The following is a 223,001-nucleotide window of genomic DNA, read 5'->3' as shown; positions in this document are numbered from 1 at the left end:
CGGTGCCAGCCGGCACCGCGCCTCCAGTCCCCGAGCGGGTCGCGCTCGCGCGCTCAGCTGCGGAAGAAGTCCTGGTACGACGGGTCGCCCACCGGGGCCGAGTGGCCCGGCTCGGCGAGGCGTTCCTCGATCATCGACTGGATGACGTCGGGCGGGGTGAGCCCACGGCGACGCCACTCCATCGGGTTGGCCCGGAGCTGCTTCAGGGTGGTCTGCGTCTGCATGCTGCAACCCTCCCACCGGATAACTAGTTTGTCTAACTACATGTCCTCTTGACGCACTGCGGGCCCCGTCGCTGGGGTGCGACGGGGCCCGAGTGGTGGTGTCGGTGCCTAGCGGCGAGCGACCTTGGCGGTCGACTTCGAGGTCGACGTGCCGTCCTGGTAGCCCTTCGCCGTCGCGACGACCTTCACCGAGAAGGTGTGGCCGGCGTCGGACGTGCCGAGCTTGTAGGACGAGCTCGTCGCGCTCTTCACCGCCTTGCCGTCACGGAGCCACTGGTACGAGTACGTGACGCCCGAGCCGTTCCACGTGCCGTGGTTCGCCTTGAGCTTCGTGCCGACCGTCGGCTTGCCGCTGATGGAGACCGCACTGCCCTTGACGAGCGTCAGTGCCGGGGCCACCCAGGTCGCCGCGGCGCTCTGGGCCTGGCTGCCGACCGCGTTGCCGAGGTGCAGCAGCAGGATCCGGGCGCTGGCCACACCGGCGCCGCGGGTGACCTGGAGCGTGCCCTTGTCGGCGAACAGCGTGCCGCCCTGACCGCCCTGGGCGAACGTGAGCGTCGGCTTGGCGAGGTTGAACTTCGCCGTCGAGGTCACGTCGACCACCGAGGACCCGCTGGTGGCCGCACCCGGCGCGTACGCCGACTCGGTCTCCACCCGGTACGAGATGGTCTTGCCCGCGGCACCGATCGCCGAGGCCGTCACCGGCAGCACCTTGACGGCGCTGTCGAACGTGTTGACGTCCTGGCCGGGGGCACCGCCGTTGAGCGGGAAGGCGTCGACCACCGGGTCGATGTCGGGGTCGTCGACGGCCTGCGCAGCCTTGGCGAGGTCGATCGTCGTGACGAGCGTCGCGTCGACCACGGACGACTTCGCGTCGTAGACGAGGTAGTCGTCCTTGCCGTCGCCGTTCGTGTCGATGAACACCTCGACGTTGGTCACGGCGCCCGGGTTGGCGTCGGGACCGGCCGTCTGCACACCGAACGCGAGGGTGTCCGACGCCTTGTCGTAGCTGACGCCGTAGGCACGGACGTCGGCGGCCTTGAGCGACTGCGACGCCGAACCCGTCGGGAACGACTCCACACCGTCCGTCCCGCCGAGCACGAACGGTGCGACCGCGGCGTGGTAGCCCGAGGTCAGGCCGCCCTGGTCGACCGTACGGCCGCTCAGCGCGAGGTTCGCGGTCTTCTGGGACCCGGTGAAGGACACACCCGAGCCGCGCACGGCGCTGGCCGGCTTCGGCGCGACGTACGTGCCGAGGCGCAGCGGGTCGAGCGTCTTGTCGGTCGGGGTGAAGGTCACGAGACCGGTCGCGGCGGTGACGAACTCCCGCTGGTAGCCCTGCTGCACCGACTCCTGGGTGGGGTCGATGACGCGGCGGAGCTGCGTCGGGTCGGCGACCGTGAACGTCAGGTCCACGACGGCACCTCGACCGGGGCCGACGGTGACGCGCTTCGTGCTGAGCGAGAACGCGACACCCGGCTGGGACACCTGCGGCTGGTAGGCCACGTCGTAGGTGTGGGCCGTGGAGTCGGTGTTCTCGATGAGGAGCGACCGGGTCTCGCTGGTCTTGCCCGAGACCTCGACGACACCGAACGAGGCGGTCACGAGCTGACCGTTCTCCACGCTCTTCACGGTGGTGTCGGCGGTGACGGCCTGCAGGGCGTCGACGCGGCCGGTGCCCTGGCGCAGCAGGGTCGCCGTGCCGGAGCCGTCCTTGACGTCGTGCGTGGCCGTGTTCATGAGCGCGGCCTTGACGTCCGGAGCCGACCAGGTCGGGTGCGACTCGAACGTCAGCGCGGCGATGCCCGCCACGTCCGGCGTCGCCATCGACGTGCCGCTCATCGACATGCGGTCGTCACCGGTGCCGTTGGCCGCGGAGATCACGTTGACCCCGGGGCCGGCGATGTCCGGCTTGACGATGTCACCGAACGAACCGTGGACACCGCGGCTGGTGAACGACGCGAGCGTGTTCACGGCCTCGGGGTCGGTGGCGAGTTCGAAGCCCTTGAGCTCGTCGGCGAACTTCACGTGCAGGGTCCCGGCCTTGGCAGAGGCCAGGAGGCTCGTCACGCTGTCCTTGGTCAGCTCGGCACCCGGGATGGTCGCGTTCCCCGCGATGCCCGAGCTGAAGGTGTTGATCGTGCCCGCGAGGAGCACGCCGACGCCGCCGGCGGCCTGGACGTTGTTGAACCGGACCCCGGACCCGCACTCGAGCGCGGCGTCGGTCCACTTGAGCCAGACGACCTTGCCCGCGACGGCCGCGGCGTCCGCACCCGTGAAGGGCGTGCAGCCGTCGACGTTCGTGGTCGGGACGACGACGTCGCCCTCGACTGGCAGCGTGCCCTGGAAGTTCTGGGAGTACTGCGCGCGGTAGGTCTTCGCGACGGCGGACGGGGCGGTCACCTGGACACCGTCGTAGAGCGACTGGCCGGTGGCGCTGGCGGCGACCGTCAGGGCACCCTCCGCGTTCCCGGGCGAGCCACCGATGTCGGTGAAGTCGTCGGCGTTGCCCGAGGCGATCACGGGCAGGACACCGCGGGCGGTGAGCGCGTCGATCTTCGCGTTGTCGGGGTCGTCCGGTGCGCCGTAGTCGGAACCGAGCGACAGGTTGAGGACGTTGATGTCCTTGCCCTCGGTCAGCGACTGGCCGACCCAGTCGAGCGCGGCACCGGTGAGGTCGGTCGAGCCGCCGCCGTCGCCGAACACCTTGAGGGCGTAGAGGCCGGCCTCGGGCGCGGTGCCCGGACCGATCCACATGTCCTGCACCTGCTGCGTGGTGAGCTTGGTGTAGTCGCCGTCGAAGGTCTGCTTGTCGGCGTCGAGGCCGTAGCCGGCGATCGTGCCGGACACGTGCGTGCCGTGGTCGCCGCCCTTGCCGTCGATCGGGTTGTCGTCCGGCGCGGGCACCGGCTGGTAGGTGTCGGGGTCGGTGGGGTCCGCGTTGTAGGTCGGCCCGGCGAAGTCGTACCCGCCGAGGAACTTCTGCGGGTCGTACGAGCCCTGGGCAGGCGCACTCGTCGAGGCGAGGGCAGCGTCGTAGGCGGCCGTGGTGCCGGGGCCGCCGAAGTCCGCCTGGGTGTAGTCGAGGCCGGTGTCCAGCACGGCGACGTTGACGCCCTTGCCGGTGTGGCCGGTCTGCTGCCACGCGTTGAGTGCCCGCGTGTACACGTCGCTCGCCGCGTTCTTCGGGCTGACGCCGTCCGCGCCCGGCTTCGCGAGGCTCGGGTCGACGCCGGACGGGGCCGCCGAGGCATCCTCGTTGACCGTCGGCTCGACGACCTTCTTCGGCGTGAGCGGGATGATGCTCGCGACGTCGGAGCGCGCCGCGACCTTCCGGAGCGCCTCGACGTCGGCGACGACGGCGATGCCCGGGACGGTGTACTCGGTCGAGTAGAGCTCGGTGGCGTCCGCGTCGGACTGCTTGACGGCAGCGCGGACCGCGTCGACGGTCGAGCCGATCGCCTTGACGCGCTGCTTCGCGGCCGAGGACTGCGTCTTCGACTTCGTCAGGTCGCCGCCCTTGGCCTTCGCGTCGACCTCGAGGGCGCCCTGGCCGGTCGTGCGCACGAACGCCGCGATCGTCTTCTGTGGCTTCGCGTCACGCAGCGGCTGCGCGATCTTCAGGTCGGCGGGCGAGAGGCCGGACGGGGCCGCGGAGGCCGCCCCACCGACGGCGAGCCCACCGCACGCGAGGGCCGCGGCGGCGATGCCGGCGGTCAGGACGCGTGCGATGCGATGGGGGTTCGGGTTCGGGTTGTCGTTCGGTGTTGCACGGTTCAAAAGGCGCACTCCTGGCTCCGTCCGTGTTCTTCATGGAATTGCTGTGAAGTTATGCGCTTGCTCTCAGGGAGCGCAGTCGGCACTTTGGGGGACCACCCTCGGTCGGGGGTGCCGGAACTGATAACTTGCACACGTGTGTGCACGTTATTACGATGGGGTGCGTGACCACTCCTGACCAGCCCGCACGCGCTCCCCGCCGGGACGCGACGGAGAACCGGGCTGCCCTGATCGAGGCGGCGAAGACCGCGCTCCAGGCGGACCCGGACGTCTCGCTCGAGACGATCGCGTCCGCCGCGGGACTCTCCCGGCGTGCGGTCTACGGACACTTCCCCTCCCGTGACGACCTCGTGCGCGAGGTCGTCACCGCCGGGGCCGCCCGTGTCGCCGGTGCGATGCCGACCGCGGCGGACCTCGGCGCACTCCCACCGGCCGCTCGGCTCGCCGCCATCGCGGTGACGCTGTGGTCCGAGGTGTCCCACGTCCGATCGATGGCCCGGGTCGCGATCCGCAGCCCGTTCAGCGAGTCCGTGGCCGCGGTGTTCGCACCCCTGCGCGCCCAGGTCCGCGACGCGTGCGCCCTCGGGATCGCCGACGGCACCATGCGCGACGACGTCGACCCCGCGACGCTCGGCCGACTCGTCGAGGGCGCCTGCATCGCCGTGCTCGACGAAGCCACGCGCTCCGGCACCTCCGACGACGACGGACGCCGCATGGTCGTCCTCTCGGCGCTCGGGATGGCCGGCATCGACTGGCGCACCGCTTCGCTCTCCGAGCCGGCCGCCACCCCCTCCACTACCAGCACCACGAAGGTCTCCACAGAGAAGGACCGCGCATGACGCTCGAACTCGACCACGTCGGCATCGGCGACGAGCCCGGTGCCGCGCTGCCCGTCGTCTCCGCCGTCGCCGCCCCCGGCCGCCCGGGTGTCGTCGCCGTCGAGACGGAGCAGGCACCCGTGCTCGCCTCGCTCGTCGCCGGCGGGCGCATGCGGCCCGAGACCGGTCGCGTGCTGCTCGACGGGCACGACGACGCCGCGGCGGTCCGGAGGACGTTCGCCCTCGTGGACACGCCGGGCATCGCCGAGCCCTTCCCCGTGATGAGCCTCAAGCGCATCGTGCGCGAGGAGCTCGCCTTCGCCGGACAGCGGCCCTCCCGCGAGCACGTCGACACCGTGCTCGACGAGCTCGGCCTGCGGGACTACGCCGACACGCACGTGCAGCGGGTCCCGACCGACGTGCGGGTCCGGCTCCTCGTCGAACTCGCCCTGCTGCGGGACGGGGTGACCGGGCTCGTCATCACCTCGCCCGAACGGCACGGCGGCGCCGTGGAGGGGTGGTTCGCGGTCGTCCGCGACGTCGCCCGCCGCGGCGTGACCGTCGTGCTCGTGACCTCCAAGGCCGCAGCCGCGACCGTCGAACACCTGCTCGACACCATCCAGACCGAGGACCCCGAGGACGTGGCCCGACCTGACGGAGACGACCCGCGCCTCCAGTCCGACACCGACCACCTGCCCACGGAGGCGACCGCGTGACCACCACCTCGCTCGTCCGCGCCGAACTGGCGCGACTCACCGCGACCCCGCTCGCACGACTCGCGTTCATCGCGCTCATGGTCGTGCCGCTGCTGTACGGCGGCGCCTACCTCTGGGCGAACCGCGACCCGTACGCGAAGCTCGACCAGGTCCCCGCCGCCATCGTCGACCAGGACGCCGGGGCGACGCTCGACGGCGACCACGTCGACTACGGCAAGGACGTCACGAAGGAGGCCATCGACGGCGCCGACTTCAAGTGGACGAAGACGACCGCGGCCGACGCGCGCTCCGGCGTCCGGAACGGCACGTACGACTTCGTCGTGACGATCCCGCACGACTTCTCGGAGTCCCTCGTCTCCGCGCAGTCGGACGACCCGAAGCGTGCCGAGCTCGTGATGACGACGGCGGACACGAACTCGTACCTCGCCTCGACCATCGCGGAGCAGGCGGGCAAGACGATGCGCACAGCCGTCGCCGAGCGGGTCGGCAAGCAGGCGGCGAAGACCCTGCTCGTGGGCCTCGCCGACGTGCGCGACAGCCTGGGCGACGCGGTCGACGGCGCGGGGCAGCTCGCCTCCGGTGCGAAGTCCGCTGCGTCGGGCGCGGCCACGCTCGCGGACGGCACCGGCAAGCTCGCTTCCGGGGCGGCGACGCTCGCGGACGGGACCGCCGCGTTGCCGTCGCAGACCGCTGCGCTCGACCAGGGCGCCCAGCAGGTCGCCTCCGGGGCGGCGACACTGTCCTCGGGACTGCAGACGGCGAAGCAGCAGACCGCGTCGCTGCCGGCGCAGACCGCGCAGCTGAACGAGGGTGCCCAGAAGGTCGCGGCCGGCAACAAGGCACTGGCCGACCAGACCGATCCGGCGCTCGACGCGCTGAACGGCCTCTCCCCCGACACCGTGACCGCGGCGATCACGAAGGCCGCCGCGGACCGTGGCGTGGAACTGACGCCGGAGGTGCAGGCGGTCATCACCTCCACCGTCGACGCGCAGCTCGGTGACGACAAGACGAAGGCTGATCTCGCGAAGGCCAAGGCCGCGCTCGAAGGCGTCGACCAGCTGCGCGACGGGTCCGCCCAGGTCGCGGCCGGCACCTCCGCCCTGGCGACGGCGGCCCCCACCCTGGCCGGCGGGGTCTCCTCCGCTGCGGACGGTGCCGCGCAGTTGGCGTCCGGCTCGTCGCAGGTGGCCTCTGGCACCTCGCAGCTCGCGTCGGCCGCGCCCACGCTGTCGTCCGGCGCGGCTTCCTTGGCGTCCGGAGCGGCCTCGGCCGACGACGGCGCGAAGTCGTTGGCGTCCGGGCTGACGAAGCTGCAGAGCGGCTCGTCCGAGCTCGCCTCGAAGCTCGACGAGGGCCGCACGAAGATCCCGGCGTCGAACGCCTCGCAGCGTGAGGACCAGGCGTCGGTGATCTCGGACCCGGTCAAGGTCGGGGACGACAACGTCGCGGCGGCGGACAACTACGGGGCCGGTCTCGCGCCGTTCTTCATCTCCCTCGCGGCCTGGATCGGCATGTACGCGCTGTTCCTCATCCTCAAGCCGATCTCGAAGCGGGCGATCACCGCGGTGCGGAAGCCCCTCGCGGTGGTGTTCGGCGGATGGCTGACGCCGGCGCTGCTCGGACTCGTGCAGATGGTGGCGCTGTTCTTCATCGTCCGGTTCGCCCTCGACCTGAACGTCGTGCACGCCGGGGCGACGATCGGGGTCATGGTGCTGGCATCGGCCACGTTCGCGGCGATCATCATGGCGCTGAACGTGCTGCTCGGCTCGGTGGGGCAGTTCCTCGGCCTGGTGCTCATGCTCGTGCAGCTCGTCACCGCCGGCGGGACGTTCCCGTGGCAGACGCTGCCGGGGCCGTTGGCGGCGCTGCACTTCGCGCTGCCGATGACGTACTCGGTCGACGCGATCCGGCAGACGATGTACGGCGGGGACCTCGGTGCGGCGTGGTCCGATGCGGGCGTGCTCGCGTGCTGGCTGCTCGGGGCGCTCCTGGTGTCGTTCGTCGTGACGGCGCGGCAGACCCGGTCGCGGACGCTGCGCGACCTGCGCCCGAGCCTGATCGGGTAGCGGGGGCGGGGCGGGCGCGCGCCGGGCGCGCCCCGCGCCGCTTCGTGAGCAGAAATGGTCGGGTGGCCTCAGGGAACCCGACCATTTCTGCTCACGAAGTGCTTCGCCCGAGCGGCAGCTCGACCATGTCGCCGCCGAGGTAGCGGAGGTCCTCGGCGGGCAGGGCCGCACGGGCGTCGGGGTCCAGCACGCCCGAGGCGTCGTCGACCGGCACGAAGCCGATCCGCTCCCCTGCGGTGAGGTCGGCCGGGGACCCGGTGTTCCGGGACAGCGCCCACACGACGTGGTGCCCCGGGCCCCGGAGCGCGATGGTCGCCAGCACCAACCGCACCAGGTCGTCCGGCGAGCTCCACATCAGGAGCGCACGACCGGACGACGGCTGCTCGCCGAACGCCCCGATGCGTGCCGAGACGATCGACATCCCGAATCGGTCAGCGAAGAGACTGCCGAGGAGTTCCATCCCGGCCTTCGTCACGCCGTAGTACGTGTCCGGACGGGGCAGCCGGTCCCCGGGCACGCTCCCCGGTTCGTCGAGCGGCTCGGGCACTCGGCCGACGGCGTGGATCGAGCTCGCCTGGACGACCCGGAGGACCCCGGCCGCGGCCGCTCGCTCGAGCACGTTCTTCGTCCCGGTGAGGTTCGCCGCGACGAGGTCGTCCCACGCGGCCTCGGTCGGGATGCCCGCCAGGTGGACGACGGTGTCGACGCCGATCAGCGCGTCGTCGAGGGCATCGGCGTCGTGCACCGACCCGGGCACGAAGCGCTCACCGCCGGTCGGTGGGTCGTCCGGCGTGCGCTCGTCGAACAGCACGAGGTCGTGACCGGCCGCGAGGAGTCGGGGCCGGATTGCAGCGCCGATGCGTCCTGCGGCCCCGGTGATGAGCAGCGTCGCCATTGCCCGGACGCTACCCCCGGCGTGTGAGCACCGACCGCAGGTGTCCGATGGCCTCGGCGAGGTACCGGGTGAGGTCCGAGCGCGACCACCGGACGACGACCCAGCCGAGGCGCTCGGCCTCGCGGTAGCGCCGGAGGTCGCTGGCCCACTGCGCGGCATCCGTGCGGTGGTGGTCGCCCTCGTACTCGATGAGGACGCGGTGCCGCGGGTAGGCCATGTCGACCCGACCGACGAAGGACCCTGCCTCGTCTCGGATCTCTACCTGTAGTTCCGGTTCGGGAAGGCCCGCGCGGATGATCGCGAGCCGCGCCCGCGTCTCCTGGGGCGAGCCGGCACCGACCCGGACCAGCTCGATCGCCGTCCGCAGCTTCCGGACGCCTGCTCGGGCTCCGGCCCGGACGAGTGCGGTCCGGAGGTCGTCGATCGTCGTGCGACACCGTGGCTCGGTCACGATCGCGTCGCCGAGCACGACGAGCTCGTCGGTCGTCAGCATCGCGCCGCAGTCGACCCACAGCGCTGCGGGAGTGCTCGCGGGCATGCCCCACCGCTCGGCGACGTCCGCTCGGTCGGGCGTGATCCGGTGTCCGACCACGCCCGTGCGACGCGGTTGGGCGGTCGGGATCGGACTCGTGACGTGCACCGGCGCCTCGTCGTCGACCGGGACGGGCAGCCCCCAGAGCACGGCGGCGGAGACGTGGCTGACGAACTGTCCGGGCAGCAGGACCGGCCGGAGGGCTCGGATCCGGTGCACGGCGTCGGGTGGGCGGTCGCGGGCCCACCGGATCGAACGGGTGGGCCGGACGAGGTCGCTCCGTCGGAGTCGCTGTCGGGAGACTCCTGCACGGTCCGCGGCGTGGACGTCGAACGCGCGGTTGCGGAGCGCGGGCGGAAGCGGGCGTGGTCGCATGCGGTCACCCTCGCGCCCCGCGCTCCCGCACCGCCCGCGTACCGAAGCACTCGTGCACAACTCGCACCGCGCCTCCCGTGTGGAGGAGTGACCACGCGCAGATCGTGAGCAGAAGATGTCGGGCCGGGACCAGGCACCCGACCATTTCTGCTCACGAAGCGGCCGCGCCCCCGGCGCGCCGCACGCGCGCGGCCCCCGCTACCATCGACGGGAGAGCCACGGAGGTCGATGCAGATCATGGGAGCCGGCAAACCCGCGACCATCTACGACGTCGCCGCGCGCGCCGGGGTCTCGAAGTCCCTCGTGTCGCTCGTCCTGCAGCGCTCCCCGCGGGTGAGCCAGCAGCGGCGTGACGCGGTGCTCAAGGCGATCCAGGAGCTCGACTACCGCCCCTCCACGGCCGCGGTGTCGCTCGCCGGTACGCGCTCCCGGACGATCGGCGTCGTCCTCGACGACTTCCGGAACCAGTGGTTCGTCGACCTGCTGACCGGCCTGCGCGAGGCGCTGCAGGACCAGGGCCACCGGCTCGTCGTCGCGGACCGCTTCCTCAACACCGGGCTCGACGCCTCGCCGGTCGAGGGCTTCCTGTCCATGCGCGTCGAGGGGATCGTCATCGCCGGCGAGCCCGACACCGACCTCGCGATCCCCGCCTCGACCCCGCTCGTCATCGCCGGCGGCCGCGTCGCGATCCCCCGGGCGGACACCGTGGCGAACGACGACCGCGCGGGCGGGGCGATGGCCGCGGAGCACCTGCTCGCCCTCGGCCACACGCGCCTCGGGTTCGTCGGCGCCTCGTCGGCCGCGTCCGACGAACGACGCACGGGGTTCACCGCCGGTGTCGACGGCCGCGCCGAGGTCGCGACGGTCGTGCTCCCGGGCGAGCCCACCGAGGAGGCCGGGTCGCGCGCCCTGGCGCAACTCCTCGACGCGCACCCCGAGGTGACGGCGGTCTTCGCCGCGAACGACGTGATGGCGCTCGGCGCACTGTCCGAGCTCGCCGAGCGTGGGCTGCGCGTCCCCGAGGACGTGTCGGTCATGGGCTACGACGACACCCCGCTCGCGGCGACGCGGTACGTGGGGCTCACGAGCATCGACGACCGCAGTGTCGAGATCGGGCGCGGCGCCGGCGAGCGGCTCCTCGCGCGGATCGCCGACCCGACGTCGGCGGCCACCGAGGTCCTGGTCGAGCCCCGGTTGGTCGCGCGGCGCACCACCGCGGCGCGCTGACGCCGACGCAGTAGCGGACTGGAGGCGCGGCTCACCCCCGCCCCGCCGGCTGCGGCCGACAGGTGCAGGGTTCAGAGCGCGGTGCCGTCGGCCCCGCTGGTGCGGTCGATCTCCGCGTGCTGGACGACCCAGCTGTGCATGACGATCGCCGCGGCCGCCGAGGCGTTGATGCTCCGCGTCGACCCGAACTGCGTGATCTCGAGGTGTCCGTCCGCCCCGGCGACGGCCTCGTCGGTCAGCCCGGGGCCCTCCTGCCCGAACAGGAACACGCACCGTTCCGGGATCGGCGCCGTCTCGATGCGGGAGGCCCCGGGGGTGTTGTCGATCGCGATCACCGGGCGGCCCTCGTCGCGCATGGCCTCGAGGAAGGCGGCGACGTCGGGGTGGTACCGGACGTGCTGGTACCGGTCGGTGACCATCGCGCCGCGCTTGTTCCACCGACGGCGCCCGACGATGTGCACGGTGCCGGCGAGGAACGCGTTGGCGCTCCGCACGATCGACCCGATGTTGAGGTCGTGCTGCCAGTTCTCGATCGCCACGTCGAACGCGTGGCGGTGGGTGTCGAGCTCGGCGACGATGGCGTCCATCGACCAGTAGCGGAACCGGTCGACGACGTTGCGGGTGTCCCCGGTCGCCAGGAGCTCCGGGTCGAGCCGCGGGTCGTCCGGCCAGGGCTCGGGGTGCGGCCCGACCCCGTTCGTCGTCCGCTCGTGGGACGGTTCGGGGACTGCGGTCACGCCCCCAAGCGTACGGCGGGGTCGCCGGTCACCGGATCCGGGACTCGATCCCCGCGATGAGGACGTCGAGCCCCAGCGCGAACCGGTCCTCGTACGAGTGCGAACCGAGGATCTCCGCCACGAGCTCGTGCCGCTCCGGACGACCTGCCGCGGCCGAGCCCCGGCCGACCTGCACGCCGGTGTGCCCGACCACGAAGTCGTACACGACGAAGAACGCGTACATCGCCTCGGCGTCGGGCAGGCCGGCCGACCGGAGCGCACCGACGACCTTCGCCACGACCGCGTCGGACTCCGTCGAGACCAGGGCCCCGCGGCGGCTGTGCGACTCGAGCACGAGGGGGTGGGTCAGCATGAGGTCGCGGAAGGTCGTGGCGAACGTCCGGACGACCGCGTGCCACTCGTCCGGCCAGACGAACGTCGCCGTGAACTCGTCGACCGTGCGGCGGACGAGCTCGGCGTGCAGGTCGTCGAGGCCGCCGATCGTCCGGTGCACGGTCATCGGTGCGACGCCGAGCCGGACGCCGAGCGCGCGGAAGGACAGCCGGTCGAGGCCGTCCTCGTTCGCGATGGCCGTCGCGGCGTCGATCACCTGCTCGCGGCTGAGGACGTTGGGGCGGCCACGGCGCCGTCGCGGAGTCGCCTCGGCCTGCTCCGGCGCCGTGACGGGCCGGGGTGCGACGGGCGGGGTTCCGGGTTCGACGAGCACGGGGCGTCCTCCTTCTTCCAGTACGTGTCCCGAAAAGCCTAGGGCAAAGCCGAGCGGCGTTCGGTGTCTCGACCATCTCGGGTCCGCGACCGGCGCGCAAGAGCCGATCCGTGCCTCCCGGCCTTCTCCGAGCCGACGCCGAGCCGGGCCGTCACGGGCGCGCACTAGGGTGAGGGGCATGGCAACCCGCGACGAGGTCGAGTGCTGGCTGACCGACATGGACGGCGTGCTCGTGCACGAGAACCAGGCGCTCCCCGGGGCGCCGGAGCTGATCCAGCAGTGGCTCGACGAGGGCACGGAGTTCCTCGTCCTGACCAACAACTCGATCTTCACCCCGCGTGACCTCAGCGCCCGGCTCCGCTGGTCCGGCATCCACGTCCCCGAGGAGCGCATCTGGACGAGCGCCCTCGCCACCGCCGACTTCTGCAAGTCCCAGATGCCCGGCGGCTCCGCGTTCGTCATCGGCGAGGCCGGCATGACCACGGCCCTGCACGAGGCCGGCTTCATCATGACCGAGACCGCCCCCGACTACGTCGTCGTCGGCGAGACCCGCAACTACTCGTTCGAGGCGATCACCAAGGCCGTGCGCCTCATCCGCGACGGTGCCCGCTTCATCGTCACGAACCCCGACGCGACGGGCCCGTCGGCCGAGGGGGTCCTCCCGGCGACCGGCGCCATCGCCGCGATGATCGAGAAGGCCACCGGCAAGCAGCCGTACGTGGTCGGCAAGCCGAACCCGATGATGTTCCGCTCGGCGATGAACCGGATCGGCGCCCACTCCGAGAACACCGGCATGATCGGCGACCGGATGGACACCGACGTGCAGGCCGGCATCGAGGCAGGACTCCACACCGTCCTCGTCATGACCGGCATCAGCGACCAGGCCGAGATCGACCGCTACCCCTTCCGCCCGAGCGAGGTCATCTCCGGCGTCCACGAGCTCGTCCGCACGGAACCCTTCGAGGTGGAGCTGTAGCGATGCGCTGGGATCCGTCGCGCTACGCCGCCTTCGCGGACGACCGCGCGCGGCCCTTCCACGACCTCGTCGCGCAGATCGCGTGGCCGGCGGGTGCGGGCCAGGAGGCGCCACGTCGCGTCGTCGACCTCGGCTGCGGCCCCGGGACCCTCACCGCCACGTTGGCAGCGCGGTGGCCTTCCGCGTCGGTGGTCGGGATCGACAGCTCGGCGCAGATGCTGGCGTCGGCGCCGAGCGGCCCCGGGTTGTCGTTCGAGCTGGGCTCGATCGAGGACTGGACGCCAGGCCCCACGGACGACGTCGTCGTGACGAACGCGGCGCTCCAGTGGGTGCCGTCGCACGTGTCGCTGTTGCCGCGGTGGCTCGACGCGATGCCGTCCGGGTCGTGGTTCGCGATGCAGGTGCCGGGCAACTTCGGGTCGCCGTCGCACGCGCTCATGCGGTCCGTCGCCGCCTCCGGGCCGTGGGCGCCGGCGCTGGCCGGTGTCCTCCGCGAGGATCCGGTGCTCGACCCGGCGGGCTACCTCGGCATCATGCTCGACGCCGGGTTCGAGGCCCGCGCGTGGGAGACCACCTACGCCCAGCTCCTGCCGGGCGTCGACCCGGTGCTCGACTGGGTGCGCGGGACCGGGCTCCGTCCGGCGCTGCAGGCGCTCGACGCGGCGGACCCGTCCGGCGCGTCGACCGCGGCGTACGAGGCGGAGTACGCGGCGGCGCTGCGGTCGGCGTACCCGGCGGGGGCGCACGGCACGGTGTACCCGTTCCGGCGGGTCTTCGCCGTCGGCCGCAAGCCCTGACCGGCGCCGCGCGGCGCCCTACTCGACCGTGACGAGGGTGCCGAGCGGCAGGGCGTCCACCGCCGCCACCGCCTCGGCGTCGAGCCGCACGCAGCCGTGCGACACCGCACCCGAGGTCGTCGCGTTCCAGTGCAGCCCGATCAGCCCGCCGTCGTGCCCGCCGTACGGCTCGTCGGCCGCGCTCGAGTGCAGCGAGGTCAGCTGGATCGGGTGGTCGCCGGTCCCCTGGGCGGGGTCGACGTACCGCTGCTCGAGGTAGCCGGTGACCCCGGTCGGCGTCGGGGTGTCCGCCGTGCCGACCCCGGCGCGGAACCGCTGCACGGCCCCGCCGTCCGACGAGACGATCGACACGGACTGGTCCGTCGTCGAGATGACGACGCGGGAGGTCGGGGTCGACACCTCCCGGAGCGACGCCACCGGTACCCACGCCGAGGTCTGCGCCGCCGCCGATCCCCCGGCGGCCGAGGGTAGCTGCTGGCGCGCCGGGGTGAGGACACGCTCCCAGTCCCCGTCGCGCTCGACCCCGACGACCGTGGTGGGCTGGCGGAGGAAGTCGGAGGCGGCGAACCGCGCGACCGGTGTGGTCCGCGCCGCGCCGAACAGGGGTGCGTCGGCCCGGAGCTGGAACACGGTGTCCGAGGTGATGGTCCGGTCGAACGGCATGAGCCCGCCGATGACCGCCGAGTACTGCGCCTCCGGCAGTGCGGCGAGCGCGGCGGCCCCGACGTGCGGCACGGCCGGGGCGACGTGGGACCGCGTCGCCGATGCCGACGGAACGGGCGCCGAGGCGACCGGGGTGGACCCGAGCAAGGGGACGGCGACCGCCCCGGCGAGGACGACCGCGGCAGCGACGCCGGCGGTCCAGAGGGTGCGTGTGCGCATGGGGGGTGCTCCAGGGGTGGCGGGGATGGGAAGGCGGCCGGCGCCGCCGCACGGGACGGACGCCGGCCGGCCCGCGATCAGCCGGAGACGACCGGCATGTGGATGCCCGTCCCCTGGTCGACGACGGTGCCGGTGCCGCCGGTCCCGGCTCCCGTGCCACCGGTGCCCGTGCCCGACCCGGCAGCGGCCGGGGTCACCGTGATCGCGAGCGGTGCGACGAGCGCCGAGGCGCCGGAGGCGTCGACCACGTCGATGGTGTGCGATCCCGTGGCCGTGCCGGCCGGGATGGTGACACTGCCGGACACCGTGCCGTCCGCCGCGACGGTGAGCGTGCCCACCGTGACCGGGGTGGAGTGCAGGACGACCCGGACCGAGGCCCCCGGGGTGAACCCGGTGCCGGCCAGCGCGAGCGACCCTCCGGCAGCGACCGAGGTGCCCTTCGGCGCCGTGAGGACGCCGGTCACGACGCGAGCGGTGCCGCCGGTCGAGAGGACCTTGGCGGTGCCGTCGGCCGACACCGCGACCGTGGCGCTCGTGGCGGCAGCGAGGTCGAGACGCTCCCACGAGCCCGCGGCCGAACCGGACTGGTCGAGCGGGTAGCCCGACGCGATCTCGGTCTGGGCGAGCACGGCGGTGCGCTGCGCGTCGGTCAGGGTCGGGAACGCGGTGAGGAGCAGGTTCGACGCACCGGTCGGCACCGAGGGGGCGAGCCCGGTGGTGCCGGTCGCCGCGAAGCCGTAGGTCATCCGCTCGCGGTAGACCGCCGCGGCCGAGGCGCGGTCGGTGACCACCTGGGCGGTGCCACCGGGGATCGCGGCCCCGCCGTACGGGTCGTCCGAGTACGCCGTCGAGTGGGCGATGCAGTTCGCGAGCGTGTCGCCGCACTGCTGCTCGAGGTACGAGACGAGTTCCTTCCGCGCCGGCTCGAGGACCTCGGTGCGGTACTGGGTGTCCGACCAGCGGGCCGCGAGTGCAGCTTCGCCGTCGATGCGCCCGCCCATGATGTCGAGCGGGTAGTGGACGCCGAGCACGATGCGGTCGTTGCCGGCCTCGGAAGCGCGGGCGAGCAGCTCCGGCGCCAGCTCCGGCACGAGCGTGGCGAGGGTGATGCCCGCCTGGTACGCCGTGGTGGTGTGGCCGCTCGGGTACGAGCCGCCCGTGCAGATGCCGGCGGTGCCGTACCCGGGGTCGAGCACGACGTCGTTCGGCGAGAACTCGTGCGACGTGTCCGTGGCGACCGGCACCCGCGTGATGTCGAGCGTCCCGTCCGCCGATGCCCAGGCCTTGCCGGCGCGGTTCGCGGCGAGCGACGACGCGTTCACCTTCGCCGGGGCGCAGCCGGTCTGGTCGTCGGTCGCGGGCAGCGTCGCGGTGCTGCTCGCCGGCAGGTACGGCCGCGGGTAGCTGTAGTGCGCCTTCGCGTCACCCGTGCTGACGTACGCGCCGCTCGTGCCGTTCGAGGAGTTCACCACCGCCGAGGTCAGCGGCAGCTTCCCGGCGTTCCGACCCTCGACGTAGATCTTCTCGAGTGCCGGACCGAGCCCCTGCGACACCGTCATCGACTGGTCGTAGGCGGTGTTCGTGGCGTTCTGGTACTCGGAGTCCTGCAGCGCCTTCAGCTGCTGCGCCTTCGTGGCGTGCTGGTTGATCCACGAGGTCAGCCGGTCGTTCTCCGCCAGCGTCCCGGCATCGAGCACGGTGCCGTGCAGGTCGTTCGTCCCGCTCGACTTCCAGTACTGGTCGTACCCGCTCAGCAGGGAGACGAGGTCGGGCTTGGCGGTGTCGCTCGGGTACCCCGCCGCGGTGGCGACGAGGGGCGAGCCGACGACGAGGGCGGTCGCGACGGCGGCGACGGTCACCCCGCGGAGTGCTGATCTGTGCATGCGCCGAACGCTAAGGACGGGTGGTTGCCGAGCGGGGAACGGTGCACCAAGCCGAGGTGAACCGGACCGCAGCCTGTGCGCACTCGCAGCCCCGCGCCTCCCGTCCGTCCGTCGTCACCACACGGCGGACGGGAGGCGCGGCTCGTCGCCCAGCACCGCGTACGCCCCCATGGGCGGCACGGTCCGCCACCGGCGCCGCAGGCGGCGCGGCCGGTCGTCCCGCCACGCGATCACCCCGCCGGCGACGACCCCGAACGCGAGGACCGCGAAGGACAGCAGCCCGATCACGCCGACGACGACGAGCTTCGACGGGTCCTGCACGTCCGTCGTCGCCGAGAGGCCGATCGACCCGAAGTCCCAGAACGCGTGCAGCAGCACCGGCAGGAGCAGGTTCCCGGTCAGCCGACGCGCGACGTAGAGCGTCGAACCGAACGACGCCGCGAACACGACCTGCACGAGCGTCACCCCGAGACCGGCCCCGGCGAGGGCGTTGAGCAGGTGGAGCACCCCGAACAGCGCGCACGACGCGATCCACACGCCGAACTCGGGCAGGCGCCGCCGGAGCCCGACGAGCAGGACGCCGCGGGTCATCAGCTCCTCGAAGACCCCGACGAGCAGCACCCCCACGGCGAGCAGCAGGAAGTAGCGGACCGGCAGCGCCGACCAGTCCACGAGCGGCAGCCGCACGATGCACACGACCGCGACGAGGATCGGCGCCACCATCGTCCACCGCAGGCGCGTGCGCGTCGGGTCGACGGTCGCGATGCGCCACCAGCCGAGTCCGGTCACGACGAGGCAGAGTGCGACGGCGGCGATGCCCTCCGGGACGACGAGCGACCGGACGACGCTGTCCACCGTCTGTCCGAGGGTCGGGTAGTCGTCGCTCGGCCGGGCCCGCCATGCGCTGACGGCCGCGAACGCCACGAGCGGTGCGAGGCCGACGAGCAGCGACGGCGGAACGGGCCAGCGGCGGCGGCGGGAGGGGTCGGCGGCGGTCACCTGCCGTTTGTACCATTGGGGCATGCGCTTGCCCTCCCTGTCCACGATGGCGGAGGACTACGTGAAGCTCGTCTGGAAGGCGAGTGAGCGCGGCGGGACGGGCCTGGCCACCCGCGACATCGCCGCGGCGCTCAAGGTGTCCGCGTCGACGGTCTCGGGCAACCTCCGGAAGCTCGATCGCGACGGCCTCATCGAGCACACCCCGTACTACGGCGTCGTGCTCACCCCGCTCGGCCAGCAGGTCGCCGTGGCGATGGTCCGGCGGCACCGGCTGATCGAGACGTTCCTCGTGCAGCGGCTGGGGTACTCGTGGGACGAGGTCCACACCGAGGCCGAAGCCCTCGAGCACGCGGTGTCGGAGACCTTCCTCGACCGGGTCGACGCCGACCTCGGGCACCCGACGCACGACCCGCACGGCGACCCGATCCCGCGCGCGGACGGCACCGTGCCCGACTCCCCCGGGACCCTGCTCGGGGCCATCGAGCCCGGGGCGTGCGGCACCGTCGACCGGGTGTCCGACGACGACCCCTCGCTGCTGCGGTACTTCGACGAGCTCGGGGTCGGGCTCGGCACGCACCTGCGCGTGGAGCAGGTGCGGGACTACGCGGGCGTCATCGCGGTGTCCCGGCGGTCGTCGGACGGGTCGGAGTCCCTCGTGGACCTGCCCGCGGCGGCGGCGTCCGCGATCTGGCTCGCCCCCGACGCCGACTGACGCCCCGCCCGCCCGTCGCGCCGCTCGCGGCTGCGCCGCTCGCGGCTGCGCCGCACCGCGGTCGCACGACATGCCGCTCACGTCCGCCGAGATCGCACGAAGCGCCGCCCGCACGCCCGCCATCCGGCAGAAAACGCGACCTCACGAGGTCCAGAACGCACCCACCGGACCGACGGGAGGCGCGGTGCCAGCCCGCACCGCGCCTCCCGTCGGCGCCACGCCGCGGTCGCACGACATGCCGCTCACGTCCGCCGAGATCGCACGAAGCGCCGCCCGCACGCCCGCCATCCGGCAGAACACGCGACCTCGGCGCCGCGCGCCCCCGCCGCACGCGCCCACGCGCGCCGCGCGTCAGCCGCGCAACACGGGGGACGACGCCCGGCGGAACGGCGCCGTCACCGTCGGCAGGATCTCCCGCCGGTTGATCCAGAACACCACGACCGCCGCCACGAGGTGCACGATGCTGAGCACCCACCGCCCGTTCGTGTCCGTCACGAAGAACTGCACCGCGAACAGCGCCGCGAGCCCGATCGCCGACCACCGGTGGAACCGCAGCGCGATGATGATCGCCACGCCGAGCACGGTCTGCGACGCGGTCAGCATGAACTCCTCGACCTGCCGACCGTCGAGCGGCAGCCCGCCCGAGGTGCCACCGCCGAGCACGTGCGCGATCGGCAGCGACCCGACGAGCAGCGACCACTGGTTGACCTTCGACGCGATGAGCGTGCCGATCGCCGCCCCGCCCATCCCCCGCAGCGCGAAGAGCGCGGCGACGATGAACTCCGGCGCCTCGGTGGCGAGCGGCGCGAGCCACTGCACGAGGAAGTAGCTGTCGATCCCGAGCGCGCTGCCGGACTGCACGAGCGCGTCCGCGAACGGCTCCGCCGAGGACAGGATCACGGCCGCGGCGACGACGAACAGCGCCACGATCGTCCAGCGACGCCCACGCTGCGGCATCGAGGCGATGTTGCCCGCCATGCCGACCATCTCCTCCTCGTCGTCGTCGCCGTCCTCGACCTTCGACGCCCGCCAGAGGTACCAGACGAACGCGGCGAGCAGCACGAACCCGAACCACATCGGGATCGAGCCCATCAGCGGGATGAGGAACGCGACGAGGGCCAGGAGCGCCAGGAACCCGATGTCGAGTCGCGAGGACCGCTCGAGCTCGAGCACCCGGGTGGCCGAGGCGGGGAGCGACCCGGTCCGGACGAACCGGCGCGCCACGAGCAGCGAGATGATCACCACGAGGGGCCACCCGAACCCGAGCAGCAGCCGGTTCGAGCCGGTCATGTTGGCCGCGGCGAACTGCTCGTACGAGGGGTCGTACCCGGAGCGGAACGCGTAGTACAGGTCGACCGCGTACTCGGGGAGCACGGCGATCAGGGCGAGGATCGCGATCGCGAGGGCGCCGGCGATGTCCTTCTGCGCGGCCTCGGCGGCCCAGGCGAGCAGGAACGAGGCGGCGACGACGGCACCGCCGAAGACGAGCAGGTCGACGACGGGGTTCGGCGCGAACCCGCCGATCCGGAAGACGACGGCGGGCAGGGCGATGGCGATGCAGATCGCGATGCGGCCCCAGGCGCTGGCGCCCATCCGGGACGCCACGACGCCGGGCGTCGGAGCAGGAGACAGGGTGTCGGTCATGGTGGTCCTCGTGGTCGAGCCATGACGCTGCACACACGGGAGCGGCTTCGGCCATGGCGGAACGGCCGAAGGTCTCGCTCGCCTCGAGGGCCACGTGCACCGGGCCGATCGTCGTGATGGCCAGTGTGTCGATGCACGCGCTGGGAGCTACTCCCCTTCGCCACCACCTTGGCGCGCTCAGATCCGCTCACGCAAGCCGATCGGGCCTGTTCGGCATCCCGAATCCCGGTGTTCCCCGACCCGCCCCGGAACGGCCTGGAGGCGCGTGGCGGCGGCGAATCGCGCCTCCCGTCCGTCGTCGGGTCGCGCCCACCGCGTTTCGTGCGCAGGAATGGTCGGGTCGCCTCCGCCGACTCGACCGTTTCTGCTCACGAAACGACGCGGCGCGGGACGCGCGGGGCGCCGCGCGCCGCGCGCGCTACCCCTTCGCGGAGCGGGTGCGGCCGAGGGCGACCTCGCGGCGAGCGCGCTCGACGGCGAGGGCACTCGCGGCGTCCGGGTCCCGGAGCAGGCGGTCGACCTCGGCCACGTGCGCTCGGACGTCCTCCGCACCGCGCGCCGAGGCGTCGTCGAGGACCGGTCGCACGGCGTCCTCGCCGAGTGCGACCAGGGCACGGGACAGACTGAGCCGGGTCTCCTGGTCGCCACGGCCGAGGTGCTCCGCGAGCGTCCGGGCGAGGGCGTCCCGCTCGGCGTCCGGGACGAGTGCGGCCGCGGTGCGCCACGCCGCCCGGAGGACCCCGACGTCGGAGTCCCGCAGCAGGGGCCGCACCGACGGCCAGACCGCGGGGTCGCCGATCTTCGAGAGGGTGTGCAGTGCCTGGCTCCGGGCCTGCGGCAGCGGTCGGTCGAGCTCGGGCAGCACCCGATGGACGACCGCGTCGGCGGGGAGCCGGATGAGCGCCCACGTGAGCATGTCGCGGACGAAGAAGTCCGGCTCGACGGCGCACTGCTCCACCAGCACGTCGAGGTCCGCCGGGTCCGGGTGCGTCCCCGCGGCCATGACGGCGCGGAGGCGGACGGACGAGCGCGGGTCGGCGAGTGCGGTGGTGAGCGCGGACATGGCCCCATGCAAGCGCACCGTCCTGCGTGACGTCCGGAGACCGCCCGCCAAGGGTCGAGGCATAGCGTGGGCGGGTTCGTTCGACACGACCACGAAAGGATCCCCATGCCCCGCATCGGTACCAGTGACCTCACGGTGTTCCCCCTCGCCCTCGGCGGCAACGTCTTCGGTTGGACGGCCGACGAGCAGACCTCCCACCAGGTGCTCGACGCCTACACCGCGGCCGGCGGCGACTTCGTCGACACCGCGGACGTCTACTCCGCCTGGGCACCCGAGAACTCCGGCGGCGAGTCCGAGCAGGTCATCGGCTCGTGGCTCGCAACGTCCGGCAAGCGCGACGACGTCGTCATCGCCACGAAGGTCTCCCAGCACCCGCAGTTCCAGGGCCTCTCCGCCACGAACGTCGCCGCGGCCGCACGCGCGAGCCTCGGGCGGCTCGGCACCGACCGGATCGACCTGTACTACGCGCACTTCGACGACGAGTCGACCCCGCTCGAGGAGACCGTGCGCGCGTTCGACCAGCTCGTGCGCGACGGCCTCGTCCGGTACACGGCCATCTCGAACTACTCGAAGGAGCGGGCGGCGGAGTGGATCCGCATCGCGCGGGAGAACGACCTCGCCCTGCCCGTCGCGATCCAGCCGCACTACAACCTGGTCACCCGCGAACCGTACGAGTCGGACATCGCTCCCCTGGCCGCCACCGAGCACCTCGGGGTCGTGCCGTACTTCTCCCTGGCGGCGGGCTTCCTCACCGGCAAGTACCGCACGAAGGAGGACTTCGCCGGCAAGGACCGCGAGGGCCAGGTCTCCGGCTACTTCAACGAGGCGGGGCTCGCGGTGGTCGACGCGCTCGCCACGATCGCCCAGGACCGCGGCACCGAGGTCGCGACGGTCGCTCTCGCGTGGCTGCAGGCGCAGCCGGACGTCGTCGCGCCGATCGCCAGCGCACGCAACACCGAGCAGCTGCCGGCACTGCTGGCGTCGGCGGAACTGGAGCTCAGCGCCGACGAGCTGCGGACCCTCTCCGACGTGTCGGGGAAGGTGTCGGCCGCGGCCTGACACCGGCGCGGTCGACCCGGGACGACATCATCGACGTCGTACGACCTCGGTGATGTCGTTCCGGGTCCGCCCGGCCCGACCCCTCACGCGCTCGGCGCGACCGACCCCGTCATGGTTTCGCCCGACGACCGGGTGACGAAGCACGAGATGAACGTGTCCCCCTGGTCCCACGTCGCCTGGTCGGGCGCGTAGGACCCCTGCACCTGCACGTCGCCGTACGCCGCCGCGGCCGAGGCGTTCAACGCCGCCGAGGTCTGGCACTGCTCGGCCGCCTGGGCCGCGAGCGCGTCCGGCCCGGGCCACTGGTTCGCCGAGACGGGCAGCCGCGCGGTGAGCTGGGCGACGTGCGGGGTCTGGCAGTCGACGACCGTGTAGGTCTGGGCCCACGCGTTCGTGAACGGCGACAGGCACTCCCCGCCGGCGAGGTCGGTCCACGCGTGCTCGCCCGGGGCCGCCGGCGTCGTCGCGAACTGCAGCGTCTCGAGCGAGGTCGATGCCGACGAGGGCTGCGACGCCGCGGCGGACGGCGTCTCCTTCGGGGTCGCCGCCGCCGAGGCCGCTGACGTCGAGGTCGGCGCCGGCGTGCGCTCCTCGATCGAGTTGCCGAGGATCCACCGCGTCAGCGCGAACACGGCGACGAGCAGCACGACGATGAGCGCGACCGAGCCCCAGATGAGCAGCCGCTTGCCGCGCTGTCCCTCGTTCCGGAGCTTCGCGAAGCCCTCGTTGATGAAGTTGTCGCGGTCGCCACCGCCCGCGGAGGCCGACGGCACCGGCGCCACGGGTGGCACGGGCGTGCGCTCGGGCGCGGGTGCGTGCGCCGGCGTGGCACCGACGGCCGGCATCATGCGCGTTCCGGTGTCGTGCGGGTCGTACCCGGTCCCACCGAGCTGCCCGACCGCCTCGGTCCCGAAGAGGTCCTTGATCGCACTCGTGTCGCTGGTCTCGCGACCGTCCCACTCGGACTGGTCGAGGTCGTCCGGCGCGGCGGCCGGGAGCGGTGCCGGCTCGTCGCGCTGCGGCTCCGGCTCGTGACCGCGGATGCCCATCACGGCGTCGAGGTCCTGCCCGACCGCCGGAGGCAGGTGCGCGGGGTACGCGCTCGGCTCCGCCTCGGACGCGGCCGGTTCGACCAGCGGTGGGGCAGCCGTGGGCGGCACGGTGCCGTCCGGCTCGGCCCACCACGGGCCGCCGGCGACGGGCAGCGCCGTGGTCGGTTCGTCGGACTGGAGGCGCGGCTCGTCCTCCGGCGCCTCCGTCGCGTCGTCGAGGTGCCCGGGCTCCACCGCCGCGGTCGGCTCGACGACGGGCGTCCCGCCGACCGGGGTCGGCAGCGCACCCGCGACGACGTCGTCGTCCGGGTCGTCCGAGTCGTCCGAGTCGTCCGCCAGGCTCCACGAGCCACCGGCCAGCGCCGTCGTGTCGAACGCGTTCGTGGTCAGGGTCGCCGGCACCTCGCCGGCCTCGTCGTCGCGGATCGCCCAGTCGAACGGGCGCTCCTGCCCGCCGGTGCCCTCGCCCTCGCCGTCGGCGATGCGGAGCAGCTCCGTGAAGCTCGGCGGTTCGTCGGTGGCCGGCAGGACGTTCTCCACACCGACCGGCTGCGGCACGACGGGGAACGCGGGCGCAGCGGGGGCAGCGGGCGCGTCGGCCGGCTGCGTGCCCGTGGCCCGACCGAGCCAGTCGACGTCCTCGCGTCCGGCGCCGAACGGGTCGGTGCGGCGCCGCTCCTCGTCGATCGCACGGTTCTCGGCCGCACGCTGGTCGCGGTGGGACTGGGCGGTCGGCAGGCTGATCGACGACGGGTGCGGTGCGGTCGACGACGGCGGGACCGGGGCCGCTGCGGGGATCCGGTCGGAGAGGGTGGCCCGCTCGGCCTCGGCGTCGGCCTGGGGGTTCTCGGACGGTGCCTCGAGCTGCTCGGGCATCGAGATCGCCTGCGTGGAGTCGTCCTCGGCGGACGACGCGGACGACGCGGACGACGCGGACGATGCGGGCGACGCGGGCGACGCGGGCGACGCGGGGGTCACGGGCTCGTCGGACACCACCGGCTCGAACGGGTCCGGCAGGGGTGCGCCGGTCTCGCGCGCGGTCTTCTCCGCCTCGCGCCGCTCACGGCGCGAGGGCCAGTCGTCCGCGCCCCGCGGCGCACCGAAGATGTCGGCGGCACTGCGGAGACCGTGGAACGGAGCGTCCGGGGCGGAGTCGCGCCGTGCCTCCAGTCCGTCGTCCCCGTCTGCGGGACCGGCGGTCTGGTCGGGCTCGTGCGCGTCGTCCGGACGCTCCTCGGTCACGCGCTCAGCCCCAGATCAGCCAGCCCGATCGCCGCGAAGTACGGGTACCCGGCAGCCTCGATCTTCTCCTTCGCGCCGGTGTCGCGGTCGACGACGACGGCCACGGCGGCGATGATCGCGCCCTCGCGCTCGAGTGCCTCGGCGGCCTTGAGCGGCGAGCCGCCCGTCGTCGAGGTGTCCTCGAGCACGATCACGCGCTTGCCGGCGAGGTCCGGCCCCTCGACCTGCTTGCCGCGGCCGTGGTCCTTCGGCTCCTTGCGCACGACGAACGCGTCGTAGGCGAGTCCGCGGGCGGCGGCCTGGTGCAGCACGGCGCTCGCGATGGGGTCGGCGCCCATGGTCAGTCCGCCCACGGCGGCGACGTCCGGCACCTGGCCGATGAGGTCGGTCATCACCTGACCGATGAGCGGGGCGACACGGTGGTCCAGGCTCACCTTGCGGAGGTCGATGTAGTACGTCGCCTTCTTCCCGCTGGTGAGGGTGAAGTCTCCGTGGAACACCGCTTCGTCCGTGATGAACTGGATGAGCTGGTCGCGCGCGTCGGTCACAGCCCACAAGGGTAGCCGGTCGTCCCCGCAGCGCGCTGCCCCGTGTGGGTGGGGTGCGCTGCGAGCCACGCTCGGTACGCTCCGGTCATGTCCTCCGACGCGCGCCCGGTCAGCGAGGTCGTGCGTCCGACAGGCGGCTCGCGGTGGCGCGCGCGACGGCTCGCGGTCGGCCAGGAGGCGCTGGGCGCCCTGGTCGCGCTGGCCCTGGCCGTCATCGCCCTGCGCCACGTCGTCGCGACCTCCAGGGTCGCCCTGCTCTGGTACGACGGGGACTCGGTGCTGCTGCCGCTCGTCGAACGGTCGATGCAGCTCGGGCAGCCGTTCGAGTGGGCGATGTCCCCGGCGCTGTTCTTCTTCCCGGAGCTGCCGGTCTACCTCCTCTGCTCCGTCGTGACTGCCACGCCGCAGCAGGCGCTCGCGCTGAACGGCGTCCTCGTGCTGCTCGCCGTGTACGCGCTCGTCCGGGCCGCGGCGAACGAGCTCATGCCGGCGGCCCGGCGGTCGGCCCGGATCGCGGTGTCCGCGGTCGCCCTCGGGTTCGTGACGCTCCTGGTGCTCACCGAGTCGTCGGCCACCGCGACCTCGTTGGAGCTCGCGTCCCTGCTCCTCACGACGACGTACTACTACGGCGCGGTGCTGGCGATGCTCGGCACCGCGGTGCTCGTGCTCCGTGCGGTGCGGCTCGGGCGGGCGTCCGTCACGGTCCTCGTCGTGCTCGGCCTCGTCGCCGCGTGCACGACGGCGTCGAACCCGCTGTACGTCCCGTGGTCGGCCGCCCCGGTCGTCGTGACCCTCGTGCTCCTGGCACTCGCCCGCCGGCTCCCGTGGCGTCCGGTCGGGCTGCTCGCCGCGACGCTCACCCTCGGGTCCGTCGTCGGGTACCTGCTGCGGATCCCGCTGCGGCCGTTCGTGTCCCTCGACCCGTCGACCTACGTCCAGCCGTCGCGGGCCGGCGAGACGCTCGGGTTCTTCGCCGCGCTCACCGACGACCGCGCGGGGTCGGCGGCGGGCGACGCGGGGCTGCTCCTGCTGCTCGTGGGGGTGCTCCTGTCGGTCGGCGGCACCGTCTGGGCGTGGCGGGTCCGGACCTCGCGGACCGTCCTCGTCGCCGCAGCGCTCCCACTCGTCACCGTCGTGGCGGTGTCGGTCGGGGTCGTCGTCGCGGGTTCGGAGACCCCGCGGTACCTCGAGCCGATCGTGACGGCACCGCTGCTCGCCCTGGTCGCGGTCGCCGAGCTCGCCCGCACCGCCGTCCGCCGGACCCAGGTGCACCGGCCGCGACGCGGCATCCGGGCCGTGCTCGCCCTGGCGGCCGCCGGGGTGCTGCTCGCCGGGATCGCCACCGCACCGAGCACCGCCCGCGCGGTCGCACAGGCCCGCTACGACCCGGCGGCCTGCCTCGACCGCTGGGCCGACGGGCGGGACGTCGTCGGGGTCGGGCAGTTCTGGACGGTCCGCCCGCTCGCCACGTACGCGTCCACGAACGTGCAGCTGTTGCAGGTGCGGGACACGTTCGCGACCTACCCCTGGCTCGTCGACCTGGGGGCCTACCGCGACGCCGCGCCGACCTTCGTGGTGATCGGGTCCGGCGACGTCTGGACGACCGCCGTCGAGGACTCCCTCGGCCCGCCCGCGACGATCACGCACTGCACCGGGTTCGACGTGTACGACTACGCCGGGACGTCGGGCGCCGCCGTCCTGCAGCGGGACGTCGTCGACAGTGCCGATGCCGTCCGGCGGGAACGCGGCTTCTGAACGACCGCCCTGCGAAGTTGTCCACAGCCGCGCGGCGACGGCCGATCGTGCCTGAACGGATGTATAGGCTCGTGCCCGTGACTCGTCCCACCAGCCACTCCCGTCCCCGTGCCGCCGTCCGACTCCGTCTCGCCGCCACCGGCCTCGCGCTCGCGGGCCTCGTCGGCACGGTGGTGTTCGACGCGCCGGTGGCGAGCGCGGCGACCTACCCCTCGTGGGACGAGGTCATGGCCGCGCGCGGGCAGGAGTCCGACAAGCAGGACCAGATCACCGAGATCCGCGGCATCATCTCCGGGCTGTCGAGCAAGGTGAAGGCGGCCGAGGCCGAGGCCGAGCGCCTCGGCACCGAGTTCTTCGATGCGCAGAGCAAGGCGCAGGACGCCGCCGAGAAGGAACAGCGGCTCCGCGCCGACGCTGACGACCACGCCGAGGTCGCCGAGCAGAGCGCCGCCCAGGCGGGCCAGTTCGCCGCCCAGATGGCCCGGTCCGGGGGCGCCGACGTAACCGCGTCCGTGATCTCCGGCGGCCAGGACGCCAGCGACCTCCTCTACAACCTCGGTGCGCTCAGCAAGCTCTCCGAGCAGGCCGAACGCGTCGAGGCCGCAGCCACCGCCGACGCCGCCGTCGCCCGGTCCCTCACCGCCCAGGCCGACCGTGCGTCCGAGGCGCTCGACGACCTCGCTGCCGAGGCCGAGCGCCGCATGCAGGCCTCCCAGGCCGCGGCGGACAAGGTGCAGGCCGCCTACGACGAACAGCAGACCAACAAGGCACGGCTCGACGCCCAGCTCGCGACGCTGACCTCCGGCCGGGTCCGGACCGAGGCCGAGTTCGCCAAGGGCGAGGCCGTGCGCAAGGCGGCGGAGGAGAAGGCCGCGCGCGAGGCGTACCTCCGGGCCATCGCCGCCCAGAACGCCGCGAACGCGGCCAACGCCGGCAGCGGCGGCGGGGGTGGCGGTACCGGCAGCAGCGGCTCGGGTTCCAGCGGTTCGCCGGGGTCCGGCTCGGGGACCGGGTGGGTCCGTCCGGCCAGCGGGTACGTGATCAGCCCCTACGGGTACCGCGTGCACCCGATCTACGGCACCGTCATCAAGCACGACGGCGCCGACCTCGCGAGCGGGTGCTCGACGCCCATCGTCGCGGCGGCCGCCGGCACGGTCGACTACGCCGGCTGGTACGGCGGGTACGGCAACTACGTGCGGATCAGCCACGGCGGCGGGGTCCAGACGGCCTACGGGCACATCGTGAACGGCGGGTTCCGGGTGAGCCCCGGCCAGCAGGTGTCGGCCGGGCAGCTGATCGCGCTCGTCGGCTCCACCGGCAACTCGACCGGCTGCCACACGCACTTCGAGGTCCACGTGAACGGCGCCACCGTCGACCCGGTGCCGTTCATGCAGGCGCGGGGCGTGGCCTTCTAGCCGTCCCGTCGGGCATCCGGTCCGGCGCTCGTCCCGTGGGCGGTCTCCGTGCCGGACGCGGTCTCGATGCCGTCGTCGTCCAGGTTCCACAGCGCCCGGTACCAGGCCGTCCGCTCCTCGTCGACGGGCAGCCCGTACGCCTCGTGGAAGAGTCCGTCCCACCCGGGGCCGTAGTTCCACCCGAGCGCCATCGTCGCCACGCCCAGGTCCGCCCAGCGGTCGGCGATGCCGAGGGCGTCGAGGTCGACGTGCCCGGCGAACCGGCCGTCCGCGCCGATCAGGGTGTTCGGCGTGCACGGGTCGCCGTGGCACACCACCACGCGGTCCACGGGCGGCTCCGGACCGAGCGCCTCGGGGTCGGCGCCGGCAGCGCGAGCCCGTCCGGCCCGCTGCACGGTGGACCACTCGAACGGGCAGTCGAGCACGGGCAGGGTGTCGTGCAGCGCCCGCAGTCCCTCGCCGGCCGCGATCACGGCCGTGCGCGGTTCGTCGTGCCACCGAGGGTCGACCGCGCTCCACCCCGGCAGCGCGCGGGTGCGGAGCCAGGCCCCCTCGTCGTCGACCCCGTGGTCGAGGAGTTCCGGGACGCGCGCGTACCGGGAGGCCCAGGTCAGGCGTGCGGCCTCGCCGACGATCCACGGCGCGTAGGCGTGCGGGAGCACCTTGACGTACTCCTCGGCCAGGCCGTCCGCACCGATGCGGAACGTCCGGCCACCGATCTCGTTGACCCACACGGCCTGCACCGGACGACCCCGTGCGATGCCACGGACGACCGCGGGCACCGCGACGGTACCCCGCGCACGGGACAGTCCGTCGATCGAGCGCGGCATGCAGACCTCAGTGCACCCGGTCCGTGCGGCCGGAGCCCGCGCCACCCCGGGCGATCTCGAGCAGGACCGGCAGACGGTCCCCGAGCAGGGCGTCCAGGTCGGCGACGATGTCCTCCACGCCGGTCGTGATGTCGCGCGGCGAGGCTCCGCGACGGGGTCGGACGCGGATCCGGATCGCCCGGCTGCCCCGGACCCGGAACACGTCGACCGCGAGCGAGCCCACCTGCGGCATGGCACCGATCGCCGACGACAGCGCGTGCTGCACCGCAGCGGCGTCGATCCGGACCGAACCGGCCACCCCGCCGGCGGACCCGTCGTCCTCGACCACGGTGCCGACCCGACCGCCACCGAGCGTCGACAGCACCACGATCGCCAGGACCCCGAGCACCACCGCGCCGCCGAGGACCCAGGTCCACGCCGTCACCGAGGTCTCGCGCGGGGCATCCGCGCCCAGGGGGTCGAGCACGCCGGCACGCTCGTGCCACGCCGTGGCCGCCCACGGCAGCGTCTGGACGAGGATCGCCCCGACGCCGAGCACGAGCAGCGCGAGTCCGACCAGCACGAGCGCCGTCCGTCCGACGACGCGGTTCGTCGCGTTCATCCGTCCACCCGTCCGGTCGGCTGCACGCGGACCCGCGCGGTGATGCCGGGCGGCGCGTCGATCGCGGCGAACTCCCTGGTCACGGCGTCGGTCGCGGCGACCGCGGGCACGTCGGCCCCCGCGGGCGGGCGGAGCACGACGTCGACCGTCCGACGGCCGACGGTGCCGACGGCCGCGTCCGGACCGAGCCGGGTGGCCGACCGTGCGGCCCGCGCGGCGGCCGACGCGAGCACCTCGTCGTCGACGACCACGGCGAGCCGCGACGACGACATCGCGTGCCGGGGGCGACGCTGCGGCAGGAGGCCCTGCGCGAGGAACACGAGACCGACCAGCGCGACGATCGCCGCGATGCCGACCACGACGGTCGCGTCGAGCCCGCGGGGCGCCCGGGCGGCGGCGTCCACGACCGCGCGGGGGTCGACACCGAGCGCGCGCTGGTCGAGGAACACGAGTACGGCGGCGAACACGGCGGCCGCGGCGAGCACGAGGGTGACGAGCATCGCGACGACGACCGCTCCCGACCGCGAGGCGTTCGTCTCGCGGCGGACGATCCGGCGGTACACCCGGTCGTGGGTCGGGCCGGGCGGCAGGGAACGCTCGGTCACCGGACCCTCCTCGGGGTGTCGACGACGGACGACGAGAACGTCACGGTCACCCGTTCGACCTGTCGGCCGGTGATGGTGCGGAGCCGCTCGGCGATCGTGCCGCGGGCGCGGTGCGCCGAGGTGGTGACGGGTTCGTCGGGGACCGCGTGGCTCCCCAGCGCGGGGACGGCGAGCGGTGCGGTGATCTCGACCGCCAGCCCACCGCGGCCGTCGTCGGCGACCCGGGCACGCGCCTCCTGGAACGACACCCGGAGCGCTTCCGCAGCGACCGCCTGCGCGGTGTGCACGAGGGCTGCCGAACCGATCCGGTCGGAGCCGGGGACCCGTCCGCCGCTGCCGGGACCGGCGACGGCGGGCGTGCTCACGACGAGCTCCGGCGTCCGCGCAGCACGTCGAGGAGTCGGCGCACGTCGACGTCGCCGGTGACGATGCGGGCGACGATCCCGCCCACGAGCATGCAGACGGCCACCACGACGAACGCCCAGGCCCCGAGCGTCACGGCGACGATCGCGAGCAGTGCGCCGACGCCCATGCCGACGACGGTGGCGTTCACCGGACGCGGCCCTCGGCGTCGTCGGCGACACCGTTGAGGGCGGGGATGTTCACGTCGTTGATGGCGATGTTGACCTCGGTGACCTCGAGCCCGACGAGCTCGGTGACCGCGGTCGTGACGGCCGCGCGCACCGCGGTGGCGACGTCCATCATCGGCGTCGGGTAGTCCACGACGATCGTCAGGTCGACCGCGACCTGCGTCTCGCCGACCTCGACGCGGACGCCCTGGCCGAGCGCGCTCGAGCCGATCGCGTCACGGATCGCGCCGAACGCCCGGGCCGCGTTGCCGCCGAGCGCGAAGACGCCGGGGACGTCCCGGGCGGCGATGCCGGCGACCTTCGCGACGACCGTGTCGTCGATGATCGTCCGGCCCTTGGTGGTGACCTGCGTCGTCGTGGTGCCGGTCGTCGCGGTCCCGTCGACGCGGTTCGTCGTCGATGCCATGAGTGCCTCCGATGCAGTCTCGTCCTGGTGTCCAGCGAACACCATCGTGCCGTGCTCCGCCCGGGAGCACGGCCCGGCGCGCGGAGCCCCGCCGGGCCGGCGCACGGAGCCCCGCCGCGCCGGCGCACGGTAGGTTCGGACCCATGCGCGTGGCGACCTGGAACGTGAACTCCGTCCGCACCCGAGTGGGTCGGATCGTCGACTGGCTGGTGCGCGAGGACGTCGACGTCCTCGGCATGCAGGAGATCAAGTGCAAGCCGGAGCAGTTCCCGGTCGAGGCGTTCGAGGCCGCCGGGTACCAGGTCGAGGCGCACGGCCTCAACCAGTGGAACGGGGTGGCCTTCGCCAGCCGACTCCCGCTCGAGGACGTCACCCGCGACTTCCCCGGCCAGCCCGGGTTCCTCAAGGGGCACGAGGGCCCCGACCTCCCGGTGGAGGCCCGCGCCCTCGGCGTCACGGTCGACGGCGTCCGCCTGTGGAGCCTCTACGTGCCGAACGGGCGCGAGGTCGGCGACCCGCACTACACGTACAAGCTCGACTGGCTCGGGCAGTTGGCCGACCGCACCTCGGAGTGGCTCACCGCGCACCCCGAGCAGCCGCTCGCGCTGATGGGCGACTGGAACGTGGCGCCGCTCGACTCCGACGTGTGGGACGTCTCGGTCTTCGAGGGGCACACGCACGTCACCGAGCCCGAGCGCGCGGCCTTCCGGGACTTCGAGGCGCGGGGCCTGCAGGACGTCGTCCGCCCGATCGTGCCGGACGGCTACACCTACTGGGACTACAAGTCCCTGCGCTTCCCCCGCAACGAGGGCATGCGCATCGACTTCATCATGGGGTCGCAGGCGTTCTCGGACGTCGTGACGGACGCCCGCATCCACCGCGACGAGCGGAAGGGTGACGCGCCGAGCGACCACGTCCCGGTGTCAGTCGACCTCGACCTCGAGACCTCGCTCGACGACGACCGGCCGATGATCTTCTGACGCCTTCTGTTACTCCCCGCGTCCGCCCTCGTTGAGCGGGGCGGACCCAGCGACGTACGTTGCCTGCACCGAACCCCTTCGAGAGCAGGTGAAGCCGTGTCCCGCACGACCCCGTCGACGATCCTTCCGATCCAGCGCGTCATGGCCGACGCCACGCCCCGCGCCTGGAGGGACGGCATCGTCGTCGAGACACGCCCCGCCGACGTGGTGGTCGCGTTCCTCGACGGCGGCGTGACGCAGCTGCGGGTGGCGGACGCCGACACGCTCGTGTCGGTCGGCGACCCGGTCGCCCACCACCCGGCCGCGGAGATCCTCATCGCCGGCGGTCGGAAGACCACCGCGCGCACCGCGTGACGCGTCAGGCGGTCATCGAGGCCATCATCGCCTCGCACTTCGCGACCATCTCGTCGCACGCCATCGCGCAGTAGCGGCACGACTCGTCCATGTCCGCGTGGCTGCGGCACTCGGCGGCACACGCCGTGCCCATCGCGACGCAGGCCGTGAGCATCGCGCGCATGCTGTCGGCGTCCATGCCCATCGGACGCATCATCATCCGCATGCCGGTGTCGGCCATCATCGCCGTGTTCGAGCACATCGCGGCACACGTGGCCATGTCGGCACCCATCTGCATGTCGCTCGCGGAGCACATCGTCGCGGCCATCGACGCGGCGTTCATCGCCATCATCGTGTCCTGCATGAGCTCAGCGTCCATCGCCACGGGCATCTCGCTCGTGGACATGGTCTTCATCATCGCCATGGTGTCCATCGGGGACCTCCTCTTCCGTTCGGTGGCGCCCACGGTACGCGCCGCCCCGATGCGTCACGCGGCTACGGGTGCAGGAGCGCGGCGACCGCGACCAGCACCGGCACGGAACCGATCGTCGAGATGAGCACCACGTCCCGCGCGACCGGCACCGCCGCCCCGTACCGCTGCGCGTAGTTGAACACGTTCTGCGCTGCCGGCAGCGCCCCGAGGGTCGTGAGCACGAAGACGTCCTGGTCCCCCAGCCCGAACACGAACCGGGCGAACACGAACGCCACGGCCGGCATCACGACGAGCTTGATCGCCGACGCCACGATGACGTCCGTCCGGATCGCCGGGTCGCGGAGCGGGGTCGCACCGTGCAGGCTCATCCCGAACGACAGCAGGACCACGGGCACGGCGGCCGCCCCGACGAGCGAGAACGGCTCGAGCACGGGCGTCGGCAGGTCGATGCCCGTCGCCGAGAAGACCAGGCCCACGAGCGAGGCGATGATGATCGGGTTCCGGAACGGCCCCGAGACCCGGCGCCACCAGCTCCCGCCCGCCGAGGTCGCGGTGTCCAGGATCGTCAGCGCGATCGGCGCGAGCACGATGAGCTGCAGCAGGATGACCGGCACGACCGCCGTGGCCTGCCCGAGGACGTACACGGCGACCGGCAGCCCGATGTTGTTCGCGTTGACGTAGCTCGCGGCGAGCGCCCCGACCGTCGTGGTCGCGAGCGGCCGGCGCAGGACGACCCGGAAGACCACGCCGGCACCGATGGCCACCACGACCGCGCTGAGCAGGGACACCCACAGCATCGGCGACAGCAGGACGTGGATGTCCGCCGTGGCGATCGTGTGGAAGAGCAGGCAGGGCATGAGCACGAAGAACGCGAGCCGGCTCATCACGAACTGGGCGTGCTGGCCGAGCAGTCCGATGCGTCCGACGACGTACCCGGCGGCGATGATCGCGCCGATGATCGCGAACCCGGTCAACACGCCACCCATCGGCTCCATCCTTGCACCATGTGACGTTGCTCAGGCCGGAAATGCGAACGCATCGAATACCGTTGTGCCCACCATGACCTCGACGAACTCCAGCACGCTCACGCGTTCGACCGACTCCAGCCAGCCCCTCGTCCCCCTGCTCGAGGAGCGGTGGAGCCCCCGTTCCTACGACGAGACCGCGACGATCGACGACGCGGCGTACGACGCGGTCCTCGAAGCCGCTCGCTGGGCCCCGTCGGCCATGAACTTCCAGCCGCGCCGCTTCATCGCCGGCCGCCGTGGCACCGAGACGTTCCGGAAGATCAACGAGAACCTGCTCGGCTTCAACGCCGCCTGGGCCTTCCGCGCCAGCGCCCTGGTCGTCGGCGTGCTCGAGACCGTGACCGAGGACGGCGACGAGCGTCCCTTCGCCCAGTACGACCTCGGCCAGTCCCTCGCGGCCCTGACCGTCCAGGCGCACGCCGAGGGCCTGCACGTGCACCAGATGGCGGGCATCGACGCCGAGGGTCTCCGTGCCGCGTTCGACCTGCCGGAGCGGTTCCTGCCCTACACGGTCACCGCGATCGGCACCGTGGCGGACCCGTCGCAGCTCGACGACAAGGCCGCCGAGCGCGAGGTCGCCCCGCGGACCCGTCTCCCCCTCGACGAGGTCGTCCTCGTCAAGGAGTAGTCCTGCACCACCGCACGCGGCCGCATCCCCACCGGGGTGCGGCCGCTGCCGTGTGCGGCGGGGCGTAGCATGTACTGACATGCAGCACGACGCGAACACCCCCGGCCCCGAGATGAACTTCTACACCCGCAAGTGGGTCCGTCCGGAGGACCTCAACGCCAACGGCACCCTGTTCGGCGGCAGCCTCCTCCGCTGGATCGACGAGGAAGCCGCCGTCTACGCGATCATCCAGCTCGGCAACGGCAAGGTCGTCACGAAGTACATGTCCGAGATCGTGTTCGTGTCGTCGGCGCGCGAGGGCGACATCGTCGAGATCGGTCTCGTCGCCACCCGCTTCGGCCGCACCTCGCTGACGATGCGGGCCGAGGCGCGGAACCTCTTCACGCACCGCAGCATCCTCACCATCGACGAGGTCGTGTTCGTCAACCTCGACGAGGACGGCACCCCGGCGCCGCACGGCTACACCGACATCACGTACGACCGCGACCGGGTGCCCGCCACGCACCGCGCGTGACACCGCAGACATCGCGCAGCGCCGTCCGGGCAGGGCATCGCACCCGGCATGTGATCGGGGGCCTCTGGCAGGATCGGGGCATGACCACGCCCCGCCTCGTCGCCTTCGACCTGGACGACACCCTCGCCCCCTCGAAGTCCGCGCTCGACCCCCGGATGCTCGAGACCTTCGCGTCCCTGCTCGAGGTCGTGCCGGTCGCGGTGATCTCCGGCGGCAACTTCCAGCAGTTCGAGCAGCAGCTCGTCGCACCCCTGCGGCGTCGTGACGGGCTCGTGCTCGACGACCTGCACCTCCTGCCGACCTGCGGCACCGCCTACTACCGGTGGACCGGCAACGACTGGGCGCTCCAGTACGCCGAGGACCTCACCGACGAGCAGAAGGCGCGCGCCCTGGCCGCGGTCGAGGCCGAGGCCAAGGCCGCCGGCTTCTGGGAGTCCGAGACGTGGGGCCCCATCCTCGAGGACCGCGGGTCCCAGATCACGTTCTCCGCGCTCGGCCAGTCCGCTCCGGTGGACGTGAAGAAGCAGTGGGACCCGACGGGCGCGAAGAAGGACGAGCTCCGTCGGCGCGTCCAGGCCGAGCTGCCCGACCTCGAGGTCCGTTCCGGTGGCTCGACGAGCGTCGACATCACCCGCAAGGGCATCGACAAGGCGTACGGCATGCAGCGCCTGGCCGAGATCACGAGCGTCGCGCTCGACGACATGCTGTTCGTCGGCGACCGCCTCGACCCCGAGGGCAACGACTACCCGGTGAAGGCCCTCGGCGTCCCCTGCCACGCGGTCGAGGGTTGGGAGGACACCGACGCGTTCCTCACGGAGCTGATCCCCACCCTGCGCTGACGCGCCGACGGACGGGAGGCGCGGCGAACCACTCAGGGGATGCTGCGGACCGCCTCGACGAACGCCCGGATCTTCGCCTCGTCCTTCACGCCGCGCTCGGACTCGACACCGCTCGACACGTCCACGCCGTCCGGGTCGAGCGACTCGATCGCCGCGACCACGTTGGCCGGCGTCAGCCCGCCCGCGAGGATCCACGCCTCGTCGACCTTCCCCGTGATCGAGGCGGGGTCGATGAGCCGCCCGCTGCCCGGCACCGCGGCGTCGAGCAGGAGCAGGTCGTGGTCGTACGACGCGCGCTGTTCCGGCGTCTCGGCCAGGTAGTCCTCGGCCGCGACCGCCCGGATCGTGAAGAACCCGGCGTCGCGGGCGCGCGCGAAGTCCGTGGCCGACTCGCCGCCGTGCAGCTGCAACGTGGTGAGCCCCACGGCCGAGGCGATGCCGACGACCTCGTCGATCTCCTGGTCTCGGAAGACCCCGACCGCGTCGATGCCGTCCGGCACCCGCTCGACGAGCTCCTTCGCGAGGTCCGCCGTCACGGTCCGGGGGCTGCCGGCGGCGAAGACGAACCCGACCGCGTCCGCACCCGCGTCGATGGCGGCGTCCACGGTCGCAGGGGTCGACAGTCCGCAGATCTTGATCCATCGCTGGTCGGTCATGCCGTCCATCCTGCCAGGGACCCCGGAGGTGCGGAGCGGCCGCCGGTGCGGGGTGCACGGCGGCCGTGCGACCGGCCTAGTGCAGGGTGCCGGCGACGTAGGACGCCCCGCAGGCGACCAGGACGCCGAAGGCCGCGAACGACCCGACGAGCACGTTCCGCCGCCGCCAGCGCCGCACGGTGACGAACGTCCCGCGCTTGGCGTGCCGGTGCGCGGCACGGTGCAGGCGGTGGTCGCGCTTGTGCTTCACGCGCTGCGGTCCCAGCGGCACCGGACCGGTGATCTGGGCCGAACCACCGCGGAGGGCGTTCGCGATCGCCACCGCGGTCGGGCGGCGGTCGGGGTTGCGCGCGGTCATCTTCGCGAGGAGGTCCCGCCACTCCGGCGCGATGCCGTCCGGGATCTCGGGGTCGTGGCGGAGCCGTGCGAGTGCCGCCTCGATGAGGGTGCCGGAGTACTCCTGCTTGCCGGTCAGGGCCTCGAGCAGCACCAGTCCGAGCGAGTAGACGTCGGTGGCGAAGCCGATCGGTTCCCCGGCGACCTGCTCGGGGCTGAGGTACGCGGCCGTGCCGATGATGGTGCCGTCGTTCGTCAGGCGCGAGCCGTCGACGAAGTGGGCGACGCCGAAGTCGGTGAGCTTCACGGTGCGCGCGAAGCCCGACGAGCCCTCGTCGCTGATGAGGATGTTCGCCGGCTTGACGTCGCGGTGGACGATGCCGCGCGAGTGCACGTACGCCAGCGCGTCGGCCAGCTGGGCGCCGAGGTCGGCCACCTCGTAGTTGTGCAGGGCGCCCCCGGCGAGCCGGCGCAGGAGCGTCGTGTCCGCGATGAGCTCCATCACGATGTACCGGTGCGGACCGTCCTCGAATTCGTGGGTGCCGGCGTCGTACAGCGGGATGAGCCCCGGGTGCGACAGCATGCTGAGCAGTCGGATCTCGCGCTCTTGGCGGACCCGGTCGGCCGTGGTCATCGACTCGGGCGTGGCGAAGAGCTTCACGGCGACGGCACGGTAGGTGTGCTCGTCACGTGCTTCGTAGACGGATCCCATGCCGCCCGTGCCGATGAGCTTCACGAGGCGGTAGCGGCCCGAGAGGACCGTTTCCGACCGTGTGTCGTTCAGCAGGGTCATGGCTGATGTCGTTCCGTCCGGAGCCGGTGTTCCGTGGCAGTTGCCAACGTGGTGACTCACCCACTACGGTACGCGGCCGCCCCGTGATCCGCGCGGACGTTATGACATCGTGATCGGCCCACTTCCCTGTGTTCATGCGGATGCATCGGGGTACAGTCCGACGTCCGAACAGGTGAGCGATCACGCAAGGAGGACACCATGGCGCTGTCGAAGGGCGACACCGTGCACTGGAACACGTCGCAGGGGAAGACGACCGGCACGCTCGTGCAGAAGCGGGTCTCGGACTTCGAGTTCGACGGCCAGTCGTTCAAGCCGAGCGACGACGACCCGTACTGGATCGTCGAGTCGGAGAAGTCCGGCAAGCGCGCCGCCCACAAGGAGTCGGCGCTGACGAAGGAGTGAGCGCTCAGTCGCCGGCGGGCTCGGCGCGACGACGGCCTCGGGCAGCCACTGCGCCGTGCTCGGTGCGCTGGTTCCGCTCGGCCCGGACGCGTCGGACCCGTCGGACGACGAACGTCACCACGACGACGGCGATCGCCACGTAGAGGACCCGGTCGATCCACTCGGTGTACTGCTCGACCTTGTCGTACTGGGTCCCGAAGGCCGCTCCGAGCAGCACCAGGGCGCTGTTCCAGATCCCGCTCGCGATGATCGTGAACACCGAGAACGTCCCGAGGTGCATCCGGTCGGCTCCGGCCGGCAGCGAGATGAGGCTGCGGACGATCGGCACGAACCGGCCGAAGAAGACCGCGCTCTTGCCGTGCCGGTGGAACCAGTCCGCCGCCTTGCGGAAGTCGTCCTCGTCGACGAGGGGCAGCTTGCCGAGCCAGCGCGTCGTCCGCTCGAAGCCGATGACGGCGCCGAGCCAGTACAGCACCAGTGCGCCGAGGTAGGAGCCGAGGGTCGCGAGCAGCAGGACGAGCACGAGGTTCATCCGGCCGGCACCCGCCAGGAACCCGGCCAACGGCAGGATCACCTCGGACGGGATCGGCGGGAAGACCGTCTCGACGAAGAGCATCAGTGCAACGCCCCACTCCCCCAGGGCGTCGATGAGCTGCAGCACGAGACCGGAGAGCCCGCCCATCTCGGGGTCCGCGGCGGAGTCGCCGGCGGCGACGGTCATGGTGTGGGCAGGCGCAGCCACGGCAGTCGTCATCCCCCGATGGTGCCTGAGTGCCCTGTCAGGACCCGGCACGCAGCCTGGACGTCAGCCGAGTCCCATGTGCGTCGTCCGGACGTGGGTCAGGGAACGGGCGAGGGCGCCGCGGGCCACGGCGTCGCGGCCGACCGTCGACGGGACGATCTCGACGGGGTGCCGGAGCTGCGGCGTGACGATCTCGGTCAGGGCCTCGCAGAACACCGGGGCCGCGGGCAGGACCTCGCCCCCGACGACGACCACCTCGGGGTCGATCGTCGCGATGAGCTGCACGACCCCGGGCGCGACGTCCGCGGCGAGCGCCCGCACGGCCGCTGCGGCGTCCGGGTCGCCCTGCCCGGCCGACGCCATGACGGACTCGACGTCCGTACCGGGGGCGATCCGCGCCTCCAGTCGGGCGGGTGCGCCGGGCCAGCCGGTCGATGCCAGGCCGCCCATCTCGCCGGCCGCCCCGCGCGCACCGCGTGCGAGGGACCCGTCGACCAGGTAGGCCGCGCCGATCTGGCGACCCATCACCAGGTACAGGCCGTCCTGCACGCCGCGGAAGCGTCCCCACATCGCCTCGGCGGTGGCGGCGAGCTTGGCGTCGTTGTCGAAGAACGTGGTGGCCGTGGGGAACAGGTCGCCGATCCGGCCGGGGACCCGTCGCTCGACCCACTGCGGGACCGCGACGGTGTAGTCGATCTCGCCGGAACGGTCCACGACGGCCGGGACCCCGAAGGTGGCGGCGAGGAGCCGCGACGGGTCGGTGCCCTCGACCAGACGACGGACGACGTCCTGCACGCTCTCCCACGCCTGCTCGGCGGAGGCGAGGTCGGTGTAGACCTCCTCGACCCGGGCGAGCTGCCGACCGCGGAGGTCCGAGCGGAGCCCCACGATGCCGTGCAGCCCGAGGTCGACCCCGAGCACCGACCCGGCCCCGGCGTCCGCACGGAACCGCTTCGCGCGGCGACCCGCCTTGTTCGGCGTGGCGATCGCCTCGGCCTCGGTGACCCACCCCTCGTCGACGAGGTCGGCCAGCGCCGCCTCGACCGTGGGGCGCGACAGGCCCACGGTCTGCCCGAGCTCGGTGACGGTGTGCGAGCCGTCGTCACGGAAGAGCTCCGCGAGGAGCGCACGCGAGTTGATGAGTCGGAGCATCCCCGGCGTGCTGCCGACGACACCGTTCGGAAGCGTTGACACGGTCTCGTCCACGGCCATAGCCTCCATATTACGAAAGATCATTGAGGAATGGTGGACTCCGACATGCTCATCCCACGGCCGCGCCGCACCGAACCGGGTGCCGGCGCCTTCGCGATCACCCCGTCGACCCGCATCGCCGCAGACGCAGCGAGCGAGTCGGTCCGACTGTACCTGCAGCAGACCCTGCGGGGGTCGACCGGGCTGCCGGTGCGCGACGCCGACGACGCGGCCGGGGTCGACACCGCGCGCACGGACGTGATCGCACTCCGTGTCGCCGACGACGACACGCTCCCCACCGGACCGGCCGGTGACCGCTCCGAGTCGTTCCGGCTGCGGGTCACGGCCGACCGGGTCGAGATCACCGGCGGGGGTCCGGCGGGCGTCTTCTACGGCGTCCAGGCGCTCCTGCAGTCGCTGCCGGCCGACGTCTACCGCAAGGGCCGGGTCGGCACCGGCCCGTGGACGGTCCCGGCGGTCACCGTCGAGGATGCCCCCGCGTTCGCCTGGCGCGGCGTCATGCTCGACGTCGCCCGGCACTTCCGCACCAAGCACGAGGTCATGCGGGTGATCGACCAGCTCGCCGCGCACCGGCTCAACCGCCTGCACTTCCACCTCACCGAGGACCAGGGGTGGCGCATCGAGATCCGGAAGTACCCGCGCCTGACCGAGGTCGGCTCGTGGCGGAAGGAGTCGCAGGTCGGGGCGCACGTGCCGGACGCCGACGGGGTGCTGCACCCGGCGGCGTTCGACGGCCGTCCGCACGGCGGCTACTACACCCAGGACGACATCCGCGAGATCGTCGCCTACGCGGCCGACCGGTTCGTCACCGTCGTCCCCGAGATCGAGACGCCCGGGCACGTCCGCGCCGCCCTCGCCGCCTACCCGTCGCTCGGCGTCTCGGGCGAGCCGATCGACGTCTGGACGGAGTGGGGCATCGCCGAGGACGTCCTCAACGCCGAGGAGTCCACGATCGCCTTCTTCCAGGACGTCCTCGACGAGGTCATCGCCCTGTTCCCCTCGGAGTACATCGGCGTCGGCGGCGACGAGTGCCCCAAGGTCCAGTGGGAGGACGACCCCCGCACGCAGGAACGCATCCGCGAGCTCGGCCTCGACGACGAGGAGCAGCTCCAGGCGTGGATCATCGGTCGGCTCGCCTCCCACGTCGAGTCGCACGGGCGGCGGGCGTTCGGGTGGGACGAGATCCTCGAGGGCGGCACGCTCTCGAAGTCCGCGACCGTGCTCTCGTGGCGTGGGCTCACCGGCGCCCGGACCGCGGCGAAGCGGGGCCACGACGTGATCTCCGCCCCGGACGACCAGGTGTACCTCGACTACCGGCAGAGCGACCTCGAGACCGAGCCCATCCCGGTGTCGATCGTCCTGTCCGTCGACGACGTGTTCGCCTTCGACCCGGTGCCGGCGGACCTCACCGACGCCGAGCGCGCCCACGTGATCGGCGGCCAGGGCAACATGTGGACCGAGCACGTGGACACCGCCCGCAAGCTCGACTACCAGCTCTTCCCGCGGGTCGCCGCCCTCGCCGAGGCCCTCTGGTCGGCCGACGTCACCGGGCCCCGAGACGTCGCCGAGTTCCGGGGGCGGCTCGCCGAGCACCTCGCTCGGCTCGAGGCGATGGGGATCGAGTACCGGCACGACGCCGGGCCGTTCCCGTGGGAGCAGCGGCCGGGGGTGCCGGGGCGGCCGCACTCGCGCGAGGAGCGTGCGGCCTACATCGACGCCGTCACCGCGAACATCGCGGACTGAGGCCCTGCGCGGGCTGCGTTTCGTGAGCAGAAACGGTCGGGTCGTGCCTGCCCACCCGACCATTCCTGCTCACGAAGTGCGGTGGTCGCGACCACGGACGGACGGACGCACGGGAGGCGCGGTGCCAGCCGGCACCGCGCCTCCCGTGCGTCAGGTGGTGACGACCACTACACGGCGACCGCCACGCGGTCGTCCGCCGTCTCGGACACGGCGGCGTCGGCCGCCGGGGCCCGCCGCACGAACTTCTTCAGCCCGACGAGCACGAGCGCCGACACCACGGTGCCCGCGAGGATCGCGACGATGAACATCGCCACGTCCCCGATCGCGAAGAACACGAAGATCCCACCGTGCGGCGCCCGCGAGGTCACGCCGGCAGCCATCGAGATCGCACCCGTGACCGCGGCACCGACCATCGACGCCGGGATGACGCGCAGCGGGTCGGCGGCCGCGAACGGGATCGCGCCCTCGGAGATGAACGAGGCACCGAGCAGCCACGCAGCCTTGCCGTTCTCGCGCTCGGGCTTCGTGAAGCCCTTGCGGTAGAGCACGGTCGAGGCGAGCGCCAGGGCCAGCGGCGGGACCATGCCCGCGGCCATCACGGCCGCCATGATCTCGAACGGGACGACGTTCGTCGCGGATCCGGCGCCGAGGCCGGCGACCGCGAACGCGTACGCCACCTTGTTGACCGGGCCACCGAGGTCGAACGCCATCATCAGGCCGAGGATGATGCCGAGCAGGATCGCCGAGGCACCGGACAGCGAGTTGAGGAACTCGGTCAGCTGGGTCATCAGCCAGGCGATGGGCCCGCCGAGCACGAGCAGCATGAGCCCCGAGGCGATGATCGACGCGAACAGCGGGATGATCACGACGGGCATCAGGCCACGCAGCCAACGCCAGGTCGGGATGCGGCCGATCCAGTAGGCGGCGGCACCGGCGATGAGACCACCGATCAGGCCACCGAGGAACCCGGCGTTCATGAAGACGGCGATCGAACCCGCGACGAAGCCGGGCGCGATGCCGGGTCGGTCGGCCATGGCGTAGGCGATGTACCCGGCGAGCGCTGCCACCAGGAACCCGAGCGACACGCCGCCGATCTGGAACGCGGCGGCACCGAGGTAGTACGCCAGACCCTCCGGCGGCAGGTTCAGGAGCGTGTAGTTCGTCAGCGTGTAGACCGCGTTGTTCTGCCCCGAGTCACCGTGGGTCAGCGCGATGCCGTAGCCGGCGAGCAGGAAGCCGAGCGCGATGAGGAGCCCGCCGCCCGCGACGAACGGGATCATGTAGCTCACACCGGTGAGCAGCCAGCGCTTGAGCGCCTGCCCGAAGTGCTCGTCCTTGGCGGTGCTCGAGCCGGCCTCGGCGGCGTTGCCGTGCACGCGTGCGGCGTTCGGGTCGTCAGCGGCACGGAGGGCCTCGGCGATCATCTTGTCCGGCTCGTCGACACCGCGCTTGACCGGGCCGGCCACGAGGGGCTTCCCGGCGAAGCGGCCGCGGTCGCGGACGTCCACGTCGACCGCGAAGACGACGGCGTCGGCGCGGGCGATGAGGGCCGGGTCGAGCGGCTCGACCTGCGAGGACCCCTGCGTCTCGATGTGCATCTCGGCACCCGCGCGCTGGGCCGCGGCGACGAGCGCGTCGGCTGCCATGTAGGTGTGCGCGATGCCGGTCGGGCACGCGGTGACGCCGACGAGCACCTTGCGTGCTCCGGCGGTGGACCCGGCCGCGTCGCCGTCCGCGGCGTGCGTGGCGGCGGCGGGTCGCGCCTCCTGGCCGGTGGCGGTCGCACTGGAGGCGCTGCTCGCGGTGCCGACGCCGGCCTGCGCGACCTCGCCGCTCACCTCGCGGTCGACGAGGTCCACGATCTCCTGCGGGGTGGCGGCGGCGCGGAGGGCGGCGGTGAAGTCCTCGCGGATGAGCGCACGGGCCAGGGTCGAGAGGACCGTGAGGTGGTCCTTGTCGGCCCCTTCGGGCACGGCGATCATGAAGACGATGTCGGCGTCGCCGTCCGGGGCGCCGAACGACACCGTCCGGGCGAGGCGGCTCATCGCCAGGGTCGGCTCGGAGACCGACGCGGACCGGGCGTGCGGGATCGCGATGCCACCGGGGACGCCGGTGCCGACGCTGGCCTCGCGCTTGATCGCGTCAGCGGCGAGGGACGCCCCGTCCGCCGCGCGGCCGGTCGCGGCGACGCGGTCGGCGAGGACGCGGATGACGTCGCTCGAGGTGGCGCCGAGGTCCTCGTCGAGACCGACGAGCTGGACGCTGATGAGGCGTGGACTCGTGTTGACGGACATGGGTTGCTCCTTTGCAATGGCGCTGGGGGCGCGGGTGCTGCGGGGTTGAGTGTGTGTGCGGGGGTGGGTCAGGCGGGTTCGGGCGCTCGCTCGAGCGCTCGGACCTCGATGCCCGACGGGTCGGTGTGGTCGAGGGCGGGGACGTCGCTGCCGGGGAGGGCGGCGGCTGCCGCTCCGGTGGCGACGGCCTGGGCGAGGCGCTGCTCGGGCGACTGCCCGGCGACCTCGGCGAGCAGGTAGCCGGCGAGGGAGGAGTCCCCCGCGCCGACGGTCGAGCGCGCCACGATCCGGGGTGCCGCGGCCGCGTAGCTCCCGTCCTCCGTCACGAGGACGGCTCCGGCGCTGCCGAGCGTCAGGAGCACGGTGCCGACGTTCTTGTCACGGAGGCGCTGCGCCGCGATCGCTGCCGCGTCGACGTCCCGCTCGAACTCGTCCGGGTCGCCGCCGACGACCTCGGCGAGCTCCTCGGCGTTCGGCTTCACGAGGTCGATCCGCTCGCCGGACTGCAGCAGCGCGGTGAAGGGGACGCCCGAGGAGTCGACCGCGATCCGGACGTCGTCGCCGTGGCGCTGCCGGACGGCTCGGACGAGGACCGCGAGGGCATCGTCCGGCAGCCCCGGGGGCAGGGAGCCGGCGAGGACCACCCAGCGTGCGACGGGTCCGGTCGCGGTGGCACCGGCGGTGTCGGCGACGAGGGCCGCGAGGTCCTCGAGGCGACCTGCGAGCGACGGACCGGGCTCGTTGAGCTTCGTCGTCGTGCCGGTCGGCTCGGTCACGGTGACGTTCGAGCGGAGCGGTGCACCGATCGGGAGTGCCGCGGTCGGGATCCCGCGCGTCGCGAGGCCGAGCAGCACCGGGTCGAGCTCGTCGCCGGGCAGCACCGCCACGGTGTCGCCGCCGCTCGCGACGACGACCCGTGAGACGTTGACGCCCTTGCCGCCGGGCTCGGCCGTGGAGCGGGTGGCGCGCTGGACGGCGCCGCGCTGGAGTTCGCCGGCGAGCTCGATCGTGCGGTCGAGGCTCGGGTTCGGGGTGACCGTGACGATGCGGGTGCTCATGGCGCTGCGTGTCGTGTTCGTGTTCGTGTTCGTGGTCATGCGACGACCACCTCGACGTCGGCCTCGGCGAGCGCTCCGGCGAGGTCGGCCGGCGGCTCCTCGTCGGTGACGATCGTGTCGATCTCGTCGAGCCGGGCGAACCGCATGAGCGCCTCGACCCCGTGCTTCGCCGCGTCCGCGAGCACCACGCTGCGCCGGGCCGCGAGGACGTACGCCCACTTCACCGCCGCCTCGTACTCGTCCGGTGTGCTCAGGCCGAAGCCCGCGGACAGGCCGTTCGTCCCGACGAAGGCGATGTCCGGACGCAGCGCGCCGATCTGCTCGACCGTGGCCGTCCCGACGGCGGCGCTCGTCACCCCGCGGACACGGCCGCCGAGCAGGTGCAGCTCGACGTGCTCGCTGTGCTGCAGGGTCGCGGCGATCGGGACCGAGTTCGTGATGACCGTGAGGGTCGCCCCGGCCGTCGCGGGCTCCCAGCGGGCGAGCTCGGCGGCGACCGCGGCGCAGGTGGTGCCGGCGTCGAGGGCGATCGAGCCGGTGAAGGTGGGCGGGACGAGGCGCATCGCGGCCCGGGCGATGGCGGACTTGGCGGAGTTGTGCTGCCCCTCGCGCTCGGCGACGGAGAGCTCGACGACGCTCGATCGTCCGACCGGGACCGCTCCCCCGTGCACGCGGCGCAGGAGGCCGGCGGACTCGAGGGCGTCGAGGTCACGGCGGACGGTCTCGGTCGTGACGTCGAAGTGCTCGGCGAGGTCGGCCACGGACACGCGGCCGGCGTCCTGCAACGCTGCTGCGATCGCGTCGTGCCGCTCGGTTGCGTACATGCCCGAACTCCTTCGTTCCCGTGGGTTTTGAGAAGCGTACGTCCGGATGCCACACAAACGCAACCATGCTTGTCAGTATTTCAACATTTGATATGCTGTTATTATGCACGCACCTGCAGGCACCCATTGGCGGACGGACATCCAGGGCCTCCGCGCCGTCGCCGTGCTCGGCGTCGTGCTCTTCCACGCAGGTGTGCCGTGGCTGGACGGCGGCTACACCGGAGTCGACGTGTTCTTCGTCATCTCCGGGTTCCTCATCACCCAGAACCTCCTCCGGGAGCGCGCGGGCTCGGGCACCATCCGTCTCGGTCGGTTCTTCGTCGGGCGCCTGGTGCGCCTCGGCCCGGCGGCTGCGGCCACGGTGCTGTGCACGGTCCTCGCCGTCCACTTCCTCCTTCCGCCGCTCGACCGGACCGGCGCGCGGACGAGCGCCTGGGCCGCGCTGTTCGGGGCCGAGAACCTCAAGCTCGCCGCGACCGGCACGGACTACCTCGCCGCGCACGCACCGAGTCCGTTCCAGCAGTTCTGGTCGCTCGGCGTCGAGGAGCAGTTCTACGTCGGGTGGGCGCTCGTGCTCGCCCTCCTCTGCTCGGTCCCGGTGCTCCGCCGCGTCCTGCTGCCGATCGCCGTCCTCCTCTTCGTCCTGAGCTTCGTCACGATGATCGTGGTGAGCGACATCAGCGGCCCCTGGGCGTTCTTCGGCGTGCACACGCGGACGTGGGAACTCGGTGCGGGAGCGCTCACCGCGATCGTCGCTCGTTCCGGCCGCCGTCGGGCCAGCGGGGACGCACGACTCCCCCGCTGGGCGGGTCGTCTCGCCCGGCCCGTCGGGCTCCTCGCGATCGTGGTCTCGTACGTCGGGTTCGACGAAGCGACCCCCTTCCCCAGCGCTTGGACCCTACTCCCGGTCCTCGGAGCAGTCCTCGTGGTGGCACCGCTCCCGGCGGACCGCACGGCGGCGCTCCTCTCGACCGCCCCGCTGCGATGGCTCGGAGACCGCTCGTACTCCCTGTACCTGTGGCACTGGCCGGTCCTCCTGCTCCCGACCCTCGCCTGGGGGCGGCCGCTCCGTCCGTTCGAGGTGGTCGCGGCGTGCGCCGTCACCGTCGCGCTCGGCTGGAGCAGCCACCTGCTGCTCGAACGCTGGACCAGTCACTGGGCTCGGCGCACCCGACTCCGTCCGGTCGCGCTCGTTGCGGGAACCGTCGTCGTCGCTGCTGCAGTGGCGCCGCTCACCGCACTCCCGACGCTCCGCGGCGAAGTGGTGGCGAGTACGCCGTCACCCACCGACGTGCTCGGCGGGCCGCGATCACCCGCGGGCGTCCCAGCCAACCTGACGCCCGCCGTGGCATCCGCGGAGGACGACCTCCCGGCGCTCTACGCGGACGGCTGTCATGCAGAATCGACCGCCACCGCACCCACGTCCTGCACGTACGGCGACGACGACAGCAGCCGGACGATCATGCTCTTGGGAGACTCCCACGCCGCACAGTGGTTCACGCCGGTCGTCGAAGCGGCCGATGCCTCGGGCGCACGTGTCGTACCGATGACGAAGTCCGCCTGCCCCGCGGCGAGCATCCCCGTGACCTCCGAAGCACTGGGCCGCGAGTACCGCGAGTGCGATCAGTGGCGAGCAGCCGCACTCGAGCGGATCGCCGAGCTGGAGCCGGACCTCGTCGTGCTGTCCAGTGCGGCCGCCGGCTACGAACCGACACGGATCGGCACCGGTTCGTTCGAGCGAGCATGGGAAGACGGACTCCGCCGGACGATGTCGACGATCACCGAGCGCACCGGCGCTCGGATCCTCCTCGTCCACGACACCCCTCGGTGGACGGAGAGCCCGAACCGATGTCTGTCCGGAGCGATCGACGACGTCGGCTCGTGCGCCCGCTCGCAGGTCGACCTGCACCGCCCGGAGATCGCCGAAGCCGAGCGTCGTGCCGTGAGCGCGGTGGGCGGCACCGCGGTCGACCCGTTCCCCTGGCTGTGCACAACGACGTGCTCCCCGGTGGTGTGGAACGTGCTCGCTTACCGTGACGCCGACCACATCACGGACACCGTCGCGACCGTGCTCACGCCGAGGGTCGCCGAGGCGATCGGCTCGGCGGGCTGAGCCTGCGTCAGCCCTTGACGGCCCCCGCGGTCATCCCGCTCACGAGCCGCCGCTGCACGATGAGGAAGAACACCACCACCGGGATCGAGAACAGCACACTCGCCGCCATGAGCCCGCCGAAGTCCGTCCCCTTGTTCGTCGAGAACCCCGCGAGCCAGACCGGCAGCGTGTACATCCCCTGGTCCTTGAGCATCACGTAGGCCGTCAGGTAGTCGTTCCACGCAGCGATGAACGCGAACACACTCGTGGCGATGACCCCCGGCATCACCAGCGGGAACAGCACGCTCCACAGGATCCGGAACGTCCCCGCACCGTCGACCTTCGCGGCTTCCTCGATCTCGACCGGCACCGCGACGAAGAACCCGCGCATGACCCAGATCGAGAACGGCAGCACGCTCGCGACGTAGGCGAGGATCAGCCCGATGTAGCTGTTGAGCAGCCCGAGCGACTGGAACGACAGGAACAGCGGGATGAGCAGAGCACCCGACGGGATCATCTGCACGAAGAGGATCGCCACGAGGATCGCCCGCCGGCCACGGAACCGGAAGCGCGACAGCGCCGCCGACGCCAGGAACCCGACGACGATCGACAGCAGCACGGCCGCCACGACCACGATCGCGGAGTTCCGCAGGTACACGAGGAACCCGTCCTGCGTCAGCGCCCGCGTGAAGTTCTCGAGCGTCGGCCGCAGCGGCAGCCAGATCGGCGTGAGGGTCGTCACCTCGTCCGACGGCTTGAACGCCGTGTTCACCATCCAGTAGATGGGGAACACCCAGACCAGGCAGAAGACCACCGCGATCGTGTTCGCCACGACCCGCGGCTTGCGTCGGCGCGCGCGCACCGGCGCGATCGGACCGGGCCTGGAGGCGCGACCCGCCCCCGTCACGTCGGGTTGCGCCTCGGAAGCGGTCGCCCCGGTAACACCGGGCGTGGTCGTCGTCGTCACAGGTCTTCCTCCCCGCTCCGGACGAGCCGGCGGATGTAGTAGCTGGTGAGCGCCCCGAGGATCAGCGTCGAGATGACGGCGATCGCCGCGCCCTGCCCGTACGCGTTCGACACGAAGGACTTCACGAACGTCCAGATGCCGAGGGTGAGCGTGGTGTCCTCGGGCCCGCCCTTGGTGAGCAGCCAGATCTGGTTGAAGACGTTGAAGTCCCAGATCACCGAGAGGATCGTCACGAGCAGCAGCGTCGGCACGAGCGCCGGCAGGGTGATCGAGCGGTACATCGCCCACGCGGACGCCCCGTCGAGCGCCCCGGCCTCGTAGTACTCGGGCGCGATCTGGGACTGCGCGGCGTAGAGCGTCAGGGCGACGAACGGCACCGCCTGCCAGATCACGAGCGAGAGCACGATCGTCAGTGCCTGCCCGGGACTCGACGCCCAGTTGTCCTGCGTGTGGTCGCCGAACACCCCGAGCTGGGTGATGAGCCAGTTGAGCACGCCGTAGAAGGGCTGGAAGAGCCACTGCCAGACCAGGCTCGACGCGACGTTCGGCATCGCCCACGCCAGCACGAGCACGACGCTCACGACCGTGCGCATGACGACACCGAGCCGGGTCAGCAGCTGGGACACCGCCATGCCGATGCCGATGGTCCCGATCACCATCGCGCCCGTGACGAGCACGGTGCGCAGCATGACCGGCCAGAAGCTGGCGTCGGTGAGGACGTTCGTGTAGTTCGAGAAGCCGGCGAACCCGGCCTGCCCGGTGAAGATCGCCCGCAGCCCGTAGTCCTGGAAGGAGATGACCACCAGGCGGACGAGCGGGTAGACGACGAGCGCGAGGAGCAGCAGCGCAGCCGGTGCGAGCAGGACCAGCGGCGCTCGGGACGAGGTGACCGATCGACGTCCTGCGCGACCGCCCGGCCCGGTGGGACCGCGACGCCCCGTCGACCCACGCCGGGTCCCCGGCTCGGCCTGCGCCGAACCGGGGACCCGCTCCGCAGTGGAGGTCATCGACTACTGCTGCGCGTTGAGCGCGGTCGTGAGGTGCTCCGAGAAGCCCTCGGCTGCCTGCTTCGGCGTCTTCCGACCCGTGGCGACGTCCGCGAACATCGTCTGGAACGTCGAGTCACCCTCGATCGTCGCCCAGCCCGGGGTCGCCGGCGTCGGACGGCTCGTGGAAGCGGCCGCGAAGTACGGCTTGTGGAGCTCGTCCACGTCACCGGCGACCGCGTCGAGCAGCTGCGTGGAGTTCGGCTCCCAGCCGTCGACCCCGAACACCTGGTCCTGCTGGAACTTCTTCGAGGTGAGGATCTTCGTGTAGTACAGCGCGAGGTCCTGGTTGGCGGACTTCGACGGGATGCCGAGGTCCGAGCCACCGAGGAAGACCGGCTGCGTCTTGCCCGCGGTGCTCGACGGCATCGCGAAGGTGCCGATCTGGTCCTTGAGCTCGGGCTTCGCCGTGGTGATCGAACCGATCTCCCACGCGGACCCGAGGATCGCCGAGGTGTTGCCCTGCGCGAAGACGTCGGACTCGGCCGGCTTGTCGGTGTTGATGTCCTGCGTGGACTTCGCCGAGTACGAGTTCTGGAAGTCCTTCCACGCGGTGAGGCCCTTCACGGCATCGGCGGAGTCGATCGCGCCCTTCCACTTGCCGTCCTTCTCGGTGGCGATCTGCCCACCGGCGTCCCACACCCACTGCAGCCCGCCGTACCAGTACTGCCCCGGCATGTAGAATGCCGAGAAGTCCGCCTGCGGGTTCTTCGCCTTGACCTTGTCGAGGTCGGCCGTGAGCTCGTCGTAGGACTTCGGGACGTCGGTCACCCCGGCGTCGGCCCACATCTTCTTGTTGTAGATCACCGCGCGGTTGCCGGCGAAGAGCGGGGCGCCGTACAGCTTGCCGTCCACGGTCGCCGGGCCCTCGAGCCCGGAGAGCCACGTCTGCCCGTCGGCCAGCTCGTCCTTGTACGGCGAGAGGTCCATCAGGCCACCCGTCGCCGCGTACACCGGCACCTGCGTGTTGCCGAGGTCGACCACGTCCGGCGCGTCCTTCTGCGCGAGGGCCGTGGTGAGCTTCGTGGTGATGCCGTCCCACTGCTGGAGCTGCAGCTTCACCTTGGCGCCGGTGGCCTTGGTGAACTGCTTCTCGGCGACGTCGAGGATCTTCGGGCTGAGGTCGCCGTTCATGATCCAGACGGTGAGGGTCTTGCCCTTGCCATCGGGTGTGCCGATGGACTTCGTGCCGCCGTCGGAAGCTCCGTTGCTTCCGGCGGAGCACCCGGTGAGGGCGAGCGCGCCTGCGAGGGCGAGCGCACCGAGTGCGGCGAAACGCGTGCGTGTCACGTTGACTCCCTTGGTCCGACCTTTATGAAAGGACGTTGCGTAATCGTGAGTAAAGACCCATCACGCGGGGATGTCAACCACGAATCGGCAGGCTGTGGACAATGGCGATCCGCATGTTTCCGGGGGATCACGGATGTGGAACGGATGATCGACGGCGCTTGACGAACTGGTCATGACCAGGCATGATCAGCACCTACGCTCAGGCGCCGAACGGCACCTCACCGTGCTGGCTCACACCCGCACGCTGCCGGTAGGCAAGGTGCCCACCGAGGTACCCGCCGACGCCGACGACCGCGAGCCCCGCGAACCCGAGGAGCTTGCCTGCCCCGTGGTTCCCGGACTTCCGTTGCATCCACGACAGCCCGTACAGCGAGATGCCCACCCAGTTCACGGCCTGGTGCACCCAACCGGTGCGGAGTTGCTCACGATCGAGCTCCGACCAGTCGACGTAGCCGGCCACCGAGGCGCTGCCCGACGACACCAGCCCCACACCGACGAGGGTCTTCGCCGCCCGCGCGTTCCCCTTCCCGCCGATCAGGTCGAGCACCGCCGCCGAGATCCACGCACCCAGCGGCACCTGCACCATGAGCGGGTGCAGCGGGTGTCCGAACGGCACACCGTGGAGCAGCTGGCGCAGTGCCTTCGGCTTCGCGAGGGCGTTCACCACGGAACGATCGATGTCGACGGCCTTGTCGAGCACGCTCGCGTGCTCGACGGCGTCGGTGAGGCGACGGAACGCTCGGATCTCAGGCATGCCCTGGACCGTAGGCCGGGCGAGACCGGAGCGTTCACAGCGCGCCAGCGCTGTGCTCCGGTCTCGCCGAGCGAGCCCGCGAGCGAGGCGGTACCGGTCCCAGGAACCGGCACCGCCTCCAGGTCGTCACGTCCAGTGCGCCGCCTACTCCTCGACGATCTCCGCGAGTTCGAACGGCTCCACCGTCAGCTCGTCGCCGCCTGTGGCGACGTCGACGCGGACGGTGTCCCCGTCGCGCACGTCACCGGCGAGGATCGCCCGCGCCAACCGGTCGTCGATCTGCCGCTGCATGAGCCGACGGAGCGGACGCGCTCCGTACACCGGGTCGTACCCGCGCTCGGCGAGCCAGGCGCGGGCGTCCGGGGTGACGGCCAGCTCCAGTCGGCGGTCGGTCAGCCGGCGTGCGAGCCGGTCGACGTAGAGGGACACGATCTGGCCGAGGTCCTCTTGCGTGAGCGCCTGGAACACCACGATGTCGTCGAGTCGGTTGATGAACTCGGGGCGGAAGGCCTGCTGGACGAGCTCGCGGACAGCCTCCTCGCGCTGCACGTCGGTGATCGACTGGTCGGTCATGAACTGCGACCCGAGGTTCGACGTCAGGATGAGGATCGTGTTCCGGAAGTCCACCGTCCGGCCCTGGCCGTCGGTCAGGCGCCCGTCGTCGAGGACCTGCAGGAGCACGTCGAAGACCTCGGGGTGGGCCTTCTCGATCTCGTCGAGCAGGACCACGGAGTACGGGCGACGCCGGACGGTCTCGGTGAGCTGCCCGCCCGCCTCGTAGCCGACGTACCCGGGCGGGGCGCCGATGAGCCGCGCGACCGAGTGCTTCTCGCCGTACTCGCTCATGTCGATCCGGACGAGTGCCTTCTCGTCGTCGAACAGGAACTCGGCGAGCGCCTTGGCCAGCTCGGTCTTGCCGACGCCGGTGGGGCCGAGGAACAGGAACGAGCCCGTCGGACGGTCCGGGTCGGAGATGCCCGCGCGGGTGCGACGGACCGCTTCCGACACGGTCGAGACCGCGGAGCGCTGCCCGATGATCCGACGGCCGAGTTCGTTCTCGAGGTGCAGGAGCTTCTCGGTCTCGCCCTGCAGCAGGCGCCCGAGGGGGATGCCCGTCCACTGCGCGATCACCGCGGCGATGTCCTCGTCGGTGACGCTGTCGTTCACCATCCGGTCGGCCTGCTCAGCTTGTTCGGCGGCAGCGAGCTCGGCCTCGATCCGGGGCTTCTCGCTGTACTCGATGCGCGACACGAGTTCGTAGTCGGCCTCGCGCTGCGCCCGCTGGGAGCGCATGTTGAGGTCGTCGAGCTGCTGCTTCAGTTCACCGATGCGGTTGAGGCTGGCGCGTTCGGCCTGCCACCGCTGCTCCAGCTCGCCGAGCAGGGTCTCGCGGCTCGCGAGCTCGGCCCGCAGCGTCTCCAGCCGGGCCTTCGACGCGTCGTCCTTCTCCTGCTTCAGCGCGAACTCCTCGACGCGCAACCGGTCCACGGTGCGCTTGAGCTCGTCGATCTCGACCGGGCTCGAGTCGATCTCCATCCGGAGCCGGCTCGCGGCTTCGTCGATGAGGTCGATCGCCTTGTCGGGCAGCTGCCGCCCGGAGATGTACCGGTTCGACAGGCTCGACGCGGCCACGAGCGCGGAGTCGTTGATCGTGACCTTGTGGTGCGCCTCGTAGCGCTCCTTGAGGCCGCGGAGGATCGCCACGGTGTCCTCGACGCTGGGCTCCCCCACGAAGACCTGCTGGAAGCGCCGTTCGAGGGCGGCGTCCTTCTCGATGTACTCGCGGTACTCGTCGAGCGTCGTCGCGCCGATGAGCCGGAGTTCACCGCGCGCGAGCATCGGCTTGAGCATGTTCGACGCGGCCACGGAGCCTTCGCCCCCACCGGCGCCCATGAGCGTGTGCAGCTCGTCGATGAACGTGATGACCTGCCCGTCGGAGTCGTTGATCTCCTTGAGCACGGCCTTGAGCCGCTCCTCGAACTCGCCGCGGTACTTCGCGCCGGCGATGAGGGCGGACATGTCGAGCGACACGAGCCGCTTGTCCTTGAGGGAGTCGGCGACGTCACCCGCGACGATCCGCTGGGCGAGTCCTTCGACGACGGCCGTCTTGCCGACGCCGGGTTCCCCGATGAGCACGGGGTTGTTCTTGGTGCGACGCGTCAGCACCTGGGAGACGCGCCGGATCTCGGCATCCCGCCCGATCACCGGGTCGAGCTTGCCGTTGCGGGCGATCGCCGTGAGGTCGACGCCGTACTGCTCGAGGGCGGTCTTCTGTCGCTCTTGCGAGTCAGGAGCGCCCTGGAGGTTCGCCATGCGTTCCGTCCTTTCGTTGCGGTGGTCCTGTAGTTGAGTCTACTCCACTCAACTTGCGTTCGCAGCGGGAGATTCCCGCCGCGGGTTCCGGATGCCGACGGCACTCACGAGCGCGCCGGCGAGGAGGAGCAGCGCCATCACGACCATCGCGCGGTGCAGTCCCTCGACGCTCACAGCGCCGCCGAGGACGATCCCGGCGAGCGCGACCATGACGAGCCCGGCGATCCGCGCGATCGCGTTGTTGACGGCCGAGCCCGCACCCGCCTCCGACTGCGGGACCGACCCGAGGACCGCACTCGTCAGCGGGGTCACCATCAACGCGATCCCCGCTCCGACGAGCACCAGACCGGGGAGCACCGACCACCAGTACCCGATCGGCTCGTCACCGGCGAAGAGCAGCAGGAGCGCCCCGACCGCGGCGATCGCGGGACCGGCGGCCATGAACCACCGCGGACCCCAGCGGCCGGCCAGCGACCCGACCGTGGTGGACAGGAGCAGGAGCATCACGGTCGGGGGCAGCGTCGCGAGGCCGGCGAGCCAGGCCGGGAAACGCCAGACCTCTTGCAGGAACAGCGTCACGACGAAGAACACCATCCCGAGGGCCCCGTAGATCGACAGCGTCGCGAGGTTGCCGACGGTGAAGTTCCGCGCACGGAAGAGCTCGAGCGGGACGAGCGGTGCACCGTGCCTGCGGGTGACGCGGAGCTCCCACGGCACGAACGCCACGAGCGCTGCCCCGCCGAGCACCAGCGCGGCGAGGACGACCGGCGCGCCCCACCCGAGACGCTCCTGCTCGATCAACCCGAGGACGACACCACCGACGCCCACGACCGCCAGCACGGCGCCGACCACGTCCACGTGCGCCCGCGGCCCCACCCGGACGTCCGCCGAGATCCGCGACACGAGCGGGATCGTCACCGCGATCGGCACGGCCGTCAGCACGAAGATCCACCGCCAGCCGATGCCGTCCACGACGAGGCCGCCGACGACCGGCCCGAGGATCGTCGCCGCGCTCGACCACGCCGTCCACGTGCCGATCGCCTTCGCCTGCGCCGCACCGCGGAACGCCGCCACGATGAGCGCGAGGGCACTCGGGGTCACGAGCGCACCACCGACGCCCTGCAGCGCCCGGGCGACGATGAGGACCTCGCCCGTGGGGGCGATCGCGCACACGATCGAGGCGATCCCGAAGACCACGAGGCCCCACGTGATGATGCGGACGCGGCCGAACAGGTCGGACAGACTGCCGGCCACGAGGATGAGCGAACCGAGCGTCACGAGGTACGCGTCCACCGTCCACTGCTGCACGACCAGTCCCCCGCCGAGTTCGTCGCGGATGGCGGGGAGCGCCACGTTCACGACGCTCGAGTCGAGTCCCACGACGAAGGACGACAGGATCGCGACGACGAGCACGACACGGCGGTCGTCGCGGAGCGGGGCCGTGGCCGCCGGGGCTGGGGTCGTCATGTGCCCATCCTCCGCCACCGCGCGCGGTCCCGCCTGCCCCCGGGAGGACCTGTGGACAACTCGCCGGACACGACGAAGCCCCCGCGACCGATGGGGTCGCGGGGGCTGCCGACAGGACGGGGCTGGGGTCCTAGTTCCTGGAGTCCGAGTTCGGCTGGACCGACGGGCCGGGGTTGACGACCGGCTGCGGAGCCGGCTCGGCCGCGGTGTTCGTCACGGTCGTGGTCTGCACGCCGGGGTCGGTGCCCTTGGCCTTCTTCTCGTCGTCGCCCATCTCCTTCTTGAAGATGTTGATCGACTGCCCGAGGCCCTTGGCGAGTGCCGGGAGCTTGGTCGCACCGAACAGCAGGATGACGATCCCGAGGATGATCAGCAGGTGTACGCCACCGAGGTTTCCGAGCATCATGACTCCTTGAATCTGGATCTGGTCGCCGTCTCCGAGTCACCGTCGACGCGTGCGGCGGAAGTCCGTCGTGCACCCATCGTAACTCGCACCGGTCGGGAAACCCAGGCCGGGCACCCGAACGGACACCGTTCGCACAGGCAGCACCCCCGGACTGCCGTTGCAGCCCGGGGGTGCGCGTGCCGGTCGCGGGTCAGGCGCGACCGGGTCAGTAGGCGCCTCGGGAGCGCAGCACGGACGGGATGGTCCGGGCGAGGATGACGACGTCGTGGACGAAGGACCAGTTCTCGACGTAGTGCAGGTCGAGTCGGACACCGTCGGCCCAGTCGAGGTCCGAGCGGCCGCTCACCTGCCAGAGCCCGGTGATGCCCGGGGTCACGAGCAGCCGACGGTCGGCGAAGTCCTCGTACAGGGCGACCTCGCGCGGGAGGGCGGGTCGGGGGCCCACCAGGCTCATCGAACCGGTCAGGACGTTCCACAGCTGCGGCAGCTCGTCGAGGGACGTCCGACGCAGGAACGCACCGGCCCGGGTGATGCGCGGGTCGTGCTTCATCTTGAAGAGCGGCCCCGCGCCCTCGTTCTCCTGCTCGAGCGCGGCCATCCGGGCTTCGGCGTCGACGCACATCGTACGGAACTTGAGGATCGGGAACTCCCGCCCGTCGCGCCCCACGCGGGTCTGGCGGAAGAACACGGGGCCACGGTCGTCCGCGCGGATGACCAGGGCGATGACGGCGAACACCGGCGCGAGGAGCAGCAGACCGATGCCGGCGCCGACGACGTCGAGCGTCCGCTTGCCGATCCGCCGCCGGTAGTCGGGCGTCTCGACGTGCATGAGCGGCAGGCCGTCGACGGGTCGTTCGTGCACCCGGCCGGCGGCGATGTCCGCCAGCGGCGAGGAGACCACGAGTTCGACGCCGTGCGCTTCCAGTTGCCATCCGAGCCGCCGGAGTCGCTCGTGCCCGCCCCGGATCGCGCCGGCGACCACCACGGCGGCCACCGGTTCGCTCTGGGCCCGGTCGAGGACGGCGTCGACCCCGTCGATCACCGGGACGCTCGTGTCCCCGAGCGGTACCCGGGACCCGGCCCGGACGCAGTCGGAGATGATCGCCCGGACGCGGTACCCCGCGGCGGGGGTGGCCGCGATGCGCCGTCCGACGTAGGTCACGTCGTCGAGGTCGCCGACGAGCAGGACGTCCTGCAGCCCCTCGCCCCGGCAGCGACGTCGAGCGAGCACGGTCCGGACGGCCTTCCGACCGATCGCGAGGAGGAGCAGCCCGAGCGGGAACGCGATGGCGACGTAGCCACGGGCGAGGTCGACCTGGACGGCGTACGCGACCCCGGCCACCGTCGCGACGGTGACGAGGCTCGCGGTGATGAGTCGCCGGAACTCGTCGCCGCCGACGCCGACGATGCGCGGGTCTCGGCTGCGGGACACCGTGAGCAGGACCATCCAGGCCACGATCATCACGGGGGCGACCACGAACTCGGTCCACCCGGCAGCGCTCGAACCCGCGGGGAGCTCACCGGGGAACCGGACCACGTGGGCGACGGCGAACGCGACGAGCAACAACCCCAGGTCGAGCCCCGCCAGGCCGAAGCCCGTCGCACGGCTGCGGCGGGTCCGGCTGCGGGTCGGACGCCCGACGACCTCGACGGAACGGGACACCGCGCTCAGCGGTCGCATCGCGAGTGACATCGGGAGCCCTCCAGTCGGCCACCGGCCGGGGGGACCGACCGGGTGCCGCCGTCATGCGAGAGGACGGAACGGCACTCCGATCAGAATATCACGCTGGAGTTCTGCATATCAATGGTCGAGCACGTCCGCGAGCGTCCACGCCACGGGAGCCGCAGTGAGCGCCGGGATGTCCGCCTCGGTCACGCCGCGCAGTCGGTAGGCGACCCGCTCCCCCGGCAGCAGGGTCATGAACCCGCGGTCGACCGTGCCCCCGGGTGCGACCCGGTCGGGCTGGAAGAGGAGGTCCCGCACGAGGCCCTCCGCCTCGACGACGAGGTCGAGGCCGTCGCCGTCGGGAGCCGCGGTGAAGGCGGTCCGGTAGCGTGCCGGCTCCCAGCGCATGTCCTTGTCGGGTCCCGGGGTCCACACCGCCCGTCGCCAGTCCATGTCCGCGACGACGAGCTCGTTCGTCGGGTCGTCCACCACGCCGACCGACTCCGGCAGTGCCACCACGGCGACACCGGCGGCGGACAGGCGGACGGGGAGCGACGCCTCCGCGAGGACCGTCCCCGCGAGGGTGACCCGCCGCACGCGGACGACGCTGTCGTGCCCCGTGCGGGTCGAGCGGACGGCGACCTCGATGGGCGCGTTGCCGAACGACCCGGGCGACACCCCGAGCGAGAGCGTGTCCGCCAGGTCGCCCAGATCGGCCGTCTCACCGACGGAGGCCGACGTGGTCGGGCGATCCGCGCCTCCTGGCTGCCCCGACGGCTCGCCCGCAGAACCGGACGCGCCCGCCGGACCGGACGCGCCCGCCGGACCCGACCCGACCACCGGACCGGACCCGCCCGCCGGACCGGACCCGACCGCAGTCGCGACCGAGGACACCGGACGGATCGTCAGCAGCACGTCGTCGTAGAGCCGCCGCAGCTCGTGCGCCAGCGGCTTCAGCCGCCCGGCCGAGTCGATCGCCGACCACGACGAGACCGGCCAGAGGTCGTTCAGCTGCCACACGACGACGCCGGTGTTCCGGGGCCAGTGCGTCCGCCAGTGCTCGACGCCCGTCGCGATGGCGCGCGCCTGCTGCAGCTGCGTCAGGTAGTGCCACCGGTCGAACTCGGCCGGCGCCACGGAGCCGAACCGCGGCTCGAGGCCCCGCGCGAGCTTCCCCATGCCGTCCGCGGCCTTCTGGTGGTGGACGACACCGGGCGAGTCCACCGCGAGCGGCGAGTCCCGCACCGCGTCGCGCAGCGTGCGCCACGCGGGCGGTGCCTGCCAGCCGAACTCCGAGACGAAGCGCGGCACCGAGTCGCGGTAGGCCGTGTCCGGGAGACGGTTCCAGACGTCCCACGAGTGGTGCGTCTCGTGGTCGACGTCGTTCGCGGGGAGCGACTCGGAGCCCGACCACGGCGAGGCGACCGTGTAGAAGCGGGAGGGGTCGACCGCGTCGACGATCGTCGGCAGCAGGTCGAGGTAGTAGTCCAGGCCCCAGCCGCGGCCCTCGAGCGAGGCCTCCCAGCCGTCGACCTCGTGCAGCCAGATGTTCTCGTTGTTGCCGTTCCAGAGCACGAGCGAGGGGTGCCGTGCGAGCCGGGCGACGTTGTCCCGGGCCTCGGCGATGACCTCGCTGCGGATCGGCTCGCCCTCGGGGTAGGCCGAGCAGGCGAACGGGAAGTCCTGCCAGACGAGCAGTCCGAGCTCGTCGCAGACCTCGTAGAAGTCGTTCGACTCGTAGACCCCGCCGCCCCAGACCCGCACGAGGTTGACGTTGAGGTCGGCTGCCGCGCGTAGACGGTCCTCGACCCGGTCGCGCGACACCCGCGAGACGATGACGTCGTCCGGGATCCAGTTCACGCCGCGGACGTCGATGAGCGTGCCGTTGACGTGGACGTTGAACGGCTTGCCGATGCTGTCGGACGTCGTCTCGATGCGCGTCGAGCGGAAACCGGTGCGGAACGTCGAGCGGTCGAGGACCTCGCCGTCGACCGTCTGCAGCTCGACCACGACGTCGTACAGGTCCTGCGCGCCGTAGCCACGCGGCCACCACCGCTGGACCTCCGGCACCCGCACGGTGACCACGGTCTCGTCGTCGCGCGGGGTCAGCTGTGCGCGGGAGCGCTGGCGGGTGGTGCCGCCCTCGGCCGTCGCTCCGCTGACCGTCACGACGAGCACGAGGTCGTCGTCCTCGCCATCCTGGTCGAGGTCGTTCAGCCCGGAGCGCTCGACGGTGATGTGCGCGTCCAGCACGCCCTCGCCCGCCTCGACGTCGACCAGGGGCCGGACGTCGCGCAGCCTGGCGGTCGACCAGCGCTCGATCGCGACCGGTCGCCACGGACCGCTCGTGACCGCCGTCAGCCCCCAGTCCCACCCGAAGTTCGACGCCATCTTGCGGATGTAGGGGAACGGTTCGTCGTAGGGCCCGGGCATGCTGCCGGCCTTCGCCGCGACGCGTCCCGCCTCGCGGTAGGGCGACTCGAACAGGAGCTCGAGCGTCTTCTCCCCGCGGCCGACGCCGCCGGTGCTGTCTCGAGCGTCGAACCGGTAGCGGCGGTGCATGTTCCGCGTCGTCCCCACCACGACGCCGTCCAGGCTGAGCTCGGCGACGGTGTCGAGCCCGTCGCACACGAGGTCCACGCGCTCGAAGCCCCGCGGGTCGACGTCGACGGAGCGCTGGTAGGACCAGTCGGCCCGGCCGACCCACTTGGCGCCGTCCTCGTTCCGGTCGAACGTGGGGTCCGCCAGCAGCCCCTCGCGCTCGAGGTCGGTGTGGACCTGCCCCGGCACGGTGGCGCCGATGGTCCGGCCCACGACGTCGGCCGGCGCGCCTGCTGGCGGCGCCTCACCCGCCATGGTCACGGTCCAGCCGTCGCGGAGTTCCTCGCGTTCGAGGGTCATGCGGGTCCTTCTCTTCGGCGGACGGGTTGGTGTCCGCTGCGGTCGGGACGCCGGCCGGGGGCCCGCCTCGTGGCCGGGTTCTCGGCCGGGAGGCGCGGCACCGGTTGCCCGGGCGTCGTCGCGTCGCGCGCGCGGAACGCTGGTGCGGTCGCGCGTCGGGGTGCTCGGCGATGCTAGTACGGCGACCTTGCAGGACTGCGAGTGGCAGGCTGGAAGACGTGATCAGTGTTGCACTCGCCACCGCCCTGCGCGACGCCGGCCTGCGGTGGCACCCGACGACCGGTGACCGGTTCGTGATCGACAAGCCGGGTGTCGACGACGACGTCTACACGGTGTCCGAGATGACCGTGGAGCGGCACGACTACCCCTCGGGGACGGTGCTCGGGTTCAACGGGACGACCGAGTGGGCGCTCGACTCGGTCGACGCCGCGGAGTCCCTCTGGCTCCCGCGCGAGGACCAGCTGCGTGGGCTGCTCGGGCCGGCGTTCGTGTCCCTGTCAGCGGGGTTCACGGTGGTCGCGACCGTCGACGGCGCTGATCGTTCCTTCACCTCCGACGACGCTGCGGAGGCGTACGGGCTGGCCCTGCAGGCGTACATCACGGCGGCGCTGGCGTAGCGGGGTACGCCGGGCGGCGACGGCTCGCCCGGGCTGAACGTTGCCGGAATGCCTGCTGGGTGGCCTTTGGTTGACTCGGACCATGACCGTTCCGAACATCACCCTGAACGACGGCAAGACCATCCCGCAGCTCGGCTTCGGCGTCTTCCAGATCGACCCCTCCGAGACGAAGGAAGCGACGCTCGCGGCGCTCGAGGTCGGCTACCGCCACATCGACACCGCCGAGATGTACGGCAACGAGAAGGAGGTCGGCGAGGCCATCGCTTCGTCGGGCATCCCGCGCGAGGAGATCTTCGTCACGTCGAAGCTCAACAACGGCTTCCACGACCCCGAGGCAGCGCTGGAGAACGGCAAGAAGTCGGCCGACCTGCTCGGCGGCTACACCGACCTCTTCCTCATCCACTGGCCGCTGCCCACCGTGTCGGACTTCGTGCCGACGTGGAAGGCGATGGAGGAGCTCTACCGCGGCGGCACCGCCCGCTCGATCGGCGTGAGCAACTTCCAGGCCCACCACCTCAACCGCCTCGCCGCCGAGACCACGATCACCCCGGCCGTGAACCAGATCGAGGTGCACCCGTACCTCACGCAGGACGAGCTCCGCGCCTACGACCGCGAGCACGGCATCGCGACCGAGGCCTGGTCGCCCATCGCGCAGGGCCTCGTGCTCGACGACGAGACGATCACCCGCATCGCCGGCAACGTCGGCAAGTCCGCGGCGCAGGTCGTCCTCCGCTGGCACATCCAGCGCGGCGACATCGTCTTCCCGAAGTCGGTCACCCGTGCCCGCGTCGACGAGAACTTCGCGATCTTCGACTTCGAGCTCTCCGACGAGGACATGACGGCGATCTCGTCGCTCGACAAGGGGCACCGGACGGGTCCGGACCCGGACACGTTCGACTACGTCCCGGCCTGATTCGGTCACCGCGTGAGGAAGGCCCCCGTCACCTGTTGGTGGCGGGGGCCTTCCTCGTCTTCAGTTGTGCTTGCTGGTGATCAGCGAAGGGTGAGTCGAACCGTCTCCGACTCGGCCGCGATGGCGCCCTGCTTGTGGTACACGACGAAGTCGTGCGTACCCGCGCCGATCGCAGTGGTCTGCAGCGTCCAGGTGCCGTTCTCGACCGTGGCGGTGCCACGGGACTTCCCGTTCACGAACACGGAAACCGTGGTGCCCTCCTTGCCGACGCCGGTGAACGTCACCGGCCCCGCGGCGACGGTGTCACCGTTCGCCGGGGACTCGATCGCGAAGTCGGCCGCCGGCGCCTGCACGATCAGGTTCAGGCGCACCTGCTGCGCCTGGGACCCACCGACCGGCTTGTGGAACACGGTGACCTCCTGCTCGCCGTAGTTCAGCGTGCCCGTCAGCGACCACTTGCCCTTGCTGTCGACCAGGCCCTCGGCGAGGGTCGCGTTGCCCTTCTTGATGACGACCTTGCCGCCACCGGCACCCTGGCCGGTGAACGTGACCGACTTGTCCGCGGTCTCGACCACCGAGTCGTTCGCCGGCGAGGTCACCTCGAACGGCAGCACGACCGAGCCGTCCGTGACCGTGACGGTCAGCGGGCTCGACACTGCCGACGAACCGGGCATCTTCTTGTAGTACGCGGTCAGGTTGTGCTTGTTGAAGCTCAGCTCACCGGTGAAGGCCCACTTGCCGTCAGCGCCGACCTCGGCCGTCCCGACGGTATTCGTGCCCTTCTTAATCGTCACGACACCGCCCGTAGTGCCCGTGCCCTCGAACGAGACCTGGTTGTCCGGTGCGGTCACGGTCGAGTTGTGCTTCGGGGCAGTGATCTCGAACGGAGCGTTCTGCTCGTTGTTGGTCACCGTGATGTGCAGCGGCACCTTGTTGGTCACCGCACCCGTTGGGATCTTCTTGTAGTAGACCTCGAGGTCGTACTCGGTGTACGCCATGAGCGACGTGAAGGACCACTTGCCGTCCGCGTCCACGATCGCAGAACCGATGGGCTTGTTGCCGTTCAGGACGGACACCTTGCCGCCCGGGTTCCCCAGACCGGTAAAGGTCACCGACTTGTCGGCGGTGCGGATCACGTCGTTGTTCTGCGGGCTCGTCAGCTCGAACCCGGTCGCAACGACGCGGATGTCCTTCGACACCGCGTCCACACGCTCACCGCCCACGTACTGCACGAACTCGACCGTGTTCGCGCCAGCCTTCAGGCCCGACACGCGCCCGCTCCACGAACCATCCGCGGCAGCGGTCGCGACGACCGTGCTCCCGACACGGATCTGCGCACCAGCAGTCGCCGTGCCCGACACCAGCGCCGTCCGCGCATCGTTGTCGACCGAGTCAACGTTCACCGAGAGGGCGTCGTTCGCCGACTCGCCCGGGTTGACCACGACCGTCGAAGTCGTCGTGTTCGCACCCTTCGACTTCTGCGTGGCCCCGATCGTGTTTTCACCCTTGCGGATGTTCACGGCCTTGGTCCACGTGCCGTTGTCCTTCACCGTCACGGGCGCGACGTCCGTACCGTTCACCACGACGGTGACCTCGGAACCAGCCTCACCCTTGCCCTCGACCGTGATCGGCGAGTCTGACACCTCGGACTGGTCCGCGGGCGAAGTGATCGAGACCTGCGAATACTGCAGTGCGGCGGATCCGACAGCTGAAACATTTCCGGCGACGTTCTGCGTAGCGGTGAAAGTCAGTCGCTCGCCGCTGTTGGGTGCCGCGACTTTGTACGTGAAGAGCCCCTTTGTATCGGCGTTACCGGAGGCGACAACTGCACCCTTATGCAAAACTTCGATTTTCGCATTCGCGCGGCCTCGCACCTCAATGCGAGCCAACTCCTCGCGATCGTCCAGAAAGACCCCAGTAACGGTGGGTGCAGACGGCACATCGAGCGCCGAAATGTAGATGCTACTCCCTGCAGTCGCGTGATAACCCGGGCCAGCTGCGCTTCCATTAGGGGCCAACCCGAGCGTACGACCACCCGAAATCAGGTATCCACCCGAAGTGCGCCACTCGTTCTTGACATCACACGTGCCCCAAACCCAGTGTCCGTGAGACCAAGTCGACAGGCACGAGTTGCCTGCTCGAACAGTTCCAACCTCACCTTCCGCAGGTACCGTCGCAAGGACTCCCGCATTCGGCGAGAGAGATGCCGTTGCATTAATCCACTGCGTGTTGTTGGACCACCAGGTGAAGTTTGTGCCGGTGATTGAGCCGTTTGGCCCCTGCAGCCGCACGGTCTTTGTTCGGGGCGTGACCTGACTCGTACCCTCTTGGGAATGTAGCTGGACGCCTTCTCCAGTAGATGCCGACGCCGCCGTTGCACCGAGGGGAGCGAAAGCGAGGCCGGAGGCGAGGGTCGCGACGGCGAGGGCACTGGCACCCAGGCCCTTCGCGATGCGCTTCTTCTTGCTTGACATGGTGTGGTCCCTTTCGAGGGATCGGGCCGCGCGCTCTCGTTCGGGACGATCGGGTCGCCCGCGGCTCGCGGTCATCGTGGTCGCGGGACACCCCGCTGCCGTACCAAAATATCAAACACTGACGTGAAATACAACACTGTGCGATGAGATCACCTTGAGCCATTCGGACGCAACTTTCAGCTCCCAGAGTTGACGCGCCTCCAGTCCTGAGTAGAGTTGAGTCCATCGGACGCAAGTCCAACGACTTCAGCAGTACCCGCACCAACAGAAGGAGCACCCACACATGGGACGTGCAGTAGGCATCGACCTCGGAACCACCAACTCGGTCGTCAGCGTGCTCGAGGGCGGTGAGCCCACGGTCATCGCCAACGCCGAGGGCATGCGCACCACGCCGTCGATTGTCGCCTTCACCAAGGACGGCGAGGTGCTGGTCGGCGAGACCGCCAAGCGCCAGGCCGTCACGAACGTCGACCGCACCATCGCATCGGTCAAGCGCCACATCGGCACCGACTGGACGACGGACATCGACGGCAAGAAGTACACGCCGCAGGAGATCTCGGCCCGCATCCTGGGCAAGCTCAAGCGCGACGCCGAGCAGTACCTCGGTGAAGACGTGACCGACGCGGTCATCACCGTGCCGGCGTACTTCAACGACGCCGAGCGCCAGGCCACCAAGGACGCCGGTGAGATCGCCGGCCTGAACGTCCTCCGCATCATCAACGAGCCGACCGCCGCAGCACTGGCGTACGGCCTCGACAAGGGCAAGGAAGACGAGCTCATCCTGGTCTTCGACCTCGGTGGTGGCACGTTCGACGTCTCGCTGCTCGAGGTGGGCAAGGACGACGACTTCTCCACGATCCAGGTCCGTGCGACCTCCGGTGACAACCGCCTCGGTGGTGACGACTGGGACCAGCGCATCGTCGACTACCTCGTGAAGAAGTTCAAGGACGAGCACGGCGTCGACCTCTCGACGGACAAGATCGCCAAGCAGCGCCTCAAGGAAGCCGCCGAGCAGGCGAAGAAGGAACTGTCGTCGCAGATGTCGGCGAGCATCCAGCTCCCGTACCTGACGCTGACGGCCGACGGTCCGCTCAACCTCGACGAGACCATCTCGCGCGCCCAGTTCGAGCAGATGACCTCCGACCTGCTCGACCGCACGAAGAAGCCGTTCAACGACGTCATCAAGGAAGCCGGTGTCTCCGTCAACGACATCGCGCACGTGGTGCTCGTCGGTGGCTCGACCCGCATGCCCGCCGTGGCCGAGGTCGTCAAGTCGCTGACCGGCGGCAAGTCCCCGAACCAGGGCGTCAACCCGGACGAGGTCGTGGCCGTCGGCGCCGCGCTGCAGGCCGGTGTCCTGAAGGGCGAGCGCAAGGACGTCCTCCTCATCGACGTCACGCCGCTGTCGCTCGGCATCGAGACCAAGGGCGGCCTGATGACGAAGCTCATCGACCGCAACACCGCGATCCCGACCAAGCGCAGCGAGACCTTCACGACCGCTGACGACAACCAGCCGTCGGTCGCGATCCAGGTCTTCCAGGGCGAGCGCGAGTTCACCCGCGACAACAAGCCACTCGGCACCTTCGAGCTCACCGGCATCGCGCCGGCTCCCCGTGGCGTCCCGCAGGTCGAGGTCACCTTCGACATCGACGCCAACGGCATCGTGCACGTGTCCGCGAAGGACAAGGGCACCGGCAAGGAGCAGTCGATGGTCATCTCCGGGGGCTCGTCGCTGCCGAAGGAGGACATCGAGCGCATGGTCCGCGAAGCCGAGGAGCACGCGGCCGAGGACAAGGCCCGCCGCGAGGCCAACGAGCGTCGCAACCAGGCCGAGCAGCTCGTCTACTCGATCGAGAAGCTCATCAAGGAGAACGACGAGAAGCTCCCCGCGGACGTCAAGTCCGAGGTGCAGGCCGACGTCGACGCCCTCAAGTCCGCGCTCGCCGGCGAGGACGACGAGGCCGTGAAGACCGCCTTCGACAAGCTCAACGAGTCGCAGGGCAAGCTCGGCCAGGCCATCTACGCCCAGCAGGACGCAGGCGCCCCGGCCGGTGAGCAGCCCACCGCCGACCAGGCAGCGCAGGACGACGAGGACATCGTCGACGCCGAGGTCGTGGACGACGAGGACGACAAGGACAAGAAGTAACGATGACGGATCCCAAGGACAACGTGCCGAACGAGGACGAGCCCCAAGTCGAGGGCGATGCCACGAACGCGGCCGAGCCCGAGGACCTCATCGAGGCGGAGGGGCCCGACGTCGAAGTACCGACCGACGGCCCCGCCGCCGGGGGCCCGGCGGCGGACGCCGCGAACGACCTCTCCCCGGAGGACGAGGCACTCCTCGCCGACGCCGCCCGTGGCATCGCGGAGGACAAGCTCAGCACGGAGGACCGCGACCTGGTCGCCGAGATGCGTGCGGACATGCTCCGTGCGCAGGCCGAGCTGGTGAACTTCCGGAAGCGCGTCGAGCGCGACCGCGAGGCCAACCGCGAGGTCGCCATCGCCGAGGTCGTCCGGGCACTCCTGCCGGCGCTCGACGACCTCACCCGCGCCGAGGCGCACGGTGACCTCGCCGAGGGCCCCATGCAGGTCATCGGGCAGAAGATCCGCGGCGGCTTCGAGAAGTTCAAGCTCGTGCAGATCGGCGAGAAGGGTGAGTCCTTCGACCCGAACATCCACGAGGCGATCGTGCAGCTGCCGACACCGGGCGCCACCGGCCAGACCGTGGCGGACGTCGTCGAGCCGGGCTACAAGCTCGGTGAGCGCGTCCTCCGTGCGGCCAAGGTCGCGGTGGCGGTCCCGGCCTGAGCGCGGGGAGGAGGTAGGGATTCATGGCCAGTCAGGACTGGTTCGACAAGGACTTCTACAAGGTCCTCGGCGTCGACAAGACGGCGAGTGACGCTGAGCTGAAGAAGACCTACCGGAAGCTCGCGCGGCAGTACCACCCGGACTCCAACCCGGGCGACGCCGCCGCCGAGAACCGCTTCAAGGAGATCAGCGAGGCGTACTCGGTGCTCTCCGACAAGGAGCAGCGCCAGGAGTACGACCAGGTCCGCGCCATGGGCTCCGGCGCCCGCTTCACCGCGGGTGGCCCGGGCCAGGGCGGCGGCTTCGAGGACGTCTTCGGCGGCATGTTCGGCCAGGGCGGGGGCGGACAGCGTGTCCGCTTCGGCCAGGGCGGAGCAGGTGGCGCCGGCGGCTTCGAGGACATCCTCGGCGGGATGTTCGGCGGTGGCGGCGGCTTCGGCCAGACCACCGGCGGCTACCGCGGCTTCGGTGGGCCGACGAAGGGCCGCGACGTCACCGCGACGACGACCCTCGACTTCACCACCGCGATCGCCGGCGACACCGTCAAGCTCTCGCAGGGCAACGGCCGTCCGGTGAACGTCCGCATCCCCGCGGGGGTCGCGGACGGGCAGAAGATCCGGCTGCGTGGGCGCGGCGAACCCTCGCCCGACGGCGGAGAGGCCGGTGACCTCGTGGTCACCGTCACCGTCCGCAAGCACCCGGTGTTCGAGCGCGACGGGCAGAACCTGCGGCTGGACGTCCCCGTGACGTTCGTCGAGGCGGCGCTCGGCGCGACGATCGAGGTCCCGACGCTCGGCGGCTCCACCGTCAAGCTGAAGGTCGCACCCGGCACGCCGTCGGGTCGCGTCCTCCGTGTCAAGGGCCGCGGCGTCGCCACCAAGAACGGGACGGGCGACCTGCTCGCGACCGTCCAGGTCGCGGTGCCGTCGCACCTGACGGACAAGCAGCGGGAAGCGGTCGAGGCCCTCGCCGAGGCCCTGCCCGACGAGGACCCCCGAGCGGACCTCCTCGCCAAGGCGCGCAGCTAGCGCTCCGCGACCACAGCAGTAGACCGGGTCTGGAGGCACGGCGCGGCTCCGTCAGGAATGCGCGCCGTGCCTCCAGTCTGGTTTCCGGACCATGCGAACGACGGAAAGGAACACGCCATGACCGACATGGACGAGAACTCGCCCGTCTTCGCGATCGCGATGGCGGCGGAGCTCGCCGAGATGCACCCACAGACGCTGCGGCAGTACGACCGGCTCGGCCTGGTCGTGCCCGGCCGCACGCGCGGCGGGTCGCGCCGGTACTCGATGCACGACGTCGCGCAGCTGCGCGAGATCGCACGCCTCGGGTCCGAGGGCGTCTCGCTCGAGGGGATCCGCCGCGTCCTCGAACTCGAGAACGAGAACCGCGCGCTCCGTGCGCGCGTCAGCGAGCTGGAGACGGCCCTCGCCGACCAGCTCATCAGCCGGCCGGGCGCCCGCGTGTTCGCGGCGACCACCACCGGCGGAGCAGTGCCGCTCCGTGCCGGCATGCGGCCGCAGCGGAACACGCAGATCGTGCTCTACCGCGGGCCGCGCTGACCCGTCCCCACCGGGACCATCGGTACGCTGGCGCCGTGCCACCGGACTTCGCCGACTTCTTCCGCCGCCGCGACGACGACGCGCCGGACCTCATCGCGATCGACGGCACGGACCGCTTCATCCTCGACGAGGCGCCGCACGTGCACGGCGACGCGCTCCGGCAGCCCGGCGAGGTCGCCGTCGTCGACGACCGGTACGGGGTGCTGACCCTCGGGGCGATCACGGTGCACGGTGCGTCGGACGTCCGGGTCGTGCAGGACTCCCTCGTCGGGGTGCGTGCGCTCGAGGCCAATGCCGGCACCTTCGGACGCCGGGGCTTCCACCACCCCTCATCGCTCGAGCAGGCGTTCCGCGACGTCCGGCTCGTGCTGCTCCGGCTGTCGAAGTCGAACGACCGGCTCGACGAGCTCGCCCGCGCCGTCGCCCGGTTCGCCGCGCCCGACGTCGTGCTGCTGTGCGGCGGGGTGTCGAAGCACATGAACCTCTCGCAGAACGACGTCCTGCGCCGGTACTTCGGCGAGGTGACGGCGTCCCGCGGCCGTGGGAAGTCGCGGCTGCTGATCGCGCAGGACCCGCTCCGCGCCCAGGCGACCCGGGCGGACGCGACGAACCCGTGGCCGCGGTCGGTGCACGTCGACGACCTCGGGATGACGCTCGTCGCGCACGGCGGGGTGTTCGCCGGGACCTCGCTCGACCTGGGCACCCGGGTGCTGCTCGACGCGATGGACGATGCGGTGCCCGGCGCTCGGACCGCCGTCGACCTCGGCTGCGGGAACGGGGTGATCGCCACCGCACTCGCACGGCGTCGACCGGGCATCCGGGTGATCGCCACGGACGTGTCGCAGATCGCCGTGGCGTCGACGATCGCCACGGCCGAGGCCAACGGCGTGGCGGACCGGGTGCTCGTTGTCCGGAGCGACGCCGGCGACGAACTCGACGAGGGCTCCGCGCAGCTCGTGCTCTGCAACCCGCCGTTCCACGCGGACACGACCGTGACCACGGACGCGGCCGAGGCGATGTTCCGGAACGCGGCCACGATCCTCCAGTCCGGCGGGGAACTGTGGTGCGTCTGGAACTCGCACCTGCGGTACCGGCCGGTGCTGGAGCGGTTCGTGGGGGCGACGCGGCAGGTGGTGCGGACGCCGAAGTTCACGGTGACGGCGTCGCGGCGGGCGTGACCGCGAGCAGAATGCAACATGTTTAGCAGGCGGTTCCCGGCGTCCGTAGCGTCTCGACGTCCGCCGGGGTTCCTCCCTCACAGCGACGTCGATCCGCCAGCACTCCACACCTGACCACTGCGACGTAGCCACGACCCCGCGCGGGCTGTACACACAGTCCGAACCGTTGGAGTCGCCCCTTGGCACACCTCGCCAGCCCCACCCGCGCACGCCCCCAGCTCGACTTCCTCGACGGATTCCGCGGAGCCCTCGTCCTGCTCGTCGTCACCGGTCACGCGATCGGCTACAGCGGTCTCCGTGGGGAGATCGCCGGGGCCCATCCGACCCTCGGTCAGTTCCTCGTCGCGGTCGAGCTGCGCGTCCCGATGTTCTTCGTGCTGTCCGGGTACGTCCTGATGATCGCCGTTGCGCGCGATCCCGAACTCAGACTGCGCGGCGGGATGGTCGGGCACGTCCGCCGCCGCGCCCGACGACTCCTCTTGCCCTACTTCGCAGCGCTCGCCCTCTCCCTCGGCCTGATCGCCACCGTTCCACTCCTGCAGATTCCGGCAGGTACCGCCTGGGACCCTCGGATCCCCGTGACGTGGGAGAGCGTCGTCACGCATGCGCTCCTGGTGCACAACTTCCTCCCCGAGGGGTTCTTCCGCATCAACGCACCGCTGTGGACGATGGCCGTGGAGTGGCAGCTCGGCTTGCTCATGCCACTGCTCCTCGTGTTCTGGCGTCGGAGGTCTCCCCTGGTGGTCATCCTGCTCCTGCTCCTGCTCGCGGGCGCCTCCAGCGCCACGGGCGTGATGGACTGGTCCGCGCCGATCCTGCTGCCGCTCTTCGCCCTCGGCATGTACGCGGCGCACGTCACCCACCGCGACGACGTTGCCGATCCGGTGGCCACGGCGATCCTCGGCCGTCGCTGGCTGGGGATGACGTGTTGCACGGTGCTGATCGTCGGCGCCGTGCTGGTCGGGATGCTCGAGGCGTCGATGCTGCGCGGCCTGCCGACGATCGCGTTGCGGTGGGCACTCGCCGGATCGGCCGCCGCGATCTTCCTCGCGCTCGTCACCCACCGGCAGTCGGTCTCGGCGCACTCACCGACCACGGCACTCGCCCACGACGTCCTTGCCTGGGCGCCGCTGCGGCACGTCGGGTTGATCTCCTACAGCGCGTACCTCATCCACAGCCCGATCCTCGCGATCGCGAACCTCGTGATGATCGGGACCGGTCTCCCGACTGCGTTGATCGTGGTGCTGCAGCTCCTCGTCACGACGCCCGTCGTGTTCGTCGTCGGCCTGCTGTTCGCCGTGTGCTTCGAACGGCCCGTGATGAGCGCACGGCAACGGGCAGCGCTCGACCGACTCCTGCCAGGTCGTCCCTACCGATCTGTCGACAGTATTTGATATACTGAAGGTGATGTCATGATCAACCCGAAGGGAACCACCATGAAGCGCCTCCTCCTCACCACGATGATCGCCGCCGCAGCGGTTTCGCTCGCAGGATGCACCTCCGGCGCGCCGGAGCCCCACGAGAAGGTCGCCGAGTCGACGCCGAAGGCAACGATCACATCGACCCCAGTCCCTGGGTACACACCGCCCACCGGAACCTGCGACGACGGCACCGCGACCATCATCGCCGACGTCGAGGAGATCGCACTGCCGGACGGCTGCGCGAACGTACGGATCGTCAGCAGCGCGTCGACGATCACGCTCGGACCGGTCGAGCACCTGCAGATCGAGGGCAACGACAACAGCGTCACCGTGGCGTCTGTGGACGAGATCGCAGTGTTCGGCGATCGGAACGACATCGGACACGGCGGCGAACCGACGGTGGACGACGAGGGCGCCGAGAACACGATTGCTGCGAAGTAGTCCCCAGTGACGACGAAGGGCCCCGCTCGACGAGCGAGGCCCTTCGCGTCTGCGCGCTACCCGACGGTCGTGCGGAGTGCTTCGAGGTACCCGAAGCCGTCCTGGGCGTTCGGGATCAGCCCCGGCCCGCCCTCTGCCCACTCGGAGACGTTGTACACGGTGATCATGCGTGGCAGCCCCTGCTGGTCGATCGCGCTGACTGTCTTCCGGAGGAGTCGGCGGAACGACTCCGGCGAAGCACCGGCGACGGCGTACGACGACGGATGGGGCTTGACGGTCTCGAGGGACGTGAAGACACCGGGGACGGTGTTCTGCCGGCCGAACGCAGTCGTCGTGTCCAACGAGTCGACGTAGGCGTCGTACCCGTCGTTCGTCGTCGCGCCGGCGTACTTGCCGTCGTACGACGAGAAGTACACGTTGACGTGGTCGTCTCGGAGCGAGTCGGCGTTCGCGGCGATCACACCGCCGTTGCGGGCGAGCACGGTCACACCGTCGTACCCGATCGATCGAAAACGATCGGCGAGATCTCGGAGGAACGCCGTCGACTTCGCACTTCCCTGGTAGTTGTCGAAGTTGCCGCGGAGCGCCTCGAGGTCCCAGACGTTGACCACGGCGTAGCGTCCGCCGTCCACTGCTTCGGTGTGAGCCCACGGATGGGCTGCCACGAACGCGACGAGCTCCTGCGCCCGCCGGCTGATCTCGGCGGCACCACCCTTGTTCGCGAGCGGGAGGACGTAGCCGAGAGCCTTCGCGTTCGGGGTCTCCTCGAAGTAGGCGTGCGACCAGGTGCCGTCCTTCGACCAGGACGAGGAGAAGCCGGCGGCGTTCGGGAAGCTGACCGCGTCGACGCCGCCCGATGCCAACCAGTAGGCGATCCAGCCCAGGACATCGGGGTCGTCACCACGGTAGTTGCCGATCAGCGGAGCCCGCGACGGGTCCCAGCCCGGCGCGGCCACGCCGTCGCCGGTGTTGTCGGGCTTGTTCCACCGCCAGTCGTACCAGCCGTTCCAGTCCGACGACGCCAACGAGGTCTCGTTGCCGAACCCCTGGTACCAGTGCGCGACGACGTCGATGCCGGAGTCGATCGTGGCTGCGGGCGGACTGTCGAGTCGCCCGAAGTCGAACGGCACGTCGCTGACCGCGCAGGCGGCGTTCTGGGGCGTCCCGAAGTCTGTGCGGTAGGGAACATCCGCCGCCGGAGTCGTCGGCCACGAACACCCCGGATGCTCGCTCGCCTGGGTGGGGCCGCCCGCGACGATGCGGTGGAGCACGAGAATCGAGGCGAGGACGACAGGGAGGGAACGAAGGGCGAGCCGGACCGGCTTGGTGAATCGCATGGCGAGAGGGTAGCTCCGGCCGGTATGTCGTCACGAGGAATATGTATGCATGCGATATCAGGCTCGCCGACGCGCCGCCCCCTGGACACTGACGGGCCCCGTGGCGACAGCCGGCGCGTCGCCGTAGTAGCCGCCGTAGACACCGTAGGAGAAGTCGCCACCACGGCGGGCCGGCAGCATGGTCAGGACCACGCCGAGGATGCGCGCCTCGATCTTCTCGAGACGGTCGAGGGCTGCGCGGAGATGCGCCTTGCGCCCTGACCGGGCGGACGCCGCGACGATGACACCGCTGCAGACCTTCGACAGGACCGCGGCATCGGTGACCGGCAGCAGTGGGGGCGCGTCGACGACGATGAGGTCGTACGTGCGGCCGAACTCCTCCATGAGGACTTGCATGCTCTGGGATCCGAGGAGCTCGCTCGGGTTCGGCGGGATCCGCCCCGCGGGCAGGATGTGCAGGCCACCGTCGCCCCATTGCTGGACGACGTCACTCGGCTCAGCACGCCCGACCAGGACATCGGAGAGACCGGCGGCGCCCTCGAGGTCGAACACCTGGGCGACCCGCGGCCGGCGGAGGTCCGCGTCGATGAGCAGCACGCGGGCATCCGAGTCGGCCATCGCGATCGCGAGGTTGGTCGACGTGGTGGTCTTGCCCTCCGACTGCATGGCGGACGTCACCATGACCGTCTGCATCTCTGCGTGACCGGCGAGGTAGGCGATGTTGGTGCGCAGGTCGCGGATCGCCTCACCCAGCGCGCCGCGGGGTGCGTGCCGCATGAACAACGACTGGGTCTCGTGGTCGGGGTTGAAGCCGATCGCGCCGAGGACGGGCAGGTCGGCCACCGCCGCCACGTCCGAAGCGGTCCGGATCCTCGTGTCGAGCATCGAGCGGATGAAGAGCGCGGCGATGGCGAGTGCGAGGCCGAGGAGCGTCCCGAGCGCGAGGTTGAAGGACGGCCGCGGATCGATCGGGCCGGTCGGCTGCGTCGCCGGCTGGAGGGTGGTCACCTTGACCGGGCTGCTGCCGTCGGCGAGCGGCTGCTCGAGATCCTCGACGACGGCGCCGATGCTCGTACCGATCGTGTTCGCGATCCGGGTCACCTGCGCCGCATCGTGCCCCTGCACGGACACGTCGAGCAGCTGCGAACCCTTCGGCGTCGAGACCGACACGTCGGACGCCAGCGCCTTCGGCGTCCGATCGAGACCGAGTTCGCGCACGACCGGCTCGAGGACCGGAGCGCTCGTGACGACCGGGACGTAGCCGAGCACCTTCGCCTGGGCGGCACTCGAGCCCTGGTTGAGCTCGGACGCGCTCTGCGACTGGCCGGTCTGCACTGCGACGTAGAGGCGCGTGGTCGCCTGGTACGACGGCGTGCTTACAACAGTGAGGGCGACCCCACCCGCGGCACCGAGCAGGGCACCGAGGAGCAGGAGCCACCAGCCGGAGCGGAGCAGACGCATCGCGTTCGAGAAGTCCATGGGTACTCGTCTCGTTGAAGGAGGTGGTTGGCTCAATGATATATCACATGTTATTGTCATTCAAGGGTGCGACGCTTCGCGGTGCCGAGGATCAGTCCGAGCGCCACGAAGTACGGCGCGGCCGAGTTCGGACTGAGGGCGACCTCGTTGAAGGTCGCGTTGGCGAGGAACCCGAGGATGAGCGCGAGCGCGCCGAGTCGCAGGCGCGCATCGGCGAGGTGGCGGGCATGCGCGATCACCGACCAGAAGAACACGGCGTAGAGGAGGATCCCGGGGATGCCGAGCTGTGCGATGATCACGCCGACGCCGGACTCCTGGACCTCGGATTCACTCCCGCCGTCGAAGAGCCCGGCGAGCACACCGACGTTCCCGACGCCGCGTCCGAGCGGATGCCCGGGCAGCTCGACGAAGGCCGCGGTGAACCCACCGACGTGTGCCGCCGTCGAGCCACTCGAGTTGTCCAGGGTGAAGAGGTAGAACCCGGCGCCGGCCCCCACGACGACGATGATCGACAGCACGCGCACGACCGGGTGCGCGTAGACCTGCGCCCAGAGCGCGACGAGGATCAACACCGACAGGAAGAAGCCCTTGCTCACCGTCATCACGGCACCGACGGCGGTCAACAGCATGACGAGCCGGCTCCGGACGAGCATGGCGGCGGTGAACGCGGCGAAGAGGAAGGTCCCGAAGTTCACGGGGTCGGCGAACGACGACACCATCCGACGGACGATCTCGCCGTCGAACTCCTCGGACGAGTAGAAGTTGGCGGGGAGCGGACGGACGTCGGCGATGCCGAGACCCTTCGCTTCCCACAGGTGGCGCAGACCTGCTCGCTCCCAGAACTGCGGGGCACTCAGCTCGAAGAAGCCGAACAGTACGGTGCACGCCCCCAGCACCGCCAGTGCCCCGAGGTAGCGGTTCACCCGCGTCTGGGTCGACGCCAGCAATCCGATGAGCAGGAAGAGCATCGGCGTCACCAGGTTGCGGAACGAGGCGACGGCAGCGACGGGTTCCGCGCGGAAGAGCACGAGCCCGAGCGCGGTGAAGACGAGGAGCCCGGCGATCACCAGGACAGATCGGCGGACGAGCACCGTCCGGCTGTCGGCGACCGGGTCGGGGACCGCGGCCGTGGACGCGCGAGGGCGGCACACGGCGAGGATCGCCACGAGCAGCACGGCATCGACGAAGTTGAGGATGATGATGACCTGGAGGGCGCTCGGCGCCACGTCGTCGGCGACGAGCAGGAGGTACAGGTTCTGGGTGGCAGAGATGACGGTGGGCACGAGCACGAAGCCCGACATGTCCGCTCCGCTCCGCACAGCCTGGATCGCCGGGACCACGAGCAGCGCGAGGAGGAAGGTGCCCACTGCTGCGAGCTGGAGCGCACCGTCGAGTGCGCTCGACGCGAGCACCCCGGCGACGAAGACCGCGAGCAACAGGATCGGGAAGAGCAGGCCGGGACGCGGGGCTCCGACCGACGACGCGATGCGCGCAGGCGACGACACGAGGGCACTCACGCGGCGCCTCCGGGGAGACGTCGCACCACTGCGGCCCTGACGACGACGAGATCCGAGCGTCGCAGGCCGACGAGGCGCCGCGGGTCGTAGCCGAGTACGCGGTGCAGTGCGATCGCGTTCACGAGTGCGATCGCGACGCCGCCGCAGAGCGTCGAGACCGCCGCGGCCATGACCCCGATCGCCGGGGTCAGCACGAGCAGGACGGCGACGTTCACGAGGCAGCCGAGCACGAATGCCAGACTGCGCACACCGGGCCGTCCGCGCGCGATGAGCGCCGCACCTCCGATCGTGGATGCGCTTCCGATGCACGTCGCGACCAGCAGGACGAGCACGAGCGGGACGGCACCGACGAAGTCGTCGCCGAACGCGACGGGGACGAGCAGCGGTGCGGCGAACGCGAGGACGACGGACACGACGAGCACCGCGCTCGAGGCGATGCGCGCAGTCCGTGCCAGGCGCTCGTCGGACCGATCAGCGGCGTCGGCACTGAACGAGACGTCGCGCGCCGCGTCGCTGATCACTCGTGGGAGTTCGGCGACGGTGACCGCGACGACGTAGAGCCCGAGCGCCTCGACGCCGACCAACGGTGTCAGGAGGGCCTGGTCGAGCCGGAGCAGGAGCGCACCCGAGACGGTCCCGATCCACACCCGCGCGCCGTACCCGAGCATCGATCCCATCGTCGGGCCGGTGCCCGGAGCAGCGGCTGCGCTCGGACGAATGGCCGTGCGCCGGAGGAGACCGAGGTAGGCGAAGCCGCCCAGGACGGGCGACAGCGCGAGCACCGCCACCGCCAGCTCGATCGAGAGCGAGCCCGCCATGGCCGCCCCGCCGATGCCGCAGAGCCGGACGGCGGCCGTGAGGAACCGCTCCACGGCGACGAGTCGCCAGCGACCGGAGCCACCTGCGGCCGCCTGCAGGACCAGGACGACGAGACTCGGCAGGACGGCGCACGCGGCGATCGAGACCAGACGTGCGAGCGGCGCGTCGCCGCCGGCGAACCAGTCGCTCAGCATGACGAGGGCGACCGTCACCAGCACGGCGACGACCGCGACGAGCAGCGCCCCCCGGAGGACCAGCCGCCCGAGTGGACCAGTCCGTCGGGCCGCGTGGAAGGTGACGGACGCCGGGACACCGATCGTCCCGATCGTCGTGGCCAGCAGCAGCGGCGCCGTGACGGATGCGACAGCCCCCCGACCGTCGAGTGACAGCCCGTGCGCGAGGATCGGTGCCGTCGCGAGCGCCGCGAGCGGAGCGAAGGCGCTCCCCGCGATCGTGATGAGCGTGTCCGAGCCGTGGCGGCGGGACGGTGTCGGGTCAGTGGTCACGTAACTAATATAACAAATGCTAGGTATTGAGCGCCAGACTTTCCCCGCACCCGCTAAGGTCGTCATCGTGCGATGGAGTCGAGTGGGCTGGCCCGCCGTCGGGTACGTCTCCCTCGAGGACGTCGACGGCTACCCCGAGCACCTCGCACGCCTGGTGACCGACGCCCCGCCGTCCGTGGCCGCCCTCGCGTCCGTCACGTGGAGCGAGTCCCGCATCCAGAGCTGGCGCATCGAGGAGGCCGGCCGCCACGGTGACGCCGGCGTCGACGCCACACCGACCCACACCGTCCACGCCGTGTTCGTCGTCCGCAACGACGAGGTGCTCGACACCCCGGACGGCCTCTGGCGCCGGTGGAACCACGCGCGGGTGTCCCTCCGCTTCGACCGTGCCGTCCTCGATCCGTCCGACACGGAGGCGCTCGACCTGCTCGCCGGTGACGTCCACGTCTCCCGCGGTGAGATCGCGCACGTGGACGCCGACGTCTGGGAACTGCGCCTGCTCGTCTCCCCCACCGGCGAACTCGCGATCCACTTCCGCGACGTCGTGATCGAGGTGCGGCCGGTCGACGAAGAGGACTGGGCAGCGCTCGAGGCACGCCCTGCCCACGGCTGGCACGGCCCGGTCCCGGACGGCTGGGTCGAGTGGGCGACCCCGGCGGTGCGGGCTGCGGCGCACGGAGACGTCGGCGGCCTCTCGCTGGCGCTCGACGGCATCGGTCAGGACCCCGCTGGCATCGACGAGGTCGACCCGCGGTGGGGCTTCGCGCCGCTGCACGCGGCCGTCTGGTTCGACAACCGCGGCACGACCGAGGCACTGCTCGAACGCGGTGCGGACGTCCGGGTCGAGGACGCGGAGGGGCGGACCGCGATGGACATCGCCCAGGAGCGCGGCTCACGCCGGGCGGAGGAGATCCTCCTGGCCTGGTTCGACCGGCCGCCTCACGAGCCGCCCCGAGGCGACTGACGACGGACGGGAGGCGCGGTGCCAGCTGGCACCGCGCCTCCCGTCCGCCCTCCGGCTGCCTCTCAGACCGTGAGCGCGTTGGCGGCGGCGACCCGCCCGTACCACCGCGCCGAGTCCTTCGGCGTCCGGGCGAACGTCACCGGGTCCCACGACACGAGCCCGAACGTCGGGCGGAAGCCCGACGCCCACTCGTAGTTGTCGAGCAGCGACCAGTGCTGGTAGCCGAGGACCTCGATGCCGTCCTCGATGCAGGCGTGGATGCCCTCGAGGGCGCCCTGCGTGTAGGCCACCCGGCGGGAGTCGTCGGCGGTGGCGATCCCGTTCTCGGTGATCATGAGCGGCACGTGCCCGGAGAGCTCCCACGCGCTGCGGAGCCCGTCGGCCGAGGCCTCGGGGTAGAACTCCCACCCGGTCAGGGTCGTCTCGACGTCGTCGGCCACCGGGAGCGGGCCCGACGGTCCGATGAAGGTGCGGGTGTAGGCCTGCACGCCCAGGAAGTCGTCGCCGGCGGCGTTCTCGAGGTACCAGTCGTCGCGCGGGTACCCGTACTCGCGGAGCATCTCGTCGGCACCGGGTTCGCCGTTGGACTTGAAGGCCTGCGTCGCGATGGTCCAGCCGGACTGCAGGCCGGACACCTGCGACAGGACCTCCCGCGAGCGCTTGTGCGAGGCGAGCAGGGCATCGGCGACCCCGAGGTCCGGGTTCGGCAGGCCGTAGGCGACCAGGTTCGCCGCGTCCTCACCGCCGGCGAGCATCGCCGCGATGTTCGGCTCGTTGATCGTGCAGACGTAGCGGACGCCGTCCTGCACGACGGGGAGCGCAGCCTCGGTGTAGCGGGCGAACAGGTCGGCGGCGTCGGGGGCGCGCCAGAAGCCGTCGCGTTCGAACCAGCGCGGCACGGTGAAGTGCATGAGCGTGACGATCGGTTCGATGCCGAACTCGTGGCAGGTCTCGACCACGCGGCGGTAGTGGTCGATCTCGGCGCGGCTGACGAACCCGCGCTCGGGTTCGATCCGTGCCCACTCGATGCTGAACCGGTAGGAGTTCAGGCCGAGGTCGGCCGCGATGCGGATGTCCTCGCGGTACCGGTGGTAGCTGTCGGCGGCGTCACCCGAGGGCTCGACGATGGTGGTGTCGGGCTCGTGCTCGTGCACCCACCAGTTGCTGTTGACGTTGTTGCCCTCGATCTGGTGCGCGGCGGTGGCGGCGCCCCAGAGGAAGCCCTTCGGGAACTGCAGCGTGGTGATGATCGTGCCTTTCAGTGCTGTGACAGGAAGCGGTCGAAGGTGTGGAGCGTCGCCGACGGGTTCTCGACCTGCGGGCCGTGGTAGCTCTCGGGGATCACCTCGTAGGCGGCGCCGGTGTCCTCCGCCATCTGCCGCTGCCAGGGGATCGGCCAGGCGCCGTCCCACTCGCCGTGGGTCACGAGCACCGGGAGCCCGGTGGCGCGGAGTGCGGCGGAGGAGTCGGTGTGGTCCTCGAGGATGTGCCCGCCGGCGACGACGCTCGCGGGGTCGTGCGCGTCGAAGCGCTCACGGACGAACCGGGGGTCGTCGGGGAGCTCCTCGTCGGGCCGGTACGCCCAGAGCGGGTTGGTGGAGTCGAACAGCTGGCGGAGGTTGCCGCCGGTGTCGTGCAGGATCGTCAGCTCGGCGACCTTGCGGTAGGGCCAGCCGTACGGTCCGGAGCAGAACTGCACCACGTCGCGGAAGGCGCTCGGGTCGGCGATGGCCGCCTCGCGGACGATCACGCCGCCGAGCGAGTGGCCGATGAGGTGCACGGGTGCGCCGTCGTCGAGCAGCCGTGCGACCCGGACGACGTCGGCGGCCTCTTCCGCCAGCGTGTAGCCGGACGGTCCGGATGCCCGTGCCGAGTCGGCCTGGCCACGGCGGCTGATCGCCACCGCGGTCCAGCCGGCGTCCCGGAGGAGCGGCATGAACGTGCGCCAGTCCTCCTTCGAGCCGGTGTACCCGGGCACGACGAGGACGGTGCCCTTCGACGGCCCGGGAGGCACGACGCGGTAGGCGGTGAGTCGGCCGACGGGGAGGTCGATGCCGACGACGTCGACGCCCTCGGGGGTGGGCAGGTGGCCGAACGGCGGGACCGTCGGGAAGTCGCGGAGCGTGCTCATGCCAGCAGCGCCCGTCGTGGGTTCGGCACCGCGTCGAGCAGCGCCACCGTGTAGTCGTCCTGCGGGTGCTGCAGCACCTCGGCCGTGCGGCCCCGTTCGACCACGGCGCCGTCGTGCAGCACCATGATGTCGTCCGTGATGAGCCGCGCACTGAGCAGGTCGTGCGTGATGTACAGGAGCGAGACGCCCCACTGCTCGCGGAGGTCCTCGAGCAGGGCGAGCACCCCGGCACGGAGCGTCACGTCGAGCATCGAGACCGGCTCGTCGGCGATGATCACCTGCGGGTCGGACGCGAGCGCCCGGGCGATGACCACGCGCTGGCGCTGGCCACCCGAGAGCTGGTGCGGGAGCTTCTGCGCGAACTGCTCCACCGGGGTCAGGCCCACGGTCTCGAGCAGCTCGAGCACGCGCTTCCGGGCATCGCGCCCGCGCAGGTTCGTGTAGTTCGCGACGGGGCGGGACAGCGTGTACTCGACCGTGTGCAGCGGGTTGAGCGCGGCGTACGGGTCCTGGAACACCATCTGCACCTCGGAGCGGAGGTCCTTCAGCCCCCGTCTTCCGAGCTTCGCCACGTCCGTGTCGCCGAACCGGACCGTGCCGGTCGTCGGCTTCTCGACGCCGGTCAGCATCTTCGCGATCGTCGACTTGCCCGATCCGGACTGGCCGACGAGGGCGAGCGACTGCCCGGGTTCGAGGGTGAACGACACGTCGCGCACCGCCTGCACCGGCTGCTCGCCGCGACGGGGTGCCGGGTAGGTCTTCACGAGGTGCTCGACCACGATCGGGTTGCGGGCGGCGCTGCGCTCGCGGGAACCGACCGTGCTGAACGACGAGGTCGTCTCCTGCCGCTTCTCGCCTGAAGCAGCACGGACCGCCCGGTCCGGGAACCCCGGCAGCGACACGACCGACGCCCGCGGGTCGGCGTAGTGCGACAGCAGCATCTGCGTGTACTCGTCTTGCGGGTCGCGGAGGATCTCCTTCGAGCCGCCGTCCTCGACGATGCGGCCCTCGTGCATGACGAGCACGCGCTCGGTCGCCTCGAGGACGATGCCGAGGTCGTGGCTGATCAGGATGGCCGTGAAGCCCTCGGACTGCTGCAGCTCGATGATGGTGTCCATCACGGCGTGCTGCACGAGGACGTCGAGCGCGGTGGTCGGCTCGTCGAACACCATGAGCTGCGGCTCGAGCGAGAGCGCCAGCGCGATCGACACGCGCTGCCGCATGCCGCCGGACAGCTCTCCCGGGTACCGGGCGAGCATGGCGGTGGGGAGCTTCACCTTCTCGATGAGCTCCTTCATCCGGGCGTCCCAGCGGTCACGCGACACGTGGCCGTGCGCCTTGAAGATGTCGATGAAGTGGTTGCGGATGGTCCGCACCGGGTTGAGCGCGTTCATGCCGGACTGCAGCACCATCGCGAACCCGCCCTGGCGCTGCTGCCGGAGGGCTTCCTCGTCGAGGTCGCGGATGTCGTGGCCGCCGAAGAAGATGTTGCCGCCGTTGGTCCGCGCCGGCGGCTTCTGCAGCCGGGTCAGCGCGTAGCCGAGGGTCGACTTGCCGGAACCCGACTCCCCGACCAGGCCGACGAACTCGCCCTTCCGCAGCTGGAAGGACACGTGGTCGACCGCCTGGACGGCCTCCTGGCCGGCCGATTCGTACACGACCGACAGGTCGCGGACGTCGAGCAGCACGTCCTGCGTGGCGCTCGTGGTGTCGGACGGGAGGCGCGTGGCGGCGCCGTCCCGCGCCTCCAGGCCGTCGATCGGTTCGGAACGCGAGCCGCTCATGCGGTGGCCTCCTTGCGCTTGCGACGCGCGCCTTCGCGCAGTCGCGGGTTGGACACGGCGTCGACGCCGAAGTTGATCAGGGTCAGGCTCATCGCGAGGAGTGCGATGCAGAGACCCGGGGCGAACAGCAGGATCCACTGACCGGTCAGCAGGGCGTTCGAGTTCTGCGCCCAGTAGAGGATCGTGCCCCAGCTCACGATGGACGAGTCGCCGAGTCCGAGGAACTCGAGGCCCGCCTCGGCGAGGATCGCGCTCGTGGCCGCGCCGAAGAACGAGCCGACGATGAGGCTCGTCATGTTCGGCAGGATCTCGCGGAACACGATGCGCGTCGCACCGTCGCCGGAGAACTGGGCCGCGGTCACGAAGTCACGACCGCGGAGGGACTGCGTCTGGCTGCGCAGGACGCGCGCGCCCCAGGCCCAGCCGGTGACCACGATCACCGCGATGATGACCGTGATGCCGCCGTTCTGCAGGTACGCGGCGATGACGATCATGAGCGGCAGGCCGGGGATGACGAGGAAGAGGTTCACGATGAACCCGATGACCTCGGCGATCCAGCCGCGGACGTAGCCCCAGCTCAGGCCGATCGCGACGGCGACGAGCGTGGACAGCAGCCCCGCGACGGCACCCACGAGCACGGAGATCCGGGCGCCGTAGATGATCTGCGACAGGACGTCCTCGCCGGCGGCGGTCGTGCCCATCCAGTGCGCACCGGTGGCGTCGGCGCTCCGGGCGAACCCGTTCTGGCTCGCGCCGTACGGGGCGAGGAGCGGGGCGAAGATCGCCACGATCACGAAGACGGCGAGGATGATGATGCCGATCCGGGCCTTGGTGTTGCTCCAGACGACGCCGAACTGGCGGGCGGCGGCTCGGAGTTTGCTCGGGGCGGTGGGTTCTTCTGCTTGCGTGCGAACTGCGATCGTGGTCATCGGCGCGTCCTCGGGTCCAGGACGCCGTAGAGGACGTCCACGATGAAGTTGGCGATGAGCACCGACACGGTGATCATCAGGAAGAGGGCCTGCATGAGCGGGTAGTCCTGCCCGATCACGGCGTTGAACAGCAGGTAGCCGATGCCCGGGTAGCCGAACACCTGCTCGACCAGGACCGAACCGCCGACCACACCACCGAGGGCCAGACCGAAGCCGGTCAGGTTCGGCAGGATCGCGTTGCGGGCCGCGTACCGGATCGCCACGGTGCGACCACGGAGGCCGTTCGCCTCAGCGAAGGTCACGTAGTCGTCACCGAGGGTGTTGATCATGGCGTTGCGCATGCCGATGATCCAGCCGCCGAGGCTCGTCACGAGGATCGTGATCGCCGGCAGGACCGCGTGCTGCAGGGCGTCCCCGAGGAACGCACCGTTCAGGCCCGGGGTCGTCGTCGCGGAGTAGGCGCCCGTGGTCGGGAACCAGTGCAGGACGTAGCCGAGGAAGAACAGCAGCAGGAGCGCCGTCCAGAAGTACGGGAACGTCGACATGAACGAGCCCGACAGCGTCGGGAGCGAGTCCAGCCAGGTGCCGCGCTTCCAGGCCGCGCCGACACCGATCAGGGTGCCGAGCACGAACGCCAGGATCGTCACGACGCCGACGAGGATCAGCGTGTACGGCAGGGCCTGGGCGACGAGGTCCCCGACGGGCTGCGGGTAGAACGTGTAGCTCGTGCCGAAGTCGAGGGTGATGACCTGGTGCAGGTAGCTGACGTACTGGTCCCAGAGGTTGCCGCTCGGGACGCCGAGCTGGGCCTCGATGGCCTTCTTGGTGGCGTCGGTCACCGGGCCGTTCTGGCTGAGCTTCGCGAGGGCGGCGTCGGTCGGGCTGCCGGGCATGAGTCGCGGGAGCACGAAGTTCAGCGTGACCGCGGCCCAGAGGGTCAGGACGAAGAGGACGAGTTTCTGGAGGGTGTACTTCACTTCTGGTCCTCTTCGGCCTTGATGATCGCCCGGCCGGCTGCGCTGTCGCGGAGCCGCAGCTTCGAGAAGATGAGCAGCGGTGCCGAGTCGTAGTTCTGCGGCGCCATGTAGGGGTCCTCGGCGCTGGGCCAGCCGACGAACTTGCCGGTGTTGAACAGGCCCCAGAGTCCGCCGTAGTACATGCCGATCACGGGCAGGTCGTCGTACACGATCTCCTGCAGCTGGTTGAGGATCTCCTGCTGCTTCGCGGTGTCCGTCGTCGCCTTGTACTCGTCGAGGAGCTTCTGCGTGTCGGCGTTCTGGTACCGCTCGTAGTTGTTCACCGTCGACTTGCCGACCGGCTGGTAGAAGTCGCTCGAGAGCAGGGAGTTGAACGCCTGGTAGACGTCACCGTTGCCCATGCCGCCCATCGCCATGTCGAACTGTCCGTTGTTGAGGTTCGACTGGTAGCCGGCGGGCTGCGGTGCCTGGATCGACACCTTGATGCCGATGGCCGTCAGGTTGCGCTGGACGGTCTGCGCGGCGCGGAGCCAGTCCGAGTAGCCGTTCGCGGTCATGATCGTGATGGACAGCTGCTTGCCGTCCTTCATGATCTTGCCGTCCTGCTCGGTCCAGCCGGACTTCGCGAACGCCTGCTTCGCGGCGTCGACGTCCTGCGCGACCATGCCCTGGTCGGGGATGTCCGGGTTGAGGTACTTCTCCTGGTTCGGCAGGATCAGGCCGGTCTGGCCCGCCGCCGCCAGGTTGCCCTCGGACGCGGTCTCGGCGATGTCGTCGCGGTCCAGGGCGAGGGAGATGCCCTTCCGGACGTTGACGTCGTTGTACGGCGCCTTCGTCAGGTTCGGGATGAGACCGATGACGCCGCCGGCCGGGAACCACCACGTGTTCGTCTTCGACGCCGCTCCCCAGGTGCCCTTCACGTCGGAGATGAAGGAGTACGCCCAGTCGTAGCCGCGCGTGACGGTGTCGAGCTGCGTGTTCGTCGCCGGGAGGATCAGGTGCTTGATGGCGATCTTGTCGGCCTGCCAGTACTTCGGATTCTTGTCCATCGAGTACTGCTGGTCGGTGTAGTTGCCGAGCACGAACGGACCGGTCCCCACGGGGTTCGGGTCACGCCACGTCGTCGGGTCCTTCACGCCGCCGTAGTGCTTCTCACCGAGGATGTACGTCGCGCCGATGATGTTGAGGCTCGGCACGTCGTCGCCCTTGAGGTGGAAGACGACGTGGCCGTCCGTGCTCTCGATGCTGTCGATGTGCTGCCAGGCGCCCTTGACGTCCATCGCCGGGAACTTCTTGAGCAGGTCGAACGTGAAGACGACGTCCTTCGCGCTGAACGGCGAGCCGTCCGACCACTCGACGCCCTTGCGGATCGTCATGTCGATCGTGCGCGCGTCCGGCTGGTCCCAGCTGCTCGCGAGCCACGGGGTGCCCTTGCCGTCGAGGGGGTTGATCTCGATGAGCGGCTCGTACATCCACTTGCTCGCCGTGCGGGCGTTCGCGATGTACGGGTTGAAGTTGCGGTCGAACAGCGGGTTGCCGTGGTCCGCGTTGATGAGCATCGTGTCCTTGCCGATGCTCGGGTCCGGCTGGGACCGGACCTGGATGCTGCAGCCGGTGGCCGCGAGGGCCACGACCGCGATGCCGGCGATGGCCGCGATGAGGCGGCCTCTCCGTCCCCGGCGGGTGCCCGGGGTGCGCGCTGGGACGCGCTGTGGGGGAAGCGTCATTGCTCGGTCGACCTCCGTGTCGAGTCGGTACGGAGACAATGTATGCGCTTACATCGCGTCGCGCAACCGGGCGGGTTGTTTCGCGGGGCGGCACGTGTGCGCGCAGTCCGGACCGCAGTGTGCGAGGTTCCGACCAGCGTGCGGGGGCGCGAGCGTCCCACGGTGCGCAGAACCTCGCACACTGCGGCGACGCGGCGACGCGGGACCTCGCAGCGGCGACACGGCGCCGCGGGAGCTCGCGCACCGGCGCAGCCGCCACCTACAGCGCTGGCGGGCAGCTCTCGCGCAGGAGCACCTCGACCGGCAGGCGCATCGCCCGCGGCGGCCCCTCGCGGCGCTCCAGCCGGTCCACGATCGCCCGCACCGCCGCGCGCCCGAGCTCCCCCATCGGCTGGTGCACGGTGGTCAGGCGCGGCGACGAGAACCGACCCGCGTCGATGCCGTCGAAGCCCGTCACGACGAGGTCCTCCGGCACCCGCACACCACTCGCCCCCGCGGCGTCGAGCACCCCGAGCGCCGACTGGTCGTTCGAGCAGACGATCGCCCGCGGGACGGCGTCCCCGTCGAGCAGCTGGGCCGCGAGCTCCCGGGCCCGCGCACGCCCGAAGTCGCCGTGCACGACACGCACCGACGACGCCGGCACCCCGTGGTCCTCGAGCGCCTGGCGGAACCCCGCGGAGCGTTCGATGTCGTCCGGCGAGTCGATCGGCCCCGCCAGGTACACGAGCGACGACCGGATGCCGAGCCGCCCGATCACGTGCGCGCCGAGTGTCCGCATTCCCGCGGCGTTGTCGACGCTCACCGAGTCGAACCCGTGCGAGCGCCGGTCGTCGGCGAGCACCACGACCGGGATCCGTCGAGCGACGTGTTCGAGCAGGTCGTCCGGCACCGTCTGGGCGAGCACCGCGAGACCGTCGACCCGGCCGGCGACGTCGTTCACGATGACGTCCCGCGAGGACCCCCGCCCCGCGGCCACCATCAGCGCCAGACCCCGCTGCCATGCCTCGGTCTCGGCGCCGCGCAGGACCTCGTCGAAGTACAGGTTGGACGAGAACGGCTGCGTCACGTGCCGCCGGTCGTCGACGACCCGCACGCCGCCGTCCGTGACGAGGTCGGGGCGTTCGTCCGGCACGACGTCGAACCCGGGCAGCAGCAGTCCGACCACGCCGGTGCGCTTGCCCGCAAGGGCCCGTGCGTTCCCGGAGGGGACGTACCCGAGTGTCCGGATCGCCGCCTGGACCCGGTCGCGCGTGCCCTCGCGGACGGCGTCCGGCGTGCGGAGCACGCGGGAGACGGTGGCGATGGAGACGCCCGCCGCGGAGGCCACGTCGTAGACCGTGGGAGGTGCGGTGCGCTGCTCGGCCAAGCCCGTCCCTCCTGTCCGACGTCCGCTGGTGTCGTGCCGCGAGCCGCGCGGCCGGACCATCCTAGGCATGGTGCCGGCCGGGACTTTCCCACATGTGACGGAAACCCCTTGCGCGATCCGGACAGCGCGCGCGACACTGTCACGACCTCAGCACGTCCCGTGAGGAAGCGCACCAACGACGGTGCCCACACACACAGGAGAAGACGCGATGTCCCAATCGACACGGTCCGGCAGCAAGAGCGCGATCCGGCTCACCACCGACGAGGCCGAGGTGCGAGACGCACTGCTCGACCACTCCGACGGCGGCAACGCCTGGATCTTCGACCAGATCGACGCGGCCGAGGACGCGGCGACGAAACCGTAGCGGCCTTCCCGGAGGCGCGGTGCGGGTCCGCCCCGCACCGCGCCCTCTGCAGGCGGGCGCGTCCACGGCACGGCCGTCGCGTCAGCGCTCGGTGCTGCCCACGATCGCCATGCCGGCGCCCCGCAGACGCCGGCGCTCCTGCGCGATCCACGCCAGCAGCCGGTCGTTCGTGCCGGCGACGTGCGCCGCGAGCAGCTCGGCCGCGCGGTCCGCGTCCCCGGAGCGCACGGCGTCGATGATGGCGCTGTGCTCCTCCCACGCGGCGTCGCGGGCCTCGGGCGTGCGCACCTCGATCCAGCGCGTGCGCTCCAGGCGGGTGAGTGCGTCGGCGATGGCGTCGGTGATGAACCGGTTGCCGCCGAGCGCGGCGAGGTCGAGGTGGAACGTCGAGCCCATCCGGATGCCGGCCTGCTGGTCGGGCGTCGGCCGGAGGGTGTCGAGGTGGCCGCGGACCTCGGCGAGCTGCTCCTCGGACGCGCGTGCCACCGCGAGCCGGGCGGCGGCGGGTTCGAGGACGCCGCGGAGTTCCGCGAGCGAGGCGATCTCGTCGAGGTCGATCGGGGTGACCGTCCACGAGCGACCCTCGTGCAGGATGAGCCCTTCGCGCTCGAGCCGCGACAGGGCTGCGCGCACGGGGGTCCGTGAGGCGTGGAACCGCGCCTCGAGACCACGTTCGGAGATGCGCTCCCCCGGGGCGATCTCGAGCGTGAGGATCGCGGCTCGGAGGTTGTCGTAGAGCTGGCTCGTCTGCGACACGGGCGCTGCATCGGTCGTCTCGGTCACGGCGATCCAGCCTAGCGGCGATCCGGACCGGATGGTATACCGTAATGGTATACCAATCCGTTCCACACTGAAACGATCTCGTGACGACCACCTCCCGCGCCTGGACGATGCTCGGCCTCGGCGTCGCCGCCCAGGCCGCCGGCACCCTCGTGGTGTCCGCCCCCGCGCTGCTCATCCCGTACCTGCACGCCCGCGGCACGACGCTCACCCTCGCCGGGCTCCTGGCCGCCGCACCGACGTTCGGCATGGTCCTGACGCTCATCGCCTGGGGCGCGATCACCGACCGCGTCGGCGAGCGCGTCGTCATCGCGGGCGGGCTCGTGCTCACGACCCTCGCGGTCGTCGAGGCCTGGCTGGCAGCGGGCGACCCGGTGCTGCTCGGCCTGGCGTTCCTCGCCGCCGGCATGACGAGCGCCTCGACGAACGCCGCGAGCGGCCGCGTCGTGGTCGGGTGGTTCCCGAAGGAGCGGCGCGGCCTCGCGATGGGCATCCGGCAGATGTCGCAGCCGCTCGGGGTGACGCTCGCGGCCGTCACGGTCCCGCAGCTCGCCGAGGCGGACGGCATCCGCGCGGCCCTCGTCCTGCCCGTCGTCCTGTGCGCCGTGCTCGCCGTGCTGTGCGCGATCGGCATCGCGAACCCGCCCCGCCCCGCGCGTGCGGACGCCCCGGTGGAGCACGTCGCGAACCCGTACCGGGCGAACGGGTTCCTGTGGCGGATCCACGCGGTGTCGGTCCTGCTCGTCGTGCCGCAGTTCACGCTGTCCACGTACGGCCTGGTGTGGCTCGTCGGCCTCGGCTGGTCGACCCCGGCCGCGGGACTGCTCGTCGGGGCGTCGCAGTTCGTCGGCGCCGTCGGGAGGATCCTCGTCGGCGCCTGGAGCGACCGCGCCGCCTCGCGCGTCGGGCCGCTGCGGATCGTCGCGGTGAGCGCCGCCGTGGTGATGGGGCTGCTGGCGCTGGTGGACGCCACGCACCTCGCCGCCGCCGCGGTGTTCCTCGTCGTCGCCACGAGCGTCACCGTCGCGGACAACGGGCTCGCGTACACGTCGGTTGCCGAGGCCGCGGGGCCGTTCTGGTCCGGGCGGGCGCTCGGGGCGCAGAACACCGGGCAGTTCATCGCGGCGAGCGCCGTGGGTCCCGGGGTCGGCGCGCTCGTCGGGGCGCTCGGGTTCGCGGCGTCGTTCTCGATCGTGGGGGTGTTGCCGCTGCTGGCGCTGCCGCTGGTGCCCCGGCGCGATCGTTCCCACGACTGACCGCGGGACGGACGAGAGCCGCGGCGCCAGCCGGCACCGCGCCTCCCGTCCGTCAGGTGCTCACCGCATCACGCGGGGACGGCCGGCCCCACCGGCCACCGCAGCAACGCCGCCGCCGCGACCCCACCCGGCAGCGACGCCGCGTTGACGAGCACGAGCTCCGCGTCCGTCAGCACCGCCGCACGCACGAGCGCGCACACCGCCGGCACCGCTCCGATGACGGGCGTCCCGGCAGCCTGTTCCGGCGCCGTCGCCACCCACGGGGCACCGGCGAGCGCGAGGAGCGTCCGCTCCCCGACCGCCACGGCGTCGAGCGCGACGACCGATCCCTGCGCCTGCTGCAGCGCCCCGACGACTGCTCCGAGCCCGGTCACCGCGAGGTTGTCGCCCCGACCGACGTGGGTGCGGAGCAGGTCCTCGAGGTCGTGGCGGCGGGTGGCGACGACCCGGGCGAGCGCGGTCTCGACGTGCTCGACGAACGCCTGCTTCGACGAGGCGTCGGCGCGGGGGTCCCCCGGGAAGACGGAGGTCAGCGCCCGGGTCTCCGAGGACAGCGCCTTCACGAGGAGCTCCCGCGCGGTGACGTCCCCGGCGACCACGACCAGTCCGGGTCGGAGTGTCCGGACGGCCTCGTCCACGGCGGCGGCCGTCTCCGACGAGTTCTGCTTCCAGATCTCCTCGGTGTGCTGCTGCCAGTGCGGCTGCTTCCACCCGGTCCCGGCCTTGGCGTAGTGCAGGGTGTCGTTGCGCCCCTGGACCTGCTGCTCACCGCCGGTCGCGTCGAGCGGCGCGTGGCCGAGTCGGTAGGCACGGAAGGCTCCGCCCTCCTTGCCGGCGTGCACCACCAGGAACGGCAGGTCGACGGGCCGGTGGGCGACGAGCGGCACGAGGTCGGGGACGGCACCGACGCCGACCGACTCCGCGCCGTGCAGGTGCCCGGGCAGGACCTCGCTCAGCACGAGCGCACCGTCGTGGACCAGCACGTACCGGGTGACGGGCGAGGGGACGCCGGGTTCCTGCTCGAACTCGCCGGCGACGAGGTCGACCACGTCGTCGGTCGCACCCTGCGCACGGAGGGCCTCCTCGACCACACGCAGCTTCAGTGCCGCCTGCCGTCGGGGGTCCTCCACGTTGCCGGAGACGTCGGCGTACGCCCAGGCCCAGGTCCCACCGCCCTCCAGCCGCTGTCCCAGGATCCCGTGCAGTTCGCTCGTCGCGTTGGTCGACGTCATGGCAGCTCCTCTCGGACGGATGCCGGGGCTGTCACGGACCCCGACGTTTCGTGTTGGCCCACACTCCACCCCGACGGGGCACGGTGTTCCACGTCCGGAGGGAACGTCCAGAGTCTTCGTGAAAGTACAGCTGCGCTCGGTTCTGTGGTTGGGTTGGAGGCATCCCGCTCGACGACGAACCGGAGTCCCGGCAATGACGCCTCCACCGAACCGACGGCCCATCTCCCGACGACAACTGCTGGGCTTCGGCCTCGGCGCGGCCGCGACCGGACTGCTCGCCGGCTGCGCGGTGCCGGGCTCGACCAACGTGAACAAGGCGGCGCTGATCCCCGCCGCAGCGAGCGGGCAGAAGGTCGAACTGACGTACTGGGCCTGGCTGAAGGACCTGCAGAAGGTCTGCGACGTCTGGAACAAGACGCACCCGGACATCCAGGTGACCGCGAACTGGATCCCGGGCGGCAACAGCGGCGGGTACCAGAAGATGTACTCCGCACTCGCGGCCGGTGGTGGCCCGGACATCGGGCAGGTCGAGCTCCGGCAGATCCCCGAGTTCATGCTCGCCAACGGCCTGGTCGACCTCGCCCGCTACGGCGCGAAGGACTTCGAGTCGAAGTACGACGACGCCGCCTGGGCGCAGGTCTCGTTCGTGGACGGCATCTACGGCATCCCCCAGGACACCGGCCCCATGGGCTTCTACTACCAGACGGCGCTCCTGGAGCAGGCCGGCGGCGAACCCCCGACGACGTGGGACGAGTGGCGCGACCTCGCCGAGAAGGTCCGGAAGACCGGGGCGCAGAACTACCTCGAGGTCTTCCCGGTCTCGGACGCCTCCCCCTTCGCCGCGTACGCGCAGCAGGCCGGCGCCCGGTGGTTCAAGGTCGACGGCGACGAGTGGGTCGTCGACATGACCGACGAGAAGACCCTGATGGTCGCCGAGTTCTTCGACGGCGTGATCGACGACAAGCTCGTCGACACGAGCGCCGGCGCGTACTCCCCGGGCTGGTACGCCTCGGCCGCGAGCGGCAAGATCGCGGCCGTCACGAGCGCGAGCTGGGGCGACGCCCTCATCGAGTCCGTCCAGGGCGGCGAGGGCAAGTGGAAGGTCGCACCCATGCAGAAGTGGGGCGACACCGGGTTCGGGTCGAGCGCGATCGGCGGTTCGACGGCCGCGGTGCTCGCCAACGCGAAGCACCCGAAGGAAGCGCTCGAGTTCATCACGTGGATGACCACCTCGAAGGAGGGCATCGACGCGATGATCAAGTACTGCGGCATCGGGTGGTCGCCCGCGAAGGACTACATCGGGGCGCAGCGCGAGCAGCCGAGCAAGTGGTTCTCCGGGCAGAACTACAACGAGGACGTCTTCGTCCCCGCCGCCAAGGAGCAGAACGTCGAGTGGTCCTGGTCGCCCGTGACGCAGTCGGCGTTCACGAGTCTGCAGAACCAGTTCCGCCGCAAGCTCACGAGTGGGCTGAAGCTCACCGACGCGGTGGAACTCGCCCAGAAGGAGATCGTCCAGTCCTTCAAGGACAAGGGCCTCAGCGTGAGGACGGCACGATGACCACGACGCAGCCGAAGAACGGCTTCCGCACGAGCACGAAGGCCACGGTCGCCCAGAAGCGCGCCCCGTGGATCCTGCTCGCACCCTTCCTCGCCCTGTTCGTGCTGACGTTCATCATCCCGATCATCAGCGCGCTGTTCCAGTCGTTCACGACCGTCGACCGCGAGGGGCTGTTCGGCGAGGACGGCGTCGTCGGCAGGTTCGCCGGGTTCGACAACTACGCGATCGCCCTGCAGGACGCCGGCTTCGTCGCCTCGATCGGCCGCATGCTGCTGTTCGGCATCGTGCAGGTCCCGGTGATGATCATCGCCTGCACGATCCTCGCGCTGCTGCTCGAGTCGGCGAGCGCCCGCTGGCCGGGCTTCTTCCGTGCGATCTACTTCATGCCGTACGGCGTCCCCGGCGTCATCGCGACGATCCTGTGGTCGTTCCTGTACGTGCCGGGCCTGTCGCCGATCGTGTCGCTGCTGCAGGGGATCGGGCTCCAACCGGACTTCCTCGGCGCGAACAGCGTGCTCTGGTCGATCGCGAACATCGTCACGTGGACGTACACCGGCTACAACATGCTCATCATCGTGGCGCAGCTGAAGTCCATCCCCGGCGAGGTCTACGAGGCCGCCAAGGTCGACGGCGCGAACGCGTTCCAGGTCGCGTGGCGGATCCAGATCCCCCTCATCGCGCCGGCACTCGTGCTCACGACGGTGTTCTCGATCATCGGCACGCTGCAGCTCTTCGCGGAGCCGCAGATCCTGTCCACGGTCGCCCCCGCGATCGACACCGAGTACACGCCGAACTACGCCGCCTACACGAACGCGTTCGCGTTCAACGAGTACGGCGTCGCGAGTGCGCAGGCGGTCATCATCGCGCTGGCCGCGTTCATCCTGTCGTTCGCGTTCCTCGCGTTGACGAACCGTCCGCCGAAGGACGAGCGGGATCGCCGCAAGCGGGCGAAGCGGGACGGCCAGGAGGCGCGGGTCGCGCTCCAGACGCGCGTCGCGTCGGCCGGGACGGTCACCACCCAGGCCGCACCGCACCTCCAGGGCCGCTCCGGTCCGGACCACGGCACCACCGTCACGAAGGGGGCGGACGCATGAGCAGCGAAGCCATCGAAGCGCCGGCCACCGCGAAGACCGCGGTCCCGGTGGACACCACGTCGATCTCGGCGCACCAGCGCCGCAAGCTCGACCGCTCCGGCAAGTCGCAGATCGTCGTGACGGGCATCCTCGTCATCGTCGCGATCTACTTCCTCGTCCCGCTGTACTGGGTGATCATCGCCGCGACGAAGACCACCGGCGCACTGTTCGCCACGAACGGGTTCTGGTTCGGCGGCGACTTCGCGCTGTTCAGCAACCTCCAGCAGGTGTTCACGTACGACGGCGGCATCTTCGTCCGCTGGATCGCGAACAGCATCCTGTACTCGGGCGTCGGCGCCGTCCTCGCGACGTACTTCGCCGCGGCGGGTGGCTACGCGCTCGCGAAGTACGAGTTCCGGGGTCGGCAGCTCGTGTTCGGCACGATCCTCGGCGGCGTGCTCGTGCCGGGGACGGCGACGGCGCTGCCGCTGTTCCTGCTGTTCTCGACGCTGGGCCTGACCGACACGTACTGGAGCGTGCTCATCCCGAGCCTCGTCTCGCCGTTCGGCCTGTTCCTCTGCCGGGTGTACGCCGCGGCGTCGGTGGACACGGCGCTCCTCGAGCAGGCACGCATCGACGGGGCCGGCGAGCTCCGGATCTTCCACACGATCGTGCTCCGGCAGATGACGCCGGCACTCGTCACCGTGTTCCTGTTCCAGGTCGTCGGCATCTGGAACAACTTCTTCCTGCCGCTCATCATGCTGGCCGACCAGAAGCTGTACCCGATCACACTGGGACTCAACAACTGGCGCTCGCAGGTGGACCGGCTGCCGGAGTTCTACCAGCTCACCACCGGCGGGGTGCTCGTCTCGGTCATCCCGCTCGTCATCGCCATCATCGTCCTGCAGCGCTTCTGGCGCGGGGGCCTCACGGAAGGATCGGTCAAGGGTTGACCATCGCCGCACTCTCCTCCACCGCCCCCGGTTCGGACACCCGGCTGGCCCCGCGGGCCTGGCTGCACACGGACGCTCCCGCCCTGTCGTTGGACGGGGAATGGGACTTCCGGTGGTCGCCCGTCGCGGACGTCCCGGAACCGGGGCCGGAGGACGAGTGGGGCACGATCCCGGTGCCGGCGCACTGGGTGCTGCACGGGCACGGCGCGCCGAGCTACACGAACCTGCAGTACCCGTTCCCGATCGACCCGCCGCACCCGCCGGAGGAGAACCCGACCGGCGACTACCGCCGTACCTTCGACCTCCCGACGTCCTTCGACGCCGCGGCCCGGGTGCTGCTCCGGTTCGACGGGGTGGAGTCGCACTTCCGGGTGTGGGTGAACGGCGTCCTCATCGGATGGTCGACCGGGTCGCGGCTCGCGACGGAGTTCGACGTCACGTCCGTGCTGCGACCGGGGGCGAACGAGGTCCGCGTCCGGGTGCACCAGTGGTCGGCGGCCTCGTACCTCGAGGACCAGGACCAGTGGTGGCTGCCCGGGATCTTCCGCGAGGTCACGCTGCTGGCGCGGCCGACCGCCCCGATCGACGACGTGTTCGTGCAGGCCGGGTGGACCGCCGTGCTCGGGAGTGCGGCGAGCGCCGGGACCGCGGCGTCCGGCCGACCGTCGACCGGCACGGGGACGATCTCGTTCCCGACCGTCGATGCTGCGTTCCCGGTGCGCTTCACGGTGCCCGCGCTCGGCGTCGACGTCTCGTGGGCGTCCGCCGACGAGGTCGGACCGATCACCGTCGAGGGTGTCGAGCCGTGGAGCGCCGAGCTCCCGACGCTGTACGACGCGACGCTGTCCACCGGGACCGCAGCCGGTGGGAGCGCCGGTGGTGAGACCGTGTCGCTGCGGCTCGGCTTCCGCACCGTGTCGATCGAGGGCGATCGGTTCCTGGTGAACGGCGAGCGCGTGGTGTTCCACGGCGTGAACCGGCATGAGACCCACCCCGTGCGCGGTCGGGTGTTCGACGAGGAGCACGCACGCGCCGACATGGCGCTCATGAAGCGGAACAACGTCAACGCCATCCGCACCTCGCACTACCCGCCGCACCCCCGCGTGCTCGACCTCGCCGACGAGCTGGGCTTCTGGGTGATCCTGGAGTGCGACCTCGAGACGCACGGGTTCATCTTCACCGGCTGGGTCGGCAACCCGTCGGACGACCCGGCCTGGCGCGAGGCGTACCTCGACCGCATCGCGCGGACCGTCGAGCGCGACAAGAACCACGCGTCGATCGTGATGTGGTCGCTTGGCAACGAGTCCGGGACCGGCCGCAACCTCGCCGCGATGTCGCAGTGGGTGCACGACCGCGACGACGAACGTCCGGTCCACTACGAGGGCGACTACACGGGCACCTACACCGACGTGTACTCGCGCATGTACCCGTCGCTGCAGGAGACCGAGTCGATCGGCGGCGGTCCGGCAACGCCCCTGCTCGGCTGCGGCCCGGCCGAGGCGGCTCGCCAGCGGTCGAAGCCGTTCATCCACTGCGAGTACGTGCACGCGATGGGCAACGGACCCGGCCAGATCGCCGAGTACGAGGCCCTCGTGGACAAGTACCCGCGGCTGCACGGCGGGTTCGTGTGGGAGTGGCGGGACCACGGGCTGCTCGCGCACACCCCTGAAGGACGGCCCTACCACGCGTACGGCGGCGACTTCCACGAGGTCGTCCACGACGGCAACTTCGTGATGGACGGCCTGGTGCTGCCCGACGACACCCCGACGCCGGGGCTGGCCGAGTTCGCGGCCGTCGTGGCGCCGATCCGGATGTCCGCGTCGGACACCACCGTGCTCATCGAGAACCGGTACCACTCGGCCTCGACCGCGGGACTGCGGTTCCACTGGACGCTGTCCCGGAACGGCGTGGTGGAGCACGAGGGCCGGTTCACGCCGGGCGTCGTCGCGGCGCGGTCCTCCGCCACGGTGCCGGTGCCGGACGAGGTGCTCGAAGCCGCGACCGCGGCGCTCGCCCCCGGTGACGAGCTGTGGTTCGACGTCACGGCGGAACTGGCGGGGCCGACCTCGTGGGCGGACACCGGCCACGTCCTGGCACGCACCCAGACGCTCGTCGCATCGCGCGAGGCGGACGTGCCACGGGCCTCCGGTCAGGGGTGGGACGGCGACCGACTCGGCGACGGGACGTTCTCGGCCCGCGGTGACCTGGTGTCCTGGAAGGGGCACGAGGTGGCCGGGCCGCGACTCGAGCTGTGGCGCGCACCGACCGACAACGACAGTCTGGCGTCGCAGGGCGGGTACGAGACGGCCGACCCGGTGCTGACGCACGGCGTGGGCGACCCGGACGCTCCCCCGTCGGCCACACGCTGGCGCGAACGTGGTTTGGACCGGCTCACGCACCGGCTCGTGTCGGTGTCGCGGACGGACTCCGGGCTCGAGCAGCGGGTCCGCGTCGCGGCGGCGAACAGCGGGTGGGGCGTCGACGTCACGCACCGCTGGACCCTGACCGACGCCGGGCTGCTGCTGCAGACCGACGCGGTGCCGTTCGGCGCGTGGGACGTCACGTGGCCACGGATCGGGGTGCGGTTCGACCTGCCAGCGTCCCTGGCCGACTCGGACGCGTCGTGGTTCGGCACGGGGCCGCTCGAGTCGTACGCGGACTCGTCGCACGCCGCCCGCGTCGGACGCTTCTCGGCACCGGCGCGGTCGCTCGGCGTCGAGTACTCGATGCCGCAGGAGACCGGGCACCGGCCGTCGCTGCGCGAGCTGTCGGTCGGGCCGTTCACCGTGTCGACCGTCGGCTCGAACCGTGCGGGGTTCACCCTGTCGCCGTGGACCGCGCAGCAGATCGGTCGCGCGATGCACCCCTACGAGCTGCCTGTTTCGGAGCACCTGTACCTGTACCTCGACGCCGCGCAGCACGGCCTGGGGTCGCGGGCGTGCGGCCTCGACGTGCTGCCGGAGCACCAGCTCTGGCCGCAGGCGTTCTCGTGGAGCGCCGTGCTCGGCTGAGCGCAGCCCGGAAGTCGTATATCTGATACATATTCCTTGCGCCTGCGTCGGGCGTCCGGAAGGGTCTTCTCCACCAGCAGAGAGGACCCCATGCACAGCACTCCCAGGCGCGCCGTCGCGAGCGCCGCCCTGACCGCCCTCGTGGTGGTCGGCGGCGGCCTCGCGACCGCGGTCGCCACGACGTCCCCCGCGCACGCGGTCGCGCCGTTCCCGGTCACCGACCCCTTCGTCGGACTGCCGGTCGGCACGACGATGCCCGCCGGCTGGACCCGGATCGCGACGGACGACGGACAGGCAGCGATCGTCGACCACGGCGCCGCCGGACGGTGGCTGCGGCTGACCGACGACACGAAGCGGGTGAGTTCCGCCGTCTACAACGAGTCGCCCTACGACTCCAGCCACGGCCTGACGGTCGAGTTCGACCAGCGGATGTGGAGCACGACGGACACCGGGTACGCCGACGGGATCGGGTTCTTCCTGCAGGACGCCGCCGTCCCGCTCGACGCGATCGGGCCCGTCGGTGCCGGCCTCGGCTACCACGACGGCACCCGCCCCTGCGAGGAAGGCCTCGACGGCGGGGTCGTCGGGATCGGGTTCGACCGGTTCGGCAACTTCGCGCGTCCCGACGTCGTCCCGAACGCGATCACCGTCCGGGGTCCGGAGCGCGAGTGCTACCCGGTCCTCGCGACCACCGGGGACCTCGGCGACGGGTTCCTCGAAGACCGCGAGACCACGGCCGAGGCGGCCACGCACCGCCACGTGCAGATCGATCTGCTGCCGACCGACGCCGGCGGGATCCGGGTGCTCGTCTCGATGTCCGAGCCGACCGCCCCCGGCGCCGACGCGAGCGAGCTGCGCGAGGTCGTCAGCGCCGACCTCCCCGCCACGGCACTGCCGGAACAGGTGCGGTTCGGCTTCAGCGCATCGACCGGTGGCCGGACGCAGTTCCACGAGATCCGGAACCTGCGGGCGACGCAGCCGACCGACGTCGTCACGACCGCCCACACGCTGACGAACGCGCCGGTCACCCCCGGCGAGGACGTCACGTTCGAGCTGCGGTCGGTGAACGACGGGCCGGCGACGATCGGCGGAGCGGTCGACGCCGTCGCGCGCACGGTGGCGGTGACCGAGGGACTGCCGCTGACGGACGTGCGGTGGACGTGCCGTGCGGAGGCCGGGGCGACGTGCGGCGCCGCGGCGGGACAGGGTGCGGTCGCCGCCGACTGGTCGGGCCCGCCCGGTGGTGCGGTCACGATCGCGGTGCGGGGGACGGTGCCGGTGACGACCCGCTCCGGCCTCCACACGATGCCCGTCGAGAGCGTCACGGACTTCACGACCGACCGCCTCGACGCAGCCCGCCCCGCGATCGCGCTCGACGGTTCGGTGACCGACGTCGACCTGTCGAACAACGCCGATCGGACCGCGTTCGAGGTCGTCCTGCCCGAGGCCGTCGCGGTCGACGACGAGGGCACGACGAAGCAGGGCGAGCCGGTGACGATCGACGTCCTCGGGAACGACCCGCTCGACGGGAGCTCGGCGGACCCGGACTCCCTGCGCTTGAGCGGCGACGGGATCGAGGGGGCGGAGCTCTCGGCGGACGGCAAGCGGCTCAGGGTCCCCGGCGAGGGCGTCTGGACGGTCGAGGGCGTGCAGGTGACGTTCACCCCGGAGTCGTCGTTCTCCGGACCGGCGACGGCAGTGCGGTACCAGGTGACGACGCACGCGGGGCAGACCGTGGTGGCGGTCGTCCGGGTCGTCGTGGAGCCCGTCGAGTCGGTGGTCGTACCGCCGACGCCGGGCCCGGGCGCGGGCTCGGGCTCGGGCGGCGGCGCGGGATCGGGGGCCGGCTCGGGCGCGGGGGCCGGCTCGGGCGCGGGGCCGGGCGCTGCCTCAGGCGCTGGTGACCGCGGGGCGTCCGACGCCGTGGCCGAGCGGGCGAGCGCGCGGGGAGTGCTGGCGTACACGGGCGTGTCCGGGCCGGCCGTCTTCGTCGCCGGGGCCGTGGCGGCACTGCTGCTCGCCGCGGGTGCGTGGGTACTGCTCGCGCGGCGGCGCGCCGTGGCCGCGGCCGCGCGCTAGCCGCGCAGCGCGGCTCGCACAACGGAAGTCACCTCGAACCAGGCGGAAGCGCGGTTCGAGGTGACTTTCGTCGTGCGCCAACCGGACGCGAGCCAGCCCGCTGCGCAGGCGGAGGGAGGTTCCGCGGGGTTCGTGACCGTTCTGGTTCGCGATTCCCGGGTTTCACGAACCAGAACGGTCAGCGAGCCCGAAAGATGCGCGCACCGGCGGAGACGAGCGACGAACCGCCCTCCCCTGCGCTCGCGCGCTACGCGCTCAGCGCCGGGATCGCCGCCGGGTCGGACGCATCGAGGAACTCCGTCAGCCGCTCGGGCTCGCCCGGCTCCTCGATCGCCGAAGCCGCACGCCGCAACGCGAACAGCGCCCGCAGCACGCCCCGGTTCGGCTCGTGCGACCACGGCACCGGCCCGGCACCGCGCCAGCCCGCCTTCCGCAGCGCATCGAGCCCACGGTGGTACCCCACCCGCGCGTAGGCGTAGGACTCGAGGGTCGCCCCACGCTCCCACGCCTCGTCGGCGAGCAGTGCCCACGCCAGGCTCGACGCCGGGTGCGACACCACGACGCTCGCGACGGGGGCGTCGGCAGCGAGGGCGGCGGTCACCTCCGGCTCGGCGGGCAGGAGCGTCTCGGGGTTCGCGGTCGGGTTCGGCAGCAGGTTCTCCGGCATGCCCCCAGCCTGTCACGGCTCGAGGGCCTTGCGCGGCGCGAGACTCCCGGCGTACCGTGGCCTGGTCCTCGTCGTCATCGCGAGGCCACCGGTGCGGGACGACCGACCGGCGGTGCGGGTGGCGGTCACGCAGGGCTCCCCGACGGAAGTGGACGAATTGCTGTCGATCACCGGATCTGCTCAGCCCTCGCGCTGACACCGTGATCGTCGCGCCCCGTCGGGCGCTCCGCCCTCCCGTAGCGGGTCCGGTGTCGTGCGCCCAGCATCGACCACCGGGGAGGCACCCGTATGCCCATCAGTCCGTCCGTCGTCCTGAACGACCTCAGTTTCGCCTGGCCCGACGGCACCGTCGCGCTCAGCCACCTCACCACCGCCTTCGGCCGTGGCCGGACCGGCCTGGTCGGGAGGAACGGTGCCGGCAAGTCGACCCTCGTCCGGCTGGTCACGGGTCGGCTCCACCCCACGTCGGGCACCATCACGACGTCCGGCCCCGTCGACCACCTGCCGCAACGCCTGCAACCGCAGAACGACGACGCGGTCGCCGACCTCCTGCGCATCCGTCCGACCCTGACGGCCCTCCGCGCGATCCTCGGCGGTGACGCCGCTCCGGAGCACTTCGACGCCGTGGGCGACGACTGGGACCTCGAGGAACGTGCGGCCGCGGCGCTCGACGGCATCGGCCTCGGCATCGGCGCCGACCTCGAGCGTCCGGTGAGCACCCTGTCCGGAGGCCAGGCCGTCCTCGTGGCGGTCGCCGGCATCCGGCTGCGGGGGCTCCCGATCGCGTTCCTCGACGAGCCGACGAACAACCTCGACCGTCGTGCCCGGAGCATGTTGCTCGACATGGTCGACGACTGGCCGGGCACCCTCGTCGTCGTCAGCCACGATCGCGAGCTCCTGGAACACGTCGACGAGGTCGCCGAGCTCCGCGCGGGCGCCATGACCGTGTTCGGCGGGACCTTCAGCGCGTTCGAGGAGCACCTCGCGGTGCAGCAGGCCGCCGTCGAACGCGAGGTCCGGGTCGCCGAACAGCGGCACCGCACCGAGAAGCGGCAGCGCATCGAGGCCGAGACGAAGATCGCCCGTCGGGCCCGGTCCGGGGTGAAGGCCGCCGAGGGGATGCCGAAGATCTTCGCGAACGAGATGCGGAAGCGCGGCGAACAGACCGCCGGGCGGCTCCGCACCGGGTACGCCGAGGACGAGGCCGCCGCACTCGCCACCAAGCGCGAGGCGGAGGGACGGTTGCGTGCGGACGAGTCCATCCACGTGACGCTCCCCGACCCGGACGTGCCGGCATCGCGGCAGATCGCGACGATCACGCTGCGCGGGCGGGCGACGATCGTGCAGGGTCCGGAGCGCATCGCGGTCGCCGGGGACAACGGCGTCGGCAAGACGACGCTGCTCGAGCAGCTCGTCGGGGTGCCCGGCGCGCGGGCGCACCCGTTGCCCGACACGACTGCGGTCCCGCACGTCGACCGCATCGGCTACCTGCCGCAGCGGAAGGACTCACTCGACGACGCGCTGTCGGTGCTGGAGAACGTCCGGCGGGATGCCCCGCACGTCCCGCCGGCGGAGGTGCGGAACCGGCTGGCGAAGTTCCTGGTGCGCGGGGACACCGTCGACCGCCCGGCCGGCGCGCTCTCGGGCGGGGAGCGGTTCCGCGTGGCGTTGGCGAGCCTCGTGCTCGCGGATCCCCCGCCGCAGCTGCTGGTGCTCGACGAGCCGACGAACGACCTCGACCTGACGAGTGTCGACCAGCTCGTGGACGCGCTCCGGGCGTACCGGGGAGCCCTCGTCGTGGTCAGTCACGACGAGACGTTCCTCGACCGCCTCGACCTCACCACGAGGATCGAGCTCAGGTGATCCGCCACGCTGGCCGCAGCGGGTCAGCGCCGCCGCGTCGGCCGGATCGCCAGCGACTCGATCGTGCCCCGCGCCGGCAGGTCGACCACGGTCCGGACGGCATCGGCCACGTCCGAGGGCGCAAGGTAGTAGTCGGTGTCGTAGTCCTCGCCGAGCTTCTCGGTCAGCGCCCGCTGCATGTCCGAGTCCGTCCGGCCCGGGTGCACGCTCGACACCCGGACGCCGTTCGCCCGTTCCTCTTCCCGCAGGGCATCGGCGAACGCCCGCAGCGCGAACTTCGACGCCGCGTACACGGCACCGCCGGGGCCGGAGTGGAACCCGGACCCGCTGTTGATCGGCACGACGATGCCCCGCGCGGCGCGGAGGGCCGGGAGCGCGAGTCGCGTCAGCTCGGCGACCGCGAACACGTTCGTGGCGAAGACCTGCTCCCACACCTCGCGCGGGGTGTCCGCGACGGTCGTGCCCTGCTCGACCCCGGCGGAGTGCACGAGGACGTCGAGGCGCTCCGGCAGCGGCGGGAACTCGCCCGCGCCGAGGTCGCCCACGAACGGCGACGCGCTGGGCAGCTCGGCGACGAGCGCGTCCACGGCGGCGGCGGTCCGGCCGCCGACGAGCACGTGGTGCGTGCGTCCCAGGTCGAGCGCGATGGCCCGGCCGATCCCACGGGTCGCGCCCGTGACGAGTGCGGTCGGACGGACGGGAGGCGCGGTGTCGGTCATGCGCACCACCCTACGGAAGGCGCGGGGCGGGCCGGCACCGCGCCTCCTGGGCTGTGGAAAACCGGACGACGGCCGCGGGGCGGCCCGGCACCGCGCCTCCTGGCCGTCAGACCCGGGACGTGTCCGCGGCGAGCCGGCGACGACGCCGGACCGTCCACACGGCGGCCGCGGCGGCCGCCGCCAGCACGACGAGCACGACCACGCCCCACGGCGACCCCGCGAACGCCGCGAGCACCGCCCAGAACAGCGCGATCCCCACCGTCGCGTAGACGAACGCCCACGCCACGCACCCCGGGACCATCGCGATCGTGTACCGCCACCACGGCACCCGGGCGATGCCGGCAGCCGCGTTCATGATCGTCTGCAGCCCCACGGTGAGGAAGCTGACCGTGACGACGGGCAGCCCCCAGCGGTCGAGCAGCGCCGAACCCCGACGGACCGCCGCCGAGTCGAGCCAGCGGCCCCAGCGGGACCGCGCCGCGCCGGTGACCGCGAGTCGTGCCAGCCAGTAGGTCGCCTGCGCGCGGCAGAGCACCACGACGAAGAGCGCGAGGACCAGCCACCAGAACGGGAGCCCCTCGAGGAAGGACGGCACGGGCGAACCGTAGCGACCCCGACCGGGAATGTCCCGTCAGCGGCGGTCGGCGTCCTCGCGGATCTTGATGCCGTCGAGGACGTCCTGCGCGCGCTTCTCGTCCTGCTTCTCGATCTGCCGGGTGTCGCGTTCGGGGAGCTGGATGTCCTCCTCCGCACGGATGCCGGCCTGCAGCTGCCGTCCACGCTCGAGCTCGGCGTCGAACTCCGCGCCGAAGAGCAGCGCGTTGTTCGTGATCCACACCCACAGCAGGAAGACGATCACGCCACCGAGGGATCCGTACGTGGCGTTGTAGTTCGAGAAGTTCCCGACGTAGAAGCCGAACCCGACGCTGGCGATGACGAGGATCAGGATGGCCACGATCGACCCGCCGCTGACCCACCGGAACTTCGGCTGCTTGACGTTCGGCGCCCAGTAGTAGAGCACCGCGACGACGATGATCGCGATGACGAGCAGGATCGGCCACTGCACGATGCTCAGGACGGTCGCGGCGGCGTCGCCGAGCCCGATCACGTCGCCGAAGCTGCGGGCGAGCGGGCCGGACACGAGCGCGAGCAGCCCGAGGACGAGCAGGACGACGGTGAAGAGCGTGACGCCGAGCATGGTCGGGCGGAGCTTCCAGATCGGACGCCCCTCGCGGACGTTGTAGATCCGGTTCATCGCGCGGCCGAACGCGCCGACGTACCCGGAGGCCGACCAGAGCGCACCGACCACACCGACGATGAACGTGATCGGCGCCGCGGGCGAGCGCACGAGTCCCTCGATGGGGTCCCGGAGCAGGCTGACGACCTGCTCGCCACCGATGTTGTTCACGAGGTCGAGCAGCGTGTCGATCGTCTTCTTCGGGTCGGACACGAGCCCGAGGATCGAGACCACGGCCAGCAGACCGGGGAAGAGCGCGAGCACGGTGTAGTAGGTCAGGCTCGCGGCGAGGTCCGTGCACTGGTCGCTGGAGAACTCGCGGAGCGTCTTCTTCAGCGTGTAGACCAGCGTGGGCTTGGTGAGGTCCGCCGGGCTGTCGGGCTTGCGGGGGTCGTCGGGTTCGGGCTTGTGCTGCTCGCGTGCCACGGGGCTACCCCCTCGCCTTCAGTGCCTGCTTCGAGCGCTTGGCGGCCTGCTTGCGGTTCTTCGTCGCGCGGCGCTGGACCGCGGCGATCCCGGCGCGCTGCTTGACGCGTGCGCGGTGCTGCGGGTCGCGTTCGAGCGACTCCTCGGCGGCCTTCGCACGGGCATTGCGCCCCTTGCGTCCGGGCTGGCTCTGCTCGGTGGCGCCCGGGCCGTCGCCACCACGGGCGCCGAACGGCAGCAGCGCGGTGAAGGCCGACGATGCGGGCGGCTCGGCGAGGTGCCCGGCGGGGTTGTTCCGGATCGCGATGCCGACGATGATCGCCGCGACACCGGCTGCAGCGGTCACGCCCATCGCCACGAGCGGGGTGGGGTCGCGGTGCCAGCGCTGCTTGGTCTTCGCGATCGCCAGGCGGGTGCGCGCCGGGATGTCCGCACGACGACGGATCTCGGTCACGGTGTCCGTGATGCCCTCACGTGTGCGGACGTTCGCGAGTTCGAGCTCGGGGAGACTGTCCTTGGCCATTCCCCATTTCGTACACGCTCGGGCCGGGGTCGTGTCCAGCCCCGGGCGTGTCCCGCGCACGGCGGACGCGGCCGGCGGGCACCGCCGGTGCCGATGCCGGTGCCCGTGCCGTTGCCGGTGCCGGTGCCGCGAAAGCGATAGATCCGCGGGCCGGCCCGCCGTCCGTGTCGCGAAAGCGACAGGATGCCGCGGGAACGCGACGGCAGACTGTCGCTTTCGCGGGGCGGGAGCGCGACCGGACGGCGGCCTGGAGGCGCGGGTCGGGCCCGCACCGCGCCTCCAGTCCGTGCCGCCGGAGCGACAGACCCGTGGGCCGGCCCGTCGTCTGTGCCGCGGAAGCGACAGGGTGCCGCGGGACCGCGGCGGCAGGCTGTCGCTTTCGCGGGGCGGGGCGGGGCCCGCCGGGCGTCAGGACGGGACGGCGACGTCCTCGGGCAGGCCCGACGCCGCGGAGCGGCCCGCCGCCTCCATGAGCGCGAGGCTCCGCAGGTTGTCGCGACCGCTCGTCGCCGGCACGGGACCACCGGACACCGAGCGCGCGAACGCCTGCAGCCCGCCCTGTCGGTCGGTGTGCGCCATCGTCGGCAGCTCGACCGCCTCGGCCTCGTCGTCCTGCGTCCGGCGGACCGTCACGCGGTCCCCGGCCACCGCGTTCGGCTCCCCCGAGCGGCTCGTGAACCACAGTTCGCCGTCCTCGCCCTGGATGCTCCACTCGCCGGCCCAGGCCGTCCGGGGGCCGCGCGAGAGCCAGCTGCCGCGGTAGCTGACCACGAGGCCGTCGTCGAGCTCGATGATCATCGAGGCGACGGCTTCGTCCTGGTACTTGCTGTACGACGGGTACGACGACTTCGCGAACACGCGGACGGCCTCGCGACCGGTGATCATCCGGAGGAGGTCGAAGTGGTGGATCGCCATGTCGTTGATCATCGCGTGCGGGAACCGGTAGTGCGGGTGCTCCTCGAACGCGAGGTCGTTGTCCCACTGCCGGAAGTCGACGTTGATCGCCGAGAGCTCGCCGACGGTGCTCGCGGCGAGCAGGTCCTGCACGACCCGGGGTGCCGGGTACCAGCGGTAGTTCTGGCTGACCTGCAGCACGAGCCCGAGCTCCTCGGCGCGACGGACCGCGGTGACGGCCTCGTCCGTGGTGTTGGCGAAGGGCTTCTCGACGAGGACGTGCTTGCCGGCCTCGAGCGCCTCGAGGGCGAGCGGCACGTGCGTCACGGCGGGGGCGGTGATCACGACGGCATCGGCTTCGACCCCGGCGAGCGCCTCGGTGAGGGACGCGAACGCCGCCGACCCCGGCAGGCCGAGGTCCGACCGCACGGCGTCCAGTGTCGCCGGGACCGGGTCGACGATCCCGACCACCTCCACTTCGGTGACCTCCGGGATGGCGGTGCGGGCCCAGTTGCCGCCCCACCCTCCGAGACCGACGTGGATGATCCGGACCGTCATGCGTGCACTCCTTCGTGGCTGGCGCCCCACGACTCCCGCGGCGCGTGCGTCCAGTCTGTCAGGGCACGGGTCAGTGCGTGAACGCGTACGCGATGAGTGCCATCGTCACGATGAACCCGGCGAGGTAGTTGATCCAGAGGAACCGCTTCCACCCGGCGTTCGCGGACTCGGCGCCCGCGTCGGTGACGTTCCACCACGGCAGCACGTTGAGGGCGTACGGCACGACGACGATCGCGGCGATCGGACCAGGGAACGCCGAGAACAGCAGCGCGACACCGGCCACGAGGTACGCCACGAACGCCAGCCGCACGGTGGCGCGGGCACCGATGACGGTCGCCACGGAGCCGATCCCACCGGCCCGGTCGGCGAGGACGTCCTGCACGGCACCGAACGCGTGCGACGCCACGCCCCACAGGAAGAACGCCACGCACACGGCGACGAGCTGGCCGGTCCAGTGCGGGCCGGCGAGCGCCAGGCCGTAGATCGCCGGCGAGACGAAGTGGGTGCTCGACGTGAGCGAGTCGAGGAACGGCTTCTCCTTGAAGCGCAGCCCCGGTGCCGAGTAGGCGATGACGGCGAACACGCTGATCGCGAGGACGAGCCACGACCACGGCCCGTTGCCGGACACCGCGCCGAGCACGACGAGCGCGACCAGGAACGGCACGTTCGTGACGACGACGGCCCACAGCGTGGTGCGGTGCACGCTCTTGTCGAGCAGGGCACCCTCGACCCCGCCCTTGCGCGGGTTCCGCAGGTCGGACTCGTAGTCGAAGACGTCGTTGATGCCGTACATCGCCAGGTTGTAGGGCACGAGGAAGTAGACGACGCCGACGAGGAACGCGACGAGCGAGAACCCGCCGCCGCCCTCGACGCCGACCCCGCTGCCGAGCAGGTACGCGGCACCGAACGGGTACGCGGTGTTCACCCAGCTGATCGGCCGGGACGACACGAACAGGGCGCGCAGGGTCGACGGCCTGGAGGCGGTGCTCGCGTTCATCGGGTCGGTTCCTCTTCGTGGGATGGCCGGGTGGGTCGGTCGAACAGGACCCACAGGCTGGGGAGCAGCACGATCGCGGCGATCGAGTACGCGAGGTCCTCGACCGGGATCGCCCCGATCTTCGCACCACTGATGAGCGCCGGGTCGTACGCCACGATCCGCAGCGTCACGATGACGTTGTCGAACACGATGGTCATGACGAGCAGGGCGATGCCGGCGACGAGTCCGGTCACGAGGGCGATCCGTCGGCCGGTCGGTGCGCGGCGGCCCCGGGCACGAGCACGTCGTGCGGCGACGACCCCGGCGGCGACGGCGACCACCGCGACCGCGGCGAAGAACGGCAGCGCGAGCAGGGCGTACGCGCCGGAGCCGGTCACGATCCGCTCCGCTCGGCCCGCCGCAGGCCCCGCGCGACGAGGGGCTGCACGAAGCCGACCAGGTTCATGGTCGTGTAGCAGAGCAGCAGGAGGAAGAAGAGCTCCTCGAGCGGGACGTCCGGCGCGAGGAGGACCCCGGTCAGCAGGTTCTGCGGCCCGATGAAGAAGATGCCGAGGGCGACCCCGAGCACGTCCCACAGCATGAAGAATGCCACGCCGACGACCATCACGGCCGCCGCCCGCCACGGCGCCCGCCAGAAGAACAGGTGCAGCCGGGCGTCGAGGACGGTCATGCCGACGAGCGACACCAGCAGCCCGGCGAGGTAGAGCCCGGGCATCAGTCAGTGGAGCCGGGCCGCCGGAGCGGTGCCGGGAGCGGTTCGGTGCTGGTGTCCCCGTGGATGCGCTTGAGGAGCACCTCGGCGCTGATCAGGCACATCGGCAGCCCGATGCCCGGGATCGTCGAGGCACCGGCGTAGTAGAGCCCGTCGACCTTCGCCGAGGCGTTCTTCTCGCGGAAGAACGCGCTCTGCTTCAGGGTGTGCGCCGGCCCGAGCATCGAGCCGCTCCAGGCGTTGTAGTCGTCGGCGAAGTCCCGGGGACCGATCGTCCGGCGGACCCGGATCCGGTCGCGGAGGTCCGGCACGCCGGCACGCTCGGCGACGACGTCGATGGCGCGGTCGGCGATCCGCTCGACCTCGTAGTCACCGGCACCGTCGATGCCGCCCTTGCCGATCGACAGGTCGGCGGGCAGCGGCACGAGGATGAACAGGTTGCTCGATCCCCGCGGTGCGACCGAGGCGTCGGTCTCCGAGGGAGCGCAGACGTAGATCGACGCCGGGTCGGGGACGTGCCGGTCGGCGCCGAAGATCGCGCCGAAGTTCGCCTTCCAGTCCTCGGTGAACACCAGCGTGTGGTGCAGCAGCCCCGGCACGGGCCCGTCGACGCCGAGGTAGACGAGCACCGCGCTCGGCCCCGGGTCGCGCTTCGCCCAGTGCGCGGCGGGGTACGTGCGGTGCTCCGCGTCGAGCAGCTGCAGCTCGGTGTGCCGGAGGTCGGCGGCGCTCACCACGAGGTCGGCGGGCGCCGTGTGCTGCGCTCCCGCGCGGTCGCGGTGGACGACACCGGTGACGTGGCCGTCCTCGACGACGATCCGCTCGACCTTGGCGCCGGCGATGATCTTCGCGCCCTCACGGCGGGCGACGCGTTCGACGGCGGAGATGACCTCGGTGATGCCGCCCTTCGGGTAGAGCACCCCGTCGGCGAGGTCGAGGTGGCTCATGAGGTGGTACATGCTCGGCGCCGCGTACGGGCTCGTGCCGAGGAACACCGCCGGGTAGCCGAGGACCTGCCACAGGCGGCGGTCCTTGACCGCGGACTCGGCGAAGGTGGAGAGCGGCTCGATGAGCAGGCGCGCGAGCTTCGGCAGCCGTCGGAGGACGTCGGGGGCCGCGAGCTTCGTGAGGTCCTGGAAGGTCGTGTAGAGGAAGCGGCGGATCGCCATCGCGTAGGTGTCCTCGGACGAGGCCAGGTACTTCCGCATCCGTCTGCCGGCGCCCGGCTCGACGGACTCGAACAGGGCGATGTTCGCCTCCCTGTCGGCGCGGAGGTCGATCGGGTCGTCGTAGCCCTCGCTGTACACGCGGTACCCGGGGTCGAGCTTCTCGAGGTCGAGTTCGGCGTCGGCCGAGGTGCCGAGCAGCTGGAAGAAGTGGTCGAACACCTCGGGCATGAGGTACCAGGACGGACCGGTGTCGAACCGGAAGCCGTCCTGCTCCCACGACCCGGCGCGGCCGCCGAGCTGCCCGCGCTGCTCGAGCACGGTCACCCAGAAGCCGTCCCGCGCGAGCAGGGCGGCGGACGCGAGTCCGCTGATGCCGCCGCCGATGACGACGGCACGTCGGGCGGGCACCTTGCGCTTGGTCGTGGTGCCGGCGTCCTTCGGACTGGAGGCGCGGGGCGGGGTCACGCCGTGCCTCCCGTCCGGTGGTGGGTCGCGCGCGACCGCAGCGGCGCACGTCCGGCGAGCACCTGCGCGGCCAGGCGGGCCTTCACCGGGTTCGGGACGCGCACCCGGGTGGTGACCAGGCGGTCGGCGGGCGTGGCGGCGATGCGGTCGTTGAGCTCCTGGAAGAGCGCGTGCGCCAGGCCGACGGCGTTCCGCGCGTCGGCCGGCAGCAGCCGGACGGTGCGGGCGGCCCGGTCGAGGTCGGACTGGACGTCGGCGACCAGCCGGTGCTTCGTCGCCTCGTCGAAGCTGCGGATGTCGACCCCCGGGAAGTAGGAGCGGCCGAGCACCTCGAAGTCGGCGTGCAGGTCCCGCAGGAAGTTCACCTTCTGGAACGCGGCACCGAGCGCTCGGGCGCCGTCGACGAGCACGGTGCCGTCGAACGTCGGCCGGCCGGCGCGGTGGACGAACGCACGCAGGCACATCAGGCCCACCACCTCGGCCGAGCCGTACACGTAGCGGTCGAAGGACTCCTGGTCGTGCTCGGTCCGCTCGAGGTCCATCCGCATCGAGGCGAAGAACGGCCGCGTGAGCTCCGGGCCGAACCCGGTGACCCGAGCGGTACGGGCGAAGGCGTGCACCACCGGGTTGACGGAGAAGCCGAGCGCGATCGCCCGCTCGGTGTCGGCCTCGAGCTCGTCGAGGACCGTCCGGGCGAGGTCGTGGTCGAGTCCGGCCTCGGTCGCGGGCCCGTCGACGACCTCGTCGGCGACCCGGACGAGGGCGTACACGTTGCGGATGTGCTCACGCGTGTCCTTCGTGAGCAGCCGACTGGCGAGCCCGAAGGACGTCGAGTACCGGTCGATGACGACGCCCGACGCGGCCTCGGCCGTGGCGTCGTAGAGCGGGAGCCGGGTCGTGGGACGCGGCTCCGTTCGGCTGTGGCTCACCGGGCGCGCTCCACGAGTTCGGTCACGAGGGCCTCCAGGCGGTCGGCGAGGTCGTACGGCAGTCCGGCGAGCTCGGCACGGGCGAGTGCGGTGTGCTCGGCGATCCGCGATTCGGCGGCGGCCCGGGCGCCGCAGGTGACAAGGGTCGCACGGAGTTCGGCCGCGCGCTCCTCGCTGAGGTCCGGGTCGCCGAGGTACGGCGCGATGTCCGGCCAGCACTCGGTCGTCGCGGCGTGGGCGATCAGCATGGTGCGCTTGCCCTCGCGCAGGTCGCCGAGGACGGTCTTGCCGGTCGTGCCCTCGTCGCCGAAGACCCCCAGCAGGTCGTCGACGATCTGGTAGGCGATCCCGATCTCGCGGCCGAAGGCGCCGAGCGCCTCGACGATCGGTTCGGCGGCGCCGGCCAGCACCGCACCGGACTGCAGTGGCGCCTCGAACGAGTACACGCTCGTCTTCGCACGCTCCATCTGCAGGACCTCGTCCACCGTCGGCATCACCCCGAGGGCGAGGTCGACGTCGGTCATCTCGCCCGCGGCGCTGGCGAACACGGCCTCGTCGAGGAGCTCGAGCAGTCGGGCACGTCGGTCACCCGTGACGCCGGCCGACTCGATGAACCGGGGTGCGCCCGCGAGCGCCAGGTCGCCGGCGATGACCGCGGCGCTCATGCCGCGGTGCTCGGCGGTGGGCAGCGGCAGGCCGCCCGTCGTGCCCGTGTCGCGGAAGGACCCGGCGACGTTCGGCTGGCCGCGGCGCGACCAGTCACGGTCGATGACGTCGTCGTGCACGACGAGCGCGGTGTGCAGCAGCTCGTACGCGGCACCGACGTGCGCGGCCGCGTGCAAGTCGTCGCCGCCGAGGCCGGTGTAGGCGGTGAGGACCATGCGCGGGCGGAAGCGCTTGCCGCCCATGCTCGCCTTGCGGAGCACCCGCCAGAGTTCCCCGGACGGTCGTCCGTACCGCTCGGCGCGCGCCGACGACACGGCAAAGAAGCGCTCGAGGCAGTCGTCGACGAGCGCGAGGTCGATGTGCGCCACGGTGGCCGCTTCCTCGCTCATTGGCCTAACCTATCGATGCAGATGACGACTTTCCCTGAATCCGTGGTGCTCCTGGCCGATGACCGTACCCCGATCGGTACGGCGGACAAGTTCACGGTGCACACCGACCACACGCCCCTCCACCTGGCCTTCTCGTGCCACGTGCGGAACACCGACGGCGACGTCCTGGTGACCCGTCGTGCGCTGTCGAAGAAGACGTGGCCCGGGGTGTGGACGAACACGTTCTGCGGCCACCCCGGCCCCGACGAGTCGTTCGAGGACGCGATCGCCCGACGGGCCTCGCGTGAACTCGGCATCACCGTCCGCGACGTCGAGCTCGTGCTGCCGGACTTCCGGTACCGCGCCGTCGACGCCTCCGGGATCGTCGAGAACGAGGTCTGCCCGGTCTTCCGCGCGGTCACCGACGACGTCCCGGCTCCGGCCGACGACGAGGTCGCCGAGTACGCCTGGGTCTCCGAGGCCGCGCTGCGCGAGTCGGTCGCCGGAGCACCGTTCGCGTGGAGCCCGTGGCTCGGGTGGCAGCTCACCGAGCTCGCGACGGCCGGTCTGCACATCACCCGCTGACCCGCGCGCGCCCGCCCGGACCCGCGCGCGCCCGCCCGCGATTGTCAGGGCGCGTCATCGACAATGGTCGGTATGACCACGACGGAACGCGATGTCGCACCGCGGGCCGGAGCCGACGCCGTGCTCGACGCTCTCCGCGACGACCCGGTGATCGCCAGCGTGAAGGACGCCTCCGCGCTCGACGAGGTGCTGGCCTCCGACCGGGGCGTCGTCTTCGTGCTCTACGGCAGCGTCCTCGACGTCGCGGACATCGTCGCCCGGGCGAAGGACGCCGGCAAGACCGTGCTCGTGGACGTCGACCTGCTCGACGGCTTCGCTGCCCGGGACGTCGTCGTGACGTGGATCGCCGAGCACACCCGAGCGGACGGCGTGCTCTCCACCAAGTCGAACCTCGTCCGGGCCGCCAAGCGCGCCGGGCTCGTCGCCGTGCAGCGCTTCTTCCTCGTCGACTCGTTCTCGTACCACCAGCTCCCCCGCGTGGTCGAGCAGGCCGGACCCGACGCGATCGAGATCCTGCCCGGGTGCATGCCGCGCGTGATCACCTGGCTCCGGGACGACACCGCCGTGCCGGTCATCGCCGGCGGCCTGGTGTGCGACAAGGCCGACGTGATGGCCGCCCTCGGTGCCGGAGCGGTCGCGGTCGCGTCGTCGAACCGCGACGTCTGGGGCATGTGAGCGTTCGTTCACTTGGCTCCGCCGACTCGACGGAGTAGGGTCGGGCGTCGGTCACGGGTGTGGCCACGAGGCTGCGCACTGCGGCCGACGGACCAGCAGAAGGGCAGGTGAGGCGCGATGTCGGGTGACCATCCTCGATCGGGCCGGCCGCCCCTGACGGTCGTCGCCGTGCCCGTTCGCTGAGCAACCCCCTCCCCCGGATCACTCCGGGGTCACTTCGCGCCTGCCTGCTCCCGAGAGGAGCACGCACATGGCACTGATCGACAACGCGATCTACGTCGAGGGACGTCGCGTCGGGTCACCGTCCACCCTGTCGCTCGCCACCGGGGGCGACCTCGCCTGGATCGGGCTCTTCCGCCCGGACGACACCGAGCTCGAGGCCGTCGCGACCGAGTTCGACCTGCACGAGAACGCGGTGGAGGACGCCCGCAAGGGACACCAGCGCGCGAAGCTCGAGCGGTACGGCGACACGCTCTTCCTGGTGCTCCGACCCGCGTGGTTCGACACCACGGCCGAGACCGTCGAGTTCGGTGAGGTGCACCTGTTCGTCGGCGACCGGTTCGTGGTGAGCGTCCGGCACGCCGAGCGTCCCGACCTGGCGGCGCTCCGTGCCCGGGTCGAGGCCGACCCGGAGTTCCTCGCCCGGGGCTCCGAGGCCGTCACCGCCGCCGTGCTCGACGAGGTCGTCGACGGCTACGCCCCCGTGGTCGAGATCCTGCAGGACCACGTCGACGCCATCGAGGACCAGCTGTTCGCCGGGCAGGTCGACCCCGGCGTCTCGAAGCGGATCTACCAGCTCCTCAGCGAGGTCCTGGCCTTCCAGCGCGCCACGAAGCCGGTGCCCGCGATGGTGAAGGGGCTCCTCCGCGGCGCCGACAAGTACGGCGTCGACGACGAGGTCCAGCACCGCCTGCGGAACGTGCTCGACCACGCACTGCGGGTCACCGAGCGGGTGGACTCGTTCCGGGCCCTGCTCGAGAACGCCCTGACGCTGCACGCGACCCTGGTGTCGCAGGAGCAGAACGAGGCGATGCGCCGCATGACGAGCGCCAGCCTCGCGCAGGGCGAGGAGAGCCGGCAGCTCGCACGCGCCGCGCACCGGCAGGGCGAGGAGGTCAAGAAGATCTCCTCGTGGGCGGCGATCCTCTTCGCGCCGGGACTCATCGCGGGGGTCTACGGGATGAACTTCGACCACATGCCCGAGCTCCACTGGCGGTACGGCTACCCGGTCGCGATCCTCGGGATGCTCGCCCTGATGGGCGTGCTCTGGGCGATCTTCCGCAAGCGCAACTGGCTCTAGACGGACGCAGCGACGGACGATCGCAGCGACGGACGGGAGGCGCGGTGCCAGCTGGCGCCGCGCCTCCCGTCCTCCGAGCGGTCGCGTCGCACCCGTCAGCCGACGATGGCCGCCGTCCGCCGGTAGACCTCGTCGGTGTGCGCCGTCACGTCCGCGTGCACGGCACGCAGCGCGTCGTACACCGCCGCGGCCGACAGGTCCGGCGTGAACCGGTCCCGCTCGACGACCATCGCCGCGGCCGCAGCCTCGAACGACGGGTGCACCCCGGTCGCGACCGCCGCGCAGATCGCCGCCCCGCGCCCCGCAGCACTGTCGCCCACCACACGGATGGTCGGCGCCTGGAACACGTCCGACATGATCTGCATCATCAGGTCGGACGACGAGCCACCGCCGGAGACGACCACCCGGCGGTACGCCGTCCCGAGCTCGGCGGCCATGGCATCCCCGCGGTCGCGCATCGTCATCGCGATGCCCTCGAGGATCGACCGGTACACGTGCGCCCGGCCCTGCCGTCCGTCGAACCCGAGGATCGAGCCCTTCCGGAACGTCGCGTCGGCCGGCGCGAGCCAGTCCAGGACGGTCAGCAGCCCGTCCGAGCCCGCGGGGACGTCGGCGGCCTCGCGGCCCAGTCGGTCCTCGGCGCGCTCGCCCGCCGCGTCGGCCGCTGCCGCGAAGTCCGGCCCGAGCAGGTCGCGGAACCAGCTCACGGTCCACATGCCGCGACGGATGCCGCCGGACTCGTAGAGGTAGCGGCCCGGCTCCGAGCCGAAGTTCGTCCAGAAGTCCGACGCCCCGTCGATGTTCCGCTCGCCGACCGACATGCCCGCGATGTACGTGCCGAGCGACACGAGGAGCGTCGTCGGGTCGAGGAGTCCGCAGCCGAGGGCCTCCACGGCCTTGTCGTTGGCCGTCGCGACCACGGGCAGGCCGACCGGGAGGCCCGTGGCCGCCGCGGCCTCGGCCGTGACGGTGCCGAGGACCTCGCCCGGCGCGACGAGCTCGACCAGCTGGTCGCGTCGCATGCCGGTCGCGGCATACGCCGCTTCGTCCTCGCTCCACCGCCAGGTGTCGGTATCGATCGGCCAGACGCCCTGGTAGTTCGCCGCGGTGTCCCGGAAGGCGCCGGTGAGCCGGTGCGTGACGTACCCGGAGGACGTCGTGACGTACGCCACGTCGTCCTGCTCGGCGACGAAGGGAGCGCCGACGCGGGCGTCCATCCAGCTCAGGACCGGATGGGCGAGCGACCCGTCGGCGCGGAGCACCGCCCGGCAGAACCGGATCGTGCAGAGACCCACGCCGACGATCTCGGACGGGTCGCCCGGGAACGCCTCCATCGCGATCCGGCACGCCGCCGCGATCGAGTCCCAGAGGTCGTCGTCCGGGTGCTCGACCACTCCAGGTGCCGGCGTGTGGTTCGGCCGCAGCGGCACACGCCCCTCGGCGACGACCCCGCCCCGCTCGTCGAAGACCGTGACCTTCGACGACTGCGAGCCGTTGTCGATGCCGACGAGGTACCTGGTCATGCGCCGGTGCGCCCGCTCGTCGCGCGACCGAACGTGGTGTCGGGGTCGGCCGCGGCCGGCTGGATCGCGCCCGGCTCCGGGAAGATCGTGCCCTTGTTCATGATGCCCTTCGGGTCGAACTGCGCCTTGAGTCCCTGCATGATCGCGAACGCCGAGCCGTGCTCCTCCTCGACCCAGGGGGTGCGGTACTTGCCGACACCGTGGTGGTGGACCATCGAGCCACCGTGGCGCAGCGCCTCCTCGACGATGATCGCGTTGAGGGGGATGTGGTACTTCTCGATCTCCTCCTCCGGCGAGCAGTCGATGCGGTAGTCGTACACGAAGTACATGTTCGTGCCGGTCTGGTAGCTGTGCGACGAGTGGCCGCCGAGCATCGTCAGGTCACCGGCGAACGGGTACTCCTCGCGGATGCGGCGCATGACCGCGTCGTACACGTCGCCGACGGCCGACCAGTCCGCCGAGACCTCGGTCGTGTAGCCGAGCTGCCCGTCGCGCAGCATGACGGCCTTCTCGGCGTCGATCTTGTCCTGGCCCCAGTTGAGGTTGTCGAACCACGCCTCGATGAGCGCGGGGTCGACCTGCTCGTGCGGGTGCTGGGCGAGGACGCGCTGGATCTCCTCCGAGGTCGCACGGACGATGCCGGCGGGGCCCTCGGCGACGAAGACCACCACGCACTTGTCCTTCGAGAAGTGCGAGAAGTGCTGGTTGGCGTCCTCCGGCGAGTACAGCCGCACGACCGAGGGGTGGAAGCCGTTCGTGATGACCTCGCGCAGGATCGCGATGCCCGTCCGCATGTCGTCGACGAGCGCGCCGTGGAACTCGTTGTTCTCGGGCTGGTACGTGAAGAGCTTGACGGTGACCTCGGTGATGACGCAGAGGGCACCCTCGTTGCCGATGACCACGTGGCGGATGTCCGGGCCGGCCGAGCGGCGCGGGACGGCCTTGATGCGACGGACCTTCCCGCCGGGGAACACGGCCTCGAGCCCGACGACCATGTCCTCGATCGCGCCGTACAGGGTGGAGAACTGCCCGATCGAGCGGGTCGCGACGAGGCCGCCGTACTGGGCGAGCGGCTTCGACTGCGGCGAGTGGCCGGTGGTGAGGCCCTGCAGGCGGAGCTCGTCCTCGAGGCGCTGGAGCGGCACACCGGCCTGCACCGTGACCTGCATGTTCTCCGGGTCGATCTTCAGGACGGCGTCCATCCGCGAGCAGTCGAGCACGATCGTGTCGACGACGCTCGTCTCGAGGCCGCCCTCGGTACCGGTGCGACCGGTGCGCGGGACGATGTTGACGAGGTTGTCGTCCGCGAACGCCAGGATCGCGGCGACGTCCTCGGTGGACTCGGCGTTGACGATCGCGACGGGGGTCGGGGCGTCGTGGATGCCGTGCACGGACTGGTACTTCTTGAACCGGTCGACGCTGGCGTCCTTGAGGTGCTGCTCGTCCGTGTCGATCTGTTCGGGGCGGACGATGCCGGCGAGACGCTGCAGGATCTCGGCCCGGTCGAGGGTGGCGATCGAGTCGATCATGGTGGTGAGCCCTTCGTTGGTGTGTTTCGTTGCTCTGGTCTGGTGGTCTGTGCCCAGGAGGCGCGTGGCGGCGCCGTCACGCGCCTCCTGTCCGTCGTCAGCGGACGAGGTACCCGCCGTCGACGGTGAGGGTGTGGCCGTTCACGTAGTCGGATGCGCGCGAGGCGAGGAAGACCGTCGCGCCCATGAGGTCGGCGACGTCGCCCCAGCGCCCGGCCGGGATGTGGTCGAGCACGCGCTGGTTCGTCTCCGGGTCCGACCGGGTCTGCTCGGTGATCTTCGTGGCGAAGTACCCGGGCGCGATCGCGTTCACCTGCACGTTGTGCTGCGCCAGCTCGTCGCAGTACGCCTTCGTGAAGCCGACGATCCCGTGCTTGGTCGCGGCGTACGCGGGCGACCACTGTCCGCCGAGGAACGCGAACAGCGACGCGATGTTGATGATCTTGCCCGAGCCCTGCGCGACGAAGTGCTTCGCGACGGCGTGCCCGAGGGCGAACGGCGCGGTGAGGTTCACGGCGATCATCGGGTCCCACTTCGCGCGGTCGAACGCCTCGACGTCGTCGAGCAGGCAGATGCCCGCCGAGTTGACGAGCACGTCGACCCCGCCGAGCCGCTCCGTGCACGCGTCGACGATGCGCGTCGGGGCGTCGGCGGCGGTGAGGTCGACCTCGAGGAACTCGTACCGGCGTCCCTCGCCCTCGACGAGCGCCCGGGTCGTGCCGTCGTCGTCGACCACGCTCGGCACGAACACGTCGGCGCCGGCCGTGGCGAGGGCGAGCGAGAACGCCTGGCCGAGGCCCGAGTTGCCGCCGGTGACGATCGCACGCTTGCCGGCGAGCGAGAACAGGTCCATCGAGAAGTCGCGGATGTCCATGGGGTGAGGGGTCCTTTCGAGGTGGGTCAGGCGACGACGACGTCGGGCGCCGGGCGGTTCCGCAGTTCGCGTGCACGGACGCGCATGGTGAGGGTGGTGAGCAGGAAGCCGAGGACGGCGGCAGCGAGGAGGACGGCGAACATGGTCGTGTAGCCGCCGCCCTGCGAGGGCACGCCGTTCGCCGGGTCGCCGACCCACCACGCGCCGAGGGCGGGGAGGAAGGCGTCCGGCAGGTAGGCGATGCCCGAGGCGAGCCCGATCACGCCGCCGCGCTGGGCGAGCGGGACCTCGACCTCGCCGACCTGCGCCCAGTAGATGCCGCGCGAGGTGAACACCGCGAGGCAAATCACGATCATGAGCACGACGGCGATCCACACGAGGGCGGGGTCGTGCGGCAGGAGCAGGAAGCCGACGGCGCTGATCGCCGCGACCACGAACGCCCACCGGAGGAACGCCGGCGACGACTTCGTCCACCGGTCGACGAGCACGCCGCCGACCGGGCCGCCGACGATCTGGAACACGTACGTGCGGACGACGCCGATCGCCCCGAGGAGCACGACGGGCACCGCGAAGCCGTCCTGCAGCAGCGGCGTGAGGTAGCCGAGCAGCGTGTAGAAGCAGTACATCGCCATGATCGAGAAGCCGATGAGCCAGGTGTACTTGTTGCGGGCGGCGGCCCCGAGCTCCCGGAGCGACACGGCCTGCCGTCCGACCTGCCCGAGGGCGTCCCGATCGGTGCGGACCACGACCAGGACGAGCACGGCGAACACCAGGCAGAGCACGCCGTAGATGCGCATCACCCAGAGGACCCCGCCCGTCTCGGCGATCGCGGCGGCGACGATGGCGGCGCCGACGAAGCCCACGACGGTCGACGTGACGCCGCGGACGCCCTCGAGCCAGCCGAAGAGCTTGCCCTGCTCGTCGGCGGTCCCGAGCATCGAGACGAGCTTCACGAGCGACGACCAGTACAGCCCCATGCCGAGGACGGCCATGAGCACGTGGGCGACCACGATGCCGGTCTCACCGGGCACCGTCGACAGCCAGAGGTCGACGATCCCCATCCCCGCGAGCGCGATCACGATGAGCGCCTTCGGCGAGAAACGGTCGGCGAACCAGCCGCCGCAGAAGTACATGAGCACGGCGACGGCGCCGAAGACCGACGTGATCTCGCCGTAGCGCTGGATGGTGAGGTCGAGCGCGTGCGCGGTGTCCGCGAGGAACACGAACCGGATGTAGGCGACCTGGAAGATCACGCCGCCGGTCATCGACAGGACGATGAAGCTCGTCAGTCTGCGGGCCTTGGTCAAGACCACTCCTTCGTGGTGGATGGGGTTCGGTGGACGCAAAAAAGAGAACAGCGACACCCCAGCGCTGGTGCGCTGCGGGTGTCGCTGTTCTCTGAGGTCTGGAGCGACTGCCGTCCTCGGGCGGACGGCCGATCTGCAGTTGTGCGTTCCGGTACGGGCGATATGCCGGATACGACGTGAACCGTACCCCACCGGATCGGGAAACGACAACTCAGGTGGCGTGGATGCCGGAGGCGTGCATAATGATCTGGCTCGGAATGTGAACGTGCACATGGGCGTGCCACGGCCCCGGGCAGGAAACGAGTAGCAATGGCGTCGACGCGGGCACAGCAACCGCGGTCGCCCAGCATCCGCGACGTCGCGCGGGTTGCCGGTGTGTCCCACCAGACGGTGTCTCGGGTGCTCAACAACTCGGACGCGATCCGGGCCGAGACCCGCGACCGTGTCCTCGCGGCGATGGAGCAGCTGCAGTACCGGCCGAACCGTGCCGCACGGGCGCTGGTCACCAGCCGGACGCGGACGATCGGTGTGCTCACCGCGCAGCGCTCGCACTACGGGCCTGCCGTGACGATGCAGGCGATCGAGGACGCCGCGGTCAGCCGCGGGTACTCCGTGACGACGGCGAACATCGCCGAGCCGACCGACACCGCCGTCCGCGACGGCCTCGGGCACCTGCTCGACCAGGACGTCGAGGGGATCGTGGTCATCGCGCCGCAGCAGCGGGTGTTCGACCTCATCGAGGAGCTCGGGATCCGGACGCCGTACGTCACGATGCGCTCGAGCGTCGGCGAGGACCCGACCGCGCTCTGGGTCGACCAGATGGAGGGCGCCCGGCTCGCGACGGCGCACCTGCTCGACCTCGGGCACGAGTACGTCCGGCACATCGCCGGACCGCAGGACTGGATCGAGGCGGACGCCCGGATGCAGGGCTTCCTGCGCGAGATGTCCGACCGCGACATGCCCGTCGTCCCGCCGATCCTGGGCGACTGGTCCGCCGACTTCGGGTACCACGCCGGCCGGGAGCTCCTGCGCTGGCGGGACTGCACCGCGATCTTCTGCTCGAACGACGCGATGGCGCTCGGGGTGGTGCACGCCGCACGCTCGTACGGCCTCGACGTCCCCGGGGACCTGTCGGTGGTCGGTTACGACGACATCCCCGAGGCGAAGCACTTCTGGCCGCCGCTCACGACCGTGCAGGTGGACTTCGCCGAACTCGGCCGACGGTGCGTGGACCTGCTCCTGCCCGGCGACGACGATGCCGTCCTGCGGCCGATCGACATCGTGCCCCAGCTCGTGGTGCGCGGCTCCACGGGCGCCCCGCGCAAGCGCTGAGCGCCGCGCGGGCGCGCGCCGCGGCGTGCCGCGCCGTGCCGCCCTTCGTGAGCAGAAATGGTCGGGTCGGGCAACGCGACCCGACCATTTCTGCTCACGAAGCGGGGCGGGCGCGGCCCCGCGGGGTGGGCGCGGGCGTGCGCGGACGGGAGGCGCGGGGCGGCGCCGACCCGCGCCTCCAGGCCGTCATCGACCCACCCGGGTACCCCAACGCGGGGGACGTGCGGTGCCCGGTTCCGCCAGATCACGCGGCCCGTTACACAAACGCGACCAAACCGAATTGACAGGCGCGCCGATCGCGTGCGTAGTATTACCTCCGTTCCGCCGATGTGAACGGTCACATGACCGTCACGACGCGGGACTCCGGACGCGACAACGAAGTCCACACAGGCCTCCTGTGCCCTTCGTCGCCGCTCGCAGAACCACCCGAAGGACTGCCGCATCGCAGCGGCAGAAGGAGATGCACCGTGGCGTCAACCCCGATCGACACCGGCCTCGAGACCCGGTCGATCACCGCACCCGAGACGATCCTCGAGATGCGCTCGATCACCAAGGAGTTCCCTGGTGTGAAGGCGCTGTCCGACGTCTCGCTCAGCGTCCGTGCCGGCGAGATCCACGCGATCTGCGGCGAGAACGGCGCCGGCAAGTCGACCCTCATGAAGGTCCTGTCCGGCGTCTACCCGTACGGCACCTACGACGGCGAGATCGTCTTCGAGGGCGAAGAGGTCCGGTTCAAGGACATCAAGCAGTCCGAGCAGTCCGGCATCGTGATCATCCACCAGGAGCTCGCGCTGATCCCGGAGCTCTCGATCACCGAGAACCTGTTCCTCGGCAACGAGCCGGGCAAGTTCGGCGTCATCGACTGGACGAGCGCCCAGCTCCGTGCACAGGACCTGCTCGCCCGCGTCGGCCTCGCCGACGACCCGGACACGCAGATCAAGAACATCGGCGTCGGCAAGCAGCAGCTCGTCGAGATCGCCAAGGCCCTGCACAAGGACGTCAAGCTCCTCATCCTCGACGAGCCGACCGCGGCGCTCAACGAGAACGACTCGCAGCACCTCCTCGACCTCATCGTCGGGCTGAAGGCCAAGGGCATCTCGAGCATCATCATCAGCCACAAGCTGAACGAGATCGAGCAGATCGCCGACGAGATCACGATCATCCGCGACGGCAAGACCATCGAGACGCTGAACGTCAAGGGCGACGGCGTCAACGAGGACCGCATCATCCGCGGCATGGTCGGCCGGTCGCTCGAGAGCCGCTTCCCGGACCGCACCCCGAAGATCGGTGAGACGTTCTTCGAGGTCCGCGACTGGACCGTCCAGCACCCGCTCGACTCCTCGCGGCTGGTCTGCAAGGGCTCGAACTTCCACGTCAAGCGCGGCGAGATCGTCGGCTTCGCGGGTCTGATGGGCGCCGGCCGCACCGAGCTCGCGATGAGCATCTTCGGCCGCTCCTACGGCACGTGGCTCGGCGGGCAGATCATCAAGGACGGCGAGGAGATCAAGGTCACCAACGTCCAGCAGGCGATCGAGCACGGCATCGGCTACGTCTCCGAGGACCGCAAGGCGCTCGGCCTCAACCTGCTCGACACGGTCAAGCGATCCACCGTCGCGGCCGACCTGCAGAAGATCTCGAAGGCCGGCGTCGTGGACTCCCTCGAGGAGTACAACGTCGCCGAGAAGTACCGGAAGCTGCTCCGCACGAAGGTGCCGACCGTCGAGGAGAACGTCGGCAAGCTCTCCGGCGGCAACCAGCAGAAGGTCGTCCTGTCGAAGTGGATGTTCACCGACCCGGACATCCTCATCCTCGACGAACCGACCCGCGGCATCGACGTGGGCGCCAAGTTCGAGATCTACGGCATCATCCAGCAGCTCGCAGCCGAGGGGAAGGGCATCATCCTCATCTCCTCCGAGCTCCCCGAACTCCTCGGCCTCTCCGACCGGATCTACACGATCTTCGAGGGCCAGATCACGGCCGACATCCCCTCGGAACAGGCCGATCCAGAAACGCTCATGCGCAGCATGACCTCCGCGCGGAAGGGCGCTCTCGTCTCATGAAGAACCTGAAACTGCTGTTCGGCAAGGGCAACAGCATCGGCCAGTACGGCATGATCATCGCGTTGATCGCGATCGTGATCTTCTTCTCGATCACGACCAAGGGCCTGATCCTCGAGCCGACGAACGTCATCAACCTGTTCCTGCAGTACTCCTACATCCTCATCCTCGCGTTGGGGATGGTGATGGTGATCATCGCCGGCCACATCGACCTGTCGGTCGGTTCGGTCGCGGCGTTCGTCGGCATCATCGTCGCGCAGTCGATGTCCGTGTGGCACTGGCCGGCATGGGCCGCGATCATCCTCGGCCTGGCCGTCGGCGCCCTCGTCGGTGCCTGGCAGGGCTTCTGGGTGGCGTTCGTCCGGGTCCCCGCGTTCATCGTGACGCTCGCCGGGCAGCTCATCTTCCGCGGTGCGAACCAGATCATCGGCCAGTCGACCTCGGTGCCGACCCCGGACTCGTACAACGCCATCGGCGCCGGCTACCTCGGCGACTTCGGCCCGGACTTCGGGTACTCGAACGGCACGCTGCTCATCGGTCTGGCCACGATCATCGCCCTGATCGTCATCGAGGCCCGCGGCCGCTCCCGCCGCAAGAAGATGCAGGCCGAGGTCCCGCCGCTGTGGGTGTCGATCGTCCGCACGGGCGTCCTCGTCGCCGTCACGCTCGTCGCGACCTACCTGTTCGGCGCCGGCCCCGTCGGTACCTCGATCCCGATCGTCGCGATCATCCTCGGTGTCCTCACGATCATCTACGGCTTCATCACGAAGAACACGATCTTCGGTCGCCAGGTCTACGCGGTCGGCGGCAACGCGAGCGCGGCGGTGCTCTCCGGTGTCAGCGCCCGCAAGGTCAACTTCTTCGTCATGGCGAACATGTCCGTGCTCGCCGCGGTCGCCGGCATGGTGTTCGTCGGCTACTCGAACGCCTCGGGTCCGGCTGACGGCACCGGCTGGGAGCTCGACGCGATCGCCGCCGTGTTCGTCGGTGGTGCCGCGGTCGCGGGTGGCATCGGCACGATCTCCGGGTCGATCATCGGTGGCCTCGTGATGGCGCTCCTGTCGAACGGCCTCCAGCTCATGGGCATCGAGTCGAACAAGGTGCAGATCATCCGTGGTCTCGTCCTCCTCGTCGCGGTCGCCTTCGACGTCTACTCGAAGTCCCAGGGCCGCCCGTCACTCATCGGCGGCATGATGCGGCAGTTCCAGAAGAAGGACACCGAGCAGAACACGGTGGCAGCCCAGCAGCCGCAGTCCATCCAGGACCAGCCGGACAAGGTCAACACCCAGTAAAGACGTGGCGCCCCGGGCTCCCGGGGCGCTCGAACCCCTCACCACAGCACCACCCCTCAACGAAGAGAAAGCACTCACATGCGCAAGAAGCTCATCGCCGGCATCGGCCTGGCGCTCGTCGCGGGCCTCGCCCTCAGCGGCTGCTCGGCTCGCGGCACCTCCGGCTCGGACTCGGGCTCGAGCACCGAGATCAAGAAGGGCGACCTCATCGGTGTCGCCCTGCCGGCCAAGACCTCGCAGAACTGGGTGCTCGCGGGCGCCGCGTTCGAGAAGTCGATCGAGGACGCCGGCTTCAAGGCCGACATCCAGTACGCCAACGCCGGCAACCCCGTCCCGGACCAGCAGTCGCAGATCTCGGGCATGGTCACCAAGGGCGCCAAGGTCGTCATCATCGGTGCCGCCGACGGTTCGCAGCTCGGCTCGCAGGTCAAGGCCGCCAAGGCGAAGGGCGTCACCGTCATCGCCTGGGACCGCAACATCCTGAACACCAAGAACGTCGACTACTACGTGGCGTTCAACAACTACAAGGTCGGCCAGCTGCAGGCGCAGGCACTCCTCGACGGTCTCAAGGCCGAGAAGGGTGACGGCCCCTACAACATCGAGCTCTTCGCCGGTTCGGCGGACGACGCGAACGCCACCGTGTTCTTCAACGGTGCGATGAACGTCCTCGAGCCGAAGATCAAGGACGGCACCGTCAAGGTCACGTCCGGCCAGGAGACCTTCCAGAAGGTCCAGACCAAGGGCTGGCTCGCGCAGAACGCCCAGTCCCGCATGACGGACCTCCTGTCGCAGTACTACTCGGGTGACACCAAGCTCGACGGCGTCCTGTCGCCGAACGACACCCTCGCCCGTGCGATCCTGACCGCGACGAAGGCCGCCGGCAAGCCGAACCCGGTCGTCACCGGCCAGGACTCGGAGACCGCGTCGATCCCGCTCATCATGCAGGGCACGCAGTACTCGACGATCTACAAGAACACCACCGAGGAGGCCCAGGCCGCCATCGACCTGGTGTCCGACCTCTCGAAGGGCAACAAGCCCGACACCAAGATCGACAAGACGAACAACTACAACGGCGTCAAGACGGTCCCGGCGATCGAGCTCACCCCGGTCCTCGTGACCAAGGAGAACGCGGTCGAGGCCTACAAGGGCAACGACACCCTCGAGGCACTCGCCAAGAAGGGCTGATCTCCCCGATCACACGACGACGGCCCCGTCTCGCTCCGGCGAGACGGGGCCGTCCCGCGTTCTCGGCGGGGGCACGGCCGGACGGGAGGCGCGGTCCGGGGCCGACCCGCGCCTCCCGTCCGTCACTGCGTCAGGTCCACTGCCCCTGCCGCGCCCCGACGGTCACCGCGCGCTGCGTGCGCGGCGCGCAGGCGGTGGACCGCCTCGCAGAGCGAGGGCACGTCCACCCGGGCCGTCCCGAAGACGACGGCCGGCGTCGTGTCGAAGTACCGCCGGGTGAGGCGTTCGCCGAGGAGCGACACCCGCGACCACGGGATGCTCGGCTCGGTCGACGTCACCGCGCTCGGGAGCATCCGGACCGCCTCGCCGATCTCGACCAGTCGCATCCGGACCGCGTCGTACACGAGGCCTTCCGGCAGTGCGTCGTCGTCGACGTACGCACGGATCACCCCGCACGCACGGATCACGTCGTCGAGCCGGTCCCCGACGTCGCGGCTCACAGTGGCACCGCGTCCCGGACGGCGTCGGCGCCCATGCCGGCGGCGTCCACCACGTCCACCCGCACGCCGAGGAGCTGCTCCGCCTCGTCCTGGATCCGCATGAGCGCGAAGATGCCGAGCCCGGGATCGAGGTCCACCATCAGGTCGACGTCGCTCGCCGGGCCGTCCTCGCCCCGGGCCACGCTGCCGAAGAGCCGGGGGTTGCGGCCACCGAGGCGCTGCACGATCGCGACGAGTTCCCGCCGTGCGGCCATCACCCGTTCGCGGAGGGGCGGCGGTTCCTCGACGGGGTGCAGGTCGATCGCGGCCGTGAACCCCGCTGCGAGCAGGAGCCGCTGCAGTGCGGCGAGGGACGGCTCGCGGCGTCCGTTCTCGTAGGTGCTGATGACGCTCTGCGTGACGCCGGCGCGGTCGGCGAGCTGCACCTGGGTGAGTTCGGCGCGGAGGCGAGCGTCCCGGATGAGCCCGGCTGCCGACACTGGCGGCGCGGGTCGTGGGAGTACTGCGGACATGCGGCCACGATACACAGAATGCGACATTTCTTTACGCACATCCTGCGGTTCGGAGTGCCGCGTCCAGAAGATTGCGACGGGCGATATCGCGGGCCGCGTTATGCCGAATACAAGTTTTTCCATTCGACGTCCGCTTTGCTTGTACGATCACGCCATGGACGTCGTGCGAGGCCTCGAGTTGCTCGAGACAGTTGTGCCCGACCTGGACCTCTCCGTCCGTGCGACCTCGTCACGGACCGCCACTCTGACGTCTCGGCAGGGACTCCGCCACGTGCTCATCCGGGCGCTCGACACCCCTCCGACCCCGGCGCGCGTGATGCGTGAGCTGGGCACTCTCGGCCGAGGCGCGATGGCGGCTGAAGCGCTGCTGTACGTCGTTCCACGATCGACCGCCTCCCTCCGCGCGATCGCGCTCGCTGACCCGCGGGTGATCGTCGCGGCCGTCGACCAAGGTGCCGTACTGATCGACGGCACCGAGTGGTCGCGGACGCCCGTTCCGGCCCCGGTGCGTGGCTCACGCGGCCGCACGCCCTGGGGACGGTTCGCGCTGATGCGAGCGCTCGTGCGCACCGGCGCTCCGCGAACACAGTCCGAACTCGCGAGCGAGACGGGCGTCACCCAGCAGGCGATCGCGCTCGCCCTGCCCGCGTTGCACAGCCTCGGCGTGGAGCGAACGGCCGGAGGATGGGTCGGTCGTGATGCCTCAGCACTGTGGGACGAGTTCCTGTCGACGTACCCGGGCCCGTCGGGGGTACGCCGACGCTGGACGAGCGTGGCCGCGCTCGACCTCCAGCGGCAGCGGGCAGTCGAGGCAGCGCGCTCCGAGTCACGTCCGGTGCTCGTCTCCGGCGACTCGGCCGCCGACACCCTCGCGCCGGTTCGTCGCCCGGTCGTCGCGGTCCTCTACAGCGAGGCCGACCTCGACCTCGCGGCACGCTTCACCACGGCACCACCCGGTGACGAGACGCTCGCGGTGGTCGTCCCCGCAGATCCCACCGTCTTCGCGACCGCTCGAGCCTGGGACCCGCACGGCGCACCGACGCTCACGGATCCGCTGGTCACGGCTTGGGAGGTCGCCAACTCCCGGGGTCCCGACCGCGACGACGCGGTCTTGGCACTGCGCCGCGTCACGCTCGACGGGCGGGACGAACGGTGATCCGTGTGAGCGTGGTGGTCCCGTGCACCTCGGTCGCCGACGAACTCGCTTTCGCCTCGCTCGGTGACGCAGTACGCGCGATCGCCGATCGCAGCGCCGCGCGCATCGTCGGAGGCCACATGGTCGGACTGCTCCTGACAGCGTTCCCGGTCGACGGACTCGCGGCGCGGCGGACCGTCGACGCTGACGCGGGCGTGAGCACTGAGATCGCGGCCCGCGGTGACGTGGTCGACAGGCTGCTCGCCGACGGGTACCGGGCAACCGCCGGAAACCGGTTCGAGCGGGACGGCCGAACGATCGACCTGCTCGTGGAGTCGCTCGACGGACGCTTTCGCCCACGGCACCTCGGCGGGCGGCACTTCGACGCGAGTCCCGGCCTCGACGTCGTCCTCGCACAGGACCCGATCGAGGTCGACACGACCGTGGTCGACACCCACGGTCGCGAAGAGCGCTTCGTGGTCCGGGTCCCGACCGTCGAGATGGCGACGATCCTCAAGACGTACGCCTGGGCTTCGCGCCGCTCCACGAAGGACCTCGCAGACCTCGGGCACCTGCTGGAGATCCGTCATGCACACGGTGCCGACGCCGTCGGCGGGTGGGCCCTCGACACCGAACCGGTGAGCGGGCGCCGGCTGGACACCGCACGAACCCTCCGGAGCATCAGGCCGGCCGATGCACGATTCGCGGACTCCGGGATCGCCGGGCCACGCTTCGTCGCGCTGATCAGGGAGTACATCGCGGTGGTCTGACGTCCGACGTCCACCCGGGTGCCGGTCAGGAGCGGCGGGAGACGTCCGTCCGCAGGAAGTTCTGCGCCGAGCGGGACGGCGTCGGACCGCGCTGCCCCTGGTACCGCGACTGGTACTCGGCGGAGCCGTACGGCTTGTCGGCGGGGCTCGACAGCTGGAAGAAGCAGAGCTGGCCGATCTTCATGCCCGGCCAGAGCTTGATCGGCAGGGTCGCCACGTTCGAGAGCTCGAGGGTGACGTGCCCGGAGAAGCCCGGGTCGATGAAGCCCGCCGTGGAGTGGGTCAGGAGCCCGAGGCGCCCGAGCGAGCTCTTGCCCTCGAGCCGTGCCGCGATGTCGTCGGGCAGCGTGACGACCTCGTACGTCGAGCCGAGCACGAACTCCCCCGGGTGCAGGACGAACGCCTCGTCCGGGTCGGTCTCGACCAGCCGGGTGAGATCGGGCTGGTCGACCGCCGGGTCGATGTGCGGGTACTTGTGGTTGTCGAACAACCGGAAGAACTTGTCGAGCCGGACGTCGATGCTCGACGGCTGGACGAGCGAGGCGTCGTACGGGTCGAGGCCGATCCGGCCCTCGGCCAGCTGGGCGGTGATGTCGCGGTCGGAGAGCAGCACGCGACGAGCCTAGCGGCAGCGGAACGGCACCGGTAAGCTGCGAGGCTGCCCAGCGTCGGGCGGCGTCACACGGCCAGGAGGAACCGACATGACCGCGTACACCGTGCACGAACTCGACGTGCCCGCCACCATGGACGACGACGCCGCGACGGTGCAGGCCTTCCGCGACTGGGTCCGCGTGCAGAACGCAGCCGAGGTCGCCGTCACCGGGTTGCCCGAGATCCTCTGGACGCCCGAGGAACAGCTGCCGTACCTGCTCGACCCCGAGGCACCGAGCCGCCTCTTCGTCGTGCGCGATCCCGACGGCGACGTCGTGGCGGCCGGCTCCTACGACACCAAGCAGGCACCGGGGACCCCGAACTGCTGGATCGCGGTCGCCGTTGCGCCGGACCACCAGCGGCGGGGCATCGGCACGCTGCTGGCCGAGCACCTCGAGGGCATCGCCCGCGACGACGGTCGCACCCAGTGGAAGACGTACGCGGTGTCACGGCAGGTCGGACCGACGTCCGGACCGGGGTACCTCGTCCCGCCCACCGGCCACGGCGCCGTGCCCGAGGACGAAGCCGGCGCACGGTTCCTCACCGGGCGCGGCTGGCGATTCGGACAGGTCAACCGGATCAGTCGCCTGGCGCTGCCGGCCGACCACTCCGTGGTGCGCGAGCTCCACGACCGGGCAGCGGCCGCCGCCGGACCCGACTACCGGGTGCACGCGTGGGCCGGGCCGACGCCGGAGCAGTGGCTCGACGGCATCGCGCTGCTCGAGACCCGGATGAGCACCGACGCTCCCGAGGGTGACATGGAGGAGCCGGAGGACGTCTGGACGCGCGAGCGCCTGCAGGAGCACGAGGCGCAGCTGCAACGCTCGCCGCGCACGATGGTCACGGTCGCGGTCGAACACCTCCCGACGACCACCTTGGCCGGTTTCACGCAGCTGGCGGTGCCGGACGCGGTGCACCAGCCGGTCATGCAGGGCGACACCCTCGTGCTGCGGGAGCACCGCGGGCACCGGCTCGGATGGCTGCTCAAGGTGGCCGGGATCGAACGCGTCGAGCAGGACTTCCCGGGGCGACCCTCGATCATCACGTTCAACGCCGAGGAGAACCGCCCGATGCTCGACGTCAACGAAGCGGTCGGGTTCGTGGGCGTCGGGAGCGAGGGCATCTGGGAGCGCCGCGTCTGACGTCGTGACCTGAGGCGGGCCGCAGCCGGTGCGCGCGACGCACGCCGCGCCTCCAGGCCCACACGCCTACGATTGGACGGTCATGACCGTCACGTCACCCGAAACCCAGCCAGGAGGCGCGGCGCCGGAATCGGCGCCCGTCACCGCGCGCACGTCCACCGTCGCGACGGTCCTCGTCGTCGCCGTCCCGCTCGCGGTGGCGTGCTCGATCCTCGGGATGACGCTCACCGGCGCCTTCACCGCGAACCAGCAACTGGTGTCCGCCGGCGACCTCGTCGAGTACGGGCTGCCCGTCGCGCGCGTGGTGCACGACACCATGGCGGCGCTGACGATCGGCCTGCTCGTCGTCGCGGCGTTCGCGCTCCCGGCGCAGAAGAAGGACCACCGGGCGATGTCGAGCGTGCAGCACCGCGCCGCGCGCTGGGCGGCCGCGACGGGTTCGGTGTGGTTCCTCGCGGCCGTGGTGAGCATCGTGCTGACGGGGGCGAACACCCTCGGCGTCCCGCTGACGAACCCGGTGTTCGCGCGGAACTTCACCCTCTTCGCGTTCCAGGTCGAGATCGGGCAGGCGCTCGTGGTGTCGGCCGTGGCGATCCTCGTCGCGACCGTGGTCGCCGCGTTCGCCACCCGGGTGACGACGCTCGCGGTGGCGACGGTCGCCGGGCTGTTCGCGCTGCTGCCGCTCGCCCTGTCCGGGCACGCTGCCGGGTCGCTCGAGCACGCCAACGCGGTGAACTCGCTCGCGGTCCACCTCGTCGCCGTCTGCGTCTGGGCCGGTGGCCTCGTCGCCGTGCTCGTCCTGCGCACCCGGACGAAGGGCGCCACCGGGCGGGTCGTGTCGCGGTACTCGACGCTCGCGGGGTGGGCGTTCGCCGCGGTCGCGTTCTCGGGCATCGTGAACGCGTCGCTCCGCCTGACCGGCCCGCTCGACCTGTTCACGACGACCTACGGGTGGCTCATCACCGTCAAGGCCGCCATCCTCGTGCTGCTCGGGCTCGCCGGGGTCGTCCAGCGGCGGCGGCTCGTGCCGGGGCTCCTCCGCGCGCCCCTCGACCGCCGGGTGTTCGTGCGGTTCGCCCTCGCCGAGATCGTGTTCATGGCGATCGCCATCGGGGTCTCCGTCGCCGTCTCCCGCTCGCAGCCGCCGATCCCGCAGACGCCGGAGACCGGGGACGACACCCGCTCCGGACTCATCGGGTTCCCGTACCCGCCCGCACAGACCGTGCAGACCTACCTGACCCAGTGGCACATCGACTGGGTGTGGCTGGCGCTCGCGGTCGTCGGGGCCGGCTGGTACCTGCTCGCCGTCCGGAAGCTCCGGAAGCGCGGCGACAAGTGGCCCGTCGGACGCACGATCGCATGGCTGCTCGGGTGCGCGCTGTTCATCTGGACGACCTCGGCGGGGCCGGCGGTCTACGGGATGATCCACTTCTCGTCGCACATGCTCCAGCACATGCTGCTGATGATGTTCGTGCCGCTGCCGCTCGTGCTCGGCGGGCCGGTGCTGCTCGCGCTGCGGACCCTGCCGGTGCGGAACGACGGCTCGCGTGGGGCGCGTGAGTGGCTCATGCTCTTCACGCACTCGCGGTACATGCAGTTCCTCGCGAAGCCGGCCGTCGCCGGGGTGATCTTCGCCGGGTCCCTCGTCGTGTTCTACTTCACGCCCGCGTACGAGTACGCCATGCAGTCGCACGAGTGGCACGTGGCGATGATCGTGCACTTCGTGTTCAGCGGGTACCTGTTCTTCTGGGTGTTCGTCGGCGTCGACCCGGGCCCGAAGCGACCGCAGTACCCGATCCTCATCATCGCCCTGCTCGCGACCCTGGCGTTCCACGCGTTCTTCGGGGTCGCGGTGATGACGTCGGAGTCGGTCTTCGCGATCGACTGGTTCCACGCGCTCGGGCAGACGAACGACGCCGCACTCCTGGCCGACCAGCACACCGGCGGCGGGATCGCGTGGGGTGCGTCCGAGCTGCCGATGGTGTTCGTCGCGCTGCTCGTCGTGCGCAACTGGGTCAGGTCGGACACCCGTGACGCGAAGCGCCTCGACCGCAAGGCGGAGCGGGACGGGGACGCGGACCTCAAGGCGTACAACGAGCGCCTCGCCGCGATGCACGACCGCGACTGACGGGAACAGGACCGCGCACCGTGCGAGGTCGCACGGTGCGCGGTCCGGTGGGTCTGCCCGACCTGCTTGCTACTCCGAGGCGTCCCGGGCAGCGCGGGTCCGGCGGACCATCAGCAGCACCAGGCCGCCGAGGAGCAGTGCGGCCGCGAGGCCGATGCCCGTGCCCATCGCGAGCGGCGACCCGGTGAACGCGAGCGCACCGGTGCTCGACCCGACCGGCGCGTGCGACGGGGTCGCCGCTGCGGTCGGGTCGGCGGTCGGGTCCGCTGCCGGGGTGACCGTGGCGGGTGCGGCGACGACGACGACCTCGATCGTGGTGGTCGACGCCGCGAAGGACGCGTCCCCGCTGTAGGACACCGTCACGGTGTTCGTCCCGACGGGCAGCGCGTCGGTCTCGCAGCTCGTCTCGGGGAGCGTCGCCGTGCACAGGACGGTCCCGTCCGCCGCGGTGAAGGTCACCGTGCCGGTCGCGCCGGTCGGCAGGCCGGACGCACTGAGGCGGACCGTGGTGCCGACGACCGCGCGGGTCGTGTCGGTCGAGCCGACCAGCTCGGTCGGCTGCGCGGTCACGACCAGGTCGAAGGGGTCGCCCTCGGCCGGCTCGTAGTTGTCGTCACCGCTGTACCGGGCGTGCACGCGGTAGGTGCCACCCGCGAGGTCGGCGGGGACGTCGCAGGTCGTGTCGGGCAGGGTCGCGGTGCAGAGCACGGTGCCGTCGTCGGTGACGTAGTCGATCGTCCCGGTGGCGTCCTTCGGCACGTTCGGGCTCCCGAGCGTGGTGGTCTCGCCGTGCGTCGCGGTCACCGTCGTGTCGGTGCCGGGGCCGGACGGGTCGGACGGTCCACTCGGGTCCGTCGGGTCGGACGTGCCCGGCGTGATGGTGGTCGCGGCCTTCCGGACGGTGAGGTCGACCGCCACGGCCGTGGAGCCCTCGTACCGACCGTCGCCCGAGTAGACCGCGGTCACCGAGTGCGTCCCGGCGGCGAGCCCGGAGACGTCGCAGCTCGTGGCCGGCAGGGTCGCCGTGCAGAGGACCTTCCCGCCGGCGCGGAACTCGACGGTCCCGGTCGGTGCGGGCCGGTCGCCGTCGACGGCGTCGAGGCCGTCGACCGCGAGGGTCACGGTCGTGCCGTACGTCGTGGACGCCGGCGTCGACGTCACGGTGATCGCGGTCGGGACCTTCGAGACGACGAGCGAGCCGTCACCCGTGGCCGAGGCGTGGTCGGCGTCACCCTGGTAGGTCGCGGTGATCCCGCGGGTGCCGACCGTCGAGGTCGGGACGTCGCAGGACGCGGCTCCGGAGGCGAGCGTCGCGGTGCAGAGCACGGCGCCGGACTCGGTGTCCGTGAACACGACGGACCCGGTCGGCGTGGTCGCCCCGTCGGACTCCCCGGAGGCGACGCTCGCCGTCAGGGTGGCGCGGTCGCCGACGACCGCTGCGGCCGCACCGACCGAGACGGTGCTCGACTGCGGCTGGACCTCGACGGCACGGGTGACGGTCACGGCCTCGGCGTCGGTGGAGGCGACGACGGTCGAGACGGTGGCGGTGCGGGCGGCGCCGGACACCGTGTACGGGATCGTCAGCGTCGGCAGGACGGTACCCGGCGTGCGGTCCGCCGCGGCCTGGTCGCACGTGACGACCTGACCGGCGGCGGTGCAGCTCCAGCCGTCGCCGCTCGCCGTGGCGACGTCGGGCGTGACACCCGTCGGGAAGGTGGTGGTGGTGCGCACGAGCTGCGCTTCCGAGCCACCGTCGGCCGACACGGTGGGGGTGAGGGTGTACGTGCCCGAGCCGGCGTGCGCGACCTTCGCCGCGCCTCCCGTCTGGGCGGTCAGTACCGGCACCGGACCGGCGACGGTCGTGGTCTTGAGTGCGTTGACCTCGTGCACGTCGTTCGATCCACCGGTGCCCGCGACCCATCCGTAGGTGAGCTTGTACGGGTACCCGGTGGTCTGGTCGACCCACGAGGACGGCACGCCCGCGACGTTGCTGCCGCCCTTCAGCGTGGGGAGCGCGCCGGCCAGGACCTGCCGGGTCCCACCGCTCGACGTGAAGACGACCTTGAACGTGCCCGGATCGACCGACACGTCCGTGTTCCCGGTGCCCTGCGCGCGCAGGGTCGAGGTCGTCGGGTTGATGACGATCTCGACGGGGACCTTCGCGGTGGTGCGGTCGGTCACCCCGGTTCGGCTGAGCGTGCCGTTGCCCGCGAGCGGGGTGCCCGCGGTCGTCGAGACGATGCAGTAGCCGTTCAGGCCGTTGCCGGGGCCCCGGACCGTGACGTTGTTCGCGTAGGCGGCAGCGGACGCGTCCGCGGTGCAGCCCGAGCCGCCGAACGCCTTGTTCGAGAAGTTGCCGAACCGGTCGAGGCCGACGCCGAGGTAGGCGTGGGAGAGCCCCGACGCCTTCGTGCCGATGGACGCGTTCTGGCTGTCGGTGATGCTCGCGCTGTAGCCCAGCGAGCCGCCGAGGTACCCGATCTTCTCGGGGACCTCGGGGTTGTACGGGTCGGTCGCGGCGAGGTAGAAGACGATCCCGTCCGCGCCGTTGCCGTTGTACTGGTAGCTGTCGAAGACGGCGTCGATGCCCTTGGTGATCGGGACCGACTGGCGGGAGCCGACGCCGCCGGCCTTGTCGCCCTGCGCGGTCGTCAGGCGGAGCGCCCCGTTGCCGCTCGCGTCACGGACCGAACCGGAGGCGATGCCCTTGCCGTCCGTGGTGCAGGTCGGGATGCTGCCGTCGTTGCTGGTGCCGGAGGCCGGGGCCGCGGTGAGGCACGCCTCGTTCGCCGCGCCGGACTGCGTGGACGGCAGGAGGTAGCCGTCGCCGACCGAACCGGTCGTGAACCCCTCGTTCACGAACGTGGTCTGCGCGGGAGCGGCGGCGGACGCGGTGGACGCACCCGCCCCCACGAGCGCGAGACCGGCGAGGCCGGCGACGACGACGCCGGAGAGGATGCTGCGAGCGCGCGCGACGGCACGCTTCTGTGGTTGTGTACGCACTGGAGCCCTGTTCAGTGAGAAGAGCGGTGCCGACGAGGAGCGTGCGCGCCCGGCTCGTCGGCTCGGGTCCTCACACCGTAGGGCCGGATCGGGTACCCGCGGGTCTCGAAACGACCGTTCGCACCACAACTGGGGACACGCCCGGGCCCGTGAGTCGCGTCGAGCGCTCGTACTGGCCCCACTCCGGGTGGCCGCAGAGGCGGTCGGTGCTCAGTCGCCGTGGACGATGCAGACCGCGTCGAGGTCCATCGCGGCCTCGAGCGCGGCGGAGATCCCGGACTCGCCGTCCGCCCCCTCGGGCGTCACGGTGTCCACCCACCACAGCGGCGTCGACAGCGTCGGGGCGTCCGGCAGGATCCGTTCGACCTCGTCGAGGGCGTCCACGCGCCGCACCGCGAGCACGGTGATCACCGGGTGCGTGGCGTCCCGGCAGACCTGCATCATCGGGCCGTCGTCGAGCGCCCGGACACCCCAGGACTCGTCGTGCAGGAGCAGCGCCTCGGCGACGTCGCGCGTCTCCACCGGCCCGCGGCAGAGCAGGGTGACGTCACGGGGCACGGTGACCGCCGAACACGTGCGAACCGTCCCCGACGTGGCCGTCCAGCGTGCCCTCGTCGTGCGCCGGGTCGAGCGGGGCACCACCGACGAGCTGCAGGAACCGGTCCTCGTCGATGCGGTCGAGGAACGCCTCGAGCGCTTCCCAGCCGTCGTCGAAGCGCACGACGAGACCGCCGCCGCCGAACGTCGAGGTGGTCGTGCGCGGCGGGGGCCACACGCCGTCCCGGTCGAGGAACTCGGTCGCCTCGGGTCCGACCACGACCGCCAGCGGAGCGGGTTCGCCGTGCGAGACGGCACGGACGAGGTGGTCGGCGTCACCACGACGCTGCATCACCACACCGAAGACGGGTTCGACGTCCTCGGCGACGCGGTGCACGGCGTCGAGGAGCCGCGGCGCGAGCGTCTGGTCGGCGCCGTCCTCGGGGATCGAGAGCACGGCGGACATCGTCTCGACGACCACGCCGTCGAGCAGGTGCGCGGTCATCGTCGCCGAGAAGCCCTCGCCCACGGCGTACGACGTCGACACCGCCGGGGCCTCGTGCTTGGCGTACTGCGTGACGACCCAGCGGTCCCACGGCACGGTGAGCGGTTCGGCGGTGCCCCAGCGCGTCGGGCAGGTGCCGACCGTCTCGCAGAGGGCCTCGATCGCGGACCCGATGTCGATCGCGCGTTCGGCGTGGTGGCGCAGCGTGAGGTCGATGCTGATCTGCCGGACCGAGTCGCGTGCGACGGGGTGTTCCGGCGAGGGCGTGCCGACGAGCTCGGGGCCGCGGTGCACGAAGTCCTCGATGCGGGAGGCTGCGACGCCGGTCCGTCCGTCGCGGAGCGTGCCGTCGGGATCGGTGACGGCCCACGCGGCCCCGTACGCGCCGAGGGCGTGCCGGAGCGCCGGTGTGAGCGCGGAGCCGGGCCCGGTGCGGAGGACGACGAAGCGTCCGGACTCGGATGCCCGACGGAGCAGGGAGGCGAGCGCCTCGGTCAGCCACACCACCGGCGAGGCCGAGTCGACCACGATCGCGGGGCCGACCACGTCGTCGATGAGGGGATGTCTGACCATCCGGGTCCTCCTCGGGTTCGCGGGTCGCTCGATCCACCTGGACGGTACACACGGGGGCGACACCTGTCCGTCAGACGGACCGGCTCACAGCGGAGACACGGGTCCGGCCAGGAGGCGCGGTGCGGGTCGGCAGCGCCACGCTCGGCGGGCACTCGGCTGGCGTCCAGCGCAGAATCCGCTAGGCTTGCGACGTCCCGCTGAGCGGGGTGCGCGAGTGTAGTTCAATGGTAGAACTCCAGCTTCCCAAGCTGGTAGCGCGGGTTCGATTCCCGTCACTCGCTCCAACTAGCATCGTGCTGTGGAGTCCAAGCCGGCATCTGTCCTCAAGGCGATCAGGGCCGAGATCATCGCCGGTACGCTGCCACGCGGCTCCCGCCTGAAGGAAGACGCCCTGGCCGAACGCTTCGGGGTCTCACGGGTCCCCGTGCGTGAAGCACTCCGTCAGCTGGAGACCGAGGGGTTCGTCGAGTCCGAGAAGTTCAAGGGCGTCCGCGTCGCCGACTCCTCGACCGAGGTCGTCATCGAGCTCATGCAGATCCGCCGCGGACTCGAGGTGCTGGCTGCCGAGCTCGCCGCTCGTCGCCAGGGCGGCGAGTGCGCCGACCTGCTGCGCGCCGTCGGTCACGAGGAACGGTCCGACCAGGAGATCGAGGCCGCGCAGTCGCCGCGGTTCGCGTTCCACGGGCTGGTGGCGCGCGCCGCGGGGAACAGCCGACTCGAGACGATGATCGACCACCTGATCCACCAGACTGCCTGGGCCTTCGAGCGCGTGACGCAGGACGAGGTGGCGTCGAGCAGCGATGACCACACCGCCGTCGCCGGCGCGATCCTGCGCGGCGCCTCGGTGCAAGCGGGCCTGCTGATGGACGAGCACCTGCGCCGCGACGAAGCGATCTACCGGGCGCTGAACCCCTAGGAACGTATACGAAACCCCACGAGGGGTTTGGTTGACGTCGGCCCTAATGCTTGAATGTCCGGGTGACACAGGCAGCCGTAACGAACCGTCTCGTGTTCGAAACCAGCCTGAAACAGCTTTTCGTATACAAAAGAGTGACCGCACGGTGCACCGCCCTCACTCTTCCCCCGCTGGAGTCACGAATGTCCGCTGTCACCCGCTCCACCGCACCAACCCGAACCGCGTCCGCCGCCCGACCCGAGGGCGGCATCGGATCCGCCCTCGACTCGATCGGCTTCACCCGGGCCCAGTTCTGGGTCCTCATGCTCATCCTCGCCGGGGAGTTCTTCGACACGCTCGAGCAGAACTCCGTCGGCGCGATGGCCACCAACATCAAGGCCTCGCTCGCCATCGGCGACGTGCAGCTCTCGACGATCAACACCGCCACCGTCCTGGGTGGCCTGGTCGGACGGTTCCTGGCCGGCTGGCTCGCCGACAAGTACGGCCGACGGTTCTCGCTCGGCCTCAACCTGCTCGTCTACACGCTCGGCGGCCTGCTCAGCGCGGTGTCGTTCAACTTCGACATGCTGCTCGTCAGTCGGTTCATCGTCGGCATCGGCGTCGGCGGCGAGTTCATGATCGGCATCGCGATGCTGTCCGAGATGGTGGCCACGAAGTACCGCGGTGGTCTCATCGCGACCATCAACGTCGGTGCCGGCGGCATCGGCAACTTCATCTCCTACGGCCTCTTCCTGCTGCTGCTCGGGCCGCTGGCCGTCCCGCTCGGTGGTGACGACCACGTCTGGCGCTGGACCTTCGTGATCCTCGCGATCCCCGCACTGTTCGTCGTCCTGTACCGCCGCAAGCTGCCCGAGACGCCGCGCTGGTTGCTCTCGAAGGGCCGTGTCGACGAGGCGAACCGATCGCTCGCGATCCTCGCTTCGAACACGCTCACGCCGCCCGCCGAGACCGCGCCCCCGGTGCGTCTGACGCCGGCTGACCTGCCCCCGGTCGCGCTGCACTCCTCGCCCGCCGCGGTCTTCCACAAGCTGGTGCTCCGCCGGACGATCGCGATCGGCGTCGCGTCGTGGATGGCCTTCGGCGTCCAGGTCACCCTGAACTTCCTGATGCCGACCCTGCTCGTCGAGCGCGGCTACACGGTGTCGCAGAGCCTGCTCTACACGATGATCATGAACATCGGTTCGCTCCTCGGGTGCACGGCAGCGGCACTCCTCGCCAACCGCGTCGGACGCCGGCCCCTCATCGCCGTCGCGGGCATCCTCGGCTGCCTCACCGCCCTGGCGTTCGCGGCGTTCGGCAACGACACCGCCGCGATCCTCGTGCTCGGCGCCCTCTTCCAGTTCTTCACGATGCTGACGAACACCACGCTCGCCGCCTGGACCGCCGAGGTCTACCCGACCGCGATCCGCGCATCCGGCGCCTCGATCGTCAACGGCATCGGCAACATCGCCGGAGCGGTCATGCCCTTCGCGGCCATCGCCCTGTACGGCTCGTGGGCCTTCGCCGGTGTCTTCGGACTCGCCGCCGTCATGTACGCGGTGCTCGTGGTCGCGTCGCGCTTCGCCCCCGAGAGCCGCGGGCGGTCCCTCGAGGACGTCAACGAGAACGCCCTCTCGACCTCCACCGCCTGACCGACGGCACCACCCGCACCACCCCGGTGGGCCGGACATCCCGGCCCACCACCCCACGATCGGAGAACACCATGGACACCCTGAAGATCTCGGCGACCGCGAACGGCCTGAACTACCTGCCCGAGTACGTCGCCGACGTCGGCGGACTGTTCGCCGAGCGCGGCCTGGCCGTCACCGCGAAGGCGTGCGACCCGTGGACCGGCGTGCTCGACGACATCGACTCGCACGAGGCCGACCTCGCGCTCGGCGGCCTGTGGGTCCCCGCGATGTACGCCGGCACCTCGAGGAAGCTCTCCGTCGTGGGACAGCTCAACCACGGGTTCCCGATGACCATCGTCGCCCGCGACGAGACCGCCCCGATCACCCTGGACTGGCTCGCCGGCAAGGTCGTCCTGGCGCCCGGGGCCGGCGGCAGCGCACCGTACGAGTTCACCGCCGGACTCGTCCGCGAGGCCGGGTTCGACGTCGCCGCGACCCGCTTCGTCCGTGACCTCTCCACCGCGATGCTCATCGAGCTCTACCAGGGCGGCCTCGGTGACGCGATCATCCTCGACCTCGTCTCCGCCCAGGAACTCGTCGCCGCCGGTGGGGGCACCATCGTCTTCCGGCACCTCGACGCCGGTGGCGTGATGCCGAACAGCGTCTACTACACGCGCACGGACCGCATCGACGAGCTCGGCGACCGGGTCGACCGGTTCATCGACGGCATCGCCGCCGCGATGGCCAAGATCACCGCGGGCGACGCCGACGCCGAGATCGCGGCCGTGCTCGCCGCCCGGTGGCCGGAGAAGGACGCTGCCCTGCTGCGGCGGGCCGCCGACGAGATGGCCGCCGGGGGCGTCTGGGACACCGCGGTCGTCGACCGCGACGCCTCCGACCGCTGGATGCGCATCCTGTTCGACGGCGGGCTCACGACCCACACCCCGTCGCTCGAGGAGCTGCTCGGCGCCTCGACCGCCGTCGCCGCGTCGTGACCGTCGTCCTCGGCGCCGCCGACGTCGCCGGTCTCATCGACGCCGTCGACGTCGTCGGGGCCGTGGAGGCCGTCCACGCCGACCTCGGGACCGGCGCGATGCAGCAGCCGGCTCCGGTCGCCCTGACCGGCGCCGACGACGCGCTCTTCCTGCCGATGGCCGTGCGGTCCGACCGACTGGGGCTCGTCGCCGTCAAGCTGATGGCCGACATCCCCGAGAACAGCGCACGGGGGCTGCCCTCGCAGCGGTCGACGATCCTGGTGTCCTCGTCGGTGACGGGCGAGTGCGTGGCGGTCCTCGACGGCATGGCCATCACCCGGGCCCGGACCGCGGCGACCACCGTGGTCGCGACGAAGCACCTCGCCCGCTCGGGCAGCCGGACCCTCGGGATCCTCGGCGCGGGCAACCTCGCCGTCGAGCACGTCCGCGCGTTCGAGGCCGTGCGACCGTTCGAGCGGATCGTCCTCTGGTCGCGCTCGTCGGGAACGGTCGCCCGCTTCCTCGACGCCGTCGGCCCGGACGTCGCCGGGCGGTGCGGGGTGGTGCACGAGGCCCGTCGGGTGGTCGAGGGGTCCGACGTGCTCTGCACCCTCACGCCCTCGGTCGATCCCGTCGTCCGAGGAGCCTGGTTGCACGTGGGCCAGCACGTGAACGCGGTCGGAGCACGTCCGCGCCCGACCCACCGGGAGCTCGACGGCGCCGCGATGGCGCGCGGCACCCTGTTCGTCGACAGCCGTGCGACGGCATGGACGAAGTCCGGCGACCTGCTCGAGGCCGTCGTCGAGGGGACGGTCCCGCAGGACCTCCACCCCGCTGAGCTCGGCGAGGTCGTCGCCGGGCGTGCCCCGGGCCGGACCACGGACGACGAGGTCACCGTGTTCGACTCGGTCGGGCTCGGCGCGCAGGACCTCGCCGTCGCCGCCCGCGTGATCGAGCTCGCGCGGGAACGGCGTGTCGGGACGGAGGTCGCGGTCGCGCGGGTCGGGGTACCGGTTCCCGGCAGGTGACCAGGGTCGGGCGGCAGGGTGCTGCCATGCGCCGTGCTCTCCCCCTGGTCATCGCCGGCATCGTCGCCGCACTCGCCCTGACCGGCTGCAGCGGCGGGAGCCCGGGCACCACCGCGGCCGCACCGTCACCGACGCGCACGCCCGCGTCCGCACCGACGCCCTCGCCGACCCCGACCATCGCCGCCGCCGACCGGGCTGCCGTCGCCCGCACCCTCGCCGACCTCGAGCGGGAGTACGACGCCACGGTCGGCGTCGTCGCGACCGACACCACCACCGGCGAGACCGTCGCGTACAACGGCGACCGCCGCTTCGGCTACGCGTCGACCCTCAAGGCGTTCGCGGCGGCGCAGTTCCTCCGCGCGGTGCACGGCGCCGACCGGGACGAGCGGGTGCGCTGGAGTGCGGCGGACGCCACCGCTGCCGGCCACTCCCCCGTCACGAGCGCGCACGTCGCCGACGGCCTGACGGTCGCCCAGCTCGCCGAGGCCGCGGTCCGGCAGAGCGACAACCTGGCCCTGAACCTCGTCCTCGACCGCATCGGAGGCCCCGCGGGTCTCGACCGAGCACTGGCGGAGCTCGGGGACCGCACCACCGAGGTCGTGCACGACGAACCGGCCCTCAACACGATCGAGCCCGGCAGCACCGAGGACACCACGACCCCGGCGGCGTTCGCGGCGACCCTCGCCACGGTGCTCGACGGCCAGACGCTCGGACGTTCCGACACCGCGCTGCTCGAGCACTGGATGAGCGGCAACGCCACCGGCGACACCCTCGTCCGCGCGGGCGCTCCCGAGGGCTGGACGGTGGTCGACAAGTCCGGCGGCGCGGGCGGCATCCGGAACGACGTCGCACGCGTGACCCGGCCGGACGGCGGCCCGATCGTCATCGCCGTCCTCACGACCCGCAACGCCCCCGACACCGCCTACGACGACGCCCTCGTCGCACGGTCCGCCGCGGCGGTGCTCGACGCGTTCGACGGCTGACGGCCGCCCGGCGTCACACGGCGTCATGCACGACACCTGTCGGGGACGCCGGGCAACTACGATCTGGTCATGTCCTCCCCCGACTCCCCCACGGTCGTCGTCGGCGCCGGCATCATCGGTCTGAGCACCGCGTGGCACCTCGCCGACCTCGGGCAGCGCGTCGTCCTCGTCGACAGCGGCCCCGCCGCCGGTGGCACGACGACCGCCGGCGCCGGGTTCGTGGGCCAGTGGGCAGCCGGGTACGCCTGGTACTGGAACGAGTCCGAACGCGACGTCGAGCAGTACGGCGTCGACTTCTACCGTCGGCTGGCCGAGTCCGGCCACGGTCCGACGGGCTACCGCCGCAACGGGAACGTCTGGCTGACGGTCACCGAACAGGGCCGCGCGGACCACATCCCGCCGTTCGAGGACCACCCGCTGCGCCCGGCCGGTGCGCGGACGCTCACCCCGGCCGAGGCCGCCGAGCTCGTCCCCGGACTCGACCCGTCCGCCGTGACGGCCGGCTTCCTGCACCCGGACGGCATCCAGATCAGCGCGCCCGACACGGCCGCCGCGCTGGTCGGTGCGCTGCGGGCGAAGGGCGTCGCGATCCGCGAGCACACCGCGGTCGCGGGCCTGGAGGCGCGGGACGGCTCCGTCACGGGCGTCCGGACCGCGGGTGGCGAGGTCATCGACGCCGCGCGGGTCGTCCTCGCCGCCGGCAGCTGGACGAACGCCCTGCTCGCGCCCCTCGGTCGCGAGCTCCCGACGGTGCGCGTGGTCGCGAGCCGCCTCGTGACGAAGCCGTTCGGCCTGCCGGGCACGCTGCCGACCCTGATGCTCCCCGAGCTCGAAGGGCTCTGGATCCGGGAGCACCGCGGCGGCCTGACCTACGGCGCCGGGAGCGGGTACGAGGCGCTGCACGTCGGTGGCGCGGACCGGGGCACCGATCCCGCGCGCCGCCCCGTCCGGACGGACCTGCTCGACGCCGTGCGGACCTCCGTGCACCCGATCGTCGCGCGGCTCCTCCCAGCGGCGGCGAGCGTGCTCGGAGCGGACGAGACCCCGACGCAGGGCGTGGTGTCGATGACCGCCGACCGGAACTTCATCGTCGGCCCGGTCCCCGAGCTCGCCGGGCTCGTGGTGGCCGGCGGGGACAACGAGTCCGGCGTCACCCACGGCCCCGGTCTCGGCCGGATCGCCGCCGAGCTGAGCGTCACGGGGACGACCACCCTCGGCGACCCGAGCCGGTACGACCCCGCACGCTTCCCGGCCCGTGCGCCGAGCGAGGCCGACGTCGTGGCGATGATGCCGGCCCGACGCGAGGCCGATGCCCGACGAGCCGGAGCGACGGCATGAGCGACCGGACGACGACGCACGTCGTGATCGGCGGCGGGGTCGTCGGCGCCGCCACCGCGTACGCCCTCACGCTCCGCGGCGAGCGCGTCGTGCTCGTCGAGCAGCACGAGCGGGGTCACCACCGGGGGTCGTCGCACGGCGCCACCCGGATCTTCCGGCAGGGCTACGCCGATGCCGAGTACGTCGCACTGACCACCCGGGCGCTCGCACTGTGGGAGGCGCTCGAGGCCGCGGCGGGCGAGGAGCTGATCGTCCGGACGGGCGCCGTCGACCACGGGCGGCCCGCGGTCGTCGACGCCATCGCCACGGCGCTCGCGGACGCCGGCATCCCCCACGAGACCCTCAGCCCGGACGCCGCCGCCGCGCGCTGGCCGGGCATCGCGTTCGAGGGGCACGTCCTGACGCACGCGACCGCGGGGCGGATCCGGTCCGACCGCGCGATCGAGGTGTTCCTCACGCTGGCCGACCGCACGGGGCTCGCCGACCTCCGCTTCGACACCCGGGTCACCGGGCTCGAGGACCACGGCGACGAGGTGACCGTGACGCTGTCCGACGGGTCCACCCACCGCACGTCCTCGGTGGTCGCGGCCGTGGGGTCGTGGGCACCCACGCTGGTGGGCGACCTGCTCGCGGAACGCGGGGCGCGCCTCCCGGCGCTCCGTGTCACGCAGGAGCAGCCCGCCCACTTCCCCAGCCGCCTGCCGGACGGGGCCTGGCCGAGCTTCGTGCACTGGGCCGACGGCGACGACGTGTACGGCCTGCTGACCCCGGGCGAGGGCGTCAAGGTCGGGTTCCACGGCACCGGCCCCGTGGTCGACCCCGACCACCGCGACTTCACTCCCGTGCCCGCCGAGGCCGAGCGCCTGCAGGCGTACGTCGCCCGGTACGTGCCGGGGGTCGACGCGACGAAGCCGACGTTCATCAGCTGCCTGTACGACAACTCCCCCGACGAGGACTTCGTGATCGACCGTCGAGGTCCGGTCACGGTCGCGACCGGGTTCTCCGGCCACGGCTTCAAGTTCGCGCCGTTGCTCGGCGACATGATCGCCGACCTCGCGACCGACGGGCCACCACCCCCGGCCCGCTTCTCCCTCTCGAAGCACCACCCCACTCCCTCAGGACCATGACGACCCGACTCCTCAGCGCCATCGCGCTCACCGCCACCGCCGCCGCCGTGCTCACCGGTTGCGCGTCCACCGGCTCGTCCGGCACGGACGCCGTCGACGGGCTCGTCGTCGGCACCACCGACGTCGTGACGTCCCTCGACCCGGCCGGCGCCTGGGACCGCGGGAGCTACACGGTGCAGACGCAGCTCTACCAGCACCTGCTCACCTACCCCGCCGGGAAGACCACGACCAGCCCCGAGGTCGCGAAGTCCTGCGACTTCACCGACGGCACGCACTACGTGTGCGAGATCCGGGACGGCCTCACGTTCTCGAACGGTGACGACCTGACCGCAAAGGACGTGGTGTTCTCGTTCGAGCGCCAGGTGTCCCTCGGGTCGACGAACGGCCCGGGCTCGCTGCTGGCCAACATGGCGTCGGTGTCGGCGTCGGGCAGCACCGTGACGTTCACCCTGAAGCAGGCCGACGACCAGACGTTCCCGTACGTGCTCGCGAGCATGGCGGGGGCGATCGTGGACTCGAAGGTGTTCTCCGCGACGAAGGTGCACGCGAACGACGGGGTCGTGGGCTCCGGGCCCTACGCGCTGCAGGACGCCGCGGACGGCGAGGCGACGATCGCCCTCACCGCGAACACTCGGTACGACGGCGACGCGCCGGCCACGAAGAGCGTGACGATCAAGCAGTACACGAAGTCCGCGGACCTCAAGCTCGCCGTGCAGAAGGGCGACGCCGACGTCGCCTACCGCCAGCTCACCCCGACCGAGGTGACGTCGCTGTCCTCGGACGACTCGCTGCAGACCGTGCACGGCGACTCCGGCGAGGTCCGGTTCCTGGCCTTCAACCTGCAGACGATGCCCGGGAAGGATGCCGCGCAGAAGCAGGCGATCCGGCAGGCCGTCGCGGCGACGATCGACCGCGAGGCGATCGCGAAGGACGTCTACCAGGGCACCTACACCCCGGCGTACTCGATCGTGCCGAACGGGTTCCAGGGCGCGGCCGAGGCGTTCGAGGACGCGTACGACGGCGCCGACGCGAAGTCGATCCTGCGGGATGCCGGTGTGACCACTCCCGTGCGGCTGCCGATCGAGTACACGACCGACCACTACGGCTCGGGCTCCGACGACGAGTACGCGCTCATCCAGCAGCAGCTCGAGGACACCGGCCTGTTCACGGTCGACCTGCAGTCGGCCAGCTGGGACACCTACGTCGGGAACGTCGGCAAGGGCGAGTACCCCGTGTTCCAGCTCGGCTTCTTCCAGGACTACCCGGACGCCTCGTCGTACCTGACCCCGGCGTACGGCGCGACCGACGTGAACCTGCTCGCGAACCACTTCGACGACGCCACGGTGAACGGCCTCGTCGCGTCGCAGGCCGTCGAGCCGGACGCGGCCCAGCGGAAGCAGCAGATCGAGCAGATCCAGCAGGACACCGCCGAGTCGGTGCCGCTCATCCCGCTGCTCGCCGGGCAGGAGAACGTCATCGGGCAGGGGTCGCTGACCGGGCTGTCGAAGTCGGTCGACGCGTCCGGCGAGTTCCGGATCTGGGAGATCGGTCGCTCGTGAGCAGCTCACCGCTGCGCGCCGCCGTCCGCGCCCGCATGCCCGCCGGGCTCGACGTCCTCGCCGCGCTCGTCGTGATCCCGTCGGTCCACGACCCCGCCGTGCAGTCGCTCGACGACTGCCACCGGGTCGCGGAGGCGGTGCGGGTCGCGTTCGCCGACCTCGGCCTGGAGGCGCGACTCGCCACCACCGCGGACGGCTCGCAGGCGGTCATCGCGACCCACCCCGCGCCGGCCGGGGCGCCGACGGTGCTGCTCTACGCGCACCACGACGTGCAGCCCGCGGGCGACCTCGCGGCCTGGACGAGCGATCCGTGGACCCTGACACCGCGGGACGGGCGGCTGTACGGCCGCGGCGCGGCGGACTGCAAGGGCGGGATCGTCACGCACCTCGTGGCACTCCGGGCGCTGCTCGACGTGCACGGGGCGTTCCCGGTCGGGCTCGTCGTGGTCGTCGAGGGTTCGGAGGAGCAGGGCACCGACGGCCTCGAGCAGTACGTGTCGTCGCACGCCGCCGACTTCCGGCACGTGGACACCGCCGTCGTGATGGACGCCGGGAACGCCGCGGTCGGGGTGCCGGCGCTCGTGACGACGCTCCGGGGCACCGCGTTCGTCGAGCTCCGGGTCCGCGCGCTGCGGGGCACCGTGCACTCCGGGATGTTCGGCGGGGCGGCGCCGGACGCGATCGCGGTGCTGGTCGCGCTCCTCGCCACGCTCCGGGACGAGGTCGGCGACACCACAGTCGTCGGCCTCGACGCCTCGCAGACCTGGGACGGCCTGCCGTACGACGCCGACCGGTTCGCCGCCGACGCCGGGCTGCTCGACGGAGCGGAGCCGATCGGTTCGGCGGACCCCGCGTCCCAGGTCTGGGCACGCCCGGCCCTCACGGTCGTGGGCATCGACGCCCCGGCGGTCGCGGGGTCCTCGCCGTCCGTGCAGGCGACCGCCGGTGCCGCGCTGAACCTCCGCGTGCCGCCGGGTGTCGACCCCGCGGCGGCCGGCGAGCTGCTCGTCGCGCACCTGCTGCGTCGCGCACCGGCCGGCGTCGAGGTGACGGCTCGGGTCACCGGGGTGGGCGCCGGGTTCCGCGCCGAGGGCGGTCCGTCGTCGGCGGCGTTCCGCGCGGCGCTCTCGGAGGCGTACGACGGGGCCCCGGTCGGGTCGCTCGGCGGCGGCGGCTCGATCCCGCTGTGCGCGACGCTCGAGCGGGCGATCCCGGACGTCGAGGTGATCCTGGCCGGGGTGTCCGAGCCGGCGGCGAACGTGCACGGCCCGGACGAGAGCGTCGACCCGTCCGAGATCGAGCACATGGCCCTGGCCGAGGCGCTCTTCCTCGCCTCGCTCACCACCCCCTGACCCCGCGGCGGCCGATCACGCCGCGGGTGGGTGTCCGTGTTCGGTCTCGGCCGTGACCGTTCTGGTGCACGAATCCCGGGTCTCGCGAACCAGAACGGTCACCGACGCTGGCCGATGGCGGGTCCCATGCAGGTGACGGACGGCGCCGCTCGCCCAGGGCGTCCGGCCGTCGGAACCGCCGCTGCCGTCCGAGCGGGCCGGACCACCCGGGGCGCGCGGGCCGTCCGGACCGTCCGGGGCGCACGAGGCCCCCGGGCATTCTGGGGCGCGCGGGCCGTCCGGGGCGCACGAGGCGCCCGGCCCGTCCGGTGCGCCGGGGCGCGCGAGGCGCCCGGGTCGTCCGGGGCGCGCGGGCCGTCCGGGGTGCGCCGGCCGTCCGCTACGGTGGTGCCGTGCGCATCGTGGTGGCTCCGGACTCGTTCAAGGGGACCGCGACGGCGGCCGAGATCGCAGCGGCCGTGCGCGACGGCTGGCTCGCCGAACGTCCGGGCGACGAGGTCGTCCTGGCACCGATGGCGGACGGCGGCGAGGGCACGCTCGACGCCTTCGAGACGGCGATCCCGCTGACCGTCCGGGTGCCGATCACCGTCACCGGTCCCGCCGGCACCCCCGTCGACACGCACTGGCTGCAGCTGCCCGACGGCCGCGCCGTGGTCGAGCTCGCCGCCACGAGCGGGCTCCCCCTGCTGTCCGAGGTCCTGCCCGACACCGCGACGAGCCGGGGCTTCGGCGAGGCGATCGCCGCCGCCCTCGACGACGGGGCGACCGGGCTCGTGCTCGGCATCGGCGGCAGCGCCTCGACCGACGGCGGTGCCGACGCCCTGATCGGGCTGGGTGCACTCGTCCACCGGGATCCCGCCGTCCCCGAACACCCACCGCGGCCGCGTCAGGGGGCCGAGCTGCTCGACGACGTCACCGGCGTCGACACCACGTGGATGCGCCGGCTGCCGGAGCACGGCGCCGTCGTGCTGACCGACGTGACCTCGCCCCTGCTCGGACCGTCCGGCGCCGCCGCGGTGTTCGGCCCGCAGAAGGGCATCGCACCGGAACGGATCGCCGCCTTCGACGCCCGGCTGGCCGACTGGGCGCGCTGCTTCCCCGACGTCGACCCGACGACCCCCGGGGCCGGAGCGGCCGGCGGAGTCGGGTTCGGACTGCTCGCCTGGGGTGCGACGCTGGCGGGCGGAGCGGCCGCCGTCGCCGAGGTCCTCGGACTGCCGGCGCTCCTCGACGGCGCCGACGTCGTGATCACCGGCGAGGGCCGGTACGACGGGCAGTCCGCGGCCGGCAAGGTGCCGAGTGTGGTGCGCGCCCTCGCGTCGACGCACGCACCGGGTGCCCGGGCGATGCTCGTGGCCGGGGCGATCGACGCCGCGCTCGACGACTTCGACGCTGCCGCCTCGCTCACCGTGCTGGCCACGCAGACGACGGGCGAGCCGGACGACGCCCTCGCCGACCCGCTGCGCTTCGCCCGGATCGCCGGCCAGCGACTCGCCCGCCTGGCCTGACGCCCAGCGAGCCCGGCGCCCGCGCGCGACACGCCCGCATTCCGTGCAGGGGTGCCCCAACGGGACCTCCCACCCGATGGCGCGCTCCACCACACTGGTGGAGGGCCGGAACCGGCCCGGACGCACCACCCACGAGGAGACCATGCGCACCGTCAACGCGTACGCCGCACCGTCGGCCACCGAGCCGCTCGTCAAGACCACCATCACCCGTCGCGACGTCGGCCCGAACGACGTCGAGATCGACATCGCCTACGCCGGCATCTGCCACTCGGACATCCACACCGTCCGCGGCGAGTGGGGCGAGATCCAGTACCCGCAGGTCGTCGGCCACGAGATCGTCGGCCACGTCACCTCCGTCGGGGAGAACGTCACCAAGCACCAGGTCGGCGACCGCGTCGGCGTCGGCTGCATGGTGAACTCCTGCGGCGAGTGCGAGAACTGCGTCAAGGGCGAGGAGCAGTACTGCCTCAAGGGCAACATCCAGACCTACGCCGGCGTCGACCCCGCCGACGGCAGCATCACCCAGGGCGGCTACTCGCAGGCCGTCGTCGTGAACGAGGACTTCGTCCTCCGCGTCCCCGAGTCGCTCGACATCGAGAAGGTCGCGCCGCTGCTCTGCGCCGGCATCACCACCTACTCGCCGCTGCACCACTGGGGCGTCGGCCCCGGCTCGAAGGTCGCCGTGATCGGCATGGGCGGGCTCGGCCACATGGCCGTGAAGATCGCCGTCGCACTCGGCGCCGAGGTCACCGTCCTGTCGCAGACCACCTCCAAGCAGGAGGACTCGCTCCGCTTCGGCGCGACGGCCCACTACGCGACGAAGGACCCGGAGACGTTCGAGAAGCTCGCGAGCTCCTTCGAGCTGATCATCAACACGGTCTCCGCGAAGATCCCGATGGGCGCCTACCTCGGCCTCCTCAAGGTCGACGGCACCCTCGTCAACGTCGGCGCACCGTCCGAGCCGCTCGAGGTCCCGGCGTTCGCCCTGATCCCGCGTCGGCTCAGCTGGGCCGGGTCCGCGATCGGCGGCATCCGCGAGACCCAGGAGATGCTCGACTTCTGCGCCGAGCACGGGATCCTGCCGGAGACCGAGCTCATCAGCGCTGACCAGATCAACGAGGCCTACGAGCGCGTCCTGTCCTCGGACGTCCGCTACCGCTTCGTGATCGACGCGGCGACGCTCGCGTAGCACGCGACCACCGACGCGACGGGAGGCGCGGTGCCTGCTGGCACCGCGCCTCCCGTCCGTCCCGAGGTCTGTCCCCACAACGCGAGCCGGTCGTCCGGCTGGCGCAGCTGACGGGCCGGGCACAGCCACCCACGCCAGACTCGATCCATGAGCAGCACGGCGGACGAGGGTCCCGCGTCCCTCGTGTCCGTCGCCGGGACGGACACCGACACCGCAGTCGCCGACCTCGCCGGCATGTACGCCGGCCGCGCCTGGCACTCCGGCCGCACCGACGGCGACTACTGGTACCGCTACGTCGGGATCGGCGACGAGCGCATGAGCGTCCGACGGTCGCAGATGCACGGCTCCCTCCGCGGGGACGTCGCCGTCCAGGGCGAGGTCGTCGTGCAGTGGATCGACGCCGGCACCGCCACCGTGGACGTCGGCGGTGACGCCGTCCAGATGCAACCGGGTGTCCCGACGCTGTTCCCGATCGAGCGCCGCTTCGACGTCGAGTACCGCGACTGGGACCAGCGGCTCGTGCACCTCGACCGCGACCTCGTGCTCGACGTCGCGTCCGAGCGGTACCTCGTCGACGACACCGTCGACTTCGACCGCTCCACACCGCCGACGGCCGCGGCCATCACCCGGTGGCGCGGAGCGGTCGCCTCGTCGGTGCAGGCACTCCGCACCTCGGGGAGCGGTTCGCTGGCCTGGCACGAGTCGCAGCGCGCGGTGACGTCGGCGCTGCTCGACCTCTACCGCTTCCGTGCCGAGGCGGTCCCGCCGGGGTGGGGCGAGCACCGCAACGCGCGCATCCGAGCCGCCGTCGAGTACCTGCACACCCACGCGCACGAGCCCCTCACCGTTTCGGACGTCGCCCGGATCGCCGACCTCAGCGTCCGCGGGCTGCAGGAGGCGTTCCAGCGCACCCTCGACCGGTCGCCGATGCAGTACCTGCGCGAGGTCCGCCTCCGTCGCGCCCACGAGGACCTCCTCGCCGCCCACCTCGGTCAGGTCTCCGTCGCGGACGTCGCCGCCCGGTGGGGCTTCACGCACATGGGCCGGTTCTCGGGCGAGTACTTGCGGCGGTTCGGGGAGTACCCGAAGCAGACGCTCCGCCGCTAACCGACCTCGTCGCCGGACGGCAACGCCGTGCACCAGTCCACGGACCCGGCGTCGACGCTCGCCTCGAGCGCGCCGGAGGACGCGTCGACGATGCTCACGAGCACGCCGCCGGCCGACTTCGTCGCCACGGCGACGAACTGCCCGTTCGGGGACGGGCAGACGGCCGTGACGCTCGCGTCGTCGGGGACGGAGACGGGCAGCCTGGAGGCGCGGCTCCCCTCCACGCGCACGATGCGTTGCGCGAGTGTCCCGTCGGCACGCACGTCGCCCACCACCCGCAGGTAGCCGTCGTCGGTGAGCGGGGCGATCCGGCCGAGGTACGCCGCGTCGGTGCTGCCGGCCGGTGCCTGCAGCACGGTGCGCTTCCCGTCCGTCAGGTCGAGGCGGACGATCCCCGTGCCGGTCTCGACCACCGCCGTGGTGCCGGTGCCGACGAAGCCGTGCAGGTACGTGGCGCTCCCCAGCCGGACGGGGTCGGTCCGCCCGCTCATGTCGACGAGCACGAGGTCGTCGCTGCCGGTGCGGACGAGGGCGCTCTCCGTGCGGGGCACGTAGGCCCACTGCCCGACGCTCATCGGGACCGCCCCCGTCCTCGGCTTCCCGCTCGCGTCGATCGCCGTCGGCAGGTGGGTGCCCGTCATGTCGACGACGTAGAGCCCGACGTTGCGCGACTGGCCGGTGGACGTGTCGGCGTACTCGAAGCCGAACGAGGCGCCGTCGTCGGCGGCGTGCAGGGCCGTGACGCGTCCCTCGGCGGTCGGGAGCGTCAGGTGCTCGACCGGGAGGTCCTCGTCCTGCACCCCGCCGGCGAGCGGCACGATGTCGACCGACGACCCGGCGTCCGTGCCGCTCACCACGACGAGCGACCGGCCGAGGCGGACGTACTCCGAGATGCCGGTGCCCTCGTACACCGTCGTCGCGCCCCCGGCGTCGAGGGACCGGCGGACGATGCGGTCCTCGCTCCCGGCGGCACCCGGGACCAGCGCGAGCACGTCGGTGCTGCCCGTGCGGATCGACGTGCGGAGGTCGGCGGTCGCGCGCTGCCCCGGCGCCCGGACGCCCGCGACCGAGATCTCGTACGAGCGGTCGTAGGCCAGGGGTCCGGTGAACTCGACCGCGATGGTGTTGCCACTCGACGTCACGGTGTGCGCCGCTGCCGGACTGACCCGGACGTCCTGCGCCGACACGCGCTCGATCGCCTGGTTCGCGGTGAGGATCACGCGCTGTGCCGGTCGGGACACCAGGCCGGAGGCGTCGTACGACACGTCGCGCAGCCGTGGGCCCTGCTGCGACCCGACGACCGCCGCGGCGCTGCCGACGACGACGAACACCAGGACGGTCGCGACGAGGCGACGGCGGAAGCGGTTCCGGGGGCGCTCTCGCAGCTCAGTACTCATACGGGTCCTCGGGCTGCTCGACGCCCCGCACCGTGGCGGCGCGGATGACGATGCGGGCGTCGGCCGACTGGTCCGGGTTGGCGGCGAGGGCTCCGCGGACCCGGACCCACGCGCCCTGGCCCGGGACCGTCCCGTCGGTGTCGACCCCGATCCCGACGGGTTGGGCGTCCACCGCGCAGCAGCTGATCACGAACCGGGTGAGGGTGAAGGACCCGTCCGCGCCCGGGACGACGAAGCCAGTCAGGTCGACCCGTTTGCCGACGAGCGACGTGGTGTCGGTCGTCTGCCGGATGAGGGCGGCCCAGTCCTTGACGCCGTACTCGGAGGTGTCGACCGAGGTACTGCCGAGCAGGGACACCGCGGCCTGGGACCCGGTGGCGTTCGACAGGGTCGCCGAGTCGACGCTCCGCTGCTGCGCGGTGCGGGCGGACAGCGTCGTCGGGGGCAGGACCAGCATGGCAGCGGTGACCCCGACGGTGACGAGGGCGGCCACGCCGCTGAGGACGATCCGTGTGCGGCGAGCCGCGCCTCCTGAGCGGTGGTCGTGCCCCTCGTCGTGATCGTGCCCGTGTCCGCGCGCGGTCACCACCAGGCCGGCGATCGACGCGGGCACCGCGACGGCCGCGAGCACGACCGTGAAGACCGAGTAGCGCGGGTTGATGTACAGGTCGAGGTGCCCGGCGAGGGCGAGCCACAGCGTGCACAGCGCCACCGCGAGCACGGACCCGAGGCCGAGGGACGACGACAGGCGGGACTCAGACGAGGACATTCATCACCAACCCGACGGTCGCGGCGAACAGGACGCAGACGACGGCGAGCAGCACCAGGAAGCGCGCACGGAACGTCGTCCGGAGCAGGGCGATCATCTTCACGTCGATGATCGGCCCGATGATGAGGAACGCGGTGATCGACCCGGGGAGGAACGTCGACGCGAAGGACAGCGCGAAGAAGGCGTCGACGTTCGAGCACAGGGAGACCGTCATCGCGAGGAGCATCATCGCCGCGACGGAGAGCACGGGGTTCGCGCCGATCGACACGAGCGTGGACCGGGGCACGGCGACCTGGATCGCTGCGGCGAGCCCGGCGCCGACGAACAGCGCGGGCATCATCGTCGCGGTCTCGCCGCCGAACTGCGCGGCACTGTCCCGCCAGCGGTTCCGGGACCGAGGGGCGCCGACGGCCGCTCGGCAGCGGGCCTCGAACGCGGGCAGCAGCAGCTCGGTCGGACGACGGTGCGCGGCGACGATCCAGCCGACGAGGTTCGCGATGACGAAGCCGCCGACGATGCGCACGGGCAGGATCCAGCCGGACCACCCGAACGCCTGGGCGGTGCTGATGATCACGAGCGGGTTGAGGATCGGGGCGGCGACGAGGAAGGTGACGGCCTCGGCGGGCGTGAAGCCGCGCATCATGAGGCCGCGGGCGAGGGGCACGTTCCCGCACTCGCACACGGGGAAGAGCATGCCGATCAGGGAGATCACGGCCCGGCGCGGGATCGGGCGCTGCGGCAGGACCTTCTCGAGCGCGCCGACGGGGACCCACACCTCGACGACGATGGACAGCAGGATGCCGAGCACCACGAACGGCAGGGACTCGACGACGACGCTGATCGCGAGCGTGAGGAAGTCCTGCACGACGTCGGGCAGACCCGCGGTGCCGACGGCCGGCGAGAGCAGGCGGATCCCGAGCAGCACGGCGACGGCGAGCAGCACCAGCCCGGGGCCGGTGAGGCTCCGGGAGCGGGACGCGGCGGTGGGGCGCTGCTGCGGCGGCGTGGTCGTCGTCACCGGGCAAGGATAGGCCGCTCGCGCGCTCCTACGGTGAGCGCCGCGCGAGCTCGTCGAGGTGCCGGTCGAGCACGTCGATCGCCCAGTCGCCCGACTCCCCCGGGGCGAGCCGCACGAGGTGCATCGCGAGCCCGTCGATCAGCGCGTGCAGCCGACGGACCTCGTACTCGCGGTCTGCCGCCGGGACGCCCACGAGCTCGAGCACCTCCTCGCTCCACTCCCGCATCTCGACCACGACCAGGTCGAGCGCCGGCCGCAGTTCGGCGTCCGTGAGGGCCGCGTTCGCGAGCGCCAGGTACACCTCGAGCTCGATGACCCGCTCGTCGTCGAGGGGCAGCAGCTCGAGCAGGAGCTGGTGCGCTCGCTCGCGGGTCGGCAGCCCCTCGGGGATCGCGGCGATCCGTTCCCGGGTGCGGTCGAACACGAGCGTGATGGTGTGCTCGCGCAGGCTCGACTGCGTCGGGAAGACGTAGCGGACGGTGCTCGGCGGCAGCCCGGCCTCGGCCGCGACGTTCCGCACGCTCAGCGCGCCGAGGCCGTCACGGGCGAGGACCCGCCACGCCGCTTCGGACACGGAGCGACGTCGTTCCTCGATGTCGATGCTCCTGGCCACGGGCCAATACTCGCACAGTCGTACGAGTTCGTGCTACCGTGGAGTTCGTTGTCGCACAGTCGTGCGACTTGCGGAACGAGATCGAAGGGAGACCGTCATGGCGTGGACAGTCCTCGTCCTGTCGGGCGTGCTCGAGGCAGTGTGGGCCACTGCACTGAGCGCATCGAACGGCTTCAAGAAGGTCGTGCCGACGATCGTGTTCGTCGTCGGCATGGCACTCAGCATGGTGGGTCTGGCGTTCGCCATGAAGGAGATCCCGGTCGGCACCGCCTACGCCGTCTGGGTCGGCATCGGCGCATCGCTCACCGTGATCGTCGCGATCCTCCGCAGGCAGGAGGCCGCGTCCGTCGCCCGGGTCGCCCTCGTGCTCGGGCTCGTCGCCTGCGTCGTCGGCCTGAAGGTGGTGAGCTGAGGTGCCGTGGATCGTCCTGTTCGTCAGCGCCGCGCTCGAGACCGTGTGGGCCACCGCCCTCGGTGCGAGCGACGGCTTCACCGAGCCCCGTCCGACGATCGTCTTCGCGATCACCATCGTGGTGAGCCTCGGCGCCTTCGGGTACGTGCTCAAGCACATCCCGATCAGCACCGCCTACGCGGTGTGGACGGGGACCGGAGCGGCCCTCACGGTCCTCTGGGGCATGGCCACCGGCGCGGAGCCCGTGACCGCACTCCGCCTGCTGCTCATCGCCGGGATCGTCGGCTGCGTGATCGGCCTGAAGCTCGTCCCGGCCCGCCCGGCCGGCCCGACGCGCCCGTCCGCGGCCGCGGCCCGCGCAGGCGCCGCGGCGCCGCCCGCGAAAGCGACAGAATCCCGCCCGTGAAAGGCGGCACGGTGTCGCTTCGACGGGAGCGACCGCGCGCCGCCCCCGGCAACTGTCGCTTTCGCGGACGGGTCGGTCGCGGCCCGAGACGCGACCTGAGACGGACTGGAGGCGCGGTGCCAGCTGGCACCGCGCCTCCAGTCCGTCAAGCGGTCACGCGATCAGACGGACGCACCCGTCCACTCGTCCTCGGCGGCGACGTGGTCGCTGCCCAAGGTGCCGGCGGCCATCGCCGCGGCCACGCGGTCGGCGTGCGACGGCGGGTTCGAGGGGACGCCTTCCGGGCGGCCCTCCTCGTTGATCTTCCGCAGCTCGGGGACGATGTCCTCGGCCAGGATGTCGATCTGCTCGAGCACCGTCTTGAGCGGCAGCCCGGCGTGGTCGACGAGGAACAATTGGCGCTGGTAGTGCCCGACGTGGTCCTTCATGGCGGCGTACCGGTCGATCACCTGCTGCGGCGAACCGACCGTGAGCGGGGTCTGCTCGGTGAAGTCCTCCATCGAGGGGCCGTGCCCGTAGACCGGGGCGTTGTCGAAGTACGGGCGGAACTCGTCGATCGCGTCCTGCGAGTTCTTCCGCGCGAAGAACTGGCCACCGAGCCCCACGATCGCCTGGTCGGCGCGGCCGTGCCCGTAGTGCTCGAAGCGCTGGCGGTACAGGCCCACCATCTGCTCGGTGTGCTGGATCGGCCAGAAGATGTTGTTGTGGAGGAATCCGTCGCCGTAGTAGGCGGCCTGCTCCGCGATCTCCGGTGTGCGGATCGACCCGTGCCACACGAAGGGCGCGACACCGTCGAGCGGACGCGGGGTCGAGGTGAAGCCCTGCAGCGGCGTGCGGAACTTGCCCTGCCAATTGACGACGTCGTTCTCCCAGAGCTGGCGGACGAGCGCGTAGTTCTCGATCGCGAGGTTGACGCCCTGGCGGATGTCCTGCCCGAACCACGGGTAGACCGGCCCGGTGTTGCCGCGGCCCATCATGAGGTCCATGCGGCCGTCGGAGATGACCTGGAGCATCGCGTACTCCTCGGCGATGCGCACCGGGTCGTTCGTGGTGATGAGGGTCGTCGACGTCGAGAGCGTGATGTGCTTCGTGCGTCCGGCGAGGTAGCCGAGCATCGTCGTCGGGCTCGACGCGACGAACGGCGGGTTGTGGTGCTCACCGGTGGCGAAGACGTCGAGTCCGGCCTGGTCGGCGTGCTCGGCGATCGTCAGGATGTCGCGGACCCGCTGGGTGTCGTCGGGGGTCCGGCCGGTGACCGGGTCGGTCGTGACGTCACTGACCGTGAAGATGCCGAACTGCATGATGCGCCGCCTTCCGCGGAGTCCCTCCGCCTGCGATTTCGATGCGTTTGCATCGACTTGCTCGGTACAACGTAGCGCAGGCCGAGGCATTCCCGCCAGCGGCGACTACGCGGCGTCGTCGTCCAGCACGCGGTTCCGCAGCACCTTCGACTCCCGCCACAGCATGTACGCACCGGTCCACACGAACATGATCGCCACCAGCGCCAGGCAGGGGAAGAGGAAGACGAAGTCGAGCGTCGTCCCGATCGGCGGGGCGCCGGGCATCGCCGACCGGAGCGCCGGGAACGACAGCAGCGTGGCGCTCAGCCAGATCACGTTCGCGAACTCGAGCTTCCGCCGGAGGATCGCGCTGCCGATCGTCACGACGGCCATCAGTGTCGTGAAGAGGATCGCCATGATGTAGAACGACACGATCACGACGCTCAGGGTGTCCCGGTGCCCGTCGATCTGCATCGGGACGAGGGTGCGGTCGCTCTGCACTTCGGCGGCGCTCCGCTCGGCGTTCATCACCCACGGCCGGGCGGAGTTCGACATGTCGACCTCGAACGGCACGGCGTCCCCGGAGTCGTCGTCCTGCACGCTCAGCTGGAAGTTCGCGAACGGCTGGTCGAACGGGTACGAGGTGTCGCCGCGGTCGAGCGTCAGCGTCAACGAGGTCGCGTCCACCACCGACTGCCCCGGGAACGTCACGACGCTCGTCGTCACCCCGCCGCTCGAGACCTCGATGCGGAGCGGCTGCGAGATCTCGCCGGCCTTCTCGCCCTCGAACGAGCCGTGCGGGATCGGCAGGACGTTCGCCTGCATCACCCGGTTCGAGAGGTCGACGTCCTGCACGCTCATCCGCAGCGTCATGTAGTCGCCGGACTGGCTGTTCGACCCGCTCACCGGGACGGCGGTCGTCGTCTTGAGCGCTCCGGAGAGGCCGATCACGACGTAGTACACGGCCAGGAGCACCACCGCCACGAGCAGGATGACCGGCGCGGGGTTCCTGCGGGTGCGCTTCGCGGTCGGGGTACCTGGTGCGCCGGGTGCGTCGGTCGGGGCGTCGGTCGTGTGGGTCATCGGTTGCTCCCGGACGGTGGGTCGGTGGCGGGTCGGCTCGGGTCGGTGGCGGGGCCGGTCGGACCGCTCGGTGCGGCAGTCGGACCGGTCGGTGCGGCGGTCGGAGCGTTCGGTGCGGCGGTCGGACCGCTCGGTGCGGCGGTCGGACTGGAGGCGCGGCTCGGGTCCGACGGACCGGCCCCGGTCGGCGAGGCGGTCGCCGCTGCGGCGGGGCCGCTCGTCGCCCGCTGGCCGACGACGGTCGCGGCGAGCGCGAAGAGCAGCATCGCGAGGAGCGGCACCATCGCGCCGGGGAACTCCGTCGCGTTGAAGGTCGTGATCTGGTCGGACAGCTGCGACGCCTCGGTCTCGCCCTTCGCGACGGCCGTGGTCACCGTCATCGCGTTGGACTGCGACGCCCGGTTCGACGCGAGCGAGATCTGCTGGACGGCGGTGTCCGGCGCGTTCACCGGGTCGGCGTACACCCGGACGTCGACGTCCACCTGCTGCCCGGGGTCGAGCGGGATCATGCACGAGAACGAGCTCGTGGCGACGGTGCAGTCGAGCGGGGAGTCGTCGACCTCGACGTTCACGTTCCGGTAGACCATACCGGTGGTGATCCGGGCCTCGAACGTGATCGCGACGGTCGCCCCGGAGGCGTTCGGGCCGAGCGTGCCCCGCATGTCGGCCGCGGTGCCGGGCACGATGCGCTGCGTGCCGAAGCGGAGGTCCATCGCGAGCGGACCGTCGTCCGTACCCCCGCTGCCCGCGCCAGCACCGCCGGTGCCGCCGCCGCCCCCGCTGCCGTTGCCGTTGCCGTTGCCGGCGCTCTCCCCCGGCGCGGGCGGTGTGGTCGAGGGCGGCGACGACGGACCGGTGCTGCCGCCCACGTCTCCCGACCCGACCCCCTGGCCGGCGCCGGAACCGCTCCCGGCTCCCGTGCTCGGGCTGCCGGGCGTGCTCGGCGCGGCCGGCGCGGTCCCGCCACCGGCGCCGCCGGGACCGCCCGTGGAACCGCCGCCGGTGCCGGGGAGGCCACCCGCGCCTCCTGGAGGGGTCGGTGTCGCGACCGTCACCGTGAAGGCGGTCGACGCGCGCGCGGACTCGACGCCCCCGTACGTCTGGGTCGCCGTCAGCGCGACCGCACCGAGGGCGAATGCGCGCTCCGGCGTGCAGGCGAAGGAGGTGGCGCGCGTCGCGGTGGCCGTGCAGACCACGGTCCCGCCCTGCCGGACGGTCACGACGGCGTTCGGGATCACGCCGCGGCCACGGACCTCGGGTGTGCGGTCCGTCGTCGACGTGCGGTTGCCCGGAGCGGTGATCACCGGCGCTCCGGGAGCGATCGTGCGGAGGGTGCTGCCGGACTCGACGGGCGAGACGGCCGCGGTGGTGGAGGACGCCCGGGCCGTGACGGTGAACGCCGACGCGGGGGCGGTCCCGGACCGGGCGGCGACCGTCAGCCGGAGGACGTGCCGGTCGCCGGGAGCGATCGTGCCGAGGTCGACCCCGGCGGCGAGGCCGGCGCAGTCGATCGTGGCGCCGTCGAGCTCGCACACGGGGACCTGCAGGCCGCCCGTGTCGGCGGTGAGGAGGACGCCTCTCGCCTCGCCCTCGCCGGTGTTCGCCAGTGTGACGGTCCGGATCGCCGGGAAGCGCGCGTAGAGCTGCGTCGCGCCGGCCTGGGTCACGCTGAGGCCGGCCGGCGCCAGGACGGTGAACGTGCTCGTCGCCGCCGGGGAGACCTGCCCGAAGCGGTCCGTCTGCGTCGCACTGACGGTGTGCTCGCCAACCGCGAGCGGTTCGGTCGGCGTGCACGACCAGTCCGGGGTCGTCGCCGGGTCGACCGTGCACAGCGGCTCGCCGTCGATCGTGGCCGCGAGGGTCGTTCCCGTCGTGTCCGCCGCACCGGCCACCTTCGTGCCGGTGATCGTCGGCTGCGTCGCGATCGACTCGTCGCCCGCGGGCGGGGCGGTGATGGAGGGGGCAGCGGGGGCCGGGGGTGCGACGACCGTGATCGACATCGACGCTCGCGGATCGACCGGGTCGATCTCCGACCAACCGCTCGTGAGTCCGAGTGGGGCGTCGTCGTCGACGGCCAGGCGGACGTCCACGGTGTTCGGAGCGCCCCAGAACAGGTTCCCGCAGGCCGCCGTCGTGCCATCGGCCGACGGCGTGCACGTGAACGGGTTGAGGCCGGTGCCGGGCTGGGTGGCGGCACCCACGATCCGGGTGTGCTCCGGCGCTCGGATCGTCCAGTTGCCGGTTCCACCCGTGGTGTTCCGGACCGTGACCGTCACGGTGTCACCCGGGAGTGCGGTCGGTGGCGCGCCGACCTGGGTCATGGCGGATGCGGAGGTCGCGGGGACGAGCACCCCGGTGGCGACGAGGAGCGCCCCGAGGGCAGCGGCGACGGTGCCACGGACCCGACGTGCCCGCGTCGGGGTGTGCTCCACCCGCATGTGCTCCCCGTCCACGACGGCTCCCGAGGCCGGCGTGTGGACGACGCTAGTCGGCCAACGGTCGTCCGGTCCGGAGGCGTTACAGGCCTGTAACCCCTACGGATGCGATGGCTACCGGCCGGGGAGCGCCTCGGAGTCCGTCCGCGCCGCGTGGTGCATGCCGTCGGCGATCCACACGATCGTCACGACGGCCAGCACGCTCGCGCTCGACGCCATCCGGCCCGCGACGAGGATCGCACCGTGGTCGTGTGCCCCGCCCGAGATGCCGTACACGAGCGCCGCGACACCGACCAGGAACGTCACCCCGGTGGCGACGAGGAGGACCCAGGTCACCAACCGACGCGGACCGCGGTGGCCGTCGCGGTCGCCGCGCGCGCCACGGTCGACCCGTGGTCCGAACGCCCGGACGGCCCCGACCCAGAAGAGCGCGATCGCGCACGCGCCGATGATGTCGCTGACCCGGTGCCAGCCGTAGACCACGGTCTGGTTCGCGACGAAGACCGCGTAGGCGGCGCCGACGATCACGACGAGCGGGCGGAACCGACGCGGCGTGACCATGAGCACGGCGAACAGGGCGGCGAGGGCGATCGTGGCGTGACCGGACGGGAACGAGTTCGGCGTGGTCGACTGGGCGATCTCCGGGCGCTCGGCGATACGCTTGACGAGCGTCGAGGTGGCCGCCGAAGCGAGCACGACGACACCGGCTCCGAGCCCCACTGCGAGCCGGCGCCGAGCGAGCGCGACGGCGGCGATCACGACCACGAGCAACAGGATCACCGGTACCGAGATGACGTTCAGGGCAGTGTCCGACGAGAACAGGTCGGATTCCCGGACCCCGCCGAGTGCGGCGTCCTCGACCCGCTGCCCCACCGGCGTCAGCACCGCCACCGCGTAGACGAGAGGCACGATCACGAACCCCAGAGCCGACAACAGTCCCCACCGCAACCGCCGTGAGACGCTCGGTCCACGCGACTCGGGTGCGCTGCGTTCGGGCGTTCGGGTCACCGGGCTGGTCCTCCTCGGGGTGCTGGTCGTCGGTGTCGTCGCACGCCTGTTCACGCGCGTGCGATTCGGACGGTCGGGGTCCGACACGATACCGTTGGGACGCCGGTCGGAGCCTGGGAACCGCGGGACAGCGACCTTCGGATCCGACAACGCACCGACCGGCCGCGCGCGGGCGAACGCACCGGCGCGCATCGCCGGACCGACGTACACGGCGTCGGCTGCGTACGAGGAGGAAACCGAAGTGGCCATCAAGGAACCGAGCATCACCGCTTCCCCGAACCGCGGTCTCGCGCTCACCGTGGGCGCGCTGCTCCTCATCTGGGGCATCCTCGGGTTCTTCTTCGCCGCCGACGGCGACCCCGGCTTCTTCAGCCGCAAGGGCGGCATGCTCTGGAACGCGTTCGGCGTCAACCCGCCGCTGGCACTGCTGTGGGTCCTGCTCGCGGCCGTGCTGCTCATCGTCGGGCTCGGCAACACGATCGGGTCGCGGAACGCGAACGTCCTCGTGGGCGCCGTCCTCGTCGTGCTCGCGGTCTACGGGTTCGTGTTCGTGAACACCTCGGCGAACGTGTTCGCGCTCAACACGACCGACAACGTCTTCCACGCGATCGTCGGTGTCATCCTGCTCCTCACGGCGTTCGGCGCCGACAAGGAGAACCTCCGCGCGCTGCGTGCGGACACCGCTCGGGCCTGATCCCGCGCATCCCGCGCATCCCGACGCCCCGCCCGCCCCTCGTGGCCGGCGGGGCGTCGTACGTCCGGGCCGTCGCACGTCCGGGCCGTCGCACGCCCGGGCCGTCGTGCGTCCGAGCCGTCGCACGCCCGCGCCGCCGCGCGCCCGCGCCGTCGCACGTCCGGGCCGTCGCGCGCCTGGGCCGTCGCGCGGGGGCGGGTCAGTCGCCGTCGTCGGCGTCCGGGGCGGGAGCGGGAGCCGCCTCGAGCTCCGTCGCGACCACCCGGGGCGCCTCGGACATGAACCGCCGGACGTCGAGGTCCACGATGATGTCCTGCGGCCGCAGCGGACGCGTGAGGTACAGCCCCTCGAGCGAGGTCAGCCGTGACAGCGCCACGTACGTCTGCCCGGCGCTGAACACCCGGTTGCCGAGGTCGACCACCGCCCGGTCGTAGGTGCTGCCCTGCGACTTGTGGATCGTCACCGCCCAGGCGAGCCGGAGCGGGAACTGCTGGAACTCGCCGACGGTGTCCTTCTTGAGTTCCTTCTTGTCGGCGTCGTAGGAGTACTTGAACTTCTCCCACACCGACGGCTGGACCTCGAACGACTCCCCGTCGACGTCCACCCACACGGTGTCGCGGATCGTCTGCACGACCCCGAGGGTGCCGTTCACCCAGCGCTGGTCGGGGTCGTTGCGCAGGAACATCACGTGCGCGCCGGGCTTCAGCGCGAGGGCTTCGTCCGCCGGGAAGTTCCGTCCGCCGAAGTCGCCGTTGACGTCGGCCCGCGCGGTCCGCACCTTGCCGGGCAGCCGGTCGAGCGCGGCCTTGTTGATGCGTGCCACGGTGTCGTTCCGGGTCGCCAGGGTGATCGCGTCGTCCGGCGCGGGCCGGGCGCCCGCCGCGTTGAGCTGCCCGGCGACGTCGGCCGTCACCCGCCCGTGCCGCACGGCCGTCAGCATCGCGGCGAAGGCGTCGTCGCGCTGCCGGTGGACGGTCGCGAGCTCGACGATGTTGAGCTCCGCCTCGAGCCAGACCTTGGCGTCGAAGAACCACATCGAGCGGTAGTGGTCGGTGAAGTACGCGCGCTCGTCCCCGTCGCCCGGCACCGGCGGCAGCTGGTACGGGTCGCCGAACATGACCACCTGCACGCCGCCGAACGCCTCGAACTGGCGCCCGCGGGCCTTGCGCAGCGAGCGGTCCATCGCGTCGAGGAGGTCGGCGTTCACCATCGAGACCTCGTCGATCACGAGGGTGTCGATCGTGTTGAGGAGCTTGCGGGTGTCCGGCCCCTGCCGGAGTTCGGCGTCGGCGATGAGCCCGATCGGCAGGCGGAAGAGCGAGTGGATCGTCTGCCCACCGACGTTCAGCGCCGCGACACCGGTCGGCGCGCAGATCACGACCTGCTTCTCGGTGTTCCACGACAGGTGGTTCAGGAGCGTCGACTTGCCCGTCCCCGCACGCCCGGTGATGAACACGTGGTCGCGGGTGTGCTCGATGTACTCGAAGACGGCCCGCTGCTCGGCACTGAGCTCGACGCTCATCGGGTCGCCACCCGGTCGTCGCTGAGCGGTCCGTCGACGGCGGGCTCCGCCACGGCGCGGCGCACCCGGACCAGCACCACCACGACGACGGTCACGACGACGGCGACACCGGCGACCACGAGCAGCGTGCCCGCGCGGGCCTGGTCGACGAGCGGATCCGGTCCCCACGTCCGGCCCATCGCGCCGAACCACGACGCCTGCAGGAGCCCGAGCGGCCCGCGCATCGCGATGCCGAGCGACACCAGTCCGGCCGCGACGACGACCGCCCCGGCGATCCGGACGAGCGCCGCGGGCATCGAAGCGCGCCGGGCGCCGACCGCGATCGGCGTGAGCAGGGTGGGGACGGCGAGGAGCCCGACGAGCAGGAACCCGACGTCGATGACGGTGCGGCCCGTCGAGTCGCTGACCGACCACCGAAGTGCGTCGGTCACGAAGAACGCCCACCACGCCGCCGCCAGGAACAGGAACGCCGGGAACGGCTGCACGAGGTACCGCACCGCCTGGTTGTCGACCAGGACGCCCGTCCACTCGCGGACACCGGTGCTGCCGTCGTCGCGGGGGTGGACGGCGGCACGGATGAGCTGCACGGGTGCCGACGCCCAGACGAGCGCCGGCACGACGAGCCCGAGGAGCACGTGCGACCCGACGTTGGCGGACACGAGGAAGCGGTCGTAGGTGTGCAGCGAGCCCGAGGTCGCGACGACGAGCGAGACGATCGCGATGCCGGCGGCGACCGTCCGGCGCACGGGCCAGCGCACACCGGCGCGACGCAGGCGGACGATGCCGGCGGTGTAGGTCGCTGCGAGCAGGACAGCGGCCATCAGCCAGAACAGGTCGATGTTCCACGCCGTCAGCCATCCCCAGGCACCCGGAGCGTGCGGCAGGGCGTCGTCGGTCAGCAACTCGGCCGGCGACGGGTTCGTGGTCTTGCTCAGCGCGACCTGGTCGACGGGGGTCGCGGTGCGGCCGAGTGCCGCGGCGAACCCGCTGGCGACGCCCATCACGGCGAGCTCCGCCACGATCAGGAACCAGAACGGACGACGGCGCTCGGGGGCGGTGCTGAGCGCGCGGATCGCCCGTCGACGCTGCACGACCCCGAGCACACCCATCGCGACGATGGCCGCGATCTTCACGAGCACCAGGACGCCGTACGCGGTGAAGAGGTTCGAGAGCGCCCCGACCCGGATCTGCGCCGAGGCCACACCGGACACGGCGACGAGCACGAAGCACCCGAGCGCGATGCTCGAGTACCGCCCGACGACGACGGCCAGGCGGTCGCCGTCGATCACCGGGCGCAACAGCACGAGCAGCACGAGTCCGCCGACCCAGAGCGCGGCGCCGACCAGGTGCAGCCCGAGTGCGGTGACTGCCGCGTCGTGGCTCGCCGTGCCCGCGGCGTGCCCCTGCTGGGCGAGCGGGACGAGCCCGATCATCGCGACCCCCGCGGTCAGGGCGACCATCCCGCGGGAGCGCACGGCGAAGCACAGCACCGTGACGGCCGCGGCGACGAGGACGGTGACGAGCCACGCGAGGCCGAGGTCCGTCCCGGTGAGGAACACCCCCATCGACTGCCCGAACTGCTCGTCGATGCTGATCCTCGAGCCGGCGACGCTGAGGAAGGTGAAGAACGTCGTCACGGCCGACGACACGGTCCAGACGCCCGCTGCACCGGCGGCCACGTCGATCGCGCGGTTCCACTCGGGCGCGGTGCGGGACAGCCCGACGGTCGCGAGCGCGAGACCACCGATCGCGGCCGCGGCGGAGAGGTCGACCACCAGTCGGGCGATCGGCAAGCCGAACCGGACGACGGCACCAGGGTCGGCGATGAGCGCGGCGTTCGCGCCACCCCCGATGACCAGGGCGACGAGGAGTGACACGAACCCGACGAGCAGCAGCACGGCGGGGCCGGCGATGCGCGCGATCCGATTCACCCGTCAAGCCTAGGCGCTGCCCCACCCGGCCACGGAATCGAGCAGGGCGACCTGTGGAGGGCGATCCGCGCCTCCTGGATGTGGAGGACCGACCACGGGCCCATCGCAGGCCGGGAACGACGAAAGGGACGGCCGAAGCCGTCCCTTTCGTGGCGCGGGAGCAGTCTTACTTGACGGCAGCCTTGAGCTTCGAGCCGGCGCTGACCTTGACCGAGTCGCTCGCGGCGATCTCGATGGCCTCGCCGGTCTGCGGGTTGCGGCCGGTGCGGGCGGCACGGTGGGTCTTCTCGAAGGCGATCCAACCGGGGATCGTGACCTTGGTGCCGTCGGCGACCGAGCCGGAGACGACGGAGAAGAGCGCGTCGACGACGCCGTTGACGGTGGCCTGGCTCTGGCCGGACTCAGCGGCGACGGCAGCGACGAGCTCGGTGCGGTTCAGGGACTTGTCAGCCATGGATGTCCTCCTCGGACTTCTTGCAGTATCGGTCGGACGACTTCTCGTCCGGCGCCCGGAGCGGGTGCTCCGTGCCACGGTGCCGGTGGGCGCGAGACCCTGCGGAACCGGAGTCGAACGTACCAGCCACCAGGGACGAAACCTGCCGACTCGCCCGGATTTCCGGGGTTGTCGGGGTACTGGAGGGGCGGAAGTGACCGATGTGACGAAGATGTCCCCCGAAACGGCCCGGGAACGGCGAACGCCCCGTCACCACTGGGGTGACGGGGCGTCCGCGGAAGCTGGTGCTTACCAGGAGCTCTTCGTGATGCCCGGCAGCTCGCCACGGTGGGCCATGTCGCGGAAGCGGACACGGCTGATGCCGAACTCACCGAGGTGGCCACGGGGGCGACCGTCGATGGCGTCGCGGTTGCGGTAGCGGACCGGCGACGCGTCGCGCGGGAGCTTCTGCAGGCCGACGCGGGCGGCCTCACGCGACTCGTCGGAGCCGTTCGGGTCCACGAGGGCCTTCTTCAGCTCGAGACGACGCTCGGCGTAGCGCGCGATGATCTCGGCGCGCTGGTTGTTCTTCGCGATCTTGCTCTTCTTCGCCATGCTTAGCGCTCCTCACGGAAGTCGACGTGCTTGCGGATCACCGGGTCGTACTTCTTGAGCACGAGGCGGTCCGGGTTGTTGCGACGGTTCTTCTTGGTCACGTAGGTGAACCCGGTGCCCGCCGTGGAGCGGAGCTTGATGATCGGACGAACGTCCTGACCCTTCTTGGCCATCAGATCTTCTCCCCACGGGCGAGGAGATCCTTGACGACGGACTCGATGCCGCGTGCGTCGATCACCTTGATGCCCTTCGCGCTGAGCGTGAGCGTGACGTTACGACGAAGCGAGGGCACGTAGTACGTCTTCTTCTGCACGTTCGGGTCGAAGCGACGCTTCGTCCGGCGGTGCGAGTGCGAGATGTTGTGTCCGAAGCCGGGGGTGGCTCCGGTCACCTGGCACACTGCTGCCATGGTTTCCTCCTGAGGTACCGTGCGACCGGACGGCCGCACCCAAGGTCACTTGCCTGGCGCGCACGCGCTGCGTCGCCGAGCGACGGAGCGAGGGGGTTGTGCGCACCGCCCAGGCCCGCGATCCCTGTCGAAGGGGCCGTGGACACCGCGCGACCGCGGCGTACGCGACGGTCGGAGGGCTTGGAACAACTGGGTTCGCCGCGCGGACGCGGAGAACCAAGGGTCAAGAGTACGCGACGACCGGGCGTGTCGCAAACTGCCGCAGCTGCGTGGGTCGCCCTGGAGGCGCGCCGCAGCTCCGGCGGGCGCGTTCGTGAGCAGAAATGGTCGGGTCACGGTCGGCCAGCCGACACCTTCTGCTCACCAAGTGAGCCCGGGCGCGGCACCCGCGTGCGCGGGCGCCCGGCGCGCGCCCGCCCGCCCCGCGCTACGGCGCCTCGGCCGGCCGCGGCGCCAGCGCCTGCACCATGAGCTCGCCGAGCTCCCGCGGCGCCGTGAACATCGGCCAGTGCCCCGTCTCGAGCCCGAGGATCGCGAGCTCCTCCGTCGCCACGAGCTCCGCCGCCCAGGCCTGGTGGTCGGCCACCATCGTCGCGAGGTCCGCCGCCGGGATCTCGCACGTGATCACCGTCGCCGGGATCGTGTGCCGCGCGGCGTCGCCGTAGTGGAACCGGTCGGACGGCACCGCAGCGGGCTCCGGGATCGCGCGGTGCTCGAACTCCGACCGCAGTGCCGGTGTCATCCCCCGCACGGTCGCCGGCTCCCACACGTCCCACGAGGGCAGCGGCACGACACCGTCGACCACGGGCAGCTCGTCGTTGACGCAGCCGCCCTCGGGCCCCGGGAAGGTGTCGACGTAGAGCAGGTGCGCGACGAGCGAGGGCCGCTGGTCGGCGGCCATGTACGCGATCGGCCCCGCGCCGGAGTGTCCCGCCAGCACCACGGGCTCGTCCGGCGTCGCGACGTCGTCGAGCAGCTCGACCAGGGCGGCCACCTGCTCGTCGAGCGTGTCGCCGTCGCGGGTGACCGCCTCGACCGAGTGGCCCGCTGCTCGGAGCACCGGGGCCACCTCGTCCCAGGCGCTCGCGTCGAGCCAGAAGCCGGGCACCAGGATCACGTGCATGACGCGGAGACTACGCGCCGGTGCGCGCGGCCGTGCAGGACGCGCACTCCCCGAAGATGTCCACCACGTGGCTGGCGTTCGTGAACCCGTTCGCCGCCGCGACCTCCTGCGCCCACCGCTCCACCGGGTCCGCCTCGATCTCGACCGTGCGGCCGCAGTTCCGGCAGATCAGGTGGTGGTGGTGCGCGTCGGTCGTGCACGCGCGGTACAGCGATTCGCCGTCCTGCTGCAGCGAGTCGGCGTCACCCTCGGTCGCCAGGTCGGAGAGCGCCCGGTAGACGGTCGCGAGTCCGATCGTCGAGCCGTCGTCCCGCAGGTGCTGGTGCAACGCCTGCGCGCTGACGAACCCCTCGGTGCTGGACAACGCGGTGCGCACCGCTTCGCGCTGCCACGTGTTCCGCTTCGGCTTCTGCACGGCGTTCATGCGGTCGCTCCTTCCTTCCGGCCGGCGGCGGACCGGTGGTCCGCATCGTCGGCCTGGAGGCGCGGTGCGCCTCCGTCACGCTGGTCGCGGCGCACGATCCGGTCGCGTCCGCGCTTGTCCTTGCGTCCGCCGACGATCCGGCAGACCACCCAGATCACGAACGAGATCGTCGTGACGTACGGGCTGATGGGGAGCCCCCCGCCGAGGGCGAGCAGGATGCCGCCGACGACCGAGACGACGGCGAACACCGTCGACAGGACCGGGACGACGACCGGGTGTGAGCTGAGGCGCAGGGCAGCTGCCGCGGGGGTGACGAGCAGCGAGAGCACGAGCAGCGCGCCGACGATCTGCACCGACACCGCGGTCGCGAGTCCGAGCACGAGCATGAACACGAGCGCCAGCGTCCGGACCGGCACCCCGGCGGCAGCGGCCACGTCGGGGTCGACCGACGAGAACATCAGCGGGCGCCAGATCACGAGCAGCGTCACGACGACGATCGCCGCGACGACGACGAGGAACGTCAGCTGGGGGTTGTCGACCGAGACGATCTGCCCGGTGAGCAGGCCGAACTTGTTCGCGGCGCGGCCCTTGTAGAGCGCGAGGCAGAGGATGCCGAGGCCGAGGCCGAACGGCATGAGCACGGCGATGATCGAGTTGCGGTCCCGCGCCCTCGACCCGAGCAGCCCGATGAGCAGCGCCGCGATCACCGACCCGACGAGCGACCCGGTCACCACGTTCACCCCGAGCAGCAGCGATGCCGAGGCGCCGGCGAACGAGAGCTCCGAGATGCCGTGCACGGCGAAGGGCATGTTCCGTGCGACGACGAACGGCCCGATGAGCCCGCCGACGATGCCGAGCACCGCGCCGGCCCAGATCGAGTTCTGCACGAGCACGACGAGCTCGCCGTAGTCCTGGAAGGAGAAGACCTGCGACCAGATGTCCATCAGATCCGCCCGTCGTCCGGCGTCGCGGCGTTCGGGTCCGCGTCGCAGTGGTGGTCGTGCGCGTCGTTCGCGCCGACGATGACGATCCGCCCCATCGTGCGGACGACGTCGACGGGGGTGCCGTACAGGTCGGAGAGCACGTCCGTGCGGAGGACCTCGTCGGGGGATCCGATCCGGAACCGCCCGCCGGCGATGTAGAGCACCCGGTCGACGACGTCGAGGATCGGGTTCACGTCGTGGGTGACGAACAGCACGGCAGCGTCCTGCTGCCGACGCTGCCGGTCGATGAGCTCGGTGACGCCGCGCTGGTGCCGGAGGTCGAGCGAGATGAGCGGCTCGTCGCAGAGGAGCAGCGCGGGGTCGGCGGCGATGGCCTGCCCGACGCGGGTGCGCTGCTGCTCGCCGCCGGACAGCTCGGCGACCGGGGCGTCCGCGAACGCGGTGGCGCCGACCTCGTCGAGGATGCGATCGACCCGGGACCGTTCGGCACGGCTCGCGGGCTTGATGCCCCACCGGGAGCCGGTCACGCCCTGCGCGATCATGTCCCGCGCCCGGAGCGGGGTCCCCGCGTCCATCAGGCGCTGCTGCGGGATGTACCCGATCTTGCGGTGCCCGCGCCGGACGGGCTGGCCGAGGAACGACATCGTGCCGCTCGTCAGCCGCTGCTGCCCGAGGACCGTGCGGAGGAGCGAGGTCTTGCCCGCCCCGTTCGGCCCGAGCACCGCGACGAACTCGCCCGGCGCCAGGTCGAGGTCGAGGTGCGACCAGAGTGCACGGGAGCCGTACGACAGCCCGGCGTCGCGGAGTTCGAGCACGGCGGAACCGCCACTGCCCGGGGCAGTGGCGGTCCGCTCGGTCGTCGGGTGGGAGACGGTCGTCACTTCTGGAGCGCCGCCTGCACCTGGTCGATGTTCGCCTGCTGCCACGAGACGTAATCCTCCCCCTTCGGGAGCGTCTCCGTGACACCGACGACCGGGACGCCGTTCTCGTCGGCGGCCTTCTTGACCTCCTCCGTCTCCGGGCTCGAGGTCTGGTCGTTGTAGGCGAGGAGCTTCACGGTCTTGTTCGTGAACAGCTTGAGCGTGTCGTTGAGCGCCGCCGGCGGCACGTCGTCGCCTTCCTCGATCGCCTCGGAGAAGGCGTCCGGCGTGACGTTGTCGAGGCCGATCGCGTCGAAGAGGTACCCCGGGACCGGCTCGGTGTACGCGACCTTCTCGCCGCCGTACGTCTTCTCGAGCTCGGCCGTCTTCGCCTCGAGCCCCTCGAGCTTCGTCGTCAGGGCGTCGGCGTTCTTCGTGAAGGTGTCCGCGTCCGCCTGGTCGAGGTCGCCGAGGCGCTTCGCCACGTCGTCGGCGAGCTTCACCATCGTCGGGTAGCTGTAGAACACGTGCTCGTTGAACTCGGCGTCGCCACCCTTGTCGAGACCGGAGAGCTCGACGACGTTGATCGTGTCCGCCTTCGTGCTGGACGCGTCGGCGAGGGTCGTCATGAAATCGTCGTACCCGCCGCCGTTCTCGATGAGGAGGTCGGCCTTGGACACCGCGAGCTGTGTCGTGGCGCTCGACTCGAACGAGTGGGGGTCCTGCGACGGGTCGTCCAGGATGCTCGTGACGGAGACGTGGTCGCCGCCGATCGCCTCGACGATCGAGCCGTAGACGTTGGTGGAGGCGACGACCCGGACGGTGCCGTCGCCCGAGGCGTCGCCGGAGGCGGAGGACGTCGCGCAGCCCGTCAGGGCGAGCGCGGCGGCGCCGACGACGAGCGGCAGGGCGAGGAGACGGTTGTGCATGTCGACGAGCGTAGGGCTAGTTGATAACGGTTGTCAAAACCAGTATCAGCCGGATGACGGACAGGAGGCGCGGTGCCAGCCGACACCGCGCCTCCAGTCCGTCAGGTGGTGACGACTACGGCTTCGTGGCCGCCTCGATCGTGTTCTCCGCGATCGTGTCGTCCTCACGCCCGGGCGTGCGGAGGTTCCACTTCTTGATCACGAAACTGAACAGGAAGTAGTAGATCACCGCGTAGCCGAGGCCGATCGGGATGAGCCAGATGGCTCCGTCCGCCTTGCCGAAGTTCAGCACGAAGTCGATCGCGCCGGCCGAGAACGAGAAGCCGTCGTGGATCCCGAGCGCGTTCACCAGCGCCAGCGAGGTACCCGTGAGCACCGCGTGGATGATGTAGAGCGGGAACGCGACGAACATGAACGAGTACTCGAGGGGCTCGGTGATGCCGGTCACGAACGAGGTGAGCGCGGCCGAGAGCATGATGCCGCCGACGAGCTTGCGGTTCTGCGGCTTGGCGTTGCGCCAGATCGCCAGGGCACCGGCCGGCAGGGCGAACATCATGATCGGGAAGAAGCCGGTCTGGAAGATGCCGGCGGTCGGGTCGCCGGCGAGGAACCGGGCGATGTCACCGTGGTAGGTCGTGCCGCCGGTGGTGAAGCTGCCGAGCTGGAACCACGGGAAGAAGTTCAGCAGCTGGTGCAGCCCGATCGGGATGAGCATGCGGTTGACGAACCCGAAGATGCCGCCGCCGATGACGGCGTTGTCCGCCACGGCCTGGCCGGCAGCGGTCAGGGCGATGTCGAAGTACCGGTAGAAGAACGACATCACGACGGCGATGAGGAGACCGGCGACCGCGGTGAGGATCGGCACCAGGCGGCGCCCGGAGAAGAAGCCGAGGAAGTCGGGCATCTTCGTCCGGTGGAACTTCTCCCACAGGAACGCCGACACGAGCCCCATCACGATGCCGCCGAGGACACCGAAGTTGATCGTGGCCTGGTTGCCGTTCGCGTCCTTCACCCCGTCGAGCACGATCGGGGACATGGCCGCGAACACCTGGTACATGACCATGTAGCCGACGACCGCGGCGAGCGCCGTGGTGCCGTCCGACTTCTTCGCCCAGCCGATCGCGATGCCGACGGCGAAGAGCAGCGGCAGCCAGGTGAAGACACCGTTGCCGGCGGCGGCGATGATCGTCGCGCCCTGCTCGAAGCCGGGGATCGCTCCGAGCATGTCGGCCTGGCCGAGGCGGAGCAGGATGCCCGCTGCCGGCATGACCGCGATCGGCAGGAGCAGGCTCCGGCCGAGGCGCTGGGCGTTGGCGAAGACGCGCGACTGCTTCTTCGGGGTCTTCTTCTCCGGCACATCCGTGGCAGTGGTGGTGCTCATCGGAGGTCCTCTCGTCGTTGGGTGGAGCTGTCGGGGTGAGTTGAGTCGTACAGTCAGCGCAGGTAACCTCGGCGGTGTCGCCAGGTCCGGTCCTGTCCGGTCATGACCAGTTCCGTAGTCTGAACCGCGACCCGACGCCTGTCAACCTGGCATGCGTTTTCGTAACGAGGAGGAAACGATGGCTGACATCAAGGCCGCTGACATCATCGCCGCGCTCGGTGGCGCCGGGAACATCGACGAGGTCGAGGGCTGCATCACCCGCCTCCGCGTCGAGGTCGAGGACGGCGACCTCGTCGACAAGGACGCACTCAAGGCCGCCGGCGCGCAGGCCGTCGTCGGTGGCGGAACGGGCTGGCAGGTCATCGTCGGCCCGGTCGCCGACAACCTCGCGCAGGACATCCAGGACGAGCTGTGACCGCCGTCCGGACCCCGTTCCAGGGCCCGGTCGTCTCGCTCGCCGACGTGCCGGACCCGGTGTTCGCCGGGCAGCTCGTCGGCGCCGGCGTCGCGGTGGACCCGACCGGGGTCGAGGGTGCCGTCACGGCGGTAGCGCCGGTCGACGGCACGATCGTGAAGCTGCACCCGCACGCGTTCGCACTGCAGGGCGCCGCGGGGACCGACGTGCTCGTGCACGTCGGCATCGACACCGTGAAGCTCTCGGGCGAGGGTTTCGAGCTCATCGCGACCGAGGGTGACACCGTCGTCGCGGGTGACCCGGTCGTCCGGTTCACCCCCTCGGTGATCTCCGCCGCCGGCTACTGGCCGATCTGCCCGGTCGTCGTGCTCGGCTCCGCGCCGGACTCGATCGCGCAGGACACGGTCGGCACCACGGTGCGCGACGGCGACACCCTGTTCGAGGTCTGATCCGGAGCGTTCCCACGCGCTGAGCGACACCTCACGGCCGCGACGAGCCGTGAGGTGTCGCTCAGCGCGAAGAACCGCGCTCTACGCGACCGCGTGCGCGGCCGTCGCCGTGACCTCCATCTGCACCCGGTACCGGTCGGAGCGGTACCACGAGCGGGTGTGCTCCACGGGGCGCTCCCCCGCGTACGACACCCGGTCGAACTCCAGCAGCGGCGCCCCGGTCTTCGTGCCGAGCAGCGTCGCCACGTCGTCCGCCGCCGGGTTCGCCGCCACGGTCTGCTGCGCGCGGTCGATCGGCGTGCCGTACTCGGTCGCGATGATCGAGTAGACCGACCCGGACAGGTCGTGCTCGAGCAACCCGGGGAACGCGTCCGCGACGAGCCAGGCGTCGTCGATCGACACCGGCGCCCCGTCGGCCATGCGCAGGCGCTTCACGTGGAAGGCCGCGACGTCGGGGTCGAGTCGCAGGGCCGCGGCGGTGTCGGACGGCGGGACCCGCTCCTCGCGCACGAGCACGACGGTCGTCGGCACGTGCCCCATCGCCCGCATCTCCTCGGTGAAGGACGCCAGGTGCAGCGTCGACTGCACGGGGCGGTGCGCCACGAAGGTGCCCTTGCCGCGCACGCGTTCGAGGTAGCCCTCGTTCACGAGCTGGCCGAGGGCCTCGCGCACGGTGATCCGGGACACCCCGTACTCGGCGATGAGCTGGCGTTCCGAGGGGATCGCCGCCCCGGGTGCGAGCCGGACCGTGGCGAGCTCGAGGAGGATGCGCCGCAGCTGCTGGTGCTTCGGTTCGGCACCCTCGGTGATCCGGCTCGTCATGCGGTCCTCGTGCTCCGTCGCTGGTCGTGCGGGTGGTCATGCGCGGACATGACCAGTGCCTGCCACAGTAGCGAGTCCCCCTCGGAACGCCAACGTGCATGACAAGATGACGCGCGTGACAACCGTGGTGATCGTCGACGACGAGACGCTCGTCCGCTACGGCTTCGAGCTGATCCTCGGCGCCGCACCGGACATCGACGTCGTCGCCACCACCGGGGACGTGGACGCCGTGCAGGTCATCCGGTCGCACGCGCCCGACGTCGTGCTCCTCGACGTGCGGATGCCGCGGGTGAACGGCCTCGAGGTCCTCCGCGAGCTGCAGGCCTTCCCCGAACCACCGGCGGTCGCGATGCTCACGACCTTCGACACCGACGAGTACGTCGGCCGGGCGATGGAGCTCGGCGCCGCCGGCTTCCTGCTCAAGGACACCGACCCCGAGGGCCTCGCCGAGTACGTCCGGGTCCTCGCCCGCGGCGGGGTCGTCCTGGCACCGGGCGTCGACCGGACCCGGCTGTTCGCGGCACGTCCGGCAGCCCCCGCGCCGTCCGTCAGCGAGCGCGAGCACGCGGTGCTCCGGCTCGTCGCGGACGGCGTCAGCAACCCGGACATCGGCCGACGGCTCGGCGTGAGCACCGGGACCGTCAAGGAGGACATCCGGTCGCTGCTCGCCGCGTTCGGCGTCCCGACGCGCGTCCAGCTCGCGCTGCGCGCGGCCGAGGCGGGGCTCCTGGATGGCTGACGCGCAGCGGTCAGGGCGCGTCCGGCGGGTGCTCGCGGCGACCGACGGGAGGCTCGACCGCCTCGTCGACGTCGGCCTGCGGTGGGCGCGCACCCACCGTGCACCGTGGTGGCTGGTCGACGCCCTGTTCATCGCCGCCGCGGTCGCGGACGCCGTGCTCGACATCTCCGGGGCGACCGCCCTCGAGACGTGGTTGTCGCTGCTCGCGGCGGCCGCACTGTTGCTCCGTCGTCGCTTCCCCGTGCTCGCGTTCGCCCTGACGGTGCCGGGGTTGTTCGTCGGTTCCGCGGTGGTGGCGGCGAGCGTGGTGCTGTTCACCCTCGGGGAGCGCACGAGCCGCCGGTGGCTGATGCTCCTCGCCGCGCTGGTCCAGTTCGTCGGCTTCAGCGGGTTCGTCGGGCCACCGCAGACCCTCGACGAGATCGTCGTCTCCGTCGTCTACGCGCTCATCTTCGCGCTCGGACCGCTCGCCGTCGGGCTGCTCGTGCAGACCCGTGCGCGGCTGACCGACCAGCTCGTCGAGTCCCGCCGGGCCCGCGAGGACGAACGCCGGCAGGCCGCGGCCGTCGCCCTGTCCCGCGAGCGGGCGCTGCTCGCGCGGGAGATGCACGACGTCGTCTCGCACCAGGTGACCCTGATCGCGGTGCAGGCCGGCGCGATGCAGATGGCCGGCCGCGACGAGGCCGAGCGCGGGTTCGCCCGGACGATCCGGCAGCTGTGCGTGATCACCCTGCAGGAGCTCCGCGAGATGGTGCAGGTGCTCCGCGCCTCCGGCGGCACCGACCGCGAGATCGCGCCCCAGCCGGTGCTCACCGACCTCCCCCGGCTCATCGCCGAGAGCGGGCTCGAGACGAGCACGACCGTCGACCTTCCGGACACCCTCGCCCAGCCGCTCCAGCGCGCGGTCTACCGGTTCGTGCAGGAGGGGCTGACGAACGTCCGCAAGCACGCCCCCGACGCCACCGTCCGGGTGAGTGGCCGGATCCACGGCGAGCACGTCCTCGTCGACGTCGTGAACGGCCCGGCGCGTTCCGAACGGCTCGAACTGCCGGGGTCCGGGCTCGGCCTGATCGGGCTCGGGGAGCGGGCGTCGCTCCTCGGCGGGAGCATGGAGTCGGGCCCGCAGCCGGACGACGGGTTCGCACTGCACCTGCGGCTGCCGGTGGAGCACGTGCCGGCTGCCCGGGCGGTCTGACGGTCATCCTCGGAGCCAGCCCGTCCTGGCCGATCGGCCATCGCGGTTCACGCCGTGGAGCGATGCCCCGGCGGGGGCGATCGGCTGGGATGGGACCGTGGCACCAGCAGCGCTCCTCGGACGACTCCGTCGATCCCCCGTCTCCGTCGCCGTGGCGGTGGTCGCGGTCGCGCTCGTCGTGACCGCACGGATGGCGCACTCCGAGCCGGACTTCCCGCACCACCCGCCCGTCGCGTGCCTCGCCCTCGTGGCGGTGGTCCTGACGACCGTCCTCGCCGAGCGCTCCCTCGGATCGCTCCGGACCCTCGTGATCGGGGTCGGCGCGCCGCTGCTCGGGGTCCTCGCGACCCTCCTCACCGTCACGATCGGTTCGGCGCTGGGCGAGGCACACGCCGAGTTCGCCGTCGGACAGCCGCTCTTCGCCCCCTCCGTCGTCGCCGCCGCGTTGCTCGGGGCCGCGTCCGCGGCGATGCCCGCGCAGCGCCGCTGGCGGACGCGCGCCGCGCTCTGGACCGTGGTGCTGACCCTCGTGCTCTTCGCGGGCCACGGATCGGACCTGGCCCGCGCCCTGGCGACCCTGCTCGGGACCGCAGCCGGCGCGTGGATCGTGCGCCGCGCCTCCAGGCCCCAGAGCCGCACCACCCGCGTCACCGCACGGACGGTCGTGGTGAGCGCCCTCATCGCGCTCGGTGCCGGCACCCTGGTGACCCCGATCGTGCCGGACCCGGACGGCGTGCTCTCGCCGTTCGCCGACGCGATGCCGGACCGTTCCGTGGTCGTCGTCGGGGTGCTGCTGCTCCTGGCCGCCTGGCTCGTGCACCGCGGTCGCCGAACGGGCATCGCGCTGGCGATCGGCGTGCTCCTGACGCTCACGGTCGTGCTCGCCGACGTGTTCCTCATCGAGCCGGTCAAGGACGACGCGGTGCAGTGGCAGGGGCTCGGGCTCGACGCGATCGAGTGGCAGGTCACCCTGCTCGGCGCGTGGGTCGTCCCAGCCGCCGTGCTGCTCGCCGTGCTCCTCCTCCGACCGCGGCTCGTCCGGGCGCGGTTCCGGGCCGCCGGTGCCCGGCGTGACGACCTCGTCGAGATGCTCCGCGACGGCGACGCCGGGACCCTCGGGCACATGGGGACCTGGCGCGGGAACGCGACCTGGACCCACCCGGACGGACGCGGCGCCGTGGCCTACCGGGTGCGCGGCGAGGTCGCCCTCGCCGTCTCGGACCCGGCGTGCGCCACCGCCGACCGCGCCGAGGTCCTCGCCGGCTTCACCGCGTTCTGCGAGCGCAACGGCTGGGTGCCCGCGTTCACGAGCGTCCACGAGCCGGTCCGCGCGATCCTCGGCGCGGAGGGGTGGACCGCGCTGCCGGTGGGCGTCGAGTGCGTGCTCGACGTGACGACGTTCGACCTGCGCGGCAAGAAGCGGCAGGACCTCCGGACCGCGTCGAACCGGGCCGACCGCGAGGGCGTCCGCGACGAGTGGACCACCCTGGACGCGCTCGACGCCGCCCGTCGTGCCGAGGTCGAGGCGATCTGCACGCGGTGGGCCGCCGATCGGCGCCTGCCGGAGATGGGCTTCACGCTCGGCGGGTTCCGCGAGCTCGACGACCCGGACGTCCGGCTCATGCTCGCCGTCGACGCCGACGGGCACGTCACCGCGGTCACGAGCTGGCTGCCCGTCCACGAGCGGGGAGCGCTGACCGGCTACACGCTCGACGTCATGCGCCGCGGTGACGACGGGATGCCCGGGGTGATGGAGTTCCTCATCGCCCGGACGGCGCTCCGTGCCCGCGAGGCCGGCCTCACCACGATCAGCCTCTCCGGCACGCCGCTGGCCGCCCACGCCGGGGCCCGGTCGCTGGTCGTCCGTGGGTCGGTGCTCCTCGCCCGCGTGCTCGAGCCGGTGTACGGGTTCCGGTCGCTGCAGCGCTTCAAGGAGAAGTTCGGCGCGCGGCACGAGCCCCTCTGGTTGGTCGTCCCGACGCCGTTGCACGTGCCGCGGGTCGCCCGGGCCCTGGCGTCGGCGTACGTGCCGGGCCTGCGCCCGAAGCACCTGTGGGCGCTCCGGCAGGCGCACCGTGCGGCGGCGGACGCCCGAGCGGTGGCCGAGGCCCGTGCCGCGGGTGCGGCGCGCTCGTGAGTCCGACCGAGTGGCTGCTCGCCACCCAGCTGCAGGCGCCGTCGAAGCTCGTCCCGGTGGACATCGCGTTCGCGGTGCTCGCCGTCGCGGTGCTGATTCCCGGTCTCCGGCACACCCGGTCCGGGTCCGCCTGGCGTGCCGTCCGGCTGCGCGCCGTGGTCGCCGTCGGGGCCGCCGTCGCCGTGCTCCTCGTCTGCTGGGTCCTGAGCGACGTCCTGAACCTGTTCGGCGTCGCCCTGAGTCCGGTCACGCGGATGTGGGTCGCGATCGCCACCGCCGCACTCGCCCTGGCGGTCACCGGCATCGTGCAGGGCGGTCGCGGACGCCGGGTGCTCGCCGCCGTGCTCGTCCCGGCGGCGCTGCTCGTCCCCGCACTCGGGGTGAACGTCGAGTTCGCCAAGTACCCGACCCTCGGCACCGTGGTGCAGAGCGACCCGTACCCGGCGCTCGACCTGCACGCGGCTCCGGCAGCGGCGCTCCCGGCGCACGGCGAGGTCCGGACGGTGGACATCCCCGGGACCCGCTCCGGCTTCCCGGCCCGCCCCGCCGTCGTCTACCTGCCGCCGGCCGCGCTCGTCCGGGACCCGGCACGCCTGCCGGTCGTCCTCGCGTTCGCCGGGCAGCCCGGTGCGCCGAGCGACCTGTTCACCGCCGGGCAGATGGGGACCGTGCTCGACGCCTACGCGGCCGCGCACCACGGATCGGCACCGATCGTCGTGTCCGTCGACCAGCTGTCGGCTCCCGGTCGGAACCCGATGTGCGTCGACTCGACGCTCGGGAAGTCCGCGACCTACGTCACCGAGGACGTGCCCGCCTGGATCGCAGCACACCTCCCCGCGACGCCGGACCGGCACGCCTGGGGCCTCGTCGGGTTCTCGCAGGGGGCGACCTGCGCGATGCAGTTCGTCACCGCCCACCCGGGGTCGTTCGGCGCCGCGCTGGCGATCTCCAGCGAACTGCAGCCGATCGACCAGAACCCGCGGCACAGCGCCGACCAGGCGTTCGGTGGGTCGGTGGCCCGGTGGAAGGCCGCCGCCCCGATCGCGCAGATGCGGGCGAACGGGCTCGGTGGTCACGCGCTCTGGCTCACGGCCGGGTCCGCCGACCACCAGTTCAGTCGGAACGCCCGGGCACTCGGCAGTGCGGCCCGGACGGCGGGCGCGGACACCGTGGTCGCGTTCGCGCCGGGGAGCGGGCACGACTGGAACACCGTGCAGTGGTCGCTGCGCACGGAGCTGCCGCACGAGGCCGACACCCTGTTCGGGGCCCTCGGGTGAGGCCCGTCGTGCTGGCGGTGGTCGCCCTCGTGGCGGTGCTGTTGCTGACGGTGGGGCCGGTCGCCGTGGCGCCGGTCGCCGCCGTGCTCCTGCTGCTCTGCGTGGGTGCTGCTGCACTCGCGACCGGGGACGACGGCTCGGGTGATCGTCGTCGCGAATATTGACATGTTGCGTGTTTGACATTGCCGTTCGGTCGCTGTCACGATGTGGCCTGCTCCATGGAGGGGCAGAGACAAGGGGAATGATGCAGAACACGAAGACGACGATCCTCGTCGGCCTCGGGCTGTCGATCGGCCTGGTCACCGGGACCGCCTCGACGGCGTCGGCCACGCCGTTCGAGGTCATGGGATCGGGGCCCGTGGCCGGCGGGGTGAGCATCGCCGACTCCGGAGACGGTTCGACCGGAGCGACCACGGGTGTCGGCACCCGGAACGACGGCGGGGGCGGGAGCTTCTGGCAGTGGGGTGTCGGCAAGGACGACACGTGGTCGAACTACTTCCGCGAGAAGCGGTGCCACGGCGCGACGGCTGTCGGGAAGAAGTCCAAACGAGTGTCGAACGTCCCGGGCGGCAAGTACGCGATGGCGAAGACGCCGAAGGCGAGCAGCGGGAACAAGGCGTACTACCACAACTGCTGATCGTGCCGTTCCCGGGAGGTGCGGCATGACGATCCGATCGGTGACGCTCGCCTACGTCGTCCCGCCGGTCCTCGCTCTGGTCCTGGCGTTCATCGGGGTGACGCAGGTCGGCGAAGCAGGACTCATCGGCGCGTCGTCGACGGTCACCGCCACCGCCGGTCCCGAGACCGGCTCGAACCAGCGTGTCGCTGCGGCACTCGACCGCGTGGCACGCGTTGCGGACGCGACCATCGTCCGCGTCGTGGCAGACCGGGCGGCACCCACCACACGACGCGTGGCGCTCGTCACCGATGCTCCGGCGAGTCGCGGTGAACGGTGGCTCCAGGACGGCTACGCGGACTTCTCGAGGTCGATGACCACGCACGTGCGGCCGATGCAGGACCTCGACCAGTTCGACCCGACCGGGACCTACGACGTCTTCGGCGACGACCGAGCTCGACGAGCGGCCGTGCAAGCGCTCACCGAGGTCGGCTACGCGGTGACGTCCGAACGGGTCCCCCTGCTCCAGCGGGTCGGGGTCGTCGACGGTGTCGATCGGACAGCCGGACTCATCGTCACCCTGACGCTCGGGTGCTCGACGCTGTGCGTGATGGGGACCAGCGGGTCTCTCCGTCGGAGCGCAGTCCGGAGGTTGCACGGTCGCAGCACGGCGTCGATCGTGCGCTCAGAGCTCGCGGAAGCCCGGACGTCCGTGCTCGCCATCGTGATCGCTGCCCCCTGCGCGGCGATCTGGCTCTGGATGCACAACGGGCTGGCGGACGTGACGACGTTCGGTACGGCGTTCGTCATCCTCTGCGGAGCACTCCTCGCTCCGGTCGCGGTCGCCCACGCGCTCGGCACGATCGGAGCCTGTCGGGTGCCGATGGTCGATGCGCTCCGGGGTGCCCGGCCCGCCGGGGCGCTCCTGGTCGTCGTGCATGCCGCACGGCTCCCGGCGCTCCTCGTCCTGGTCGCTGCATCATTCGACCTCGTCGGCGCCGTCGCGGTCGTCCGATCGGGCAGCGCCGAACGCGACCTCCGAGCAGCAGGAGAGACGGTGCAACTCTGGGTCACTCCAGACCCACGCCCGGTGGACACGCAGCCCTACTGGGACCGGATCGGGGCGTTCGCAGGTCGGGCGCTCGACCGCGGGGACGCACTGCTCGCGGCGCCGGTCGAGGTGTCCACCGGACAGGGCGGGGCGACCGCACCCGCGCTGTTCGTCGACGCTGGCTACCTGGACCGACAGGACGTGCGCGCGGAGGACGGCACGCGTCTCGCCGCTGATGCCCCGGGCGTCTCCGTCTGGCTCCCCGCGCACAGCACCATCGGTGCCGGCCGACTCGTGCAGGCGCTCTCCGGGTGGGAACTCCGGGACGCTCCCGCTGCCACGCGCGCACACATCACCGTCGGCCGGCTCGCAGCACAAGAGGTGTACTCCTACCCCGGCGATTCCACGTCGCGCACGTGGCTCGACGACGCGGTCCTGGTCGTCGTACCGGATCCCGCTGCAGCCTTCTCCGCAGACCAACTCGGCTCGTGGTTGTCGAGCGGGGATGTCGTGTTCGGGTCGCGCTCGGCTGCGGAGCGCGCGATCCGGACGTCTGACGTCGGCCGCGAGTTCAGTGCTGTCGTCGACGTGGGCCAGGTGGCCGCGGAAGCAGCTCGGCAGGCAGCGCGCACGGTCGGGATCGGGGTCGCCGGCGTGGTGAGCGCCGTCATCGTCAGTGCGGTGCTCGCCGGACTCGGTGCGGCCGCACACCGACGGCGGTACGGCCGCGCGCACTTCGCGAGGATCGCGGCAGGAACGTCCTTCTTGCGGGCGAACGCCAGCCTCTTGGTGATCGAGGTCGTGCTCGTCACTGTCGCCACCGTGGCCGCGATCAACACCTGGTGGGACCTCCACCCGGACGGGGCCGGTATGCGATCCGCACTCGACCCGGTCGCGCAGACTGCGGGGGTCGCCGTCGCCTTCGCGGCCGGGATGCTCGTGCTGGTCGGCACGGTCAGCGCCACGGCGATCGCGACGACAGCGAAGACCGTTGCACGAACACGAGGGAACGGATCCTGATGATCGAAGTACGCAGTGCCAGCAAGCGCCGCGGGCGACGTGTGCTCTGGCAGGATCTGACGTTCGACGTCGGTCGTGGTGAGATCGTGGCCCTGGTGGGACCGAGCGGCTCCGGCAAGTCGACGCTCCTCGACTGCATCGGCCACATCGACACGTTCGATGCCGGATCGATCCGGATCGACGGCGTCACGGTCGGCGGTGGTGGTCGGAGCGCACGGCTCGTCCGCCGACGACATCTGGGGTACCTCTTCCAGGACTTCGGGCTGGTACCCGACATGACCGTCCAGGCCAACATCGACATCGCACGGGTGCCGGCCCGCGAGCACCGTGGCACACCGGTCCGGACCGCAGCGGCGTTGGAACGGGTCGGACTCGCTGGGCGGGCGACGGATCGTGCGCACGAACTCAGCGGCGGCGAACAGCAGCGCGTGGCCCTTGCACGCCTGCTGGTCAAGCAGCCGGACGTGATCCTGGCCGACGAACCGACGAGTGCGCTCGACGGGACGAACGCGTCGATGGTGCTCGACCTGCTCGACGAGTTCGCGGCTTCGGGCGCCGCGGTGGTCATCGCGACGCATGCGGCCGAGGTGGAGGCACGAGCGACGACGACGCTCTCGCTGTTCGGCCCCGACCGGTGACGGGGCCGGTGCGGGTCAGGCGTTCGCGACGAGCCAGGCCCGCTGCGTCCGCGACAGCGCCCGGTCCGCCCAGACCTGCCGCTCGACACCGTCCGGCAGCGTCGACGACGTCGAGCCCTGCCACACCAGCTGCAGCCCCGCGCGGTCGAGCACGGCCGCCGAGGCTGGGTTGTTCGTCAGCACCCGCCCGGTGACCGCGACGTCGGGAGCGACGTCCGCCGCGGCAGCCACCGCAGCGAGCGCGATCTCCGTCGCGTAGCCGTTGCCCCACGCCGCCGGTGCCAACCGGTAGCCGAGGTTCCACACCCCGGCCGCGGTCATGTCCACGCCGCCGACGCCGACGAACGCGTGGTCGGCCGCGGCGCGGACGGCCCACGAACCGAGCCCGTGTCGTGCCCGACCGCCGATCTTGCGCTGGACGAGGTCGACCGTCGAGGCCCGCACCGCGTGCCGTCCCGCGGGGAGGTGGGTCCACGTCCGGGCGTCGGAGAAGACCGCGTGCACGTCGTCGATGTCCGCCGGCGACAGCGGGGTGAGCAGGAGGCGATCCGTTCGGATCTCCTGCGAGGGCATCAGGAGCTGGTGGACCATGCCTCGATCATCCCGCCGCCCACCGACATCCGTCTGAACACCACGCGACGAATGCGGGAGTCCGCAAGCAGGGATTTTCAGCCAAGACGTCTATTTCACTGTACAGTGAAAACATGCCGATCACTGAAAAGACCCTCGTGCAGGCGCTTCGGCGCGCACTGCCTCCAGGGTCGATCGACATCATCTCGCGTGACGGTGTCGCTCCGGTGGCGGTGCTCCCCGACGGCTCCGAGGTGGCCCTCGTGCTGCGCTGGGCCGGAGCAGGGTTCCCACGGGACGTCGCCCGGGCGTTCGAGAACGAGCCGCTGTCCCCGTCGGCAGACGCAGGGGTCGACGCACATCACGAGGTCGTCTTCGCGCAGTCCGTCTCCGAAGGATCACGACGGGTCATCGACGCCGTCGGTGCGTCCTGGGTCGCACTCGACGGGTCGGCGTCCCTGCACATCGGGACCGTCTGGGTGGAGCGCGCTCCCGCCCCCGGGCTCGTCGCCGAGGAGGTCGGGTTCCGCTGGTCAGCTGCGCGGGCGGACGTCGCGGAGGCGTTGTTCGCGATCGTGGCAGACGGCAGTCGGTGGGGCGACGGACGGACACGGGTCCCCGAGGTGGAGAGTCTCGCGACGCTCTCAGACCGATCGCTCGGTTCGGTCTCGAACGCCCTGAGCGGTTTCGACCAGAACGGATGGACCGGACCCGGACCGGAACCGAGGAGTCGTGCGCTCGTCGACGGGTCGGGCATGCTCGACTCCTGGTCGGAGTGGAGTCGCCGACAGCCACGGAACTGGATCTCCTTCCACACCCTCGACCGCGACCCCGCGAGGGTCGAGCGGGCTTTGCTCACGACGTTCGGGACGGACCTCGTCTTCACCGGCGCTTCGGGCAGCGAGCGTCTCCGTCCGTTCCTCACCGGAGCGAGGAGCGTGAGCGCGTACGTGGTCGATGCGGACGACGACCACATCCGCGACCTCGGCGAACGGGCGGGCATGCTGCCTGCTCCGACGGGGCAGGTCCGGATCGCGGTGGCGCCGCGCGCGATCGCGAACACGACGCGGGTCGCTGCGGACGTCCGGATCGCCTCCCCGGCCCGCATCTACGCCGATCTGCTGACCGGGTCGGAGCGGGAGCGGGAAGCCGCGGACATCATCCGCGACTCCGCGCTGGGGAACCTGCCGTGAGCGCCGACGCGTCGCGAGACCACGCCGCGCGGGCGCTCGCTGAGGAGGCACTCGCCGCACTCCTCCGGGCAGCCGGTCCCAGATCGACCGAACTGGTCCTCATCGGCGGGCTCGTTCCCGAGTACCTCGTCGAGACCACGGATCCGCACCAGGGAACCAACGACGTCGATCTCCTGCTCGACCTCGGGTTGGAGTACGACCGAGACGAGCACGACTACGGCTGGCTGGAGCGTGCGCTCGTCGCTGCTGGCTTCGTCCCCGCGTCACCGAACGTCGGGTGGCGATGGGTTGCCGAGGTCCGCGGTCACCCCGTGCTCGTGGAGTTCCTCGCCGACGTCGCCGACAACCTCGACCGTGAGATCGCCCTGCCGGGTGCATCCGTCCTCGGCGCGAAGAACCTCCGCGGACCCGGACCCGGACCCGCACTCCGAGACGCGCACGATGCCGTCGTGCACGGTCACCCGGTACGGATGACCGACATCGGGGGCTACCTGTCGGCGAAAGGTGCCGCCGCGTACTGGCGGGGCGCGGAGAAGGACCTGTACGACTTCGCGTGGGTGCTGGTGAACACAGCGAGGATGGACGCCGATCGCGCTGTGAACGCCGTCACGGCGGTGCTCGACGCTGGTGTCGACCGCGATCGGTTCGGCGCCGTGGTGGGAGCATGCGCCTCGTTCGAGACAGCGGCCAGCATCGGTGCGGTCGCGTTCGCGAGCGCTTCGATCGCCGCGGGCGACCAACGCGACCACGACGCGCTCGCGCTCGACGCGGTCCTGGCCGTGCGGATGTTCCGAGCGGGCCTGTTGCGCGCTGCCGAGGAGCGTGACGGCTAGTCGAGCAGCAGCGCCGGCTCCTCGAGCACCGAGGCCACATCGTGCACGAAGCGCGACGCCACGTCGCCGTCGACGACCCGGTGGTCGAACGAGGCGCCGATCGTCGTCACCATGCGCGACCGGACCTCGCCGTCGACGACCCACGGCTTCGGCTTGATCGTGCCCATCGCCACGATCGCGACCTCGCCCGGGTTGAGGATCGGGGTGCCGGTGTCCATGCCGAACACGCCGATGTTCGTGATCGACACCGTGCCGTTCGCCATCTGCGCCGGCGTGGTCTTGCCGTCGCGGGCGGTCAGGGTGAGCTGCTCGAGGGCCTGGGCGAGCTCGAGCAGGGACATGTCCTGCGCGTCCTTGATGTTCGGCACGATGAGGCCGCGCGGGGTGGCCGCCGCGATGCCGAGGTTCACGAAGTGGTGGACGATGATCTCGCGGTCGGTCCAGGTGGAGTTCACCGAACGGTTGCGGCGGACCGCCCAGATCACGGCCTTCGCCACGAGGAGCAGCGGCGACACCTTCACGCCCGCGAACGTCGGCGAGGACTTCAGCCGCTTGACGAACTCCATCGTGCGGGTGGCGTCGACGTCGACGAACAGCGAGACGTGCGGTGCGGTGAACGCCGACGTGGTCATCGCGGTCGCGATGGCCTTGCGGACGCCCTTGACCGGGATCGTCTCGCTGCGGACGTCGCCCCACTCGGGGGTCTCGATGTTGCGGAAGACGCTCGCCTGCTTCGCGTGCCGGATGACGTCGTCGCGGGTGACCTCGCCCGCGAGGCCGGTCGCGACGATCTCGCTCAGCTCGACGCCGAGGTCCTTCGCGAGCTTCCGGATCGGGGGCTTCGCGAGGACGTTGGTCGCCACACCGTGCTTGCGCGCGGAGCCGGACCCGAGGGCGGAGATCGCCTCGGCGGTGGTCTCCTCACCGGGGTCGGTGGCGGCTTCGGCCGCTGCAGCGGCGTCGGCACTGGAGGCGCGGCTCGCCTCGGCCGCGAGCGCTGCGGCCCGGCGGGCGCCCGGCTTCCGGCGGGACGGCGACGAGGTCGCGGAGCCGTAGCCGACGAGGACGGCGCCGGAGGACTCGTCCGTGCCGACGACGGAGGCGTCGACGGCGACCGGCTGGGCGGGCGCGGCTGCGGGCTGCGCGGGCGCGGCGGCCGGCGCCGCGGCCCGCGGCGGGGTCGGCGCGCTGACCGGAGCGGGTGCGGCGGGGATCTGCGTGACCGGGGCGGCGGGAGCGGCCGGTGCCGGCGGGGTGGCGGTGACGTCCGGCGAGGTCGGGACGCTCTGGTCGACGTGTGCCGCGCCTCCTGGGCCGGCGACCGGCGCACCGGACGCGACCTGCGCGTCGGACTCCACGCGGATGATCGGCTTGCCGACCTCGACGGTGTCGCCCTCGGAGACGAGCAGGCCGGTGACGGTGCCGGAGAACGGCGACGGGAGCTCGACGAGGGACTTCGCCGTCTCGATCTCGACGAGGACCTGGTCGACGGTGATCTCGTCACCGATCGCGACGCGCCACTGCACGATCTCGGCCTCGGTGAGGCCTTCACCCACGTCGGGCAGGGGGAATTCGGCGACGGCCACTACGGCTCCTTCGGCGTTCTGGTCGAGCTCGGACAGGGAGGTCAGTAGGCGAGGGCGCGGTCGACGGCCTCGAGGACGCGGTCGGCGTCCGGCAGGTGCAGGTGCTCCAGCTTCGACACCGGGAACGGGACGTCGAACCCGGAGACCCGGAGCGGCGGGGCCTGCATCGTGTAGAACGCCTTCTCGGCGACGGTCGCGGCGATCTCGCTGCCGACGCTGACGAAGCCGGAGGCCTCTTGCGCGATGACGAGACGACCGGTCTTCCGGACCGACGCCAGGAGCGGCTCCCAGTCGATCGGCGAGATCGAGCGGAGGTCGATGACCTCGCAGCTCGTGCCCTCGCCCTCGGCGATCTCCGCCGCCTGCATGAGCGTGGCGACCATCGCGCCGTGGCCGACGAGGGTGACCTCGGTGCCGGTGCGGGCGACGCGCGTCGTGTGCATCGGGACGTGCCCGTCGACGAGGTCCACCTGGCCCTTCGGCCAGTAGCGCGACTTCGGCTCGAGGAAGACGACCGGGTCCTTCGAGGCCACTGCTTCCTGGATCATCCAGTAGGCGTCGTTCGGCGTGCTCGGGCTGACCACGCGGAGACCCGGGGTGTGCGCGAAGTACGCCTCGGGCGACTCCTGGTGGTGCTCCACGGCGCCGATGTGGCCGCCGTAGGGGATGCGGATGACGACGGGCAGCGACATGTGCGCCGGCAGCCGGTTCGCCATCTTCGCGAGCTGCGAGGTGATCTGGTCGAAGCCCGGCCAGACGAAGCCGTCGAACTGGATCTCGACGACCGGGCGGTAGCCGCGCAGGGCCAGGCCGATCGCGGTGCCGATGATGCCGGCCTCGGCGAGCGGGGTGTCCCGCACGCGCTCGGGGCCGAACTTCTCCTGCAGGCCCTCGGTGATGCGGAACACACCGCCGAGTGCGCCGATGTCCTCGCCCATCAGCAGGACCTTGTCGTCCGCCTGCATCGCGGCGGCGAGCCCGGCGTTGAGCGCCTTGGCCATCGTCAGGGTCGGGGTGGGGTCGCTCGGGACTTCGCCGGCGCCCGGGTGGGAGCGCAGGGTGTAGTCGAAGAGCTGCTCGGTGGTGCTCATGCGTGGGCGCCCCCTTCGAAGCCGGCCTCGTACTGTTCGAGCCAGGCCTTCTGCTCGGCGATCAGCGGGTGCGGCTCGCGGTAGACGTTGTCGAACATGACGTCGACGGACGGCGGCGTCAGGGCCACGGTGCGGCGGCGGACGTCGGCGGCGATGTCCTCGCCCTCTTCGTCGAACGCGGCGAACTGCTCGTCGGTCGCGCCCTTGGAGCGCAGGTACGCCTCGGACCGGACGATCGGGTCGCGGCGGACCCAGTCCTCGAGCTCGCCCTCGGCGCGGTAGCGGCTCGGGTCGTCGGAGCTGGTGTGCGCGCCGATGCGGTACGTGTCGGCCTCGATGAACGCCGGGCCCTGGCCGCTGCGGGCGTGGTCGGTGGCGACGACCGAGGCCGTGTAGGAGGCGAGGATGTCGTTGCCGTCGATGAGGACGCTCGGGATCCCGAAGCCGCGCGGACGGTCGACGAGCGGGGTCGGCGACTGGACCGACACCGGTACCGAGATCGCCCAGTGGTTGTTCTGCAGGAAGAAGACGACGGGGGCCTTCGTCGAGGCCGAGAACACGTACGCCTCGTTCACGTCGCCCTGGCTCGTCGCGCCGTCGCCGAAGTAGACGATCGAGCACGCGTCGCGGTCGGGGTCACCCGTGCCGACGTCGCCGTCGAGCTTCTGCCCGAGTGCGTACCCGGTGGCGTGCAGGGTCTGCGAGCCGATCACCAGGGTGGAGATGTGGGTGTTGCCGCGCTCGTCCGGGTCCCACCCGCCGTGCGTCTGGCCGCGGTACATCGCGATGATCTCCATCGGCTCGACGCCGCGGTGCATCGTGACCGCGTGCTCGCGGTAGGACGGGAAGACGTGGTCCTGCGCACGGAGGGCGAAGGCGGAGCCGGTCTGTGCGGCTTCCTGCCCGTGGCTCGGCACCCAGAGGCCGAGCTGGCCGGTTCGCTGGAGGTTGTGACCGGCGTGGTCGAACCGACGGGTGAGGACCATGCGACGGTGCATCGCCAGCAGGGTCTCGTCCGGGATCGCCCGCGCGGCGGCGGCGAACTCGGCGTTCTCGTCGGTCTCCACGAACCGGCCCTCGGGGTCGAGGAGCCGGACGGTGGTCGTCGCGGGGGCCGCGGCGCGGAATGACATGCGGGCCAGCGTAGCGGCAGCGACTACTCGGCTGCCTGGAGGTCCCCCACAAGCGACCGTGCTGTTTCGAGGAGCGTTCCCACAGCCTCGTGCTCCCCGATCGAGATGCGGATGCCCTCGTTCCCGAAGGCCCGGACGATGATGCCGGCCTGCTCGAAGCGCTCCGTCGCGTGCGCCGTCAGCTCGCCGGTCGGCAGCCACACGAAGTTGCCCTGGGCGTCGGGGACGTCCCAGCCCTGCTCGCGGAGCGACGTGACGACGCGGTCCCGCAGGACAGCGATCTCGGACACGCGCTCGAGTAGGTCGGACTCGCGCTCGAGGCTCGCGAGCGCCGCCGCCTGGCCCTGCGCCGTGACCGAGAGCGGGATGGCGCAGGCGCGTACGGCATCGAGCACGTACGCCGGGCCGAGGGCGTACCCGACACGGAGTCCGGCCAGCCCGTACGCCTTCGAGAAGGTGCGGAGCACGACGAGGTTCGGGTACCGCTCGAGCAGCGGGGCGCCACGGACGGCGGTCGGCTCGGTGACGAACTCGGCGTAGGCCTCGTCGAGGACCACGAGCACGGTGGCGGGCACCTGCGCCATGAACGCCTCGAACTCCGCGCCGGTCACGATCGGACCGGTCGGGTTGTTCGGCGTGCAGACGATCACGAGGCGGGTGCGCTCGGTGACGGCGGCGGCCATCGCGTCGAGGTCGTGACCGCCGTCGGGGCGGTTCGGCACCTGCACGCTCGTGGCGCCGGCGACCGTGACGACGCCCGGGTAGGCCTCGAAGGAACGCCATGCGTAGACGATCTCGTCGCCGGGGCCGGAGGTGGCTTTGGCGAGTTCGTGGAGGATCGCGACGCTGCCGGGGGCGACGTGGACCTCGTCGACGGTGGTGCCGAAGCGGTTCGCGAGCACGGCTCGGACGGCGAGGGCGGTGGCGTCGGGGTAGCGGTTGAACGCGGTCTGCGCCTGCACGGCCTCGACGACGCCGGGCAGCGGCGGGAACGGGTTCTCGTTGCTCGACAGCTTGAAGGCGTCGGCCGCGGCCTGGCGCCCCTGCTTGTAGGCGGGGAGAACGGCGATCTCGGGCCGGATGTGCACGCGCTCGTCAGTCACGGGATCAGGCTACCGGCCCGTCCGCGGGTACCGGAGGGCATCATGGACGCATGCGATTCCTCGTCCGCCTCGTCGTCAACGCCGTCGCCCTCTGGCTCACCACGCTGATCGTCAGCGGCGTCTCCGTCACGCCCTTCGGCGACGGCGGCACCACGGCCACCGTGCTCACCTACCTGCTCGTGGCGTTCGTGTTCGGCCTCGTGAACGCGGTCATCGGCACGCTCATCCGGATCGTGGCCTTCCCGATCTACATCCTCACGCTCGGGCTCATCTCCTTCGTCGTGAACGCGATCCTGCTGCTCATCGTCGCCGGGATCTCGGACGCCTTCGGCTTCGGGCTGCAGGTCGACTCGTTCGGCTGGGGCATCGTCGGCGCCTTCGTGCTCGCGGTGTTCGCGTGGCTGATCGGGCTGTTCGTGCGGCCGGTGCTGAACCGCCCGCGCGCGTGACGCTGGCCGACGACCCGTCGGCGAGCACCCCGTCGGGGCGGGCCGACGACCGGACCGGCACCGCGCCTCCCGACAGCAGCAGCGTCGCGGACGGACGCTCCCTGCGCCATGATGTCCCCATGACCCCGGACGCCGACGCCCCCTTCCGGGTCTCGTTCGTCTGCAGCGGCAACATCTGCCGCTCCCCCATGGCCGGCATCGTCTTCGCCCAGCTCGCGGCGGACGCCGGCATGGCCGACCGGTTCCAGGTCGAGTCCGCCGGCACCGGCGACTGGCACGTCGGTGAGCCCGCCGACGAGCGCACGATCGCAGCACTCGCAGCGCGCGGATACGATGGCAGCAGGCATCGCGCCCGTCAGTTCGATCCGGACCGGTTCCCGGACCTCGATCTGGTGGTCGCACTCGACCGCTCCCACGAACGCATCCTGCGCTCGTGGGCACCGACCATGGACGACGCCGCGAAGGTGACGCTCCTGTTGCGGTACGACGACGCCTGGCCCCAGCAGACCGACGTACCGGATCCGTACTACGCGGACCGGCACGAGTTCGACCGAGTGCTCTCGACCGTCGAACGGGCCTGCCGGGCGCTCTTCCGCCAACTCGAACCGGCAGTCCGTCAGGGAGCCCCATGACCCCCCTTCCCCCGCAGCCGATCAGCCCGCTCGACGGGCGCTACTACCCGATCGTGCACACGGTGGGCGAGCACCTCTCCGAGGCCGGGCTCAACCGCGCGCGCATCGTGGTCGAGGTCGAGTGGCTCATCTTCCTGACCGACCACGCGATGTTCACCACGTCGCCGCTCAGCGTCGACGACAAGGCCGCGCTCCGCCGGGTCGTGGAGACCTTCGGCCAGGAGCAGATCGCCGAGCTCGCCGAGATCGAGGCCACGACGCGGCACGACGTCAAGGCGGTCGAGTACTTCGTCCGTCGTCGTCTGTCCGAGCTCGGGCTCGACGCGATCGCCGAGCTCACGCACTTCGCCGCGACGAGCGAGGACGTCAACAACCTCTCGTACGCGCTGACCGTGCGCGACACCGTCGACCAGGTGTGGCTGCCGGCCTACCGCGCCGTCGTGGCGAGGCTCCGCGAGCTCGCCGACGAGCTGAAGAGCGTCCCGATGCTCTCGCACACGCACGGGCAGCCGGCGACGCCGACGACGCTCGGCAAGGAACTCGCCGTGGTCGTGTACCGCCTCGAGCGCGTGCTGTCGCAGATCGAGGGCGGCGAGTACCTCGGCAAGTTCTCCGGCGCGACCGGCACGTTCTCGGCGCACCTCGCGGCCGACCCCGAAGCCGACTGGCCGGCACTCTCCCGCGAGTTCGTCGAGGGTCTCGGGCTCACCTGGAACCCCCTCACGACGCAGATCGAGTCGCACGACTGGCAGGCCGAGCTGTACGACCGGGTGCGCCACGCGAACCGGATCCTGCACAACCTCGCGACGGACGTGTGGACCTACATCTCGATGGGGTACTTCACGCAGATCCCGGTGGCGGGTGCCACGGGCTCGTCGACGATGCCGCACAAGATCAACCCGATCCGGTTCGAGAACGCCGAGGCGAACCTCGAGATCTCGTCGGCGCTGTTCTCCACGCTGTCCGAGACGCTCGTGACGTCGCGGCTCCAGCGTGACCTCACCGACTCGACCACGCAGCGGAACATCGGCGTCGCGTTCGGGCACTCGCTGCTCGCGCTCGACAACCTGCGCCGTGGCCTGGGCGAGATCGCCGTGAACGAGGTGCGTCTCGCCGAGGACCTCGACCGCAACTGGGAGGTGCTCGCCGAGGCCATCCAGACGGTCATCCGCGCCGAGGTCACCGCCGGACAGTCGAACATCGAGGACCCCTACGCGATGCTCAAGGAGCTCACGCGCGGGAAGCGCATCGGGCAGGCGGAGCTCGTCGCGTTCGTGAACGGCCTGGACATCTCGTCCGGCGCGAAGGCCCGGTTGACGAACCTCACCCCGGCGACCTACACGGGCCTCGCCGACGAGCTCGTCGACCACCTCGACGTGTAGCGCGTCGCGCGCGGCGCTCGCTTCGTGAGCAGAAATGGTCGGGGCCCGAGCAGGGACCCGACCATTTCTGCTCACCAAGCGTCGGCCTGGAGGCGCGGGTCGGCCCCGCCGGCAGCGTCACCGCCTCAGGTGGTGACGTCCAGGGCTTCGGCGACCAGCGCCTCCAGGACCGTCCGGACCACGGGGCGGACCGCACGGTCCGGCCGGACGAGCGCCTCGATCCGCCGCCCTGCGCGGACGTCGGCGAGCTCGGCGAGGTGGAAGCGACCGGATGCCCGGGTCCCCGAGGTGTACCGCGGCACGAGCGCCACCCCGTGTCCGGCGGCGACGAGGTTCTCGATGACGGGCAGGTGGATCGTGCGGAAGCCGACGCTCGGCGGTGTGTCCGTCGCCGCCGCCATGGCCGTGAGCACCCGGTCGATCGGGTAGCCCTCCGGCACCCCGATCCAGGACTCCCCGACGACGTCGTCGATGCGGACGCGCTCGCGGGCGGCCAGCCGGTGGTCGAGCGGGAGCGCCACGTCGAGCGGCTCGCGGAGGAGCGGGACGGTCTCGAGCGCTTCTCGGCCGGCCGGCGGGGCGCCGTCCGGCCGGTGCCCGATGACGACGTCGTGGTCGGCGGCGAGGGGGCCGAACGCGTCCTCGCTGACGTCGACGTCGACGAGCACCAGGTCGATGCCGGGGTGCTCGCGCATCCGGGTGAGCAGGCCGGGCAGCAGGAGTTCCGCGGCCGACGGGAACACGGCGAGGTCCACCCGCCCGGTCGCGCCGCCGAGGTGCTCCTGCCACGCCGCGTCCACCGTGGCGATCGCCGTCGCGACGCCGCTCGCCAGCCCGGCGAGCACCCGGCCGTGCTCGGTGAGCCGGACCCCGCGGCCGACCCGTTCGACGAGGGGGACGCCGACCTGGCGCTGCAGGGTCTGGAGCTGCTGCGAGACGGCGCTGGGCGTGCGGTTCGTGGCCTCGGCGACGGCGGTGACGCTCCCCCGCTCGGCGAGTTCGCGGAGGACGGCGAGGAGCTGCACGTCGAAGCCGACCATGCAGGGAGCCTACAACGTCAGTGCGGAACTCATCGCTGGTGCTGAACGGTGCGGCTGGGTCACGATCGACCCGTGCGCACCCGTGACCGTCTCCTCGCCGTGGTCGTCGCCGTCGTGTGGGGGCTCAACTTCCCCGCGACGGCCCTCGCCCTCGAGCACTTCCCGCCGTTCCTGCTCGCCGCGCTGCGGTTCACGCTGCTCGCGGTCCCGACCGTGCTGCTCGTCCCGCGCCCGAGGATCCCGTTCGGCCGGCTCCTGCTCGTCGGCTTCGGGCTCGGGGTCCTGCAGTTCGCGTTCCTGTACCTCGGCATGGCCGCGGGGCTCCCGTCCGGGCTGGCGTCGCTCGTCCTGCAGGCGTCGGCGCCGTTCACGGTGGTGCTCGCCGGGGTGTTCCTGCGCGAGCGGCTCACCGGTCGGCAGGTGATCGGGGTCACGATCGCGGTGGCGGCGCTGGCGGCGATCGCCGTGCACCGGGCGCAGGCGGCGGCGCTGCTGCCCGTCGTGCTCGCGCTGTGCGGAGCGCTCGGGTGGGCGATCGGCAACGTCGCGACCCGTCGGGCCGGGGCGGCCAACCCGCTGCACCTGACGCTGTGGTGGTCGATCGTGCCGCCGGTGCCGATGGCCGTCCTGTCGTTCGTCGTCGAGGGGCCGTCGCGCATCGGGAACGCGCTCGGGACGGCGTTCACTGCGGAGGCGCTGCCGGCCGACCTCGGGCTGCTCTACATCGTGCTGGTGGCGACCCTCGTCGGGTACGGCATCTGGTCGCGGCTGCTGGCGGCGTACCCGTCGAGCACCGTCGCGCCGTTCTCGATGCTCGTGCCCGTGGTCGGGGTGTTCGCCTCGTGGGTGGCGTTCGGGGAGGTGCCGGACGCGGTGGAGGTCGCGGCCGGGGTCGTCGTGGTGGCCGCCGTGCTGTGGTCGTCCCGGCCCGCGCGGGCCCGCCCGGCACGGGTCCGCCCGACACGGGCCCGCCCTGCGCGGGTCCGCCCGGCGTCGTCACCGGTCGAGATCGCACCACACGCCGCGGACGCTCCGCCGAGGTCGCACGACGTGCCGCCCGCCGACGGCCGGGGCGGCAGTTCGAGCGACCTCGGCGACCCGCCCCCGCCGGCACCGGCACCGACACCGACGCCGGCGCCGGCGCTCAGCCCCGGTGCTGCCGACGCTCCGCGATGATCCCGGCGAGTGCGCCGCGCAGGTGCGGGTAGCGGAACTCGTACCCGGCCTCGACCAGGCGCGTCGGCACCACCCACCGGCTCTTCAGCACGAGCTCGGTCTCGGTCCGGATCGCGAACGACCCGAGCTCGAGCATCCACCGCCACGTCGGGATCCCGAAGCGCCGCCCGACGGCGTCCCGGATGGTGGCCATCACGGTGCGGTTGTCCGACGGGTTCGGGCTGGACACGTTGACCGCGCCGTCGATGTCCTCGTGGTCGCGGACGAAGCGGATCGCCCCGAGGACGTCCGCGATGTGCACCCAGCTGAACCGCTGCCGGCCCCGGGTGTGCCGGTTCACGTGGTAGGTGCCGGCACGGAGCCGGGAGCGCGTCGGGAACCACGGGCCGTCGTACTGCGGCCCGCCGAGTCCCGCCTGCGCCAGCCGGAGCAACGGCACGAGGGCGCTGCCGTCGCCGAACACGATCGCCATCCGGAGCGCCACGCGGCGGGTGCCGGGCAGGTCGACCGCGGACAGGGCGTCCTCCCACGCCTTCGCGACCGAGACCGAGAACCCCTCGCCGAGCTCGCCCGTCGCCTCGTCCTGGGGGCGGTCGTCGGCGTGCCGGTAGATCGTCGCCGTCGAGGCGTTCACCCACAGCGGCGGCGGGTGCTCGCTCGTGCGGATCGCCTCGGCCAGTTCGAGCGTGGTGTCGACCCGGGAGCGGATGATCTCCGCCCGGTTCCGGCGCCCGTACCGGCAGTTGACGCTCTTGCCGGCCATGTTCACGACGAGTGCGGCCCCGTCCACGAGCTCGCGGATCCGCATGGTGTTGCCCCACACGGCGTCGCCGGTGCGGCCGATCGTGACGACCTCGTAGCCCTCGTCGCGGAAGGCGTCCTGCAGGTACTGCCCGACGAAACCGCTCGCCCCCGCGATCACGGCGCGGCCCTTGTGGTCGCTCATCTCATCCCCGTCCTGTGTCCGGCGCGATCTCGTACCGGAACGCCCCCTCGTACCGGTACAGCGTGCCGACCAGCGGGGCGGAGAGCACCAGGGACACGCGCTGCTGGTCGGCATCGTCATCGAATCGTTCCACGAGCGTCACACGCGGTGCGATGCGGCTCGGGAGGCGCACCTCGCGTCCCAGCGCACGGAACGACACACGGGTGGAGACCAGGCGCAGGGCGCCCGCGTCCGGGCCGTGCGCGTCGACCTCCGCCCGGAGCAGGGCGCTGACGCGCCCACGGCGACCGAGGTGGTCGACGAGCCCGTCGGGTCCGGCGGTGATGGCGTCGACCATCGTTCGGGTACCGGAGCGGAAGCGGAAGGTGCGGTGCGCGCGGACGGCGACCCGACCCTCCTGGACCGCCTGCCCGCGACCGACGCGAGCCGGGCGGTTCTCGACCGTGAAGGGGACGTCCCGTTCCCAGACCGGGAACATGACGGCGTCGCGGGCGAACCACGCGAGCACCGGCCAGAGCCAGCGGCGGGGTGTGCCGACGACGTCGAAGACGCCCTCGCCACGGCCGACGTGTCCGGGCGGGATCGCACCGAAGTACGTCGACAGTCGCGGGTGCAACCGGGCCAGCACGTCGGGCGGTGTGGACAGCTCGTAGGGCGACCGGGTCACGTCCCGATCCTGGCATGTCGTCGGTGCGGATCCCTACGATGATGCGCATGGGACACGACCACGGCGCAGGGCACGCGTCCGAGCGCGCACTGCTCATCGCGTTCTGCATCTCGGCGACGATCCTGCTGGCCGAGGTCGTCGGTGCCGTCGTGACCGGATCGCTCGCCCTGCTCGTCGACGCCGGGCACATGGTCGTCGACACCGGCGGGCTCGGCATCGGCCTCGTGGCGACGCGGCTCGCACGACGCTCGCCGACCGCGCAGCGCACGTGGGGCTTCCAGCGTGCCGAGGTGCTCGGGGCCACGGCGCAGGCGGCGATCCTGCTCGCCGTCGGCGTCTACGTGATCATCTCGGCGATCCAGCGGCTGTTCGTGCCGGCCGAGATCCACTCCGGTCCGCTGCTCGTGTTCGGGATCATCGGCCTCGTCGGCAACCTCGTGGCGTACGCCGTGCTGCTCCGGGCCTCCGGCGAGGGGTTCACCTCGCGGGCTGCCCGGCTCGAGGTCCTCAACGACACCCTGGGCTCCGTCGCGGTCATCGCCGCCGCGGTGGTCCTCATGGTGACCGGTTGGGAGCGTGCGGACTCGGTCGCGGCGATCCTGATCGGGCTGCTCATCCTGCCGCGGGCGATCCGGCTGCTGCGCGAGACCGCCAATGTGCTGCTCGAGTCGACGCCCCCGGGGCTCGACCTCGACGACGTCCGGGGGCACATCCTCGAGCTCGACCACGTCATCGCCGTGCACGACCTGCACGCGACCCTCGTGGCGACCGGGGTGCCCAACCTGACCGCACACGTGGTGGTGGACGACGAGTGCTTCTCGACGGCGCACGCCCCGCGGATCCTCGACGAGCTGCAGCAGTGCGTGGCGGAGCACTTCGACGTCCCCGTGGAGCACTCGACGTTCCAGCTGGAGCCGGCGTCGCACCGGCGGCACGAGCACGAGGTGCACGCCTAGGCGGTGGCAAGCGCGCCACCGTCGCCCGTAGACGAGGTCAGCAGCCGCCGTCGCTCGTGGGGAACGCCGTGATCACGCGGTCGGTGGTGGCCGACACGATCACGCGGACGAAGGGCTCGGCCTCGGGGCGAGACCCGTCGTCGAACCGCACGGGAGCGGCGAAGCAGACCTTGCCGTCGCCGGCATCCTGCGGGTACCCGGTCGCCGGTGCCTCGAGGGCGGACTGCACCGCGGTGAGCATGGCGTCGTCCCAGTCCCGGGAGCCGTGGCCGGTCACGACGTCCTCCCAGTCCGCGGTGTGCCGGACGCGGATGTGCTCGTAGCCCTGACCGGAGTTCCCGCACTGCAGCACGACCGTGCCGAGTGCATCGGTGTCGTACCGGGCCACGGTCTCGCGGGTGCTCGTGTCGCAGCGGGCGAGGACGGCGTCGCCGGGCAGGTCCGGGCCGGTGCGGGTGATCGTCACCGTGCCGTCCTTCGTCGCGCCCCCGCCCGCGGTCGCACTCGGGACGACGCTGGCCGCCGTGCCCCCGAGCACCGGGTCGTCGGCACCGCGCTGCGCCGTCAGTGCGACGCCACCGGCCACGAGGCCGGCGGCCAGCACGGCGGCGACGCCGGTGATGACGGAACGGTTGCGCTTCTGGGACACGCGCCCAGTATGCCGGACGGGTGTCGCGCCTCCTGGACCGGCCGCGGGACGCAGTCGAACCACGTTCCCGACATCGCACCGCGCCCCAGCGGTGGTGCGATGTCGGAAACGTGGTTCGACGTGGCCGAACGCGTCCCGCGGCCGACGCGCGGGACGCGGACCAGCGCTCAGGCCCGCGCCGCCAGGCGGGTGCCGGCGACGACGGCCAGCACGACCACGAACACGACGTACCCGAGCAGCACGGGCAGCGTCGGCAGCACGAGGAGCGCGGCCCCGACCGCCACCACCGGCACGGTCAGCCCGGCGTAGGCGATGAGGAAGGTCGCGGCGAGGACGCCGCCGCGACGTTCCGGGCCGACGAGGGCGCCCGCGCTGCCGATCGACGCGCGGAACAGCAGCCCGACGCCGGCTCCCGCGACGACCCCGCCACCGATGAACCCGGCCACCTGCAACACCACCGCTGCACCGGCCAGGACGACCAGACCACCGACGAGCAGGACCATCCCGAGGCGGATCTGCGCCCGCTGCGACAGCCGGGCGAAGACGATCTGCGACACCGCACTCGCGGCGAACACCCCGAACGTCGTGGCTCCGGCGGCGAGCCGGTCGGTCACGTGGAAGGTCGTCCCGAGGAACGTCGGCGCGACCGAGGTGAAGAGTCCCTGCACCGCGAGCGCGGCGAACGCGGCGGTGCCGGCGGTCCAGAACGCTCCGGTCTGCCCCTCCGGCGCCTGCAGCCGCTGCGGGCGGTAGGGCACGGGCGACGTGGGACGGTCGACGGTCTCCGGCGCGGCGAGCACCACCACGAACGCGACGGCCAACGCCACGACGAACACGACGTACGGCACCATGAGCGGCTGCCCGACGAACTCCGCGAGCGCTCCACCGACGAGGGCGCCGAGCGACAGCCCGCCGAGGTTCACGACCCCCGCGACCACGCCCGCCCCGCCGGCCGACGACTGCGAGCCCGTCGCCCGGACCCGCAGCTCGCCGAGGTGCGCTGTCGCGGTCGCCGTCAGGAGCCCGACGCCGAGGCCGGTCACGAGCCGGGCGACGATGAGGCCGCTGACGTCGTTCCAGAGCAGGAAGAGCACCGCTGCGACGAGCTCGAGCGCCACCGACACGAGGATGAGCGGACGCCGTCCGTGCACGTCACTGAGGTGTCCGGCGAGGTACAGGGACCCGACGACGCCCACGCCGTACGCCGCGAAGACCACGGTCGTCGTGAAGGTCGGGAAGCCGTCGCGTGCCTGGTAGATGACGTAGAGCGGTGCGGGCACGGTCGCGAACGCCATCACCGCGAGGAACGCGAACGCCACGGCCCAGAACCCGACGCCGTGCCGACGGCGCGTGTGCGCTCGTCGTCCACGCGGGGCGGCGACGCGCTCGCTCGCGGTGGCGACGGTCGACGACGTGGGAGCGGATGCGGTGGCGGTTGACATGCTCCGATCGTGCCGCCGAACACCCATCGAGTCCAACGGATGCTCTTGATGTCGTCCATCGACCTGATCGATACTGAGCCGGTGGAGACCCGCCTGCTCGAACAGTTCGTCACCGTCGCCGCCGAGGGCAGCGTCACCCGCGCCGCCGAACGGCTCTGGGCGGCGCAGTCCACGGTGTCCGCGGGGATCGCGTCACTCGAGCGGAGCTTCGGGGTCCGGCTGTTCGACCGCACCGGACGGCACCTCGTGCTGACGACCGCTGGTGAGGACCTGCTCCCCCACGCCCGCGCCGTGCTGGAGTCCCTCGACCGGATGCACGACCTCGCGACCGTCGACGACGCCGACCTGCGGGGACGGGTCCGGCTCGGCATCTTCACGAGCATGGACATCGTCGACCTCACGGGCGTACTGCGGCGGTTCCGGCAGCGGCACCCGCTGGTCGCGGTGGAGCTCATGACCTCGCCCTCCGGGACGACCGGGCTCGTGCAGGACCTGGTCGCCGGGCGGCTCGACATCGCCTACACGGGCCTCCCGGCGGTCCCGGCCGGGGTCGAGGTGGCGCCGCTCCGGGAGATGCCGTTCCGGGTCTTCACCGCCGCCGACCACCGGTTCGCCGGTCGTCGTTCGGTCTCGCTCGCCGAGCTCGCCGACGAGCCGTTCATCGACACCGCGCACGGTTTCGGCAACCGGATCATCCTCGACACCGCGCTGGAGCGGCTCGGGATCCGGCGGCGGATCGTCGCGGAGATGAACGACATGCCCGCGGTGATCCGGTTCGCGTCGGCCGGCCTCGGTGTCGGCGTCGTCCCGGACTCCGGGGTGCGCCACGACGGTGCGGTTCTCGAGCTCGAGGACGAGGTCGACCCCCTGCGCATCGGACTCGCGATGCGGACGAGTCCGGAGCCGAACCGAGCGGTGCGCGCGCTGGCGCGCGACATCGTGGCGGCGCGCGTCGACGTCGCTTCGCAGCCGGGCTGAGCGGCCGGATCCCGGTCGTACCCCACCGACGGACTGGAGGCGCGGGTCGTCCCCGCCACGCGCCTCCAGGCCGTCAGTCCCCCCAGATCTCCCCGACGATCGCACTCAGCAGGTTGTCGGTCGGGAAGTTGGTCTGGTCGATCACGACCCATGCCGTGCCGCGCGTGTAGTACGTGTACGCGCGATCGACGTCGTACGGCTCGACGTTGGACACGGTCTGGCAGAAGGTCCCGTGATCGCGCTCGCTGCAGGTCCCACCCTCGCCCCGGATGACGGCGAGGTTCTCGCTGATCGCCTCGGGGGTCGACTCACCGGCCATGATCCCCAACCCGGTCACGTCTGCCTGGGGGTCCCGCCAGGTGCACCGCAGCGATATGTCGTCGCCCGTCTCCCGCTCGAGGTCGCGGTACTCCTCCGGGGTGTCCGGGAGTGACGGCTTGATCTGCACGAGCGGTGTCCCACCGAAGAACCGGTCGTAGTCCGACGCCGGGACGAGCGCACGGCAGTCGGTCGGGATCGTCGCTGCTGTGTTGACCGGGGTCGGGCGCGGTGTCGGGCGCTGGGTGATCGGCGCGGACGTCGGGGTCGTCGCGGAGGGCGACGGCTCCGGCTGCTGCGTCCGGGTGGGTGCGGCGACGGGCGACTCCTGCTGCGACAGCGACAGGGCCACGGCGCCCGTCGCGGTGCCGATCGCCAGCAGGCCGATGACGCCGAGCGCGATGCCCGGACGGAACCGACGCCGCTTCGGACGCGGGGTGGCACGTTCGAGGACGTTCTGCTTCATCGAGACGAGCATGCGCTGCAGGTCGTCTCCCTCGGGGGGCTCAGTGTTCATCGTGCATCACCACCTTCTTGAGTCGGCGTCGGGAGCGGGAGACCCGCTGGGTGACCGCACCGACGCTGAGGCCCAGCATCTCGGCGGCCTCGGCGTAGGAGTGCCCCTCGAGGAGGCACAGTTCGCAGATGCGTCGGTCGGTCTCGGGGAGCGCGGCGATCTCGTCGCGGACCCAGCGGAGGCGCTCACGGGCCTCGGCGTGGTCCTCGGGTGCGGCGAGCTGCTCGGGGAGTTCGTCTGCGCGGCGCCGGGCCTGCTTCCGGCCGGTGTTGAACGCGTGGTTCCGGCAGACGACGAGCAGCCACGGGAGCATCGTGTCCGCGGGGAGCTCGAGGGTCTCGGCACGCTGCCAGAGCGTCAGGAAGGCGTCCTGCACGATCTCCTCGACGTCCTGGCGGTCGTCGACGAGTGCCCAGGCGTAGCGGGTGAGGGTCGCGGCGTACCGGTCGAACGCCCGGGCGAGCGCACGCTTGTCGCCCCGTGCCATCGCACGGACGATCGCCTCGTCCGTGTCGGTGCCGGTCGTCACGTCCACATCCCACCTCCTTCACTCCAGAGGTGTCGGCTGCACGCGCGATCGTGACAGGACCGTGGCGAAAACGTGATCCCGGGCGTGTCGGTCGTCTGAGCGGATCAGGCGTCGAGCAGGTGCGCGATACCGGCGACCGAGCGCTTCGCCGCAGCCGAGGTCGACAGGTACCCGACGAGGACGATCCCCGCTCCGATCCCGACGACGATCCACCACATCGCGTGCGTGGCCACGGCGAACCCGGCGCCGACGGTCGCGACCGCACTCGCGCCGGTCACCGTGCCGGCGAGTGCGACCCCGAGCGACACCCCGGTCTGCCGGCTCGTCGACGCGACGGCCGCAGCGGATCCGGACTGCGCGCGGGGCATGCCCGAGACGGCCGTGTTCGTGATCGGCGCGTTCACCATGCCGAACCCGAACCCGAACAGCACGAAGGCGACGACGAGCACCCACATCGGTGTCGTGCCGTCGATCGTCGTGAGGATCGCCCCGGCGCCGCCGACGCCGATGCCGGCGAGGACGAGCGGGACCCGGGTGCCGATCGAGCCGACGAGCCGCCCGGACAGCGGCGAGACGAGCATCGTCGCGACCGCGGCGGGCAGCGTCCACAGGCCGGCCTGGAACGGCGACATGCCCCGGACCTCCTGCAGGTAGAGCGCGTTGAGGAAGAGGAACGCCCCGTTGGCGCCGAACGCGCCGATCGCGGTGACGACCGCGGCCGAGAACGGGATGCTCCGGAAGAACCGGACGTCGATGAGCGGTTCGCGGCGATGGCGCTCGACGGCGACGAGCACGACGAGGGACGCCGCGGCGAGGACGAACAGCCCGAGGGCGGCCGGTGACGTCCAGCCGAGCCGCGGCCCCTCGATGAGCCCGCCGACGAGCGTCGCCAGGAGCACGATCACGAGCACCTGGCCGACTGGGTCGAGCCGTCGGGGCTCCGGCGACTTCGACTCGGGGACGAACAGGAACGTCAGCACGATCGCCGCGATGCCGATCGGCACGTTGATCCAGAAGATCGCACGCCAGCCGACGGTGTCGGTCAGCGCGCCGCCGACCAGCGGACCGAGCCCCATCGACACACCGACGACGGCACCCCAGACGCCGACGGCACGGGCACGCTCCTTCGCGTCGTCGAAGGTGGCCGTGATGATCGACATCGCGACCGGGTTCATCATCGAACCGCCCACCGCCTGGACCATGCGGAAGACGACGAGCCAGCCCACCCCGGGCGCGAGCGAGCAGAGCAGCGACCCGACCGTGAAGAGCGCGAGCCCGATCTGGAAGGTGGTGCGGCGGCCGATGCGGTCGGCGGTGGAGCCGGAGAGCAGCAGCAGGCTGGCGAGGACGAGCGTGTAGGCGTCGATCGTCCACTGCAGCCCGGAGATCGAGCTGCCGAGTTCACGCCCGATCGAGGGCAGTGCGACGTTCACCACGGTGGCGTCCATCGAGACGATGAACAGGCTCATGCAGCAGACCGCGAGGATGAGGTACCGGTGCCGGTAGCGGTGCGGCAGGCCCGGGTCGCCCTGGAACGGCCGCCGTGACGGCACCGCGGGGGCGGCCTCCGACTCAGTGGAAGTCGTTGCCGTCTCCTTCACCCGGGGTCTTGTGACCACCGAGCATGTCGTTGTCGTCCTGGTCGCTCGTCGACGCGAGCTGCAGCATCGCGAGGACGACCACGACGACGATGAACGCGATGCCGAGGAAGATCGCGGCGAGCTGGAGCTCACGCGTGGCGAGCAGCACGACGAGCCCGGTGAAGACCGCGACGATCGCGGAGATCCCGAGGAGCTCGACCGGGCGCAGGCGGTCGCGACGGCTGGGGGTGGTCATGCGTGTGGTGCTCCGTCCGGGGTTGCGGCCGGGGCCGCCGTTCCCCACTTGTGCGAGAGGCCGGCGATCACGTGGAAGACCGCGGTGATGGCGAGGTAGGCGCCGAGCAGGCCGACGAGGACGATCGAGGCGTCCAGTGTGCCGGTGACCCGCTCGACACCGCCGAGCTCCTGCGAGTAGTCGGGCGGCGTCACCAGGAAGGCGACGGCGAGCAGCAGCGTCAGGCCGCCGACGGTCGTCCAGTCGCGGGCGAACGGCGAACGCCCACGGGCGCGGAGCCCCTGCGTGAGCTCGAGCGCCCCCGTGAGGACGGCGAAGGCGACGACGACCGCGATGAACGCCGGCAGGCCGAGGCCGTTGCACGCGAACGCGGCGACCGCGGCGACGAGGGTGATCACCGCCTGCAGGAGGGTCGTCCGGCGCGACCGTCCGTCCGCCGGGAGCCGCGTCGTCCCCGCGAGCAGCAGCACGAGTCCGTCCACCGCCGCGAACCCACCGAACAGCAGCAGGCCGTAGCCCGCCGCGTGGTTGGACGAGAAGGTGATGACGATGGCCACGATCGCGGCTGGCACGGCCCGGAGGACGGGGATCGGCCAGTACCGCGCGCGCTGGCCGGAGTCGTCCACGGAGTCGGACACGAGACCTCTTTCGGGCATGCGGATCGTGGTTCGATCCTACCGCCGCACGGTGCAGCGGCCGACCGCGCGGGGCGATCGGCCGCTGAGGATGCTCGAACCAGCAGGCGTCGGCGAGGGGTCAGCGGGGCGTCGACCCGACCTCGTCCTCCGCCGCACGTCGGCGCGCACGCCGCCGCGCGAGCCACCAGCACGTCGCCCCGGCACCCACACCGACGGCGGCCACTGCCGCGACCACGCCGAGGTCCTCTGTGCCGGTGTAGGCGAGCGCTCCGGTCCGGGCCGGCCCGGCGTCCCCGCCGTCTCCACCGTCCTCGGCGGGACGGGCCCCGCGGTCGTCGGGCGCCCGGTCGCGCGGACCCGTGTCAGCGTCACCGCCGTCACCCGGCCCGTCGGGGCCGCCGTCACCGCCGTCACCACCGCCGTTGTCGCCGGGGACCACCACGATCCCGACGCCCGGCGAGGGGTCGCCGCCGTCCGGATCGCTCGGCGACGTCGCGGTCGCGACGTTCACCACGTCCGACCCGTCCCCGGAGTACGCCGGGTCGAGCTGCGCCCGGATCCGGAACGACACGGTCTCCCCCGCGGCGAGCGCGGCACCGGAGCGGCAGGTCACGTCCTGCCCCTCGGCCGTGCAGTCGTCCGGCGACCCGACGAACCGCATCGCGCCCGGCAGCTCGTCGACCGCCCCGACGTCCTCGGCGGTGCCCGGGCCCCGGTTGCGGGCGGTGATCGTGTACTCGACCTCGTCACCGGGCTCGACCGCGGTCGAGGGGGACACGGACTTGTCCGTCTCGACGTGCGCGTCCACCCGGGCGGCGACCGTGGTGCTCGCCGCCGAGGTGTTGTCGTCCTCGTTCGTGTCGGCCGTCCGGGGCGCCGGTCGGATCGTGGCGACGCTCTCGAGCGTGCCCACGGCGTCGTCGGCGGTGCGGCCGCGGATCGTCACCGTGGCCGTCCCGTCGCGCGGCAGGCCGAGATCGGTGGCGACGTCGCCGGTGCCCGATTCGGTCCCGCACGACGACCCAGCGGCCGCCGAGCAGGTCCACGTGACGTCGCGCAGGGCGTCGGGCACGTCGACGTCGAGCGCGCTCGGGTCCGACGCGTTCACGCCGGCGTTCCGTGCGGTCACCGTGTACTCGACGTCGGCACCCGCCGGGACGCTCGGCGCGAGGTCGTGCGTGACGGCGACGTCCGTCGGGGTCCAGACGCGCAGGGCGTCGACCTCGTGCACGTTGACGTGGCTGCCCGTCGCCCCCGCGAACCCGAGGCGGAGCGTGCTCGGCAGCGGTGCCTGGCCGTCGCCGTGCAGGGGGACCCGGTCGAGCACGGTCCGCATCCGGTCCCCGTCCTGCAGCCGGACGGTGACCGCGAGTTCCCCGGCGTCCCCGGGGAGCAGGGTCACACGGACCTTCCGGAGCGCTGCCCCGGCGGTCTCCGTGCCACCGGGAGCGGGGGCGGCACCGACCCAGCGGTAGCCGAGCACCCCGTCGCCGGAGCCGCGGATCGACACGGTGTCCGGGCGCGCCCCGGGACCGGAGTAGTTGATCGGCGTCGAGAAGTTGCCGTAGTGGTCGACCGCGATGCCCGCGAAGCCGCCGGGCACCCCGGGCAGGTCGCAGGAGAGGCCACCTCCCTGGGACGTCTCGCGTCGGCACGCGTACCCGAGCCCGGCCCCGAACGACCCGACGCCCTGCTCGGCGGCGCCGTCCGCGAGGAACAGCAGCAGGCCGTCGGCACCCGGGTCGTCCACGTCGCGGTACATCGCGTAGCTGAACTCGATCTCGAGCCCGAGGTCGGACGGGAACGTGTCCTGCATCGACCACGCCCCCGCCTGGTCCTTGACGTCGTCGGTCAGCCGGAGCCGACCGTCGACGATCGCCGCGTCGCCGTGCAGGGCGCCGCCGGCAGCGGTGGAGAACTGGTTCTCGTAGGGGAAGGCGAGCTCGTCGGCCGAGGAGGCCGACGGCACGAGGCCGGGTGCCGCGAGGACACCGAGCGCGGTCAGGACGGACGCGACGGCCGCGACGCGGCGGAGCCGGCGTGACCTGGCGGGCGGTCGACCGCCCGGCGGGGTGTTGGGAGCTGTCATGCCCCGATCGTCGCGACCGGAGGGTCCCCGTCAGGCGGGCGTCGGCCGATCTGTGGAACGCGTCCCCGCGCCTCCTGGCTGTGGAGGAAGAGTGCGGCTCAGCGCAACCAGACGGTGGTCTCCCCGGGGAGCATCCCGTCGCCGAGCGGACCGGACGACACGACGACCTCGCCGGCGGGCAGCTCCACCGGCTCGGTCCCGAAGTTCGTGACGGAACGCCACCCGTCGTGCCGCGCGAACGCCACGACCCCGTCCGGCGCATCGATCCACGCGAGGTCCTCGCCCCGCTGCAGGTCCCGTCGGGCAGCGGTCGCCGCGCGGTACAGGGAGAGGGTCGACTCGGGGTGGCCGTCCTCCGCCTCGACCGAGGATGCCCCGAAGTCGGCCGGTTGCGGCAGGTGCGGTGCGACCGCCCCGAACCCGAACGACGGCCCGGACGTGGTCCACGGGATCGGCACGCGACACCCGTCCCGCCCCTTCACGGTGTGCCCGGTGCGGATCCACTTCGGGTCCTGCAGCGCCTCGTGCGGGATCGCCGCGGCCTCCTGCAGCCCGAGCTCCTCGCCCTGGTAGACGTACGACGAACCGGGCAGCGCCAGCATCAGCAGCGTCGCCGCCCGCGCCCGCCGGATCCCCCGTGCACGATCGAGCGACGGTGTCGTGCCGTCGGTCATGAGCCACGCGTCGGTGTCCGTGCCGTCCGGCAGGCCGTACCGGGTCGCGTGCCGGACGACGTCGTGGTTCGACAGCACCCAGGTGCTCGACGCGCCGGACTGCGCCGACGCCGACAGGTTCCGGTCGATGATGCCCCGGAACGCCGCGGCCTCGAACGGCGCCTCGAGCAGGTCGAAGTTGAAGGCCTGCCCGAGCTCGGTCGGCCGGGCGTAGAGCACGCGGCGCGGCGCGGGCGCCCAGGCCTCCGCCACGGCGGCTCGCGGCGGGTCGTACTCGTCGAGCACCCGGCGCCACGCCGCGAAGATCTCGTGCACCTCGTCGCGGTCGTAGAGCGGGTCGGAGCCGTCCAGCGGCAGGTGGTGCTCGTCGGACGGACGGTACGGGGTCGACAGGTCCTTCGCCAGGCCGTGCGCGACGTCCACCCGGAAGCCGTCGACCCCGCGGTCGGACCAGAAGCGCAGCGTGTCCTCGAAGTCGGCACGGACCTCCGGGTTCGACCAGTCGAGGTACGGCTGCTCGGGCGCGAACAGGTGCAGGTACCACTGGCCGTCGGGCACGCGGGTCCAGGCGCTGCCGCCGAAGTTCGACACCCAGTCGCTCGGCGGGAGCGACCCGTCGGCACCGGCACCGTCCCGGAACACGTACCGCGCGCGCTCGGGCGAGCCGGGGCCCGCGGCGAGCGCGGCACGGAACCACGCGTGCTCGTCCGAGGTGTGGTTCGGGACGATGTCCGCGATCAGCCGGATGTCGTGCTCGTGGAGGGCACGGACCAGTGCGTCGAAGTCGTCGAGTGTGCCCAGGCGATCGTCGACGTCCCGGTAGTCGGCGACGTCGTAGCCGCCGTCCGCCAGCGGGGAGGGGAAGAACGGCGACAGCCAGACCGCGTCGACGCCGAGCGACGCCAGGTAGGGCACGCGGCTCGTCACGCCCGCGAGGTCGCCGAGCCCGTCGGCGTCCGTGTCCGCGAAGCTCCGCGGGTAGACCTGGTAGACGACGGCGTTCCGCCACCAGTCCGGGTCGGTCGTGCGGGGCGTGCTGGCCGGCGTCCGAAGCGTGCTCACGTCGCCAACGTACCGACGATCCACCGGACCGGGAATAGGGGTCCACGCGCACGCATTGGTTGTCGATGACACCTTTCCGTCACAGAACCAGTAAGGATCCCCGATGACGAACGTCCTCGCCCTCGTCGGCAGCCTCCGCGCCGAGTCCATCAACCGCAAGCTCGCCGAGGCGGCTGCGCACCACGCCCCGGAGGGCATCGAGCTGTCGACCTTCGACGGCATCGTCGACCTGCCCTTCTACAACGAGGACATCGACGGCGACACCCCGCCCGCCTCGGCCGTCGCCTTCCGCGACGCGGTCGCCGCCGCCGACGCCGTCCTGCTCGTCACTCCCGAGTACAACGGCACCATCCCGGCCGTCCTGAAGAACGCGCTGGACTGGGGCTCGCGTCCGTTCGGCGCCTCGCCGCTGTCCGGCAAGCCGCTCGCCGTCATCGGCTCGGCCTTCGGCCAGTTCGGCGGCGTCTGGGCGCACGACGACGCCCGCAAGGTCGCCGGGATCGCCGGCGCGAAGGTCCTCGAGGACGTCAAGGTCGCCATCCCGCAGTCGGTGGTCCGGTTCGCCGAGACCCACCCGCGCGAGGACGCCGAGGTCACCACGCTCGTCCAGGGCGCCCTCACCGCGCTCGCCGAGGCGACCGAGGAGCAGGCCGCAGCCTGACGACGTCACGCACGTGACGACGGACGGGAGGCGCGGTGCGGGCCCGCACCGCGCCTCCCGTCCGTCCACGGGTGCGGGAGACCGCATCCCGTGAGATCCCTAGACGCTCTAGCAACGAGACGGGCTACCCTGAACGCCATGTCCACGCAGGAGATCACGGAAGCGTCCGGGTACTGGTTCCCCGATGACGACGCGACCCAGCGGGGCGTCACCGTCCTGAACGCCCTCCGCCGGTACCGCGCGGCCGAGACCGCGATGCGTCGACGCACCCGCGACTCGATGGGCATGGGCGAGACCGACCTGCTCGCGGTGCGCTTCCTGTTGCAGGCGCAGCGCGCCGGACGCACCGTGAAGCCGAAGGACCTGGCGGCGTACCTCAAGATCTCGTCGGCCTCGACCACGATCCTCATCGACCGCCTCGTGAAGTCGAACCACGTCCGCCGCGACCCGCACCCCACCGACCGCCGCGCGCTCGTGATCACCCCGACCACCGAGACCGACGAAGAGGTCCGTGCGACCCTCGGCATCATGCACCGTCGGATGATGGGCATCGCCGAGGGGCTCTCCCCCGAGGACGCCCGCGTCGTCGCCGTGTTCCTCGAGCAGATGCGCTCCGCCGTCGACCAGGTCGACCCCGCCGTCACGCACTGATCGGACCACGGGGGACGCGTCCTCTGAGCGGACGTCCTGCCGCACCGCGTAGACCGGTCTGGTACCGGTCACCAACGCGGAAGGAACCGATCATGCACGCATCGGACAAGCTCGCCAAGAACCTCCAGGCGGTCCTCGTGGACCTCATCGACCTGCACCTGCAGGGCAAGCAGGCCCACTGGAACATCCTCGGGACCAACTTCCGGGACCTCCACCTCCAGCTCGACGAGATCGTCGACGCCGCACGTGAGTTCGCCGACGACACCGCCGAGCGCATGCGCGCCCTGTACGCGGTCCCGGACGGCCGCTCGAGCACCGTCGCGGCGTCGAGCCACCTCGACCAGTTCCCCGAGGGCGAGATCACCACGCACGACGCCATCGACCAGGTGACGCTCCGCCTCTACCAGGCGACCGGCACCATGCGTGACGTCCACGACGAGGTCGACGAGGAAGACCCGACGACGGCCGACCTGCTGCACGGCTTCATCGAGCGCCTCGAGCAGCTCGCGTGGATGGTCTCGGCAGAGAACCGCGCACCGAGCACCCCGCTCGCCTCGGCCACCACGCCCGCAGTCGCGGACGCCTCGGCGCACGCGTAGCGGCCACCAGGTGGACCTCGGGATCCAGGGCAAGACCGCCCTGGTCTTCGGCGCGGACTCCGGCATCGGCTGGAACACGGCTCGCATCCTCCTCGCGGAGGGTGCGACCGTGGTCGTGTCGGACCTCGACCAGTCGCAGCTCGACAACAGCGCCGACCAGCTCGAGGCGCCGTACGGCAGGCTGCACGCCTTCGCCGCGGACGTCACGAGCGCCGCGAGCCTGGCCGACCTGCACACCAGGGTGCGCGACGCCGTCGGCGAGATCGACATCCTCGTGCAGTCCTCCGGCGTCACGGGCGCCCAGGGCCTGTTCCACGAGATCGACGAACAGGGATGGCTCGACACCGTCGACGTCGACCTGATGGGGCCGGTTCGGATCACGCGCGAGTTCATCGGCGACCTGCGCCAGGGCGGCTGGGGTCGCCTCGTCTACCTCGTGTCCGAGGACGCGTCGCAGCCGTACGACGACGAGCTCCCCTACTGCGCGGCCAAGGCCGGGGTGCTGTCCTTCGCGAAGGGCCTCTCCCGCACCTACGCGAAGGAGGGCCTGCTCGTGAACACCGTGTCGCCGGCGTTCATCCACACGCCGATGACCGACGCGATGATGAAGAAGCGCGCCGAGGAGACCGGCCAGACCTTCGACGAGGCGATCGCGTCGTTCCTCGACGACGAGCGCCCGTACATGGAGCTGCAGCGTCGCGGCGAGCCGGAGGAGGTCGCGAACGTCATCGCGTTCCTCTGCTCCGACCTCGCCAGCTTCGTGAACGGCTCGAACTACCGGGTCGACTCCGGCTCGGTCGCAACGATCTAGGAGACGCCATGACCGACTTCCGCTACCTCGTCGTCGGCGGCGGGATGGTCGCCGACGCCGCTGCCCGCGGTGTCCGCGAACTCGATGCCGACGGCTCGATCGGCATCATCAGCGAGGACGTCGACCGGCCGTACGCCCGGCCGGCGCTCTCGAAGAAGCTGTGGACCGACCCGGACTTCAGCTGGGACGAGAAGGTCGACCTGCACACCGAGGAGACCGGCGCGACGTTCGTGCTCGGCACCGCGGTGACGGCGATCGACCGCGCGGCGAAGACCGTCACGACCTCGGACGGGCACACCCACGGCTACGAGCGACTGCTCCTCGCGACCGGCGGCAAGCCCCGCGGGCTCCCCGGGCTGTCGCCGTCCGACCGGGTGCTCGACTACCGGAGCGCCACCGACTACCGACGCCTCCGCGAGCTCGCCGACGCCGGGGCCCACGTGGCCGTCGTCGGTGGCGGGTACATCGGCACCGAGATCGCGGCCGGCGTCGTGCAGAACGGCGCCCGGGTGACGCTCGTCGACCCGGACGAGGTCGTCGGCGGCCGGATGTTCCCGGAGGACCTCGCCCGGGCGTTCCAGCAGCGCTTCGTCGACCACGGCGTGGAGCTCCGCCTTGGGCGCCGGGTGGACCACGGGTCCGAGCACGCGGGTGGCGTCACGCTGACCCTCGACGACGGGTCCGAGGTGACCGCCGACGCGGTCGTGGTCGGACTCGGCATCGAACCGGCGACCCGGCTCGCCGCCGACGCCGGGCTCACCGTCCGGGACGGCATCGTCGTCTCCTCGACGCTCCTCACCGACGACGACTCGGTGTTCGCCGCCGGCGACGTCGCCGAGTACCCCGACCGGATCCTCGGCACGCGCCGGGTCGAGCACGTCGACAACGCGCAGCAGCAGGGCCGGCAGGCGGGGCGCAACCTCGCCGACGCCGACGAGACCTACGACCACACGCCGATGTTCTACTCCGACGTCTTCGACATGGGGTACGAGGCGGTCGGGCAGGTCACCACGAAGCTGCGCACCGTCGAGGACTGGCAGGACCCGACGGTCACCGGCGTCGTGTACTACCTCGACGACGACGACCTCGTGCGCGGCGTCCTGCTCTGGAACGTCTGGGACAAGACCGACGAGGCCCGCAAGGTCCTCGCCGAGGCCCACGCGCTCACGCCGGACATGCTGATCGGGCGCATCACGCCGTAGCGTCGCGTCCACCCTGGAGGCGCGGTGCCGGCTGACGAGACCGGCACCGCGCCTCCTGTGGGTCGCGTCCGTCCGCGGGCCGGTCCGCGGGATCAGCCCGCCTCGCGGGTCTCCGGAGCCACCTCGTCGACGATCTCGCGGCGATCCGCCGGGTCGACCGGCAGGTCGTCGCCGTCCGCCATGGCGACCGCGTGCGCGGACTTCGCCGCCTCGAGCGTCTCGTCGTCGTTCTTCGCCATGCCGAGCAGTTCGACGAAGCGCGACTTGACGAGCATCCAGGCTTCGCGCGGGCCGAGCCGCGACAGGTCCGACGCCGTCGAGTCGTCGCGGACGCGCTGCAGCGAGGACACGCCGCGGTCGGGGAGCCGGCCGGCGACGTGGTCCACCGCGAGCCGCGCAACCGCGTCCGCCTGTGCGTGCATCACCGAGTGCGCGCCGTCGACGACCTCACGCAGCACCGCGTACGGGAACACCCGGGCGAGCCGACGCACCCAGTCCCGCGGGACCATCGCGTCGTGCTCGCCGCGCACGATGAGCGTCCGTGCCTGCACGTGGGCGGCGCGCTCCTCGATCGGGAAGGCGATCATCCGCGGCAGCACCTTCGAGAACCAGTGCCAGCCGCACAGGGCGTACGCCGTGATGCCGTGCCAGCGGACGGCCGCCGGCTCGTGCAGCGTGGACCGGAGGAACCGGAACGCCGACTGCCGGACCGTGCGCGCGTGCGAGTCGACCACCGGGCTGATGAGCACCAGGTCGGAGATGTCCGGACGACGCGCTGCCACCTCGGTCACGACCTGGGTGCCCATCGAGTGGCCGACGAGGACCGGGTCGACGAGCCGGAGGTCGTCGATGACCTTCTCGACCGCGTCGGCGTACCGCTCGATCGAGACCTTCCCGCGGAATCGCGGGACACCGGCGAACCCGGGCAGGTCGAGGGCGTGCACGGGGCCGTTCTCGTTGAGGTGCGGGGCGAGCCGCTCGTAGTAGGTGGCGGCGATGCCGAGCCCCGCGACGAGCAGGAAGGCGCGGTCGCCGGGTTCGCCGACGGAGCTGACGCGCACGTACGTACCGTCGACCGCGACCCGGTCGACCTCGACCGTGACGTCGGCGTTCTCGGCCTCGCCCAGTCGCTTCGCGGGGTCCGGTGTCGCGTCCGTGCGCTCGTCGTCCACTTCGGTCTCCTCGGGTCGGGCGTCGCTCCTCGGTTCGGGCGATCGCCCAGGATACCCGCGGCGCCCCCGATCCCGCCGTCGGCGCCCCGTCAGCCGCTGAAGGTGTTCGCGGGGAACCCGTGCACCCGCGTCGGCACCGCGAGGACGGCACCGGAGTGCGGGTGCGCGACGAGCTGCTCCTCGGTGAGGTTCTCCCGCGCCGAGGCGACGAACAGCGTCGACATGTCCGGGCCGCCGAACGCCACCGACGTCACGTTCGGCACCGGGAGCTCGACGGTCTCGAGGTGCGAGCCGTCCGGACCGTACCGCTCGACCCGACCGCCGCCGTAGACCGCGCTCCACGAGCAGCCCTCGTCGTCGCGGACGAGTCCGTCGTGGGCGGACCCGACGACGAACGGCTCCAGCTCGCCGAGCTCCCCGTCGGGGCCGTACGACCCGCGGTAGATCGTCGACGCGCTCGTGTCCGTGACGTACATGACCGTGCCGTCCTCCGACCACTCGATGCCGTTCGTCACGCCGAAGCCGCCGCGGAGGAGTCTCGTGGTGCCGTCCGGCTCGATCGAGTACAGGGCACCGTCCGGCTCCCCCGTGGTGAGGTTCATGCTGCCCACGAGGAACCGGCCGAACGGGTCGCACTTGCCCTCGTTGAACCGGAGGCCGGCCGTGGCGTGCTCGACCCGGGCGATCTCGCGCTCGACGACGCCCTGTGCGTCCGTCACGACGACGGAGTCGCCGAGGGCCGCGACGAACCCACCGCCCGCGCGGGGCTGGAAGCTCGCCAGCGGGGGCGGCAGCTGCACGGTGGACGTGGTCGTGCCGTGGGCGTCCGCGGTGGTGAGGGTGCCGAGGGTGATGTCGACCCACCGCAGCTCGTCCGTCCCGGGGTCCCACACGATGCTCTCCGCGAGGACGGCTCCGGCGTCGGAGAAGACGGTCACGGGTCCGGTCGTCGCGCTGCTGCTCATGACACCGGTCTACCGGTGCCGCCTCCGCGCGCGTCCACCGTGTCCGTGTCAGAGGCGGGCGTATCGGGCGCGGAAGAAGCTGAAGACGCCGAACGCGAGGAACCCGATGCCGATCGCGACGAGCACGAACACCCCGCCCGGCATCGAGCGCAGCGCGTCGAACGCCCCGTCGAGCCCGGTCGCCTGGTCGGGGTCGCTCCGGAAGCCCGCGACCGCGATGAGCACGCCGACGACCACCACGGCGATCCCCTTCAGCACGTACCCCACGACGCCGAGCACGGTGACGACACGGTCGAGGGGCCGCCGCGGGCGCACCAGCTGCTTCCAGAACGAGCGCCGGCAGCCGATCACCACGAGGCCGACGCCGATCGCGACGGCGACCGCGGCGACGAGCAGCAGGAGGAACACGCCGCCGGGGGTCGCGAGGGCCTTCGCCGCAGCGCTCCGCGACGACCCGCTCGAACTCGTGCCGGCTCCGACCGCGTAGGACGCTGCCGAGTACGCGATGAGCCCGTAGACCACGGCCTTGCCGACGTTCTTCAACCGGTTGCCCCAGGCACGGGCGCTGTCCGTCCGCCCGCCGACCACGGCCTCGACCACGAGTCGGAGCGTCAGCGCCGCGCAGCCGACGGCCACGATCCACAGGAGGACGACCCCGCCGGGGACCGCGGCGAGCTGCTGCAGCGCACCCGACTGGTCGGTCTCGCTGCCCGAGGACGCGTTGCCGACACCGAGCAGGATCGCCAGGTAGCCGATCAGCAGGTGCACGATGCCGCTGCCCACGAACCCGGCGCGCGCCGTCAGCTCGAACCACCGGCTGTCGGCCACGCGCTTCGCTCCACGACCGGTCTTCCGGGCCGCCTGTTCCGCCTGTTCACTCACGCCATCGAGCGTGCCCGACGGAACGGGCCCTGTCCGGCAGGGGCGGTGACACCCCGCCGTCTGGCAGTCGGGAGGCGCGGTGCGGGCCCGCACCGCGCCTCCCGTCCGTGCGCGGCGGCGACGTCAGTCGCCCTTCACGTTGACGACCTGCCGCAGCGTGTGCCGGATCGACACGAGCTCCGAGGCGTCGGCCATGACCTGGTCGATCGGCTTGTACGCCGCCGGGATCTCGTCGAGGAACGCGTCCGTGTCGCGGTACTCGATGCCGACCATCGCCTCGCGCAGCTGGTCGTGCGTGAACGTCCGCCGGGCGGCGCTCCGCGAGAACAGCCGACCGGCACCGTGCGGCGACGACTCGAGCGACGGCTTGTTGCCGAGGCCCTCGACGACGTACGACGCGGTACCCATCGACCCGGGGATGAGCCCGGGCTGCCCCGCCCTCGCCTGGATCGCACCCTTCCGGGAGACCCACACCGACTTCCCCCAGTGCGTCTCGCGCTGCGTGAAGTTGTGGTGGCAGTTGATCCGCTCCTGCTCGTCGACCGGGGTGCCGACGACCTCGGACAGCTGCCGCACGACGCGGTCCATCATCTCCTCGCGGTTGAGGAGCGCGAAGTGCTGCGCCCACCGCAGCTCGGCGATGTACCGGTCGAACTCCGGGGTCCCCTCGACCAGGTACGCCAGGTCGGGGTCGGGCAGCTCGATCCACCAGCGCTGCATGGCCTTCTTGGCGACCGCGATGTGCCGCTGGGCGATCTTGTTGCCGACGCCCCGCGACCCGGAGTGCAGGAACAGCCAGACGCGGTCCGCCTCGTCGAGGGACACCTCGATGAAGTGGTTGCCGGACCCGAGCGTGCCGAGCTGGTTGCGCCAGCCGCCGTGTGCTCCTGCGGGGTCGAACCCGGCTCCCTCGGCCAACGTCTCGAGCTCCGCGATCCGAGGCTCGGCCGTGGCGACGATCTTCCGGTTCGACGCACCGGCCGACAGCGGGATCGCCCGCTCGATCTGCTCGCGCAGCTCCTGCAGGTCGTCGGGCAGGTCGGCCTCGGTGAACTGGGTCCGGACCGCGATCATGCCGCAGCCGATGTCCACGCCGACGGCTGCCGGCATGACCGCGCCGAGGGTCGGGATGACCGACCCGACGGTGGCGCCGAGGCCCAGGTGGGCGTCCGGCATGAGGGCCAGGTGCGGGAACACGAACGGCATGCGAGCGGTCGTGCGGGCCTGCTGCTCGGTGTTGTCCTCGAGCATCGAGGCCCAGCTCAGCAGCCGGTCGGTGATCTTCTCCATTGCTTCGTCTCGCTTTCGTGACGGTCTTCGGTGACGGTCCGGAGCGGGGTCCTGCTGCCGTCCGGCACCACGAGGCGTGGCGTTCGGAGGGCAGCGTCGTGGAGAGGACGCCCCGGGCCGGGTGGGCACGGGGCGTCGGGTGACGTCGCGTGCCTACGCGGGATAGCGGTCGGACTGCTGCTGGTTGCGCTGTTCGGGCAGCACGGCGAGCGTGTCGAGCTGGAGCTCGACTCGCTGTTCGTGGTGCTGCACGGTGCGCACGCGCGGTCCTTCCGGTGGTGCCCGGGACGGGCGGTCCTGCCGATGGGCAGGAGGACGACAGTAGTGCGACACGCCCGGCGTGCACAAGCGCGACACGCCCGGGATGCACTGGGCCTGATGGCCGAGGGGTCAGGCGCCCCCGCGCTCGTCGAGTCGTGCTCGCAGGCGCTCGAGTGCCGGCACGGCCGCCACGAGCGCTCGCCGGTCGTCCTCGGAGAGCGCGTCCATCGCGTCGACGAGGACCCGCTCGGCGGATGCGTCGTAGTCCGCGAGGCGGCGTTGGGCGAGGCCGGTCAGCCCGACCTCGGTACTCCGCCCGTCACCACGCGCGAGACGACGCTCGACCAGGCCGTCCCGCTCCATCGCCTGGACGAGGTTGCTCACCGTCGAGCGCGCGAGCCCGAGCGAACGGCCGAGTGCGGTGGGACTCGACCAGCCGTCCTCGCCGAGTCGTCGGAGCACCTCGATCTGCGCGTCGGGGATGTCGGGCAGCGCGACCGAGCGGCGGGCCGTGGCGAGCAGGGTCCGGCGGAACGGACCGATCTCCGCGCTCAACCGTCGCGCCACCCGGGCCAGGTCGGGGTCGTCCGGTCGCTCGTCCACGTTCCCAGGGTAGTCACCGGAAAAGCGCTTGCAACAAACGCAGTTCGAGAGCAAACTCGATGGATGGACATCACCACCAGCGTCGAACACCCTGTCCCCGAACAGGACCTCTCCGGCATCGTCGGGCACCGTTTCATCTACACGTACGCCAACGGGTGGCAGTACGAGATGTACGTCAAGAACGCGACGACGATCGACTACCGCATCCACTCCGGCATGGTCGGCGGACGATGGGTGAAGGACCAGCAGGTCGACCTCGTCGCACTCACCGCGGGCGTCTACAAGGTGTCCTGGAACGAACCGACCGGCACCAGCGTCGTCGTCACGGTCGTCCCCGCCGAGCGGGTGCTGCACGGCACGATCTTCTTCCCGCACTGGGTCGAGGAGGACGGCAGCAAGACGGTGCTGTTCCAGAACGACCACCTCGACCGCATGCGCGAGTACCGCGACCAGGGGCCCACCTACCCGATCTACGTCGTGCCCGAGTTCGCGCACATCACCCTGTTCGAGCACGTCGGCGAGGACGACGAGACCGTCGTCGACACCGCGCCCGGCGACCTGCCCGCAGGCTTCGCCGACCGGTCCAACTGATGCGCACGTTCGCCCCGGTGACGCTCGGGCACGGCGGTCGCACCCTCCGCGGCTGGCAGCTCGGCACCGTCGCGCGGAACGGCTCCGCGGCCCTGCTCGTCCACGGCTTCGGCAGCACGGACACCGGCGGACAGCAGCTGTTCGTGCAGACCGCGCGCACCCTGGCCGAGCACGGCTCCGCGGTCCGGTCGTACAGCCGGCTCGGGCACGGGACGAGCGACGGCGACTTCGCCGACATCACCATCGGCGACGAGGTCGACCAGGTCGTCGCGATGATCCGCACGCTCGCGGCGGACGCGGCCGGGCCCGTGCACGTCGTGGCGCACAGCCTCGGGGCGGTGGAGTCCGCCATGGCGGCCGCACGCGTGCCGGAACTCGTCTCGACGCTGACCCTGTGGTCACCGGCCGGTGTCGTCGTGGACGACATCGCACGGCACGACCGGATCCAGGGCCAGCCGCTCGCCCGGGCACGGGAACAGGGCTGGTTCGACTTCGGCGGCATGGCCCTCGGCACGGCGTTCATCGACGAGGTGACGGCCGGCCTCGACGTGTACGCGACGATCGACCGCTACACCGGTCCCGCCGAGGTCCTGCACGGCACCGCGGACCAGATCGTCCCCGTCCGGTACGGGCAGCGCTACGGCGAGGTGCTCCCCGGGGCGACGTTCACCGCGGTGGAGGGCGCCGACCACGGCTGGTCGTCCGTCCCGTGGCGACGGACGTTGCTCGACCACCTGGTCGCCTCGACGGGCGGCGGCGCCCGCTGACGGCTCCTCCACAGCCTGGAGGAACGGCGTGCGTCCTCCACAGCGGGGTACGCCCGCCTGATGGTCGGGCCCAGGGCGCGGGCAGGCTGGGAGCATGACCGAGCGGACCCGAGACACCCCTGACGTGATCGACGACGAGGAGCGCACCGACGGCTACGCACCGCTCCGGTCCTACGGCGCGATCGGCGACGGTCGGACGGTGGCGCTCGTCGCACGGGACGGCCGGATCGACTGGCTGCCCATCCCCTCGACGGACTCGCCGCCGGTCTTCGCGAGCATCCTCGACGCCGAGCACGGCGGACACATCGCCCTCCGGCCGGCCGACGCCGACGCCGAGGTCTCGCGCGAGTACCTGCCGGGCACGAACGTGCTCGTCACCACCTGGACCACGGCGTCGGGCTCCGTGACCGTGACCGACGCGATGGTGACCGGCGTCGCGGGACGCCTGCCCTGGGCCGAGGTCGCCCGGTGCGTGCAGGGTGTCGACGGCACGGTCGAGCTGGAGTGGGCGGTGGTGCCGGGGACCCTGCTCAACACGGCCGAGCCGAGACGCCTCGACACCGCGAACGGCGCCGTGATCGGCATCGCCGGCATCACGATCGCCATCGTCGAGCAGGGTTTCGAACCCGTGCACGACGACGGGCCCCGGTTCTCCGGCCGCTTCACCACGGCCGAGGGCTCGAAGCACATCCTGACCATCGTCGGGACCCACGACGAGCCGATCTTCATGCCCCGGCCGGAGAGCGCGCTCCAGGCGATGGACCGGACGATCGACAACTGGGCGACCTGGTCGGAGGAGTTCTCGTACGACGGGCCGTGGGCCGAGCCGGTGCAGCGGAGCGCCCTCGCCCTCAAGCTGCTCATCTTCTCGCCGACCGGCGCGATCGCAGCGGCTCCGACGACGAGCCTGCCCGAGGACCGCACCGGCGGCAAGAACTGGGACTACCGGTTCGCCTGGGTACGCGACCTGTCGTACACGGTGCACGCGCTGACCCGCTTCGGGCTGCGCGAGGAGACCCACGCCGCGGTGTCCTGGGTGATGCGCACGATCGCCGAGCACGACGAGGACATGCCGATCTTCTACGAGCTCGACGGCTCGAAGAGCGACGGCGTCGAGGAGCGCGACGTCCCCGGTTGGAACGGCATCGGCCCCGTGACCATCGGGAACCGCGCCGGCGACCAGCTGCAGCTCGGGGTGTGGGGCGACGTCTTCGAGATCCTGCGCCAGTACGTCCGCGCCGGCAACGTCCTCGACCGGAAGACCGCGGCCGTCCTGCAGGAGCTCGCCGACGACGCCTGCCACCGGTGGGAGGAGCCGGACTCGGGCATGTGGGAGCTCCAGGACACGCAGCACTACGTCTCGAGCAAGATCGGCTGCTGGCAGGCGCTCGACGCCGCGGCCGAGCTGCACGAGGCCGGGATGATCGACGGGCCGCGCGACAAGTGGATCGAGAACCGCGAGCTCATCGAGCAGTGGGTCGCCGAGCACGGGTGGGACGAGGAACGCGGGTACTACGTGATGTACCCGGGCTCCGACAAGCTCGACACGTCGATCCTGCTGCACGCGATGAGCGCCTTCGACCGGGGTCCCCGCATGGAGTCGACCATCCGGGCGATCGAGGAGCAGCTGCAGCACGGCCCGCTCGTGTACCGGTACTCGGGCATGGAGTCCGAGGAGTCGCCGTTCGTGGCGTGCTCGTTCTGGCTCGCGGCCGCGATGGCCTGTGTCGGGCGGGTCGACGACGCCCGCGACCTCATGGACGAGATGGTGGAGCAGGCGAACGACGTCGGCATGTTCAGCGAGATGATCAGCGAGGACGGCACGTTCATGGGCAACATCCCGCAGGGACTGTCGCACCTGGCGCTCATCCAGGCAGCGCTCACGATCGAGGAGGTCGCTGGCGAGGAGCGCTCCGGGGAGTGATCATGGAGGGGTCATGAACGACGTCGATGCACGCATGGACCGGTTGCGACGGGCCGCCCGCTACCGGTACCAGCAGCTCGTGGACAGCGAGATCGAACGCGGCTCCCTCGACCCCGACGAGGTGCGCGAGGAGCGTCGGCTCCTGCAGGCCGCCGACGTCGCGGCGCACGCTCGGGCCCAGATCGAGGAGGCCGAGCGTCGGGGTGTCTTCGAGGGCAACCCGTACCACGGCAAGCGGCTCCCGGGGAACGACGGACGCCACGACCCCGACTGGTGGATCAAGGCTAAGATCGAGCGCGAGGAGATCACCGGGATCGCCCCGCCCGCCCTGGCGCTGCGGAAGGAGGACGCCGAGCTCGACGAGCACCTCGACGCCCTCTCCGCCGAGCCCGACGTCCGTGCCGTGCTCGACGACTTCAACGCCCGCGTGAGGGAGGCCCGCCGGCAGCTCCTCGGTGGGCCGCCGGTGGTGACGCCGCTCCGAGACGTCGAGACCGAGGTCGCCGGCTGGCGAGCGCGTCGGCAGGAGCGACTGGCGACCGAGGCGCAGGCGGCCGCGGACCGGGCCGCTGCCGAGGCGGACCGACCACGGCGGTGGTGGCGCCGACGTCGGTGAGGTGATCCGCGCCTCCTGGACCGCCCCCCCGGACACGGGAACGACCGCAGCACCGCGCTCGTGGCGCGGTGCTGCGGTCGTCCCTGGCGTGGAAGCGTTACTTGATCTTGGCGGTGATGGTGGCGGTGCCGACGAGGAGGCCGGACTTCACGGCGTCGGTCTTGAAGGTGCTGTTGAGCAGCTTCGCCGCGTCACCCGAGACGTGCACCGTGGTGCCGGTCAGGATCGCGTTGTCACCCTCGAGCTGCAGCGGCTTGAGCGTGCCACCGTGCAGCGAGAACAGGTACGCGTTGTTCACCGCGACCTTGCCGTTGACCAGCACGTCACCGTAGAGCTTGGACGAGCCCGGGTTCACGACGAAGTTC

The 223,001-nt window shown here is 71.6% G+C and carries 205 protein-coding genes, 1 tRNA gene and 1 pseudogene; 90 read left to right on the top strand and 117 right to left on the bottom strand.

The window, feature by feature from the left end; genetic code table 11:
- Window positions 1-53: 53 nt before the first annotated feature.
- Together BIV01_RS19980 and BIV01_RS15960 are read right to left on the bottom strand one after the other, a co-directional pair.
- A complete protein-coding gene (locus BIV01_RS19980; protein ID WP_156794772.1) occupies window positions 54-224 on the bottom strand; it encodes a hypothetical protein in 171 nt (56 codons plus the stop codon).
- 108 nt (window positions 225-332) lie between these two features.
- Window positions 333-4,004 (bottom strand): S8 family peptidase, encoded by a 3,672-nt coding sequence (locus tag BIV01_RS15960; RefSeq protein ID WP_071303475.1) that lies wholly within the window; start codon window positions 4,002-4,004, stop codon window positions 333-335.
- A 161-nt stretch (window positions 4,005-4,165) separates the two neighbouring features.
- Here BIV01_RS15960 and BIV01_RS15955 point away from each other — a divergent pair, with 161 nt between their 5' ends.
- From BIV01_RS15955 to BIV01_RS15945, 3 genes are read left to right on the top strand one after another with little or no spacing between them, the layout of a single operon-like run.
- The gene (locus tag BIV01_RS15955) at window positions 4,166-4,840 is read left to right on the top strand and encodes a TetR/AcrR family transcriptional regulator (protein WP_083295408.1); all 675 of its coding nucleotides are present in this window, start codon (window positions 4,166-4,168) and stop codon (window positions 4,838-4,840) included.
- Window positions 4,837-5,535: a hypothetical protein gene (locus tag BIV01_RS15950; protein WP_070417037.1), complete on the top strand. Its 699-nt coding sequence runs from the start codon at window positions 4,837-4,839 to the stop codon at window positions 5,533-5,535. The genes BIV01_RS15955 and BIV01_RS15950 overlap by 4 nt, the downstream gene beginning before the upstream one ends.
- A complete protein-coding gene (locus tag BIV01_RS15945) occupies window positions 5,532-7,601 on the top strand; it encodes a YhgE/Pip family protein (protein ID WP_071303474.1) in 2,070 nt (689 codons plus the stop codon). The genes BIV01_RS15950 and BIV01_RS15945 overlap by 4 nt, the downstream gene beginning before the upstream one ends.
- A gap of 91 nt (window positions 7,602-7,692) precedes the next feature.
- Here the strand turns inward: BIV01_RS15945 and BIV01_RS19975 are convergent, their stop codons facing one another.
- Both BIV01_RS19975 and BIV01_RS19480 read right to left on the bottom strand, forming a co-directional pair.
- Window positions 7,693-8,496 carry an NAD-dependent epimerase/dehydratase family protein gene (locus tag BIV01_RS19975; protein WP_071303473.1) on the bottom strand — a complete coding sequence of 268 codons (804 nt, stop codon included), beginning with the start codon at window positions 8,494-8,496 and terminating at the stop codon, window positions 7,693-7,695.
- Between the two features lie 10 nt (window positions 8,497-8,506).
- On the bottom strand, window positions 8,507-9,403 hold the full coding sequence (locus BIV01_RS19480; RefSeq protein WP_071303472.1) for a hypothetical protein: 897 nt from the start codon (window positions 9,401-9,403) through the stop codon (window positions 8,507-8,509).
- 228 nt (window positions 9,404-9,631) lie between these two features.
- On the opposite strand from BIV01_RS19480, the gene BIV01_RS15930 reads away from it, so the two are divergent.
- Window positions 9,632-10,630 (top strand): LacI family DNA-binding transcriptional regulator, encoded by a 999-nt coding sequence (locus BIV01_RS15930; RefSeq protein WP_071303471.1) that lies wholly within the window; start codon window positions 9,632-9,634, stop codon window positions 10,628-10,630.
- Between the two features lie 71 nt (window positions 10,631-10,701).
- Here the strand turns inward: BIV01_RS15930 and BIV01_RS15925 are convergent, their stop codons facing one another.
- On the bottom strand, window positions 10,702-11,367 hold the full coding sequence (locus BIV01_RS15925) for a TrmH family RNA methyltransferase (protein WP_071303470.1): 666 nt from the start codon (window positions 11,365-11,367) through the stop codon (window positions 10,702-10,704).
- Window positions 11,368-11,395: 28 nt separating this feature from the next.
- On the bottom strand, window positions 11,396-12,073 hold the full coding sequence (locus BIV01_RS15920; protein WP_070417041.1) for a TetR/AcrR family transcriptional regulator C-terminal domain-containing protein: 678 nt from the start codon (window positions 12,071-12,073) through the stop codon (window positions 11,396-11,398).
- 178 nt (window positions 12,074-12,251) lie between these two features.
- Here BIV01_RS15920 and BIV01_RS15915 point away from each other — a divergent pair, with 178 nt between their 5' ends.
- Together BIV01_RS15915 and BIV01_RS15910 are read left to right on the top strand one after the other, a co-directional pair.
- The gene (locus BIV01_RS15915) at window positions 12,252-13,049 is read left to right on the top strand and encodes an HAD-IIA family hydrolase (RefSeq protein ID WP_070417042.1); all 798 of its coding nucleotides are present in this window, start codon (window positions 12,252-12,254) and stop codon (window positions 13,047-13,049) included.
- Window positions 13,050-13,051: 2 nt separating this feature from the next.
- A complete protein-coding gene (locus BIV01_RS15910; protein ID WP_071303469.1) occupies window positions 13,052-13,846 on the top strand; it encodes a methyltransferase domain-containing protein in 795 nt (264 codons plus the stop codon).
- A gap of 18 nt (window positions 13,847-13,864) precedes the next feature.
- Here the strand turns inward: BIV01_RS15910 and BIV01_RS15905 are convergent, their stop codons facing one another.
- The 3 genes from BIV01_RS15905 to BIV01_RS15895 form a co-directional block, all read right to left on the bottom strand.
- On the bottom strand, window positions 13,865-14,728 hold the full coding sequence (locus BIV01_RS15905; protein WP_071303468.1) for a L,D-transpeptidase: 864 nt from the start codon (window positions 14,726-14,728) through the stop codon (window positions 13,865-13,867).
- A gap of 77 nt (window positions 14,729-14,805) precedes the next feature.
- Window positions 14,806-16,611 (bottom strand): phosphatase PAP2 family protein, encoded by a 1,806-nt coding sequence (locus tag BIV01_RS15900; RefSeq protein ID WP_083414087.1) that lies wholly within the window; start codon window positions 16,609-16,611, stop codon window positions 14,806-14,808.
- 114 nt (window positions 16,612-16,725) lie between these two features.
- Window positions 16,726-17,634 carry a CPBP family intramembrane glutamic endopeptidase gene (locus BIV01_RS15895; protein ID WP_083414086.1) on the bottom strand — a complete coding sequence of 303 codons (909 nt, stop codon included), beginning with the start codon at window positions 17,632-17,634 and terminating at the stop codon, window positions 16,726-16,728.
- On the opposite strand from BIV01_RS15895, the gene BIV01_RS15890 reads away from it, so the two are divergent.
- A complete protein-coding gene (locus BIV01_RS15890; RefSeq protein WP_071294437.1) occupies window positions 17,633-18,322 on the top strand; it encodes a metal-dependent transcriptional regulator in 690 nt (229 codons plus the stop codon). The two genes, BIV01_RS15895 and BIV01_RS15890, sit on opposite strands and share 2 nt — an antisense overlap.
- 351 nt (window positions 18,323-18,673) lie before the next feature.
- Here BIV01_RS15890 and BIV01_RS15885 read toward each other — a convergent pair whose 3' ends face one another.
- Together BIV01_RS15885 and BIV01_RS15880 are read right to left on the bottom strand one after the other, a co-directional pair.
- A complete protein-coding gene (locus tag BIV01_RS15885; protein WP_254791855.1) occupies window positions 18,674-19,966 on the bottom strand; it encodes a sodium/calcium exchanger protein in 1,293 nt (430 codons plus the stop codon).
- Window positions 19,967-20,384: 418 nt separating this feature from the next.
- Window positions 20,385-21,029, bottom strand: a complete 645-nt coding sequence (locus BIV01_RS15880; protein ID WP_071303464.1) for a HEAT repeat domain-containing protein — start codon at window positions 21,027-21,029, stop codon at window positions 20,385-20,387.
- 105 nt (window positions 21,030-21,134) lie between these two features.
- Between BIV01_RS15880 and BIV01_RS15875 the strand changes: the two genes are divergently transcribed.
- Window positions 21,135-22,088 (top strand): aldo/keto reductase, encoded by a 954-nt coding sequence (locus BIV01_RS15875; protein WP_071303463.1) that lies wholly within the window; start codon window positions 21,135-21,137, stop codon window positions 22,086-22,088.
- 83 nt (window positions 22,089-22,171) lie between these two features.
- On the opposite strand, the gene BIV01_RS15870 is transcribed toward BIV01_RS15875, so the two are convergent.
- Both BIV01_RS15870 and pyrE read right to left on the bottom strand, forming a co-directional pair.
- Window positions 22,172-24,382, bottom strand: a complete 2,211-nt coding sequence (locus BIV01_RS15870; RefSeq protein WP_071303462.1) for a septum formation family protein — start codon at window positions 24,380-24,382, stop codon at window positions 22,172-22,174.
- Window positions 24,379-24,930: an orotate phosphoribosyltransferase gene (gene pyrE, locus BIV01_RS15865; protein WP_022905654.1), complete on the bottom strand. Its 552-nt coding sequence runs from the start codon at window positions 24,928-24,930 to the stop codon at window positions 24,379-24,381. The genes BIV01_RS15870 and pyrE overlap by 4 nt, the downstream gene beginning before the upstream one ends.
- Before the next feature lie 87 nt (window positions 24,931-25,017).
- Here pyrE and BIV01_RS15860 point away from each other — a divergent pair, with 87 nt between their 5' ends.
- Complete coding sequence (locus BIV01_RS15860; RefSeq protein ID WP_071303461.1) at window positions 25,018-26,685, top strand: hypothetical protein; 1,668 nt, start codon at window positions 25,018-25,020, stop codon at window positions 26,683-26,685.
- Between the two features lie 77 nt (window positions 26,686-26,762).
- Window positions 26,763-28,100, top strand: a complete 1,338-nt coding sequence (locus BIV01_RS15855; RefSeq protein WP_083414085.1) for a M23 family metallopeptidase — start codon at window positions 26,763-26,765, stop codon at window positions 28,098-28,100.
- On the opposite strand, the gene BIV01_RS15850 is transcribed toward BIV01_RS15855, so the two are convergent.
- Genes BIV01_RS15850 through BIV01_RS15825 form a run of 6 tightly spaced genes read right to left on the bottom strand, consistent with a single transcriptional unit; the run spans window position 28,097 to window position 31,132 of the window.
- On the bottom strand, window positions 28,097-28,930 hold the full coding sequence (locus BIV01_RS15850) for an aminoglycoside 3'-phosphotransferase (RefSeq protein ID WP_071303459.1): 834 nt from the start codon (window positions 28,928-28,930) through the stop codon (window positions 28,097-28,099). The genes BIV01_RS15855 and BIV01_RS15850 overlap by 4 nt on opposite strands.
- Window positions 28,931-28,937: 7 nt before the next feature.
- Entirely contained in the window at window positions 28,938-29,531 is a 594-nt protein-coding gene (locus tag BIV01_RS15845; RefSeq protein WP_071303458.1) for a hypothetical protein, read from the bottom strand.
- Window positions 29,528-30,136: a hypothetical protein gene (locus BIV01_RS15840; protein ID WP_071303457.1), complete on the bottom strand. Its 609-nt coding sequence runs from the start codon at window positions 30,134-30,136 to the stop codon at window positions 29,528-29,530. Before BIV01_RS15840 ends, BIV01_RS15845 begins: the two co-directional genes overlap by 4 nt.
- Entirely contained in the window at window positions 30,133-30,501 is a 369-nt protein-coding gene (locus BIV01_RS15835) for a hypothetical protein (protein ID WP_070417056.1), read from the bottom strand. Before BIV01_RS15835 ends, BIV01_RS15840 begins: the two co-directional genes overlap by 4 nt.
- A complete protein-coding gene (locus tag BIV01_RS15830) occupies window positions 30,498-30,689 on the bottom strand; it encodes a hypothetical protein (protein WP_070417057.1) in 192 nt (63 codons plus the stop codon). Before BIV01_RS15830 ends, BIV01_RS15835 begins: the two co-directional genes overlap by 4 nt.
- Entirely contained in the window at window positions 30,686-31,132 is a 447-nt protein-coding gene (locus BIV01_RS15825; RefSeq protein ID WP_070419251.1) for an Asp23/Gls24 family envelope stress response protein, read from the bottom strand. The genes BIV01_RS15830 and BIV01_RS15825 overlap by 4 nt, the downstream gene beginning before the upstream one ends.
- A gap of 143 nt (window positions 31,133-31,275) precedes the next feature.
- Between BIV01_RS15825 and BIV01_RS15820 the strand changes: the two genes are divergently transcribed.
- Together BIV01_RS15820 and BIV01_RS15815 are read left to right on the top strand one after the other, a co-directional pair.
- A complete protein-coding gene (locus BIV01_RS15820) occupies window positions 31,276-32,112 on the top strand; it encodes an exodeoxyribonuclease III (protein ID WP_071303456.1) in 837 nt (278 codons plus the stop codon).
- A 96-nt stretch (window positions 32,113-32,208) separates the two neighbouring features.
- The gene (locus tag BIV01_RS15815) at window positions 32,209-32,466 is read left to right on the top strand and encodes a hypothetical protein (RefSeq protein ID WP_071303455.1); all 258 of its coding nucleotides are present in this window, start codon (window positions 32,209-32,211) and stop codon (window positions 32,464-32,466) included.
- Window positions 32,467-32,470: 4 nt separating this feature from the next.
- Here BIV01_RS15815 and BIV01_RS15810 read toward each other — a convergent pair whose 3' ends face one another.
- Window positions 32,471-32,878: an aldehyde dehydrogenase gene (locus BIV01_RS15810; protein WP_071294427.1), complete on the bottom strand. Its 408-nt coding sequence runs from the start codon at window positions 32,876-32,878 to the stop codon at window positions 32,471-32,473.
- A 62-nt stretch (window positions 32,879-32,940) separates the two neighbouring features.
- The gene (locus tag BIV01_RS15805) at window positions 32,941-33,864 is read right to left on the bottom strand and encodes an AEC family transporter (protein ID WP_071294426.1); all 924 of its coding nucleotides are present in this window, start codon (window positions 33,862-33,864) and stop codon (window positions 32,941-32,943) included.
- A gap of 73 nt (window positions 33,865-33,937) precedes the next feature.
- Here BIV01_RS15805 and BIV01_RS15800 point away from each other — a divergent pair, with 73 nt between their 5' ends.
- The 3 genes from BIV01_RS15800 to BIV01_RS15790 all read left to right on the top strand — a co-directional run bounded on the left by BIV01_RS15800 (window position 33,938) and on the right by BIV01_RS15790 (window position 35,887).
- On the top strand, window positions 33,938-34,534 hold the full coding sequence (locus BIV01_RS15800; RefSeq protein WP_070417061.1) for a nitroreductase family protein: 597 nt from the start codon (window positions 33,938-33,940) through the stop codon (window positions 34,532-34,534).
- Between the two features lie 79 nt (window positions 34,535-34,613).
- The gene (locus BIV01_RS15795) at window positions 34,614-35,048 is read left to right on the top strand and encodes an acyl-CoA thioesterase (RefSeq protein WP_083414084.1); all 435 of its coding nucleotides are present in this window, start codon (window positions 34,614-34,616) and stop codon (window positions 35,046-35,048) included.
- Window positions 35,049-35,128: 80 nt separating this feature from the next.
- Window positions 35,129-35,887 carry an HAD-IIB family hydrolase gene (locus tag BIV01_RS15790; RefSeq protein WP_071303454.1) on the top strand — a complete coding sequence of 253 codons (759 nt, stop codon included), beginning with the start codon at window positions 35,129-35,131 and terminating at the stop codon, window positions 35,885-35,887.
- 32 nt (window positions 35,888-35,919) lie between these two features.
- Here the strand turns inward: BIV01_RS15790 and BIV01_RS15785 are convergent, their stop codons facing one another.
- Both BIV01_RS15785 and BIV01_RS15780 read right to left on the bottom strand, forming a co-directional pair.
- The gene (locus BIV01_RS15785) at window positions 35,920-36,543 is read right to left on the bottom strand and encodes a phosphoribosylanthranilate isomerase (RefSeq protein WP_070417063.1); all 624 of its coding nucleotides are present in this window, start codon (window positions 36,541-36,543) and stop codon (window positions 35,920-35,922) included.
- A 76-nt stretch (window positions 36,544-36,619) separates the two neighbouring features.
- A complete protein-coding gene (locus BIV01_RS15780) occupies window positions 36,620-37,672 on the bottom strand; it encodes a serine/threonine-protein kinase (RefSeq protein WP_071303453.1) in 1,053 nt (350 codons plus the stop codon).
- A 198-nt stretch (window positions 37,673-37,870) separates the two neighbouring features.
- On the opposite strand from BIV01_RS15780, the gene BIV01_RS15775 reads away from it, so the two are divergent.
- Window positions 37,871-38,074: a DUF2945 domain-containing protein gene (locus BIV01_RS15775; RefSeq protein ID WP_071303452.1), complete on the top strand. Its 204-nt coding sequence runs from the start codon at window positions 37,871-37,873 to the stop codon at window positions 38,072-38,074.
- A 4-nt stretch (window positions 38,075-38,078) separates the two neighbouring features.
- Here the strand turns inward: BIV01_RS15775 and BIV01_RS15770 are convergent, their stop codons facing one another.
- Entirely contained in the window at window positions 38,079-38,828 is a 750-nt protein-coding gene (locus tag BIV01_RS15770) for a DedA family protein (RefSeq protein WP_254791854.1), read from the bottom strand.
- Between the two features lie 51 nt (window positions 38,829-38,879).
- Complete coding sequence (locus tag BIV01_RS15765; protein WP_083403136.1) at window positions 38,880-40,052, bottom strand: ROK family transcriptional regulator; 1,173 nt, start codon at window positions 40,050-40,052, stop codon at window positions 38,880-38,882.
- A 6-nt stretch (window positions 40,053-40,058) separates the two neighbouring features.
- Between BIV01_RS15765 and BIV01_RS15760 the strand changes: the two genes are divergently transcribed.
- Entirely contained in the window at window positions 40,059-41,771 is a 1,713-nt protein-coding gene (locus tag BIV01_RS15760; RefSeq protein ID WP_083414083.1) for a beta-N-acetylhexosaminidase, read from the top strand.
- Window positions 41,772-41,938: 167 nt separating this feature from the next.
- Here BIV01_RS15760 and BIV01_RS15755 read toward each other — a convergent pair whose 3' ends face one another.
- The 3 genes from BIV01_RS15755 to BIV01_RS15745 all read right to left on the bottom strand — a co-directional run bounded on the left by BIV01_RS15755 (window position 41,939) and on the right by BIV01_RS15745 (window position 45,947).
- Complete coding sequence (locus BIV01_RS15755; protein ID WP_071303450.1) at window positions 41,939-44,065, bottom strand: PTS fructose transporter subunit IIABC; 2,127 nt, start codon at window positions 44,063-44,065, stop codon at window positions 41,939-41,941.
- 68 nt (window positions 44,066-44,133) lie between these two features.
- Window positions 44,134-45,162 carry a 1-phosphofructokinase family hexose kinase gene (locus tag BIV01_RS15750; protein ID WP_254791853.1) on the bottom strand — a complete coding sequence of 343 codons (1,029 nt, stop codon included), beginning with the start codon at window positions 45,160-45,162 and terminating at the stop codon, window positions 44,134-44,136.
- The gene (locus BIV01_RS15745; protein WP_071303449.1) at window positions 45,159-45,947 is read right to left on the bottom strand and encodes a DeoR/GlpR family DNA-binding transcription regulator; all 789 of its coding nucleotides are present in this window, start codon (window positions 45,945-45,947) and stop codon (window positions 45,159-45,161) included. The genes BIV01_RS15750 and BIV01_RS15745 overlap by 4 nt, the downstream gene beginning before the upstream one ends.
- Before the next feature lie 103 nt (window positions 45,948-46,050).
- On the opposite strand from BIV01_RS15745, the gene BIV01_RS15740 reads away from it, so the two are divergent.
- Window positions 46,051-48,060: an acyltransferase family protein gene (locus tag BIV01_RS15740; protein ID WP_071303448.1), complete on the top strand. Its 2,010-nt coding sequence runs from the start codon at window positions 46,051-46,053 to the stop codon at window positions 48,058-48,060.
- A 7-nt stretch (window positions 48,061-48,067) separates the two neighbouring features.
- Here the strand turns inward: BIV01_RS15740 and BIV01_RS15735 are convergent, their stop codons facing one another.
- The 9 genes from BIV01_RS15735 to BIV01_RS15695 all read right to left on the bottom strand — a co-directional run bounded on the left by BIV01_RS15735 (window position 48,068) and on the right by BIV01_RS15695 (window position 60,849).
- Entirely contained in the window at window positions 48,068-48,871 is an 804-nt protein-coding gene (locus BIV01_RS15735) for a carbohydrate ABC transporter permease (RefSeq protein WP_254791852.1), read from the bottom strand.
- Between the two features lie 131 nt (window positions 48,872-49,002).
- Window positions 49,003-50,013 (bottom strand): carbohydrate ABC transporter permease, encoded by a 1,011-nt coding sequence (locus BIV01_RS15730; RefSeq protein WP_083414082.1) that lies wholly within the window; start codon window positions 50,011-50,013, stop codon window positions 49,003-49,005.
- A gap of 3 nt (window positions 50,014-50,016) precedes the next feature.
- Entirely contained in the window at window positions 50,017-51,342 is a 1,326-nt protein-coding gene (locus BIV01_RS15725) for a sugar ABC transporter substrate-binding protein (protein WP_071294417.1), read from the bottom strand.
- Between the two features lie 199 nt (window positions 51,343-51,541).
- A complete protein-coding gene (locus BIV01_RS15720) occupies window positions 51,542-52,096 on the bottom strand; it encodes a DUF2231 domain-containing protein (RefSeq protein ID WP_071303446.1) in 555 nt (184 codons plus the stop codon).
- Window positions 52,097-52,240: 144 nt separating this feature from the next.
- Window positions 52,241-54,409: an ATP-dependent Clp protease ATP-binding subunit gene (locus tag BIV01_RS15715; protein WP_083414081.1), complete on the bottom strand. Its 2,169-nt coding sequence runs from the start codon at window positions 54,407-54,409 to the stop codon at window positions 52,241-52,243.
- Between the two features lie 48 nt (window positions 54,410-54,457).
- Window positions 54,458-55,876 (bottom strand): MFS transporter, encoded by a 1,419-nt coding sequence (locus BIV01_RS15710; RefSeq protein WP_071294415.1) that lies wholly within the window; start codon window positions 55,874-55,876, stop codon window positions 54,458-54,460.
- A gap of 130 nt (window positions 55,877-56,006) precedes the next feature.
- A complete protein-coding gene (gene tatA, locus BIV01_RS15705; RefSeq protein ID WP_306577014.1) occupies window positions 56,007-56,282 on the bottom strand; it encodes a twin-arginine translocase TatA/TatE family subunit in 276 nt (91 codons plus the stop codon).
- 205 nt (window positions 56,283-56,487) lie between these two features.
- On the bottom strand, window positions 56,488-57,975 hold the full coding sequence (locus BIV01_RS15700; protein WP_071294414.1) for a sugar transferase: 1,488 nt from the start codon (window positions 57,973-57,975) through the stop codon (window positions 56,488-56,490).
- Window positions 57,976-58,083: 108 nt separating this feature from the next.
- A complete protein-coding gene (locus BIV01_RS15695) occupies window positions 58,084-60,849 on the bottom strand; it encodes a glycoside hydrolase family 2 protein (RefSeq protein ID WP_071294413.1) in 2,766 nt (921 codons plus the stop codon).
- Between the two features lie 218 nt (window positions 60,850-61,067).
- Here BIV01_RS15695 and BIV01_RS15690 point away from each other — a divergent pair, with 218 nt between their 5' ends.
- Window positions 61,068-61,466, top strand: coding sequence for a pilus assembly protein CpaE (locus tag BIV01_RS15690; protein ID WP_070417075.1), 399 nt, complete (start codon window positions 61,068-61,070; stop codon window positions 61,464-61,466).
- 82 nt (window positions 61,467-61,548) lie between these two features.
- The gene (locus BIV01_RS15685; RefSeq protein WP_071294412.1) at window positions 61,549-62,379 is read left to right on the top strand and encodes an aldo/keto reductase; all 831 of its coding nucleotides are present in this window, start codon (window positions 61,549-61,551) and stop codon (window positions 62,377-62,379) included.
- A gap of 80 nt (window positions 62,380-62,459) precedes the next feature.
- Here BIV01_RS15685 and BIV01_RS15680 read toward each other — a convergent pair whose 3' ends face one another.
- Window positions 62,460-64,853 carry a hypothetical protein gene (locus BIV01_RS15680; RefSeq protein ID WP_139199456.1) on the bottom strand — a complete coding sequence of 798 codons (2,394 nt, stop codon included), beginning with the start codon at window positions 64,851-64,853 and terminating at the stop codon, window positions 62,460-62,462.
- A gap of 283 nt (window positions 64,854-65,136) precedes the next feature.
- Here BIV01_RS15680 and dnaK point away from each other — a divergent pair, with 283 nt between their 5' ends.
- The 7 genes from dnaK to BIV01_RS15645 all read left to right on the top strand — a co-directional run bounded on the left by dnaK (window position 65,137) and on the right by BIV01_RS15645 (window position 72,266).
- Window positions 65,137-66,999: a molecular chaperone DnaK gene (gene dnaK / locus BIV01_RS15675; protein WP_070417079.1), complete on the top strand. Its 1,863-nt coding sequence runs from the start codon at window positions 65,137-65,139 to the stop codon at window positions 66,997-66,999.
- Between the two features lie 2 nt (window positions 67,000-67,001).
- Entirely contained in the window at window positions 67,002-67,661 is a 660-nt protein-coding gene (locus BIV01_RS15670; protein ID WP_083295090.1) for a nucleotide exchange factor GrpE, read from the top strand.
- A 23-nt stretch (window positions 67,662-67,684) separates the two neighbouring features.
- Window positions 67,685-68,689, top strand: coding sequence for a DnaJ C-terminal domain-containing protein (locus BIV01_RS15665; RefSeq protein ID WP_071294410.1), 1,005 nt, complete (start codon window positions 67,685-67,687; stop codon window positions 68,687-68,689).
- Between the two features lie 126 nt (window positions 68,690-68,815).
- Window positions 68,816-69,226: a heat shock protein transcriptional repressor HspR gene (locus tag BIV01_RS15660; RefSeq protein ID WP_070419260.1), complete on the top strand. Its 411-nt coding sequence runs from the start codon at window positions 68,816-68,818 to the stop codon at window positions 69,224-69,226.
- 35 nt (window positions 69,227-69,261) lie between these two features.
- Entirely contained in the window at window positions 69,262-70,404 is a 1,143-nt protein-coding gene (locus tag BIV01_RS15655; RefSeq protein ID WP_071303445.1) for a class I SAM-dependent methyltransferase, read from the top strand.
- Between the two features lie 179 nt (window positions 70,405-70,583).
- Window positions 70,584-71,798, top strand: a complete 1,215-nt coding sequence (locus BIV01_RS15650) for an acyltransferase family protein (RefSeq protein WP_071303444.1) — start codon at window positions 70,584-70,586, stop codon at window positions 71,796-71,798.
- A gap of 66 nt (window positions 71,799-71,864) precedes the next feature.
- A complete protein-coding gene (locus BIV01_RS15645) occupies window positions 71,865-72,266 on the top strand; it encodes a DUF3060 domain-containing protein (RefSeq protein ID WP_175473753.1) in 402 nt (133 codons plus the stop codon).
- 56 nt (window positions 72,267-72,322) lie between these two features.
- On the opposite strand, the gene BIV01_RS15640 is transcribed toward BIV01_RS15645, so the two are convergent.
- Genes BIV01_RS15640 through BIV01_RS15625 form a run of 4 tightly spaced genes read right to left on the bottom strand, consistent with a single transcriptional unit; the run spans window position 72,323 to window position 77,924 of the window.
- Entirely contained in the window at window positions 72,323-73,603 is a 1,281-nt protein-coding gene (locus BIV01_RS15640) for a hypothetical protein (RefSeq protein WP_139199454.1), read from the bottom strand.
- A gap of 57 nt (window positions 73,604-73,660) precedes the next feature.
- Window positions 73,661-75,082 carry a polysaccharide biosynthesis tyrosine autokinase gene (locus tag BIV01_RS15635; protein ID WP_071294405.1) on the bottom strand — a complete coding sequence of 474 codons (1,422 nt, stop codon included), beginning with the start codon at window positions 75,080-75,082 and terminating at the stop codon, window positions 73,661-73,663.
- A gap of 56 nt (window positions 75,083-75,138) precedes the next feature.
- Window positions 75,139-76,599 carry a hypothetical protein gene (locus BIV01_RS15630; protein ID WP_071303441.1) on the bottom strand — a complete coding sequence of 487 codons (1,461 nt, stop codon included), beginning with the start codon at window positions 76,597-76,599 and terminating at the stop codon, window positions 75,139-75,141.
- The gene (locus BIV01_RS15625) at window positions 76,596-77,924 is read right to left on the bottom strand and encodes a lipopolysaccharide biosynthesis protein (protein ID WP_071303440.1); all 1,329 of its coding nucleotides are present in this window, start codon (window positions 77,922-77,924) and stop codon (window positions 76,596-76,598) included. Before BIV01_RS15625 ends, BIV01_RS15630 begins: the two co-directional genes overlap by 4 nt.
- Window positions 77,925-77,991: 67 nt before the next feature.
- Here BIV01_RS15625 and BIV01_RS15620 point away from each other — a divergent pair, with 67 nt between their 5' ends.
- Window positions 77,992-78,888, top strand: a complete 897-nt coding sequence (locus BIV01_RS15620; protein WP_139199452.1) for an ankyrin repeat domain-containing protein — start codon at window positions 77,992-77,994, stop codon at window positions 78,886-78,888.
- A gap of 62 nt (window positions 78,889-78,950) precedes the next feature.
- On the opposite strand, the gene BIV01_RS15615 is transcribed toward BIV01_RS15620, so the two are convergent.
- The 7 genes from BIV01_RS15615 to BIV01_RS15585 all read right to left on the bottom strand — a co-directional run bounded on the left by BIV01_RS15615 (window position 78,951) and on the right by BIV01_RS15585 (window position 87,802).
- Window positions 78,951-80,138, bottom strand: coding sequence for a family 1 glycosylhydrolase (locus tag BIV01_RS15615; RefSeq protein ID WP_139199484.1), 1,188 nt, complete (start codon window positions 80,136-80,138; stop codon window positions 78,951-78,953).
- Between the two features lie 8 nt (window positions 80,139-80,146).
- Window positions 80,147-81,019 (bottom strand): alpha/beta fold hydrolase, encoded by an 873-nt coding sequence (locus BIV01_RS15610; RefSeq protein ID WP_071303438.1) that lies wholly within the window; start codon window positions 81,017-81,019, stop codon window positions 80,147-80,149.
- Window positions 81,016-82,803, bottom strand: a complete 1,788-nt coding sequence (locus BIV01_RS15605) for an ABC transporter ATP-binding protein (protein ID WP_083414079.1) — start codon at window positions 82,801-82,803, stop codon at window positions 81,016-81,018. The genes BIV01_RS15610 and BIV01_RS15605 overlap by 4 nt, the downstream gene beginning before the upstream one ends.
- On the bottom strand, window positions 82,800-83,732 hold the full coding sequence (locus BIV01_RS15600; protein ID WP_071294400.1) for an ABC transporter permease: 933 nt from the start codon (window positions 83,730-83,732) through the stop codon (window positions 82,800-82,802). The genes BIV01_RS15605 and BIV01_RS15600 overlap by 4 nt, the downstream gene beginning before the upstream one ends.
- On the bottom strand, window positions 83,729-84,709 hold the full coding sequence (locus tag BIV01_RS15595; RefSeq protein WP_071303437.1) for an ABC transporter permease: 981 nt from the start codon (window positions 84,707-84,709) through the stop codon (window positions 83,729-83,731). Before BIV01_RS15595 ends, BIV01_RS15600 begins: the two co-directional genes overlap by 4 nt.
- Window positions 84,706-86,436, bottom strand: a complete 1,731-nt coding sequence (locus tag BIV01_RS15590) for an ABC transporter substrate-binding protein (protein ID WP_254789384.1) — start codon at window positions 86,434-86,436, stop codon at window positions 84,706-84,708. The genes BIV01_RS15595 and BIV01_RS15590 overlap by 4 nt, the downstream gene beginning before the upstream one ends.
- A 259-nt stretch (window positions 86,437-86,695) precedes the next feature.
- A complete protein-coding gene (locus BIV01_RS15585; protein ID WP_071303436.1) occupies window positions 86,696-87,802 on the bottom strand; it encodes a LacI family DNA-binding transcriptional regulator in 1,107 nt (368 codons plus the stop codon).
- A 208-nt stretch (window positions 87,803-88,010) separates the two neighbouring features.
- Between BIV01_RS15585 and BIV01_RS19970 the strand changes: the two genes are divergently transcribed.
- Window positions 88,011-88,166 (top strand): hypothetical protein, encoded by a 156-nt coding sequence (locus tag BIV01_RS19970; protein ID WP_156794780.1) that lies wholly within the window; start codon window positions 88,011-88,013, stop codon window positions 88,164-88,166.
- An 81-nt stretch (window positions 88,167-88,247) separates the two neighbouring features.
- Here the strand turns inward: BIV01_RS19970 and BIV01_RS15580 are convergent, their stop codons facing one another.
- Complete coding sequence (locus tag BIV01_RS15580; RefSeq protein WP_254790679.1) at window positions 88,248-88,949, bottom strand: GntR family transcriptional regulator; 702 nt, start codon at window positions 88,947-88,949, stop codon at window positions 88,248-88,250.
- Window positions 88,950-89,056: 107 nt separating this feature from the next.
- Between BIV01_RS15580 and BIV01_RS15575 the strand changes: the two genes are divergently transcribed.
- On the top strand, window positions 89,057-90,202 hold the full coding sequence (locus BIV01_RS15575) for an MFS transporter (RefSeq protein ID WP_071303593.1): 1,146 nt from the start codon (window positions 89,057-89,059) through the stop codon (window positions 90,200-90,202).
- A gap of 68 nt (window positions 90,203-90,270) precedes the next feature.
- Here the strand turns inward: BIV01_RS15575 and BIV01_RS15570 are convergent, their stop codons facing one another.
- The gene (locus BIV01_RS15570) at window positions 90,271-91,434 is read right to left on the bottom strand and encodes a baeRF2 domain-containing protein (RefSeq protein ID WP_071303435.1); all 1,164 of its coding nucleotides are present in this window, start codon (window positions 91,432-91,434) and stop codon (window positions 90,271-90,273) included.
- Window positions 91,435-91,627: 193 nt separating this feature from the next.
- On the opposite strand from BIV01_RS15570, the gene BIV01_RS15565 reads away from it, so the two are divergent.
- The 5 genes from BIV01_RS15565 to BIV01_RS15545 all read left to right on the top strand — a co-directional run bounded on the left by BIV01_RS15565 (window position 91,628) and on the right by BIV01_RS15545 (window position 100,108).
- Entirely contained in the window at window positions 91,628-92,992 is a 1,365-nt protein-coding gene (locus BIV01_RS15565; protein ID WP_071303434.1) for an extracellular solute-binding protein, read from the top strand.
- Entirely contained in the window at window positions 92,989-94,086 is a 1,098-nt protein-coding gene (locus BIV01_RS15560) for a carbohydrate ABC transporter permease (protein WP_071294396.1), read from the top strand. The genes BIV01_RS15565 and BIV01_RS15560 overlap by 4 nt, the downstream gene beginning before the upstream one ends.
- Window positions 94,083-95,018, top strand: a complete 936-nt coding sequence (locus tag BIV01_RS15555; protein ID WP_092384698.1) for a carbohydrate ABC transporter permease — start codon at window positions 94,083-94,085, stop codon at window positions 95,016-95,018. Before BIV01_RS15560 ends, BIV01_RS15555 begins: the two co-directional genes overlap by 4 nt.
- The gene (locus tag BIV01_RS15550; protein WP_139199450.1) at window positions 95,015-98,029 is read left to right on the top strand and encodes a glycoside hydrolase family 2 TIM barrel-domain containing protein; all 3,015 of its coding nucleotides are present in this window, start codon (window positions 95,015-95,017) and stop codon (window positions 98,027-98,029) included. The genes BIV01_RS15555 and BIV01_RS15550 overlap by 4 nt, the downstream gene beginning before the upstream one ends.
- A 90-nt stretch (window positions 98,030-98,119) precedes the next feature.
- Window positions 98,120-100,108 carry an Ig-like domain-containing protein gene (locus tag BIV01_RS15545; RefSeq protein WP_071303433.1) on the top strand — a complete coding sequence of 663 codons (1,989 nt, stop codon included), beginning with the start codon at window positions 98,120-98,122 and terminating at the stop codon, window positions 100,106-100,108.
- 247 nt (window positions 100,109-100,355) lie between these two features.
- On the opposite strand, the gene BIV01_RS15540 is transcribed toward BIV01_RS15545, so the two are convergent.
- Window positions 100,356-100,775, bottom strand: coding sequence for a DUF3151 domain-containing protein (locus BIV01_RS15540; RefSeq protein WP_071294394.1), 420 nt, complete (start codon window positions 100,773-100,775; stop codon window positions 100,356-100,358).
- Window positions 100,776-101,063: 288 nt separating this feature from the next.
- Between BIV01_RS15540 and BIV01_RS15535 the strand changes: the two genes are divergently transcribed.
- Window positions 101,064-102,638 (top strand): ABC-F family ATP-binding cassette domain-containing protein, encoded by a 1,575-nt coding sequence (locus tag BIV01_RS15535; protein WP_071303432.1) that lies wholly within the window; start codon window positions 101,064-101,066, stop codon window positions 102,636-102,638.
- Window positions 102,639-102,661: 23 nt separating this feature from the next.
- Here the strand turns inward: BIV01_RS15535 and BIV01_RS15530 are convergent, their stop codons facing one another.
- The 11 genes from BIV01_RS15530 to BIV01_RS15480 form a co-directional block, all read right to left on the bottom strand.
- Window positions 102,662-103,357: an SDR family oxidoreductase gene (locus tag BIV01_RS15530; RefSeq protein ID WP_071303431.1), complete on the bottom strand. Its 696-nt coding sequence runs from the start codon at window positions 103,355-103,357 to the stop codon at window positions 102,662-102,664.
- A gap of 106 nt (window positions 103,358-103,463) precedes the next feature.
- Window positions 103,464-103,952, bottom strand: a complete 489-nt coding sequence (locus tag BIV01_RS15525) for a DedA family protein (protein WP_083414077.1) — start codon at window positions 103,950-103,952, stop codon at window positions 103,464-103,466.
- Between the two features lie 36 nt (window positions 103,953-103,988).
- On the bottom strand, window positions 103,989-105,020 hold the full coding sequence (locus BIV01_RS15520; RefSeq protein WP_070417101.1) for a YihY/virulence factor BrkB family protein: 1,032 nt from the start codon (window positions 105,018-105,020) through the stop codon (window positions 103,989-103,991).
- Window positions 105,021-105,024: 4 nt separating this feature from the next.
- Entirely contained in the window at window positions 105,025-105,543 is a 519-nt protein-coding gene (locus BIV01_RS15515) for a hypothetical protein (RefSeq protein WP_071303429.1), read from the bottom strand.
- 408 nt (window positions 105,544-105,951) lie between these two features.
- On the bottom strand, window positions 105,952-106,995 hold the full coding sequence (locus BIV01_RS15510) for a Gfo/Idh/MocA family protein (RefSeq protein WP_071303428.1): 1,044 nt from the start codon (window positions 106,993-106,995) through the stop codon (window positions 105,952-105,954).
- Between the two features lie 70 nt (window positions 106,996-107,065).
- On the bottom strand, window positions 107,066-107,992 hold the full coding sequence (locus BIV01_RS15505; RefSeq protein WP_070417104.1) for a prenyltransferase: 927 nt from the start codon (window positions 107,990-107,992) through the stop codon (window positions 107,066-107,068).
- Window positions 107,989-108,369 (bottom strand): lycopene cyclase domain-containing protein, encoded by a 381-nt coding sequence (locus BIV01_RS15500; protein ID WP_071294389.1) that lies wholly within the window; start codon window positions 108,367-108,369, stop codon window positions 107,989-107,991. The genes BIV01_RS15505 and BIV01_RS15500 overlap by 4 nt, the downstream gene beginning before the upstream one ends.
- Entirely contained in the window at window positions 108,366-108,707 is a 342-nt protein-coding gene (locus BIV01_RS15495) for a lycopene cyclase domain-containing protein (protein ID WP_071303427.1), read from the bottom strand. The genes BIV01_RS15500 and BIV01_RS15495 overlap by 4 nt, the downstream gene beginning before the upstream one ends.
- Entirely contained in the window at window positions 108,707-110,338 is a 1,632-nt protein-coding gene (gene crtI, locus BIV01_RS15490; protein ID WP_083414076.1) for a phytoene desaturase family protein, read from the bottom strand. The genes BIV01_RS15495 and crtI overlap by 1 nt, the downstream gene beginning before the upstream one ends.
- Complete coding sequence (locus tag BIV01_RS15485; protein WP_071303426.1) at window positions 110,335-111,267, bottom strand: phytoene/squalene synthase family protein; 933 nt, start codon at window positions 111,265-111,267, stop codon at window positions 110,335-110,337. The genes crtI and BIV01_RS15485 overlap by 4 nt, the downstream gene beginning before the upstream one ends.
- Window positions 111,264-112,322 (bottom strand): polyprenyl synthetase family protein, encoded by a 1,059-nt coding sequence (locus tag BIV01_RS15480; protein ID WP_071303425.1) that lies wholly within the window; start codon window positions 112,320-112,322, stop codon window positions 111,264-111,266. Before BIV01_RS15480 ends, BIV01_RS15485 begins: the two co-directional genes overlap by 4 nt.
- A gap of 21 nt (window positions 112,323-112,343) precedes the next feature.
- Between BIV01_RS15480 and idi the strand changes: the two genes are divergently transcribed.
- The 3 genes from idi (at window position 112,344) to BIV01_RS15465 (ending at window position 114,861) form a co-directional block, all read left to right on the top strand.
- Window positions 112,344-112,886, top strand: a complete 543-nt coding sequence (idi, locus tag BIV01_RS15475; RefSeq protein WP_070417109.1) for an isopentenyl-diphosphate Delta-isomerase — start codon at window positions 112,344-112,346, stop codon at window positions 112,884-112,886.
- A gap of 72 nt (window positions 112,887-112,958) precedes the next feature.
- Complete coding sequence (locus BIV01_RS15470) at window positions 112,959-113,561, top strand: glycerol-3-phosphate responsive antiterminator (RefSeq protein ID WP_071294384.1); 603 nt, start codon at window positions 112,959-112,961, stop codon at window positions 113,559-113,561.
- Window positions 113,562-113,811: 250 nt separating this feature from the next.
- Complete coding sequence (locus BIV01_RS15465) at window positions 113,812-114,861, top strand: magnesium and cobalt transport protein CorA (protein ID WP_070417110.1); 1,050 nt, start codon at window positions 113,812-113,814, stop codon at window positions 114,859-114,861.
- Window positions 114,862-114,956: 95 nt separating this feature from the next.
- On the opposite strand, the gene BIV01_RS15460 is transcribed toward BIV01_RS15465, so the two are convergent.
- The 4 genes from BIV01_RS15460 to BIV01_RS15445 form a co-directional block, all read right to left on the bottom strand.
- Window positions 114,957-116,384, bottom strand: coding sequence for an FGGY-family carbohydrate kinase (locus BIV01_RS15460; protein ID WP_071303424.1), 1,428 nt, complete (start codon window positions 116,382-116,384; stop codon window positions 114,957-114,959).
- Window positions 116,381-117,913, bottom strand: a complete 1,533-nt coding sequence (locus tag BIV01_RS15455; protein WP_083414075.1) for an FAD-binding oxidoreductase — start codon at window positions 117,911-117,913, stop codon at window positions 116,381-116,383. The genes BIV01_RS15460 and BIV01_RS15455 overlap by 4 nt, the downstream gene beginning before the upstream one ends.
- A gap of 97 nt (window positions 117,914-118,010) precedes the next feature.
- On the bottom strand, window positions 118,011-118,787 hold the full coding sequence (locus tag BIV01_RS15450) for an SDR family NAD(P)-dependent oxidoreductase (protein WP_071303423.1): 777 nt from the start codon (window positions 118,785-118,787) through the stop codon (window positions 118,011-118,013).
- Between the two features lie 26 nt (window positions 118,788-118,813).
- Entirely contained in the window at window positions 118,814-120,094 is a 1,281-nt protein-coding gene (locus tag BIV01_RS15445) for an MFS transporter (RefSeq protein ID WP_175473752.1), read from the bottom strand.
- A gap of 309 nt (window positions 120,095-120,403) precedes the next feature.
- Here BIV01_RS15445 and BIV01_RS15440 point away from each other — a divergent pair, with 309 nt between their 5' ends.
- The 4 genes from BIV01_RS15440 (at window position 120,404) to BIV01_RS15425 (ending at window position 125,960) form a co-directional block, all read left to right on the top strand.
- A complete protein-coding gene (locus tag BIV01_RS15440; RefSeq protein WP_070417111.1) occupies window positions 120,404-121,426 on the top strand; it encodes a LacI family DNA-binding transcriptional regulator in 1,023 nt (340 codons plus the stop codon).
- Window positions 121,427-121,962: 536 nt separating this feature from the next.
- Complete coding sequence (gene mmsA, locus BIV01_RS15435) at window positions 121,963-123,486, top strand: multiple monosaccharide ABC transporter ATP-binding protein (RefSeq protein ID WP_175473765.1); 1,524 nt, start codon at window positions 121,963-121,965, stop codon at window positions 123,484-123,486.
- Window positions 123,483-124,775 (top strand): multiple monosaccharide ABC transporter permease, encoded by a 1,293-nt coding sequence (mmsB, locus tag BIV01_RS15430; protein ID WP_070417112.1) that lies wholly within the window; start codon window positions 123,483-123,485, stop codon window positions 124,773-124,775. Before mmsA ends, mmsB begins: the two co-directional genes overlap by 4 nt.
- A gap of 78 nt (window positions 124,776-124,853) precedes the next feature.
- Window positions 124,854-125,960 carry a substrate-binding domain-containing protein gene (locus BIV01_RS15425; RefSeq protein WP_070417113.1) on the top strand — a complete coding sequence of 369 codons (1,107 nt, stop codon included), beginning with the start codon at window positions 124,854-124,856 and terminating at the stop codon, window positions 125,958-125,960.
- A gap of 122 nt (window positions 125,961-126,082) precedes the next feature.
- Here BIV01_RS15425 and BIV01_RS15420 read toward each other — a convergent pair whose 3' ends face one another.
- Window positions 126,083-126,460 carry a HepT-like ribonuclease domain-containing protein gene (locus BIV01_RS15420; RefSeq protein ID WP_070417114.1) on the bottom strand — a complete coding sequence of 126 codons (378 nt, stop codon included), beginning with the start codon at window positions 126,458-126,460 and terminating at the stop codon, window positions 126,083-126,085.
- Window positions 126,457-126,972, bottom strand: coding sequence for an XRE family transcriptional regulator (locus tag BIV01_RS15415; RefSeq protein WP_083403123.1), 516 nt, complete (start codon window positions 126,970-126,972; stop codon window positions 126,457-126,459). The genes BIV01_RS15420 and BIV01_RS15415 overlap by 4 nt, the downstream gene beginning before the upstream one ends.
- Between BIV01_RS15415 and BIV01_RS15410 the strand changes: the two genes are divergently transcribed.
- Both BIV01_RS15410 and BIV01_RS15405 read left to right on the top strand, forming a co-directional pair.
- A complete protein-coding gene (locus BIV01_RS15410) occupies window positions 126,971-128,128 on the top strand; it encodes a hypothetical protein (RefSeq protein ID WP_139199448.1) in 1,158 nt (385 codons plus the stop codon). The two genes, BIV01_RS15415 and BIV01_RS15410, sit on opposite strands and share 2 nt — an antisense overlap.
- A 194-nt stretch (window positions 128,129-128,322) precedes the next feature.
- A complete protein-coding gene (locus BIV01_RS15405; protein WP_139199446.1) occupies window positions 128,323-128,877 on the top strand; it encodes a hypothetical protein in 555 nt (184 codons plus the stop codon).
- Window positions 128,878-128,902: 25 nt separating this feature from the next.
- On the opposite strand, the gene dcd is transcribed toward BIV01_RS15405, so the two are convergent.
- Entirely contained in the window at window positions 128,903-129,490 is a 588-nt protein-coding gene (gene dcd / locus BIV01_RS15400) for a dCTP deaminase (RefSeq protein WP_070417116.1), read from the bottom strand.
- An 88-nt stretch (window positions 129,491-129,578) separates the two neighbouring features.
- On the opposite strand from dcd, the gene BIV01_RS15395 reads away from it, so the two are divergent.
- Both BIV01_RS15395 and BIV01_RS15390 read left to right on the top strand, forming a co-directional pair.
- Window positions 129,579-130,670, top strand: a complete 1,092-nt coding sequence (locus BIV01_RS15395; RefSeq protein ID WP_071303419.1) for a GNAT family N-acetyltransferase — start codon at window positions 129,579-129,581, stop codon at window positions 130,668-130,670.
- Between the two features lie 82 nt (window positions 130,671-130,752).
- Window positions 130,753-132,798 (top strand): cytochrome c oxidase assembly protein, encoded by a 2,046-nt coding sequence (locus BIV01_RS15390; RefSeq protein ID WP_070417118.1) that lies wholly within the window; start codon window positions 130,753-130,755, stop codon window positions 132,796-132,798.
- 69 nt (window positions 132,799-132,867) lie between these two features.
- On the opposite strand, the gene BIV01_RS15385 is transcribed toward BIV01_RS15390, so the two are convergent.
- The 3 genes from BIV01_RS15385 to BIV01_RS15375 all read right to left on the bottom strand — a co-directional run bounded on the left by BIV01_RS15385 (window position 132,868) and on the right by BIV01_RS15375 (window position 137,416).
- Complete coding sequence (locus BIV01_RS15385) at window positions 132,868-135,801, bottom strand: Ig-like domain repeat protein (protein WP_071303418.1); 2,934 nt, start codon at window positions 135,799-135,801, stop codon at window positions 132,868-132,870.
- Window positions 135,802-136,011: 210 nt separating this feature from the next.
- The gene (locus BIV01_RS15380; protein ID WP_070417120.1) at window positions 136,012-136,359 is read right to left on the bottom strand and encodes a hypothetical protein; all 348 of its coding nucleotides are present in this window, start codon (window positions 136,357-136,359) and stop codon (window positions 136,012-136,014) included.
- A complete protein-coding gene (locus tag BIV01_RS15375) occupies window positions 136,349-137,416 on the bottom strand; it encodes a DUF6177 family protein (protein WP_071303417.1) in 1,068 nt (355 codons plus the stop codon). Before BIV01_RS15375 ends, BIV01_RS15380 begins: the two co-directional genes overlap by 11 nt.
- 210 nt (window positions 137,417-137,626) lie before the next feature.
- On the opposite strand from BIV01_RS15375, the gene BIV01_RS15370 reads away from it, so the two are divergent.
- The 13 genes from BIV01_RS15370 (at window position 137,627) to BIV01_RS15310 (ending at window position 152,107) form a co-directional block, all read left to right on the top strand.
- A tRNA-Gly gene (locus BIV01_RS15370) sits at window positions 137,627-137,700 on the top strand.
- 14 nt (window positions 137,701-137,714) lie between these two features.
- The gene (locus BIV01_RS15365) at window positions 137,715-138,332 is read left to right on the top strand and encodes a GntR family transcriptional regulator (protein ID WP_070417122.1); all 618 of its coding nucleotides are present in this window, start codon (window positions 137,715-137,717) and stop codon (window positions 138,330-138,332) included.
- Between the two features lie 182 nt (window positions 138,333-138,514).
- Window positions 138,515-139,963: an MFS transporter gene (locus BIV01_RS15360; protein ID WP_254791851.1), complete on the top strand. Its 1,449-nt coding sequence runs from the start codon at window positions 138,515-138,517 to the stop codon at window positions 139,961-139,963.
- A 71-nt stretch (window positions 139,964-140,034) separates the two neighbouring features.
- Window positions 140,035-140,937 carry an ABC transporter substrate-binding protein gene (locus BIV01_RS15355; protein ID WP_071303416.1) on the top strand — a complete coding sequence of 301 codons (903 nt, stop codon included), beginning with the start codon at window positions 140,035-140,037 and terminating at the stop codon, window positions 140,935-140,937.
- On the top strand, window positions 140,934-141,944 hold the full coding sequence (locus BIV01_RS15350) for an ornithine cyclodeaminase family protein (protein WP_071303415.1): 1,011 nt from the start codon (window positions 140,934-140,936) through the stop codon (window positions 141,942-141,944). The genes BIV01_RS15355 and BIV01_RS15350 overlap by 4 nt, the downstream gene beginning before the upstream one ends.
- A gap of 26 nt (window positions 141,945-141,970) precedes the next feature.
- Window positions 141,971-142,927, top strand: a complete 957-nt coding sequence (gene bla / locus BIV01_RS15345) for a class A beta-lactamase (RefSeq protein ID WP_071303414.1) — start codon at window positions 141,971-141,973, stop codon at window positions 142,925-142,927.
- Window positions 142,928-142,996: 69 nt separating this feature from the next.
- Complete coding sequence (locus tag BIV01_RS15340; RefSeq protein WP_071303413.1) at window positions 142,997-144,265, top strand: NAD(P)/FAD-dependent oxidoreductase; 1,269 nt, start codon at window positions 142,997-142,999, stop codon at window positions 144,263-144,265.
- Window positions 144,262-145,392 carry an FAD-dependent oxidoreductase gene (locus tag BIV01_RS15335; protein ID WP_071303412.1) on the top strand — a complete coding sequence of 377 codons (1,131 nt, stop codon included), beginning with the start codon at window positions 144,262-144,264 and terminating at the stop codon, window positions 145,390-145,392. The genes BIV01_RS15340 and BIV01_RS15335 overlap by 4 nt, the downstream gene beginning before the upstream one ends.
- Window positions 145,389-146,951, top strand: coding sequence for an ABC transporter substrate-binding protein (locus tag BIV01_RS15330; protein ID WP_071303411.1), 1,563 nt, complete (start codon window positions 145,389-145,391; stop codon window positions 146,949-146,951). Before BIV01_RS15335 ends, BIV01_RS15330 begins: the two co-directional genes overlap by 4 nt.
- Window positions 146,948-148,303 carry a M20/M25/M40 family metallo-hydrolase gene (locus tag BIV01_RS15325; protein ID WP_083414072.1) on the top strand — a complete coding sequence of 452 codons (1,356 nt, stop codon included), beginning with the start codon at window positions 146,948-146,950 and terminating at the stop codon, window positions 148,301-148,303. The genes BIV01_RS15330 and BIV01_RS15325 overlap by 4 nt, the downstream gene beginning before the upstream one ends.
- A gap of 392 nt (window positions 148,304-148,695) precedes the next feature.
- Entirely contained in the window at window positions 148,696-149,811 is a 1,116-nt protein-coding gene (locus tag BIV01_RS15320; RefSeq protein WP_071303588.1) for a glycerate kinase family protein, read from the top strand.
- Between the two features lie 142 nt (window positions 149,812-149,953).
- A complete protein-coding gene (locus BIV01_RS15315) occupies window positions 149,954-151,000 on the top strand; it encodes an NAD(P)-dependent alcohol dehydrogenase (protein ID WP_071296525.1) in 1,047 nt (348 codons plus the stop codon).
- 147 nt (window positions 151,001-151,147) lie between these two features.
- Complete coding sequence (locus BIV01_RS15310) at window positions 151,148-152,107, top strand: AraC family transcriptional regulator (RefSeq protein WP_071303410.1); 960 nt, start codon at window positions 151,148-151,150, stop codon at window positions 152,105-152,107.
- Here the strand turns inward: BIV01_RS15310 and BIV01_RS15305 are convergent.
- The 4 genes from BIV01_RS15305 to BIV01_RS15290 are packed head-to-tail and all read right to left on the bottom strand — an operon-like array spanning window position 152,104 to window position 155,904.
- On the bottom strand, window positions 152,104-153,504 hold the full coding sequence (locus BIV01_RS15305; protein WP_139199444.1) for a lactonase family protein: 1,401 nt from the start codon (window positions 153,502-153,504) through the stop codon (window positions 152,104-152,106). The genes BIV01_RS15310 and BIV01_RS15305 overlap by 4 nt on opposite strands.
- Entirely contained in the window at window positions 153,494-154,273 is a 780-nt protein-coding gene (locus BIV01_RS15300; protein ID WP_071303408.1) for a TIGR03943 family putative permease subunit, read from the bottom strand. Before BIV01_RS15300 ends, BIV01_RS15305 begins: the two co-directional genes overlap by 11 nt.
- A complete protein-coding gene (locus BIV01_RS15295; protein WP_071303407.1) occupies window positions 154,260-155,291 on the bottom strand; it encodes a permease in 1,032 nt (343 codons plus the stop codon). Before BIV01_RS15295 ends, BIV01_RS15300 begins: the two co-directional genes overlap by 14 nt.
- A gap of 28 nt (window positions 155,292-155,319) precedes the next feature.
- Window positions 155,320-155,904 (bottom strand): TetR/AcrR family transcriptional regulator, encoded by a 585-nt coding sequence (locus tag BIV01_RS15290; RefSeq protein ID WP_071303406.1) that lies wholly within the window; start codon window positions 155,902-155,904, stop codon window positions 155,320-155,322.
- A 97-nt stretch (window positions 155,905-156,001) separates the two neighbouring features.
- Here BIV01_RS15290 and BIV01_RS15285 point away from each other — a divergent pair, with 97 nt between their 5' ends.
- Both BIV01_RS15285 and BIV01_RS15280 read left to right on the top strand, forming a co-directional pair.
- Complete coding sequence (locus BIV01_RS15285) at window positions 156,002-156,316, top strand: DMT family transporter (RefSeq protein ID WP_071303405.1); 315 nt, start codon at window positions 156,002-156,004, stop codon at window positions 156,314-156,316.
- A 1-nt stretch (window position 156,317) separates the two neighbouring features.
- Complete coding sequence (locus BIV01_RS15280; protein ID WP_071303404.1) at window positions 156,318-156,722, top strand: DMT family transporter; 405 nt, start codon at window positions 156,318-156,320, stop codon at window positions 156,720-156,722.
- Window positions 156,723-156,883: 161 nt separating this feature from the next.
- Here BIV01_RS15280 and BIV01_RS15275 read toward each other — a convergent pair whose 3' ends face one another.
- The 4 genes from BIV01_RS15275 to BIV01_RS19965 all read right to left on the bottom strand — a co-directional run bounded on the left by BIV01_RS15275 (window position 156,884) and on the right by BIV01_RS19965 (window position 162,429).
- The gene (locus BIV01_RS15275; protein ID WP_070417138.1) at window positions 156,884-158,023 is read right to left on the bottom strand and encodes an LLM class flavin-dependent oxidoreductase; all 1,140 of its coding nucleotides are present in this window, start codon (window positions 158,021-158,023) and stop codon (window positions 156,884-156,886) included.
- A gap of 105 nt (window positions 158,024-158,128) precedes the next feature.
- Window positions 158,129-159,085, bottom strand: coding sequence for a DUF4436 family protein (locus BIV01_RS15270; RefSeq protein ID WP_071303403.1), 957 nt, complete (start codon window positions 159,083-159,085; stop codon window positions 158,129-158,131).
- Complete coding sequence (locus BIV01_RS15265) at window positions 159,082-161,538, bottom strand: Ig-like domain-containing protein (RefSeq protein WP_071303402.1); 2,457 nt, start codon at window positions 161,536-161,538, stop codon at window positions 159,082-159,084. Before BIV01_RS15265 ends, BIV01_RS15270 begins: the two co-directional genes overlap by 4 nt.
- 96 nt (window positions 161,539-161,634) lie before the next feature.
- On the bottom strand, window positions 161,635-162,429 hold the full coding sequence (locus BIV01_RS19965; RefSeq protein WP_181015154.1) for a phosphatase PAP2 family protein: 795 nt from the start codon (window positions 162,427-162,429) through the stop codon (window positions 161,635-161,637).
- Window positions 162,430-162,769: 340 nt separating this feature from the next.
- Here BIV01_RS19965 and BIV01_RS19960 point away from each other — a divergent pair, with 340 nt between their 5' ends.
- On the top strand, window positions 162,770-163,222 hold the full coding sequence (locus BIV01_RS19960; protein WP_175473751.1) for a DUF4383 domain-containing protein: 453 nt from the start codon (window positions 162,770-162,772) through the stop codon (window positions 163,220-163,222).
- A 199-nt stretch (window positions 163,223-163,421) separates the two neighbouring features.
- On the opposite strand, the gene BIV01_RS15250 is transcribed toward BIV01_RS19960, so the two are convergent.
- The 12 genes from BIV01_RS15250 to BIV01_RS15195 form a co-directional block, all read right to left on the bottom strand.
- Window positions 163,422-164,744, bottom strand: a complete 1,323-nt coding sequence (locus BIV01_RS15250; RefSeq protein WP_071303401.1) for an ATP-dependent DNA helicase — start codon at window positions 164,742-164,744, stop codon at window positions 163,422-163,424.
- Complete coding sequence (locus BIV01_RS15245) at window positions 164,741-166,675, bottom strand: cytochrome c oxidase assembly protein (RefSeq protein ID WP_071303400.1); 1,935 nt, start codon at window positions 166,673-166,675, stop codon at window positions 164,741-164,743. Before BIV01_RS15245 ends, BIV01_RS15250 begins: the two co-directional genes overlap by 4 nt.
- A gap of 166 nt (window positions 166,676-166,841) precedes the next feature.
- Window positions 166,842-167,129 carry an HU family DNA-binding protein gene (locus tag BIV01_RS15240; RefSeq protein ID WP_022908191.1) on the bottom strand — a complete coding sequence of 96 codons (288 nt, stop codon included), beginning with the start codon at window positions 167,127-167,129 and terminating at the stop codon, window positions 166,842-166,844.
- A 288-nt stretch (window positions 167,130-167,417) separates the two neighbouring features.
- On the bottom strand, window positions 167,418-167,723 hold the full coding sequence (gene rpsN, locus BIV01_RS15235) for a 30S ribosomal protein S14 (protein ID WP_070417144.1): 306 nt from the start codon (window positions 167,721-167,723) through the stop codon (window positions 167,418-167,420).
- Between the two features lie 2 nt (window positions 167,724-167,725).
- Window positions 167,726-167,896: a 50S ribosomal protein L33 gene (gene rpmG / locus BIV01_RS15230; protein ID WP_022908193.1), complete on the bottom strand. Its 171-nt coding sequence runs from the start codon at window positions 167,894-167,896 to the stop codon at window positions 167,726-167,728.
- Window positions 167,896-168,132, bottom strand: coding sequence for a 50S ribosomal protein L28 (rpmB, locus tag BIV01_RS15225; RefSeq protein ID WP_022903747.1), 237 nt, complete (start codon window positions 168,130-168,132; stop codon window positions 167,896-167,898). The genes rpmG and rpmB overlap by 1 nt, the downstream gene beginning before the upstream one ends.
- 427 nt (window positions 168,133-168,559) lie before the next feature.
- Entirely contained in the window at window positions 168,560-169,255 is a 696-nt protein-coding gene (locus tag BIV01_RS15220; protein WP_071303399.1) for an alpha/beta fold hydrolase, read from the bottom strand.
- Between the two features lie 10 nt (window positions 169,256-169,265).
- The gene (locus BIV01_RS15215; protein WP_070417146.1) at window positions 169,266-169,679 is read right to left on the bottom strand and encodes a Fur family transcriptional regulator; all 414 of its coding nucleotides are present in this window, start codon (window positions 169,677-169,679) and stop codon (window positions 169,266-169,268) included.
- On the bottom strand, window positions 169,676-170,623 hold the full coding sequence (locus BIV01_RS15210; protein ID WP_071303398.1) for a metal ABC transporter permease: 948 nt from the start codon (window positions 170,621-170,623) through the stop codon (window positions 169,676-169,678). The genes BIV01_RS15215 and BIV01_RS15210 overlap by 4 nt, the downstream gene beginning before the upstream one ends.
- Window positions 170,623-171,504, bottom strand: a complete 882-nt coding sequence (locus tag BIV01_RS15205) for a metal ABC transporter ATP-binding protein (protein ID WP_083295100.1) — start codon at window positions 171,502-171,504, stop codon at window positions 170,623-170,625. The genes BIV01_RS15210 and BIV01_RS15205 overlap by 1 nt, the downstream gene beginning before the upstream one ends.
- On the bottom strand, window positions 171,501-172,412 hold the full coding sequence (locus tag BIV01_RS15200; protein ID WP_071303397.1) for a metal ABC transporter solute-binding protein, Zn/Mn family: 912 nt from the start codon (window positions 172,410-172,412) through the stop codon (window positions 171,501-171,503). Before BIV01_RS15200 ends, BIV01_RS15205 begins: the two co-directional genes overlap by 4 nt.
- Window positions 172,413-172,527: 115 nt before the next feature.
- Window positions 172,528-173,793 carry a PTS transporter subunit EIIC gene (locus tag BIV01_RS15195; protein ID WP_071303396.1) on the bottom strand — a complete coding sequence of 422 codons (1,266 nt, stop codon included), beginning with the start codon at window positions 173,791-173,793 and terminating at the stop codon, window positions 172,528-172,530.
- Between the two features lie 178 nt (window positions 173,794-173,971).
- Between BIV01_RS15195 and BIV01_RS15190 the strand changes: the two genes are divergently transcribed.
- Together BIV01_RS15190 and BIV01_RS15185 are read left to right on the top strand one after the other, a co-directional pair.
- Window positions 173,972-174,208: a glucose PTS transporter subunit EIIB gene (locus BIV01_RS15190; protein ID WP_071303395.1), complete on the top strand. Its 237-nt coding sequence runs from the start codon at window positions 173,972-173,974 to the stop codon at window positions 174,206-174,208.
- Window positions 174,205-174,657 (top strand): PTS sugar transporter subunit IIA, encoded by a 453-nt coding sequence (locus BIV01_RS15185; protein WP_071303394.1) that lies wholly within the window; start codon window positions 174,205-174,207, stop codon window positions 174,655-174,657. The genes BIV01_RS15190 and BIV01_RS15185 overlap by 4 nt, the downstream gene beginning before the upstream one ends.
- Before the next feature lie 81 nt (window positions 174,658-174,738).
- Here BIV01_RS15185 and BIV01_RS15180 read toward each other — a convergent pair whose 3' ends face one another.
- Window positions 174,739-175,479: a GntR family transcriptional regulator gene (locus tag BIV01_RS15180; RefSeq protein ID WP_070417150.1), complete on the bottom strand. Its 741-nt coding sequence runs from the start codon at window positions 175,477-175,479 to the stop codon at window positions 174,739-174,741.
- 115 nt (window positions 175,480-175,594) lie between these two features.
- On the opposite strand from BIV01_RS15180, the gene BIV01_RS15175 reads away from it, so the two are divergent.
- The 8 genes from BIV01_RS15175 (at window position 175,595) to BIV01_RS15145 (ending at window position 184,152) form a co-directional block, all read left to right on the top strand.
- Window positions 175,595-176,218, top strand: a complete 624-nt coding sequence (locus BIV01_RS15175; protein WP_217637367.1) for a response regulator transcription factor — start codon at window positions 175,595-175,597, stop codon at window positions 176,216-176,218.
- Window positions 176,211-177,413 carry a sensor histidine kinase gene (locus tag BIV01_RS15170; RefSeq protein ID WP_083414069.1) on the top strand — a complete coding sequence of 401 codons (1,203 nt, stop codon included), beginning with the start codon at window positions 176,211-176,213 and terminating at the stop codon, window positions 177,411-177,413. The genes BIV01_RS15175 and BIV01_RS15170 overlap by 8 nt, the downstream gene beginning before the upstream one ends.
- A gap of 97 nt (window positions 177,414-177,510) precedes the next feature.
- A complete protein-coding gene (locus BIV01_RS15165) occupies window positions 177,511-179,550 on the top strand; it encodes a bifunctional lysylphosphatidylglycerol flippase/synthetase MprF (RefSeq protein WP_139199440.1) in 2,040 nt (679 codons plus the stop codon).
- Window positions 179,547-180,827, top strand: coding sequence for an alpha/beta hydrolase (locus tag BIV01_RS15160; RefSeq protein ID WP_139199439.1), 1,281 nt, complete (start codon window positions 179,547-179,549; stop codon window positions 180,825-180,827). The genes BIV01_RS15165 and BIV01_RS15160 overlap by 4 nt, the downstream gene beginning before the upstream one ends.
- Window positions 180,824-180,991: a hypothetical protein gene (locus BIV01_RS19955; RefSeq protein ID WP_175473749.1), complete on the top strand. Its 168-nt coding sequence runs from the start codon at window positions 180,824-180,826 to the stop codon at window positions 180,989-180,991. Before BIV01_RS15160 ends, BIV01_RS19955 begins: the two co-directional genes overlap by 4 nt.
- Window positions 180,992-181,071: 80 nt before the next feature.
- Complete coding sequence (locus BIV01_RS15155; protein WP_175475790.1) at window positions 181,072-181,464, top strand: lactococcin 972 family bacteriocin; 393 nt, start codon at window positions 181,072-181,074, stop codon at window positions 181,462-181,464.
- A gap of 25 nt (window positions 181,465-181,489) precedes the next feature.
- Complete coding sequence (locus BIV01_RS15150) at window positions 181,490-183,514, top strand: hypothetical protein (protein WP_071303392.1); 2,025 nt, start codon at window positions 181,490-181,492, stop codon at window positions 183,512-183,514.
- Entirely contained in the window at window positions 183,514-184,152 is a 639-nt protein-coding gene (locus BIV01_RS15145) for an ABC transporter ATP-binding protein (RefSeq protein ID WP_083403337.1), read from the top strand. The genes BIV01_RS15150 and BIV01_RS15145 overlap by 1 nt, the downstream gene beginning before the upstream one ends.
- A 15-nt stretch (window positions 184,153-184,167) precedes the next feature.
- Here the strand turns inward: BIV01_RS15145 and BIV01_RS15140 are convergent, their stop codons facing one another.
- On the bottom strand, window positions 184,168-184,743 hold the full coding sequence (locus BIV01_RS15140; protein ID WP_071295533.1) for a GNAT family N-acetyltransferase: 576 nt from the start codon (window positions 184,741-184,743) through the stop codon (window positions 184,168-184,170).
- 113 nt (window positions 184,744-184,856) lie between these two features.
- Here BIV01_RS15140 and BIV01_RS15135 point away from each other — a divergent pair, with 113 nt between their 5' ends.
- Both BIV01_RS15135 and BIV01_RS15130 read left to right on the top strand, forming a co-directional pair.
- On the top strand, window positions 184,857-185,915 hold the full coding sequence (locus BIV01_RS15135; RefSeq protein WP_139199438.1) for a type IV toxin-antitoxin system AbiEi family antitoxin: 1,059 nt from the start codon (window positions 184,857-184,859) through the stop codon (window positions 185,913-185,915).
- Window positions 185,912-186,748, top strand: a complete 837-nt coding sequence (locus BIV01_RS15130; RefSeq protein ID WP_071303390.1) for a hypothetical protein — start codon at window positions 185,912-185,914, stop codon at window positions 186,746-186,748. The genes BIV01_RS15135 and BIV01_RS15130 overlap by 4 nt, the downstream gene beginning before the upstream one ends.
- Here the strand turns inward: BIV01_RS15130 and BIV01_RS15125 are convergent.
- The 4 genes from BIV01_RS15125 to BIV01_RS15110 form a co-directional block, all read right to left on the bottom strand.
- Complete coding sequence (locus BIV01_RS15125) at window positions 186,745-188,334, bottom strand: dihydrolipoamide acetyltransferase family protein (protein ID WP_071303389.1); 1,590 nt, start codon at window positions 188,332-188,334, stop codon at window positions 186,745-186,747. The two genes, BIV01_RS15130 and BIV01_RS15125, sit on opposite strands and share 4 nt — an antisense overlap.
- 41 nt (window positions 188,335-188,375) lie before the next feature.
- Window positions 188,376-189,335: an alpha-ketoacid dehydrogenase subunit beta gene (locus BIV01_RS15120; RefSeq protein WP_070419276.1), complete on the bottom strand. Its 960-nt coding sequence runs from the start codon at window positions 189,333-189,335 to the stop codon at window positions 188,376-188,378.
- 86 nt (window positions 189,336-189,421) lie between these two features.
- Window positions 189,422-190,558, bottom strand: a complete 1,137-nt coding sequence (locus BIV01_RS15115) for a thiamine pyrophosphate-dependent dehydrogenase E1 component subunit alpha (RefSeq protein WP_071295537.1) — start codon at window positions 190,556-190,558, stop codon at window positions 189,422-189,424.
- A 23-nt stretch (window positions 190,559-190,581) separates the two neighbouring features.
- On the bottom strand, window positions 190,582-191,661 hold the full coding sequence (locus tag BIV01_RS15110; protein ID WP_071303388.1) for a histidinol-phosphate transaminase: 1,080 nt from the start codon (window positions 191,659-191,661) through the stop codon (window positions 190,582-190,584).
- A gap of 50 nt (window positions 191,662-191,711) precedes the next feature.
- On the opposite strand from BIV01_RS15110, the gene BIV01_RS15105 reads away from it, so the two are divergent.
- From BIV01_RS15105 to purB, 3 genes are all read left to right on the top strand, one after another.
- Complete coding sequence (locus tag BIV01_RS15105; RefSeq protein ID WP_070417157.1) at window positions 191,712-192,110, top strand: phage holin family protein; 399 nt, start codon at window positions 191,712-191,714, stop codon at window positions 192,108-192,110.
- A gap of 119 nt (window positions 192,111-192,229) precedes the next feature.
- Window positions 192,230-192,742, top strand: coding sequence for a low molecular weight protein-tyrosine-phosphatase (locus BIV01_RS15100; protein ID WP_070419277.1), 513 nt, complete (start codon window positions 192,230-192,232; stop codon window positions 192,740-192,742).
- Window positions 192,739-194,124: an adenylosuccinate lyase gene (gene purB / locus BIV01_RS15095; RefSeq protein ID WP_070417158.1), complete on the top strand. Its 1,386-nt coding sequence runs from the start codon at window positions 192,739-192,741 to the stop codon at window positions 194,122-194,124. Before BIV01_RS15100 ends, purB begins: the two co-directional genes overlap by 4 nt.
- 125 nt (window positions 194,125-194,249) lie before the next feature.
- Here the strand turns inward: purB and BIV01_RS15090 are convergent, their stop codons facing one another.
- Window positions 194,250-195,164: a LysR family transcriptional regulator gene (locus BIV01_RS15090; RefSeq protein ID WP_071303387.1), complete on the bottom strand. Its 915-nt coding sequence runs from the start codon at window positions 195,162-195,164 to the stop codon at window positions 194,250-194,252.
- A gap of 72 nt (window positions 195,165-195,236) precedes the next feature.
- Between BIV01_RS15090 and BIV01_RS15085 the strand changes: the two genes are divergently transcribed.
- Window positions 195,237-196,340 (top strand): EamA family transporter, encoded by a 1,104-nt coding sequence (locus BIV01_RS15085; RefSeq protein ID WP_071295542.1) that lies wholly within the window; start codon window positions 195,237-195,239, stop codon window positions 196,338-196,340.
- On the opposite strand, the gene BIV01_RS15080 is transcribed toward BIV01_RS15085, so the two are convergent.
- Window positions 196,309-197,286, bottom strand: a complete 978-nt coding sequence (locus BIV01_RS15080) for an epimerase (RefSeq protein ID WP_071303386.1) — start codon at window positions 197,284-197,286, stop codon at window positions 196,309-196,311. The two genes, BIV01_RS15085 and BIV01_RS15080, sit on opposite strands and share 32 nt — an antisense overlap.
- 1 nt (window position 197,287) lies before the next feature.
- Window positions 197,288-197,953, bottom strand: coding sequence for a DUF4166 domain-containing protein (locus BIV01_RS15075; RefSeq protein ID WP_071303385.1), 666 nt, complete (start codon window positions 197,951-197,953; stop codon window positions 197,288-197,290).
- Between the two features lie 47 nt (window positions 197,954-198,000).
- On the opposite strand from BIV01_RS15075, the gene BIV01_RS15070 reads away from it, so the two are divergent.
- A complete protein-coding gene (locus BIV01_RS15070) occupies window positions 198,001-198,909 on the top strand; it encodes a cation diffusion facilitator family transporter (protein ID WP_071303384.1) in 909 nt (302 codons plus the stop codon).
- Between the two features lie 37 nt (window positions 198,910-198,946).
- Here the strand turns inward: BIV01_RS15070 and BIV01_RS15065 are convergent, their stop codons facing one another.
- Together BIV01_RS15065 and BIV01_RS15060 are read right to left on the bottom strand one after the other, a co-directional pair.
- Window positions 198,947-199,558, bottom strand: coding sequence for a hypothetical protein (locus tag BIV01_RS15065; RefSeq protein ID WP_071303383.1), 612 nt, complete (start codon window positions 199,556-199,558; stop codon window positions 198,947-198,949).
- Window positions 199,559-199,725: 167 nt separating this feature from the next.
- Window positions 199,726-201,000: an MFS transporter gene (locus BIV01_RS15060; protein WP_071303382.1), complete on the bottom strand. Its 1,275-nt coding sequence runs from the start codon at window positions 200,998-201,000 to the stop codon at window positions 199,726-199,728.
- A 48-nt stretch (window positions 201,001-201,048) separates the two neighbouring features.
- On the opposite strand from BIV01_RS15060, the gene BIV01_RS15055 reads away from it, so the two are divergent.
- Entirely contained in the window at window positions 201,049-201,978 is a 930-nt protein-coding gene (locus BIV01_RS15055; protein WP_175473748.1) for a LysR family transcriptional regulator, read from the top strand.
- Between the two features lie 73 nt (window positions 201,979-202,051).
- Here BIV01_RS15055 and BIV01_RS15050 read toward each other — a convergent pair whose 3' ends face one another.
- The 7 genes from BIV01_RS15050 to BIV01_RS15020 all read right to left on the bottom strand — a co-directional run bounded on the left by BIV01_RS15050 (window position 202,052) and on the right by BIV01_RS15020 (window position 209,641).
- Window positions 202,052-202,813, bottom strand: a complete 762-nt coding sequence (locus BIV01_RS15050; protein WP_139199436.1) for a hypothetical protein — start codon at window positions 202,811-202,813, stop codon at window positions 202,052-202,054.
- On the bottom strand, window positions 202,803-203,342 hold the full coding sequence (locus BIV01_RS15045; RefSeq protein WP_083414111.1) for an RNA polymerase sigma factor: 540 nt from the start codon (window positions 203,340-203,342) through the stop codon (window positions 202,803-202,805). The genes BIV01_RS15050 and BIV01_RS15045 overlap by 11 nt, the downstream gene beginning before the upstream one ends.
- 104 nt (window positions 203,343-203,446) lie before the next feature.
- Entirely contained in the window at window positions 203,447-204,943 is a 1,497-nt protein-coding gene (locus BIV01_RS15040) for a DHA2 family efflux MFS transporter permease subunit (protein ID WP_254791850.1), read from the bottom strand.
- Window positions 204,915-205,178: a hypothetical protein gene (locus tag BIV01_RS15035; protein ID WP_070417166.1), complete on the bottom strand. Its 264-nt coding sequence runs from the start codon at window positions 205,176-205,178 to the stop codon at window positions 204,915-204,917. Before BIV01_RS15035 ends, BIV01_RS15040 begins: the two co-directional genes overlap by 29 nt.
- Complete coding sequence (locus BIV01_RS15030) at window positions 205,175-205,834, bottom strand: DUF308 domain-containing protein (protein ID WP_071303379.1); 660 nt, start codon at window positions 205,832-205,834, stop codon at window positions 205,175-205,177. Before BIV01_RS15030 ends, BIV01_RS15035 begins: the two co-directional genes overlap by 4 nt.
- A gap of 100 nt (window positions 205,835-205,934) precedes the next feature.
- On the bottom strand, window positions 205,935-207,905 hold the full coding sequence (locus BIV01_RS15025) for a lectin-like domain-containing protein (RefSeq protein WP_071303378.1): 1,971 nt from the start codon (window positions 207,903-207,905) through the stop codon (window positions 205,935-205,937).
- A gap of 98 nt (window positions 207,906-208,003) precedes the next feature.
- Window positions 208,004-209,641 (bottom strand): glycoside hydrolase family 13 protein, encoded by a 1,638-nt coding sequence (locus BIV01_RS15020; protein ID WP_071303377.1) that lies wholly within the window; start codon window positions 209,639-209,641, stop codon window positions 208,004-208,006.
- Between the two features lie 103 nt (window positions 209,642-209,744).
- Here BIV01_RS15020 and BIV01_RS15015 point away from each other — a divergent pair, with 103 nt between their 5' ends.
- The 5 genes from BIV01_RS15015 (at window position 209,745) to BIV01_RS14995 (ending at window position 213,565) form a co-directional block, all read left to right on the top strand.
- A complete protein-coding gene (locus tag BIV01_RS15015; protein ID WP_070417170.1) occupies window positions 209,745-210,302 on the top strand; it encodes an NADPH-dependent FMN reductase in 558 nt (185 codons plus the stop codon).
- 138 nt (window positions 210,303-210,440) lie between these two features.
- The gene (locus BIV01_RS15010) at window positions 210,441-210,953 is read left to right on the top strand and encodes a MarR family winged helix-turn-helix transcriptional regulator (RefSeq protein ID WP_070417171.1); all 513 of its coding nucleotides are present in this window, start codon (window positions 210,441-210,443) and stop codon (window positions 210,951-210,953) included.
- A 92-nt stretch (window positions 210,954-211,045) separates the two neighbouring features.
- Window positions 211,046-211,552 carry a Dps family protein gene (locus BIV01_RS15005; protein WP_070417172.1) on the top strand — a complete coding sequence of 169 codons (507 nt, stop codon included), beginning with the start codon at window positions 211,046-211,048 and terminating at the stop codon, window positions 211,550-211,552.
- 10 nt (window positions 211,553-211,562) lie between these two features.
- The gene (locus BIV01_RS15000; protein ID WP_071303376.1) at window positions 211,563-212,363 is read left to right on the top strand and encodes an SDR family NAD(P)-dependent oxidoreductase; all 801 of its coding nucleotides are present in this window, start codon (window positions 211,563-211,565) and stop codon (window positions 212,361-212,363) included.
- Between the two features lie 8 nt (window positions 212,364-212,371).
- Window positions 212,372-213,565 (top strand): NAD(P)/FAD-dependent oxidoreductase, encoded by a 1,194-nt coding sequence (locus BIV01_RS14995; RefSeq protein WP_071295554.1) that lies wholly within the window; start codon window positions 212,372-212,374, stop codon window positions 213,563-213,565.
- Between the two features lie 92 nt (window positions 213,566-213,657).
- On the opposite strand, the gene BIV01_RS14990 is transcribed toward BIV01_RS14995, so the two are convergent.
- From BIV01_RS14990 to BIV01_RS14970, 5 genes are all read right to left on the bottom strand, one after another.
- Entirely contained in the window at window positions 213,658-214,737 is a 1,080-nt protein-coding gene (locus BIV01_RS14990) for an alpha/beta fold hydrolase (protein WP_071303375.1), read from the bottom strand.
- A gap of 89 nt (window positions 214,738-214,826) precedes the next feature.
- Window positions 214,827-215,702 carry an SMP-30/gluconolactonase/LRE family protein gene (locus BIV01_RS14985; protein WP_071303374.1) on the bottom strand — a complete coding sequence of 292 codons (876 nt, stop codon included), beginning with the start codon at window positions 215,700-215,702 and terminating at the stop codon, window positions 214,827-214,829.
- Between the two features lie 48 nt (window positions 215,703-215,750).
- Complete coding sequence (locus BIV01_RS14980) at window positions 215,751-216,584, bottom strand: DUF1206 domain-containing protein (RefSeq protein WP_175473747.1); 834 nt, start codon at window positions 216,582-216,584, stop codon at window positions 215,751-215,753.
- Window positions 216,585-216,707: 123 nt separating this feature from the next.
- Window positions 216,708-217,874: an RtcB family protein gene (locus BIV01_RS14975; protein WP_071303373.1), complete on the bottom strand. Its 1,167-nt coding sequence runs from the start codon at window positions 217,872-217,874 to the stop codon at window positions 216,708-216,710.
- A gap of 390 nt (window positions 217,875-218,264) precedes the next feature.
- The gene (locus BIV01_RS14970) at window positions 218,265-218,738 is read right to left on the bottom strand and encodes a MarR family winged helix-turn-helix transcriptional regulator (protein ID WP_083414066.1); all 474 of its coding nucleotides are present in this window, start codon (window positions 218,736-218,738) and stop codon (window positions 218,265-218,267) included.
- Between the two features lie 63 nt (window positions 218,739-218,801).
- On the opposite strand from BIV01_RS14970, the gene BIV01_RS14965 reads away from it, so the two are divergent.
- From BIV01_RS14965 to BIV01_RS14950, 4 genes are all read left to right on the top strand, one after another.
- Window positions 218,802-219,329, top strand: a complete 528-nt coding sequence (locus BIV01_RS14965; protein WP_071303372.1) for a phenolic acid decarboxylase — start codon at window positions 218,802-218,804, stop codon at window positions 219,327-219,329.
- A complete protein-coding gene (locus BIV01_RS14960) occupies window positions 219,329-220,096 on the top strand; it encodes an alpha/beta hydrolase (protein ID WP_071303371.1) in 768 nt (255 codons plus the stop codon). The genes BIV01_RS14965 and BIV01_RS14960 overlap by 1 nt, the downstream gene beginning before the upstream one ends.
- Before the next feature lie 94 nt (window positions 220,097-220,190).
- Window positions 220,191-222,020 carry a glycoside hydrolase family 15 protein gene (locus BIV01_RS14955; protein WP_071303370.1) on the top strand — a complete coding sequence of 610 codons (1,830 nt, stop codon included), beginning with the start codon at window positions 220,191-220,193 and terminating at the stop codon, window positions 222,018-222,020.
- Between the two features lie 13 nt (window positions 222,021-222,033).
- Window positions 222,034-222,636, top strand: coding sequence for a J-domain-containing protein (locus BIV01_RS14950; RefSeq protein ID WP_071303369.1), 603 nt, complete (start codon window positions 222,034-222,036; stop codon window positions 222,634-222,636).
- 97 nt (window positions 222,637-222,733) lie between these two features.
- On the opposite strand, the pseudogene BIV01_RS14945 reads toward BIV01_RS14950, so the two are convergent.
- Window positions 222,734-223,001 (bottom strand): annotated as a pseudogene (locus BIV01_RS14945) (hypothetical protein); the annotation flags it as partial.

This window comes from Curtobacterium sp. MCBA15_013, from assembly GCF_001865095.1.
Lineage (GTDB): Bacteria > Actinomycetota > Actinomycetes > Actinomycetales > Microbacteriaceae > Curtobacterium.
This window is presented reverse-complemented; position numbering and strand designations above follow the sequence as displayed.

Coding starts and splice junctions, on each gene's coding strand:
- BIV01_RS15570 (WP_071303435.1), bottom strand. CDS start 91,434: ATGACGTCGACCAACGCGACGAGCGAACTGCACGGGATCCTGGGACAG.
- BIV01_RS19980 (WP_156794772.1), bottom strand. CDS start 224: ATGCAGACGCAGACCACCCTGAAGCAGCTCCGGGCCAACCCGATGGAG.
- BIV01_RS15535 (WP_071303432.1), top strand. CDS start 101,064: ATGCCCATCAGTCCGTCCGTCGTCCTGAACGACCTCAGTTTCGCCTGG.
- idi (WP_070417109.1), top strand. CDS start 112,344: ATGACGACTTTCCCTGAATCCGTGGTGCTCCTGGCCGATGACCGTACC.
- BIV01_RS14995 (WP_071295554.1), top strand. CDS start 212,372: ATGACCGACTTCCGCTACCTCGTCGTCGGCGGCGGGATGGTCGCCGAC.
- BIV01_RS15810 (WP_071294427.1), bottom strand. CDS start 32,878: ATGGACACCATGGCGATGATGAAGACCATGTCCACGAGCGAGATGCCC.
- BIV01_RS15515 (WP_071303429.1), bottom strand. CDS start 105,543: ATGGCCAAGGACAGTCTCCCCGAGCTCGAACTCGCGAACGTCCGCACA.
- BIV01_RS15885 (WP_254791855.1), bottom strand. CDS start 19,966: ATGACCGACACCCTGTCTCCTGCTCCGACGCCCGGCGTCGTGGCGTCC.
- BIV01_RS15805 (WP_071294426.1), bottom strand. CDS start 33,864: ATGGGTGGCGTGTTGACCGGGTTCGCGATCATCGGCGCGATCATCGCC.
- BIV01_RS15730 (WP_083414082.1), bottom strand. CDS start 50,013: ATGACCTCCACTGCGGAGCGGGTCCCCGGTTCGGCGCAGGCCGAGCCG.
- BIV01_RS15510 (WP_071303428.1), bottom strand. CDS start 106,995: ATGACGGTCCGGATCATCCACGTCGGTCTCGGAGGGTGGGGCGGCAAC.
- BIV01_RS15145 (WP_083403337.1), top strand. CDS start 183,514: ATGATCGAAGTACGCAGTGCCAGCAAGCGCCGCGGGCGACGTGTGCTC.
- BIV01_RS15015 (WP_070417170.1), top strand. CDS start 209,745: ATGACGAACGTCCTCGCCCTCGTCGGCAGCCTCCGCGCCGAGTCCATC.
- BIV01_RS15035 (WP_070417166.1), bottom strand. CDS start 205,178: ATGACCACCCCCAGCCGTCGCGACCGCCTGCGCCCGGTCGAGCTCCTC.
- BIV01_RS15795 (WP_083414084.1), top strand. CDS start 34,614: ATGCAGCACGACGCGAACACCCCCGGCCCCGAGATGAACTTCTACACC.
- BIV01_RS15100 (WP_070419277.1), top strand. CDS start 192,230: ATGACCCCGGACGCCGACGCCCCCTTCCGGGTCTCGTTCGTCTGCAGC.
- BIV01_RS15755 (WP_071303450.1), bottom strand. CDS start 44,065: ATGTCCGTCAACACGAGTCCACGCCTCATCAGCGTCCAGCTCGTCGGT.
- BIV01_RS15310 (WP_071303410.1), top strand. CDS start 151,148: ATGAGCAGCACGGCGGACGAGGGTCCCGCGTCCCTCGTGTCCGTCGCC.
- BIV01_RS15210 (WP_071303398.1), bottom strand. CDS start 170,623: ATGGACATCTGGTCGCAGGTCTTCTCCTTCCAGGACTACGGCGAGCTC.
- BIV01_RS14960 (WP_071303371.1), top strand. CDS start 219,329: ATGCGCACGTTCGCCCCGGTGACGCTCGGGCACGGCGGTCGCACCCTC.
- BIV01_RS15700 (WP_071294414.1), bottom strand. CDS start 57,975: ATGTCACTCGCGATGCGACCGCTGAGCGCGGTGTCCCGTTCCGTCGAG.
- BIV01_RS15155 (WP_175475790.1), top strand. CDS start 181,072: ATGCAGAACACGAAGACGACGATCCTCGTCGGCCTCGGGCTGTCGATC.
- BIV01_RS19480 (WP_071303472.1), bottom strand. CDS start 9,403: ATGCGACCACGCCCGCTTCCGCCCGCGCTCCGCAACCGCGCGTTCGAC.
- BIV01_RS15140 (WP_071295533.1), bottom strand. CDS start 184,743: ATGGTCCACCAGCTCCTGATGCCCTCGCAGGAGATCCGAACGGATCGC.
- BIV01_RS15010 (WP_070417171.1), top strand. CDS start 210,441: ATGTCCACGCAGGAGATCACGGAAGCGTCCGGGTACTGGTTCCCCGAT.
- BIV01_RS15720 (WP_071303446.1), bottom strand. CDS start 52,096: ATGCCTGAGATCCGAGCGTTCCGTCGCCTCACCGACGCCGTCGAGCAC.
- BIV01_RS15715 (WP_083414081.1), bottom strand. CDS start 54,409: ATGGCGAACCTCCAGGGCGCTCCTGACTCGCAAGAGCGACAGAAGACC.
- BIV01_RS15760 (WP_083414083.1), top strand. CDS start 40,059: ATGGTGGACTCCGACATGCTCATCCCACGGCCGCGCCGCACCGAACCG.
- BIV01_RS15305 (WP_139199444.1), bottom strand. CDS start 153,504: ATGAGTACTGAGCTGCGAGAGCGCCCCCGGAACCGCTTCCGCCGTCGC.
- mmsB (WP_070417112.1), top strand. CDS start 123,483: ATGAAGAACCTGAAACTGCTGTTCGGCAAGGGCAACAGCATCGGCCAG.
- BIV01_RS15410 (WP_139199448.1), top strand. CDS start 126,971: ATGCGGCCACGATACACAGAATGCGACATTTCTTTACGCACATCCTGC.
- BIV01_RS15670 (WP_083295090.1), top strand. CDS start 67,002: ATGACGGATCCCAAGGACAACGTGCCGAACGAGGACGAGCCCCAAGTC.
- rpsN (WP_070417144.1), bottom strand. CDS start 167,723: ATGGCGAAGAAGAGCAAGATCGCGAAGAACAACCAGCGCGCCGAGATC.
- BIV01_RS15115 (WP_071295537.1), bottom strand. CDS start 190,558: ATGTCATTCCGCGCCGCGGCCCCCGCGACGACCACCGTCCGGCTCCTC.
- BIV01_RS15135 (WP_139199438.1), top strand. CDS start 184,857: ATGCCGATCACTGAAAAGACCCTCGTGCAGGCGCTTCGGCGCGCACTG.
- BIV01_RS15640 (WP_139199454.1), bottom strand. CDS start 73,603: ATGCGATTCACCAAGCCGGTCCGGCTCGCCCTTCGTTCCCTCCCTGTC.
- BIV01_RS15605 (WP_083414079.1), bottom strand. CDS start 82,803: ATGAGCGGCTCGCGTTCCGAACCGATCGACGGCCTGGAGGCGCGGGAC.
- BIV01_RS15150 (WP_071303392.1), top strand. CDS start 181,490: ATGACGATCCGATCGGTGACGCTCGCCTACGTCGTCCCGCCGGTCCTC.
- BIV01_RS15495 (WP_071303427.1), bottom strand. CDS start 108,707: ATGCCCGGGCTCTACCTCGCCGGGCTGCTGGTGTCGCTCGTCGGCATG.
- BIV01_RS15090 (WP_071303387.1), bottom strand. CDS start 195,164: ATGGTCGGCTTCGACGTGCAGCTCCTCGCCGTCCTCCGCGAACTCGCC.
- BIV01_RS15425 (WP_070417113.1), top strand. CDS start 124,854: ATGCGCAAGAAGCTCATCGCCGGCATCGGCCTGGCGCTCGTCGCGGGC.
- BIV01_RS15740 (WP_071303448.1), top strand. CDS start 46,051: ATGCACGCACCTGCAGGCACCCATTGGCGGACGGACATCCAGGGCCTC.
- BIV01_RS15600 (WP_071294400.1), bottom strand. CDS start 83,732: ATGACCACGATCGCAGTTCGCACGCAAGCAGAAGAACCCACCGCCCCG.
- BIV01_RS15685 (WP_071294412.1), top strand. CDS start 61,549: ATGACCGTTCCGAACATCACCCTGAACGACGGCAAGACCATCCCGCAG.
- BIV01_RS15360 (WP_254791851.1), top strand. CDS start 138,515: ATGTCCGCTGTCACCCGCTCCACCGCACCAACCCGAACCGCGTCCGCC.
- BIV01_RS15375 (WP_071303417.1), bottom strand. CDS start 137,416: ATGGTCAGACATCCCCTCATCGACGACGTGGTCGGCCCCGCGATCGTG.
- BIV01_RS15530 (WP_071303431.1), bottom strand. CDS start 103,357: ATGACCGACACCGCGCCTCCCGTCCGTCCGACCGCACTCGTCACGGGC.
- BIV01_RS15180 (WP_070417150.1), bottom strand. CDS start 175,479: ATGACGAGCCGGATCACCGAGGGTGCCGAACCGAAGCACCAGCAGCTG.
- BIV01_RS15575 (WP_071303593.1), top strand. CDS start 89,057: ATGCTCGGCCTCGGCGTCGCCGCCCAGGCCGCCGGCACCCTCGTGGTG.
- tatA (WP_306577014.1), bottom strand. CDS start 56,282: ATGATGCTCGGAAACCTCGGTGGCGTACACCTGCTGATCATCCTCGGG.
- BIV01_RS15440 (WP_070417111.1), top strand. CDS start 120,404: ATGGCGTCGACGCGGGCACAGCAACCGCGGTCGCCCAGCATCCGCGAC.
- BIV01_RS15050 (WP_139199436.1), bottom strand. CDS start 202,813: ATGAACACTGAGCCCCCCGAGGGAGACGACCTGCAGCGCATGCTCGTC.
- BIV01_RS15860 (WP_071303461.1), top strand. CDS start 25,018: ATGTCCTCCGACGCGCGCCCGGTCAGCGAGGTCGTGCGTCCGACAGGC.
- BIV01_RS15665 (WP_071294410.1), top strand. CDS start 67,685: ATGGCCAGTCAGGACTGGTTCGACAAGGACTTCTACAAGGTCCTCGGC.
- BIV01_RS15300 (WP_071303408.1), bottom strand. CDS start 154,273: ATGTCCTCGTCTGAGTCCCGCCTGTCGTCGTCCCTCGGCCTCGGGTCC.
- BIV01_RS15030 (WP_071303379.1), bottom strand. CDS start 205,834: ATGCCCGAAAGAGGTCTCGTGTCCGACTCCGTGGACGACTCCGGCCAG.
- BIV01_RS15390 (WP_070417118.1), top strand. CDS start 130,753: ATGACCGTCACGTCACCCGAAACCCAGCCAGGAGGCGCGGCGCCGGAA.
- BIV01_RS15470 (WP_071294384.1), top strand. CDS start 112,959: ATGACCACGACGGAACGCGATGTCGCACCGCGGGCCGGAGCCGACGCC.
- BIV01_RS15710 (WP_071294415.1), bottom strand. CDS start 55,876: ATGACGACCCCAGCCCCGGCGGCCACGGCCCCGCTCCGCGACGACCGC.
- BIV01_RS15745 (WP_071303449.1), bottom strand. CDS start 45,947: ATGTACGCAACCGAGCGGCACGACGCGATCGCAGCAGCGTTGCAGGAC.
- BIV01_RS15355 (WP_071303416.1), top strand. CDS start 140,035: ATGGACACCCTGAAGATCTCGGCGACCGCGAACGGCCTGAACTACCTG.
- BIV01_RS15850 (WP_071303459.1), bottom strand. CDS start 28,930: ATGCCGCGCTCGATCGACGGACTGTCCCGTGCGCGGGGTACCGTCGCG.
- BIV01_RS15905 (WP_071303468.1), bottom strand. CDS start 14,728: ATGCGCACACGCACCCTCTGGACCGCCGGCGTCGCTGCCGCGGTCGTC.
- BIV01_RS15105 (WP_070417157.1), top strand. CDS start 191,712: ATGCGATTCCTCGTCCGCCTCGTCGTCAACGCCGTCGCCCTCTGGCTC.
- BIV01_RS15875 (WP_071303463.1), top strand. CDS start 21,135: ATGCCCCGCATCGGTACCAGTGACCTCACGGTGTTCCCCCTCGCCCTC.
- BIV01_RS14975 (WP_071303373.1), bottom strand. CDS start 217,874: ATGGAGAAGATCACCGACCGGCTGCTGAGCTGGGCCTCGATGCTCGAG.
- BIV01_RS14955 (WP_071303370.1), top strand. CDS start 220,191: ATGACCGAGCGGACCCGAGACACCCCTGACGTGATCGACGACGAGGAG.
- BIV01_RS15240 (WP_022908191.1), bottom strand. CDS start 167,129: ATGGCTGACAAGTCCCTGAACCGCACCGAGCTCGTCGCTGCCGTCGCC.
- BIV01_RS15825 (WP_070419251.1), bottom strand. CDS start 31,132: ATGGCATCGACGACGAACCGCGTCGACGGGACCGCGACGACCGGCACC.
- BIV01_RS15770 (WP_254791854.1), bottom strand. CDS start 38,828: ATGACGACTGCCGTGGCTGCGCCTGCCCACACCATGACCGTCGCCGCC.
- BIV01_RS15565 (WP_071303434.1), top strand. CDS start 91,628: ATGACGCCTCCACCGAACCGACGGCCCATCTCCCGACGACAACTGCTG.
- BIV01_RS15190 (WP_071303395.1), top strand. CDS start 173,972: ATGGCTGACATCAAGGCCGCTGACATCATCGCCGCGCTCGGTGGCGCC.
- BIV01_RS15270 (WP_071303403.1), bottom strand. CDS start 159,085: ATGACCCACACGACCGACGCCCCGACCGACGCACCCGGCGCACCAGGT.
- BIV01_RS19975 (WP_071303473.1), bottom strand. CDS start 8,496: ATGGCGACGCTGCTCATCACCGGGGCCGCAGGACGCATCGGCGCTGCA.
- BIV01_RS15950 (WP_070417037.1), top strand. CDS start 4,837: ATGACGCTCGAACTCGACCACGTCGGCATCGGCGACGAGCCCGGTGCC.
- BIV01_RS15560 (WP_071294396.1), top strand. CDS start 92,989: ATGACCACGACGCAGCCGAAGAACGGCTTCCGCACGAGCACGAAGGCC.
- BIV01_RS15765 (WP_083403136.1), bottom strand. CDS start 40,052: ATGATCTTTCGTAATATGGAGGCTATGGCCGTGGACGAGACCGTGTCA.
- bla (WP_071303414.1), top strand. CDS start 141,971: ATGCGCCGTGCTCTCCCCCTGGTCATCGCCGGCATCGTCGCCGCACTC.
- BIV01_RS15250 (WP_071303401.1), bottom strand. CDS start 164,744: ATGAGCGTCGAGCTCAGTGCCGAGCAGCGGGCCGTCTTCGAGTACATC.
- BIV01_RS15450 (WP_071303423.1), bottom strand. CDS start 118,787: ATGGACATCCGCGACTTCTCGATGGACCTGTTCTCGCTCGCCGGCAAG.
- BIV01_RS15395 (WP_071303419.1), top strand. CDS start 129,579: ATGACCGCGTACACCGTGCACGAACTCGACGTGCCCGCCACCATGGAC.
- BIV01_RS15590 (WP_254789384.1), bottom strand. CDS start 86,436: ATGACGCTTCCCCCACAGCGCGTCCCAGCGCGCACCCCGGGCACCCGC.
- BIV01_RS15330 (WP_071303411.1), top strand. CDS start 145,389: ATGACGACCCGACTCCTCAGCGCCATCGCGCTCACCGCCACCGCCGCC.
- BIV01_RS14965 (WP_071303372.1), top strand. CDS start 218,802: ATGGACATCACCACCAGCGTCGAACACCCTGTCCCCGAACAGGACCTC.
- BIV01_RS15195 (WP_071303396.1), bottom strand. CDS start 173,793: ATGAGCACCACCACTGCCACGGATGTGCCGGAGAAGAAGACCCCGAAG.
- BIV01_RS15540 (WP_071294394.1), bottom strand. CDS start 100,775: ATGCCGGAGAACCTGCTGCCGAACCCGACCGCGAACCCCGAGACGCTC.
- BIV01_RS15465 (WP_070417110.1), top strand. CDS start 113,812: ATGGCACTGATCGACAACGCGATCTACGTCGAGGGACGTCGCGTCGGG.
- BIV01_RS15900 (WP_083414087.1), bottom strand. CDS start 16,611: ATGCACAGATCAGCACTCCGCGGGGTGACCGTCGCCGCCGTCGCGACC.
- BIV01_RS15415 (WP_083403123.1), bottom strand. CDS start 126,972: ATGTCCGCAGTACTCCCACGACCCGCGCCGCCAGTGTCGGCAGCCGGG.
- BIV01_RS15460 (WP_071303424.1), bottom strand. CDS start 116,384: ATGACCAGGTACCTCGTCGGCATCGACAACGGCTCGCAGTCGTCGAAG.
- BIV01_RS14985 (WP_071303374.1), bottom strand. CDS start 215,702: ATGAGCAGCAGCGCGACGACCGGACCCGTGACCGTCTTCTCCGACGCC.
- BIV01_RS15890 (WP_071294437.1), top strand. CDS start 17,633: ATGCGCTTGCCCTCCCTGTCCACGATGGCGGAGGACTACGTGAAGCTC.
- BIV01_RS15335 (WP_071303412.1), top strand. CDS start 144,262: ATGAGCGACCGGACGACGACGCACGTCGTGATCGGCGGCGGGGTCGTC.
- BIV01_RS15790 (WP_071303454.1), top strand. CDS start 35,129: ATGACCACGCCCCGCCTCGTCGCCTTCGACCTGGACGACACCCTCGCC.
- BIV01_RS14950 (WP_071303369.1), top strand. CDS start 222,034: ATGAACGACGTCGATGCACGCATGGACCGGTTGCGACGGGCCGCCCGC.
- BIV01_RS15545 (WP_071303433.1), top strand. CDS start 98,120: ATGCACAGCACTCCCAGGCGCGCCGTCGCGAGCGCCGCCCTGACCGCC.
- rpmG (WP_022908193.1), bottom strand. CDS start 167,896: ATGGCCAAGAAGGGTCAGGACGTTCGTCCGATCATCAAGCTCCGCTCC.
- BIV01_RS15555 (WP_092384698.1), top strand. CDS start 94,083: ATGAGCAGCGAAGCCATCGAAGCGCCGGCCACCGCGAAGACCGCGGTC.
- BIV01_RS15775 (WP_071303452.1), top strand. CDS start 37,871: ATGGCGCTGTCGAAGGGCGACACCGTGCACTGGAACACGTCGCAGGGG.
- BIV01_RS15120 (WP_070419276.1), bottom strand. CDS start 189,335: ATGGCCAAGGCGCTCAACGCCGGGCTCGCCGCCGCGATGCAGGCGGAC.
- BIV01_RS15910 (WP_071303469.1), top strand. CDS start 13,052: ATGCGCTGGGATCCGTCGCGCTACGCCGCCTTCGCGGACGACCGCGCG.
- BIV01_RS15055 (WP_175473748.1), top strand. CDS start 201,049: ATGTCGTCCATCGACCTGATCGATACTGAGCCGGTGGAGACCCGCCTG.
- BIV01_RS15215 (WP_070417146.1), bottom strand. CDS start 169,679: ATGAACGCCGTGCAGAAGCCGAAGCGGAACACGTGGCAGCGCGAAGCG.
- purB (WP_070417158.1), top strand. CDS start 192,739: ATGACCCCCCTTCCCCCGCAGCCGATCAGCCCGCTCGACGGGCGCTAC.
- BIV01_RS15660 (WP_070419260.1), top strand. CDS start 68,816: ATGGACGAGAACTCGCCCGTCTTCGCGATCGCGATGGCGGCGGAGCTC.
- BIV01_RS15200 (WP_071303397.1), bottom strand. CDS start 172,412: ATGCACAACCGTCTCCTCGCCCTGCCGCTCGTCGTCGGCGCCGCCGCG.
- BIV01_RS15820 (WP_071303456.1), top strand. CDS start 31,276: ATGCGCGTGGCGACCTGGAACGTGAACTCCGTCCGCACCCGAGTGGGT.
- BIV01_RS15800 (WP_070417061.1), top strand. CDS start 33,938: ATGACCTCGACGAACTCCAGCACGCTCACGCGTTCGACCGACTCCAGC.
- BIV01_RS15695 (WP_071294413.1), bottom strand. CDS start 60,849: ATGACCCTCGAACGCGAGGAACTCCGCGACGGCTGGACCGTGACCATG.
- BIV01_RS15505 (WP_070417104.1), bottom strand. CDS start 107,992: ATGAACGCGAGCACCGCCTCCAGGCCGTCGACCCTGCGCGCCCTGTTC.
- BIV01_RS15220 (WP_071303399.1), bottom strand. CDS start 169,255: ATGCACGTGATCCTGGTGCCCGGCTTCTGGCTCGACGCGAGCGCCTGG.
- BIV01_RS15170 (WP_083414069.1), top strand. CDS start 176,211: ATGGCTGACGCGCAGCGGTCAGGGCGCGTCCGGCGGGTGCTCGCGGCG.
- BIV01_RS15645 (WP_175473753.1), top strand. CDS start 71,865: ATGATCGCCGCCGCAGCGGTTTCGCTCGCAGGATGCACCTCCGGCGCG.
- BIV01_RS15680 (WP_139199456.1), bottom strand. CDS start 64,853: ATGTCAAGCAAGAAGAAGCGCATCGCGAAGGGCCTGGGTGCCAGTGCC.
- BIV01_RS15785 (WP_070417063.1), bottom strand. CDS start 36,543: ATGACCGACCAGCGATGGATCAAGATCTGCGGACTGTCGACCCCTGCG.
- BIV01_RS15915 (WP_070417042.1), top strand. CDS start 12,252: ATGGCAACCCGCGACGAGGTCGAGTGCTGGCTGACCGACATGGACGGC.
- BIV01_RS15895 (WP_083414086.1), bottom strand. CDS start 17,634: ATGCCCCAATGGTACAAACGGCAGGTGACCGCCGCCGACCCCTCCCGC.
- BIV01_RS15025 (WP_071303378.1), bottom strand. CDS start 207,905: ATGACAGCTCCCAACACCCCGCCGGGCGGTCGACCGCCCGCCAGGTCA.
- BIV01_RS15285 (WP_071303405.1), top strand. CDS start 156,002: ATGGCGTGGACAGTCCTCGTCCTGTCGGGCGTGCTCGAGGCAGTGTGG.
- BIV01_RS15480 (WP_071303425.1), bottom strand. CDS start 112,322: ATGAGCGAGGAAGCGGCCACCGTGGCGCACATCGACCTCGCGCTCGTC.
- BIV01_RS15340 (WP_071303413.1), top strand. CDS start 142,997: ATGTCCTCCCCCGACTCCCCCACGGTCGTCGTCGGCGCCGGCATCATC.
- mmsA (WP_175473765.1), top strand. CDS start 121,963: ATGCGCTCGATCACCAAGGAGTTCCCTGGTGTGAAGGCGCTGTCCGAC.
- BIV01_RS15845 (WP_071303458.1), bottom strand. CDS start 29,531: ATGAACGCGACGAACCGCGTCGTCGGACGGACGGCGCTCGTGCTGGTC.
- BIV01_RS15750 (WP_254791853.1), bottom strand. CDS start 45,162: ATGACCACGAACACGAACACGAACACGACACGCAGCGCCATGAGCACC.
- BIV01_RS15080 (WP_071303386.1), bottom strand. CDS start 197,286: ATGAGCGACCACAAGGGCCGCGCCGTGATCGCGGGGGCGAGCGGTTTC.
- BIV01_RS15880 (WP_071303464.1), bottom strand. CDS start 21,029: ATGTCCGCGCTCACCACCGCACTCGCCGACCCGCGCTCGTCCGTCCGC.
- BIV01_RS15005 (WP_070417172.1), top strand. CDS start 211,046: ATGCACGCATCGGACAAGCTCGCCAAGAACCTCCAGGCGGTCCTCGTG.
- BIV01_RS15315 (WP_071296525.1), top strand. CDS start 149,954: ATGCGCACCGTCAACGCGTACGCCGCACCGTCGGCCACCGAGCCGCTC.
- BIV01_RS15070 (WP_071303384.1), top strand. CDS start 198,001: ATGGGACACGACCACGGCGCAGGGCACGCGTCCGAGCGCGCACTGCTC.
- BIV01_RS15610 (WP_071303438.1), bottom strand. CDS start 81,019: ATGAGCACGCTCCGCGACTTCCCGACGGTCCCGCCGTTCGGCCACCTG.
- BIV01_RS15060 (WP_071303382.1), bottom strand. CDS start 201,000: ATGTCAACCGCCACCGCATCCGCTCCCACGTCGTCGACCGTCGCCACC.
- BIV01_RS15930 (WP_071303471.1), top strand. CDS start 9,632: ATGCAGATCATGGGAGCCGGCAAACCCGCGACCATCTACGACGTCGCC.
- BIV01_RS15455 (WP_083414075.1), bottom strand. CDS start 117,913: ATGATCGACTCGATCGCCACCCTCGACCGGGCCGAGATCCTGCAGCGT.
- BIV01_RS15635 (WP_071294405.1), bottom strand. CDS start 75,082: ATGGACTTCTCGAACGCGATGCGTCTGCTCCGCTCCGGCTGGTGGCTC.
- dnaK (WP_070417079.1), top strand. CDS start 65,137: ATGGGACGTGCAGTAGGCATCGACCTCGGAACCACCAACTCGGTCGTC.
- BIV01_RS15780 (WP_071303453.1), bottom strand. CDS start 37,672: ATGACCCTGCTGAACGACACACGGTCGGAAACGGTCCTCTCGGGCCGC.
- BIV01_RS15275 (WP_070417138.1), bottom strand. CDS start 158,023: ATGCAGTTCGGCATCTTCACGGTCAGTGACGTCACGACCGACCCGGTC.
- BIV01_RS19970 (WP_156794780.1), top strand. CDS start 88,011: ATGTCCCAATCGACACGGTCCGGCAGCAAGAGCGCGATCCGGCTCACC.
- rpmB (WP_022903747.1), bottom strand. CDS start 168,132: ATGGCAGCAGTGTGCCAGGTGACCGGAGCCACCCCCGGCTTCGGACAC.